This is a genomic window from Serratia sp. JKS000199 (assembly GCF_900215455.1).
Taxonomy (GTDB): Bacteria; Pseudomonadota; Gammaproteobacteria; order Enterobacterales; family Enterobacteriaceae; genus Serratia; species Serratia ureilytica.
The window spans coordinates 3,749,947-3,980,632 of record NZ_LT907843.1; the positions used below are offsets into that span (position 1 = coordinate 3,749,947).

194 protein-coding genes, 2 tRNA genes, 4 rRNA genes, 1 other RNA gene and 1 riboswitch are annotated in these 230,686 nt (G+C 60.6%); of the genes, 97 read left to right on the forward strand and 104 right to left on the reverse strand.

Annotated elements, in window-relative coordinates:
• Positions 1-13: 13 nt before the first annotated feature.
• Entirely contained in the window at positions 14-1,633 is a 1,620-nt protein-coding gene (locus CPH57_RS17830) for an ABC-F family ATP-binding cassette domain-containing protein (RefSeq protein WP_096242613.1), read from the reverse strand.
• 424 nt (positions 1,634-2,057) lie between these two features.
• Here CPH57_RS17830 and CPH57_RS17835 point away from each other — a divergent pair, with 424 nt between their 5' ends.
• Positions 2,058-4,079: an FAD-dependent oxidoreductase gene (locus CPH57_RS17835; RefSeq protein WP_096242614.1), complete on the forward strand. Its 2,022-nt coding sequence runs from the start codon at positions 2,058-2,060 to the stop codon at positions 4,077-4,079.
• A gap of 194 nt (positions 4,080-4,273) precedes the next feature.
• On the opposite strand, the gene rlmG is transcribed toward CPH57_RS17835, so the two are convergent.
• Entirely contained in the window at positions 4,274-5,413 is a 1,140-nt protein-coding gene (rlmG, locus tag CPH57_RS17840; RefSeq protein ID WP_033651272.1) for a 23S rRNA (guanine(1835)-N(2))-methyltransferase RlmG, read from the reverse strand.
• A gap of 231 nt (positions 5,414-5,644) precedes the next feature.
• Here rlmG and CPH57_RS17845 point away from each other — a divergent pair, with 231 nt between their 5' ends.
• The 7 genes from CPH57_RS17845 to sstT all read left to right on the forward strand — a co-directional run bounded on the left by CPH57_RS17845 (position 5,645) and on the right by sstT (position 11,262).
• On the forward strand, positions 5,645-5,935 hold the full coding sequence (locus CPH57_RS17845; protein ID WP_042785415.1) for a type II toxin-antitoxin system RelE/ParE family toxin: 291 nt from the start codon (positions 5,645-5,647) through the stop codon (positions 5,933-5,935).
• A 14-nt stretch (positions 5,936-5,949) separates the two neighbouring features.
• Entirely contained in the window at positions 5,950-6,273 is a 324-nt protein-coding gene (locus CPH57_RS17850; protein ID WP_015379150.1) for a HigA family addiction module antitoxin, read from the forward strand.
• On the forward strand, positions 6,266-6,778 hold the full coding sequence (locus CPH57_RS17855) for a M48 family metallopeptidase (RefSeq protein WP_042785417.1): 513 nt from the start codon (positions 6,266-6,268) through the stop codon (positions 6,776-6,778). Before CPH57_RS17850 ends, CPH57_RS17855 begins: the two co-directional genes overlap by 8 nt.
• 50 nt (positions 6,779-6,828) lie before the next feature.
• The gene (locus CPH57_RS17860) at positions 6,829-7,809 is read left to right on the forward strand and encodes a Gfo/Idh/MocA family protein (protein ID WP_046897262.1); all 981 of its coding nucleotides are present in this window, start codon (positions 6,829-6,831) and stop codon (positions 7,807-7,809) included.
• A gap of 1 nt (position 7,810) precedes the next feature.
• Positions 7,811-8,542: a glutamine amidotransferase gene (locus CPH57_RS17865; RefSeq protein ID WP_096242615.1), complete on the forward strand. Its 732-nt coding sequence runs from the start codon at positions 7,811-7,813 to the stop codon at positions 8,540-8,542.
• A 252-nt stretch (positions 8,543-8,794) separates the two neighbouring features.
• On the forward strand, positions 8,795-9,763 hold the full coding sequence (locus tag CPH57_RS17870) for a TerC family protein (RefSeq protein WP_025304345.1): 969 nt from the start codon (positions 8,795-8,797) through the stop codon (positions 9,761-9,763).
• Between the two features lie 263 nt (positions 9,764-10,026).
• A complete protein-coding gene (gene sstT / locus CPH57_RS17875; RefSeq protein WP_028128305.1) occupies positions 10,027-11,262 on the forward strand; it encodes a serine/threonine transporter SstT in 1,236 nt (411 codons plus the stop codon).
• A gap of 52 nt (positions 11,263-11,314) precedes the next feature.
• Here sstT and CPH57_RS17880 read toward each other — a convergent pair whose 3' ends face one another.
• Complete coding sequence (locus CPH57_RS17880; protein ID WP_096242616.1) at positions 11,315-12,802, reverse strand: UxaA family hydrolase; 1,488 nt, start codon at positions 12,800-12,802, stop codon at positions 11,315-11,317.
• Between the two features lie 20 nt (positions 12,803-12,822).
• Positions 12,823-14,235 carry a glucuronate isomerase gene (uxaC, locus tag CPH57_RS17885; protein WP_047026549.1) on the reverse strand — a complete coding sequence of 471 codons (1,413 nt, stop codon included), beginning with the start codon at positions 14,233-14,235 and terminating at the stop codon, positions 12,823-12,825.
• A gap of 284 nt (positions 14,236-14,519) precedes the next feature.
• On the opposite strand from uxaC, the gene CPH57_RS17890 reads away from it, so the two are divergent.
• The 11 genes from CPH57_RS17890 (at position 14,520) to CPH57_RS17940 (ending at position 22,053) form a co-directional block, all read left to right on the forward strand.
• Positions 14,520-15,818 (forward strand): MFS transporter, encoded by a 1,299-nt coding sequence (locus CPH57_RS17890; RefSeq protein WP_072626935.1) that lies wholly within the window; start codon positions 14,520-14,522, stop codon positions 15,816-15,818.
• Positions 15,819-15,936: 118 nt separating this feature from the next.
• On the forward strand, positions 15,937-16,713 hold the full coding sequence (gene exuR / locus CPH57_RS17895; RefSeq protein ID WP_033636102.1) for a transcriptional regulator ExuR: 777 nt from the start codon (positions 15,937-15,939) through the stop codon (positions 16,711-16,713).
• A 186-nt stretch (positions 16,714-16,899) separates the two neighbouring features.
• A complete protein-coding gene (locus CPH57_RS17900) occupies positions 16,900-17,346 on the forward strand; it encodes a hypothetical protein (RefSeq protein ID WP_096242617.1) in 447 nt (148 codons plus the stop codon).
• Between the two features lie 136 nt (positions 17,347-17,482).
• Positions 17,483-18,163 carry a DedA family protein gene (locus CPH57_RS17905; RefSeq protein ID WP_033644523.1) on the forward strand — a complete coding sequence of 227 codons (681 nt, stop codon included), beginning with the start codon at positions 17,483-17,485 and terminating at the stop codon, positions 18,161-18,163.
• A gap of 32 nt (positions 18,164-18,195) precedes the next feature.
• Positions 18,196-18,534 carry an EnvZ/OmpR regulon moderator MzrA gene (gene mzrA, locus CPH57_RS17910; RefSeq protein WP_033644522.1) on the forward strand — a complete coding sequence of 113 codons (339 nt, stop codon included), beginning with the start codon at positions 18,196-18,198 and terminating at the stop codon, positions 18,532-18,534.
• A 240-nt stretch (positions 18,535-18,774) separates the two neighbouring features.
• Positions 18,775-19,146: a DUF1090 domain-containing protein gene (locus tag CPH57_RS17915; protein WP_033644521.1), complete on the forward strand. Its 372-nt coding sequence runs from the start codon at positions 18,775-18,777 to the stop codon at positions 19,144-19,146.
• A gap of 164 nt (positions 19,147-19,310) precedes the next feature.
• Entirely contained in the window at positions 19,311-19,616 is a 306-nt protein-coding gene (locus tag CPH57_RS17920) for a YqjD family protein (RefSeq protein WP_004937125.1), read from the forward strand.
• A gap of 2 nt (positions 19,617-19,618) precedes the next feature.
• Positions 19,619-20,020: a phage holin family protein gene (locus CPH57_RS17925; protein ID WP_015379160.1), complete on the forward strand. Its 402-nt coding sequence runs from the start codon at positions 19,619-19,621 to the stop codon at positions 20,018-20,020.
• Positions 20,017-20,304, forward strand: a complete 288-nt coding sequence (locus CPH57_RS17930; protein ID WP_004937121.1) for a YqjK-like family protein — start codon at positions 20,017-20,019, stop codon at positions 20,302-20,304. Before CPH57_RS17925 ends, CPH57_RS17930 begins: the two co-directional genes overlap by 4 nt.
• Before the next feature lie 295 nt (positions 20,305-20,599).
• Positions 20,600-20,995, forward strand: coding sequence for a DoxX family protein (locus CPH57_RS17935; protein ID WP_033644519.1), 396 nt, complete (start codon positions 20,600-20,602; stop codon positions 20,993-20,995).
• 71 nt (positions 20,996-21,066) lie between these two features.
• Positions 21,067-22,053 (forward strand): glutathione S-transferase family protein, encoded by a 987-nt coding sequence (locus CPH57_RS17940; protein ID WP_033651262.1) that lies wholly within the window; start codon positions 21,067-21,069, stop codon positions 22,051-22,053.
• A 51-nt stretch (positions 22,054-22,104) separates the two neighbouring features.
• On the opposite strand, the gene CPH57_RS17945 is transcribed toward CPH57_RS17940, so the two are convergent.
• Positions 22,105-23,001: a LysR family transcriptional regulator gene (locus tag CPH57_RS17945; RefSeq protein WP_025304355.1), complete on the reverse strand. Its 897-nt coding sequence runs from the start codon at positions 22,999-23,001 to the stop codon at positions 22,105-22,107.
• 107 nt (positions 23,002-23,108) lie between these two features.
• Here CPH57_RS17945 and CPH57_RS17950 point away from each other — a divergent pair, with 107 nt between their 5' ends.
• A complete protein-coding gene (locus tag CPH57_RS17950; RefSeq protein ID WP_033651261.1) occupies positions 23,109-23,810 on the forward strand; it encodes a pirin family protein in 702 nt (233 codons plus the stop codon).
• 57 nt (positions 23,811-23,867) lie between these two features.
• Here the strand turns inward: CPH57_RS17950 and rnpB are convergent.
• Both rnpB and rsmI read right to left on the reverse strand, forming a co-directional pair.
• Positions 23,868-24,245: RNase P RNA component class A (gene rnpB, locus CPH57_RS17955), an RNA gene on the reverse strand.
• A gap of 41 nt (positions 24,246-24,286) precedes the next feature.
• Positions 24,287-25,150: a 16S rRNA (cytidine(1402)-2'-O)-methyltransferase gene (rsmI, locus tag CPH57_RS17960; RefSeq protein WP_074026945.1), complete on the reverse strand. Its 864-nt coding sequence runs from the start codon at positions 25,148-25,150 to the stop codon at positions 24,287-24,289.
• A gap of 62 nt (positions 25,151-25,212) precedes the next feature.
• On the opposite strand from rsmI, the gene CPH57_RS17965 reads away from it, so the two are divergent.
• The 5 genes from CPH57_RS17965 (at position 25,213) to CPH57_RS17985 (ending at position 30,508) form a co-directional block, all read left to right on the forward strand.
• Positions 25,213-27,252 (forward strand): penicillin-binding protein activator, encoded by a 2,040-nt coding sequence (locus CPH57_RS17965; RefSeq protein ID WP_096242618.1) that lies wholly within the window; start codon positions 25,213-25,215, stop codon positions 27,250-27,252.
• The gene (locus CPH57_RS17970) at positions 27,249-27,602 is read left to right on the forward strand and encodes a YraN family protein (RefSeq protein WP_089192279.1); all 354 of its coding nucleotides are present in this window, start codon (positions 27,249-27,251) and stop codon (positions 27,600-27,602) included. Before CPH57_RS17965 ends, CPH57_RS17970 begins: the two co-directional genes overlap by 4 nt.
• A gap of 51 nt (positions 27,603-27,653) precedes the next feature.
• The gene (gene diaA / locus CPH57_RS17975; RefSeq protein WP_004937103.1) at positions 27,654-28,244 is read left to right on the forward strand and encodes a DnaA initiator-associating protein DiaA; all 591 of its coding nucleotides are present in this window, start codon (positions 27,654-27,656) and stop codon (positions 28,242-28,244) included.
• A 9-nt stretch (positions 28,245-28,253) separates the two neighbouring features.
• Positions 28,254-28,829 (forward strand): division/outer membrane stress-associated lipid-binding lipoprotein, encoded by a 576-nt coding sequence (gene dolP / locus CPH57_RS17980; protein WP_021505102.1) that lies wholly within the window; start codon positions 28,254-28,256, stop codon positions 28,827-28,829.
• 116 nt (positions 28,830-28,945) lie between these two features.
• The gene (locus tag CPH57_RS17985; protein ID WP_033644513.1) at positions 28,946-30,508 is read left to right on the forward strand and encodes a S10 family peptidase; all 1,563 of its coding nucleotides are present in this window, start codon (positions 28,946-28,948) and stop codon (positions 30,506-30,508) included.
• A gap of 57 nt (positions 30,509-30,565) precedes the next feature.
• Here the strand turns inward: CPH57_RS17985 and mtgA are convergent, their stop codons facing one another.
• The 4 genes from mtgA to CPH57_RS18005 all read right to left on the reverse strand — a co-directional run bounded on the left by mtgA (position 30,566) and on the right by CPH57_RS18005 (position 35,555).
• Positions 30,566-31,297: a monofunctional biosynthetic peptidoglycan transglycosylase gene (gene mtgA, locus CPH57_RS17990; protein WP_033644511.1), complete on the reverse strand. Its 732-nt coding sequence runs from the start codon at positions 31,295-31,297 to the stop codon at positions 30,566-30,568.
• Entirely contained in the window at positions 31,294-31,947 is a 654-nt protein-coding gene (elbB, locus tag CPH57_RS17995) for an isoprenoid biosynthesis glyoxalase ElbB (protein ID WP_033644510.1), read from the reverse strand. Before elbB ends, mtgA begins: the two co-directional genes overlap by 4 nt.
• A 237-nt stretch (positions 31,948-32,184) precedes the next feature.
• Entirely contained in the window at positions 32,185-34,524 is a 2,340-nt protein-coding gene (arcB, locus tag CPH57_RS18000; RefSeq protein WP_033644509.1) for an aerobic respiration two-component sensor histidine kinase ArcB, read from the reverse strand.
• A gap of 92 nt (positions 34,525-34,616) precedes the next feature.
• Positions 34,617-35,555 carry a TIGR01212 family radical SAM protein gene (locus CPH57_RS18005; protein ID WP_096242619.1) on the reverse strand — a complete coding sequence of 313 codons (939 nt, stop codon included), beginning with the start codon at positions 35,553-35,555 and terminating at the stop codon, positions 34,617-34,619.
• 691 nt (positions 35,556-36,246) lie between these two features.
• On the opposite strand from CPH57_RS18005, the gene gltB reads away from it, so the two are divergent.
• The 3 genes from gltB to CPH57_RS18025 all read left to right on the forward strand — a co-directional run bounded on the left by gltB (position 36,247) and on the right by CPH57_RS18025 (position 42,784).
• Positions 36,247-40,707: a glutamate synthase large subunit gene (gltB, locus tag CPH57_RS18015; protein WP_096242620.1), complete on the forward strand. Its 4,461-nt coding sequence runs from the start codon at positions 36,247-36,249 to the stop codon at positions 40,705-40,707.
• Positions 40,708-40,721: 14 nt separating this feature from the next.
• Positions 40,722-42,140, forward strand: a complete 1,419-nt coding sequence (locus CPH57_RS18020) for a glutamate synthase small subunit (RefSeq protein ID WP_096242621.1) — start codon at positions 40,722-40,724, stop codon at positions 42,138-42,140.
• Positions 42,141-42,304: 164 nt separating this feature from the next.
• Positions 42,305-42,784, forward strand: coding sequence for a hypothetical protein (locus tag CPH57_RS18025; RefSeq protein WP_033644504.1), 480 nt, complete (start codon positions 42,305-42,307; stop codon positions 42,782-42,784).
• A gap of 62 nt (positions 42,785-42,846) precedes the next feature.
• On the opposite strand, the gene sspB is transcribed toward CPH57_RS18025, so the two are convergent.
• The 5 genes from sspB to zapE all read right to left on the reverse strand — a co-directional run bounded on the left by sspB (position 42,847) and on the right by zapE (position 46,559).
• Positions 42,847-43,347 carry a ClpXP protease specificity-enhancing factor gene (gene sspB, locus CPH57_RS18030; RefSeq protein WP_025304365.1) on the reverse strand — a complete coding sequence of 167 codons (501 nt, stop codon included), beginning with the start codon at positions 43,345-43,347 and terminating at the stop codon, positions 42,847-42,849.
• A 5-nt stretch (positions 43,348-43,352) separates the two neighbouring features.
• Positions 43,353-43,994, reverse strand: a complete 642-nt coding sequence (gene sspA / locus CPH57_RS18035; RefSeq protein ID WP_004937082.1) for a stringent starvation protein SspA — start codon at positions 43,992-43,994, stop codon at positions 43,353-43,355.
• A gap of 325 nt (positions 43,995-44,319) precedes the next feature.
• The gene (gene rpsI / locus CPH57_RS18040; RefSeq protein ID WP_004937080.1) at positions 44,320-44,712 is read right to left on the reverse strand and encodes a 30S ribosomal protein S9; all 393 of its coding nucleotides are present in this window, start codon (positions 44,710-44,712) and stop codon (positions 44,320-44,322) included.
• Between the two features lie 15 nt (positions 44,713-44,727).
• A complete protein-coding gene (gene rplM, locus CPH57_RS18045; protein ID WP_004937079.1) occupies positions 44,728-45,156 on the reverse strand; it encodes a 50S ribosomal protein L13 in 429 nt (142 codons plus the stop codon).
• A 275-nt stretch (positions 45,157-45,431) separates the two neighbouring features.
• Positions 45,432-46,559: a cell division protein ZapE gene (zapE, locus tag CPH57_RS18050; protein WP_033644501.1), complete on the reverse strand. Its 1,128-nt coding sequence runs from the start codon at positions 46,557-46,559 to the stop codon at positions 45,432-45,434.
• Positions 46,560-46,790: 231 nt separating this feature from the next.
• On the opposite strand from zapE, the gene zapG reads away from it, so the two are divergent.
• The 3 genes from zapG to degS all read left to right on the forward strand — a co-directional run bounded on the left by zapG (position 46,791) and on the right by degS (position 49,883).
• A complete protein-coding gene (gene zapG, locus CPH57_RS18055) occupies positions 46,791-47,192 on the forward strand; it encodes a Z-ring associated protein ZapG (RefSeq protein ID WP_004937074.1) in 402 nt (133 codons plus the stop codon).
• Positions 47,193-47,365: 173 nt separating this feature from the next.
• A complete protein-coding gene (gene degQ, locus CPH57_RS18060; RefSeq protein WP_025304368.1) occupies positions 47,366-48,736 on the forward strand; it encodes a serine endoprotease DegQ in 1,371 nt (456 codons plus the stop codon).
• Positions 48,737-48,824: 88 nt separating this feature from the next.
• On the forward strand, positions 48,825-49,883 hold the full coding sequence (gene degS / locus CPH57_RS18065) for an outer membrane-stress sensor serine endopeptidase DegS (RefSeq protein WP_033644500.1): 1,059 nt from the start codon (positions 48,825-48,827) through the stop codon (positions 49,881-49,883).
• A gap of 71 nt (positions 49,884-49,954) precedes the next feature.
• Here the strand turns inward: degS and murA are convergent, their stop codons facing one another.
• From murA to mlaF, 7 genes are all read right to left on the reverse strand, one after another.
• Positions 49,955-51,214 carry a UDP-N-acetylglucosamine 1-carboxyvinyltransferase gene (gene murA / locus CPH57_RS18070; protein WP_019453131.1) on the reverse strand — a complete coding sequence of 420 codons (1,260 nt, stop codon included), beginning with the start codon at positions 51,212-51,214 and terminating at the stop codon, positions 49,955-49,957.
• A 55-nt stretch (positions 51,215-51,269) separates the two neighbouring features.
• Positions 51,270-51,524 (reverse strand): BolA family iron metabolism protein IbaG, encoded by a 255-nt coding sequence (gene ibaG / locus CPH57_RS18075; protein ID WP_025304370.1) that lies wholly within the window; start codon positions 51,522-51,524, stop codon positions 51,270-51,272.
• Between the two features lie 140 nt (positions 51,525-51,664).
• Positions 51,665-51,967 (reverse strand): lipid asymmetry maintenance protein MlaB, encoded by a 303-nt coding sequence (gene mlaB / locus CPH57_RS18080; RefSeq protein ID WP_033644499.1) that lies wholly within the window; start codon positions 51,965-51,967, stop codon positions 51,665-51,667.
• The gene (mlaC, locus tag CPH57_RS18085) at positions 51,967-52,596 is read right to left on the reverse strand and encodes a phospholipid-binding protein MlaC (RefSeq protein ID WP_033644498.1); all 630 of its coding nucleotides are present in this window, start codon (positions 52,594-52,596) and stop codon (positions 51,967-51,969) included. The genes mlaB and mlaC overlap by 1 nt, the downstream gene beginning before the upstream one ends.
• A gap of 14 nt (positions 52,597-52,610) precedes the next feature.
• Complete coding sequence (mlaD, locus tag CPH57_RS18090) at positions 52,611-53,159, reverse strand: outer membrane lipid asymmetry maintenance protein MlaD (protein WP_033644497.1); 549 nt, start codon at positions 53,157-53,159, stop codon at positions 52,611-52,613.
• Between the two features lie 4 nt (positions 53,160-53,163).
• Positions 53,164-53,946, reverse strand: coding sequence for a lipid asymmetry maintenance ABC transporter permease subunit MlaE (gene mlaE, locus CPH57_RS18095; RefSeq protein ID WP_033644495.1), 783 nt, complete (start codon positions 53,944-53,946; stop codon positions 53,164-53,166).
• A gap of 4 nt (positions 53,947-53,950) precedes the next feature.
• A complete protein-coding gene (gene mlaF / locus CPH57_RS18100) occupies positions 53,951-54,766 on the reverse strand; it encodes a phospholipid ABC transporter ATP-binding protein MlaF (protein ID WP_033644494.1) in 816 nt (271 codons plus the stop codon).
• 302 nt (positions 54,767-55,068) lie between these two features.
• Between mlaF and CPH57_RS18105 the strand changes: the two genes are divergently transcribed.
• The 13 genes from CPH57_RS18105 to CPH57_RS18165 all read left to right on the forward strand — a co-directional run bounded on the left by CPH57_RS18105 (position 55,069) and on the right by CPH57_RS18165 (position 64,126).
• Positions 55,069-56,046, forward strand: coding sequence for a calcium/sodium antiporter (locus CPH57_RS18105; RefSeq protein ID WP_033644493.1), 978 nt, complete (start codon positions 55,069-55,071; stop codon positions 56,044-56,046).
• A 16-nt stretch (positions 56,047-56,062) separates the two neighbouring features.
• Positions 56,063-57,049 (forward strand): arabinose-5-phosphate isomerase KdsD, encoded by a 987-nt coding sequence (gene kdsD, locus CPH57_RS18110; RefSeq protein WP_033644492.1) that lies wholly within the window; start codon positions 56,063-56,065, stop codon positions 57,047-57,049.
• A gap of 17 nt (positions 57,050-57,066) precedes the next feature.
• Entirely contained in the window at positions 57,067-57,621 is a 555-nt protein-coding gene (gene kdsC / locus CPH57_RS18115) for a 3-deoxy-manno-octulosonate-8-phosphatase KdsC (protein ID WP_021505108.1), read from the forward strand.
• On the forward strand, positions 57,618-58,196 hold the full coding sequence (lptC, locus tag CPH57_RS18120; protein WP_033644491.1) for an LPS export ABC transporter periplasmic protein LptC: 579 nt from the start codon (positions 57,618-57,620) through the stop codon (positions 58,194-58,196). Before kdsC ends, lptC begins: the two co-directional genes overlap by 4 nt.
• Positions 58,165-58,704, forward strand: coding sequence for a lipopolysaccharide ABC transporter substrate-binding protein LptA (gene lptA / locus CPH57_RS18125; RefSeq protein WP_025160121.1), 540 nt, complete (start codon positions 58,165-58,167; stop codon positions 58,702-58,704). Before lptC ends, lptA begins: the two co-directional genes overlap by 32 nt.
• 6 nt (positions 58,705-58,710) lie before the next feature.
• Positions 58,711-59,436, forward strand: a complete 726-nt coding sequence (lptB, locus tag CPH57_RS18130) for an LPS export ABC transporter ATP-binding protein (RefSeq protein WP_004937040.1) — start codon at positions 58,711-58,713, stop codon at positions 59,434-59,436.
• Positions 59,437-59,488: 52 nt separating this feature from the next.
• Positions 59,489-60,922 (forward strand): RNA polymerase factor sigma-54, encoded by a 1,434-nt coding sequence (rpoN, locus tag CPH57_RS18135; protein ID WP_043141961.1) that lies wholly within the window; start codon positions 59,489-59,491, stop codon positions 60,920-60,922.
• Between the two features lie 23 nt (positions 60,923-60,945).
• On the forward strand, positions 60,946-61,233 hold the full coding sequence (hpf, locus tag CPH57_RS18140) for a ribosome hibernation promoting factor (protein ID WP_004937038.1): 288 nt from the start codon (positions 60,946-60,948) through the stop codon (positions 61,231-61,233).
• A 155-nt stretch (positions 61,234-61,388) separates the two neighbouring features.
• The gene (ptsN, locus tag CPH57_RS18145; protein WP_016930212.1) at positions 61,389-61,850 is read left to right on the forward strand and encodes a PTS IIA-like nitrogen regulatory protein PtsN; all 462 of its coding nucleotides are present in this window, start codon (positions 61,389-61,391) and stop codon (positions 61,848-61,850) included.
• 127 nt (positions 61,851-61,977) lie between these two features.
• Complete coding sequence (gene rapZ, locus CPH57_RS18150) at positions 61,978-62,832, forward strand: RNase adapter RapZ (RefSeq protein ID WP_015379177.1); 855 nt, start codon at positions 61,978-61,980, stop codon at positions 62,830-62,832.
• Entirely contained in the window at positions 62,829-63,101 is a 273-nt protein-coding gene (gene npr / locus CPH57_RS18155; RefSeq protein ID WP_004937034.1) for a PTS phosphocarrier protein NPr, read from the forward strand. Before rapZ ends, npr begins: the two co-directional genes overlap by 4 nt.
• A 294-nt stretch (positions 63,102-63,395) precedes the next feature.
• Positions 63,396-63,707 (forward strand): type II toxin-antitoxin system HigB family toxin, encoded by a 312-nt coding sequence (locus tag CPH57_RS18160; protein ID WP_004937033.1) that lies wholly within the window; start codon positions 63,396-63,398, stop codon positions 63,705-63,707.
• Positions 63,704-64,126 (forward strand): type II toxin-antitoxin system HigA family antitoxin, encoded by a 423-nt coding sequence (locus CPH57_RS18165; RefSeq protein WP_033644489.1) that lies wholly within the window; start codon positions 63,704-63,706, stop codon positions 64,124-64,126. The genes CPH57_RS18160 and CPH57_RS18165 overlap by 4 nt, the downstream gene beginning before the upstream one ends.
• Positions 64,127-64,132: 6 nt before the next feature.
• Here CPH57_RS18165 and CPH57_RS18170 read toward each other — a convergent pair whose 3' ends face one another.
• The 10 genes from CPH57_RS18170 to CPH57_RS18215 form a co-directional block, all read right to left on the reverse strand.
• A complete protein-coding gene (locus CPH57_RS18170) occupies positions 64,133-66,049 on the reverse strand; it encodes a transcription antiterminator (protein WP_033644486.1) in 1,917 nt (638 codons plus the stop codon).
• 51 nt (positions 66,050-66,100) lie between these two features.
• Complete coding sequence (locus tag CPH57_RS18175; RefSeq protein WP_046687876.1) at positions 66,101-67,315, reverse strand: lactonase family protein; 1,215 nt, start codon at positions 67,313-67,315, stop codon at positions 66,101-66,103.
• Between the two features lie 87 nt (positions 67,316-67,402).
• Positions 67,403-68,143: a KDGP aldolase family protein gene (locus CPH57_RS18180; RefSeq protein ID WP_046687877.1), complete on the reverse strand. Its 741-nt coding sequence runs from the start codon at positions 68,141-68,143 to the stop codon at positions 67,403-67,405.
• Positions 68,140-69,258 (reverse strand): DgaE family pyridoxal phosphate-dependent ammonia lyase, encoded by a 1,119-nt coding sequence (locus tag CPH57_RS18185; RefSeq protein WP_033644482.1) that lies wholly within the window; start codon positions 69,256-69,258, stop codon positions 68,140-68,142. The genes CPH57_RS18180 and CPH57_RS18185 overlap by 4 nt, the downstream gene beginning before the upstream one ends.
• Positions 69,242-70,381 (reverse strand): amidohydrolase/deacetylase family metallohydrolase, encoded by a 1,140-nt coding sequence (locus CPH57_RS18190; protein WP_096242622.1) that lies wholly within the window; start codon positions 70,379-70,381, stop codon positions 69,242-69,244. The genes CPH57_RS18185 and CPH57_RS18190 overlap by 17 nt, the downstream gene beginning before the upstream one ends.
• 63 nt (positions 70,382-70,444) lie before the next feature.
• Positions 70,445-71,095, reverse strand: a complete 651-nt coding sequence (locus tag CPH57_RS18195) for a DUF4310 family protein (protein WP_004937013.1) — start codon at positions 71,093-71,095, stop codon at positions 70,445-70,447.
• Between the two features lie 11 nt (positions 71,096-71,106).
• Positions 71,107-71,883: a DUF4311 domain-containing protein gene (locus tag CPH57_RS18200; protein ID WP_004937006.1), complete on the reverse strand. Its 777-nt coding sequence runs from the start codon at positions 71,881-71,883 to the stop codon at positions 71,107-71,109.
• Positions 71,884-71,913: 30 nt separating this feature from the next.
• The gene (locus CPH57_RS18205) at positions 71,914-72,210 is read right to left on the reverse strand and encodes a DUF4312 family protein (protein ID WP_004937003.1); all 297 of its coding nucleotides are present in this window, start codon (positions 72,208-72,210) and stop codon (positions 71,914-71,916) included.
• Positions 72,210-72,575 (reverse strand): glycine-rich SFCGS family protein, encoded by a 366-nt coding sequence (locus CPH57_RS18210; protein ID WP_004937000.1) that lies wholly within the window; start codon positions 72,573-72,575, stop codon positions 72,210-72,212. Before CPH57_RS18210 ends, CPH57_RS18205 begins: the two co-directional genes overlap by 1 nt.
• 36 nt (positions 72,576-72,611) lie before the next feature.
• A complete protein-coding gene (locus CPH57_RS18215) occupies positions 72,612-72,938 on the reverse strand; it encodes a glycine dehydrogenase (RefSeq protein WP_096242856.1) in 327 nt (108 codons plus the stop codon).
• A 444-nt stretch (positions 72,939-73,382) separates the two neighbouring features.
• Between CPH57_RS18215 and rnk the strand changes: the two genes are divergently transcribed.
• Positions 73,383-73,793 carry a nucleoside diphosphate kinase regulator gene (gene rnk, locus CPH57_RS18220; protein WP_004936993.1) on the forward strand — a complete coding sequence of 137 codons (411 nt, stop codon included), beginning with the start codon at positions 73,383-73,385 and terminating at the stop codon, positions 73,791-73,793.
• Between the two features lie 37 nt (positions 73,794-73,830).
• Here the strand turns inward: rnk and CPH57_RS18225 are convergent, their stop codons facing one another.
• Genes CPH57_RS18225 through CPH57_RS18235 form a run of 3 tightly spaced genes read right to left on the reverse strand, consistent with a single transcriptional unit; the run spans position 73,831 to position 76,944 of the window.
• The gene (locus CPH57_RS18225; protein ID WP_033644477.1) at positions 73,831-74,619 is read right to left on the reverse strand and encodes a sulfite exporter TauE/SafE family protein; all 789 of its coding nucleotides are present in this window, start codon (positions 74,617-74,619) and stop codon (positions 73,831-73,833) included.
• Positions 74,612-75,493, reverse strand: coding sequence for a formyltransferase family protein (locus CPH57_RS18230; RefSeq protein ID WP_096242623.1), 882 nt, complete (start codon positions 75,491-75,493; stop codon positions 74,612-74,614). The genes CPH57_RS18225 and CPH57_RS18230 overlap by 8 nt, the downstream gene beginning before the upstream one ends.
• A complete protein-coding gene (locus CPH57_RS18235; protein ID WP_072626909.1) occupies positions 75,490-76,944 on the reverse strand; it encodes an FAD/NAD(P)-binding protein in 1,455 nt (484 codons plus the stop codon). Before CPH57_RS18235 ends, CPH57_RS18230 begins: the two co-directional genes overlap by 4 nt.
• A 282-nt stretch (positions 76,945-77,226) precedes the next feature.
• Between CPH57_RS18235 and CPH57_RS18240 the strand changes: the two genes are divergently transcribed.
• A complete protein-coding gene (locus tag CPH57_RS18240) occupies positions 77,227-78,009 on the forward strand; it encodes a helix-turn-helix domain-containing protein (RefSeq protein WP_033644472.1) in 783 nt (260 codons plus the stop codon).
• A 4-nt stretch (positions 78,010-78,013) separates the two neighbouring features.
• On the opposite strand, the gene cybC is transcribed toward CPH57_RS18240, so the two are convergent.
• Together cybC and pmbA are read right to left on the reverse strand one after the other, a co-directional pair.
• Complete coding sequence (gene cybC, locus CPH57_RS18245; protein ID WP_033644470.1) at positions 78,014-78,400, reverse strand: cytochrome b562; 387 nt, start codon at positions 78,398-78,400, stop codon at positions 78,014-78,016.
• A gap of 138 nt (positions 78,401-78,538) precedes the next feature.
• A complete protein-coding gene (pmbA, locus tag CPH57_RS18250) occupies positions 78,539-79,879 on the reverse strand; it encodes a metalloprotease PmbA (RefSeq protein ID WP_042785444.1) in 1,341 nt (446 codons plus the stop codon).
• Positions 79,880-80,058: 179 nt separating this feature from the next.
• On the opposite strand from pmbA, the gene yjgA reads away from it, so the two are divergent.
• Positions 80,059-80,607 carry a ribosome biogenesis factor YjgA gene (gene yjgA, locus CPH57_RS18255; RefSeq protein ID WP_004936968.1) on the forward strand — a complete coding sequence of 183 codons (549 nt, stop codon included), beginning with the start codon at positions 80,059-80,061 and terminating at the stop codon, positions 80,605-80,607.
• Positions 80,608-80,637: 30 nt separating this feature from the next.
• Here the strand turns inward: yjgA and CPH57_RS18260 are convergent, their stop codons facing one another.
• The 5 genes from CPH57_RS18260 to aaeX form a co-directional block, all read right to left on the reverse strand.
• Positions 80,638-80,937 carry a barstar family protein gene (locus CPH57_RS18260; protein WP_033644909.1) on the reverse strand — a complete coding sequence of 100 codons (300 nt, stop codon included), beginning with the start codon at positions 80,935-80,937 and terminating at the stop codon, positions 80,638-80,640.
• A 5-nt stretch (positions 80,938-80,942) separates the two neighbouring features.
• Positions 80,943-81,410, reverse strand: a complete 468-nt coding sequence (locus tag CPH57_RS18265; protein WP_033644465.1) for a ribonuclease — start codon at positions 81,408-81,410, stop codon at positions 80,943-80,945.
• Positions 81,411-81,689: 279 nt separating this feature from the next.
• Positions 81,690-83,657, reverse strand: a complete 1,968-nt coding sequence (gene aaeB / locus CPH57_RS18270) for a p-hydroxybenzoic acid efflux pump subunit AaeB (protein WP_096242624.1) — start codon at positions 83,655-83,657, stop codon at positions 81,690-81,692.
• The gene (gene aaeA, locus CPH57_RS18275; protein ID WP_033644462.1) at positions 83,657-84,592 is read right to left on the reverse strand and encodes a p-hydroxybenzoic acid efflux pump subunit AaeA; all 936 of its coding nucleotides are present in this window, start codon (positions 84,590-84,592) and stop codon (positions 83,657-83,659) included. Before aaeA ends, aaeB begins: the two co-directional genes overlap by 1 nt.
• A 7-nt stretch (positions 84,593-84,599) precedes the next feature.
• Entirely contained in the window at positions 84,600-84,803 is a 204-nt protein-coding gene (aaeX, locus tag CPH57_RS18280) for a p-hydroxybenzoic acid efflux pump operon protein AaeX (protein WP_004936952.1), read from the reverse strand.
• A gap of 314 nt (positions 84,804-85,117) precedes the next feature.
• Between aaeX and aaeR the strand changes: the two genes are divergently transcribed.
• On the forward strand, positions 85,118-86,029 hold the full coding sequence (aaeR, locus tag CPH57_RS18285) for an HTH-type transcriptional activator AaeR (RefSeq protein ID WP_004936950.1): 912 nt from the start codon (positions 85,118-85,120) through the stop codon (positions 86,027-86,029).
• Here the strand turns inward: aaeR and CPH57_RS18290 are convergent.
• Together CPH57_RS18290 and CPH57_RS18295 are read right to left on the reverse strand one after the other, a co-directional pair.
• Positions 86,020-86,364 carry a hypothetical protein gene (locus tag CPH57_RS18290; protein WP_033644460.1) on the reverse strand — a complete coding sequence of 115 codons (345 nt, stop codon included), beginning with the start codon at positions 86,362-86,364 and terminating at the stop codon, positions 86,020-86,022. The genes aaeR and CPH57_RS18290 overlap by 10 nt on opposite strands.
• Positions 86,361-86,636, reverse strand: coding sequence for a zinc ribbon domain-containing protein (locus CPH57_RS18295; protein WP_033644459.1), 276 nt, complete (start codon positions 86,634-86,636; stop codon positions 86,361-86,363). Before CPH57_RS18295 ends, CPH57_RS18290 begins: the two co-directional genes overlap by 4 nt.
• A gap of 207 nt (positions 86,637-86,843) precedes the next feature.
• On the opposite strand from CPH57_RS18295, the gene CPH57_RS18300 reads away from it, so the two are divergent.
• Both CPH57_RS18300 and CPH57_RS18305 read left to right on the forward strand, forming a co-directional pair.
• The gene (locus CPH57_RS18300; protein WP_096242625.1) at positions 86,844-87,785 is read left to right on the forward strand and encodes a nucleoside hydrolase; all 942 of its coding nucleotides are present in this window, start codon (positions 86,844-86,846) and stop codon (positions 87,783-87,785) included.
• A 693-nt stretch (positions 87,786-88,478) separates the two neighbouring features.
• Positions 88,479-90,158 (forward strand): PglL family O-oligosaccharyltransferase, encoded by a 1,680-nt coding sequence (locus CPH57_RS18305; protein ID WP_096242626.1) that lies wholly within the window; start codon positions 88,479-88,481, stop codon positions 90,156-90,158.
• 60 nt (positions 90,159-90,218) lie between these two features.
• Here CPH57_RS18305 and CPH57_RS18310 read toward each other — a convergent pair whose 3' ends face one another.
• The 10 genes from CPH57_RS18310 to csrD form a co-directional block, all read right to left on the reverse strand.
• The gene (locus CPH57_RS18310) at positions 90,219-90,983 is read right to left on the reverse strand and encodes a CDP-diacylglycerol diphosphatase (protein WP_033644908.1); all 765 of its coding nucleotides are present in this window, start codon (positions 90,981-90,983) and stop codon (positions 90,219-90,221) included.
• Between the two features lie 151 nt (positions 90,984-91,134).
• Positions 91,135-92,580, reverse strand: a complete 1,446-nt coding sequence (gene tldD / locus CPH57_RS18315) for a metalloprotease TldD (protein ID WP_033644456.1) — start codon at positions 92,578-92,580, stop codon at positions 91,135-91,137.
• Between the two features lie 7 nt (positions 92,581-92,587).
• Positions 92,588-93,448 carry a deaminated glutathione amidase gene (gene nit1, locus CPH57_RS18320; RefSeq protein WP_033644455.1) on the reverse strand — a complete coding sequence of 287 codons (861 nt, stop codon included), beginning with the start codon at positions 93,446-93,448 and terminating at the stop codon, positions 92,588-92,590.
• On the reverse strand, positions 93,445-97,248 hold the full coding sequence (gene yhdP, locus CPH57_RS18325) for an AsmA2 domain-containing protein YhdP (protein ID WP_096242627.1): 3,804 nt from the start codon (positions 97,246-97,248) through the stop codon (positions 93,445-93,447). The genes nit1 and yhdP overlap by 4 nt, the downstream gene beginning before the upstream one ends.
• Before the next feature lie 88 nt (positions 97,249-97,336).
• Positions 97,337-98,806 (reverse strand): ribonuclease G, encoded by a 1,470-nt coding sequence (rng, locus tag CPH57_RS18330; RefSeq protein ID WP_019453170.1) that lies wholly within the window; start codon positions 98,804-98,806, stop codon positions 97,337-97,339.
• Positions 98,807-98,844: 38 nt separating this feature from the next.
• Positions 98,845-99,429 carry a nucleoside triphosphate pyrophosphatase gene (locus CPH57_RS18335; RefSeq protein WP_033644452.1) on the reverse strand — a complete coding sequence of 195 codons (585 nt, stop codon included), beginning with the start codon at positions 99,427-99,429 and terminating at the stop codon, positions 98,845-98,847.
• Between the two features lie 10 nt (positions 99,430-99,439).
• Positions 99,440-99,928, reverse strand: a complete 489-nt coding sequence (gene mreD / locus CPH57_RS18340; RefSeq protein ID WP_004936918.1) for a rod shape-determining protein MreD — start codon at positions 99,926-99,928, stop codon at positions 99,440-99,442.
• On the reverse strand, positions 99,925-100,950 hold the full coding sequence (mreC, locus tag CPH57_RS18345) for a rod shape-determining protein MreC (RefSeq protein ID WP_033644451.1): 1,026 nt from the start codon (positions 100,948-100,950) through the stop codon (positions 99,925-99,927). The genes mreD and mreC overlap by 4 nt, the downstream gene beginning before the upstream one ends.
• 94 nt (positions 100,951-101,044) lie before the next feature.
• Positions 101,045-102,088, reverse strand: coding sequence for a rod shape-determining protein MreB (gene mreB, locus CPH57_RS18350; protein WP_003855260.1), 1,044 nt, complete (start codon positions 102,086-102,088; stop codon positions 101,045-101,047).
• 412 nt (positions 102,089-102,500) lie between these two features.
• Complete coding sequence (csrD, locus tag CPH57_RS18355; RefSeq protein WP_096242628.1) at positions 102,501-104,435, reverse strand: RNase E specificity factor CsrD; 1,935 nt, start codon at positions 104,433-104,435, stop codon at positions 102,501-102,503.
• A 204-nt stretch (positions 104,436-104,639) separates the two neighbouring features.
• On the opposite strand from csrD, the gene CPH57_RS18360 reads away from it, so the two are divergent.
• The 11 genes from CPH57_RS18360 (at position 104,640) to fis (ending at position 114,376) form a co-directional block, all read left to right on the forward strand.
• On the forward strand, positions 104,640-105,617 hold the full coding sequence (locus CPH57_RS18360; protein WP_096242629.1) for an MDR family oxidoreductase: 978 nt from the start codon (positions 104,640-104,642) through the stop codon (positions 105,615-105,617).
• A 156-nt stretch (positions 105,618-105,773) separates the two neighbouring features.
• Complete coding sequence (gene msrP / locus CPH57_RS18365) at positions 105,774-106,775, forward strand: protein-methionine-sulfoxide reductase catalytic subunit MsrP (protein WP_069100230.1); 1,002 nt, start codon at positions 105,774-105,776, stop codon at positions 106,773-106,775.
• A complete protein-coding gene (gene msrQ / locus CPH57_RS18370) occupies positions 106,776-107,375 on the forward strand; it encodes a protein-methionine-sulfoxide reductase heme-binding subunit MsrQ (protein WP_016930241.1) in 600 nt (199 codons plus the stop codon). It abuts the gene before it with no gap.
• Between the two features lie 287 nt (positions 107,376-107,662).
• Positions 107,663-108,115: a type II 3-dehydroquinate dehydratase gene (aroQ, locus tag CPH57_RS18375; RefSeq protein ID WP_004936891.1), complete on the forward strand. Its 453-nt coding sequence runs from the start codon at positions 107,663-107,665 to the stop codon at positions 108,113-108,115.
• Between the two features lie 32 nt (positions 108,116-108,147).
• Positions 108,148-108,615 carry an acetyl-CoA carboxylase biotin carboxyl carrier protein gene (gene accB / locus CPH57_RS18380; RefSeq protein WP_033636178.1) on the forward strand — a complete coding sequence of 156 codons (468 nt, stop codon included), beginning with the start codon at positions 108,148-108,150 and terminating at the stop codon, positions 108,613-108,615.
• Positions 108,616-108,627: 12 nt separating this feature from the next.
• Positions 108,628-109,977, forward strand: coding sequence for an acetyl-CoA carboxylase biotin carboxylase subunit (gene accC, locus CPH57_RS18385; protein WP_033651233.1), 1,350 nt, complete (start codon positions 108,628-108,630; stop codon positions 109,975-109,977).
• A gap of 151 nt (positions 109,978-110,128) precedes the next feature.
• The gene (locus tag CPH57_RS18390) at positions 110,129-110,371 is read left to right on the forward strand and encodes a YhdT family protein (protein WP_033644445.1); all 243 of its coding nucleotides are present in this window, start codon (positions 110,129-110,131) and stop codon (positions 110,369-110,371) included.
• A complete protein-coding gene (gene panF, locus CPH57_RS18395) occupies positions 110,361-111,806 on the forward strand; it encodes a sodium/pantothenate symporter (RefSeq protein WP_004936863.1) in 1,446 nt (481 codons plus the stop codon). Before CPH57_RS18390 ends, panF begins: the two co-directional genes overlap by 11 nt.
• Positions 111,807-111,817: 11 nt before the next feature.
• The gene (prmA, locus tag CPH57_RS18400) at positions 111,818-112,699 is read left to right on the forward strand and encodes a 50S ribosomal protein L11 methyltransferase (RefSeq protein WP_096242630.1); all 882 of its coding nucleotides are present in this window, start codon (positions 111,818-111,820) and stop codon (positions 112,697-112,699) included.
• Positions 112,700-113,093: 394 nt separating this feature from the next.
• Entirely contained in the window at positions 113,094-114,098 is a 1,005-nt protein-coding gene (gene dusB, locus CPH57_RS18405; protein WP_033644443.1) for a tRNA dihydrouridine synthase DusB, read from the forward strand.
• A complete protein-coding gene (gene fis, locus CPH57_RS18410) occupies positions 114,080-114,376 on the forward strand; it encodes a DNA-binding transcriptional regulator Fis (protein ID WP_000462905.1) in 297 nt (98 codons plus the stop codon). Before dusB ends, fis begins: the two co-directional genes overlap by 19 nt.
• A 129-nt stretch (positions 114,377-114,505) precedes the next feature.
• On the opposite strand, the gene CPH57_RS18415 is transcribed toward fis, so the two are convergent.
• Entirely contained in the window at positions 114,506-114,847 is a 342-nt protein-coding gene (locus tag CPH57_RS18415; RefSeq protein ID WP_033644442.1) for a hypothetical protein, read from the reverse strand.
• 248 nt (positions 114,848-115,095) lie between these two features.
• Here CPH57_RS18415 and lpxO point away from each other — a divergent pair, with 248 nt between their 5' ends.
• The 3 genes from lpxO (at position 115,096) to CPH57_RS18430 (ending at position 118,036) form a co-directional block, all read left to right on the forward strand.
• On the forward strand, positions 115,096-116,001 hold the full coding sequence (gene lpxO / locus CPH57_RS18420; RefSeq protein ID WP_033651231.1) for a lipid A hydroxylase LpxO: 906 nt from the start codon (positions 115,096-115,098) through the stop codon (positions 115,999-116,001).
• Positions 116,002-116,301: 300 nt separating this feature from the next.
• Positions 116,302-117,222, forward strand: a complete 921-nt coding sequence (lpxP, locus tag CPH57_RS18425) for a kdo(2)-lipid IV(A) palmitoleoyltransferase (protein WP_096242631.1) — start codon at positions 116,302-116,304, stop codon at positions 117,220-117,222.
• Between the two features lie 118 nt (positions 117,223-117,340).
• Positions 117,341-118,036 (forward strand): CTP synthase, encoded by a 696-nt coding sequence (locus CPH57_RS18430; protein WP_096242857.1) that lies wholly within the window; start codon positions 117,341-117,343, stop codon positions 118,034-118,036.
• An 87-nt stretch (positions 118,037-118,123) separates the two neighbouring features.
• On the opposite strand, the gene CPH57_RS24800 is transcribed toward CPH57_RS18430, so the two are convergent.
• The 3 genes from CPH57_RS24800 to CPH57_RS18445 all read right to left on the reverse strand — a co-directional run bounded on the left by CPH57_RS24800 (position 118,124) and on the right by CPH57_RS18445 (position 137,685).
• On the reverse strand, positions 118,124-135,970 hold the full coding sequence (locus tag CPH57_RS24800; protein ID WP_096242632.1) for a non-ribosomal peptide synthetase: 17,847 nt from the start codon (positions 135,968-135,970) through the stop codon (positions 118,124-118,126).
• A 610-nt stretch (positions 135,971-136,580) separates the two neighbouring features.
• Positions 136,581-137,270: an LrgB family protein gene (locus CPH57_RS18440; protein ID WP_004936833.1), complete on the reverse strand. Its 690-nt coding sequence runs from the start codon at positions 137,268-137,270 to the stop codon at positions 136,581-136,583.
• Positions 137,263-137,685 (reverse strand): CidA/LrgA family protein, encoded by a 423-nt coding sequence (locus CPH57_RS18445; RefSeq protein WP_004936830.1) that lies wholly within the window; start codon positions 137,683-137,685, stop codon positions 137,263-137,265. The genes CPH57_RS18440 and CPH57_RS18445 overlap by 8 nt, the downstream gene beginning before the upstream one ends.
• A 139-nt stretch (positions 137,686-137,824) precedes the next feature.
• On the opposite strand from CPH57_RS18445, the gene CPH57_RS18450 reads away from it, so the two are divergent.
• Positions 137,825-138,712, forward strand: coding sequence for a LysR family transcriptional regulator (locus CPH57_RS18450; RefSeq protein WP_033651228.1), 888 nt, complete (start codon positions 137,825-137,827; stop codon positions 138,710-138,712).
• A gap of 76 nt (positions 138,713-138,788) precedes the next feature.
• Here CPH57_RS18450 and CPH57_RS18455 read toward each other — a convergent pair whose 3' ends face one another.
• From CPH57_RS18455 to CPH57_RS18475, 5 genes are all read right to left on the reverse strand, one after another.
• On the reverse strand, positions 138,789-140,438 hold the full coding sequence (locus CPH57_RS18455) for a Na+/H+ antiporter (RefSeq protein ID WP_004936822.1): 1,650 nt from the start codon (positions 140,436-140,438) through the stop codon (positions 138,789-138,791).
• A gap of 197 nt (positions 140,439-140,635) precedes the next feature.
• A complete protein-coding gene (locus tag CPH57_RS18460; protein WP_033644434.1) occupies positions 140,636-141,997 on the reverse strand; it encodes an NCS2 family permease in 1,362 nt (453 codons plus the stop codon).
• Between the two features lie 333 nt (positions 141,998-142,330).
• A complete protein-coding gene (locus tag CPH57_RS18465) occupies positions 142,331-142,738 on the reverse strand; it encodes a VOC family protein (protein WP_015379207.1) in 408 nt (135 codons plus the stop codon).
• A 47-nt stretch (positions 142,739-142,785) separates the two neighbouring features.
• Entirely contained in the window at positions 142,786-143,454 is a 669-nt protein-coding gene (locus tag CPH57_RS18470) for a glutathione S-transferase family protein (RefSeq protein ID WP_033644433.1), read from the reverse strand.
• Positions 143,451-143,894, reverse strand: a complete 444-nt coding sequence (locus CPH57_RS18475) for a lipocalin-like domain-containing protein (protein WP_033644432.1) — start codon at positions 143,892-143,894, stop codon at positions 143,451-143,453. The genes CPH57_RS18470 and CPH57_RS18475 overlap by 4 nt, the downstream gene beginning before the upstream one ends.
• A 195-nt stretch (positions 143,895-144,089) precedes the next feature.
• On the opposite strand from CPH57_RS18475, the gene CPH57_RS18480 reads away from it, so the two are divergent.
• The 4 genes from CPH57_RS18480 (at position 144,090) to CPH57_RS18495 (ending at position 146,909) form a co-directional block, all read left to right on the forward strand.
• A complete protein-coding gene (locus tag CPH57_RS18480; protein WP_042785456.1) occupies positions 144,090-144,350 on the forward strand; it encodes a YdgH/BhsA/McbA-like domain containing protein in 261 nt (86 codons plus the stop codon).
• 150 nt (positions 144,351-144,500) lie between these two features.
• Positions 144,501-145,250, forward strand: a complete 750-nt coding sequence (locus CPH57_RS18485) for a 3-oxoacyl-ACP reductase family protein (protein ID WP_096242633.1) — start codon at positions 144,501-144,503, stop codon at positions 145,248-145,250.
• A 263-nt stretch (positions 145,251-145,513) separates the two neighbouring features.
• The gene (locus tag CPH57_RS18490) at positions 145,514-145,726 is read left to right on the forward strand and encodes a DUF1471 domain-containing protein (protein ID WP_033644427.1); all 213 of its coding nucleotides are present in this window, start codon (positions 145,514-145,516) and stop codon (positions 145,724-145,726) included.
• 118 nt (positions 145,727-145,844) lie between these two features.
• Complete coding sequence (locus CPH57_RS18495; RefSeq protein ID WP_231922813.1) at positions 145,845-146,909, forward strand: cyclase family protein; 1,065 nt, start codon at positions 145,845-145,847, stop codon at positions 146,907-146,909.
• A gap of 85 nt (positions 146,910-146,994) precedes the next feature.
• Here CPH57_RS18495 and ssb1 read toward each other — a convergent pair whose 3' ends face one another.
• A complete protein-coding gene (gene ssb1, locus CPH57_RS18500) occupies positions 146,995-147,525 on the reverse strand; it encodes a single-stranded DNA-binding protein SSB1 (RefSeq protein WP_004936793.1) in 531 nt (176 codons plus the stop codon).
• A gap of 277 nt (positions 147,526-147,802) precedes the next feature.
• On the opposite strand from ssb1, the gene uvrA reads away from it, so the two are divergent.
• The 3 genes from uvrA to CPH57_RS18515 all read left to right on the forward strand — a co-directional run bounded on the left by uvrA (position 147,803) and on the right by CPH57_RS18515 (position 152,783).
• A complete protein-coding gene (gene uvrA / locus CPH57_RS18505) occupies positions 147,803-150,631 on the forward strand; it encodes an excinuclease ABC subunit UvrA (protein ID WP_096242634.1) in 2,829 nt (942 codons plus the stop codon).
• A gap of 328 nt (positions 150,632-150,959) precedes the next feature.
• Positions 150,960-151,766: a MipA/OmpV family protein gene (locus CPH57_RS18510; protein ID WP_033651345.1), complete on the forward strand. Its 807-nt coding sequence runs from the start codon at positions 150,960-150,962 to the stop codon at positions 151,764-151,766.
• Between the two features lie 219 nt (positions 151,767-151,985).
• A complete protein-coding gene (locus CPH57_RS18515) occupies positions 151,986-152,783 on the forward strand; it encodes a M48 family metallopeptidase (RefSeq protein ID WP_158524121.1) in 798 nt (265 codons plus the stop codon).
• Between the two features lie 13 nt (positions 152,784-152,796).
• Here CPH57_RS18515 and maa read toward each other — a convergent pair whose 3' ends face one another.
• The 5 genes from maa to CPH57_RS18540 form a co-directional block, all read right to left on the reverse strand.
• Entirely contained in the window at positions 152,797-153,354 is a 558-nt protein-coding gene (maa, locus tag CPH57_RS18520; protein WP_047026577.1) for a maltose O-acetyltransferase, read from the reverse strand.
• A 146-nt stretch (positions 153,355-153,500) separates the two neighbouring features.
• Positions 153,501-153,854 carry an MmcQ/YjbR family DNA-binding protein gene (locus CPH57_RS18525; RefSeq protein ID WP_046897199.1) on the reverse strand — a complete coding sequence of 118 codons (354 nt, stop codon included), beginning with the start codon at positions 153,852-153,854 and terminating at the stop codon, positions 153,501-153,503.
• Between the two features lie 4 nt (positions 153,855-153,858).
• A complete protein-coding gene (locus CPH57_RS18530) occupies positions 153,859-154,275 on the reverse strand; it encodes a secondary thiamine-phosphate synthase enzyme YjbQ (RefSeq protein ID WP_016930264.1) in 417 nt (138 codons plus the stop codon).
• Between the two features lie 125 nt (positions 154,276-154,400).
• On the reverse strand, positions 154,401-155,594 hold the full coding sequence (locus tag CPH57_RS18535) for an amino acid aminotransferase (RefSeq protein ID WP_060660197.1): 1,194 nt from the start codon (positions 155,592-155,594) through the stop codon (positions 154,401-154,403).
• 79 nt (positions 155,595-155,673) lie between these two features.
• Positions 155,674-156,147, reverse strand: coding sequence for an Lrp/AsnC family transcriptional regulator (locus CPH57_RS18540; protein ID WP_025304444.1), 474 nt, complete (start codon positions 156,145-156,147; stop codon positions 155,674-155,676).
• A 215-nt stretch (positions 156,148-156,362) separates the two neighbouring features.
• Here CPH57_RS18540 and CPH57_RS18545 point away from each other — a divergent pair, with 215 nt between their 5' ends.
• Complete coding sequence (locus CPH57_RS18545; RefSeq protein WP_033651220.1) at positions 156,363-157,130, forward strand: transporter substrate-binding domain-containing protein; 768 nt, start codon at positions 156,363-156,365, stop codon at positions 157,128-157,130.
• 44 nt (positions 157,131-157,174) lie between these two features.
• Here CPH57_RS18545 and alr read toward each other — a convergent pair whose 3' ends face one another.
• Both alr and dnaB read right to left on the reverse strand, forming a co-directional pair.
• Complete coding sequence (gene alr, locus CPH57_RS18550) at positions 157,175-158,254, reverse strand: alanine racemase (protein ID WP_046687893.1); 1,080 nt, start codon at positions 158,252-158,254, stop codon at positions 157,175-157,177.
• A gap of 17 nt (positions 158,255-158,271) precedes the next feature.
• The gene (dnaB, locus tag CPH57_RS18555; RefSeq protein WP_025160134.1) at positions 158,272-159,696 is read right to left on the reverse strand and encodes a replicative DNA helicase; all 1,425 of its coding nucleotides are present in this window, start codon (positions 159,694-159,696) and stop codon (positions 158,272-158,274) included.
• Between the two features lie 167 nt (positions 159,697-159,863).
• On the opposite strand from dnaB, the gene CPH57_RS18560 reads away from it, so the two are divergent.
• A complete protein-coding gene (locus CPH57_RS18560; protein ID WP_033644412.1) occupies positions 159,864-160,847 on the forward strand; it encodes a quinone oxidoreductase in 984 nt (327 codons plus the stop codon).
• A gap of 299 nt (positions 160,848-161,146) precedes the next feature.
• On the opposite strand, the gene pspG is transcribed toward CPH57_RS18560, so the two are convergent.
• On the reverse strand, positions 161,147-161,365 hold the full coding sequence (gene pspG / locus CPH57_RS18565) for an envelope stress response protein PspG (protein ID WP_016930270.1): 219 nt from the start codon (positions 161,363-161,365) through the stop codon (positions 161,147-161,149).
• 157 nt (positions 161,366-161,522) lie between these two features.
• Positions 161,523-162,533: a tRNA dihydrouridine(20/20a) synthase DusA gene (dusA, locus tag CPH57_RS18570; protein ID WP_060434708.1), complete on the reverse strand. Its 1,011-nt coding sequence runs from the start codon at positions 162,531-162,533 to the stop codon at positions 161,523-161,525.
• A gap of 202 nt (positions 162,534-162,735) precedes the next feature.
• Here dusA and CPH57_RS18575 point away from each other — a divergent pair, with 202 nt between their 5' ends.
• From CPH57_RS18575 to CPH57_RS18585, 3 genes are all read left to right on the forward strand, one after another.
• Complete coding sequence (locus tag CPH57_RS18575; protein WP_042785465.1) at positions 162,736-163,269, forward strand: tetratricopeptide repeat protein; 534 nt, start codon at positions 162,736-162,738, stop codon at positions 163,267-163,269.
• Positions 163,270-163,287: 18 nt separating this feature from the next.
• Complete coding sequence (locus tag CPH57_RS18580) at positions 163,288-163,833, forward strand: RNA polymerase sigma factor (protein ID WP_096242635.1); 546 nt, start codon at positions 163,288-163,290, stop codon at positions 163,831-163,833.
• A 511-nt stretch (positions 163,834-164,344) separates the two neighbouring features.
• On the forward strand, positions 164,345-165,355 hold the full coding sequence (locus CPH57_RS18585) for an acyltransferase (RefSeq protein ID WP_096242636.1): 1,011 nt from the start codon (positions 164,345-164,347) through the stop codon (positions 165,353-165,355).
• A 170-nt stretch (positions 165,356-165,525) separates the two neighbouring features.
• On the opposite strand, the gene CPH57_RS24745 is transcribed toward CPH57_RS18585, so the two are convergent.
• Positions 165,526-165,801 (reverse strand): hypothetical protein, encoded by a 276-nt coding sequence (locus tag CPH57_RS24745; protein WP_231922814.1) that lies wholly within the window; start codon positions 165,799-165,801, stop codon positions 165,526-165,528.
• A gap of 122 nt (positions 165,802-165,923) precedes the next feature.
• Between CPH57_RS24745 and zur the strand changes: the two genes are divergently transcribed.
• Entirely contained in the window at positions 165,924-166,436 is a 513-nt protein-coding gene (gene zur / locus CPH57_RS18590) for a zinc uptake transcriptional repressor Zur (RefSeq protein WP_015379223.1), read from the forward strand.
• A gap of 102 nt (positions 166,437-166,538) precedes the next feature.
• On the opposite strand, the gene CPH57_RS18595 is transcribed toward zur, so the two are convergent.
• The 4 genes from CPH57_RS18595 to CPH57_RS18610 form a co-directional block, all read right to left on the reverse strand.
• A complete protein-coding gene (locus tag CPH57_RS18595) occupies positions 166,539-166,748 on the reverse strand; it encodes a CsbD family protein (protein WP_004936743.1) in 210 nt (69 codons plus the stop codon).
• 315 nt (positions 166,749-167,063) lie between these two features.
• Positions 167,064-168,401, reverse strand: coding sequence for an MATE family efflux transporter DinF (gene dinF, locus CPH57_RS18600; protein WP_033644406.1), 1,338 nt, complete (start codon positions 168,399-168,401; stop codon positions 167,064-167,066).
• A gap of 103 nt (positions 168,402-168,504) precedes the next feature.
• Positions 168,505-169,113, reverse strand: coding sequence for a transcriptional repressor LexA (gene lexA, locus CPH57_RS18605; RefSeq protein ID WP_025160136.1), 609 nt, complete (start codon positions 169,111-169,113; stop codon positions 168,505-168,507).
• Between the two features lie 102 nt (positions 169,114-169,215).
• Positions 169,216-169,584: a diacylglycerol kinase gene (locus CPH57_RS18610; RefSeq protein WP_015379225.1), complete on the reverse strand. Its 369-nt coding sequence runs from the start codon at positions 169,582-169,584 to the stop codon at positions 169,216-169,218.
• A 148-nt stretch (positions 169,585-169,732) separates the two neighbouring features.
• Here CPH57_RS18610 and plsB point away from each other — a divergent pair, with 148 nt between their 5' ends.
• On the forward strand, positions 169,733-172,198 hold the full coding sequence (gene plsB, locus CPH57_RS18615; RefSeq protein WP_046687896.1) for a glycerol-3-phosphate 1-O-acyltransferase PlsB: 2,466 nt from the start codon (positions 169,733-169,735) through the stop codon (positions 172,196-172,198).
• Positions 172,199-172,264: 66 nt separating this feature from the next.
• Here the strand turns inward: plsB and ubiA are convergent, their stop codons facing one another.
• The gene (ubiA, locus tag CPH57_RS18620) at positions 172,265-173,137 is read right to left on the reverse strand and encodes a 4-hydroxybenzoate octaprenyltransferase (RefSeq protein ID WP_025304455.1); all 873 of its coding nucleotides are present in this window, start codon (positions 173,135-173,137) and stop codon (positions 172,265-172,267) included.
• 17 nt (positions 173,138-173,154) lie between these two features.
• A complete protein-coding gene (ubiC, locus tag CPH57_RS18625; protein WP_033651214.1) occupies positions 173,155-173,670 on the reverse strand; it encodes a chorismate lyase in 516 nt (171 codons plus the stop codon).
• 392 nt (positions 173,671-174,062) lie between these two features.
• Here ubiC and CPH57_RS18630 point away from each other — a divergent pair, with 392 nt between their 5' ends.
• The 3 genes from CPH57_RS18630 to CPH57_RS18640 are packed head-to-tail and all read left to right on the forward strand — an operon-like array spanning position 174,063 to position 177,476.
• Positions 174,063-175,445: an MFS transporter gene (locus CPH57_RS18630; protein WP_033651213.1), complete on the forward strand. Its 1,383-nt coding sequence runs from the start codon at positions 174,063-174,065 to the stop codon at positions 175,443-175,445.
• Between the two features lie 24 nt (positions 175,446-175,469).
• Positions 175,470-176,471, forward strand: coding sequence for a LacI family DNA-binding transcriptional regulator (locus CPH57_RS18635; protein WP_096242637.1), 1,002 nt, complete (start codon positions 175,470-175,472; stop codon positions 176,469-176,471).
• Between the two features lie 21 nt (positions 176,472-176,492).
• Entirely contained in the window at positions 176,493-177,476 is a 984-nt protein-coding gene (locus tag CPH57_RS18640) for a nucleoside hydrolase (protein WP_089195236.1), read from the forward strand.
• A 55-nt stretch (positions 177,477-177,531) separates the two neighbouring features.
• On the opposite strand, the gene malM is transcribed toward CPH57_RS18640, so the two are convergent.
• The 4 genes from malM to CPH57_RS24865 form a co-directional block, all read right to left on the reverse strand.
• Entirely contained in the window at positions 177,532-178,437 is a 906-nt protein-coding gene (gene malM / locus CPH57_RS18645) for a maltose operon protein MalM (RefSeq protein ID WP_047573509.1), read from the reverse strand.
• Between the two features lie 97 nt (positions 178,438-178,534).
• Entirely contained in the window at positions 178,535-179,824 is a 1,290-nt protein-coding gene (locus CPH57_RS18650) for a maltoporin (RefSeq protein WP_025304461.1), read from the reverse strand.
• Positions 179,825-179,856: 32 nt separating this feature from the next.
• The gene (gene malK / locus CPH57_RS18655; RefSeq protein WP_016930284.1) at positions 179,857-180,966 is read right to left on the reverse strand and encodes a maltose/maltodextrin ABC transporter ATP-binding protein MalK; all 1,110 of its coding nucleotides are present in this window, start codon (positions 180,964-180,966) and stop codon (positions 179,857-179,859) included.
• Complete coding sequence (locus tag CPH57_RS24865; protein WP_096242858.1) at positions 180,959-181,930, reverse strand: alpha-amylase family glycosyl hydrolase; 972 nt, start codon at positions 181,928-181,930, stop codon at positions 180,959-180,961. Before CPH57_RS24865 ends, malK begins: the two co-directional genes overlap by 8 nt.
• A 358-nt stretch (positions 181,931-182,288) precedes the next feature.
• On the opposite strand from CPH57_RS24865, the gene malE reads away from it, so the two are divergent.
• Genes malE through malG form a run of 3 tightly spaced genes read left to right on the forward strand, consistent with a single transcriptional unit; the run spans position 182,289 to position 186,019 of the window.
• Positions 182,289-183,482, forward strand: a complete 1,194-nt coding sequence (gene malE, locus CPH57_RS18665; RefSeq protein ID WP_033651209.1) for a maltose/maltodextrin ABC transporter substrate-binding protein MalE — start codon at positions 182,289-182,291, stop codon at positions 183,480-183,482.
• A 57-nt stretch (positions 183,483-183,539) separates the two neighbouring features.
• Entirely contained in the window at positions 183,540-185,117 is a 1,578-nt protein-coding gene (gene malF / locus CPH57_RS18670; protein ID WP_096242638.1) for a maltose ABC transporter permease MalF, read from the forward strand.
• Positions 185,118-185,128: 11 nt separating this feature from the next.
• Positions 185,129-186,019 (forward strand): maltose ABC transporter permease MalG, encoded by an 891-nt coding sequence (gene malG / locus CPH57_RS18675; RefSeq protein ID WP_033651207.1) that lies wholly within the window; start codon positions 185,129-185,131, stop codon positions 186,017-186,019.
• A 208-nt stretch (positions 186,020-186,227) separates the two neighbouring features.
• On the opposite strand, the gene psiE is transcribed toward malG, so the two are convergent.
• Positions 186,228-186,635 (reverse strand): phosphate-starvation-inducible protein PsiE, encoded by a 408-nt coding sequence (gene psiE, locus CPH57_RS18680; protein WP_015379238.1) that lies wholly within the window; start codon positions 186,633-186,635, stop codon positions 186,228-186,230.
• Positions 186,636-186,860: 225 nt separating this feature from the next.
• On the opposite strand from psiE, the gene CPH57_RS18685 reads away from it, so the two are divergent.
• Positions 186,861-188,297, forward strand: coding sequence for a capsule assembly Wzi family protein (locus tag CPH57_RS18685; RefSeq protein WP_033644394.1), 1,437 nt, complete (start codon positions 186,861-186,863; stop codon positions 188,295-188,297).
• Between the two features lie 61 nt (positions 188,298-188,358).
• On the opposite strand, the gene pgi is transcribed toward CPH57_RS18685, so the two are convergent.
• Positions 188,359-190,005 (reverse strand): glucose-6-phosphate isomerase, encoded by a 1,647-nt coding sequence (gene pgi / locus CPH57_RS18690; protein ID WP_047573499.1) that lies wholly within the window; start codon positions 190,003-190,005, stop codon positions 188,359-188,361.
• A gap of 229 nt (positions 190,006-190,234) precedes the next feature.
• Between pgi and CPH57_RS18695 the strand changes: the two genes are divergently transcribed.
• The 5 genes from CPH57_RS18695 to CPH57_RS18715 all read left to right on the forward strand — a co-directional run bounded on the left by CPH57_RS18695 (position 190,235) and on the right by CPH57_RS18715 (position 201,763).
• Entirely contained in the window at positions 190,235-192,043 is a 1,809-nt protein-coding gene (locus CPH57_RS18695) for a sodium:proton antiporter (RefSeq protein WP_004936687.1), read from the forward strand.
• Between the two features lie 52 nt (positions 192,044-192,095).
• Positions 192,096-192,290: riboswitch (Lysine riboswitch) on the forward strand.
• Between the two features lie 108 nt (positions 192,291-192,398).
• Positions 192,399-193,766: a lysine-sensitive aspartokinase 3 gene (gene lysC / locus CPH57_RS18700; RefSeq protein ID WP_033644389.1), complete on the forward strand. Its 1,368-nt coding sequence runs from the start codon at positions 192,399-192,401 to the stop codon at positions 193,764-193,766.
• A gap of 142 nt (positions 193,767-193,908) precedes the next feature.
• Complete coding sequence (gene panS / locus CPH57_RS18705) at positions 193,909-194,826, forward strand: ketopantoate/pantoate/pantothenate transporter PanS (protein WP_033644388.1); 918 nt, start codon at positions 193,909-193,911, stop codon at positions 194,824-194,826.
• 385 nt (positions 194,827-195,211) lie between these two features.
• On the forward strand, positions 195,212-196,891 hold the full coding sequence (locus CPH57_RS18710; protein ID WP_033651202.1) for a ShlB/FhaC/HecB family hemolysin secretion/activation protein: 1,680 nt from the start codon (positions 195,212-195,214) through the stop codon (positions 196,889-196,891).
• Positions 196,892-196,936: 45 nt separating this feature from the next.
• A complete protein-coding gene (locus CPH57_RS18715) occupies positions 196,937-201,763 on the forward strand; it encodes a hemagglutinin repeat-containing protein (RefSeq protein WP_096242639.1) in 4,827 nt (1,608 codons plus the stop codon).
• Between the two features lie 44 nt (positions 201,764-201,807).
• On the opposite strand, the gene CPH57_RS18720 is transcribed toward CPH57_RS18715, so the two are convergent.
• The 6 genes from CPH57_RS18720 to CPH57_RS18745 form a co-directional block, all read right to left on the reverse strand.
• On the reverse strand, positions 201,808-203,457 hold the full coding sequence (locus tag CPH57_RS18720) for a Na/Pi cotransporter family protein (protein ID WP_033644385.1): 1,650 nt from the start codon (positions 203,455-203,457) through the stop codon (positions 201,808-201,810).
• A gap of 207 nt (positions 203,458-203,664) precedes the next feature.
• Positions 203,665-204,657, reverse strand: a complete 993-nt coding sequence (locus CPH57_RS18725) for an ABC transporter ATP-binding protein (protein ID WP_033651200.1) — start codon at positions 204,655-204,657, stop codon at positions 203,665-203,667.
• Positions 204,658-204,661: 4 nt separating this feature from the next.
• Entirely contained in the window at positions 204,662-205,447 is a 786-nt protein-coding gene (locus CPH57_RS18730; protein ID WP_033644383.1) for an ABC transporter permease, read from the reverse strand.
• Between the two features lie 17 nt (positions 205,448-205,464).
• The gene (locus CPH57_RS18735; RefSeq protein ID WP_033651199.1) at positions 205,465-206,310 is read right to left on the reverse strand and encodes an ABC transporter permease subunit; all 846 of its coding nucleotides are present in this window, start codon (positions 206,308-206,310) and stop codon (positions 205,465-205,467) included.
• Positions 206,307-207,116, reverse strand: a complete 810-nt coding sequence (locus tag CPH57_RS18740; protein ID WP_096242640.1) for an alkaline phosphatase family protein — start codon at positions 207,114-207,116, stop codon at positions 206,307-206,309. Before CPH57_RS18740 ends, CPH57_RS18735 begins: the two co-directional genes overlap by 4 nt.
• A gap of 11 nt (positions 207,117-207,127) precedes the next feature.
• A complete protein-coding gene (locus CPH57_RS18745; RefSeq protein WP_033644381.1) occupies positions 207,128-208,189 on the reverse strand; it encodes an ABC transporter substrate-binding protein in 1,062 nt (353 codons plus the stop codon).
• Between the two features lie 193 nt (positions 208,190-208,382).
• Here CPH57_RS18745 and CPH57_RS18750 point away from each other — a divergent pair, with 193 nt between their 5' ends.
• Positions 208,383-209,093: a UTRA domain-containing protein gene (locus CPH57_RS18750; RefSeq protein ID WP_047026586.1), complete on the forward strand. Its 711-nt coding sequence runs from the start codon at positions 208,383-208,385 to the stop codon at positions 209,091-209,093.
• A gap of 38 nt (positions 209,094-209,131) precedes the next feature.
• Here the strand turns inward: CPH57_RS18750 and metH are convergent, their stop codons facing one another.
• On the reverse strand, positions 209,132-212,827 hold the full coding sequence (gene metH / locus CPH57_RS18755) for a methionine synthase (protein WP_089195244.1): 3,696 nt from the start codon (positions 212,825-212,827) through the stop codon (positions 209,132-209,134).
• Between the two features lie 196 nt (positions 212,828-213,023).
• On the opposite strand from metH, the gene iclR reads away from it, so the two are divergent.
• The 5 genes from iclR (at position 213,024) to CPH57_RS18780 (ending at position 218,589) form a co-directional block, all read left to right on the forward strand.
• Positions 213,024-213,854: a glyoxylate bypass operon transcriptional repressor IclR gene (iclR, locus tag CPH57_RS18760; protein ID WP_004936648.1), complete on the forward strand. Its 831-nt coding sequence runs from the start codon at positions 213,024-213,026 to the stop codon at positions 213,852-213,854.
• Between the two features lie 252 nt (positions 213,855-214,106).
• Positions 214,107-214,646 carry a gluconokinase gene (gntK, locus tag CPH57_RS18765; RefSeq protein ID WP_004936645.1) on the forward strand — a complete coding sequence of 180 codons (540 nt, stop codon included), beginning with the start codon at positions 214,107-214,109 and terminating at the stop codon, positions 214,644-214,646.
• Positions 214,643-215,980 (forward strand): gluconate transporter, encoded by a 1,338-nt coding sequence (gene gntU, locus CPH57_RS18770; RefSeq protein WP_060660865.1) that lies wholly within the window; start codon positions 214,643-214,645, stop codon positions 215,978-215,980. The genes gntK and gntU overlap by 4 nt, the downstream gene beginning before the upstream one ends.
• Before the next feature lie 98 nt (positions 215,981-216,078).
• Positions 216,079-217,893: a phosphogluconate dehydratase gene (gene edd, locus CPH57_RS18775; RefSeq protein ID WP_096242641.1), complete on the forward strand. Its 1,815-nt coding sequence runs from the start codon at positions 216,079-216,081 to the stop codon at positions 217,891-217,893.
• A 54-nt stretch (positions 217,894-217,947) separates the two neighbouring features.
• Entirely contained in the window at positions 217,948-218,589 is a 642-nt protein-coding gene (locus tag CPH57_RS18780; RefSeq protein ID WP_025304481.1) for a bifunctional 4-hydroxy-2-oxoglutarate aldolase/2-dehydro-3-deoxy-phosphogluconate aldolase, read from the forward strand.
• 1 nt (position 218,590) lies between these two features.
• Here the strand turns inward: CPH57_RS18780 and aceK are convergent, their stop codons facing one another.
• The 10 genes from aceK to CPH57_RS18830 all read right to left on the reverse strand — a co-directional run bounded on the left by aceK (position 218,591) and on the right by CPH57_RS18830 (position 230,367).
• The gene (gene aceK / locus CPH57_RS18785; protein WP_060660186.1) at positions 218,591-220,345 is read right to left on the reverse strand and encodes a bifunctional isocitrate dehydrogenase kinase/phosphatase; all 1,755 of its coding nucleotides are present in this window, start codon (positions 220,343-220,345) and stop codon (positions 218,591-218,593) included.
• Between the two features lie 69 nt (positions 220,346-220,414).
• Positions 220,415-221,722 carry an isocitrate lyase gene (gene aceA, locus CPH57_RS18790; RefSeq protein WP_096242642.1) on the reverse strand — a complete coding sequence of 436 codons (1,308 nt, stop codon included), beginning with the start codon at positions 221,720-221,722 and terminating at the stop codon, positions 220,415-220,417.
• A 41-nt stretch (positions 221,723-221,763) separates the two neighbouring features.
• Entirely contained in the window at positions 221,764-223,362 is a 1,599-nt protein-coding gene (aceB, locus tag CPH57_RS18795; RefSeq protein WP_042785479.1) for a malate synthase A, read from the reverse strand.
• Between the two features lie 374 nt (positions 223,363-223,736).
• Positions 223,737-224,666 carry a homoserine O-succinyltransferase gene (gene metA, locus CPH57_RS18800; RefSeq protein ID WP_033651194.1) on the reverse strand — a complete coding sequence of 310 codons (930 nt, stop codon included), beginning with the start codon at positions 224,664-224,666 and terminating at the stop codon, positions 223,737-223,739.
• Between the two features lie 382 nt (positions 224,667-225,048).
• Positions 225,049-225,164: ribosomal RNA gene (gene rrf / locus CPH57_RS18805) — 5S ribosomal RNA — on the reverse strand.
• 45 nt (positions 225,165-225,209) lie between these two features.
• A tRNA-Thr gene (locus CPH57_RS18810) sits at positions 225,210-225,285 on the reverse strand.
• A gap of 14 nt (positions 225,286-225,299) precedes the next feature.
• Positions 225,300-225,415, reverse strand: a 5S ribosomal RNA gene (gene rrf, locus CPH57_RS18815).
• 99 nt (positions 225,416-225,514) lie between these two features.
• Positions 225,515-228,422 (reverse strand): 23S ribosomal RNA (locus CPH57_RS18820).
• Between the two features lie 239 nt (positions 228,423-228,661).
• Positions 228,662-228,737 (reverse strand) — tRNA-Glu (locus tag CPH57_RS18825).
• 88 nt (positions 228,738-228,825) lie between these two features.
• Positions 228,826-230,367: ribosomal RNA gene (locus CPH57_RS18830) — 16S ribosomal RNA — on the reverse strand.
• The 16S, 23S and 5S rRNA genes sit together here with 2 tRNA genes alongside, the layout of an rRNA operon.
• Positions 230,368-230,686 lie beyond the last annotated feature (319 nt).

Consider the following 230,686-nt stretch of genomic DNA (forward strand, 5'->3'; position numbering starts at 1 on the left):
CCGCCCACCTGCCTCACCAGGCCTGAAGCCACCAGCCGTCTGCCTGTCGGTGCAGGCGGTGCGTCGGCCGCAGCGCCTGCAGGAAGTCTTCGTCGTGCGACACCACCATCATCGCGCCGGGGAAATCCGCCAGCGCGGTTTCGATCGCCAACGACGACGCCAGATCCAGGTGGTTGGTTGGCTCGTCGAGCAACAGCAGCTGCGCCGGTTGTCGCCGCCACAGCGCGCAGGCCAACGCCGCCTTGAGCCTTTCACCGCCGCTCAGCGAGCCCAGCGGCAACGCGATGCGATCCGCGCCAAGCTGCAACTGCGCCAGCCGGGTGCGCAACGCGCCTTCCGCCAACGGCGAATCCTGTAGCACCAGATGCTCCATCACCGACAGGCCCGGGTCGAGCTGCGACAGGGTTTGATCGAGGTAGGCGGTCGACAGCGGACAATGACAATGGCCGGAAAGCGCCGCCAGCCGGCCGAGAATAGTCTTCAGCAAAGTGGATTTGCCGCAGCCGTTGGGGCCGGTCAACGCCACGCGCATCGGGCCATCGATACGCAGATCCAGCGGCGGCGCGCTGACGAACGGCAGCTGCAGCCGCTCGAGCACCAGCACCTGCTTGTTCGCGTTCACTTCGCTGCCCGGCAGCGCCAGCAACACCGGCGGTTCCTCTTCCACCCGCTGGTAGGCTTCGCGCACCGCCGCATCGAGGCTGTCGCGCCGATCCTGATGCTGTTTGCGCAGCGTGCCGAGGCTCTCTTTCGCCGCCGACTTGTAGGCCACCCGCTCGAAAGAGGCGATATTCAGCGTATCGACGACGCGCAGCGTTTGCGCCGAGCGCCGCTGGCTCATGTCGTGCTCTTTCTGTTGGCGGGCGCGGGTGCGGCGGCGCTCCTCGCGCGCATGCTCCAGATCGGCGCGCGCCGCCTGCTGCTCCGTATCGCGCTGGCGACGGTAGTCATCATAGTTGCCGCCGTAGCTGCGCAGCGCGCCGGGCGTCAGTTCGACGATGCGCTCCATGCGCGCCAGCAACTGCCGGTCATGGCTGGCGATCAGCAACCCGCCCCGCCACTGATCCAGCTGCTGATACAGCCAGGCGCGCCCGACGCTGTCGAGGTGGTTGGTCGGTTCGTCCAGCAGCAGAAAATCCGCCTCGCCGAGCAAGGCGCCGCACAGCGCCGCGCGCATCCGCTCGCCGCCGCTCAGCGAACCGGCGGATCGCAACGGATCGAAGGCCGGCAGCCCGGCGGCGGCGAAGGCGTTTTGCAGGCGATCGTGGAGATCCCATCGCCCTTCCAGACGATCGATATCGTCCGCCAGCGGCCGTCCCTGCTCGAGACGCGCCAGCGCGGCGAACGCCTCGCCATAGCCCAACAGCTGGGCCAGCGTGGTGTCCGCGGCGATCTCCGGTTGCTGTGCAACGTAAGCTACTGCGGCATGAGATTCGACGTGCCCGTTGCCCGGTTGATCCAGCCCGGCGATCAGGCGAAGCAGCTGGGTTTTGCCGACGCCGTTGCGCCCTACCAGGCCGCAGCGCTGCCGGTCGAAAGCGAGATCCAGCGGGCCGAACAGCGTTTCGCCGTCAGCAAATTGGCAGGTCAGTTGATGTAAAACGAAATAAGGGGACTGCGCTGAATGAGCCATAAGCACTCCTGAATGAGATCAAAACATCCCCACAGGGCGCGAGAGCGCACAGCGTGGGACACGATATCAACAGGTGTGGGTGTTCATTTTCGGTAATGGCTCCGCAGAGAGAAGGAATTTACAACGCGTAAAGGCTAACCGATCTTTTGTTCGTTATGCAAACAGAGTCTGAGATTCATGACATCTATCACATTCGGCGCAACGCAAATTCCCAAGCGGCGCGACAACGGCTAGATTTATCTCATCCGACCACTTGTGTTCACATAATAATAACAGATGCTCATCCCCAATCGCTTTCAACCTGCAGCTAGGCGGCAAGTTCGGGCGTTCCCAGGAGCTTACTCAAGTAAGTGACTGGGGCGAGCGAACGCAGGCAACAACGCTGCAGGTTGAAAGAGGCGGGGGATGAACGATGGAGAGTGCAATGAGCAATTACCCTCACCTGCTGGCGCCGCTGGATCTCGGCTTCACCACCCTGAAAAACCGGGTGCTGATGGGATCGATGCATACCGGCCTGGAAGAGCTGCCCGACGGCCCGCAGCGCCTGGCCGCGTTCTATGCCGAGCGCGCCGCCGCCGGCGTGGCGCTGATCGTCACCGGCGGCATTGCCCCGAACGAACAGGGCGTGGTGTTTCGCGGCGGTTCGATCCTCAACAGCGAGGAGCAATTGCCTCACCACCGCCCGGTAACCGAGGCCGTCCACCGGGCGGGCGGCAAAATTGCGCTGCAGATCCTGCACACCGGCCGCTACAGCTATCAACCCAAGCTGGTGGCCCCTTCCGCGCTGCAGGCGCCGATCAACCCGTTTACGCCGAGCGCGCTCAGCGCAGCGGAGATCGAGCAGACTATCGCCGACTTCGCCCGCTGCGCGGCGCTGGCGCAGCAGGCCGGCTATGACGGCGTTGAGGTGATGGGATCCGAGGGTTATCTGATCAACCAATTCTTGACGACGCGCACCAATCAGCGCGACGACCAATGGGGCGGCAGCTTCACCAACCGCATGCGCTTCGCCGTCGAGACCGTCAGGGCGGTACGCCAGACCGTGGGCCCGGAATTCATTCTGATCTACCGGCTGTCGATGCTCGATCTGGTGGAAGACGGCTCCAGCTGGCAGGAGATCGAGCAGCTGGCGCTGGCGGTCGAACAGGCAGGCGCCACGATCATCAATACCGGCATCGGCTGGCACGAAGCGCGCATCCCGACCATCGCCACCATGGTACCGCGCGCCGGATTCAGCTGGGTGACCCGCAAGCTGATGGGCAAGGTCAGCATCCCGCTGATCACCACCAACCGCATCAACGATCCGGCGGTGGCCGAGCAGGTGCTGGCGGACGGCTGCGCCGACATGGTGTCGATGGCGCGTCCGTTTCTCGCCGACGCCGCCTTTGTGCAGAAAGCCGCCGAGGGGCGCGCCGACGAGATCAATACCTGCATCGGTTGCAACCAGGCCTGTCTCGACCAGATCTTTGAAGGCAAGCTGACTTCCTGTCTGGTCAACCCGCGCGCCTGCCGTGAAACCGAAATGCCGCTGACGATGGCGGAAAAGCCGAAAAAATTGGCGGTGGTCGGCGCCGGCCCCGCCGGGCTGGCGTTTGCCACCACCGCCGCCAGCCGTGGTCATCAGGTGACGCTGTTCGACGCCGCCGAGCAGATCGGCGGCCAGTTCAACATCGCCAAGCAGATCCCCGGCAAGGAAGAATTCCATGAAACCCTGCGTTACTTCCGCCGTCAGCTGGCGCTGCGTGAAGTGACGGTCAAACTGGGCGCCAAAGTCGAGGCGGCGGATTTAAACGAATTCGATGAGGTGATCCTCGCCTGCGGCATCGTGCCGCGCACCCCGGATATTCCCGGCATCGAGCACGCCAAGGTGCTGAGCTATCTGGATGTGCTGCGCGATAAAAAACCGGTCGGCCAGCGGGTGGCGATCATCGGCGCCGGCGGCATCGGCTTCGACACCGCCGAGTACCTTAGCCAGCACGGCGTCTCCAGCAGCCTGGATCAGGCGGAATTCAACCGCGAATGGGGCATCGACGGCCGCCTTGAACAACGCGGCGGGCTGGCGGCGCAAGGCCCGCAGGCACCGCGCGCCGCCCGGCAGATCTACCTGTTGCAGCGCAAAACCAGCAAGGTGGGCGAAGGCCTGGGGAAAACCACCGGTTGGATCCACCGCGCCAGCCTGGCGATGCGCGGCGTGAAGATGCTCAATAGCGTCAGCTATCGGCTGATCGACGATGAAGGGCTGCACATCACCCGCGCCGAGCAAGAGAGTTGCCTGCCGGTGGACACGGTGGTCATTTGCGCCGGGCAGGAACCGCGCCGCGAACTGCAGCAGCCGCTGCTGGCGATGGGGAAAACCGTGCATCTGATCGGCGGCGCCGACGTGGCCGCCGAGCTGGACGCCCGCCGCGCGATCGATCAGGGCACGCGGCTGGCGATGGCGCTGTAAAAAAGGGGCGCACCGCGCCCCTGATATTGATGACAAACCTCATCCCTATGCCGGGGTGGCAGAGAGCAGCGAATAGAAAACAAGGAAAATCAATTTATTGATTTTCGGCTGATAACCACAAAGGGGGAAAAACCACGCTTTTTCCCCCTTTGTCTACAGCCTGAGGGGCGCACCGCGCCCCTTGTTATTGATTCTCAGCGACGCGCGCCGGATTTCACCGCTCTCAAGATCACGAACTTCTTGTTCGAGGCCACCAGCGTGCAGTTGCCGAACAGACGTTTGAGCTTCTGATGGTAGTCGAGGTGACGGTTGCCGACGATGCGCAGTTCGCCGCCCACTTGCAGGCAGCGCTTGGCGTCGCAGAACATCTGCCAGGCGGTGTGATCGGTAATGGCGTGTTGCTGGTGGAACGGCGGGTTGCACAGCACCGCCTGCACGCTTTCGCGCTCGATGCCCGCCAGCGCGTTGTTCACCTCAAACTGGCAACGGTCCAGCTCTTGCGGCAGGTTGTGCTCCACGTTCAGCTCGCTGGAGGCCACCGCCATGTAGGATTCATCGACGAAAGTCACCTGCGCGTCCGGATTCTGCGCCAGCGCCGTCAGGCCAATCACGCCGTTGCCGCAGCCCAGATCGACGATATGGCCATTCAGGCCGCGCGGCAGATGCTCCAGGAACAGGCGCGCGCCGATATCCAGGCTGCCGCGCGAGAAGACGTTGGCGTGGTTGTGGATCAGCCAATCGGTGCCGTCCAGCGTCCAGTTGGTGGTTTCCGCCGCCGCCGGCGGGACAATGTCCGCCGCCTGGCAGAAGATCAGGCGCGCCTTCTTCCACGCCAGGCTGGTGCGCGTCGGGCCCAGCACCTTTTCAAACAGCTGCATCGTCGAAGTATGCACGTCGCGCGCTTTGGCGCCGGCGACGATCAGCGTGTCTTCGGTCACGACGTGGCGCAGCGCGCGCAGCTGCTGTTCCAGCAGCGCCAGCGCTTTCGGCACGCGAATCAGCACCACCGCCGGCGCCGCCGGCAGCTCGGCCAGGCTGTCCAACAGCGTGACCTGCTCAGGATCCAGACCGTTGAGCTTGAGGTTGTGACGCGTCGCCAGCTGGCTCATGTACGAGTCGCTGACGCTGTAAGGACGATGCGCGTGCAGCGCACAGGCCAGGGTGCCGAAGTTATCGTTGAAAATCAGCACCGGGCGGCCACCGATATCTACGTTTTCAAGCTGTTGCAGCAGATATTCGTCCGCCGCTTCCCACGCCTGCAGTTGGGTGGATTCTTCCTGTTGGGGATAACGCTCCAGCTCAAGTTGCTGTGTTCCCAGATCGAGTTGGCTCATTGCCCCTCCTGACTGATAAAATTTGGGCTGTTTATCCCCTAAAAACGCCCGTCAGTAAAATGTTTTTTCGGATAAATTGCGTATTGCGCCGCGTATCTGAAAACCTGCGCCCCTTTTCTCCTTCAACAACATTAACCTTTCCCTCCCGAGCACCCATGCCGATGTTTTTTTTAACCTGACGGGGTGTAACTTTAAATGTTACACTGCCAGTCCCTATGGAAGGGGGAAAGCATGATTAAATCTTTCCGCGATCGCTATCTGGAGCAGTTCTATCTGGAAGGCAGGCGCAGCCGTCTTATCCCCGGCGCGCTCGAGCGGCAGTTGGCCAGAAAGCTCGATATGTTAGCCGCCGCGCAGCAAGAGCGTGATTTGCATCACCCCAAGGGTAACTATTACAAGCGGCTATCCGGGCCATTTCAGGGATGGTCGAGTCTGCGCGTCAATATGCACTGGCGGCTGATGTTCCAGTGGCGGCATGATGCCGCCGAAAAAATTTACCTCGATCCTCACCAAGATACCTGAACGAGGGGGAACCTATGTTGGAAACCACGACTCGCGAACCCACCACGGTGGGAGAAGTGCTGCAGGAAGAATATTTAACGCCGTTAGGCATCGGCCAAGAAGAACTGGCAAAGGTATTGGGCGTCACCCGCGCCACCGTCAATCGCCTGTGCAACGGGCATCGACGCATGAGCGTTGCCGAGGCCAATCTGTTTGCCGATCTGTTCGAAACGACCGCCGACTTTTGGCTAAACCTGCAGGCGGCACACGATCGCTGGGAAGCCAGACAGGCCGATGCGCAGCGTGTGCGGCTGCGGCCAATTAAAGAAATACTGGGACGCAATATCACTCATGCATGACATCGAACTCGCCTACCTGCAAGGCTACCCGGCGCATCTGCAAAGTCAGGTGCAGCAATTGATCCACCAGAACCGGCTGGGAGACGTGCTGCTGCAGCGCTATCCGCAGGTGCACGACTGCACCACCGACAAATCGCTGTATCAGTTTACCGTCGATCTGAAAAACCAGTATCTGCGCAACGCCCAGCCGCTGAGCAAGGTGGCCTACGACAGCAAGATCCACGTCATGAAGCACGCGCTGGGCCTGCACACCGCCATCTCCCGCGTGCAGGGCGGCAAGCTGAAAGCCAAGGCGGAAATTCGCGTGGCGACGGTGTTCAAGGTCGCGCCCGAACCGTTCCTGCGCATGATCGTGGTGCATGAGCTGGCGCACCTGAAAGAGAAAGATCACAACAAGGCGTTCTACAGCCTGTGTTGCCATATGGAACCGGATTACCACCAGTTGGAGTTCGATACCCGGCTGTATCTGACGCACCTTTCGCTGTTCGGCGAGCTGTATGCATAGCGAATGAGGGCGTGATAATCTGCGGTTTTAAGCCTGGACCGGAGTTCGCCATGATTCGCTTTGCCGTCGTCGGCACCAACTGGATTACGGAACGTTTTATCGATGCCGCCCATGAAAGCGGCAAACTCAAGCTGAGCGCCGTGTATTCACGCTCCCTGGAACAGGCGCAGGCGTTTGGCGCCAACTATCAGGTCACGCAGTTTTTCGACTCGCTCGAGGCAATGGCCCAGTCCGATGCCATAGACGCGGTGTATATCGCCAGCCCCAACTCCCTGCACTGCCCGCAATCGCTGCTGTTCCTGCGCCATAAAAAGCACGTGATCTGCGAAAAACCGCTGGCCTCCAACCAGCGCGAAGCGGAACAGCTGGCGGCCTGCGCGCGGGAAAATCAGGTGGTGCTGTTCGAAGCGTTCAAAAGCGCCTATCTGCCGAATTTTCTGGCGCTGCAGCAGGCATTGCCGAAAGTCGGCCGGCTGCGCAAAGCCTTCATCAACTACTGCCAATACTCTTCGCGCTACCCGCGCTACCTGGCCGGCGAGAACCCCAACACGTTTAACCCGCAGTTCTCCAACGGCTCCATCATGGATATCGGCTACTACTGCCTGGCCAGCGCGGTGGCGCTGTTCGGCGCGCCGCAGTCGGTGCTCGCCAGCGCCACGCTGTTGGAGACCGGCGTGGACGCCCACGGCACCGTCTGCCTGAACTACGGCGATTTCGACGTCACGCTTTCCCATTCCAAGGTCAGCGACTCGGCGATCCCCAGCGAGATCCAGGGAGAGGAAGGCACGCTGATTATCGACAAGATTTCCGAGTGTCAGGGCGTGGCGCTGACGCCGCGCGGCGGCAACCGCCAGGATCTGAGCCAGCCGCAGCACATCAACACCATGCTGTATGAAGCGCTGGCCTTCGCCGAGCTGGTGGAAAATCACCGGGTGGAACATCCGGGGCTGGAGAATTCGCTGATCGTCGCCCGCCTGCTGACCGATATCCGCCGCCAGACCGGCGTCGTCTTCCCCGCCGACGGAGAATGAGATGAAACCGCTGCTCGTGATGCAAACCGGCGACGCGCCGCAGGCCATTCGTCAGGAATTGGCCAACTTTGATGGCATGTTCCTGCAACAGGGCAATATCGACGCCGAACGCGCGCACATCGTACACTTGCCCGCCGGCGAGCAGCCGTTGCCGCCGGCCGCCTATTGCGGCGTGGTCATCACCGGCTCGCCGGCGATGGTGACCGAACAGCTGCCGTGGAGCGAGGCTGCGGCCGAGTGGCTGCGCCAGGCTATGGCGATCAAACTGCCGCTGTTCGGCGTCTGCTACGGCCACCAGCTGTTGGCCTACGCGCTCGGCGGCGAAGTGGGCTACCACCCGCAGGGCATGGAGGTGGGCACGCTGGAGATCGAACTGCTGCCCGCCGCGGCCGAAGACCGGCGGCTCACCCTGCTGCCGCCGCGCTTCAAAGCCAACCTGATCCACTCGCAGAGCGTGCTGACGCCGCCCGCCGGCGCGCAGACGCTGGCGCGTTCGCAGCAGGACGCGCACCAGATCCTGCGCTATGGCGATCATGCCCTGACCACCCAGTTCCACCCGGAATTCAACGGCGCGGTGATGGGCCAGTATCTGCAGTGGCTCGGCGAGCTGCATCCCGAGCAGCAGGCCCGCTATCAGCAGCAACAACAACAGGTTAGCGACACGCCGTTCAGCCGCCTGCTGCTGCAGGGATTCGTCGTCAGCCTGGGCGCGCAAAAAGCGTTGGCCGGCTAACGCGATTCACGTTGACCGCCGACACATTTTGCATTACTTTCTGCTCTGCAAAGGGGAGTAACTTCATTGCCGGTCAATCGTCATTACGATGCGCAAGCATCCGGTTACCGGGCAACCTGATGTCAAAGGTGTAACCACCTTCATCAACGTTGTAAGTGAGACCTTGCCGGAAGGCGAGGTTTGCTTGCAGCGTTCACAGAGCGGCTGGCGTCTTCCGACGTTGGCCGTTTTTGTTTTTGAAGGATACCTCTGATGATGAATTCCGTTGGCACACCGTGGTTATGGGGCAGCTTCGCCGCCGTCATAGTCGTGATGCTCGCAATCGACCTCCTGTTGCAGGGCCGTAAAGGCGCGCACACCATGACCCTGAAGCAGGCCGCCAGTTGGTCGCTGGTGTGGGTCAGCCTCTCTCTGCTGTTCAATTTCGGTTTCTGGTACTACCTGAATGAAACCGCCGGGCGCGCCGTCGCCGATACCCAGGCGCTGGCCTTCCTGACCGGCTACCTGATCGAAAAAGCGCTGGCGGTGGATAACGTGTTCGTCTGGCTGATGCTGTTCAGCTACTTCGCCGTGCCGGCCAACCTGCAGCGGCGGGTGCTGATCTACGGCGTGTTGGGGGCGATCGTGCTGCGTACCATCATGATCTTCGCCGGCAGTTGGCTGGTCAGCCAGTTCCAGTGGCTGCTGTATCTGTTCGGCGCTTTCCTGCTGTTCACCGGTATCAAGATGGCGCTGGCGAAGGAAGACGACTCGGCAATCGGCGACAAGCCGCTGGTGAAATGGCTGCGCAGCCGCCTGCGCATGACCGACAGCCTGGAAGGCGAGCGTTTCTTCGTGCGCCGCAACGGCATCCTGTTCGCCACCCCGCTGGTGCTGGTGCTGATCCTGGTGGAACTGAGCGACGTGATTTTCGCGGTGGACAGCATCCCGGCGATTTTCGCCGTGACCACCGACCCGTTCATCGTGCTGACCTCTAACCTGTTCGCCATCATGGGCCTGCGCGCCATGTACTTCCTGCTGGCCAACGTGGCGGAACGTTTCTCGATGCTGAAATACGGCCTGTCGGTGATCCTGGTGTTTATCGGTATCAAGATGCTGATAATCGACTTCTTCCACATCCCGATCGGTATCTCGCTCGGCGTGGTGGCGGGCATCCTGACGCTCACCTTGCTGATCAACGCCTGGGTCAATCGCCGCAACGATCGCCTGGCGAAGAAATAACCATAATCTGTTATCCGGGGCGCTAGTCGCCCCGCGATTGTTTGGCAATTCCCCCAAAACGCCAAACGTTATTACGATCACACAAATGTAACCAGTATGTTATCAAGTGTTGATCCGCGCTCAGAATTTCACCCTCGCCTCTTTCCAACATCATTCGATTACTGAATACTGATTCGGCAAACACACTTAGTTACAGAATCATATAAAGCTGTCCGGCGTCGTTCCCGCCGCGGCGGCCAGATAACATCAGGAAGAGAAGCACTATGCAAAAACTACTACAAAGGATGACTCAGGGCAGCCTGGTTAAACAAATCATGGTCGGCCTGGTGGCCGGCATTCTGGTGGCGCTGGTTTCGCCGGCGGCCGCGGCGGCCGTCGGCCTGCTCGGCACCCTGTTCGTCGGCGCGCTGAAAGCGGTAGCGCCACTGCTGGTGCTGATACTGGTGATGGCCTCGATCGCCAACCATAAACAGGGGCAGAAAACCAACATTCGCCCCATCCTGTTCCTCTATCTGCTGGGCACCTTCGCTGCGGCGCTGGTGGCGGTCGTCGTCAGCTTTATCTTCCCTTCCACGCTGGCGCTGACCACCGGCGCAACCGACATCACCCCGCCAGGCGGCATCGTGGACGTGATGAAGGGCCTGTTGATGAGTGTGGTGGCCAACCCGTTCCATGCGCTGATTAACGCCAACTACATCGGCATTCTGGCGTGGGCCGTCGGGCTGGGGCTGGCGCTGCGCCACGCTTCCGAAACCACCAAGGGGCTGATCAACGACATGTCCCATGCGGTCACGCTGGTGGTGCGCGCGGTGATCCGCTGTGCGCCGCTCGGCATCTTCGGCCTGGTGGCCTCCACGCTGGCGGAAACCGGCTTCGGCGCGCTGTGGGGCTATGCGCAACTGCTGATGGTGTTAATCGGCTGCATGCTGCTGGTAGCGCTGGTGCTCAATCCGCTGATCGTGTACTGGAAGATCCGCCGCAACCCGTATCCGCTGGTGTTCGCCTGCCTGCGCGAGAGCGGCGTGACCGCCTTCTTCACCCGCAGCTCCGCCGCCAACATCCCGGTGAACATGGAGCTGTGCAAAAAGCTGAACCTGAATGAGGACACCTACTCGGTTTCCATCCCGCTGGGCGCCACCATCAACATGGCCGGCGCGGCGATCACCATCACCGTGCTGACGCTGGCGGCGGTAAACACGCTGGGCATCGCGGTGGACGTCCCGACCGCCCTGCTGCTGAGCGTGGTGGCCGCCCTGTGCGCCTGCGGCGCCTCCGGCGTGGCCGGCGGCTCGCTGCTGCTGATCCCGCTGGCGTGCAACATGTTCGGCATTCCGAATGACGTGGCGATGCAGGTGGTGGCGGTCGGCTTTATCATCGGCGTACTGCAGGATTCGGCGGAAACCGCCCTCAACTCCTCCACCGACGTGCTGTTCACCGCCGCCGCCTGCCAGGCGGAAGACCAGCGGCTGGCGAACGAAGACCCGCTGAAGGTGCGTTAATCGCGCGTTGCTTCATAAAAAGGCGCTCCCTCGAGCGCCTTTTTTGTCAGCTTTACAGCGTCACCCCGCTTTTAAAGATCGCCAGCTCGCGAAAGTCGTTGGTTTCATTACGCGCCGGACGCCCGTTGGCAATCTCGACAATCAGATCGATGAAGCGGCTGAGCAGCGTCTCCATCGCCACGCCGTGAACCAGGCTGCCGGCGTCAAAATCGATCCAGTGCGGTTTCTTCGCCGCCAGCTCGCTGTTGGTCGCCAGCTTCACCGTCGGCACAAAGCCGCCGTACGGCGTGCCGCGTCCGGTGCTGAACAGCACCATATGACAGCCGGCGCCGGCCAGCGCGCTGGTCGCCACCGCGTCGTTGCCCGGCGCGCTGAGCAGATTCAGCCCCGGCACGCGCAGCCGCTCGCCGTATTTCAGCACGTCCACCACCTGGCTTAGCCCCGCCTTTTGGGTGCAGCCAAGCGACTTCTCCTCCAGCGTGGTGATGCCGCCGGCCTTGTTGCCCGGCGACGGATTCTCATAAATCGGCTGCTGATGGGCGATGAAATAGCGTTTGAAATCGTTGATCATGTCGACGGTTTTGTCGAAGGTTTCTCCATCGCGGCAGCGGCTCATCAGAATGCGCTCGGCGCCGAACATCTCCGGCACTTCGGTCAGCACCGTGGTGCCGCCGTTGGCGATCGCATAGTCGGAAAACCGCCCCAGCAGTGGGTTGGCGGTAATGCCCGACAGCCCGTCCGAACCGCCGCATTCCAGGCCGAACTTCAGCTCGCTCAGGCGGCCCGGCTCGCGGCGATCGTGGCGCATCTCCCGATACAGCTCGTGCAACAGCGCCAGCCCGGCCTCCACTTCGTCGTCCTGCTGTTGGCACACCATAAAGCGCAGCCGCCGCTCGTCCCCTATCCCCAGCGTGGCGCGAAAGGCATCCACCTGATTGTTCTCGCACCCCAGCCCGATCACCAGCACCGCGCCGGCGTTGGGATGGCGCGCCATGTTCTGCAGCATGATGCGGGTGTTGGCATGATCCTGCCCCAGCTGCGAGCAGCCGAACGGGTGGCTGAACAGATGCACGCCGTCGATCCCGTCCGCCTGTGTTTGCTGCAAAAAGCGCTGCTGGATCTGGCGAGCGATACCGTTGACGCAGCCGACGGTCGGCACGATCCACAGCTCGTTGCGGATCCCCACTTCGCCGTTGGCCCGGCGGTACAGCTGCACCTCGCGATCCGCCGCCTGCGGCGGCAGCGCCGGGAACTGCGGCTGGTAACGGTAGCTGTCCAGATCGCTCAGGTTGGTTTTGACGTTTTGCGAATGAATATGCTCCCCAGGCGCAATGGCCGCGAGCGCATGGCCGATCGGCTGGCCATATTTGATGATGTCTTCACCCTCGGCGATCGGGCCGAGTGCAAACTTGTGCCCACGCGCCACCGGCTGCGCCAGTTTGACGACCGCGCCTTCCAGCTCAACGCGCTCTCCGGCAGCCAGATCGCGCAGCGCCACCGCCACGTTATCCTGCTCGTGAATCTTTATCGTACTTTGCATAAACCGGTCCCGGATAACGGCTACGCCAGTTCAATGGCGAAATAGTTTTTGGCGTTGTCGAAGCAGATGTTTTTCACCATCTCGCCCAGCAGCGCGATATCCGCCGGCGCTTCGCCGTCCGCCACCCAGCGGCCGATCATCTGGCAAAGGATGCGGCGGAAGTATTCATGGCGCGTATAAGACAAGAAGCTGCGGCTGTCGGTCAGCATGCCGACGAAGCGGCTCAGCAGCCCGAGCTGGGCCAGCTGCGTCATTTGGCGCTGCATGCCGTCCTTCTGATCGTTGAACCACCAACCGGAGCCGAACTGCATCTTGCCCGGCGTGCCTTCCCCCTGAAAATTGCCGATCATGGTGCCGATCACTTCGTTATCCCGCGGATTGAGGCAATAGAGAATGGTTTTCGGCAGACCGCCCTGCCGCGCCTGAGCATCCAGCAGCCGCGACAGCGGTTCCGCCAGCGGCCGGTCGTTGATCGAGTCGAAGCCGATATCCGGCCCGACGGCGGCCAACATGCGGCTGTTGTTATTGCGCAGCGCGCCGATGTGATACTGCTGCACCCAGCCGCGACGCCGGTATTCGCCGGCCAAAAACAGCAGCACCGCGCTTTTGAACTGGGCGCTCTGTTCCGGCGTCGGCAGCTCGCCGTTCAGGCGGCGCAGCAGGATCGCATCCAGCGCCGCTTCATCGGCCTCGCCGAACACCACCACGTCCAGCGCATGATCGGCCACCTTGCAGCCGTGGGCGGCAAAGTGATCCATGCGCTTGTACAGGGCGTCGCACAGCGCGCTAAAGCGGCCGATGGCGGTGTCCGCCGCCGCCTCCAGCTGCTGCAGATAGTCGTTGAAGCCGGGCGCATCGATGGTGAAAGCCTTGTCCGGCCGCCAGCTCGGCAGCACTTTGATAGCGAAACTGCGATCGTCGGCGATCGCCCGATGATGACGCAGATCGTCGATCGGATCGTCGGTGGTGCCGACCATTTTCACGTTCATTTGCTGCATGATGCCGCGCGCGCGAAACGCATCCTGCGCCAGCAGCGCATTGCCGCGCTGCCAGATTTCATCCGCCGTGGCCGGCGATAACAGCATATCCGTGATGCCGAACGGGCGGCGCAGCTCCAGATGCGTCCAGTGATAGAGCGGGTTGCCGATGGTGTGCGGCACCGTGGCGGCCCAGGCGTCGAATTTCTCGCGATCGCCCGCATCGCCGGTGCATAACCGCTCCGCCACGCCGTTGGTGCGCATCGCCCGCCATTTGTAGTGATCGCCCCGCAGCCAGATATCGTACAGGTTGCTGAAGCGGGTATTCTCCGCGATCTGCTGCGGCGGCAAATGGCAGTGGTAATCGAAAATCGGCTGCTGCGCCGCGTAGTCGTGATACAAGCGCCGGGCAAATTCGCTGTCCAGCAGGAAATCTTCGCTCAAAAACGTCGCCATCTCGGGCTCCTTACTTGCCGTGCGGCACGGGGTTCGAATCACAAAAGTTATCACACCAATTTTCACTAGCGTCCAGCAAATTTTTCCCGATGTCTGCCGTTCATCCTCTCTCTACGCCTTTTTTCGCTCAATTTACCGGCAAAAATGCCCTATTTCACCGGCCACAGTATTGCTCAGGCGAATAATTCCTTTTGTGATATCACTCAACTTTTAAACCTGTATGACAGGTTATTGTCTCGCCAGCCGCATCGACGGCCACACCTTCAAACGGGGAGACACTTCGGATGCGTAAAATTAAAGGGTTACGCTGGTACATGATCGGACTGGTGACCATCGGCACCGTGCTGGGTTACCTGACCCGCAACGCCATCGCCGTGGCGGCGCCGACGCTGGAAGATACGCTGCACATCACCACCCAACAGTATTCCTATATCGTCGCCGCCTACTCCGCGTGCTACACCGTGATGCAACCGGTGGCGGGCTACGTGCTGGACGTGCTGGGCACCAAGGTCGGCTACGCCATGTTCGCCATTCTGTGGGCGCTGTTCTGCATGGGCACCGCGTTGGCCAACAGTTGGGGCGGGCTGGCGTTGGCGCGCGGCGCGGTCGGCATGGCGGAAGCGGCGATGATCCCCGCCGGGCTGAAGGCCAGCAGCGAATGGTTTCCGGCCAAAGAGCGTTCGATCGCCGTCGGCTATTTCAACGTGGGCTCGTCGATCGGCGGCATGATCGCCCCGCCGCTGGTGGTATGGGCCATCGTCGCGCACAGCTGGGAGATGGCGTTCATCATCACCGGCGTGCTGAGCCTGATCTGGGCCATCTGCTGGCTGCTGTTCTACAAACACCCGAAAGATCAGAAGAAACTGAGCCAGGAAGAACGCCGTTACATCCTCGAAGGCCAGGAAGCGCAGCACCAGACCTCTAACGCCAAAAAGATGTCCGCCTGGCAGATCGTGCGCAACCGCCAGTTCTGGGGCATCGCGCTGCCGCGCTTTCTGGCGGAGCCGGCGTGGGGCACCTTCAACGCCTGGATCCCGCTGTTCATGTTCAAGGCCTACGGTTTTAACCTGAAAGAGATCGCCATGTTCGCCTGGATGCCGATGCTGTTCGCCGATCTCGGCTGCATCGTCGGCGGTTATCTGCCGCCGCTGTTCCAGAAGTATTTCAAGGTCAACCTGATCGTCTCGCGCAAGCTGGTGGTGACGATGGGCGCGGTGTTGATGATCGGCCCCGGCATGATCGGCCTGTTCACCAGCCCTTACGCGGCTATCGCGCTGCTGTGCGTCGGCGGCTTCGCCCATCAGGCGCTGTCCGGCGCGTTGATCACCCTCTCTTCCGACGTGTTCGGCCGCAATGAGGTGGCGACCGCCAACGGGCTGACCGGCATGGCGGCCTGGACCGCCAGCACGCTGTTCGCCCTGGTGGTCGGCGCCCTGGCAGACACCCTCGGCTTCAGCCCGCTGTTCGCCGCGCTGTCGGTCTTCGACATTCTCGGCGCCATCGTCATCTGGACGGTGCTGCAAAACCGCCCGGCCGCCGACCCGCAGCCGGCCGCGCTGCAGCCCACCCCGGCGCGCAGCTGATCCCCCGCCCGGCCGCTGCGCCGGGCCCCTTGCTCCTCTGGCAGCGGTGCCGAATAAGTGGTATAACAAATCCGATGGCCACGCGCCCCTTCCCACCGCACCGTATAGAGCATTCACTATGGAATTCACTGAAACCAGACGCCTGTATCAGCAACTGGCCGCCGAGCTGAAGCAACGCATCGAAAGCGGCCGTTACCCGGTAGGCGACAAGCTGCCGGCCGAGCGATACATCGCCGAAGAGATGAATGTCAGCCGCACCGTGGTGCGCGAGGCGATCATCATGCTGGAAGTGGAAGGCTATGTGGACGTGCGCAAGGGATCCGGGATCCACGTGGTGTCCAACCAGCAAAAGCACCTGGTGGTGCCGGGCGACAGCATCGAGTTCGCCACCGCCGGCCCGTTTGAGCTGCTGCAGGCGCGCCAGCTGATAGAAAGCAACATCGCCGAATTCGCCGCCACCCAGGTGACCAAGCAGGATATCGTGCAACTGATGGAGATCCAGGAGCACGCCCGCAAAGAAGACCGTTTCCGCGACTCGCAGTGGGATCTGAAGTTCCACGTGCAGGTGGCGCTGGCCACCCAGAACACCGCCATGGCCACCATCGTGGAAAAAATGTGGGTGCAGCGGGTCAACAACCCTTACTGGAAGAAACTGCACGAGCATATCGACGAACGCTCGATCGCCAGCTGGTGCGACGATCACGATCAGATCCTCAAGGCGCTGATGCGCAAAGATCCTTACGCCGCCAAACTGGCGATGTGGCAGCACCTGGAGAACACCAAGCAGATGCTGTTCAACGCCACCAGCGACGACTTCGAATACAACGCCGACCGCTATCTGTTCGCCGAGAACCCGGTGGTGCACCTGGACGGCGTGAGCCACGAGCCGAAATAGCCACGGCGGTCAAAAACCGTCGGCTTATGTCAGGTAATGTAAAATCCGCTGAATCGATGCCGGAACCGCCGTTTGCCGTGTACTATTTCACCGTCGGCAACGTAGATTTCCCTGTTGCCAATCGTGCTATTTTGGTAGAGTTAGCCCACTTTTTTACCCATTGCTGCGGGGGCGGGACGCGAATAAATGCGCTGGTTGTTTGCCATGCTGATTGCTCTTTTCTGCTGGACCGGTTCGGTCTCCGGCCAACAGCTATGCGTGGCGTCATCCAAGCCCACCCCCAGCGCGCTGAGCAGCCTGCCGCTGCTGGCGGAGCCGGCGCTTTCCCCCTATGATCATGTGTATCGGGCACCGGCCGAAGCGCGCCGCAAAGCGCCCGGCAAGTTGCCGCTGCTGCTGCCCAGAGCGTACTCTTTCCCCGGTTCGCTGCTCGCGTCCTCCCTGCCGGCGCCGGTCTATACCCTGGCCGCAGAGCCGGGCTACCGAATTCGTTTCCCCCGCCAGGACACCCCGGCCCCCAACCGGCTTGCCCAGGTCGACTGGATGCTGGACACCTCCAGGCAACAAAGTCGGCAGGCCGGCTGGAAAGAAAGCAACATGCAGTACCGTGGCACGCTGACTTACCACCTATGACCGGTGTCGCACCGCTTAGAAACCTTAAAGCAACGCCGTTTCATCGTTATCAGCATTCAGGATCGCCGCGCGCTTTCAGCCCACGCCCGCTCCGCCGCTGAGATAAAAATAAACAATGACGTTTTAGGAACACCGGATGGACATCATTAAAGAACTGATACATGCCTTATGGCAGCAGGATTTTGAGACGCTGGCGAACCCTTCGTTGGTGTGGACCCTCTACATCCTGCTGTTCATGATCCTGTTTTTGGAAAACGGCCTGCTGCCGGCCGCTTTTCTGCCGGGCGACAGCCTGCTGATCCTGGTCGGCGTGCTGATCGCCAAAGGCACCATGGGCTTCCCATTGACCATCGTTATCCTGACCGTCGCCGCCAGCCTGGGGTGCTGGGTCAGTTACATACAGGGCCGATGGCTCGGCAATACGCGAACGGTGCAAGGCTGGCTTTCGCATCTGCCGGCCCATTACCATCAGCGTGCGCATAACCTGTTCCACCGCCACGGCCTTTCCGCCCTGTTGGTCGGCCGCTTCCTGGCCTTCGTGCGCACCCTGCTGCCAACCATCGCCGGCCTGTCCGGCCTGAGCAACGCACGCTTCCAGTTCTTCAACTGGATGAGCGGCCTGCTGTGGGTCTTGATCCTGACGACGCTGGGCTTCGCCCTCGGAAAAACCCCGGTATTCCGCAAGTATGAAGACCAGCTGATGTTCTGCCTGATGATGTTGCCGCTGGTGTTGCTGGTGGTCGGCCTGGTCGGCTCGCTGATCGTGCTGTGGCGCAAGAAACGCGCCAGCGGCCAGAACCCGGGGAAAGGGGCGTGACAGCAAAGCGCCCGCGCTGGCAATACGTCCTGATGATCGCGCTCGCCCTGCTGGCGCTGGCGACGCTGTTGGTGCCCTGCATGGTGCGCACCGAGAGCGAGCTGCGCATTCGCGCCAGCCAGCAAGGGCTGTCGCTGCCCGACGGTTTTTATGTCTACCAGCGCCTGGATGAGCGCGGTATCCGCATCAAAAGCATCACGCCGGAAGGCGATGGCTTGGTTATTCGTCTGGATTCGCCGGAGCAGCAGTTGCTGGCGCGTGAAGCGCTGCAAACCATCCTGCCTCCCGGCTACCACATCGCGCTGAGCGAATCTCCCGTGCCAACGCACTGGGTGCGCGAATTTGCACGCTCCCCACTCAATCTGGGATAATCCCCTTCAAATGAAGGGGATTCCTTTCATTGCCGTTATCTTCATTTTCATTCGCATCATTTAGCTCAAAAAACAATCAGTCGCGCCGAATTTCGGCTGATTCTTTGGGGGCGCGCCGGTTTCATGGCTATGCTGAAGGATAACTTCAGCCGGCGATGAACGCCCTCCTCTCGCGCTGCCGCCTCAGGCAGTCAGGAAAGCGGATGCCTGTTCAGGCATCCCATGAAAAGGAACTGAGAAATGAAATTTCGCCACTCACTGTTACTGCTGCTGCCACTCTGCGCGCTGCCGACGCTGTCCTCGGCCGCTGAGGGCGGCTGCGCCGCCAAAGCGCAAAATATCCAGCAGCAAATCGACTACGCGACTCAGCACGGCAACACCCACCGCGTGGATGGGCTGAAAAAAGCGCTGAGCGAAGTGCAGACCCACTGCACCGAAGCCGGCCTGCAGGCCGAACGCCAGAAAAATATCGCAGAGAAACAGCGCAAGGTGGACGAGCGCCGGGAAGAGCTGAAAGAAGCGCAACAAACCGGCAAGCTGGACAAAGTCGCCAAGAAGCAGCAAAAGCTGGCCGAAGCGCAGGCTGAATTGAAACGCGCCCAGGCGGAATAATTTTTTTACACCAGCGGATTTATCGATGAGAGCCCCATCACACGGGATTTCTTAAGCATATGGAATTGATGTCTGGTGTTATCTGCTGGTCATCACCCCTTTGCTCCGGCGAAAAAATCCGCTATGTTAAAAGTCTGTCGAAATAAACGTTAAGGAATAATCACATGGCACATGATTCAAATGCAGAAAACTTACGCGCTGAACTGAAGTCCTTAGCCGATACGCTGGAGGAAGTGCTGAACTCCTCCACCGACAAGCCGAAAGCCGAGCTGGAGAAGCTGCGCTCGAAGGCGGAAGGCGCGCTGAAAGAGACTCGCGCTCGCCTGAGCGACGCCGGTGACAAGCTGGCTTCGCAAACCAAACAGATCGCCGGCCAGGCCGACGACTATGTGCGCGACAACCCGTGGACCGGCATCGGTATCGGCGCGGCGGTCGGCGTGGTGTTGGGCGTGCTGCTCGCGCGTCGTTAATCATGGCTGAACAACCGCAAGTGCGCGCGCAGGGCCCCGCTAAAGGGGTCCTGGATATCGGTCAGCGCATCATCACGATCCTGGTCGGCATGGTGGAAACCCGTGTCCGGCTGGCGGTAGTCGAGCTGGAAGAGGAGAAAGCCAACCTCATTCAGCTGCTGATCATGGCCGGCATGACGCTGCTGTTCACCGCCTTCGGTTTGATGAGCCTGCTGATCCTGATCTTCTGGGCCATCGATCCGGTCTATCGGCTGGTGGCGCTGGGTGCGACAACCGGCGTGCTGCTGTTCCTCGCCGTAGTCGGCACCATCTGGACGCTGGTCAAGGCCCGTCGCACCACGCTGCTGGGCGCCACGCGCAAGCAACTGGAGCTCGATCGCGCCGAACTGGAGCGAGAGCCATGAGCCGCCGCCGCTATCTGGAATGGAAAAAAGAGAGGCTGATTCGGCAGATCCAGCAACAGCGTCTGGATCTGGCCGAACATAAGTCTCTGTGGCTCGAAAAGACCGAACGCATCGACCGCGGCTGGCAAACGGTGTTTGGCCTGCGCCGCTATCTGGTGCTCGGTTCCAGCGTCATGGCGCTGTATGGCATCCGCCATCCCAGCAAGATGATCCGCTGGTCGCGTCGCGCTTTCGGCGCCTGGAGCGCTATCCGTCTGTTTAAAAAGACGTTTTCCGCCAAGTAAGCCGCTTGGTCTTTCCTTCAAACCTCCTGTTGCTCTGCCCGCATTTTCTCCCTTGATACAACGCGTCCAACCCCAGGGCCGGGCAACCTGCTGATCGGCGGCATTTTATTAGCACGCTAAAGATTCAGATTTTTTGAAAAATTACGACAGTTTTACTTGCTAACAACCTGAGCACTTCCCGCTTAACATTCACTCCATCAATACGATACGAGCCGGACAGGGCGAATGTCCTGATATACCGCTCGTTGACATGGCTTCCGCCGAACAGGCATACAAAAACACTTTGGAGTAGATGATGAAAAAATTAGAAGATACAGGTTTGTTGGTTGCTCGTATTCTGATGCCAATCCTGTTTATCGTGGCAGGCTACGGCAAAATGGGTGACGCCTACGCCGGTACCCAACAGTACATGCAATCGATGGGCGTGCCTGGCTTCTTGCTGCCGCTGACCATCCTGCTGGAATTTGGCGGCGGTCTGGCGATCCTGTTCGGTTTCCTGACCCGCACCGTGGCGCTGTTCACCGCCGGTTTCACCATCCTGACCGCGCTGCTGTTCCACACTGATTTTGCGAACGAAGTAAACCAGCTGATGTTCATGAAAAACCTGACCATCGCCGGCGGCTTCATCGTGTTGGCGGTCGCAGGCCCAGGCGGCTTCAGCATCGACCGTCTTCTGAACAAGAAATGGTAATCTAAACTGTCATTCAGGGCCCGGCATGCCGGGCCTTGTCGTTTTTTAACTCGGACACCAAGGAGATTCCCATGGGACAACTCGTCGATGGCGTTTGGCAAGACATCTGGTATGACACCAAATCTACCGGCGGCCGTTTCAAACGTTCAACCGCTCAGTTTCGCAATTGGGTGACCGCCGACGGTCAGCCGGGCGAACACGGCGTGGGCGGCTTCCAGGCCGAAGCGGGCCGTTATCACCTTTATGTTTCTCTCGCCTGCCCCTGGGCGCATCGCACGCTGCTGATGCGCAAACTGAAAGGGCTGGAGCAGATCATTCCGGTCTCGGTGGTGCACCCGCTGATGCTGGAAAACGGCTGGACCTTCGGCCAGGATTTTCCTGAAACCACCGGCGATCCGCTGTATCACGCCGACTTCCTGTACCAGATCTACCTGCGGGCCGATCCGCACTACAGCGGGCGCGTGACCGTACCGGTGCTGTGGGATAAACAGCGGCAAACCATCGTCAGCAACGAGTCCGCCGACATCATCCGCATGTTCAACAGCGCGTTTGACGGCGTCGGCGCTCGGGCAGGCGACTACTACCCGACCGCGCTGCGCGGCAAGATCGATGAGCTTAACGGTTGGATTTACGATCAAGTGAACAACGGCGTGTACAAGGCCGGTTTTGCCACCAGCCAGGAAGCCTATGACGAAGCGGTCAACGGGGTATTCAACGCGCTGGAACGCCTGGAGCAGATCCTGGGGCAGCATCGTTACCTGACCGGCGATCGGCTGACCGAAGCCGATCTGCGTCTGTGGACCACGCTGGTGCGTTTCGATCCGGTGTACGTCACCCACTTCAAGTGCGACAAACACCGCATCAGCGACTACCTCAATCTGTACGGCTTCCTGCGCGACATCTACCAGATGCCGGGCATCGCCGAGACGGTCAGCCTGCCGCACATTCGCAACCACTACTACCGCAGCCACGCCACCATCAACCCGCACGGCATCATTTCCATCGGGCCGGCGCAGGATCTGGACGAGCCGCACGGCCGCGACCAGCGCTTCGGTTAAGGTGAAAAAAATCCCCTTGCCGCCCGGCAAGGGGATCTCACCCAACCGACGTTAACGCTGCGCGAACAGGCGCGGAATCTCACGCAGGAACCAGGCTTTCGCCTCCCCCATGCTGTCGCGCCGCCAGGCCATGATGATGTCGGCTTCGCGGCTGTATTCCGGCCCGACCACGCGCAGCCGCCCGGCTTCGATATCTTTCTCCACCATCGGGTACGGCATGGTCGCCACCCCCAACCCGGCCAGCAGCGCCAGGCGTTTGTCTTCAATGGTGCTCACCGTCAGGCGCTGTTGCTTGTCCAGCAGCTGTACGGTCAATACCGGGCGCTCACGGGCGGTGTCGGCCACCGCAATGCCGCGGTACTTCACGCGGGTCACTTCGGACAGCGGCTCCGGCTCCAGGTGGATCGGGTGATCCGGCGCGGCGACATAAACGCTCATCACCTTATACAGTTTGCGGGTGTTGATCTCCGACGACGCGCGGAAATGCATGTCCGGCGCGATCACGATGTCGGCTCGCCCCTGCTCCAGCCGCTCCCAGGCGCCCGCCAGCACCTCGGTGAAAATGGACACCTGGGTGTTGGCTTTCAGCGCCAGCTTGTCGACCAGCGGAAACAGCAGGCTCGGTGGCGACAGCGCTTCACTGACGATAGTCAGGTGAGTTTCCCAACCGCGCGCCAACGCTTCGGCGTCGGTGGTCAGCTTATCGGCCGCCTCCAGCAGCACCCGACCGCGTTCCAGCAACATGCGCCCCACGTTGGTGAACTTGGTGCGGTGGCCCGAACGGTCGAACAGCACCACGTCCAATTCTTCTTCCAATTTTTGCATGGTGTAGCTGAGTGCCGACGGCACCCGGCCCAATTCGTCGGCGGCCGCGGCGAAGCTGCCGCGCCGGTCGATTGCATCCATCACCCTTAGTGCCTCAAGCGTGAGCGCCCGATCTCTGGCCATCGCATCCCTCTGTCAGGAAATTTGAATATGCCGACCAGATTAACTGGCTAACAATCCGACGTCCAGATGCTTACCATTTGGATAATGAATTTAGAGAGCCGATTGCCATGATTACATGCAGAACAGCACAACAATGCGGGCAAGCTGACTTTGGTTGGCTGCAGGCTCGCTACACCTTTTCCTTTGGTCACTACTTCGATCCCAAACTGATGGGCTACGCGTCGCTGCGGGTGCTGAATCAGGAGGTGCTGGCGCCGGGCGCGTCGTTCCAGCCGCGCACCTATCCCAACGTGGATATCCTGAACCTGATCCTGCAGGGCGAGGCGGAATACCGCGACAGCGACGGCAACACCACGCGCGTTAAAGCCGGCGAAGCGTTGCTGTTGGCCACCCACCCGGGCCTGAGCTACAGCGAGCAGAACGTCAGCAGCGATACGCCGCTCACCCGCCTGCAGCTGTGGCTGGACGCCTGCCCGGAACGCAGCAACGAACGGGTGCAGCGCCTGGCGCTGCCGGCGGCGGGCAGCCTGCTGTTGGCTTCGCCGGACGGCGCGCAGGGCAGCCTGCAGCTGCGTCAACAGGTCTGGATCCATCATCTCGATCTGCAGCCGGGCGAAGAACAAACGCTGACGATTAACGGGCCGCGCGCTTATCTGCAGTCGATACACGGCACCATCGCCGCCACCGGCGAGCGCCACGAGGAACAACGCCTGACCTGCGGCGACGGCGCCTTCGTGCGCGAGGAGAATCGCCTGACGATCCGCGCCGAGACGCCGCTGCGCGCGCTGCTGATTGATCTGCCGGTGTAAGCCGGCCGGAAAACGAAAAACCCCGCGCAACTGACGTTGCGCGGGGTTTTCTTTTGTCGAGGGAGTTGACCGGTAAGCCGGGTTCTGTCGTGGACAGTCATTCCTCTAGGCCAGCAATCGCTCACTGGCTCAAGCAGCCTACCCGGGTTCAGTACGGGCCGTACCATGTGAACCCCTATTTGGCCTTGCTCCGGGTGGAGTTTACCGTGCCACGAACTGTTGCCAGCCGCGCGGTGCGCTCTTACCGCACCCTTTCACCCTTACCTGATCCCGCTTGCGCGGGCCATCGGCGGTTTGCTCTCTGTTGCACTAGTCGTAGGCTTGCGCCTCCCAGGCGTTACCTGGCACCCTGCCCTATGGAGCCCGGACTTTCCTCCCCTCCATCTGTCTCCCCGAAGAGGACGGCAATGAAGCGGCGACTGTCTGGTCAACTCCGGCGCGGATAGTAGCGTCGCGGCGGCGGCAGGTCAACCGCTTTACGGCTGTTGTTGCTCCAGCGCGTGCTTATACAGCGCATTTTTCTTCACGCCGTGGATTTCCGCCGCCAGCGCCGCCGCCTTTTTCAACGGCAACTCTTTTTGCAGCAGCGCCAGCGTGCGCAGCGCCTCAAGCGGCAGCGCATCCTCCTGCACCTTGTGGCCTTCGACGATCAGCACCATTTCGCCGCGGCGGCGCACTTCATCTTCCTGCACCCACGCCAGCAGCTCGCCCACCGGCGCGCCGTGGATGGATTCCCAGGTTTTGGTCAGCTCGCGCGCCAGCACGACATAACGCTGCGGGCCCCAGACGGTGACCATGTCCTGCAGACTTTCCAACAGGCGGTGAGTGGATTCGTAGAAAATCAGCGTGCGCGGTTCCTCCGCCAGCGCCATCAGCGTATCCTTGCGCCCCTTGGTTTTCGCCGGCAGAAAACCTTCGTAGCAGAAACGGTCGGAAGCGACGCCCGCGGCGCACAGCGCGGTAGTGGCGGCGCAGGCGCCCGGCAGCGGCACCACGCGAATGCCGGCCTCGCGGCAGCGGCGCACCAGGTGATAGCCGGGATCGTTGATCAGCGGCGTGCCGGCGTCGGAAACCAGCGCGATGCTCTGGCCTTCCTGCAGTTTCGCCAGCAGCTGATCGGCCTTTTGCTGTTCGTTGTGATCGTGCAGCGCGAACAGACGCGCGTTGATCGCGAAGTGTTGCAGCAGCAATCCGGTATGGCGCGTGTCTTCCGCCGCGATCAGATCAACGCTTTTCAGTACCTCTAACGCGCGGTGGGTAATATCGCCCAGATTGCCGATTGGGGTGGGCACCACATACAGCGTTGATGCAGAAATGACTGATTGTTGGTGTTGATTCATTGTTTCATCCGGGTTGCCGATTTAATATTGAGCATCTTGAAAAAAACATCACTGGATACAGTATGCTTTCCTCAACATTCGTTCGTACCAAAGCAGGGCGTTCCAAGCCTGTCCGACTTACCGCAGTCATCGCGGCCGCCCTTTTCCTGGCAGGCTGTCCGAGTCGGGCCCCGCAAACGCCGCCCGCCAATATACAGGACGAAGCGAGCGCCAGCTCCGATTACTACCTGCAGCAGTTGCAGCAAAGCAGCGATGATAACAAGGCTGACTGGCAATTACTTGCTATTCGCGCCTTGCTGCGTGAAGGAAAACTGCCGCAGGCCGGCGACCAGTTGAATCAGCTGCCGAAAAACCTCAGCGGCGCACAGCAGACCGAACGCCAGTTGCTGACCGCCGAACTGCAGATCGCCAACAAGAGCTACGTCAGCGCCCGCAGCACGCTGGGCCACCTGGACAGCGGTGCGCTGTCGCCGAATCAAAAGGTGCGCTACTACCAGGCGCAGATCGCCGCCAACCAGGGCAAAGCATCGCTGCCGCTGATCCGCGCCTATATCGCTCAGGAGCCGTTGCTGACCGGCAAGGCGCACCAGGACAATCTGGATCAAACCTGGCAGGCCCTGCTGCAGCTGACGCCGCAGGAGATGAACAGCCTGGTGATCAACGCCGACGAGAACGTGCTGCAAGGCTGGCTGGATCTGCTGCGTGTCTATCAGGACAACAAGCAGGATCCCGATCTGCTGAAGGCCGGCATCAAAGACTGGCAGAACCGTTATCCGAAGAACCCGGCGGCCAAAACGCTGCCGGCTCGCCTGAATCAGGTGCTGAACTTCACCCAGGCCTCCACCTCGAAAATCGCCCTGCTGCTGCCGTTGAACGGCCAGGCGAAAGTGTTCGCCGACGCCATCCAGCAAGGGTTCGAAGCGGCGAAAAACGGCGGTTCCCTGCCGGCGCCGCAGCCTCAAGCCGCGCAACCGGCCGGCGCGCCGGCCCAAACGGCGCCGGCCGATCAGGCCGCTGCCGGTGACATCAACGCCAACGGCGCGGTCAGCCCTTCGGCGCAAGAGAGCCAGCCGGCCGTGACCGCCGCGCAACCCGCTACGCCGTCCAGCGCGCCGATAACGCCGCTGCAGGCCGCTAATGCGCAGGTCAAAGTGTACGACACCACCAGCCAGCCGCTGGCCGCCTTGCTGAGCCAGGCGCAGCAGGATGGCGCCACTCTGGTGGTCGGGCCGCTGCTGAAAGAGAACGTCGATCAGCTGTCCGCCAGCACCACCACGCTGAACGTGCTGGCGCTCAACCAGCCCGAAACGCCGAAGGACAATCTGAACATCTGTTACTTCGCCCTGTCGCCGGAAGATGAAGCGCGCGACGCCGCCCGCCACATCTGGGAACAACAGAAACGTCAACCGCTGCTGCTGGTGCCGCGCGGCGCCTTCGGCGATCGCGTCGCCAAGGCCTTTAACCAGGAATGGCAGAAGCAAGGCGGGCAAACCGTGCTGCGTCAGGACATCGGCTCCGCCGGTGAACTGCGCCAGATGGTGAACAGCGGCGGCATCCGCATGAGCGGCACGCCGATGTCGAGCGCCCCGGCGCCGCAGAGCGTGACCATCGCCGGGCTGACCATTCCGGCGCCGCCGAGCGACGTGCCCGCCGCTACCGGCGGCAGCGTCGACGCGGTGTATATCGTCGCTACCCAGTCCCAGCTGACGCTGATCAAACCGATGATCGACATGGCCACCAGCTCGCGCGGCAAACCGGCGATGTACGCCAGCTCGCGCAGCTACCAGGCCGGCGCCGGCCCGGACTTCCGTCTGGAAATGGAAGGTCTGCAGTTCAGCGACATCCCGCTGCTGGCCGGCTCAAACCCTCAGCTGTTGCAGCAGGCCAGCGCGCGTTTCCGCAACGATTACTCGCTGGTGCGCCTGTATGCGATGGGGATGGATGCCTGGACATTGGCCAACCACTTTGCTGAAATGCGCCAGCTGCCGGGCTTCCAGGTTTCCGGCACCACCGGCACGCTGAGCGCGTCGCCGAACTGCGTGATCAACCGCAAGCTGCCTTGGCTGCAATATCGTCAGGGTACGGTCGTGCCGGTCTCTTGAACCCACGCGCCGCCGGGGCGGGCTATGAGTTACTGGCCCGCCGTCATCTGGAACGCGCCGGGCTCACCTTCTGCGCCGCCAACGTTGCGGTGCGCGGCGGTGAGCTCGACCTCATCATGCGCGACGGCGCCACCTGGGTGTTCGTCGAAGTGCGCTACCGCCGCAACGACGCCTTCGGCGGCGCGGCCGCCAGCGTTACCTCTCGCAAACAACAGCGGTTGCTGCACGCCGCCGCCGTCTGGCTGGCGGGGCGCGGCGCCAGTTTTGACACATCATCTTGCCGTTTTGATGTTTTGGCCATTACCGGTAGCCAGTTAGAATGGATACCCAACGCCTTCAATGCGGATTAATTGGGGTTTTGCGGCGCAGACCGGCCCTTTGACTTAGTGGATTAATACAACGTGCTGGATAGAATTAAAGTCTGTTTTACCGAAAGCATCCAAACCCAGATCGCGGCGGCGGAAGCGTTGCCTGACGCCATTTCCCGCGCTGCGATGACGCTGGTTCAATCCTTACTCAACGGCAACAAAATCCTGTGCTGCGGCAACGGCACCTCGGCGGCCAACGCACAGCACTTCGCCGCCAGCATGATCAACCGTTTTGAAACCGAGCGCCCCAGCCTGCCGGCCATCGCCCTCAACGCCGACAACGTGGTGCTGACCGCGATCAGCAACGATCGCCTGCACGACGAAGTGTACGCCAAGCAGGTGCGCGCGCTCGGGCACACCGGCGACGTGCTGCTGGCGATTTCCACCCGCGGCAACAGCCGTGATATTGTGAAAGCGGTCGAAGCGGCCGTGACCCGCGATATGACCATCGTCGCGCTCACCGGCTACGACGGCGGCGAGCTGGCCGGGTTGCTCGGCCAACAGGATGTCGAGATCCGCATCCCGTCGCACCGCAGTTCGCGCATTCAGGAAATGCATATGCTGACCGTAAACTGCCTGTGCGACCTGATAGACAATACGTTATTCCCCCACCAGGACGATTAAGGAACTGAGATGAAGCTAAAAGCCACATTTGCAGTGCTGTCCAGCGCCCTGCTGTTGCAAGGCTGTATCGCCGGCGTCGTCGTCGGCAGTGCGGCCGTCGCCACCAAAACCGCCACCGACCCGCGCAGCGTAGGGACCCAGGTGGATGACGGCACGCTGGAAGCCAGGGTAGAAAGCGCCCTGAGCAAAGACCAGCAGTTGAAGAAAGAGGCCCGGGTGGTCGCCACCGCCTATCAGGGCAAGGTGCTGTTGACCGGCCAGTCGCCTAACGCCGATCTCACCGCGCGCGCCAAGCAGATCGCCATGGGCGTGGAAGGCACGACCGAAGTGTATAACGAAATTCGCCAGGGCACGCCTGTCAGCCTGAGCACCGCGTCCTCCGACACCTGGATCACCACCAAAGTGCGTTCGCAGCTGTTGACCAGCGATACGGTGAAATCGTCCAACGTGAAAGTCACCACCGAAAACGGCGAAGTGTTCTTGCTGGGCCTGGTCACTCAGCAGGAAGGACAGTCGGCGGCGCAGATCGCCAGCCAGGTCAGCGGCGTGAAGCACGTCACCACCGCCTTTACCTATGTGAAATGATCCTTCAGGCAAGGGGGCTTCCCCTTGCCGATTTTCTGTACGCTTCCCGCTGTTTTACCCTGGTTTAATGAGCCGCGTTTAAAGTAATCTCTCACTTCATTACGGATAAAATTCAAATGGACAGAATTTTAATCGGTTTTCTCACTGCCGTTTCTTTATTCACCGCCGGAGTTTCCGCCGCCAATCCCACTCAGGATACGCCCCGCGCCGAACATGCCCCGCCCCCGATGACCGGTCAAACCGTTGCTACTCAAGGCGCGATCACGGTCGACCAGGTAAAAATCAATTATCAGGCGCAAACCGGGGTGCTGGAATTGAGTAAAGAGGATCCGGAAGATCCCGTGACCGGCATGTTCTATGTTGCGTATTTCAAAAAGAATGAGAATAAGAACGAAAGCAGGCCGATTACCTTTATCTACAACGGCGGGCCGGGCTCCGCCTCGCTGTGGCTGCATATGGGGGCGCTGGGGCCTAAACGGGTTATCGCTACTCAGCCAGAGAAAACACAGCTGGCGCCTTACCAACTCACCGATAACCAATACAGTCTGCTCAACGTCAGCGATCTGGTGTTTATCGATGCCCCCGGAACGGGTTACAGCCGCTTTTCCAGCAGTGCCGCCAGCCAGCCGGAGAGAGCGCAGCAAAAAGCACAGAGTGCCAGCAACGTCTATGGCGTCAACGGTGATGCTCAGGCTTTTTCTCAATTTATCGTTCAGTTTTTAACGCATTACCAACGCTGGAACTCACCTAAATATTTATTGGGTGAAAGCTACGGCACTACCCGCTCGGTGGTATTGGCCGAGACGCTAAAAAATCAGAATATCGATCTTAACGGTATTATCCTGATGTCGCAGTTTCTGAACTACGACAATAACGTCGACGATCCCAATCAAAACCCCGGCGTCGATCAACCTTACTATCTGGCGCTCCCAACCTACGCAGCCAGCGCATGGTACCACCAGCGGCTGCCGGGCAAACACCAGAGCCTGAAAACCCTGTTAGACCAGGCCGAGCAGTTTGCGCTGGGGACTTATGCCCCAGCCTTACTGCAAGGTGCCAATCTGCCTGAAAAAGATCGCCAAACGCTCGCCGAGCAGCTTTACCAATTTACCGGCATTCCGGCCGATTATTGGCTCAATGCCAATTTGCGCCTGAGTGGACCGGTCTTCGCCAAGCAACTGTTGCGCAGCCAAGACGAGACCATTGGCAGAATCGATACCCGCTATCGTGGGCCGTCGCTGGATAATATCGCTGAAACGTCCAACTACGATCCCAACGTCAGTGCAATTACTTCCGCCTACGTCGCGCAATTCCACGATTATCTTGGCAAAACGCTGCATTTTAGCGCCGACCAAAACTATCGCGCATTTTCCAATGAGGTCTATGACTGGAACATGTCCAGCAACAGCCGGGACAGATCATTTAACGTGTTGCCGAACCTGTCGCGAGTGATGAAAATGACTCCGACAATGAGAGTGATGGTGATTGGCGGGGTTTACGACCTGGCCACCCCTTACTTCGTCGCCAAATATGAGATGAGCCATCTGCCCGTGTCGCCCAAATTACGCGACAATATCCGTTTCTATTGGTATGACACCGGGCATATGCCGTACGTGGATGAACTATCGCTTAAAAAGATGCACGCGGATTTAACTGCATTTATCAGCGAAAAGCCCTGATGCGGCATTAGCCACCGAAGAGAGGGATACCTTGCCCGAAAGCAGGGTATCGCTTGGTTAATCCAGCTTGTTCTCTTTCAGGAAACCTTCCCCACCCAACTGGCGCATCTGGCGCATAATCCACTGTTGACGCTGCACCACATAACCGGACGGCGCATCGGCCCTGAAGCGATGCGGATTCGGCAATACCGCCGCCAGCAGCGCCGCTTCGGCCGCGGTCAGGCGCTTGGCCGGCTTATGGAAAAAGCGCTGTGAAGCCTCTTCCACGCCGAACACCCCGTCGCCGAACTCCACGATGTTCAGATACACCGTCAGAATACGCCGCTTGGTCCACACCAGCTCGATGCCCGACGTCAGCCCGGCCTCCAATCCTTTGCGCAGCCAGCTGCGGCCATCCCACAAAAACAGGTTCTTGGCGGTCTGCTGCGACAGCGTGGACGCGCCGCGGATGCGCGTCGGGCGCTTCTCGTTGTGGCTGAGCGCCTTTTCAATGGCCGCCACATCGAAGCCCCAATGGTCTGGAAACTTCTGATCTTCGGCCGCCATCACCGCCAGTGCCATCTGCGGCGAAATGTCGTCCATCGACACCCAGTCCGAATGAGCGACGTAGCCGAAGTCGCCGCTCAGCCAGGCGCTGATCTGCCGCTCCACCATCACGGCGGAAAACGGCACCGGCAGGAAGGCGAAGGCCACAATGCCCAACACCCACAGGCCGATAATCGCGATGACGCCGCGTTTCAGCCAATACCACGGACGCAGCCGCCGCCATCCGCCGACCGATTTGCTCATTCAGCCAGTTCCAGCACCCGCGCCACCAGTTTATCGATGCCGACGGCCGCCTGCGCGATCGACGGCGCCAGCATATAGGCTGGCGTGGTCACGATCTTGTGCTCGCTGTCCACCACGATGTCGTCCACCGGGCAAATCACCGGCTCGCCGCCCATGGCGTCAATCACTTCTCCCAGGTCGGGATCGTTGCCAATGGTCAGCCGCGCTTGTTGATCGAGCAGCTTCGGCAACAGCGCCGGTGCGATGCACATCAGGCCAATTGGTTTGTTGGCCTTATGCATCTCGCGCGTCAGACGCGCCAACGCTTCATCGACCCAACATTCCGCGCCGGCCTCGGCGAAATTGCTGAGATTCTTGGCGGCGCCAAAGCCGCCGGGCACAATCAGCGCATCCAGCTGCGCGGCCTCCGCCAGCGCCAACGGCTGCACTGCGCCGCGGGCAATGCGCGCCGATTCAATCAGGACGTTGCGCGATTCCGCCATCTCCTCACCAGATAAGTGATTAATAACATGGCGTTGCGGTTTATCAGGCGCAAAACACACCGCCTGCGCGCCGGCACGGTCCAGCGCCAGCAGCGTCAGCACCGCTTCGTGGATCTCCGTACCGTCATAAACGCCGCTGCCGCTGAGGACTACACCCACCTTTTTCATCACTCTTCCTCCTGTCGCTGCTGTCAACTGGTTCGTGCTCGGAGTTGACAAACACTAATCTACATCACACATTTTAATGAATCTTCTAACAAGAGCGCTTACATTTGCTATGTTGTTGGCTGTATGATGTTTAGGAATTCGCTACAACCTGCTCGACCAGAACACTGAAACCAATACGCAGGTTCACAATTTCCCTGGTGTTGGCGCAATATTCGCGCACCCCGGCTCACGTCGGGGTCATTTTTTTTCAGCGTTCTCTACCCAAGCCCGCAGTACCTGCACGTCGTTACGCCACTCTTGCTTCAGCTCATCTACCCAGTCCTGCACGTTATCCCACCAGGCCGGCAGCGTCGGCGTTTGAATCTGTTGCGCCAACTGCTGCAGGTGACGCAGGCCGACCGAACCGGCGGCGCCCTTGATCTTGTGCCCTTCCTCGGTGATGCCTTTCTGATCGCGCGCCGTCATGTTGGAATCCAGCACCGCCAGATAACCCGGCATCATCTGTTCGAACATCTCCAGACTTTGATGGATCAACTGCGGACCAACCAGGTCCATGTACTGCTCCAGCATCGCGGTATCGAGTAACGACTCATTAATCTGCATCGCCTTGTGCTCCGTTTTCTTAGAAGTGTGAGAAGGTTGATGATCCCAATAGTGTTTGATGACCTTGGTCAGCGCCGGCACCGACAGCGGCTTGCTCAGCACATCGTCCATGCCCGCCTCGAGATACTCTTTTTTGTCTTTCAGCACGTTGGCGGTCAGGGCCACCAACGGCGGCAGCGCCTGCCCGGCGTAACGCTCGCGCAGCGCCCGGGCGATATCCAGCCCGGTCATGTCCGGCAGTTGGATGTCCAGTAGCACCAGATCGAACTCGTCCGGATCGAACATCGCCAGCGCGTCATGGCCGTTCATCGCCACCTCGACGCTGTTGCCCAGCTTCTCCAGCACCGAGCGCGCCACGATCACGTTCAGTTCGATATCTTCCACCAGCAGGATGTGCAGCGCCGGCAACGGCAGCTCCTCTTCCTCCGGCGCCGCGCTGACGGCTTCCTGCACCGCCGGCGCCTTGATGGTCAAAGTGAAGCAAGAACCGTGCCCTTGTTCGCTGCGCACGGTAATGTCGCCGCCCATGCTCTGCGCCAGCCGTTTGGAGACCGCCAGCCCGATGCCGGTGCCGGTGGCCGGACGGCCGCCGCGCTGATCTTTCACCTGATAATACATGGCGAAGATCTTGTCCTGCTCGTCCTGCGGGATGCCCATGCCCGAGTCTTCCACTTCGAACACCAGCTTCTCCTGCGCCTCGCGCCGCACGCGCACCACAATTTGCCCCTGTTGGGTAAATTTCACCGCGTTGCCGATCAGGTTCCACAAGATCTGCCGCAGGCGCGTGCCGTCGGTCACGATCTGCTGCGGCAGCGGCGTCTGCGGCTCCATGATGAACTGCAGCCCTTTCGGCTGCGCTAGCAGGCCCGAGAGATTCTCCAGATCCGCCAGGAAACCGGTGAAGTCCACCGGCTGGTTGTCGAGCTGCACCTTGCGCCGCTCGAGCTTGTCCATTTCGATAATGTCGTTGAAGATATTGCCGAGGGTGATGGCGCTGACGTGAATGGTCTTCAGGTATTTCAGCTGCTCGTCGTTCAGCTCGGTATCAAGCAAAATGCGGCTCAGGCCGACGATGCCGTTAAGCGGCGTACGCAGCTCGTGGCTGATCGTGGAGATAAAGGTGGTTTTCTCCCTGCTGGCGTTCTCCAGCGCGTCCTGGTAGCGCTTACGCTCGGTAATATCGCGGCCGAAGCCCATCAGCCCGTGGCGTTTGCCCACCCGGTCGTAAAACGGGACCTTGCGCAGCTCGAAACAGGCCTTGCGGCCGTCGGGATACACCAGCCACTGTTCGTAGGTCAGCGAAACGTTGTGGCGGAACACCTTCTCGTCGGTCTCAATGACCTTTTCGGCGATCTCCTGGCCGTAGACGTCGAACGGCGTCAGGCCGATCAGCTGTTTCTCGCTTTTGCCGGTCAGCAGTTCCATCGCGCGGTTACAGCCGGAAAACTCTTTATCTTCGTTGCGGTAGTAGACCAAATCCGGCGAGGCATCGAGGAAGGAACGCAGCAGCGCCGATTGCTGGCCCAGCTCAATCTGCGCCTGCTCGCGCTGCTCCATCTCTTCCGTCAGCTTTTCCATCACCTGCAGGCGCTCTTCTTCCGCTTTGATACGGTCGGCGATCTCCTGATTCAGCTGGCTGATATTGTCTTTGAGCTGCTGATTAAGCTCCAGATCGCGGTGGCGCATCTCTTCCAGCTTGTCCACCAGCCGCGCCAGCCGTTGGCGCGACTCTTCCAGCTGTTCCACCACCACCGAGAGAAAGTAGACCGCCCACGGGGTGATCAACAGACCGAAGAAGATTGAACGCACCACGTCGATGCTTTCCACTTCGCCGCGCAGCAGCATGGTCACCGCCATCTGCACCACCATCGCCAGCACCACCAGCGCCGAGGCCAGCAGCAGCGAGAAGCGCACCAACCCCAGTTTCACCATTAAATCAACGTAGTACTGGGCCAACACCCGGATTTGCTTCATAGCGGCTCCCATCAGACATAATCTTTTGAATCATACCGTAAAACCGCTATGAGATAAGGCGGCAAACGCCGAAGTGTGGCAAAAATTGCACTTCAGAGCGGCATTCCGGGGCGGTAGCGCCGCTTTTCATCCAGCGCGCTGCCCTGCCCGCCGTATTGCTGCAGATAAGCGCCGACCGCCTGCATGCCGCTCCAGCGGTTTTCGCACCACAGCGGCGCCAGCAGCGTCGGCCGACGGGCGCTGGCGGAAAGACGGTGGTACACCACCTCGCCCGGCGTATGGCGGACCATCTCCCCGGCGCTGGCGGCGTAGTCCTCCAGCGCCAGTTCGGGCAACCGCCCGGCAAACCACGCCCGCGCCAGGGTACTGCCGGTGACGACGTGCAGCGGATGCAGTTTGATGCCATCCACGCCGGTCTCCGTCACCCGCTGCAGCGTGAGCAGATGATCGCGCTGAGTTTCTCCCGGCAGCCCGACGATCAGATGGCAGCACACCTTCAGCCCGCGCTGCCGGGCCAGTCGCGCAGTCTGCTGATAACAGCGAAAATCATGGCCGCGGTTGATGCGCTTCAGCGTTTTATCGTGCGTCGTCTGCAACCCCAGCTCCAGCCACACTTCATAGCCTTGCTCGCGGTATCCCGTCAGCAGATCCAGCGCGGCGGGCGGCACGCAGTCCGGCCGGGTGCCGACGCACAGGCCGACCATGGCGCTCTGCGCCAACGCCTGCCGATACATCGTCTCCAGCCGTTCAACCTCCGCATAGGTGCTGGTATAGGCCTGGAAATAGGCCAGATAGCGCCGCGCCCGATCGGCCCGCGCGGCCTGCTGCGCCAGCTGTTCGGCGATGCTCTGCCGCTGCATCGCTTCATCGGCGAACGAGGCGACATTGCAGAACGTACAGCCGCCGCGCCCCAACGTGCCGTCGCGGTTAGGGCAGCTGAATCCGCCGTGCAGCGTGAGTTTATGGATCTTTTCGCCATAGCGGCGCTGGAGATCCGCGCCAAACATATTGACTAATTGCGGCAACTGCATAATCTTGGTGGTTCTCTGTGTTCAAAGCCGCGATGCTAATAAGAAACGGTTTTTCCCGCGATGACAGAGATCAACGCTTTCCCCGCAAGGCGCCATCAGGCATAACTATTCATCATAAACGCAAATCAATTCACTCTAATTCTGATGAATTATTCTAATCGTCACGCAACCGTTAACGGCAATATGACAACACGGTGAAAAATAGTCATAAACATCAGCTAAGCAATATCTTATAGAATAAAATTCTGGCATTAACCCCCGCACTAGCATGGTGCAGAGATTAAGAGGTTGCACTATAGTGAGACAGCTCACACTTCTGCGGGGATCGGTGTTGCCCCACGACAGTGCAAAAATGCATTAAAATACTTATTTTTCAAATAAATAAACATCATTAATTCGATAAGAATCTATCTTAAGCCCACATTTGACCTGCGAATTCTTTCTCGCTAAGTTGGAAGTCCGCTGGAAGCTTTCTGGACGGGCAAACGTCTCGTCATATTTATGCAGTAATTGAAGACTCCCTCTTAAAACAAGTCCTATACCACTTGTGAGACCGTCACGAGAGGCCATTGATGGAGGGCGGAAAAGCAGATTGGCGGGGTTAACTTGCTGATTGGACTTCTGCCTGAAATTGGGAAGCCCCCTCGCAGTAGGTTGTGAGAGTCACGCAGAGCCTGGGGAGGTTCACGATATGTTGTACGATAAATCCCAAGAGAGGGACAACTGTGGTTTCGGCCTGATCGCCCACATAGAAGGCGAACCTAGCCACAAGGTGGTGCGCACCGCCATTCACGCGCTGGCGCGCATGCAGCACCGCGGCGCGATCCTCGCCGACGGCAAGACCGGCGACGGCTGCGGCCTGTTGCTGCAAAAACCCGATCGCTTCTTCCGCATGGTGGCGGAAGAGCGCGGCTGGCGTTTGGCCAAGAACTACGCCGTCGGCATGATGTTCCTCAGCCAGAATGAAGAGGAAGCGCGCCTCAGCCGCCGCATCGTGGAAGAAGAGCTGCAAAACGAAACGCTGTCGATCGTCGGCTGGCGCGAAGTGCCGACCAACCCGGACGTGCTGGGTGAAATCGCCCTCTCCTCCCTGCCGCGCATCGAGCAAATCTTCGTTAACGCCCCGGCCGGCTGGCGCCCGCGTGATATGGAACGCCGCCTGTTCGTGGCGCGTCGCCGCATCGAGAAACGCGTGCAGGACGACAGTTTCTACGTCTGCAGCTTCTCTAACCTGGTGACGATCTATAAAGGCCTGTGCATGCCTGCGGATCTGCCGCGCTTCTATCTCGATCTGGCGGACCTGCGCCTGGAGTCGGCCATTTGCCTGTTCCACCAGCGCTTCTCCACCAACACCGTGCCGCGCTGGCCGCTGGCGCAGCCGTTCCGCTACCTGGCGCACAACGGCGAAATCAACACCATCACCGGCAACCGCCAGTGGGCACGCGCCCGTACCTATAAATTCCAAACGCCGCTGATCCCGGATCTCCAGGCCGCCGCGCCGTTCGTCAACGAAACCGGCTCCGACTCCAGTTCGCTGGACAACATGCTGGAGCTGCTGCTGGCGGGCGGGATGGATCTCATCCGCGCCATGCGCCTGCTGGTGCCGCCGGCCTGGCAGAACAACCCGGACATGGACGGCGATCTGCGCGCCTTCTTCGACTTCAACTCGATGCACATGGAGCCGTGGGACGGCCCGGCCGGCATCGTGATGTCCGACGGCCGCTACGCCGCCTGTAACCTCGATCGCAACGGCCTGCGCCCGGCGCGCTACGTGATCACCAAAGACAAGCTGATCACCTGCGCCTCCGAAGTCGGCATCTGGGATTACCAGCCGGATGAAGTGGTGGAAAAAGGCCGCGTCGGCCCCGGCGAGCTGATGGTGATCGACACCCGCAGCGGCCGCATCCTGCACTCGGCGGAAACCGACAACGATCTGAAAAGCCGCCACCCGTATAAAGAGTGGATGGAGAAAAACGTCAAACGCCTGGTGCCGTTCGAAGATCTGCCGGACGATCAGGTCGGCAGCCGCGAGCTCGACGACGCGCAGCTCGAAACCTATCAGAAACAGTTCGGCTACAGCAGTGAAGAGCTGGATCAGGTGATCCGCGTGCTGGGCGAAATTGGCCAGGAAGCCACCGGTTCGATGGGCGACGATACCCCGTTCGCCGTGCTCTCCAGCCGGCCGCGCATCGTTTACGACTATTTCCGCCAGCAGTTCGCGCAGGTCACCAATCCGCCGATCGATCCGCTGCGTGAAGCGCACGTCATGTCGCTGGCCACCAGCATAGGCCGCGAAATGAACGTGTTCTGCGAAGCCGAAGGCCAGGCGCACCGCCTGAGCTTCAAATCGCCGATCCTGCTGTACTCCGATTTCAAACAGCTCACCACGCTGGAAGGCGAATACTATCGCGCCGAGACCCTCGATCTGACCTTCGATCCGCAGCAGCAGGATCTGGAGCAGACCATTCGCGCCCTGTGCGACGAAGCGGAACGTAAGGTGCGCGAAGGCGCGGTGCTGTTGGTGCTGTCCGACCGCGCCATCGCGCCCGGCCGCCTGCCGGTGCCTGCTCCGATGGCAGTCGGCGCCGTGCAAACCCGCCTGGTGGAAAAAAGCCTGCGCTGCGACGCCAACCTGATCGTTGAAACCGCCAGCGCCCGCGATCCGCACCACTTCGCCGTACTGCTCGGCTTCGGCGCGACCGCCATCTACCCGTATCTGGCCTATGAAACCCTGGCCAAGCTGGTGGACAGCCAGGCGATCGACAAGAAATACCGCGACGTGATGCTGAACTACCGCAACGGCATCAACAAAGGCCTGTACAAGATCATGTCCAAGATGGGCATTTCGACCATCGCCTCTTACCGCTGCTCCAAGCTGTTCGAAGCGGTCGGCCTGCACCGCGATCTGGCGGATCTGTGCTTCCAGGGCGTGGTCAGCCGCATTGGCGGCGCCAGCTTCAGCGATTTCCAGCAGGATCTGCAGAACCTTTCCAAGCGCGCCTGGCTGAAACGCAAACCGCTGGAGCAAGGCGGCCTGCTGAAGTTCGTACACGGCGGCGAATACCACGCCTACAACCCGGACGTGGTGAACTCGCTGCAAAAAGCGGTGCACAGCGGGGAATACAGCGACTATCAGGCCTACGCCAAGCTGGTGAACGAGCGGCCGATTGCCATGCTGCGCGATCTGCTGGCCATCACGCCGAAAGGCGAACCGATCCCGGTCGATCAGGTCGAACCGGCGGAGTCGCTGTTCAAACGCTTCGACACTGCGGCGATGTCGATCGGCGCACTGAGCCCGGAGGCGCACGAGTCGCTGGCGATCGCCATGAACGGCCTCGGCGGCTTTTCCAACTCCGGCGAAGGCGGCGAAGATCCGGCGCGCTACCGCACCAACAAAGTATCGCGCATCAAACAGGTGGCCTCCGGCCGCTTCGGCGTGACGCCGGCCTACCTGGTGAACGCCGACGTGATCCAGATTAAGGTGGCGCAGGGCGCCAAGCCGGGCGAAGGCGGCCAGCTGCCGGGCGACAAAGTCACCCCGTACATCGCCAGATTGCGTTATTCAGTGCCGGGCGTGACGCTGATCTCCCCGCCGCCGCACCACGACATCTACTCGATCGAAGATCTGGCACAGCTGATCTTCGACCTGAAGCAGGTCAACCCGAAGGCGGTGATTTCGGTGAAATTGGTGTCCGAGCCGGGCGTCGGCACCATCGCCACCGGCGTGGCGAAAGCCTATGCCGATCTGATCACCATCGCCGGTTACGACGGCGGCACCGGCGCCAGTCCGCTGTCTTCGGTGAAATATGCCGGCTGTCCGTGGGAACTGGGCCTGGTGGAAACCCAGCAGGCGCTGGTGGCCAACGGTCTGCGCCACAAGATCCGCCTGCAGGTGGACGGCGGCCTGAAAACCGGCGTGGACATCGTCAAAGCGGCGATCCTGGGCGCGGAAAGCTTCGGCTTCGGCACCGGGCCGATGGTGGCGCTGGGCTGCAAATACCTGCGCATCTGCCACCTCAACAACTGCGCGACCGGCGTCGCGACTCAGGACGACAAGCTGCGCCGCGATCACTACCACGGCCTGCCGGAACGCGTGACGAATTACTTCCAGTTTATCGCGCGTGAAACCCGCGAGATCATGGCGCAACTGGGCGTGAGCCAGTTGGTGGATCTGATCGGCCGCACCGAGTTCCTGACCGAGCTGGACGGCATCTCCGCCAAGCAGAACAAGCTGGATCTGTCGCCGCTGCTGAAAACCGCCACGCCGCATCCGGGCAAAGCGGTGTACTGCACCGAAAGCAGCAACCCGGCGTTCGACAAGGGCCTGCTGAACAAAGAGCTGCTGGCGCAGGCGCAGCCGCATATCGAAGCGAAACAGGGTAAAACCTTCTACTTCGACATTCGCAACACCGACCGCTCCGTGGGCGCCATGCTGTCCGGCGCTATCGCCAACGTGCACGGCGATCAGGGCATGGCGGCCGATCCGATCAAGGCGCACTTCTCCGGCACCGCCGGGCAGAGCTTCGGCGTCTGGAACGCCGGCGGCGTCGAGCTGACCCTGACCGGCGACGCCAACGACTATGTCGGCAAAGGCATGACCGGCGGCAGCATCGCGGTGCGTCCGCCGATCGGCTCCGCCTTCCGCAGCCATGAAGCCAGCATCGTCGGCAACACCTGCCTGTACGGCGCCACCGGCGGCAAGCTGTTCGCCGCCGGCCGCGCGGGCGAGCGTTTCGCGGTGCGCAACTCCGGCGCCATCACCGTGGTGGAAGGCATCGGCGACAACGGCTGCGAATACATGACCGGCGGCATCGTCTGCGTGCTGGGTAAAACCGGCATCAACTTCGGCGCCGGCATGACCGGCGGCTTCGCCTACGTGCTGGACGAAGACGGCGAGTTCCGCAAGCGCGTGAACCCGGAGCTGGTGGAAGTGCTGGATGTCGATCAGTTGGCGATCCATGAGGAGCATCTGCGCGGCCTGATCACCGAACACGTGCAGGCGACCGGCTCTTCCCGCGCGGAAGAGATCCTGGCCAACTGGCCCGAGTGGGCGCCGAAGTTCGCCCTGGTCAAACCGAAGTCCAGCGATGTCAAAGCGCTGTTGGGTCACCGTAGCCGTTCCGCAGCCGAGCTGCGGGTGCAGGCGCAGTAAGAGGTAGGTCATTAATGAGCCAGAACGTTTATCAATTTATCGACCTGCAGCGTGTTGATCCGCCTAAGAAACCGCTGAAGATCCGCAAAATCGAGTTCGTCGAGATCTACGAACCGTTTTCGGAAACCCAGGCCAAAGCCCAGGCGGACCGCTGTCTGTCCTGCGGCAACCCGTATTGCGAGTGGAAGTGCCCGGTGCACAACTACATCCCGAACTGGCTGAAGCTGGCCAACGAAGGCCGCATCATGGAAGCGGCGGACCTGGCGCATCAGACCAACAGCCTGCCGGAGGTGTGCGGCCGCGTATGCCCGCAGGATCGCCTGTGCGAAGGGTCTTGCACCCTGAACGACGAGTTCGGCGCGGTCACCATCGGCAATATCGAGCGTTACATCAGCGATAAGGCCATCGAAATGGGCTGGAAGCCGGACATGTCGCACGTGCAGCCGACCGGCAAGCGCGTGGCGATCGTCGGTGCCGGCCCCGCCGGGTTGGCCTGCGCTGACGTGCTGACCCGCAACGGCGTCAAAGCGGTGGTGTATGATCGTCATCCTGAGATCGGCGGTCTGCTGACCTTCGGCATCCCGGCCTTCAAGCTGGAAAAGGAAGTGATGGTCAAACGCCGCGGCATCTTCAGCGAGATGGGCATCGAGTTCCAGCTGAATACCGAAGTGGGCAAAGACGTCAGCATGGAGACTTTGCTGAGCGAGTACGATGCGGTGTTCCTCGGCGTCGGCACCTATCAATCGATGCGTGGCGGGCTGGAGAATGAGGAAGCGCAGGGCGTGTACGACGCGCTGCCGTTCCTGATCGCCAACACCAAGCAGCTGATGGGGTATGAAACCGAGCAGCACGAGCCTTATGTCAGCATGGAAGGCAAACGGGTGGTGGTGCTGGGCGGCGGCGATACCGCCATGGACTGCGTGCGCACCTCGGTGCGTCAGGGCGCGACGCAGGTCACCTGCGCCTACCGCCGCGACGAGGCCAACATGCCGGGCTCCAAGCGCGAAGTGAAGAACGCCCGGGAAGAAGGGGTGGACTTCCAGTTCAACCTGCAGCCGCTGAGCATCGAACTGAACAGCGCCGGCCGCGTGGCCGGGGTGAAAATGGTGCGCACTCAGCTGGGTGCGCCGGATGCCAACGGCCGCCAGGCGGCGGAGCAGGTGCCGGGTTCCGAGCACGTGATCGACGCCGACGCGGTGGTGATGGCGTTCGGCTTCCGCCCACACCGCATGGACTGGCTGGCGGCGCACGACGTGCAGCTCGATAAACAGGGCCGCATCGTGGCGCCGGAAGGCAGCGACAACGCATTCCAGACCAGCAACCCGAAAATCTTCGCCGGTGGCGACGCGGTCCGTGGCTCCGACCTGGTGGTGACGGCGATCGCCGAAGGCCGCAAAGCGGCAGACGGCATCATGAACTACCTGGAAGTGTAAACCTTCCGTACCGCCAAAGGCCCGGCACATTGCCGGGCCTTTGTTTTAACCGGCCACGCTTTGTAACAACCTCCCCCCTCCTCACAGCCTCAACGCGCTATAGTATTGAGTTAGCACCATTGCAGGGCGCGGCTGCGCCTGACACCGAGATAAGGATAGCGAACATGAAATGCTCCATTTCCCTGTTGGCCGGCGCACTGCTGGCCGTCAGTTTCAGCGCCTCAGCCCTGGCGCTGGATTCGCAGGAGGTCGGTTACAATATCGAAGCGCGCGGCGCGCGGCCGGTCGTGGCGCAGTTGGGCAAGGCCGGGCAGTTCAGCGCCGTGGAAAACAGTATCCGGTTGGGGGACGACAACTGGATTGCTCTGGCGCCCAAGCTGGCCGGCGGCGGCAATGCCGGATTTACCGCCGGCATCAAATCTGCCCTCTCCGCCGCCCTGATCTACAACCCGGCGGCGGTATTGCAGGCGCTCAACAAAGGCAACGATCTGCCGCTCAATGACATCTGCACCGCGCCACCGGAAGTGCAAGGCGACACCGCCATCACCAGCTTCCGTGAGCGCGCGGCCCGCGCGCTGTCCACCGTGCGCGTAGGCGATCTCAGCGCGCCGCGCGATGCCTGCATTGCCGCCTTGAAAGGCTGATCCGCTTCCTCCGGGCAAAAAAAAGCACCCCACGGGGTGCTTTTTCGTTTGTTCACGCGGGCTTATTTCACCACGCGCAGCGCCGGGCGGCCACCGCGCGGCGGCTGCGGCGGTTCGTCGTCCGGGCCGTCATCTTCTGCGGTATCCGGGCGATCGCCGTCGATCACCGACATCAACGTTTCCGAAGGGATCGTCTCATTGTCCAAACCTTCGAACACGCCTTCGCTTTCGTCGTAGGCGGCTTCCGGTTCAAACATCGTGCCAGCGCCGTTCTCACGCGCATAAATCGCCAGCACGGCGGCCATCGGCACCGAAACCTGGCGCGGCACGCCGCCGAAGCGCGCGTTGAACTGCACGTCTTCGTTGCCCAACGCCAGGTTGCCTACCGCGCGCGGCGCGATATTCAACACGATCTGGCCATCGCGCGCGAACTCCATCGGCACCTGAACATCAGGGCGAGTCACGTCGACCACCAGGTGCGGCGTCAGCTGGTTATCCAGCAGCCAGTCATAGAACGCCCGCAGCAGATACGGGCGACGCGGCGTCATCTGAGACATGTCCATCGCGCTTAGCCCCGGGTTTGCAGGCGCATTTCACGCTCGGCTTCGGTCAGGGAAGCCAGGAAAGCGTCGCGTTCGAAGACGCGGGTCATGTAGCCTTTCAGCTCTTTGGAGCCAGCGCCGCTCAACTCGATGCCCAGCTGCGGCAGACGCCACAACAGCGGTGCCAGGTAGCAATCCACCAGGCTGAACTCTTCGCTCATGAAATACGGCGCCTGCCCGAAAATAGGCGCGATCGCCAGCAGCTCTTCACGCAGTTGGCGGCGGGCGGATTCTGCTTCCTGACCGCTGCTCTTCTCGATCTTGTCCATCAGCGAGTACCAGTTCTTCTCGATGCGCAGCATCATCAGACGGCTCTCACCACGGGCAACCGGGTAAACCGGCATCAGCGGCGGGTGCGGGAAGCGCTCATCCAGGTATTCCATGATGATGCGGGATTCATACAGGGTCAGTTCGCGATCGACCAGCGTAGGCACCGTCTGGTAAGGGTTGAGGTCAATCAGATCTTGCGGCAGGTTATCCATTTCGACCTGCTCGATCTCGACGCTGACACCTTTCTCCGCCAGTACGATGCGTACTTGATGGCTAAAAATGTCGGTCGGGCCAGAGAACAGCGTCATTACCGAACGTTTGTTGGCAGCGACAGCCATGAAAACCTCCAAGTTATCTAGAAAATACTGCGAATAGCCAACTGACAGGCTGCTATCCTGAATAATCTTGCCGCAGGCCGGCAGCACGCAGCGCGACCCGAACCCATAAAAAACCGGCCCAGGAGGTCAACTGCACGGCGAACAGGCGCAAAAGTGGGTGATAGTTTACCAGATTTTGCTTGTTTTGTGGGGGCGCTGCGGCGAATTCATGTTGAATTGTCTGATATGCCACAGATTTTAGTCGGGGACAGCGGATTTCAGGCATAAAAAAACCCGGTGAAGCACCGGGTTTTTTGCGTAAATCGCACTGCCGAAGCAGCGGAAATTAACGCTTGGAGAACTGCGGACGACGACGTGCTTTACGCAGACCGACTTTCTTACGTTCAACCTGACGAGCGTCACGGGTGACGAAGCCAGCTTTACGCAGTTCAGAACGCAGAGTCTCATCGTACTCCATCAGTGCACGGGTGATACCGTGACGGATGGCGCCAGCTTGACCGGAGATACCACCACCTTTAACGGTGATGTACAGATCCAGTTTGCCAACCATGTCGACCAGTTCCAGCGGCTGACGAACTACCATGCGGGCAGTTTCGCGACCGAAGTACTGTTCCAGGCTGCGCTGGTTGATAACGATGTTACCGTTGCCCGGCTTGATGAAGACGCGAGCGGCGGAGCTTTTGCGGCGACCAGTGCCGTAGTATTGATTTTCAGCCATTGCCATTAATCCCGATTAAATGTCCAGAACTTGCGGTTGCTGTGCCGCGTGATTGTGCTCGGTGCCCGCGTAAACTTTCAGTTTACGGAACATAGCACGACCCAGCGGGCCCTTTGGCAGCATGCCTTTAACCGCGATTTCAATCACGCGCTCAGGACGGCGGGCAATCATCTCTTCAAAGGTCGCTTGCTTGATACCACCGATGTGGCCGGTGTGGTGGTAGTACACTTTGTCTGTACGCTTGTTGCCGGTTACAGCAACTTTGTCAGCGTTCAGAACGATGATGTAATCACCGGTATCCACGTGCGGGGTGTATTCCGCTTTATGCTTGCCGCGCAGGCGACGAGCCAGTTCAGTAGCGAGACGGCCTAAAGTTTTACCATCTGCATCAACAACGTACCAGTCGCGTTTTACGGTTTCTGGTTTAGCTGTAAAAGTTTTCATTAGAAAGCTTACCCAATAATTAGTTACACGTTGGTGAACACCCAAACGCTCGAAAACAGTTGAGGCTCACACGACCATACAAGTCCAGCAAACCTACCCCTTCGAATAGCCATTGCCGGCACTATAAAGTTTTTGGGAAAAAAAACTTTGTTGTAACGTGGGGTCGCAAGATTATAGAGAAGTCGCTCACAAAGATCGAACGGTTTTTGAATGGAAAATAAATTTATCGCCGGCGGCGGACAACCGGCGATACGGCGGCGGCAAGCCCGGCAGACTCAGGGCAAATGCGGCAGCTTGAGGTACTCTTCGCTCTGCATTTCCTGCAGGCGCGACAGGCAGCGCTGGAATTCAAATTTCAGCTGCACCCCCTGATAGATCTCGAACATCGACGCTTCGGCGCCGATCACCAGCTTGATGTGCCGCTCGTAGAATTCGTCCACCAACGCCAGGAAACGGCGCGCGGTATTCTCTTTCAGCGGCCCCATCACCCGCACATTATACAGGATCACGCTGTGATACAGCCGCGACAGTGCGATGTAGTCCAGTTGGCTGCGCGCCTCTTCGCACAGCGTGTGGAAATCCACCGCCAGCACGCCGTCCACCGAACGGATAGCCTGCAGCGGCCGATGGTTGATCTGCAGCACCGGCGCGTCCTCCCCCGCCTTGCCCGCCAGCTTGACGAACATCCGATCCAGCGTCTCGCGCGTCTGGTCGCTCAGCGGCGTCAGGTAGAGGTGCGCCTGGGTCAGGGTACGCAGACGATAGTCGATGCCGGCGTCGACGTTCATCACGTCGCAGTACTCGTTGATCAGATCGATGGCCGGCAGGAAACGCGCCCGCTGCAGACCGTTGCGGTACAGATCGTCCGGCGGGATGTTCGACGTGGCCACCAGCGTAATGCCGCGCGCGAACAGCGCCTGCAGCAGCGTGGCCAGCAGCATGGCGTCGGTGATGTCGGACACGAAGAATTCGTCGAAACACAGCACGTCGGTCTCGGCCTTAAAGCCGTCGGCGACGATTTCCAGCGGGTTTTCCCGCCCCTGCAACTCGGTCAGTTCTTCATGCACCCGCAGCATGAAGCGGTGAAAGTGCAGACGCATTTTGCGATCGCCCGGCAAACTGTGGAAGAACATATCCATCAACCAGGTTTTGCCGCGCCCGACGCCGCCCCACATATACAGCCCCTGCACCGGGCGCTGCGGCGCCGTGTCGCCGCCCTTGCCCAGCAAGCGGCTGAGCTTACCGCGCAGCCCGCCGGCAGGCGCGCTCGCCGCCGGCTTTTGCAACAGAGCCTGATAAATGCGATCCAGTTGAGTGACGGCCCGGCGTTGAACCTCATCGGCCTGATATTCCCCCGCATCCAGCGCCTGCTGGTAGCGAGATAACGGTGATAGTGCCTGCATCTGTTCGATGTTCCCTAAGAACGCTTAGAAATTATTTAGCCAACGTTGGCGGCAAGTTGATGCCGATTCGCACCGTTATCGCCACAAATGCCCGCTGCGGGCGCCGCTGAAAACCCTGTAAAAATTAGGTGGAAGCGCATCAGGATTCCACTCGGACAAGGTTAACGGTTATAGTGGATATTATTAAGTGAAAAATCCCTGCGGAACAACGAAGTCAAAATAGGAGTCATCATGACCTGGGAGTATGCGCTGATTGGTTTGGTCGTCGGTATCGTGATTGGTGCGGTGGCGATGCGTTTTGGCAACCGTAAATTACGTCAACAACAAGTCCTGCAGAACGAGCTGGACAAGAGCAAAACCGAGCTGGAAGAGTACCGTCAGGAGCTGGTCGGCCACTTTGCCCGCAGCGCCGAGCTGCTGGACAACATGGCGCGCGATTATCGTCAGCTGTATCAGCACATGGCGAAAAGCTCGAACAACCTGCTGCCGGATCTGCCGATGCAGGAAAATCCGTTCCGCTATCGCCTGACCGAAGCGGAAGCAGACAACGATCAAGCGCCGGTGGAAATGCCGCGCGACTATTCGGAAGGCGCCTCCGGCCTGCTGCGCGGGCAAAGCGCGCGCCGCGACTGACCCCCTTCGCCCGCGGGGCCACCCGCGGGCTTCCTCCGTTTACCGTCTTGACCTTCCCTCGCATTACCTTTACTGAACTTTGCACGCAAATTCACGGTCTTACCCTTCACTATGACAAGGTGATTGCCTTATCATCAAATTTTCATCGGCAGGTATTGAGAGAGTTATAATCAATGAAGAAAAAGTCGTTAATTCTTAGTGCATTGGCAATGAGCCTCGGCCTGACGCTCAGCTCCGTACCGGTGGCCAACGCGGCCCTGCCCGTCGCCGTTCAGGGGCAGCCTCTGCCGAGCCTGGCGCCGATGCTGGAAAAAGTCTTGCCCGCCGTAGTGAGCGTGCATGTCGCCGGCACTCAGGTGCAGCGTCAACAACTGCCGGAAGAGTTCAGGCGCTTCTTCGGCCCTAACTTCCCCGGCCAGCAGCAAAGCTCCCGTCCGTTTGAAGGGCTGGGTTCCGGCGTTATCATCGACGCCGCCAAAGGCTATGTGCTGACCAACAACCACGTCATCAACAACGCCGATAAAATCCGCGTGCAGTTGAACGACGGTCGCGAGCTGGACGCCAAGCTGGTCGGCCGCGATGAGCAATCCGACATCGCCCTGCTGCAGCTCAGCGACACCAAAAACCTGACCGCCATCAAGATGGCCGACTCCGATCAGCTGCGCGTCGGCGACTTTGCCGTCGCGGTCGGCAACCCGTTTGGCCTGGGCCAAACCGCCACTTCCGGCATTATCTCGGCGCTGGGCCGCTCCGGCCTGAATCTGGAAGGGCTGGAAAACTTCATTCAGACCGACGCCTCCATCAACCGCGGCAACTCCGGCGGCGCGCTGGTTAACCTGAACGGCGAGCTGATCGGCATCAATACCGCCATTTTGGCGCCGAGCGGCGGCAACGTCGGCATCGGCTTCGCCATTCCGAGCAATATGGCGCAGAACCTGAGCCAACAGCTGATTGAATTCGGCGAAGTGAAACGCGGCCTGCTGGGCATCAAGGGCAGCGAAATGACCCCGGATATGGCCAAAGCCTTCAACACCGACGCGCAGCGCGGCGCCTTCGTCAGCGAAGTGTTGCCGAAATCCGCCGCCGCCAAGGCCGGCATCAAGGCCGGGGACATTCTGGTTTCCGTCGACGGTAAACCGGTAAGCAGCTTCGCCGAGCTACGCGCCAAGGTGGGCACCACCGCGCCGGGCAAAACCCTCAAAGTGGGCCTGCTGCGCGACGGCAAACCGCAGGAAGTCTCGGTCACGCTGGACAATAGCGAGAGCGCCTCGACCAACGCCGAAACGCTGTCGCCGGCGCTGCAGGGTGTTTCCCTCAGCAATGGCGCGTTGCCGAGCGGCGACAAGGGCGTGAAGGTGGAGAACGTGGATAAAGGGTCAACGGCGGCGCAGATCGGCCTGCAGAAAGGCGACGTGATCATCGGCGTCAACCGTCAGCGCGTGGACAACATCACCACGCTGCGTAAAGTGTTGGAGGCCAAGCCACCGGTGATGGCGCTCAATATCGTGCGCGGCAACGAAACCATTTATCTGCTGCTGCGTTAATTTGTGCAAAAACCGGGCTCGGTGACATACTGCGCCCGGTTAACTCATGCTATCCTCCGAACATCGTTCACCACACCACGAAAACTCCATGTTTGCTAAGCTCTTGCGTTCTGTCGTTATCGGTCTCATCGTTGCCGGCCTGCTGTTGGCCGCACTGCCCATGCTGCGTTCTTCCAACGGCCTGTTTGCAGACAAACCTGAGAGCACCAGCGACGAAACGCCAGTGAGCTACAACAAAGCGGTGCGCCGCGCCGCGCCCGCCGTGGTGAACATTTACAACCGCAACCTGAACGGCGCCGCCAACGTGCTGTCGCTCGGTTCCGGCGTGATCATGAATGAACGCGGCTATATCATCACCAACCGCCACGTGATCAAAGACGCTCAGCAGATCACCGTGGTGTTGCAGGATGGCCGCCGCTACGAAGCGCTGTTGGTCGGCTCGGACGGCCTGACCGATTTGGCGGTGCTGAAGATCGATCCCGGCAATTTGCCGGTGATCCCGACCAATAAAAATCGCGTTGCCCACGTCGGCGACGTGGTGCTGGCGATCGGCAACCCCTATAACCTGGGGCAGACCGTCACACAGGGCATCCTCAGCGCCACCGGCCGCATCAGTATGAGCACCACCGGCCGACAGACGTTCCTGCAGACCGACGCCTCCATCAACCGCGGCAACTCCGGCGGCGCGCTGGTCAACTCGCTGGGCGAGCTGATCGGCATCAACACCCTGACCTATGACAAAATTACCGACGGCGAAACGCCGGAGGGCCTCGGCTTCGCCATTCCGATCGAACTGGCCACCAAAATCATGGACAAGCTGATCCGCGACGGCCGTGTGATCCGTGGCTATTTCGGCATTCAGGGCAAAGAGATCATTCCGCTGCGCTCCTCGAATTCCGGCATCGATCGCCTGCAGGGCATCATCGTGACCGAAATTACCCCGAACGGCCCGGCGGGCAGCGCCGGTTTCCAGATCAACGACATCATCATCAACGTGGATAACAAACCGGCGGTATCCGTGCTGGAAACCATGGACCAGGTAGCGGAGATCAGGCCAGGCACCGAGATACCGGTTATCGTGCTGCGCGACGGCAAACGCATTACGTTGAAAATGACGGTGGGTGAATTCCCGGAAGACAGCAATTAAAAAAGGGCCGGCATTGATAGCCGGCCCTTTGATTTTCATCCTGCCGACGCAGCCGCGCCGGCGCTAATGCCTTACTCGCCTTTCACACGCTCGATGTTCGCACCCAGCGCGCGCAGCTTGTCTTCAATACGCTCATAGCCGCGATCAATATGGTAGATGCGATCGACGACGGTCACGCCGTCGGCGATGCAGCCGGCGATCACCAGGCTGGCGGAAGCGCGCAGATCGGTCGCCATCACCTGAGCGCCGGACAGCTGTTCAACGCCATGACAGATCACGGTGTTGCTCTCGATTTCCGCGTGCGCCCCCATGCGGATCAATTCCGGCACGTGCATGAAGCGGTTTTCGAAGATGGTCTCGGTGATAACGCCGGTGCCTTCCGCCACCAGGTTCAACAGGCTGAACTGGGCCTGCATGTCGGTCGGGAAGCCCGGGTGCGGCGCGGTGCGCACGGTGACCGCTTTCGGGCGCTTGCCGTGCATGTCCAGGCTGATCCAGTCTTCGCCCACTTCGATATCGGCACCGGCTTCACGCAGTTTGGCCAGCACCGCATCCAGCGTATCCGGACGGGTGTTGCGGCACATCACTTTGCCGCCGGAAACCGCGGCGGCGATCAGGAAGGTACCGGTCTCGATACGGTCAGGCAGCACGCGATACACGCCGCCGCCCAGACGCTCGACGCCCTCGATGGTGATCTTGTCGCTGCCTGCGCCGCTGATCTTCGCGCCCAGCGTATTGAGGAAGTTGGCGGTATCGACAATTTCCGGCTCACGCGCGGCGTTCTCGATAACGGTCGTGCCGGTCGCCAGGGTCGCGGCGCTCATGATGGTCACGGTCGCGCCCACGCTCACCTTGTCCATCACGATGTGCGCGCCTTTCAGACGGCCATCGACGGACGCCTTGACGTAACCTTCTTCCAGCTTGATCTCGGCCCCCAACTGCTCCAGGCCGGTGATGTGCAGATCGACCGGACGCGCGCCGATCGCGCAGCCGCCCGGCAGGGAAACCTGGCCGCGGCCGAAACGTGCCACCAGCGGCCCCAGCGCCCAGATGGAAGCGCGCATGGTTTTCACCAGATCGTAAGGCGCGCAAAACTCGTTCACGCCGCTGGCGTCCACGAAGACCGAACCGTTGCGCTCAATCTTGGTGCCCAACTGGCTGAGCAGTTTAATGGTGGTGTCGATGTCCTTCAGCTTGGGGACATTCTGCAGCTCGACCGGCTCTTCCGCCAACAGGGCGGCGAACAGGATCGGCAGGGCGGCGTTTTTGGCCCCGGAAATAGACACTTCACCGCTCAGGCGGGTCCGACCCTGCACACGAAATTTATCCATCTGACTACTCTCTGTTATCTAATCTGAAGCTGCCCGCCCGGCAGGGCAAACAGCCTTAAAATCCGTTGAGTTTGCGGTCTCGCTGCCACTCTTCAGGGGTGTACGCCTTGATAGACAAGGCATGAATGCGGTTGTCCGCAATGTATTCCATCAGCGGTGCGTAAACCGTCTGCTGTTTTTTGACGCGGCTCATGCCGGCGAACAGTTCGCCGACCACGATCGCTTGAAAATGGCTGCCGTCGCCCGTCACGTGCGCTTCATCCAGTGCCAATGCCTGCATCAGCACGTCTTTAATCTCGTTGGTTTCCATAGTATCCAGTTCTGCCGCTAAAGGATCATAAACAGCCTAGTATCTTAGTGGAATACGATGTTTTCTTAAACTAAAGAAAAAGCCCCTGCATAACAGGGGCTTTGTATCGTTTAACCACGCAAAGGCGGTGTAAAACGCCGCTAACCGGCGGTATCGACAGGCATTATCGCCTGCAGGTTATAGAGCGCGATCAGCGTTTTCAGACGCTCGGTGACGCCGAAAATTTTTAGCGCGACGCCACGTTGGCGCTGCTCTTCCTGCAGATGCAGCAACAGCGCCAGCCCGGAGGAGTCCACGCGCTGCAGTTGCGCCACGTCGATCGCGGTTTTATCCGCCATCAGCGCGTCGCGCTGCCGCCACAACGGCAGCAGCGTTTCACGGTCCAGTTCACCGCGCAGGATCAGCGTCTGCTGCTCTGATTCGAAGCTGAGCGCTGCCGACATCAGTTTTTCTTGTCCAGCGAGATGGGCTGCGCGGCAGCGGCCTGCAGCTGTTTGGTCAGGCCGTCGATGCCCTGAGTACGCAGCGTAGACGCCCACTCGTTTTGCTTGGTGGTGATCATGCTGACGCCTTCGGCGATCATGTCATACGCCTGCCAGTAGCCGGTTTTGCTGTTCTTGCGCCATTGGAAATCCAGGCGCACCGGCGGGCGGCCGCCGTTGTCGATGATGGTGACGCGAATGGCCACGATGTCGGCATTGCCCAGCGGCTGTTCAGGCGCGATCTGGTAAGTCTGGCCGTGGTACATCGCCAGCGCCTGGCCGTAAGCCTGCTCCAGGTAAGCCTGGAAAGCGGTGAAGTAAGCTTCGCGCTGCGCAGGCGTCGCATCTTTGTAGTAACGGCCCAGCACCAGCGCGCCGGCGTATTTCACCTGCACGAACGGCATCAGTTCCTGATGCACGATGGAACGCAGGTAGTTCGGGTCCTGCTTGATCTTCGGCTGTTCGTTCTTCAAACGGCTGAAGGTCTTCTGCGCCGCGTCTTGCATCATGCTGTAAGGATTGGTTTGGTCGGCTGCGCTCGCCAGCGGCGCAACCACCAGCAGAGCCACCATCAGTAAACGTTTAAACATGCAGGTATCCTCTCTTAATGATTTGGAACAGCGGGTTGCGGTGCAGCGCCGGCAGCGGGCTCAGCGGCCGCGTCTCCCGGTTTGGCGCTGTCCTGACCGCCGCTTTTATACAGGAACTGGCCGATCAGATCTTCCAGAACCATGGCTGATTTAGTGTCCTGAATGGTGCCGCCGTCTTTCAGAATGGTGGTGCCCATATCAGGATCTTCGAAGCCCACGTTAAGCGCCAGATATTGCTCGCCCAGCAGGCCGGAGGTGCGGATCGCCAGCGAACTGGTATCCGGGATTTCGTCGTACTTTTTCTGGATATCGAGCGCCACGCGCGGCGTGTAGGTTTTCGGATCGAGTTCGATGTCGGCCACGCGGCCGATCACCACGCCGCCGATCTTCACCGGCGAACGCGGTTTCAGGCCGCCGATATTGTCGAACGTCGCGTAAACGCGGTAGGTCGGCTCGCTGCCGATCGATTTAAGGTTCGCCACCTGCAGGCAGATAAACACGATGGCGCACAGCGCGATCAGCATGAATGCCCCAACCCAGATTTCACTCTTCTTCGTTTGCATCGAATCAATTCCCAAACATCAGTGCGGTCAGCACGAAATCCAATCCCAACACCGCCAGTGACGAATGCACCACGGTACGCGTCGTCGCCCGGCTAATCCCTTCAGAGGTAGGCACGGCGTCATACCCGTTGAAAATGGCAATCCAGGTTACGGTAATGGCGAACACCACGCTCTTGATCAGGCAGTTGAGCAGATCTTTTTTCCACTCTACGGCGCCTTGCATCGCCGACCAGAAGAAGCCGCTGTCGATGCCTTTCCAATCCACGCCGACCACCGAGCCGCCCCAAATGCCGATCGCCACGAAGATGATGGTCAGCAGCGGCATGCTGATCATCCCCGCCCAGAAACGCGGCGCCACGATGCGCCGCAGCGGATCGACCGCCATCATTTCCAGGCTGGAGATCTGTTCCGTCGCCTTCATCAGGCCGATTTCCGCCGTGAGCGCGGAACCGGCGCGGCCGGCGAACAGCAGCGCCGTCACCACCGGCCCCAGCTCGCGCAGCAGCGACAGCGCCACCATCATGCCGAGGCTGGCTTCAGCGCTGTAGGTGGTAAGCACGATATACCCCTGCAGGCCCAGCACCATGCCGATAAACAGCCCGGAAACCATGATGATCAGCAGCGACTGCACGCCGACGCTGTAAAGCTGTTTCAACAACAGCGGCCACTGCTTGCCGGGTTCCGGCCGGCCAATCAATGCGTTGAACAGCATCAACCCGGCGCGGCCGAAGCTGGCGCTGGTGTTGATGCCACTGCGCCCCAGAGACGCTAACGCTCTTAATAACATGAGCTTATTTACTCCCTAAGCCTAGCAGTTCAGTCTGATAATCCCCGGCCGGATAGCGGAACGGCACCGGTCCATCCGCTATACCATCCAGGAACTGGCGCACGCGCGCATCAGGATTGTTCTGCAATTGCTGCGTGGTGCCTTCGGCAATCACCCGGTGATCGGCCACGATATAGGCGTAGTCGGCGATGCTCAGCACCTCCGGCACGTCGTGCGACACCACGATGCAGGTAATGCCCAGCGCATGGTTCAACTCGTCGATCAGCTTGACCAGCACCCCCATGGTGATCGGATCCTGGCCAACGAAGGGTTCGTCGAACATGATCATTTCCGGGTCCAGCGCGATCGCGCGCGCCAACGCCGCCCGGCGCGCCATGCCGCCGGAGAGTTCATTGGGCATCAGCTGCGCCGCACCGCGCAGCCCGACCGCTTCCAGCTTCATCAGCACCGTGCTGCGCAGCAGGGGCTCAGGCAGGTTGCTGTGCTCACGCAACGGGTAGGCCACGTTTTCGAATACGGTCAAATCGGTGAACAGCGCGCCCGACTGGAACAGCATGCTCATCTTTTTGCGCGCGTCGTACAACTGACGGCGGGACAATGCGGGAATGTTGTCGCCGTCAAACCAAATCTCCCCGCGGTCCGGCGTCAGCTGACCGCCGATCAGACGCAGCAGCGTGGTTTTGCCGATGCCCGACGGCCCCATGATCGCCGTGATCTTACCGCGAGGCACCGTCAGGTTGATGTCTTCAAATATCCGCCGGTCGCCGCGCGAGAAGCTCATGTCGCGCACTTCGACCAAATTATCTGCCTTTTGGAGCATGTTAATGGACCCTTTACGACTCATCTTTTGCAGAATCTACCCGTGATGTTAAAGCAATGGGCGCAATCCGTCTCATCTTTACAAAAACTTACTGCCATTTCGCAACCAATGATGCCATTGGTTTTACTTTTCCGCGCCACCCGGTCAAAATTGGCGCCATAACGAAAAAAAACGAAAGTGTTCAACAATTAGCCGGGAAAAACCGTTGCTGCGCTCAAGCGCACGCACCGGAGGGCAAGCAATACCGCCGCATTGACGGCTTTAACCAACGAACCGGGATAATACCCGACAAAGGACCCTGCATGTTTCTCGCAATAGCATTATTAATCGTTGGTTTATTTCTACTGGTGTATGGTGCAGACCGCTTAGTTTATGGTGCTGCCGTGATTTCCCGTTCGCTTGGCGTGCCGCCGTTGATCATCGGCATGACCATCGTCGGCATCGGCACTTCACTGCCGGAGCTGATCGTGTCCACCACCGCCGCGCTGAACGGGCAGATAGATATGGCCGTTGGCAACGTATTAGGTTCCAACATCACCAACATTTTATTGATCCTGGGCGTCGCAGCGCTGATTCACCCGCTGGCTGCACGATCGGAAATACTGCGGCGCGAACTGCCGCTGATGTTAGCGGTCACAGTATTGTGCGGTTTCGTGTTGATGGACGGCACCCTGAGCAGGCTGGACGGCGTGCTGCTGCTGACCGCCGCCGCCGGTTTCATCCTGCTGATGCTGAAAATCGCCCGGCTGGCGCAGCGCGAGGGCAGCGACAGCCTGACCATGGAGCAGATCGCCGAACTGCCGCAGGACAGCAGCAATACCGTAGCGGTGCTGTGGCTGGTGCTGGCGTTTATCATTCTGCCGCTCTCTTCCAGAATGGTGGTCGATAACGCGACGGTGATCGCGCACTATTTCGGCCTGAGCGAACTGGTGGTCGGCTTGACCATTATCGCCATCGGCACCAGCCTGCCCGAGCTGGCCACGTCCATCGCCGGAGCATTAAAGGGCGAAGATGATATGGCGATTGGCAATATCATCGGCTCCAATATTTTCAACACGGTGATCGTGCTGGGCGTCCCCGCCCTGCTGTCGCCGGGCAGCGTGGACGCCGCCGCCTTCCAGCGCGATTACTGGGTGATGCTGGCGGCCAGCGTGCTGCTGAGCGTGCTGTGCATCGGCCGCAAACACCGCATCGGCCACCTAGCCGGCGCGCTGTTATTATGCGGCTTTATTGCGTATCTTGCGGTGCTGTTCTTTAACCCTTTCAGTACTTTCGGCTAAACCGACGGGAATGAGTATGTCGAACATTGAGTTGCAACCGGGCTTCGATTTTCAACAGGCCGGCAAAGAAGTGCTTCAGATAGAGCGTGACGGGCTGGCTCAGCTCGACAGCTACATCAACGCAGACTTCACCCGCGCCTGCGAAACGATCGCCGCCTGCGGCGGCAAAGTAGTGGTGATGGGCATGGGCAAATCCGGCCATATCGGCTGCAAGATCGCCGCGACCTTCGCCAGCACCGGCACCCCCTCATTCTTCGTTCACCCGGCGGAAGCCAGCCATGGCGATTTGGGCATGGTCACTCCGCAGGATATCGTGCTCGCCATCTCCAACTCCGGTGAGTCCAGCGAGATCCTGGCGCTGATCCCAGTGTTGAAACGGCAGCGGATCACCCTCATCTGCATGACCAACAATCCGGAAAGTTCGATGGGCAAGGCGGCGGACATCCACCTGTGCATCAAGGTGCCGCAGGAGGCCTGCCCGCTGGGGCTGGCGCCGACCACCAGCACCACCGCCACGCTGGTGATGGGCGATGCGTTGGCCGTCGCGCTGCTGAAGGCGCGCGGTTTCACGCCGGAAGATTTCGCGCTGTCGCATCCGGGCGGCGCACTCGGCCGCAAGCTGCTGCTGCGGGTTAGCGATATCATGCACAGCGGCGACGAAATGCCCCACGTCAGCGCCGACGCCTCATTGCGCGACGCGCTGCTGGAAATCACCCGCAAAAATCTGGGTCTGACGGTGATCTGCGACGATCTGATGAAAATCGCCGGCATCTTTACCGATGGCGACCTGCGCCGGGTGTTCGATATGGGCATCAACCTGCACGAAGCCAAGATCGCCGATGTCATGACGCCGGGCGGCGTGCGGGTGCGTCCCAACCTCCTGGCGGTCGATGCGCTGAATCTGATGCAGCAACGCCACATCACCGCGTTGCTGGTTGCCGATGGCGACCAGTTGCTGGGTGTGGTACATATGCATGACATGCTGCGTGCCGGCGTCGTTTAATTAAGGAATAGAACGGAATGGGTATGGTAGAAACCTGCTACGGGCCGGTAGAACAAGAGGTTATGGCGCGTGCCGGGAACATCCGCCTGTTGATTTGCGATGTTGACGGCGTACTGTCGGACGGCCTGATCTTCATGGGCAACAACGGTGAAGAATTGAAGGCGTTCAACGTGCGCGACGGTTACGGCATCCGCTGTCTGAAAACCTCCGACATCGAGGTGGCGATCATTACCGGTCGCTCCGCCAAGCTGCTGGAAGACCGCGCGCAAACGCTCGGCATCACCCATCTGTATCAGGGGCAATCCGATAAGCTTTTGGCCTTCCGCGAACTGTTGGATAAACTGTCGTTAACGGCGGATCAGGTCGCCTATATCGGCGATGACCTGATCGACTGGCCGGTGATGGCGCAGGTGGGCCTGGCGGTCGCGGTCGCAGACGCTCATCCGCTGCTGACGCCGCGAGCCCACTACGTCACCCGCATTGCCGGCGGCCGCGGCGCGGTGCGCGAACTGTGCGACATCATTCTTTTGGCTCAAAATAAGCTGGAGGACGCCAAAGGGCTGTCGATATGAGTAAAACCAAACTTTGGATCACCATCCTGTTGACGGTGATCGTTCTGGCGCTGATCGGCTGGAACATGACGGACTTCAGCGACGATACGGCTCCTGGCCCGGCTAACGATCAGGATCCGACCTACCAGAGCCAGCACACGGTCACCGTGGTGTACAATCCGGCCGGTAAACTGAATTATAAGCTGGTGGCGGAAGACGCGAAGTATTACACCGCCGGCGAGCTGAGCTGGTTCACCCAGCCGGTGATGACGCTGTTCGACGAGAATGCGGTGGCCACCTGGTCAGTTCGCGCCGATCGCGCCAAACTGACGAAGGACCGGATGCTGTATCTGTATGGCCACGTCGAGGTAAACAGCCTGACCACCACCTCGCAGCTGGAAAAAATTAAGACGGACAACGCTCAGGTAAACCTGGTCACCCAGGACGTCACCTCCGATGACGAAGTCACGCTTTACGGGACCAATTTTACCTCTAACGGCATGAAAATGCGTGGGAACCTGCGGACCAAAACCGCTGAGCTGATTGATAAGGTTAAGACCAACTATGAAATCCAGAACCAAAAACCAACTCCGTAATCTGTTGATCGGCAGCTTAGTTTTGGCCGCCAGCGCCCCTGCTCTGGCGCTGAAATCCGACTCCAGCCAGCCGGTCAGCATCGACTCGCTCAAGCAGTCGTTGGATATGCAAAGCAACGTCAGCACCTTTACTGACAACGTGGTGATCAAACAGGGCACCATCGATATCCGCGCTGACAAGGTGGTGGTCACCCGTCCGGGCGGAGATCAGAATAAGACCTATATTGAAGCGTTCGGCAACCCGGTAACCTTCTACCAGATGCAGGACAGCGGCAAGCCGGTCAAAGGCCACGCGCAGAAAGTGCGTTACGACGTGGCGACCCAGCTGGTGACCCTGACGGGCAACGCCTATCTGGAGCAGCTCGACAGCAACGTGAAAGGCGATCGCATCACCTATCTGGTGCAACAGCAGCAAATGCAGGCGTTTAGCGACAAAGGCAAACGCGTGACAACGGTTCTGGTACCGTCGCAGTTGCAAGACAAAAACGGGCAAAAAAAGAGTAACTAATCACTTATGGCAACACTCATCGCAGAAAATCTGGCGAAAGCCTACAAGGGCCGTAAAGTTGTCGAAGACGTCAGCCTGAAAGTGAAATCCGGCGAGATCGTCGGCCTGCTCGGCCCGAACGGCGCCGGTAAAACCACCACTTTCTACATGGTGGTCGGCATCGTGCCGCGCGACGCCGGGCGCATCGTGATCGACGAGGAAGACATCAGCCTGTTGCCGCTGCACGCCCGTGCGCGCCGCGGCATCGGTTACCTGCCGCAGGAAGCGTCGATCTTCCGCCGCCTGAGCGTGTACGACAACCTGATGGCGGTGTTGGAGATCCGTCCCGATCTCACCAGCGAACAGCGCGAAGACCGCGCCAAAGAGCTGATGGAAGAGTTCCATATCTCCCATCTGCGCGACAGCCTCGGCCAGGCGCTGTCCGGCGGTGAACGCCGCCGCGTCGAAATTGCCCGCGCGCTGGCGGCCAACCCGAAATTCATTCTGCTGGACGAACCCTTCGCCGGGGTGGATCCGATTTCCGTTATCGACATCAAAAAAATCATCGAGCACCTGCGTGACAGCGGCCTGGGCGTGCTGATCACCGACCACAACGTGCGCGAGACGCTGGACGTGTGTGAACGCGCCTACATCGTCAGCCAGGGCAAACTGATTGCCCACGGCACGCCGGATGCTATTCTGGCCGACGAGCAGGTTAAACGCGTTTATCTGGGCGAAGAGTTCCGCCTCTAAGCGCCGGCGCGTCCTGCGGGACGACACCGTTAACGGAAGTAGACAGAAAACTATGAAGCAAGGTTTGCAACTCAGGCTCAGCCAACAGCTGGCCATGACACCTCAGCTCCAGCAGGCGATCCGCCTGCTGCAGTTGTCCACGCTTGAGCTTCAGCAAGAGATCCAGCTGGCGCTGGAGAGCAATCCGCTGCTTGAACAGACCGATCTGCACGACGAAATCGACGCCAAAGAAACCCAGGAGACCGAGGGGCTCGATACCCGCGAGGCCTTGGAGCAGAAAGACATGCCGGAAGAGCTGCCGCTGGACGCCACCTGGGATGAAATCTATACCGCGGGCACGCCGTCCGGCACCGGCACCGACTACAGCGACGACGAGCTGCCGGTCTATCAGGGCGAGACCACCCAAACGCTGCAGGATTATCTGATGTGGCAGGTGGATCTGACGCCGTTTTCCGATACCGACGCCGCCATCGCCACTTCCATCGTCGACGCGGTGGATGACACCGGCTATCTCACCGTCCCGCTGGAAGACATTCTGGAAAGCCTGGGCGACGAGAACGTGACCCTCGAGGAAGTCGAGGCGGTGCTGAAGCGCGTGCAGCGTTTTGATCCGATCGGCGTCGCCGCGCGCGATCTGCGCGATTGCCTGCTGGTGCAGCTCTCCCAATACGCCAAAGATACGCCTTATCTGGCCGAAGCGCGGCTGATCATCAGCGAGCATCTGGATCTGTTGGCCAACCACGACTTTCGCAGCCTGATGCGATCAACCCGGCTAAAAGAAGATACACTGAAAGAAGCGATGCTGCTGATTCAGTCGCTCGATCCGCGCCCGGGGCAGTCGATCAATACCGGCGAATCGGAATACGTGATCCCGGACGTGCTGGTGCGCAAGACGCAGAACAAATGGACGGTCGAGCTCAACGGCGACAGCGTGCCGCGTTTGAAGATCAATCAGCAGTACGCCGCGCTGGGTAACAGCGCCCGCAGCGAAGCCGACGGCCAGTTCATCCGCAGCAACCTGCAGGAAGCCAAGTGGCTGATTAAAAGCCTGGAGAGCCGCAACGAGACGTTGCTGAAGGTCACCCGCTGCATCGTCAGCCAGCAGCAGGCGTTCTTCGAGCAAGGCGAAGAGTTTATGAAACCCATGGTGCTGGCGGATATCGCCCAGGCCGTGGAGATGCATGAATCGACGATCTCGCGCGTCACCACGCAGAAGTTTCTGCACAGCCCGCGCGGCATTTTCGAATTGAAATATTTCTTCTCCAGCCACGTGAATACCGACAGCGGCGGCGAAGCCTCCTCGACGGCGATCCGCGCGTTGGTGAAGAAATTGATTGCGGCGGAAAACCCCGCCAAACCACTCAGCGACAGCAAGCTGGCCACCCTGCTCGCCGATCAGGGGATCATCGTGGCCCGGCGCACCGTCGCCAAGTACCGAGAGTCTTTGTCCATCCCGCCGTCGAACCAGCGCAAACAGTTGGTTTGACCTCTATTGAGAAGGAAGACACTATGCAGCTCAACATTACCGGACACCACATCGAAATCACCGATCCGTTGCGCGAGTTCGTGAACAACAAGTTCGCCAAACTCGAACAGTATTTTGATCGCATCAATCAGGTGTATGTTGTATTAAGTGTGGAAAAAGTGCAGCAAATTGCGGAAGCAACGGTGCACGTGAATGGAGGCGAGTTGCACGCCACCTCGGAAGACGAGAATATGTATGCCGCAATTGATACGCTGATCGACAAATTGGCACGTCAATTGAACAAACATAAAGACAAATTGAAGCAACACTGACACCCTGACCCATTCCGTGAGGCGGCATCCGTCGCCGCCTCTCCCTTCGGCGCGTGACCCGCATGGGTGACGCGCCGAACGGTAATCAGGGTCAAAACCGACGAAAAACCGCCTTGCCGGGTTCGCCCGGCGGCGCGGTTTTAAGTGAAGATGAGATGAACAACGAATATATGCAATTAAGCTCGGTGTTAAACATCGAGTGCACCAAAAGCTCGGTACACTGCACCAGCAAGAAGCGGGCTTTGGAAATTATCAGCGAACTGGCCGCCAAACAGCTCAATCTGCCTTCGCAGGTGGTGTTTGACGCGGTTCTCACCCGGGAGCGCATGGGCAGCACCGGTATCGGCAACGGTATCGCCATTCCCCACGGCAAACTGGAAGAGGACACACTGCGGGCCGTTGGCGTGTTTATCCGTCTCGACCAACCCATCGCTTTCGACGCTATCGACAATCAGCCGGTCGATCTGCTGTTTGCGCTGCTGGTGCCTGCCGATCAGTGCAAAACCCATTTGCATACGCTGTCGCTGGTCGCCAAACGCCTGGCAGACAAAACCGTATGCCGCCGCCTGCGCGCCGCGCAGAGCGACGAAGAACTTTACCAAATCATCACCGAGTGATGCCCGGCCGGCGTGACTTCCAGCCCGGATAACGATACTGTTTTACGATGATGGATCCGGCTACGGCCGGAATAACAAAGTTTAACGGTGGCGATGAACGCCGCCGCGATGCCAGGGGAGTTGCCACATGGTGCTGATGATTGTCAGCGGCCGTTCCGGTTCCGGAAAATCCGTCGCCTTGCGGGCGCTGGAAGACATGGGTTTTTACTGCGTTGACAACCTGCCGGTGGTTCTGCTGCCGCAGCTCGCCAATACGCTGGCGGAACGCAATATCTCCGCGGCGGTCAGCATCGACGTGCGCAACATGCCGGAATCGCCGGAAGTGTTCGAATACGCGATGACTCAGCTGCCGGACAGCTTCTCGCCGCAGCTGCTGTTCCTCGACGCCGATCGCAACACGCTGATCCGCCGTTACAGCGACACCCGCCGCCTGCACCCGCTCTCCAGCAAAAACCTGTCGCTGGAAAGCGCGATCGACGAAGAGAGCGATCTGCTCGAACCGCTGCGCTCGCGGGCTGACCTGATTATCGACACCTCGGAAATGTCGGTGCACGAACTGGCCGAAATGCTGCGCACCCGCCTGCTCGGCAAACGCGAGCGCGAACTGACGATGGTGTTCGAATCCTTCGGCTTCAAGCACGGTATTCCTATCGACGCCGACTACGTGTTCGACGTGCGCTTCCTGCCTAACCCGCACTGGGATCCGAAGCTGCGGCCGATGACCGGTCTGGACAAGCCGGTAGCGTCGTTCCTCGATCGCCATACCGAAGTGCATAACTTTATTTACCAGACCCGCAGCTATCTGGAACAGTGGCTGCCGATGCTGGAAACCAACAACCGCAGCTACCTGACGGTCGCCATCGGCTGTACCGGCGGCAAACACCGTTCGGTGTACGTGGCGGAACAGCTGGCCGATTACTTCCGCTCGCGCGGCAAGAACGTGCAATCGCGCCACCGCACGCTGGAAAAGCGCAAACAATGACGGTCAAACAGACGGTTGAAATCAAAAACAAGCTGGGCATGCACGCGCGCCCGGCGATGAAACTGTTCGAACTGGTGCAAAGCTTCGACGCCGAAGTGATGCTGCGCAACGAAAGCGGCACCGAAGCCGAAGCCAGCAGCGTCATCGCGCTGCTGATGCTGGACTCCGCCCAGGGTCGGCACATCGAAGTCGAAGCGACCGGCCCCGATGAAGTCAACGCGCTGGCGGCGGTGGTCGAGCTGTTCAACTCCGGGTTTGATGAAGATTAGTCGCTGAGACTCTTCCCATGCGTCGCCTCGGCGCATGTGTTGCCTCCGCCCTTCCCATAGTGTAGCCCTCCCGTTTCTCATTTTGCGAATCCGCTTCCAGAAGCAGCCGTAACCGCCTGTAAATTCACGTTATGGATTTACCCCCACCACGGTAATCGCAATAGTGTGTAACGCAAAAACAGACAACAGGCGGATGTTTCCCCACGCTTTGCTTGCGGGACAACAGAAAGTTTACAATTTGTGAACTTCACCGGCAGTCGCTATAATGTTCACCGGGTAGGAATCGAAGGAACGATGCATATCATTTCCAGGGAACCGTTCAATAACGCAACGAAGCAATATCCCAATGAAGCCACTGCTCTCGAGGCCATTTATAAAGCGTTGCGACGGGGTGAGTTCCGCACGCCGGACGAGTTAAAAGCGCTTTTTCCTTCGCTCGATCGTATGAAGTACAAAGAGAAATGGTGGGTCATTGACGTCGGCGGCAACCACCTGCGGATCTTGTTCTTTGCCAGCTTCGAGACACAGAAAGTCTTCATAAAGCATATCGTTAGCCACGCCGAATACGACAAGCTGATGCAGCACTATCGAAGGAGTTCGTCATGATTACAGATGCCATTAAGGCGGCCGATGCGCTACTGCGCGCCGTACCCTTATTGCAGGGCAGCCACGCTCAGCAAGACTACCGAGAAGCGCTCGAATTGGTGGAATATCTGCTGGAAAACGATGAACGCCATCCGCTGATTGACATGTTGGCAAAAAAAATCGCCGAATATGAAGACAACAGCGCCGAATTTACCGCATTCAACCAGCGTATCGCCCAACTCCCGCAGGGGGTGGCCGCGCTTCGCGTATTGATGGAACAGCACCAACTCAGCCAAAGTGATTTTGAACATGAGATCGGCAAAAAGTCGTTGGTCAACCAAATCCTGAACGGCAAAAGATCGCTGACCATTCCGCACATTATGGCGCTGGCCAAACGCTTCAATCTGCCCCCAGCCCTGTTCCTGCCGGAAGCGGATTAATTCCCCTCAACTCCGGCTCAGGCAGTCCAGCGCCACCGCCTTAAAACTGTCGAAGCTGTCGCTGCCCAGCAGGCGGCTCATTGAGCGTTCACGCACGAAGGTGACGAACAGCTCATAGATCGCCATCGCCTCTTCATAGTCGCTCTTGCTGATCGCCAGCAGGAAAATCACGTGCGCGACCTCGCCCTCGCCCCAGGCGACGCCCTGCGGCGCCAGTAGCGTCACCACCACGGTCTTTTTCGCCAGCAGCCCCAGCGAGTGCGGCAGCGCGATGCCTTCGCCCAGCAGCGTGGAGACGATCGCCTCGCGTTCGACCACCGACGGATAAAAGTCCGCGCCGACGTACCCTTCCCGCTCCAGCTGGCCGCACACCCGGCTGAACAGTTCCGCCTGCGTCAGCGGCTCGTTGAGCACCATGAAATGCTCGGCGTCGAAGAACTTCTCCAGCATGTACGGTCGGGTGCGATCCACCAGCACCAGTTTGCCCAGTTGCTCCAGCTGATAATCGGTCGGGAACGGCGACATCACCACCACCGGCTTGTTCTTTTCGCCGATGCGGGCGTTGGAAATCACGAAGTCTTCGTCGATGTGCGCGAGCATCTCATAATCGCGCAGCGAGACGATGCGCGTCATCACCAGCTGCGGGTACTTGCGCGCAATCTGCGCCTGGATCATGCGCACCGTCGAGTTGCCGGTGTCGCACACCAGCATCACCTGCGGGTGGCGTTCATAACCGATGTTGTAATGTCGCTCCAGCCCCACGCCGATGTGCAACACCAGATAACCGATTTCGTTCTCGCTCAGCGTATAAGGCGTGTACTTGCCCCAGCTGGAGACCGCCGCCAGCGTCACGTCGTAAGCCATCGGATAGTGCTGCTTGATGTTGGCCAACAGCGGATTGGGGATGTTGATCTGGTATTTCACCCGCGTAATCATGGTCTTGATATGGGTAAGCAGATCGGCCCGCAGCTGCTCGTCGCCCTGCAGGTTGTAGTTATAGTGTGCGTTGATGTAGGAAAGAATGTAGTCCACCAGCGCTTCTTCATCGTCGGCGTTGATTTCGGTCGGCTGCACGTCCTGCACGCGGCGCGCGGCGATGTTGACCCGCAGATAGGCCTCTTCGGCCATCGAGATCTCTTTGCCGGAGGCCGCACGCAGCTCCGCCGCCAGGCGGGTCGACACCTGGCGCACCGCCTCGTCGCCGTCCTCCACCTCGAAGTCCGACAGCGGATAGCCATCGTTGATGCGCCGCAGCGCCACCGCACAGTAGAAAATCAGGTACTGCTCGCCCTCGTCGGTCAGACGAATGGCATATTGCGACAGCAGCGGGTGCAGCAATCCGGCGAACGCCGCCACCTGCGGCTGCAGCAGGATCTCGTTGTTGAGCAGCGGGTTCTCGGCGTCGGCCAACTGCAGCTGGAACAGCAGGTCGGTCAGGCAGGCGCGGATCGCCATCTCCGCACCGAACAGCTTCATGCCGTAGCGCGGCTTGGTTTCGATCGTCAATTGATAGTGCGCCAGACGCTCTCTCACCTCAGCCATGTCGTTTTGCAGCGTGCCGCGGCTGACGAACCACTCGTCAGCCAAATCTTCCAGTTTAAGGGAGAAGGCTGAGGTCAAAAAACGCACCAGCAGATAATGCACTCGCTCCTGCGCGCTGCGCGGGGTGGCGTGTTTGCGGCGCTCCTGATGCTGCAGGGCGCTGAACAGCGCGGCATTATCGACCTGCAAACGATAGCCGGCCCCGCGGCTATGCACGAAGCGCGCGCCATATTTGTCCAGGATCTCGTTCAGCGCGGTGATATCCGCCCGCACCGTGCGGGTGGACACGGCGAAACGCTTCGCCAGCTCATCCTGCGGCAAAGTCTCGGTTTGCAAAGCATCGAACAAGTAAGCCAAACGCGGGTAAGGAAATCGCACCATTCTGTGTCCGTCAATCAGGCGGCCCGCCCGGTGAACCGGGCGGGCCACAGGTTACTTCGGCGGCGGCAGGAACGCCATTTGCGAGGGGCTGCCGATCGGCAGATAGCCGCCCACAAAGCTGAGTTTGCCGTCCGTCGGGTTGACGCTGAAGCGGGTGACGTTATCGCTGCGCTGGTTCAACGCATACAGATAGCGGCCATCCGGGCTCAGCGCCAGCGAACGCGGATAATCGCCGCGGGTCCAGGTTTCCGCCACCGGTTTCAACTCACCGCCGGCGCCCACGCTGAACTGGGCAATGCTGTTATGCAGCCGGTTGGCGACGTACAGCGTGTCGCCGTTCTTGCTGAGCGCCAGCCCCGAAGCGAAGCTGGTGCCCTGATAGTCGGCGGGCAGCGCGGAAACCGCATGCAGTTGTTTCAGAGTACCTTTTTGGCGATCAAAACGGTAGCTGGTCAACGTCGAGGCCTCTTCGTTCACCAGCAGCACGGTTTCGCCGTCCGGATGGAACACAAAGTGACGCGGCCCCGCGCCGGCGGAAGAGGCGGCGATCCACGGCGGATCGTTCGGCGTCAGCCGGCCGCTCGCGGCGTCAAAGCGCCATTGGTAGATGCGATCCAACCCCAGATCGGTGGAGAACACGAACTTGCCGCTCGGATCGCTGGCGATCATATGGGCATGCGGGCCGTTGTGATCGCTGATGGCGAAGCTGCCGTTCACCGCTGCCGCCGGTTTGGCCGCGCCCGCCGGGCCCTGTTGCTGCTGCACCGAGCTGGCGGCGCCCAGGCTGCCGTCCGCTTCAATCGGGAAGACCGCCACGCTGCCGCTGACGTAGTTCGCTACCAGCAGATGCCTCCCGTCCGGCGTCGAGGTGAGATACACCGGCCCTGCCCCCTGCGAATCCACCTGGTTGAGCTGCGTCAGTGCGCCATCGGCCGGATTGACCCGGTAGGCGGTGATGCCGCCGTGCTTGCCGCCGTTGAAATCGGCCACTTCGCTGGCGACATACAGCGTCTTGCCGTCAGTGCTCAACGTCAGCTGCGCCGGATTCGGCACGTTGCTGACCAGCGTAACCTGGCTCAACGCGCCGCTGGCCGGATCGACCCGCACTCGGTAAACGCCTTCGCCGTTGGGATTGTAGGTGCCGATATAGGCAAAATGAGATGACGTGGAGTTCATTGCATCCTCAGCATGCAGCGCCGGGCCGGTCACGGCCAGCAGCGCCAGGAACAACGCGGCGCGTCGGGTTGGAGCCTGCCAGTTTCGCATAGTAGTCCTCAATATAGGTAACGGCGCGGCATGCCGCGCCACGGGAAAACCTTCGCCTCCCAGCGTTTACCTCATCCCATTACGCGTTCAACCCACCAGCTTTTTGGTCATCGCCAGCAGGGCTTTCACGTCCTGCGGACGCGTATCGCCGCTGGCGGCGTCGATGATCGAGCTGTAGATATGCGGGATCACGCGTTTCACGCCGGCCGCCAGCGCGATCTCGACGATCGGCTCAAAGTTCTCCAGATCGATACCGCCGGTCGGCTCCAGCATGAAGTCATGCTCGGCGCAGGCCTTGGCTACGTACTGGTACTCGTCCTTGCACTTCAGGCCGCCCATCGGGAAATACTTGATGGAGCTGCCGCCCATGTCTTTCAGCAGGGCGATGGCGGTTTCCACCGGCACGATGCCGTCCGGCGCCGCGGCGCTTAATGGGCCGGTAGAGATCTTCACCCAACCGACGCGGCCGGTCGGCGACACCAGGCCGTTGACCACGCTGTCGTTCTGGCCCAGCAGCGCGCGGCTGGCGCCGACGCCGGTGAACACCTGGTTAACGTGCTGCGGCTGCACCTGCTGAGCGATCAGGCTGACCATCGCCGACTGCTTCGGATCGCCGGCGCCCAGGCCGACCGAGAGCGCGTTTTCAATCAGGCGCGCATAGCGCAGCATGTCGGTCACCGCGCTGTCGACGTCCGGGTAGTTCTTGGAGAGCACGCCCACCAGCACATGGCCTTCCGCCGCAGCGTAGATGTCCTGCGCGTTGGCTTTGGAGCCGGCCAGCACGTTCAGGCAGACGCGGTCGCGATAGTAGTTAGGCTGCAGCTTCATGCTTGTTTCTCCGTAAACAGATTTTTGATACAGGTAAAGACGGTCATCAGTTGCCGCTCGTCGACGCTGCGCACGTCGACCTCAATCTTGCCTTCGTTGGCCTTGTAGCCGCGGAAGTAGATGGCGATATCGCCGGTTTTCAACGCCTGGACGATGTCATAGGTCGACCGCCCCAGCACCGCCTCATCAAAGGTGATCTCGGCGCGAGCGATATCGCGGCCGGCGCTGTCCCAGACGGTCTTGGCGCTGACGCCGGTCAGGGTGTTGAGGCTGTCGAGGAACGGCGTCATCCGCTCCACCATCTGTTGCCCGGTGGTTTTCTCAAGCGTCAGATAGCTTTCAATCGCCTGGGTCAGGCCGAGGATGCCCTCTTTGCCGACCTTCATCGCCCGGCCGATGCCGCCGGATTGCAATTTCACCCACTCGACGTACTGTTTCTTGCCGATCACGAGACCGCTGGTCGGCCCCTCGATGGCTTTGGCGCCGCTGTAGATCACCAGATCGGCCCCCATCTGGTAGTAACACATCAGATCTTCTTCCGCCGCGGCGTCGACGATCAGCGGCAGGTTATGCTTGCGCGCCACCACCGCCGCCTGTTCGACGGACAGAATGCTTTTCTGCACGCAGTGGTGCGATTTGACGTACAGGATCGCCGCAGTCTGCGGCGTGATGCAGGCTTCAATCTGCTCCGGCGAACATTCGTTGGCGTACCCCGCCTCCACCACCTTGCCGCCGCCCAGCGCCACCATGGTGTCCACCGGCGCGCCGAAGTTGACGTTGTGGCCGCGCGGCAGCACGATCTCGCGCGGCACGGCGATCGGCGCCGAATGCAGGTTCACCAGCAGATTGGCGTTATCTTTAACGATCACCGCCGCCACCGACTGGGCGATGCCCGCCGAGGCGCAGGAAACGATCACCGCATCCTCCACGTTGAGCAGATCGGCGATGTAGGCGCCGGTCTTGTTGACCAGATCCTTGATTTCGAAATAGTGGTTCAGGCCGTAATCAACGGCGTCGATCACGTCCTGGCGCGGCGTGGAAACGCCGAGAATGGTCATACGGCCGGAGGTGTTGATCACCTGCTTCAAACCGTATTTTTCATAAATCGAAGACATGGCTTGCCTCCCCTTGTTCGGTTAATAGGATTTCCCCGGCCACCACCGCGGCCAGCGGCACCAGCAGCCGTTCGCCCTCGGCGGTTTGCCCTTCGGCGTCGGCGAAGACCTGTGGTTCGCGGCGCAGCTCAAACAGCGTGAAATCGGCGTCATAGCCCGGCTCCAGCCGCCCTTTGCCGCTCAGCTGCAGCGCCGACGCGGCGTTCTCCGTCACGCAGGCGATCACCTGCGGCAGCGTCAGGCCGACGCTGAAGAATTTGGACATCACCGTCGCCAGGCTGTGCACCGGCCCGTTCATGCGGTTGCGGCAGTAAATATCGGAGCTGATGGTGTGCGGCAAAATGCCCAGTTTGATCGCCTGGCGCGCCACCTCGAAGCTGAAGCTGGCGGTGCCGTGCCCTACGTCGAGCAATACGCCGCGCCGCAGCGCGCGCTGGATAGACTCGCGCAGCGTGCCCGCCGGCGTCAGAATGCGGTTCGGTTTGCCGTTGTAGCAGTGGGTGATGATGTCGCCACGGGTCAACAAATCGGCAATCTCGTCCAGATCCGGCGGGTTGTTGCCGATATGCACCATCAGCGGCAGCCGACGGTTTTCCTGCTGGATCTCTTTGGCCAACACCAGCGGCCGGGTGCCGTTCTTGCCCACCACGCTGCTGCTCATGCGCGCCTTGATGCCGATGATAAAGCCGGGGTGGTTGGCGATGGCCTGGCCGGCCTCGCGCTTGTCGATGTCCGTCAACTCCGCCAGCTCGTTCTGCCGCAACAGGCCGATGCGCGAGATGTTGAGGAAGGCGAAAACGTTGGTTTTGGCGCTGCGCGTCAGTTGATAAAAAGCGTCGATATCGTCGGCGCCGGTGCTGCCGGCATCGACCACGCTGGTGACGCCGCTGGCGATGCCGACCCGATCCGGCTCGTCATGGTAGATCGGCGATTCGGGATAGCAGTGCACGTGCGCATCGATCCAACCGGCGCTCAGGCGGCAGTTGCCCGCCAGATCCAGCTGGCGAACGGCGCTGACGTCCGCCGCCAATCGCCCCACCGAGGCTATTTTGCCGTCTTTCACCGCCAGATCGATCAGCGTATCGTCCGCCAGTCTGGCGCCTCTGATTACTAAGTCATACATACCGCATTGCTCCTGTTAGCCCGGGCGCCGCCGCAGCCTCGGGCGGCGCCTGGCGCAGGCCTCTTAAGAAATGGCTACCGGGAAGATCGCCCCCAGGATCATCGCGCCGAGGATCGCTCCGCCGGTGATCGGTTTGCCCCAGATATAGAACAGCAGCGCGCCGAGCAGCGAACCGATGCCGATCGGGATCGAGGCGGTCATCGCCGACAGGATGATCAACGGCCCGAGGAAGCGGCCCGAGGAGTTGCCCGCGCCCATCATCACGTCAGCCCCGTAGGTGGAGTTGCTCTGATTGATGGTGAATTTGCGCGCCAGAATGATCACGTAACCGATCGCCAGGCCGATGATCAGGCCGGTGGCCAGCGAAGCGGCGAAGTTGGCGACCGGGAACACGATGCCGGCCCCCAAAAGCAGCGCCGGTACGCCCAGCCCGACGCCGGTCTGGATCGCGCCGCCGATGTCGAGGATGCCCACCAGTGAACCTTCGATGATGCGCGCGAACAGGAAGCTGGCGCCGAACGCCGCCACCGCGCCGTACACGCCGGTATCCATCCCCGCCCGCAGCATGGAGACGAAGGCCACTTCGTTAAAGGCGCCGATGCCGTACAGGTAGTACATGTGCGTCCCGGCGAACACGCCGGAGGACAGCAGGCCAACAAAAATCGGGAATGACCAGTCGGCGTACCAGAAGCCTTTTTGGGTTTGCTCTTCCATCATCCCGCTCCTTATTTACCGCTCAGGGTGTTGTGAATGGCGTCCAGCCAGCCCGGCACGCCGAGGCTGAAGGACTCGAGAACTTTCATGTCGAAGCCGCGGAAGAAGCCGCTCAGCACGAACAGCAGCACGATCACCGCCATCATGATCTTGGTGATTTTGTTCCAGCCGCTCTCTTCCACGCCTTTGCCGATCAGAATGCCCAGCACCAGGCCCGGTACGGCGTTGCCCATGATCAGCTGCGCCAGGCCGCCGAAAATGGTGCCCCAGAAGCCGGAACGGCGCCCGGCGTCGATCGCCGCCAGCCAGAAGATCACCGGCATCACGGTGTTCACCAGCAGGTTGGCCGCCGGCACCAGCACCTTGATCGCGGTGACCTGCAGCGCGGCAGGCACGGCGGAAGCGGTGGTATTGAGGAAAGCCACCACCAGCATGCCGATGATGCCGCAGGCGATGGCCATTTTTTTCGGATCGTGCAGCGTTTGCGCCAGATTGCGGTTCTTGACCATCAGGGCCGCCGCGCCCCAGTGCGGGATGATGCGGTGATCGACGTCCTGCGTGAAGGAGCCCGCCGCCACGGAAGACGCCCAGGCGTTGAAGAAGAAGCCCAGACCGAATGAGAAGTGGGAAGCCGGATCGCCCTCGCAGGAGTTCAGCTCGCCCAGGGTGCGAAACGCCCCCATGCCCTGTGTTGTCGGCGCGTGGAACATGCGTGCGGCGCCGGCCCCTACGCCAACCCCCACCAGCCCACCGATAATAATCGATTTAAATAAGATGATTAAAAACATCAGTATACCCTTTCATTTATGCTAACGTTTTTATTTCGTGACGAAGACAACCTTCTCGGTATTGATAATGGTTACGTTCACGGTTATTTCCAGAGAAACGGCATAGCTCTTTCTTTCACGCGGCAAAAAGAAGAAAAGAAATTTCTCTTTTGTTATTTTCTCTTCCGCTTTCACCACGCTGACGTCCTGCGGCTCGATGCGCAGCAGAATATTGTTGGTGGACTTTAATACCGCGCCCTGCACATTAGCCAAGGCGGAAGCAAAAGCTTTCGCTTTGCTGTCGCCTTTACCCTCCACCTTTACCGATGTGGTATATTGCTCTTTCATTATGGGTTGCCATGTTTTTTGACGTAGGCTTCCACCAGTTTCTGGCCCAGCTCTTCTTTATCCATAAAGCCGAACCCCAGCACGTTGCAGCCTTCGTTAATTGCCGTCACGCCCTCTTCCACCGAACGCATGCCGTATTTGGCTTTGTAGCCGTATTTGGTTTGCGCGGTAATCGCGCCGGCACCGCCGCTGCCGCAAAAAGAGATGCCCAGCTGCGCGTTTTCCGCTTTCATGACGTCGCCCAGCTTCATATCCGCCGCCACGCCGGGGATAACCACCGCTTTTCCGCCTGCGTTTTCAACGCCCTGGCCGACTTTCTGCCCTTTTCCCAAACGATCGCCGATCACTACGGTAATTTGACCCATGGTATATTCTCCTGATTGAAATCGATGCGTTAACCGCTATGCGTTATTATCTTTCGCCACTTCGAAGTGCACGGACAATAAATAGGCTTCTTCGATAGGCAATGTGTCAAACTGATCCACCACGCGCTCCGCCATTTGCATGGACTCGGCGGAAATTTCGTCGAACAGTGATTTATCCACCTCCGGCAACGGCTCACCGGTTATTGAGCGCAGCACCATGGCGCGAATATGCGATTCCAGCATCTGTTGCTGCACCGCATTGGTATAAATATTCTCAGCATTCAGCATCGCGGTAATATCCGCCAGCACCCGAGCGGTGATCTCACCGGCTTCGCTGATATCGGATTGTTCAATTTCTTTTATCGAAGCAGATCCATCATTCACTTTTCAGTACCCCTAGATCCCACATTAATCAGTAAGCCGTAAAGCGCATCACCTGAATAACCCGCTTTCTGTGATGTCTTTACCCTACCCCCGGTAAGATTTTCTGTGGAGACCGGTTTTTTCCAGTTCGAAGTGGAAATCGAATGACGCGCGGAGATCCATTTCGCAAAACGGCGTTAAGGCGAAAAAGTAAATGAGATAACAATTACATAACCCGGCTAACGGTTTTTTTTGCCTCGATTGACGATAAAAGCCTTCGTGATCGGGATCTCTTTCTTTTCTCGCCCCAACCGCCTACTATCAATGGGACAAATCGACATTACCCACACCCCCGCTCCTCTGGCGCGGGGGTGTTGCTTTGTGTTGTTTTTCCGAATTTATGGGTGCACAGACTGGCGCCCTTTGATTTGACTGGAGAGTGGAATGACCAAACCCATCATTACTATTAATGAGCTGGATGCGGAACGCCTGGATGCGCTATTGGAACAACCGGCCTTTGCCAACACCGACGTCGCCGCCGCGCTGAACGACGAGTTGGATCGCGCGGAAATCCTGCCGCCGGAGAAAATGCCGGCCAACGTGGTGACCATGAACAGCCGCGTGCGTTTTCGCGATCTGCACACCGATGAAGAGCACGTGCGCACGCTGGTTTACCCGGCCTCGCTGAAAGACAGCCACGATCAGCTGTCGGTGATGGCGCCGCTGGGCGCAGCGCTGCTCGGCATGCACGTCGGCAAGCAGATCTCCTGGCAATTGCCGAACGGTGAAGAAGCGCGGATTGAAGTGCTGGAATTGCTGTACCAGCCGGAAGCGGCGGGCGAATACCACCGTTAAGCGGTTCTCAGGGCGGCATCCGGCCGCCCTTTCTGTTTCAGAGGCAGATAGCGATCAGCACGGCGATCAGCAGCAGCACGTAGATTTTGGCATGCAGCGCATCGCTCACCTTCGGCAAACAGCGCCTGGCAAACACGATCCCCGCAATCCCCGCCACCACCAGCAGCCCCAGAATGTTCAGATTGACGTAGCCCAGATACTGCGGCCCGCTCATCTCGCGCCATCCCAACACGATATACATCAGCGCCCCGATCACCGCCACCGGGATCGACAGCGGGTTGGCGGCGCTGACGCAATACTTCATGTCATAGCCATGGCGGCGCAGCAGCGGCACGGTCATCACGCTGCCGCCCACCCCCAGCAGCGTGGCGATGCCGCCGATCAGCGGCCCGCCGCCCCACAGCGTGGCAGGGGAAAGTTCAGCGCGCGCCGGTTTGGTCAGGAACCCCCGGCGGAACAGACAGTCAGCGATGGTCACCGCCATATAGGCCACGAACAGCACGCGGATCACGCCGTCCGCCAGCAGCGAGGAGGCAAACGCGCCCAGCGCCGCGCCGATGCCGATGAAAAAGATCAGCGGCACGATGGTTTCCCGCAGCAGGTTGCCGCTGCGCCAGTTGGTCAGGGTGGCGTACCCCGCGTTGAGGATCATCACCGCCGTCGAGGTCGCCACCGCAATATGCATCGCCTGGCCGGGCTGCTCGCCTGAGGCGGAGATCAAATGGTAAACGAAAGGCACCACCACAAAGCCGCCGCCGAAGCCGAACAGAATGGTGGTGATGCCGGTCAGAAAACCGGCACCCAGAACGATTAACATTTCAATCATGGCCGTGCGCCCGCACGAAGTCGTCGAACCCGGCGCAAAACTGCCCCGCCAGCGGGTGGAAACGATCGCCGACGAACAGCCCCAGATACTGCTCGCGCACGGCGTCGTGATCCACCAGCTCAATGCCCGCCTGTTCCGCCTGCGCCAGCGTCTGCGCATCCGGGAAGCCCCAATAGCGCGAATCGCCCTGCTTTTCCGCCGCTATCGCTTCGCTCCGTTCCGCCCGCATCAGCTGGCGCGCCAGGAAGGTGCCGCTCTGCACGCCCAGCAACATCATGTTTTCCAGGAACGACAGGTCGTGGCGCAGCTCGGCGGGCAGGCGGGCGAGCACCGGGCCGGCATCCCAATGTTCGTCCATTTCATGCAGCGTCACCGCACAGTCCTTGTCACCGTTCATCATCGCGCGGAACAGCGTCATCACCCCGCGATAGCGCGGCAAGTCGCCCGGATGCAGGTTCCACAGCAGCTTGCCGCGCCGGCTGAAGGCCTGCACATAGTCGGCGGAAAATTTCTGATAACAGCGCAAAGAAATCACCCCGTCCATATGACCCAGGCTGCTGATAAACGCGGCGTCATTGATGTCGAGAACGCGATGCGCTTTGACTCCGGCGGCGGCCAGGAACAGAGCCGGCGGCTGATAGGCGCCCTCACAGGCGGCGGCGTTGCGGCCAACGAACGGGAACACGAAATCGTTCAGCACCTCGCGCTCATACAGCCCCAGGCGGCGAACCGCCGGCTCCTGGGCGCGGCCGCCGCTTTTCGCCAGGGGGAAATACACCGTAAAAGCACACTCGCCTTTCAGGGCGGCGATCAGATCCTGACACACCAGCCAGGAGAAAATGTCGTTGCCGACAAAGAGCGCTACGTTTTTCATGCTTCAGCCTTCTTTGCGTTGAAAATAGGGTTGTTAAACACGATTTTGCTGATATCTCGCGTGATGGATTCCATCGCCGAGGTGTAAAAAAGGTCGCCCTTGGCGGGCGCACCGAGCGAGTAGAGATGCTGCTCGCGGCCGCGGCGATCGGCGATTTTCAGCGTGTGCGGGTTGCACTTCACGCCGCCGAACAGGTTCTCCTGCACCACCCCGTCTTGCAGCAGTTGATGGCTCAGGCGGTTGGGCGGCAGTTGATAAGAAGGCGTGGTGCAGTTGAACAGATACTGCGCATGCACCCGCGTCTCATGGCAACGAAGGATAAATCCGTCCGCCCCCTTGCTGATATCCGCCAGGCCACCGCAGGCGCGCAGGCGTTGGCTCTCCAACGCCGCCACGATCTTGTAGGCGTTCTTGATCGGCATGGCGTGCCGATTGCGCATCCAGGAGGAGTTGTAAAAGCGCATGAAGATCTGCCGGTTGTTGGCATCCATTTTGACCCAGGCGGCGCACACCGTCGGATGGATCGCCGCCAGGTAGCTGCAGATGTGCTCCCGGGCAAAGCGCGCCCGGTCGAGGCTGTCCGCCAGATCGCGGTAGCAATCGCGCCTTTCCCCCAGCGCCGAGAGCACCGTCAACCGTTCCGGCCCCGGATAGTGACGCGCCAGCGCGGCGTTGATCGCATGCACCAGCTGATGCGCATCAATAAAATCGTTACCGGCGACAAAGCGCCGCAGCCCCTCAACAAACGCCTCCGGCGGCGGACGCATCAACGCCGGTTGCACGCTGGGGAACAGGCCCGAACGCGACAGGGCGCAGATATCGGTGGCCCCCAGGCGCTCCATCAGTTCAACGATGGCGTCGATCGCCGTCAGGCTGCAGCCGATCACGCCGATGGTTGAGTAAGGGTTGATCGGCGGCAGATCCCGGTGGGCCTGATAAGCGATCACCCCGTCCACCGGATAGAGACATTCCGGCGGGTTATGCCCCGAACACAACACCAGCGCGTTCATCTGTTCGGCGGCGCCGCAGGCGGTGGTCAGCCGATAGCCTGCCTCGTGCGGCGCAATAGCATTCACTTCGGCGGTCACGAAATTCAGCGCCACGTTGCTGTCCGCCGCCATATACATCGTCATGTCGCGAATAAAATCGAGATATTCCCGATACAACCAACGCGGCGGATAACGATCCTGGCAAAACTGCGGGAAATGCATGGCGATCCAATCGACGAAGTGCGCGTCGTCGAAAATATCCGCCGACATATTTTCTGGCGTCATATTTAATATATGGCTGTCAAAATCGCTGCTGTATGCCATACCGCCCTTGAAGCCCTGCTTGTCGAACACCGTCAGGGAAAGCGGCCTTTTGCAATGATTAACCGACTTATTTTTTATAAAGTTATACGCAAAAGAGATGCCGGCGGCTCCGCCGCCAATCACACCGAACTTATACATGAAATATCACCTTATAGTCATTGAACTGCGCTAAGAACTATTGCTTCAGGTGTTGGAATAAAATGACGATTTATTCCTTATTAACTTCTTGTATTGCGAGAACGAAAACCTTCTTCTCACCCCGGTGTGAAAACTTGCGCGGGCTTTATGGCCGATAAAATAACGGCGCCCCGGACAAGCGTTATTTTTCTGCCCCGATAGTAGGGCGACCGCCGCTGGCTTGCTTTATATGAAAGGCCAACTATCATTGCGTTTCGGCCAACCTGCCGCCAAAGGGGACACATGCGCAACGTCCGCATTGATGACATCGACCACGTAGCGCGCGCGGTAATCGCCATCGGCACCGATTATCCGCCGGGGCATTTGCTGCCGATGCACAGCCACCGGCGCGCGCAGTTGCTGTACGGCGCCACCGGCGTCATGCACGTTTTCACGCAGCAAGGCAATTGGATCGTCCCGCCGCAGCACGCGGTGTGGCTGCCGCCACAGATGCCGCACGCGGTGAGAATGGTCGGCGTCACTACCCGCAGTCTGTACCTCGAACCGGGCGCGTTGCCCGCCGAACAGCCTCAGGTTTGCCAGGTGGTTAGCGTCACCCCGCTGATGCGCCAACTGTTGATGGCGGCGGTGGACATGCCGCTGGAGTATGAGCGGGAGGGACGCGACGGGGCGCTGGCGACGCTGCTGCTGCACGAGCTGGCCCGGCTGCAACCCTTGCCGTTGCACATCCCGCTGCCCGCCGATCCTCGGCTGGGCGAGCTGTGCCGCGCCTTTTTGCAGCACCCCGACGCCCACGACTCCGCGCAGCAATGGGCCCCTCGTCTGTACATGAGCATTCGCACCTTCAGCCGCTTCTTTCGCGCGCAGACCGGCCTGCCTTTTTCGCAATGGCGTCAGCGCGCCTGCGTGGTGCTGGCGTTGGCGCTGCTGGCCGAAGGGCGCAGCGTGACGCAGGTGGCCATGGAGATGGGATATGACAGCAGCGCGGCGTTTTCAACCATGTTTCGCCGCGTGCTGGGGCAGGCGCCCTCCTCCTATCTGACGGAAGACGGGCGCGACGGTTGACGGGTTAGCGGAATTTCTTGTGGTTGGCGTCGCGGGTCTGCTTGAAGCCCTGCGCCAGCTGCTTGGCTTCGGCGACTTTGCCCTGATTGGCCAGCGCCAGCGCCTGATCGATCTGGCCGATCAGGGTATCCAACCCGCTGCGGAAATCTTTCATCTCCGGGCTGTCGGCGGCTTTGCTCTCCAGTTTCGGCGGAGTGCCCTGCTTGGCATCCTGCGCGGCGGCGCGCATGTTCTGCAGGCTCTGTTTGAGGGTGGCGGCGGAGTCGGTATTCAGCACCGTTTTGTAGTTTTCCGCCAGGGTGTCCATATCGTCGCCCAGATCGGCGGCGGCCGCCAGCGAACTGGCCGCCAGCAGCGTCAACGCCGCCAGCGCTTTCAGGGTATTCTGCATGTTTGCTCACCTTCCAGTTATTGTTTTAGTTAACCCACCGCTACCATAGGCAAGGCCGGGCAAAATCGAAACCGGAGATTTGTAAGCAAGGTTGAGGCGGGATAACGCGCGGCCGGCGGGCGCCGACCGCACAGAGGATCACTGGCCGGCGATCTTCATTTCCGGCAGCAGCACCGAACCGCACTGGATATTGCTGCGGGTTTCGATATCGCTGCCGACGCTGACGATGTTGCGCAGCATGTCTTTCAGGTTGCCGGCGATGGTGATCTCGCTGACCGGGTACTGGATCTCGCCATTTTCCACCCAAAAACCGGCGGCGCCGCGAGAATAATCGCCGGTGACGCCGCTGACGCCCTGGCCCATCAATTCGGTGACCACCAGGCCGGTGCCAAGCTGTTTCAGCATGCCGGCGAAGTCTGCGCCCTGCCCGGCAATGCGCCAGTTATGGATGCCGCCGGCATGGCCGGTGCTGTGCAGGCCCAGCTTGCGCGCCGAGTAGCTGGTCATCAGCCAGGTTTGCAGCACGCCATCCTTGACGATATCGCGCCGTTGGGTGCGCACGCCCTCGCTGTCGAACGGCGTTGACGCCAGCCCTTTCAGCAGATGCGGGTGTTCCTCGACGGTCAGCCACGACGGCAGGATCTGCTTGCCGAGCGCGTCCAGCAGGAAAGTGGATTTGCGGTAGACGCTGCTGCCGCTGATGGCCCCCACCAGATGGCCGAACAGCCCGGTGGCCACTTCGGAGGCGAACAGCACCGGCGCCTTCATGGTCGACAGTTTACGCGGCGCGAGACGCGCCAGCGTGCGGCGGGCGCACTCCTGCCCCACCCACTCGGGGCTGTGCAGATCGCCCATCGCACGGCCGATGGTGTAAGCGTAATCCCGCTCCATGTCGCCGTCCTGCTCCGCAATGACGCAGCTAGACAGCGAATGACGGCTGGAACAGTAGCTTTGCAGCATGCCGTGGCTGTTGCCGAACACCTTGATGCCGTAGTGGCTGTTGAAGCTGCCGCCTTCGGTGTTGGTAATGCGTTTGTCCGCCGCCAGCGAAGCCTGCTCGGCGCGCGCCGCCAGCTCGATGCCGCGCTCGGCGTCCAGCTCGGTCGGGTGGAACAGATCGAGATCCGGCGCCTCAAACGCCAACAAATCTTTCTCCGCCGGGCCGGCGCAGGGATCTTCAGAGGTGTAACGCGCGATGTCCAGCGCCGCCTGTACGGTGCGGGCGATGGCATCCGGGCTGAGATCGGTGGAAGAGGCGCTGCCTTTACGCTGACGGTGATACACGGTGATGCCCAGCGCGCCATCGCTATTGAACTCGACGTTTTCCACCTCGCCGAAGCGGGTGCTGACGCTGATACCGGTCGATTTGGTGACCGCGACTTCCGCCGCGTCGGAACCGGCGCGTGCCAGCTCCAGAGCCTGAGAAACGGCCTGTTCCAGCGCCTTGCGCTGTTCTGCAACTTGAGTGACTACTTTCATCAATCTGCCATAATTAATCAGAAAATCGTTGAGAAAAGTGCCGGAGCGGCGTAGTTGTGCACGCGGGGCGGCGCGCAAAAATCCTGAGATCTCTGCCGTTGAGTCTAACAGGAACCGCGTTGAATTTCGCATAAAGCCGGCAACCTGTTAGGATTAGCCTCTTTTTAACGGAGCCTACCATGAACAAACAGCCTGAAGACTGGCTCGACGATGTCCCGGAGAATGAAAACGAGGACGATGACGAGATTATCTGGGTCAGTAAAAGTGAAATTAAACGTGATGCCGAAGCGCTGAAAGACCTGGGGGCCGAAATGGTCGATCTGGGCAAAAACGCGCTGGATCGCATTCCGTTGGACGAAGATTTGCGCGCCGCCATCGAGCTGGCGCAGAAGATCAAGAAAGAAGGCCGTCGCCGTCAGCTGCAGCTGATCGGCAAGATGCTGCGCGCCCGCGATATCGAGCCGATCCAGACCGCGCTCGACAAGCTGAAAAACCGCCACAACCAACAGGTTTCGCTGTTCCATAAGCTGGAAGCGCTGCGCGACCGCCTGGTGGAAGAAGGCGATGACGTCATTCCGTCGATTCTGGATCTGTATCCGGCCGCCGATCGTCAACAGCTGCGTTCACTGGTGCGCAATGCGCAGAAAGAGAAGGCCGCCAACAAGCCGCCTAAGGCTTACCGCCAGATCTTCCAATACCTGCGCGAGCTGGCCGAAGCGGCTGACTAAGCGCCGCCGCCATCCCGGGATGAACCCGTTTCATCCCCGGTGATGCGCCGGTTCGCCGCTGCTTTCGCGGATATTGAAACGCAGGCTGCCTTCCAGCTCTTCTTCCGCTTCTTCAAACAGCAGAATGATCGCGCCAAAACGACGTTTACTGCGGGCATTGAGGTGGGTGAACTCGATTTCCACCGGCAGACCGATATCGCCGGTCACCACGTCCCACAGCGCGTCGAGGTTGGCGCCAAACCCCTCGTCCAGCGCAAACTTATGCGCGAAATCGCGGTAGAAGGCCGGCACATCCTGGATCTGCTCAAAATCAAACTCTACTTTTGCCATCAAACTCACTCCACACGAATGAAGTTTTTGTAATGGTCACGCGAGACGAAGATCAGACCGTCGCTCGAATACAGCAGGCGATCGGCGCCGCGCCGGCCACACTGGTAATTGATGTCCGCTTCACGCCAGACCCGGCCGCCGGCGCTCGGCAGTTGCCCTTCACGGTTAGAAAATCGATCGCCGCCAATCGCCTTGCCCGGCAATACCGAACAGAGGTTGCCTGAACGCGGGTCCCAGCCCTGCTCGCGCGCCTGCTTCTTGGTGATGTAATAATCCGGCAGCCGCTGATGCTGCTGCAGGTAACTCACCACCGTTTGCTGCTGCGTGAGCCGATCGATGCTCTGTTGCTGCCCCGCAGGCGCTTGCACCACCGCCGCATTGCCGCCGATCGCACGGTGCTCGTTGCCGCGCAACGCGCTGAAGACGGCGATGACCACGGCGATGACAATCGCCAACAGAATCCGCTTGTTCATGACATTCCCTGAAATTATGCCGCCGGAGGCGCCGCAGCTCCCCCAGGCTAGTTAGGTATATAGTCGACCTGGATGAAACTAAGATGACCGACACGTTGCGTTTTCGCGGCGGTGAGGGTTTCATCCATTCATGTCAATGATGCCACTTTCCAGCCGTTCTGGCACTCGGAGTCTCTCTGAAAACGAGCCGCCTGCTCTGAGACGGCCCGCCGAACAACGACTGCTTACAGTATAGTCAGGGAAGGCGCCGCACAGCGCGGCGCAACAGGAGGGAACGCATCAATCGATCAAGGCGTGGCGATAGCGGTGCAGCATGTCGGCCAGGCGTTTCACCGGCCCGGTGACGCTGAGCGGCGCCTGATTGTCGACCAGCTTCTGTTGGTACTCGTTCATTTCGCCCAGCAAGCGATCGTAGTAGTAGGCGCGCTTGACGTCGTTCTTGGCGGAGACCACCCGATCGGCGGTGCTGCGGATCTGGCGGTGGAAGGCCGACAGCTCTTCGCTGGCCGGAATTTCCGCTCGCTGCATGCGCTGGTGGGCGATGATCAGGTTCAGCGCCAGACGATACTTGGCGATGTCGTTCGGGAACATCATCAGCAGCTGATTAAGCTGCTGATACAGCGCGGGCAGGTGGTTTTGCCGACGGCGCGCCGCCTTGGTGGTCAGCGCCGACACCGCGCTGCTGACGAACTGGTTGAGCAACGTGCGGCCGGTGCGTTCGCGCGAATTATCGCGGATCAGCAGCAGCACCATCAGCCCGACGCAGCTGCCGAGGAACTGGCCCAGCGCCCCGTCGAGAAACTGGGTCACGTTGAACTCCATCGGGTTGCTCAGCACCAGAATGTTGATGGTCCCCGCCAACAGCCCCAGCGAACCGAGCCGCCGCTTCTGCACCTCGATGCCGATGAAAAACGCCAGCAGGCCGAGGCTGAGACACAGCAGCAAAATGCTCTGCTGGGTCGCCGGCAGGATCACCATGAAGAACAGAGAACCGACCGGGATTGCCGCCAGCATGCCCAGCACGAAATCCATCGCCACCATGCGCGGCGCCGGGGTGCGCATCGCCAGCGAGGTGATCACCGCAATGATCACCATAAAACCGCTGCCGGACGTCCAGCCGGTCCACAGCCACAGCAGGCAGCCGAAGGCCGTCGCCACAAAGGTGCGCAGGCCGTTGATCATCGCGTGATGCCCTTCCGCCGAGGTCGGCTTGACCACGGTTTCATTGCTCAATACGCCCTCTTCCACCGCGCTGATGCTGCAGTTGGTGTGCACGCCTTTCGACAGCAGCAGGTAGCGCGTCGCCGCGCCGACCCAGCCGGTGATGGTCGACAGCGTTTCCTCGGAGCGATGCGTGGTCAGCACCTGACGCAACAGCTTCATGCGTTTGTGGATCTCCTGCGGGGTCTCCGCCGGAACCATCAGCTGTTCCCGCAAACTTTCTTTCAGCGCCTGCGGGTGATTCAACAAGATCAGATAGGTTTCACAGGCCTGGGTGATCAGCGTCAGCGACAGGGTATGCAGCGCTTTCACCCGTCGGTTGACCTTCTGCCAGCGCGAGGATTCCATCATCAGGTTGTTGCGCATGCCGTCCAGCGCCGTGGTGCTCTTCACCAGATTGCTCCAGGCGCGGTCGATGTCCTCTTTATCGGCATGGCTGATGCACATCTGCATCAGGCGGTATTGATCCACCAGCAGCTTATCCACCGCCCGATCGATGTCCTGCTTGATCGAACGCGGCGAAAACAGCAGATCGGCCAACACGGCGCTGACGATCCCCAGCACGATCTCGCTGCAACGCTCGATGGCGAACTGCGGCGCTTCCAGCAGGTGGGCCTCGCTGGTGGCGACCGTCACGATGATGATCAGCGCGGTATAGCCGGCCAGCCCCCAGGCGTAGGAGTTCTCCACCTTGATAAGCGAAGAGAGCCAGGTGCAGAAACCGGCCCACATGCAGCACAGCATCAGCATCACTACCGGCGCGCGGGCGGTGGTGATGATGATGAGCAGGCCGACGAAGCAGCCGATAAAGGTGCCGATGATGCGCAGCCAGCCGCGATGGCGAATGGCGCCGGAGAAGGGTTCACCGCCGGCGGCAAAGGCCGGGCCGGCGGCGACGATGGCGGCGGTCATCGCCGACCAGCGCGGGGTTTCCAGATTGAGATGGAAGCCGACGAACAGCGCAAACACAATCGCGAAGCTGAGTTTGAAGGCAAATCTCAGCCGGATAAAGGTTGGGCTGCTCATTAGCCGAACTCACGCAGCCGGTGCATCAGGCGCACAAAAGGCGAGCCGCTGTCGGCATTGCGATCGTTCTTGCCGACGATCACCACGGTGGCGGTGGTGCCGGCCGGGTACGGATGCTGTTGGTCCTTGGCGTCCAGCAGGATCTTCACCGGCACGCGCTGCGCCAGGCGCACCCACTCCAGGTTGCTGTCGATCGAGGCCAACCCTTTGTTGTTCACCGTGCTGCTGCTGTTGTTCACCGCCGCCGCCACGCTATCGACGGTGCCGTGCATGATGCGGTTGCTGCCGAGCGGGGTAATCTCCGCGCGATCGCCCTTATTCAGGCCGTTCAGCTTGGTCTCTTCCAGGTACGCCAGGATGTAGAAGGAATCTTTCTTCACCAGCGCCACCGCGACCGACCCGCGGGTGATGTATTCACCGGCGTGTACGTTGAGGTTGGTGATCCAGCCATCGGCCGGGGCGCGCACCGTGGTGCGCTCCAGATCCAACTGCGCCAGCTCGCGAGCCGCAATGGCCTTCGCCAGCTGGTGCTGCACGGTCTGCAGCGAGTTGTTCGACTGGTCAATCTCTTCCTGCGACATCGCCTGCACGCCCAACTTCACGCGGCGGCCGGCCTCACGCCGTTTTTCCGCCGCCAGCGTCTGATAGTAGGCGACGTCGGCGCCGGCTTCCGCCAAGGCCTGCTCATAACGCGGCCGATCGACCACGAACAGCACCTGGCCTTTCTTGACCAGTTGGTTGTCCACCACCGGCACGTCGGTCAGCAGGCCGCTGACGTCCGGCGCGATCGCCACCACGTCGGCGGTAAACTTGGCGTCACGCGTCCACGGCGACTCGGTGTAGAACACCCAGGCCTTGAATACCGCGGCAATGCCCAGCAGCACAAGAATCAAAGTGATCGCGATTCGGGTTATTTTTATCGAAAAATTTTTCACAGCGACCTCAAACAAAAAGACACGAAATCAGATAAAACAAGCAGCAATACAGCGCGGTATTAAACAGCGCCGGATGCCAGACAAAATCGTAAATCCCCGTCGGCTGCAGCAGGCGGCGCAAGAGAAAAAACAGCGCCAGCGACACCAGCAGCTCGAAAAACACCGGCGGAAACGACAGTCCGAAGATGACCATAACCGGAAGCAAACTCATCACTTTTTCCTTATTGTTCACTGCGCCGGGGAAAGACAGGTCTCGCCATTCACATTCTCTTTACATTTTAGCGTGCGCGCGCCACAAATCTTGACCAGGCAGCTTGTCCAGGTCACGAACCCGAAAAAAGGTTAAACTTTGGGGCAGACATCCACGACAGGGATTGCGAGGGTGCCGGAGGAGCGGCAGGATGACGTCGCCGCTCGCTCTCGCACGTTGGTGAGGTCTATTCACCCGACCACGTTATATTAGCCTGCTTACTATCAAGGCATCAACAATCTGTGATCTAAATCACTTTTAAGCCAGAGTGAATAATGGAAAGATTAAAACGCATGTCGGTATTCGCCAAAGTGGTTGAGTTCGGGTCGTTTACCGCGGCCGCGCGCCAACTCGACATGAGCGTTTCATCGATCAGCCAAACCGTCTCGAAACTGGAAAATGAGCTGCAGGTCAAGCTGTTGAACCGCAGCACGCGCAGCATCGGCCTGACCGAGGCCGGCAAGATTTACTATCAGGGCTGCCGACGCATGCTGCAGGAAGTCAGCGAAGTGCATGAGCAGCTGTACGCGTTTAACAATACGCCCGCCGGCACGCTGCGCATCGGCAGCTCGTCCACCATGGCGCAAAACGTGCTGGCGAACATGACCGCCGAGATGATGAAAGAGTACCCGGGTCTGACGGTCAACCTGGTGACCGGTATACCGGCGCCGGATCTGATCACCGACGGTCTGGATCTGGTGATCCGCACCGGCGCGCTGCAAGACTCGAGTCTGTTCTCGCGCCGCCTGGGGCAGATGCCGATGGTGGTGTGCGCCGCCAAAAGCTACCTGAGCCAGCACGGCACGCCGCAGAAGCCGAGCGACATGGTCAACTTTTCCTGGCTGGAGTACAGCGTGCGGCCCGACAGCGAATTCGAACTGATGTCGCCGGAAGGCATCACCACGCGCATTTCCCCGCAGGGGCGCTTCGTCACCAACGACTCCTCCACCATGATCCGTTGGCTGAAAAACGGCGCCGGCATCGCCTACGCCCCGCTGATGTGGGTGATCGAAGAGATCAAACGCGGCGAGATCGAGATCCTGTTCAAAAGCTACCATTCGGATCCGCGGCCGATCTACGCGCTCTATACCGAGAAGGACAAACTGCCGCTGAAGGTACAGGTGTGCATCAACTATTTAACCGACTATTTCGAACGCGTAGCGGCGGTCTATCAGGGTTATCGCTGAGCAGCGCTTAAATAGCGGCGCGCCAGCGCGGCCAGCAGCATCAGCGCCAACATGCCGATGCCCCACAGCAGCCAGACGGCGTAGCCCGCCCAGGCCAGTAGCAGAGGAAAATAGCTCGCCAGCCCGCTGCCCAGCTGTTTCAGCCACGGCAGCCAAGTGTCCAACACCGTCTGCGGCACCAGGCTCAGCGCACCGTTCACCGGCAACGTTGCGTTTCCGGCCGCCTCCGCCAACGTCGGCAGCCAGGTCAGCAGGCCGGATACGCCCCAGGCCAGCAACGTCCACAGCGCCATGGCGCCGAGCAGCAGCGCGACCGTCCAGCCGCCCCGATTCACGGCACACCGCCGCCGCACTGCGGACAAAAGCGGCTGCCCGGCGGCAACGGCGCGGCGCACTGTCCGCAGGTGGCGCTCACCGCAGCAAACGGCTGGCCGCAGCGGTGACAATAACGCGCGCCCGGCTTATTCACGGCCCGGCATTCCGGGCACTGCGGCCCCTGTTCGCCATGCTGGCTATAGCGGTTGCCATGGTGGCCACCGCCGTGGCCCGCGCGCCGATGACCGCCGTTAATACCGCCTTGCCCCAACAACCTTTTCAGTAAGCTCATCCCGCCTCTCCTCTGTGCATTCACGCTGAAGCTCACTGTAAACCCTGGAGTAAACTCCAGGGTAAAGCCCGGCGATGAGGATTTACGTTTCATTACATCGTAATAATGGCAAGGCTTTGATGCCGTTAACAAAAGCATCATCGGCATTATCCCACGCCGCTGCGCTGCGTTATGCTGCGGGCACCTCTCCCTGCATTAGGAATAACCATGAAAAAAATCATACTGGACTGTGACCCGGGGCATGACGATGCCATCGCCCTGCTGCTGGCCTGGGGCAATCCGCAGATCGACCTGCTGGCGGTCACCACCGTGGTGGGTAACCAAACGCTGGACAAAGTGACGCGCAACGCCCTCGCGGTGGCACGCATCGCCAATATCACCGGCGTGCCCTTCGCCGCCGGCTGCCCGCGCCCGCTGGTGCGCAATATCGAAGTGGCACCCGACATTCACGGCGACTCCGGCCTCGATGGCCCGGTGCTGCCGGAGCCTCACCTGCAGCTGGACTCGCGCCACGCGGTGGATCTGATCATCGATACCGTGATGGCCCACCCGCCCGGCAGCGTGACGCTGGTGCCGACCGGCGGCCTGACCAATATCGCCATGGCGGTGCGTAAAGAGCCGCGCATTGCCGAGCGGGTCAAGGAAGTGGTGCTGATGGGCGGCGGCTATCATGTGGGCAACTGGAGCGCGGTGGCGGAGTTCAATATCAAAATCGATCCCGAGGCGGCGCACATCGTGTTCAATGAAAAATGGCCGCTGACCATGGTCGGGCTGGATCTCACCCACCAGGCGCTGGCCACGCCGGCAGTCTGCGAACGCATCGCCGCCCTCGGCACCCGGCCGGCCGCCTTCGTCGGCGAACTGCTGGCATTCTTTGGCCGTATGTACCAACAGGCGCAGGGCTTCAGCGCCCCGCCGGTGCACGATCCTTGCGCAGTGGCCTATGTGATCGATCCGAGCGTTATGTCGGTGCGCAAAGTGCCGGTGGATATCGAGCTGACCGGCACCCTGACGTTGGGCATGACGGTCGCGGACTTCCGCGCGCCGCCGCCGCCGGACTGCCACACCCAGGTCGCGGTCAAACTGGATCAGGATAAATTCTGGGATCTGGTGGTGGATGCGCTGGAGCGGATCGGCGACGTGGAGTAAGCGCACAAGAGACGAGATTAACGCGCTTGGGCAGGCGCGTTAGTCTGTATTCTGCCGCGGCAACGGGAGGCTCAAGCCATAACCGCTTTTATTTCCAATGCAACAGAACAATCCTAATAATAAATTATTTCATGAAAATTTAAAAAAACAGATAAAGAAAGGAAGAATCTTAATAAAATTAAAACCATGAAAATCACATTGAATTTAAAAACCAGCAATGGGAAACGATGAAGCAAATCTCCGCCCTCACGCCGCCACTGACGGCATCAATTAAACAAGCAGATACCTCTTTTATTCTTCACACTGCCTGCCAATATAGACCATTGCCGGGATGTCCCTCGATATCCACACACGCGATAACCACAGACAAAACATTGATTTTAATTAATAAAAATAATATTAAGATTAAAAATTGACTGAATCACAATAGATTTGAGAAAATAGCGCGTCTGTTTTTGCAAACAACAAAAATGCCTTTTGCGAGTGAAAAATACGGCTTAACCTTTCTTTGGGCAAACAGCCTCGCGCATTCTCAGGGCAAACATTATTTATCGCTTTACCATAAAGACGGTTTAAATTTCCCGTGAGACATTTTCGATTTCAACATTACACGCATTTCAACACCAGGATAAAGGATAGGGAATAATCAAAGCATGCATTTAATAAACGCTATCAGGCCTTGGCAGGTTAACCATGGCCGATAAATCTCCCGCTAACGCAGCGACCATCGCCGTGCTGCCCCTGCTGCTGATCTGGATGGCGGCGGTCCTGCCGATTTATTACCCCAACATGGGCGGCGACGGTCTGGCGCTGCCGCAAAACATTCTGGCCTGGGGCGTCATGGCGCTTACTACGCTGATCGTGACGTTTACCGTTTGCCTGGGTCGCATCCGCCTTTCGCTCACGCCCACCGCACGCCTGTTGCTGCTCGGCATCGCCTTGCTGGCGCTGCCGTTGCTGTATACCCGCCCCGAATGGCGCGAAGACGCCCTGTGGCGCTGCGCCGGCCTGCTCGGCGGTTGGTTGTTCTATGTCGCCTGCCTGCAGCTGCGCGTCACCGCCCGGCAGCGCGAGCTGCTGCTGTTCGGCCTGTTGTTTGCCGTCGGCATTCAGGCGTTGTTGGCGGCTTTACAGCTGTTCGCCCCCTCGCTGGCCTGGGTATCCCCTAACGGCGGCCGGGTCTACGGCGTCTTTCAGCAGCCGAACGTGCTGGGCAGCTTTATCGCCACCGGGCTGGCTTTGGCGCTCTGGCTGCTGCTGGCTCCCTACTCTGCGCCGACGCGGCGGCAAATCCCGCGGCTCGCGCTGCTGGCCGCTTTCTCCGCCCTGCTGGTGCTGATCCAGTCGCGCGCCGCCTGGTTGGGGGCCGCATTGGCGGCGGCGCTGCTGCTGTGGTGCTTTGCCCACCAACGCCCGGCCGCAAGCCGCTGGGCCGGCGGCGCGCTGCTGCTGGGCGCCGCGATCGGTCTGACGGTGCTGTTCACCGGTTTCGGTCTGGATGGCCGCGCTGGCCTGATCGGACGGGAGCTTTCCAACAGCGCGCGCCTGACCATGCTGCACGACGTCGGCGCCATGATCCTGGCCAAGCCGCTGCTGGGCTGGGGCTACGGCGGCTTTGAATACAGCTTCGCGCACTTTCGCCTGCAGGAAATGCCCTGGAGAGAAGTGCTGGAAGTCGCCGGGCATCCGCACAATGAAATCCTGCTGTGGTGGGTCGAGGGCGGCCTGACGGCGCTGGCAGGTATCGCTATCGTCCTTGCCGCCGGCGTACGGCTGCTGAAAAGCGCCTGGCAACGGGATCGAGAACAGCAGAACGGTGCGCGCGTCGGCCTGTTCCTGGTGCTGCTGCCGATGCTGATACACACTCAGCTGGAATACCCTTTCTATCTGTCTGCGCCGCACTGGCTGGCGTTTCTGCTGCTGCTGGCGCTGCTGGACGGCCAAACCGGCGAGCCCCGCCCGCTGCCGTTCGCCAAAGCCCTGAGCCTGCCGGTGGCGCTTGCGGCGCTCGGCGTGCTGGTGATGGCGGCCTTCGCCTGGCAAGGGCGCATGGCGCTCACTCAGTCGGAGCGCACTATGCTGGCCAACATCGACAGCATCGAGCAGATGCCGCCGCCGGCCGCCTGGATCTACCGGGAGCGCAAAACCTTCGACGAGCAATCTCACGCGCTGCTGGTCTATAACCAAACGCGCGATGATGCCCTGTTGACCGGCTATCGGCAGTGGGCCAATGCCTATCTGCAGCACCGCATCGACGCCAACGTCTACGCCACGCTGATCATGATCTTGCGCTATCAGGGGGATCAGGCACAAGCCGATGCTCGCCAGCGGGAAGCCGCTTTTCTGTTTGCGCGGGATGCGCGGTTCAGGTAGGGACAACGAGGTGAGAGCGATGCCTCGCCGCTCTCACCTGCGTCATTTTATGTAGCAAAATTAACGCGGCAAAATCGCGCACTCTTTATCCAGCAGCGACTCTACCGAAGCGCGATTGCCGACGTCCCAGCCGCGCTTCGAGGCCAGCAAAATAAACCCCCGTTGGCCGCCAAACGTAGTGGGCACTAACGCCACGCCATATTCCGCCATCTGCGGCGGCGACAGATGGAAATAATCCGCCAGATCCTTAATCGGGTAAACGCCCATCGCGGTTGGCTGCATCACGCGGCGCGCGTAGTAGGTGTGGCGCAACAGCTTATCCGGCAAGGGCCGCCATTGTTCCTGTATGTAGGGGCGTTCCGCCTGCAATTGACGCCGCACGTCCTCACGCAGACAGGTCAGGTGAATATGCAATTGGTTTTGGCTGCGGCCGTATGCGGAGTTGATCGCCATGCCCAACATATCATCCGGCACCGGCCCGCCATATTCGGCGGCCAGCCGATAACGCATCAGCCAGGCATAGCCAAAATAGTCCGTCCGTTCCCCGGCCAACAGCTGCGGGCTTTCGATGCCGGAGAGCGGCGCCGTCGGAACCAGAATAAAATGATAGGGGTAACGCGGATTTTGCAGCACGCTGAAGCCCTGGGCCTTCCCCTGCGGCATATAAATCTGCTCACAGGGCGCCGGATCGCGCTTTTGCTGATAATTGGCCATGCAAAGCTTATCGACTACGCCCCACAGCGCATCGGAGCGGGCGCAGCCCGTCAGGGACAGGACGCCCAGCGCCAGCAGCCAACGCCGGGCGGGTATAGCCAGACGCGTCATCATCGTATTGCTCTGTTTTTTCGCCACGTCAATTTTATTCCATTATATCGTGCAGGCTACGGCGTCCTGCCGCGCTTAGCGTTACGAATGCGAGAAAGGCCGCAAAATGGAGCATGATTGAGGGGCCAACGCGTGGCCCCTGGAGGAAAAATTACGCCGTGCCGCCGACGGTGAGCGTGTCCAGTTTCAGCGTCGGTTGGCCGACGCCCACCGGCACGCTCTGGCCTTCTTTGCCGCACACGCCCACGCCTTTATCGAGCGCCAGATCGTTGCCGACCATCGAGATCTGCTGCATAGCCTCGATGCCGGAGCCGATCAGCGTCGCCCCCTTCACCGGTTTAGTGATGCGGCCCTTCTCGATCAGATAGGCTTCGGTGGTGGAGAACACGAACTTGCCGGAGGTGATATCCACCTGGCCGCCGCCAAAGTTCGGCGCGTACAGGCCGTACTCAACACTGGCGATGATCTCTTCCGGCGTCGATTTACCCGCCAGCATGTAGGTATTGGTCATGCGCGGCATCGGCAGATGCGCGTAGGACTCGCGGCGGCCGTTGCCGGTCGGCGCGACGCCCATCAGGCGCGCGTTGAGCTTGTCCTGCATGTAGCCTTTCAGCACGCCGTTTTCGATCAGCACGTTGTACTGGCCCGGCACGCCTTCGTCGTCGATCGCCAGCGAACCGCGGCGCCCTTGCAGGGTGCCGTCGTCCACCACGGTACACAGCTCAGACGCCACCAGCTCGCCCATATGGCCGCTGAACACCGAGGTGCCGCGCCGGTTGAAGTCGCCTTCCAGGCCATGGCCCACCGCTTCGTGCAGCAGCACGCCCGGCCAGCCGGCACCCAACACCACCGGCATATTGCCGGCCGGCGCCGCTACCGCGCCGAGGTTGACCAGCGCCATGCGCACCGCTTCTTTAGCGTAAGCGTCGGCGCGCACGTCGCCGTCGACGGTTTCCAGGAAGTAGTCATAGCCGAAACGGCCGCCGCCGCCGCTGGAGCCGCGCTCACGCTTGCCGTCCTGCTCCACCAGCACGCTGACGGAAAGGCGCACCAGCGGGCGAACGTCCGCCGCCAGCGTGCCGTCGGTGGCGGCCACCAACACCTGCTCGTAAACGCCGGTGATGCTGGCGTTCACTTCCTGCACCCGCGCATCGGCGGCGCGCGCCACCTTGTCGACGCGGTGCAACAGGGCGATTTTCTCTTCGCGCGGCAGGCTTTGCAGCGGATCGAGCAGCGGGTACAGCGCTCGATAACCGATTTCGCCCAGGGTATGCGCCCGCCCGTCGCCCTGCTCGCGCACGATGCTGCGCGCCGCCTGGGCGCTCTGCTGCAGCGCATTCAGAGTGATCTGATCGGCATAGGCGAACCCGGTCTTCTCACCGCTGACGGCGCGCACGCCGACGCCCTGGTCGATATTGTAAGAGCCATCCTTGATGATGCCGTCCTCGATCACCCAGGCTTCGTGATAGCTGGACTGAAAATAGAGATCGGCGTAGTCGATACGGCGTTCTGCCAGTTGACCCAGTACCGAGTACAGGTCTTGATGACTCAGCTTGTTGGTAGCGAGTAACTGCTCACTGACAAACGTCAGACTCATAATGGTTTCACTCTTGATTGGAGGATAACTTGTCAGACGGCGCCGTCAGCGACGTCTGGAATCGGTTGTGCTGCAGCACCGGCATCTGCGCACGAATATTTTTCAGGCTTGCGGCGTCCACGCGCACCTTCAGTGCCGCCACGGCGTCCGGGTTCTCGGCCAGTACCTTGCCCCAGCCGTCGACGGCCAGCGTGTGGCCCCAGGTGCGACGGGTCGGCCCGTGGCGCCCCACCTGCGCCGGCGCCAGGATCATGCACTGGTTCTCGATCGCTCGGGCACGCAGCAGGATTTCCCAATGCGCCTCGCCGGTTACCCGCGTAAAGGCCGCCGGCACCGAAATCAGTTCGGCGCCCTGCGCCCGCAGCGCCTGGAACAGCGCGGGGAAGCGCAGATCGTAGCATATGGTCATGCCCAAACGCCCGACCGGCGTATCCACCACCGTCAGGTGCTGCCCATGCTGGTAGGTATCCGACTCGCGGTAATGGCCGTGCGCGTCGTTGATGTCCACATCGAACATGTGCAGCTTGTCGTAGCGGGCGCGGATCTCGCCCTGCTCGTCGAACAACAGGCTGCTGGTGGTGATAAGCTCCGGGTTCTCACGGCTGACGAGCGGCATCGAGCCCACCAGCAACCACACGCCATAGCGGCGCGCCAGTTCGCGCACCGCATTCTGCAGCGGGCCATCGCCCTGTTTTTCCGCCTGTTGGCGGTAGGCTGCGGAGTTGGCGAACAGCAGCGCGTTCTCCGGCGTCATGACCAGTTTTACCCCGGCATTGAGCTGCTTAATCTGCTGTTCAATCTGGGCCAGGTTATCGCGCACCTGATCGCCACTGCACAACTGCAACAACGCAACGTTAGCATTCCTCATGACGCCTTATCCTCCTTTGACTTACGCTGTACCTCATTGATCTTCGGCTGGTCGAGATCGCCGCCGATATGGTAGCGAATCAGCGAAATCTTGCTCCACAGCGGCCCCAGCACCTGCGAGGCGGCGAACACCGCCGCGCCGACGATCGGGTTAACGACAAACGCCGTGGCCACGCCGACGGTCGCTGAAATCGCCGGCGCCACCACCGCTTCCATATCGATGCGGCGGCGCGCCAAATCGATCTGGCCGCTCATAGCAATATCCGCCGCCAAGCCATCGATCAATAGATTATCAGTATGCATTATGCCATCTTTCAGCCAGGCGGTACTGCGGATGGAATCAAAGTAGAAGCCTTTGCCGAAGGTATCGCTGAAGTCGAACTGCAGCTTGCGCAGCAAAGCGTCGAAGCTGACCAGCCGCAGCAGCTGACCGGCGCGGCCGCCGCCCATGCTGTCGATCTCGCCCTTGCCCATTTTGACCTGCAACGCGCCGCTCAGCGTATCGACCCGCGGCTGCCACGGCGTGCCATGCCAGTACAGATCGAAATCCACGTCGTAAGGCGCTCCCTTGAGCGGAATGGTGATGCCGAAGAAGGCGGCGGTTTCATCAATCTTGCCGCCGAGCAGCTTGCCTTTCAGCGAGCTGCGCTCTTCCTGCGCGTTTTGTTTCCACAGGCCGGTGGCGGTCATGCGTCCTTGGCCGGTATCGACCAGGCCGTGATCCAGCGTCAGAGTATCGCCCCGATTAGTCAGATCCGCCTCGACCTTGCCGAGGTTCTGCCCCAGTACCCAGCACGACTTGCAGCGCAACATCAACGAAGGCCAGTCGCGGAAGGAAACTTTTTCGGTCGACGGCGGTGGCGTGCCCGCCGTGTTTTTCGTCTCTGCGAACTGCGGGTTGTAATACAGATAATTGATATCGGCGCGCCACGGCCCGCGATCGGCCACCCGCAGGCTGCCGTCCACTTCGTCGCTCTTGGCGCTCACGAGGGTAGCGCCAAGCTGTTTCTCGGCCGACAGCGTCAGCTTATGCCAGGCCTGGCCGCCCAACAGCAGCTGCGGCGTGGTCAGCGCCACGGTGGTGGGGAAGCTGAAACCGCCCACCTGGCCGCTGCCGCCGCCCTGTTTCAGCGCCGGCGCGAGCAGCGCCAGCCACTGCTCACCGTCCAGCGCCGGCAGATTCAGCGTCATCGACTTACCGGCCGGCAGCGGCGGCGTGCCGCCCCCGTTGGTTTGCCAGGCGGCGCGCGCCAGATTCACCTGTTTTTTATCGAAGTTCCATTCGCTGTTGAAACGGTTCTGTTTGCCCGCGCTGCCGGTCAACATGAAGCCGTTCAAACCGCCTTTGACCTTGACGTTCACCGGCAGCGCCTCTCCCGGCGCCTTGTTCAGCGGCGAAGGTAAGTGACTGCTCACTTTCTTCAAATCCGCGTCGAGACCGATATCGTAGCTGGCCGAACCTTGGTGCGGCAGCGTGATGGCCACCTGGCTCTGCCAGGGCGCGCTGCCGCTGAGCGCATCGGCGGCCTCTTTCGGCAGGCCGGGGAACTTGCCCGGCTGCCAGTCTCCTTTCAGACCAACGTTGACCTTGTAGTCACGCTCGCCTTCCTGCGTAGTGAAGTTGACCGCCACCGGTTGCCCGAACCAGTTGGCCGACAGGGTGTCGCTCTCCAGATTGCCGTTGTTGAAACGGAATTTGCCGCTGAGCTTCTGCAGCTCGCTTTCCAGCGGTTTTATCAGCAACGAATTATTGTTCAGCGCCACTTCACCGGTGGCTTTGACCTGCTCGCCGTCCAGCGGGATATCTAGATGTAAGCGCCCACTGACATCGCCGCCGATCTGCAGCTGCTCCAGCGCCGCCCCCAGCGAATCGTGCAACGGCGTCTGCATAAAGTAGTCATGCACATCGCTGCCCGCACCTGCGACTTCGGCGTCGATCAGCAATCGCTCTTTCAGGTAATCCGGGATCACCGCGCTGATATTTTTACCCGCCACCTTGCCCAACCGGGTTTGCGGCGCATGCATCCACAGCCCCTCGTTGGCGAAATCGAGATCGATCGCCAAATCGGTCAGCGCCGGCCAGCCCGGTTGGAACTGGAAGGTGGCATGGCGCAGCGGTACGAAGACTTCGAACTGTCCTTCGTTTTTGCGATACGGGAAGTGCTGCGGATCGCCGGAATAAATCAGCGTGGCGTTATCCACCTGGCCGCCCTGAATGGCGCCGCTCAGGTAGTCCACCAAATGCTTGCCCATCAACGGTTCCGGGAAATAGCGCCAGGCGTCGGCGCCGTCATACAGGCGGATGCCCGCCAGGATGTTCAGCCACGGATCGCCCTTGGCCGGCTGCTGATAACGGAAATCGCCGTTGACCCACAGCGACTTCGCCTTGACGTCCAGCCCCTGGCTCGCCAGTTCCCAGCCCTGATCGTTGTAACGCCAGGTCAGCGCGCCACGCGCGCTGCTGATTTCAAGCGGCGCGCGGAACATGTCGCCGTAAGGCAGAGTGCTGTCGGTGAGCCCCAGCGTCAGGCGGCCGTTCTCCACCCCGCCGCTCAACGCCCCGGAGAAGTGGTTAACGCCCGGCAGCAGTTCCCAACGCTGCCAGCTGACATCGCGCCACAGCGCCTGGAAACGGCTCTTTTCCGGCTGCTTGAGCGGAATGTCCAGCGCCAGCGCTTCCAATTGCCCCTGCGGCTGCAGATCGTTCCAGCGGTCGAGCACGTCCGGGCTGAGGAACGAGAAGGTCGGCAACAGCGCCGACAGACGCTCCAGCTGAATATCAGTCGCGCGCACACGCAGTTCTTCATTCTGCGCCGGCCCCATGAATTCGGTGTTTTCCGGCAGCCACAGCGCGGAAAGCCCGCCCTGCGGCCAGGCCTGGCCGTCGGTGCTCAAACGCAGTTGCGGCACGTCGAGCTGCCAACCGGTGCCCTGGCGGCGCAGCGACAGCGCCAGATTATCCACGTCCAGCCGGTGCTGCGCGGCGCCGGTGTCCCAGTTGGCCGCCCCCTGCTTGAGCAACGCATTGCCGCCGGCGATCTGGCCGTTCTGCACCTGCAGCCAGGCCGCCAGGCTGAAGTCGGCGCTTTCCAGCCCGGTGTTGGCGCGCAGCCAGCGGGTAAACCAGGGTTTCATGTCGATGTTATCGGCCTGCAGGTAGACCGTGCCGGTATCCAGCAGGCCCTGATTATCGCGCAGGTCCATGCGCAGCTGCACCACGCCGTGTTGGCCGTTCAGCGTAGACAGACTGATCTGCCCCTCGGCGCGGTGGCGATCGCGGCCGTTGAGCCAGGTCAGCTGGGGAATGTCAAATTCGGCGCGCGCGCCGGCGGGCGTCAGGAACGAGATACGGCTGTCGCGCAAATCGAAATGATCGAGCTGGCGCAGCATCAGATCGCTGATCTTGCCCGGCTCAAGGCCTTCGCCCTGCTGGTCGCCGCCCAGCGTGGCGTTCAAGTCGAGGCGGAATTGGTAGAAGGTCAGATCGCGGAACTGCCAGCGCCAGTGCAGCAGCGACTGCCACACGTCCAACGCCAGCGTCACGCGCTCGATATGCACATCGCTTTTGGGCAGCGTAGCGCTCAGGTTGCGCATTTCAAGCTGCGGGCCGAACGTTTCCCAGCTGCCCTGCACGAAATCCATCCGCACGGGCACGCCGGACAGTTTCTCCACCTGCGCCAGCAGTTGGGGGCGGTAGTCGTTCAGCTTCGGCAGCATCAGGCGCAGCCCGCTGATCAGCAGCGCCACAATCACAATTAGGGTGGCGCCTGTTGCTAACAGAATCCCAGGCAGTCGCCTCACGCAGTTCTCCTTGCTCCGCTGCCTGGCAACGGGAATATCTATGCACTGACGGGCCCGGCGTGCCGGGCCCCTACCGATGTCGGGCGGGCTACATCATGACGACGTCGAACTGCTCCTGGCTGTACAACGGTTCGATCTGCACCTTCACCTGTTTGCCGACGAAGATCTCCACTTCGGCCAGCGCGTGCGACTCTTCGCTCTTCAGCGCTTCGCCGACCGCCGCGGAGGCGTACACCAGGAAGCGATCGGAATCGTAGGCGTGATGCACGCGCACAATTTCGCGCAGGATCTCGTAGCACACGGTTTCCACCGTTTTCACGGTGCCGCGCCCATTGCAAGTAGGACAATCGTGACAGAGCACATGTTCAATGCTTTCACGCGTTCGTTTACGCGTCATTTCAACTAAGCCTAGCTGAGAGAAGCCGTTGATCGTGGTTTTTACCCGATCTTTACTCAACGCCTGCTCCAGCGAGTGCAGCACCCGGCGGCGATGCTCTTCGTTGTTCATATCGATGAAGTCGATAATGATGATGCCGCCCAGGTTGCGCAGCCGCAGCTGGCGGGCAATGGCTTGCGTCGCCTCGATGTTGGTATTGAAGATGGTTTCATCGAGGTTGCGGTGGCCGACGAAGGCGCCGGTGTTGATGTCGACGGTGGTCATCGCCTCGGTCTGATCGATGATCAGATAACCGCCGGACTTCAGCTCCACCTTGCGCTCCAGCGCGCGCTGGATCTCGTTTTCCACATCGTACAGATCGAAAATCGGTTGGCTGCCGGTATACAGCTCCAGCTTGCGGGTGATGTCCGGGATATACTCGCCGGTAAACTCCACCAGCAGATCGTGCGTCAACCGCGAATCGACGCGAATGCGATCCAGCGCCGCGCCGGCGAAGTCGCGCAGGATTCGCTGCGCCAGCGCCAGCTCGCCGTACAGCTTGTATTTGGTCTGGTTGCGCTTCTTGCGCTCCATCACCTTGGTCCACAGGCGTTTGAGGAACGCCGCGTCCTGCGCCAGCTCCTCCTCGCCGATGCCCTCCGCCGCGGTGCGGATGATAAAACCGCCCAGCTCGTCGCAGTGCGGCGCAACGATGGACTTCAGGCGTTCACGCTCGGCTTCGCTTTCAATACGCTGCGACACACCGACGTGCGCCGCGCCCGGCATGAAGACCAGATAGCGCGAAGGCAGCGTAATGTCGGTAGTCAGACGCGCGCCCTTGGTGCCGAGCGGATCTTTCACCACCTGCACCATCAGGTCTTGCCCCTGGCGCACCAGCTCGGCGATGTCGCGCACGTGGAAGTTTTTCCGCTCGTCGCCGGCGACGCATTCGGTATGCGGCATGATGTCGGAGGCGTGCAGGAAGGCGGCCTTGTCCAGGCCGATGTCGACGAACGCCGCCTGCATCCCCGGCAGGACGCGGCTGACGCGCCCTTTATAGATATTGCCGACGATGCCGCGTTTGGATTCGCGTTCGATATGAATCTCTTGCAGAATGCCGCCATCGATATAGGCGACCCGCGTTTCAGACGGTGTGATATTAACCAGTAGCTCAGCTGTCATGCCTTCTCCTCAGAGCCGGTCGATAATGGCAGCGCCCATCAACCGGTTCTTACATCACGTAATGCGACAAAATTACTGAGCAGCTCATGTGTTTCGACCAGTGGCAGACCGACCACCGCGTGATAACTCCCGGTTATCGTTCTGACGAAACAACCACCCTTTCCTTGAATGCCGTAGGCGCCCGCTTTATCCATCGGTTCGCCCGTAGCAATATAGTCGCGGATATCCTGTTGCGACAGGCTGCGGAACGTCACGTCGGTCACCACCAGCTGGCAACGCACGTCTTGGCGATCGGCGATCGCCACCGCCGTCATCACCTGATGCTGTTTGCCCGACAGGGCCGCCAGCATCTGTGCCGCATGGGCTTCGTCGCGCGGCTTCTCCAGCACCCGGCCGTTGAGCACCACGATGGTGTCGGCGCCCAGCACCGGCCGATCTTCCTGCGCCAGCGCCACGCCCGCTTTGGCCTTGTCCTGCGCCAGGCGGCGCACATAGGCTTCTGCGGCTTCGCCTTCCCGGCGCTGCTCTTCGGTATGCGTCAACAGGATGTCGAACGATACGCCCAGCAGGGTCAGCAGTTCACGTCGACGTGGGGAGCCGGAGGCCAGATAAAGCGAAGTCATTGAGATACCCTTACTGTACGGCGAACTGACGGCGGATTTTGCGCATCAACAGGAATAACCACGGCCACAAAATGCCGTTTACCACACTACTCCAGAACACCTCTGGGCGGAAAGAGACGTTGATCACTAAAAACTCAGCCCAGAACACCACCACGTCCATCGACAGCGACAGCAGCACGACGATCAGCGCCTGTTGCCACAGCGCCATATTGCGGAACAGTTGGAATTTGAACGCCACCAGGTAGGCGATGATGCCCAGCGCCAGCGCGCGCACGCCCAGCGTGGAGCCGAGGATCAGATCCATGATCAACCCCAGCACGAAACCGGTGCCGACGTTGACGCGGTGCGGCAAGGCCATCACCCAGTAAATGAGGATCAGCACCAGCCACGAAGGCCGGAACATGTAGATCTGTTCCGGCCACGGCATGATTTGCAGCACCAACGCCACCAGGAACGACAGCCAGATGATCCAGCGCCCGTGGCTGCGGTAACTGTTCATTGCACCACTCCCGCCGCGGCAGGCTGGGCTGGAGGCTGGGCAGACGCCGGAGCGACGGTTTGCGGCGCCACGCCGGTGGCCGGCGCCGGCAGCTGCGGCCCGACCGAACCGGCAGGCGGCAACACCTGCGGCATCATCTGCATCAGGCGCTCATTGGCCACGCGGTGAACTTCGTCCGGCGGCAACGGCATGTCGCCGTTGCGATCGGCGCCCCACAGCAGCAGCAGGTAGCGCAAGCGCTGCAGACCGGCGGTCGGCCGTGCCTGAATCACAGTGTAAGCGCGTTGATTGTCGACCTTGACCGAAGAGACTACCGCCACCGGATACCCTTCCGGGAAACGGCCGCCGAGGCCGGAGGTCACCAGCACGTCGCCAACGCGGATATCGGTATTGTTCGGCAGGTGTTCCAGCTGCAGATCGTCGGCGCAGCCGCTGCCTGCGGCGATCACCCGAATATCGTTGCGCAGCACCTGAATCGGCAACGCGTGCGAGGCATCGCAGATCAGCAGCACGCGGCTGGTCACCTTCGCCACCGCCACGACCTGGCCAACTACGCCCTTGTCACTGATCACCGGCTGGCCTTCATAGACGCCGTTGTCCGACCCTTTGTCGATAACGACCTGGTCGCTGTACGGATCGGAACCGGTGGAGATCACCTGGGTGACCATCTTGTGTTCGTCCTGGCGCAGCGGGGAACCCAGCAGCTCGCGCAAGCGGGCGTTTTCCTGCTTGAATTGGCCAAGAAGAAGAATATCGCTGTTTTTCAGCAGCAGTTCCTGCCGCAGAGCTCGGTTTTCCAGCTCCAGCTGTTGGCGGGTGGCCAGCGTTTCCGACACGCTGTCCAAAACTTTACGCGGCCCGTTGGCCAGAAAATAGAAAGGGCTGACTGCGGTGTCCATGTAGTTACGTATCTTCACGAACGTGCCGAGCCGGCTGTCGGCAACGATCAGGCCAATGGCCGCGATCACCGCCAAAAAAAGTCGCAGTTGCAGGGAAGGCCCCCTGCTAAAAATCGGCTTCATAAATTATGCGAGTTCCTCGACAACAGAAAGAGGAACCGTACCCGATTTTCGCTGTGCGCATTCATCCGATACGATTCCTCCTTCCAGGGGCTGACTATTCTTCGCTGAACAAATCGCCGCCGTGCATGTCGATCATTTCCAACGCCTTGCCGCCGCCGCGCGCCACGCAGGTCAGCGGATCTTCCGCCACCACGACCGGGATGCCGGTTTCTTCCATCAGCAGGCGATCGAGGTTGCGCAGCAACGCGCCGCCGCCGGTCAAGACCATGCCGCGTTCGGAAATGTCGGAGGCCAATTCTGGCGGGCACTGCTCCAGCGCAACCATCACCGCGCTGACGATGCCGGTCAGCGGCTCTTGCAGGGCTTCGAGGATTTCATTGGAGTTCAGGGTAAAGCCGCGCGGTACGCCTTCAGCCAGGTTACGGCCGCGCACTTCGATTTCGCGCACTTCGTCGCCCGGATAGGCAGAACCGATTTCGTGCTTGATGCGCTCTGCGGTGGCTTCGCCGATCAGCGAGCCATAGTTGCGGCGCACATAATTGATGATGGCTTCATCGAAACGGTCACCGCCGATGCGCACGGAAGAGGAGTACACCACGCCGTTCAGCGAGATCACCGCCACTTCAGTGGTACCGCCACCGATATCCACCACCATGGAGCCGGTCGCTTCGGAAACCGGCAAGCCTGCACCGATCGCCGCCGCCATCGGCTCTTCAATCAGGAACACTTCACGCGCGCCGGCCCCTTGGGCGGACTCGCGGATAGCGCGGCGTTCAACCTGGGTTGCGCCGACCGGCACACAGACCAGCACGCGCGGGCTTGGGCGCATAAAGCTGTTGCTGTGAACCTGTTTGATAAAGTGCTGCAGCATTTTTTCGGTCACGAAGAAGTCGGCGATCACGCCGTCTTTCATCGGGCGAATAGCCGCGATGTTGCCGGGGGTGCGGCCCAGCATCTGTTTGGCGTCATGACCGACGGCCGCTACGCTCTTTGGGGAGCCGGCACGATCCTGGCGAATGGCAACCACCGAAGGTTCATTCAGTACGATGCCTTGCCCTTTAACATAAATCAGGGTATTGGCGGTACCCAAGTCGATGGACAAGTCGTTGGAAAACATGCCACGAAATTTCTTAAACATAACGAAAGGATAATCCTGCAAGCTGGGGGCGGAAAATAAAATCCGCCTACTTTACCAACCACACGAAGCAGCGACAAGGCGCAAAAACGTTCTACTTCGGTGAAAAATAGTCTGTATTGTTTCTGCTCGAATGCACGGAAATTGGATGAGGCCTGAATTCCCTGAACAAAGGCTCAGTTTACCACCCTGTCAACGCACGAAACGGCGTAACACAGCTCATAAAATCTAACATATTCCCTGATTGCCGCCGGTGGTAAGCACCTACCAACGTCAACCAGATAAAGGCAGACAAGAGCCTATCTCAAATAGGCGTTGTTGTCGCAGGCAGTTTGGAAAAAACTCCAAAAAGACGGTAACGAGGCCCAGATGGATCCGGTCCTCATTCTACGTCAATTTTTGTCCGTCAATCAGCTTAAACACGATAACGACGTGAATATTTTTTACGCCCCATGTCGATCGGTTCCGGCGACGCGAAAAAGTCGCCCTGCCCGCCATGGATCCCACGCTCTTTCAGCGTCTGCCATTCGTTGCGCGTACGTACGCTGGCAGCGAACACCTGAGCGCGCGTGCCCGCGCAGGCGCCGGTCAGGCTCTGCACGAACAGCTGATTTTCGTCCCGCTTATCGATACTCCGCACCAACCCCGGGTGGAGCTTGACGATCTCCACCTGCAACGACTTGATATAGGACGTACTGACCACGGTTAACCCCGCTTTGGACACCGCCAGGCGGCAACCCAGCCCTGACAGCAACCTCAGCACCGGACGCAAACGGTCGATATGTTGACACACATCTGCCTCCGCAAGTTCAATCAGAATTCGTCGACGCTGACTTTTTTCGCACTGCAACAGCGTATCGCGCAGCCAGCGTTGGAAAGAGCGCTGCAAAATCGAGTCCACGCACAGCGGGAACGCCAGCGTTTCTTCAGGCCACTGCGCCAGCAACGGGATGATGCGGCTCACCTGTTGGCGATCGTAACTCTCCGCCAACCCCAATTGCTCCACCAGCGGCATATATTCCGCCGGCAGCAATTCCTGGGCGCCGTCATAAATTCGGCTCATGATCTCACGGTGGTGCACCTCGCCTTCCACGGTCACCGCCGGTTTCTGATACAGCCGCGGGCCGCCGCGCGCCAGCACCTGTTCCAGCAGCGTGCGCCACTTGACGCTGCCGCGCCCCTTTTCCGGCACCTGGCTGTCGTACACGTACCAACCGTTTTCGCCCTGCAGCGTGGCGTGCCGCGTCGCCTGCTCCGCGTAATCGATCACCTGCTCCGTGGTCTGGCCGCTGCGGTACGCCACGATGCCGATGTGCAGGAAGGCCTCACGGTCGATCATCGCCGTGGAAGGCAAGGCATCGATGGCGTTGACCAGCTGTGAGGCGATGCCGTCGGCCTCCTTCAGCGTGCGATGCGGCAGCAAGACGGTAAAATCGCTGTGAAAATAGCGCGCCAGCAGCGCCGACGGATAGCGCATCACGAAGGTAGACAGCAGATTGACCAGCGAATACATCAGCTCCTGCACCGCCACGCTGCCGTGCGTGTCGCGCAGGGTCTCGAAATCGGGCAGCCGCACCATCATCACGATGCCGTGCGAGCCTTCCTCTTCCAGCTGAGTGGTCAATTGGTTATCGAAGAACAGGCGATTGTTCAGCCCGGTTTTGGCGTCCTGCGCCGCGAAGGCGCGGATCAGCGTATCGACCCGGCTGCGCTCCTCCCGGGCTTCCGCCAGATCGGCCAGCAGGCGGTCGAGCGCCCCGCTGACGTTGGCCGGCCATTCGCGCACGTCGCCCTGCATGACGTTTTCGCGCTCGCCGTTCAGAATGCGCCGCGCGCGGCGCTCCAGACGATCCTCGCCGTCGGCCTGTTCACGCAGCCAGCGCAGGCTGAACAGCAAAATCACCACCATAACGACGATCGACAGCGTGACGGCGGCCGTGGATTGCAACGTGCGCACATCGCTGGCGAAGGGATCGAGGTAGGTGATTTGCAGCGTACTGCCCGGGTGCTGCAACAGCGGCCGCGAGACCTGACGATAGCCGTTCAGCGCATCCCAGGGCTCTTTTTTCGCCGTCGGCAATTTATAGTCGAGGAGCTTGCTGGCGCCGGCCTCTACGCGGATCGACACAATGCCGAGCGGGCGCATGACAATCGGCAACCATTTCTCCTGATCGCGCGGCGACTCGCGCAACATGGCTTGATCGAGAGACGTGACCAGCGAATCAAAGCGACGTTCCTGGCGATCCTGGGTAACGTAAAAGAAGCTGTATGAGCATCCCATCAGCATCAAAAACATCGCCAGCGCGACCAACAGAGTGATCAATGCAGAGAGTTTGGTGGTAAATCGCATCCCTGTGCCTTGTCCGCTATGGTTAAGTGAGTGTTCACCCTTTAGCTAAAAGGGGCCGTCCAACCCTAACAAGCCTTGCTGAGGAATTAAACCTGCAAGCGCCGTTTTTGTCCTTTATCAGGACTTGGGCCGCTTATTATGCATATAGTCAAATAAATGTGATTCAGCCATTGATAGAAAAGTGTAAACGAGAGGAAGAGTGACATGCGTGCACTGTTATTGGAACAACAAGACGACCAAACTCTGGCTCATATCAAAGATATCGGCAGCGATCGGTTGCCGGAAGGCGATGTTACCGTCGACATCAACTGGTCCAGCCTGAACTACAAGGATGCGCTGGCGATCACCGGGAAAGGCAAGATCGTGCGTCATTTCCCGATGGTGCCGGGCATCGACTTCGCCGGCACCGTGCGCCACAGCGGTGACGCTCGCTTTAAAGAGGGGCAAAGCGTGGTGCTCACCGGCTGGGGCGTGGGTGAACACCACTGGGGCGGCCTGGCCGAGCAGGCTCGCGTCTCCGGCGAGTGGCTGGTGCCGCTGCCGAACGGCCTGGATGAGCGCAAGGCGATGATCATCGGCACCGCCGGCTTTACCGCCATGCTGTGCGTGATGGCGCTGGAGGAAGGCGGGGTACACCCGGACGACGGCGATATCCTGGTTACCGGCGCCAGCGGCGGCGTGGGCAGCACCGCCATCGCCCTGCTGGCGGCGCTGGGGTACCGGGTGACCGCCATCAGCGGCCGCGACAGCAATACCGACTACCTGAAAGCGCTCGGCGCCAAAGAGGTGATGTCGCGCGATGGCTATATCGACACGCCGCGTCCGCTGGAGAAACAGCTGTGGGCCGGCGCGGTGGACACCGTCGGCGACAAACTGCTGGCCCGGGTGCTGGCGCAGATGAACTATAACGGCATCGTCGCCGCCTGCGGCCTGGCCGGCGGCTATCAGTTGCCGACCACCGTGATGCCGTTCATTCTGCGCAATGTGCGCCTGCAAGGGGTGGACTCGGTGCATACGCCGCTGCATCGCCGCCAAACCGCCTGGGAACGGCTGGCCGGCATTCTGCCGGACAGTTTCTATCAGCAGGCCACGCACGAAATCACCCTCGAACAGGCGCCGGCCACCGCCGCCGCGCTGCTGAACAACCAAATCACCGGCCGCACTCTGGTGAAAATCCGCTGACGGACTCCCCCCGGCGACGGGGGGCTCACCGGCGTCTGCGAAATTTCATATTTTCCCGCGTCCCCTCGCTTCCGGCCGGCTTTAGCGCCATGCTTATTTCATGGAGCCCCGTTAACCGCTCGCGGGCGGCGGGCATCAGTCGCGGAGAACATAAGCATGAACAAACACCCCAAATTGACCGAGGCCGACGTCACGCCGGAGAGCGTATTCCACCAGCGGCGCAAAGTGCTGCAGGCGCTCGGCATCACCGCCGCCACGCTGGCGCTGCCTACCGGCGCACAGGCGGACCTGCTGTCGTGGTTCAAAGGCAACGATCGTCCCAAGGCGCCGCCGGGCAAAGCGCTGGAATTCAGCAAACCGGCCGCCTGGCAGGCGCAACTGGCGATGACGCCGGAAGACAAGGTCACCGGCTACAACAACTTCTATGAGTTCGGCCTCGACAAGGCCGATCCGGCCGCCAACGCCGGCGGGCTGAAGACCGAAGGCTGGAAAGTGCGCATCGACGGCGAAGTGGCGAAGCCGATAACGCTGGATATCGACGATCTGATGAAGCGTTTCCCGCTGGAGCAGCGCATTTATCGCATGCGCTGCGTCGAGGCCTGGTCGATGGTGGTGCCGTGGATCGGTTTCGAGCTGGGCAAGCTTCTCAAGCTGGCCGAGCCGAACGGCAACGCGCGCTACGTGGCCTTCCAGACGCTGTACGATCCGGAACAGATGCCCGGCCAGAAAGATCGCTTTATCGGCGGCGGCCTGAAATATCCCTACGTCGAAGGGCTGCGGTTGGACGAGGCGATGCATCCGCTGGCGCTGCTGACCGTCGGCGTGTACGGCAAAACCCTGCCGCCGCAAAACGGCGCGCCGCTGCGGTTGATTACGCCGTGGAAATACGGCTTCAAAGGCATCAAGTCGATCGTGCATATCCGTTTGGTGCGCGATCAGCCGCCGACCACCTGGAACCAATCTGCGCCGAACGAGTACGGTTTTTACGCCAACGTGAATCCGCACGTCGATCATCCGCGCTGGTCGCAGGCCACCGAGCGTTTCATCGGCGCCGGCGGCATACTCGACGTCAAACGCCAACCGACCCTGCTGTTTAACGGCTATGCCGATCAGGTGGCGTCGCTGTATCGCGGCATGGACCTGCGGGAGAATTTCTAAGTGCGCCTGACGCCTGTTCATATCAAATGGCTGAAAGCCGCCCTGCATCTGGCGGCGTTTTTGCCCTTTCTCTGGTTGGTGTTGGCGGTGGATCAGGGCTGGTTCAGCGCCGATCCGTCCAAGGACATTCAGCATTTTACCGGCAGGATGACGCTGAAACTGCTGCTGGCCACGCTGGCTATCGCCCCGCTGGCGCGCTACGCCCGGCAACCGCTGCTGATCCGCTGCCGCCGCCTGGTCGGGCTGTGGTGCTTTGCCTGGGGCACGTTGCACCTGATAAGCTACTCTACGCTGGAACTGGGGCTGAGCAATCTAGGCCTGCTGGGCAGCGAGCTGGTGAACCGCCCGTATCTGACGCTCGGCATCCTCACCTGGTTGATCCTGCTGGCGCTGGCGGCCACCTCGACGCTGTGGGCGATGCGCAAACTGGGCGCCAAATGGCAAACGTTGCACAACTTCGTCTATCTGGCGGCGATCCTCGCGCCCATCCACTATCTGTGGTCGGTCAAAACGTTTTCCCCCCAGCCGTTCATTTACGCGCTGTTGGCGGTGGCGCTGTTGGGCCTGCGTTACAAGAAATTCCGCGCCTGGTGGCGCTGAATCGCGCGGCGGCGCGTGGGATTGCCGCTGAAAAACGCGCGCCGCCGGCGGGAACTTTTTTTGTGTTCCAGCGCTCATATTCCTGTCACGGCTCCCCGAGTTCGTCGATTTGGGGTTGAATATCTTCGCTGATAAGACCAGTATTTAGCTGCGAATTGCTACGATATCGTTATAATGCCCGACCTTGTTTCTGTTCTCAGGGTGAATTTGCCCCTTAACAGGTGACAAATCGGTAACATCGGGTTATTTTCTACGATGATGGTTTTATTGCCGGAGATACCAGCACAATGGCGGATAAGTTTCACATTTTGCTTCTGAACGGCCCCAATCTCAATCTGCTGGGGACGCGTGAGCCGGAGAAGTACGGCAGCACGACGCTGACAGAGATTGTTAACGGATTGGAAAACCAGGCATCCGCATTGGATATTACCCTGAGCCATCTGCAGTCCAACGCCGAGCATCAGCTGATCGATCGCATCCATCAGGCGCGCGGCAATACCGATTTCATTCTGATAAATCCGGCGGCGTTCACGCATACCAGCGTGGCGCTGCGCGATGCGTTGCTGGCGGTGCAGATCCCGTTCATCGAGATCCACCTGTCCAACGTGCACGCCCGCGAACCTTTCCGCCATCACTCTTATCTCTCAGACGTAGCGGTAGGCGTGATTTGCGGCCTCGGCGCGGATGGCTACGCTTTCGCTTTACAGGCAGCGGTTAACCGTCTGTCGAAAACCCACTAATTGCTCCACAAAAAGAGTACGGAATCACACTCATGGATATTCGTAAAATCAAGAAACTGATCGAACTGGTTGAAGAATCAGGCATTTCTGAACTGGAAATCTCTGAAGGCGAAGAATCGGTTCGCATCAGCCGTGCCGCACCGGCGCAGGCTTATCCCGTCATGCAGCAGGCCTACGCGATGCCGGCACAGCAGCAGCCAGCCCTGGCTAACGCCGTTGCCACCGCGCCTGCGGCAGAAACCCCTGCAGCACCGGCGGCCGTGAGTGGCCACGTCGTTCGTTCCCCAATGGTCGGTACCTTCTACCGCACCCCAAGCCCGGACGCGAAAGCCTTCGTGGAAGTGGGCCAGAAAGTGAACGCCGGCGATACCCTGTGCATCGTTGAAGCCATGAAAATGATGAACCAGATCGAAGCGGACAAGTCCGGCGTCGTGAAAGCCATCCTGGTGGAAAACGGCCAGCCGGTCGAATATGACGAGCCGCTGGTCGTCATCGAATAACGAGGCGCCCCCATGCTTGATAAAATTGTTATCGCCAACCGCGGCGAGATCGCGCTTCGCATCCTGCGTGCCTGTAAAGAACTGGGCATCAAGACCGTTGCGGTTCACTCCGCGGCCGACCGCGATCTGAAACACGTTCTGCTGGCCGACGAGACCGTCTGCATCGGTCCTGCGCCATCGGTAAAAAGCTATCTGAACATCCCGGCCATCATCTCGGCGGCGGAAATCACCGGCGCAGTGGCGATCCACCCGGGCTACGGCTTCCTGTCCGAGAACGCCGACTTCGCCGAGCAGGTTGAACGCTCCGGTTTCATCTTCATCGGCCCGAAAGCCGAAACCATCCGCCTGATGGGCGACAAGGTTTCCGCGATCAACGCCATGAAAAAAGCCGGCGTGCCCTGCGTGCCGGGCTCCGACGGCCCGCTGACCGATGACATGGATAAAAACCGTGCCTTCGCCAAGCGCATCGGTTATCCGGTCATCATCAAGGCCTCCGGCGGCGGCGGCGGCCGCGGCATGCGCGTCGTGCGCAGCGACAAAGACCTGGAGCAGTCCATCAACATGACGAAAGCGGAAGCCAAAGCGGCTTTCAACAACGACATGGTGTACATGGAAAAATACCTGGAGAATCCGCGTCACATCGAGATTCAGGTATTGGCCGACGGCCAGGGCAACGCCATCTATCTGGCCGAGCGCGACTGCTCCATGCAGCGTCGCCACCAGAAAGTGGTCGAAGAAGCGCCGGCGCCGGGCATCACCAGCGAAATGCGCCGCTATATCGGCGAGCGCTGCTCGAAAGCCTGTGTGGAAATCGGCTATCGCGGTGCGGGCACCTTCGAGTTCCTGTATGAAAACGGCGAGTTCTATTTCATCGAAATGAACACCCGTATTCAGGTAGAGCACCCGGTTACCGAAATGATCACCGGCGTGGATCTGATCAAAGAGCAGCTGCGCATCGCTGCCGGTCAGCCGCTGTCGATCAAACAGGAAGAAGTGAAGATCCACGGCCATGCGGTAGAATGCCGTATCAACGCCGAAGATCCGAACACCTTCCTGCCGAGCCCGGGCAAGATCACCCGCTTCCACGCGCCAGGCGGTTTCGGCGTGCGTTGGGAATCTCATATCTACGCCGGTTATACCGTACCGCCGTACTATGACTCCATGATCGGCAAACTGATCACCTACGGCGAAAACCGTGACGTGGCGATTGCCCGCATGAAAAACGCCCTGGCTGAACTGATCATCGACGGCATCAAAACCAACGTTGAGCTGCAGCAGAAGATCATGAACGACGAAAACTTCCAGCACGGTGGCACCAACATCCACTATCTGGAGAAGAAGCTGGGTCTGCAGGAAACCTAAGCAGGCACGCAGCATCGTCTGACGAAAGGCCGGTTAATCACCGGCCTTTTTCTTTGGCGCTGACGCCAGTAACGGCTTGGCAAAACGCCGTCATGCCGTAAAATTCCCTACCTTTGATGAATCCATCACCGTAAACCTATGGGAGACACGGATGGACAAACGCTTTATTCAGGCGCACCGCGAAGCGCGCTGGGCGCTGGGGCTGACGCTGCTCTACCTGCTGGCCTGGGGGCTGGCGGCCTACCTGCCGGACAGCGCCATCGGCGTCACCGGTCTGCCGCACTGGTTCGAAATGGCCTGCCTGCTGGTGCCGCTGCTGTTCATCGGCCTGTGCTGGCTGATGGTGCGCACGGTGTTCCGCGACATTTCGCTGGAGGACAGCGATGCAAACTGAAGTGATCCTGCCGCTGGTCGCCTACCTGTTGCTGGTGTTCGGCCTGTCGGTGTATGCCTATCGCCGCCGTCAGAACGGAAATTTCCTCAGCGAATACTTCCTCGGCAACCGCTCGATGGGCGGCTTTGTGCTGGCGATGACCTTGACCGCCACCTACATCAGCGCCAGTTCGTTTATCGGCGGGCCCGGCGCCGCCTACAAATACGGCCTGGGCTGGGTACTGCTGGCGATGATCCAACTGCCGGCGGTGTGGCTGTCGCTCGGCGTGCTGGGCAAGAAATTCGCTATCCTGGCGCGGCGCTACAACGCCATTACCCTCAATGACATGCTGTATGGCCGCTACCAAAGCCGCCTGTTGGTGTGGCTGGCCAGCCTCAGCCTGCTGGTGGCGTTCCTCGGCGCCATGACGGTGCAGTTCATCGGCGGCGCCCGCCTGTTGGAGACCGCCGCCGGCATTCCTTATGACACCGGCCTGCTGATCTTCGGCATCAGCATCGCGCTGTACACCGCCTTCGGCGGCTTCCGCGCCAGCGTGCTGAACGACGCCATGCAGGGGCTGGTGATGCTGCTTGGCACCGTGCTGCTGCTGGTGGCGGTGATCCATGCCGCCGGCGGACTGGACAGCGCAGTAAGCAAACTGCAGCAGATCGATCCGGCGCTGGTGTCGCCGCAGGGCGGCGATCAGATCCTCAGCCTGCCGTTTATGGCGTCATTCTGGATCCTGGTGTGCTTCGGGGTGATCGGCCTGCCCCACACCGCCGTGCGCTGCATCTCCTACAAGGACAGCAAGGCGGTGCATCGCGGCATTCTGCTCGGCACCGTAGTGGTGGCGGTGCTGATGTTCGGCATGCACCTGGCCGGCGCGCTCGGCCGCGCGGTATTGCCCGATCTCAAGATCCCCGATCAGGTGATCCCAACGCTGATGATCACCGTGCTGCCGCCGTACGCCGCCGGGATCTTTTTGGCGGCGCCGATGGCGGCGATCATGTCGACCATCAACGCCCAACTGCTGCAATCCTCCGCCACCATCATCAAGGATCTCTACCTGGGCGTGCGGCCGCAGCAGATCCACAACGAGCGATTGATCAAGCGCTTCTCCAGCCTGACCACGCTGATCCTCGGTCTGCTGGTGCTGCTGGCGGCCTGGCGGCCGCCTGAGATGATCATCTGGCTCAACCTGCTGGCTTTCGGCGGGCTGGAGGCGGTCTTCCTGTGGCCGCTGGTGCTGGGCCTGTATTGGGAACGCGCCAATGCACAGGGAGCGCTTAGCTCAATGGTGTCGGGTGCGGTATGCTATACGCTATTGGCCAGCTTCAACTTGCAACCGGCGGGGCTGCACCCTATCGTGCCTTCGCTGTTGCTCAGCCTGTTGGCGTTTTATCTCGGTAACGTCGTCGGCGAAAAGCGCCGGGCGGCGTCATCATTACCCTCTTGAAGAGAATTGCTATGCCTTGGATCCAACTCAAACTGAACACCACCGGCAGCCAGGCGGAAGACCTGAGCGACGCGCTGGTGGAAAGCGGCGCCGTGTCGGTGACCTTCCAGGACACCCACGACAATCCGGTGTTCGAACCCTTGCCGGGTGAAACCCTGCTGTGGGGCGATACCGATGTGATCGGCCTGTACGACGCCGAAACCGATATGGCCGAGGTGGTGGCGATGCTGGAACAGCACCCGCTGCTGGGCGCCGGTTTCCGCCACAAGATAGAACAGCTGGAAGACAAGGACTGGGAGCGCGAGTGGATGGACAACTTCCACCCGATGCGCTTCGGCGAGCGCTTGTGGATCTGCCCGAGCTGGCGTGACGTGCCCGATCCCGACGCGGTCAACGTGATGCTCGATCCGGGCCTGGCGTTCGGCACCGGCACCCACCCGACCACCGCGCTGTGCCTGCAGTGGCTGGACGGCCTCGATCTGGCCGGCAAAACCGTTATCGACTTCGGTTGCGGCTCCGGCATCCTGGCGATCGCCGCGCTGAAGCTGGGTGCGGCGCGCGCTATCGGCATCGACATCGATCCCCAGGCCATTCAGGCCAGCCGCGACAACGCGCAGCGTAACGGCGTTTCAGAGCGTCTGGAGCTGTATCTGCCGAAAGACCAGCCTGTCGACCTGCTGGCGGACGTGGTGGTCGCCAACATCCTCGCCGGCCCGCTGCGCGAGCTGGCGCCGCTGATCGGCTGTCTGCCGAAGGCCGGTGGCCATCTGGGGCTGTCCGGCGTGCTGGCCAGCCAGGCGAGCAGCGTAGCGGAAGCCTACGCAGAGAAGTTCACGCTCGACCCGGTCGCCGAGCGCGAAGAGTGGTGCCGCATTACCGGCCGCCGCAAGTAAGCGTCACGGTATAGTGCCCCTCTCGTCCACCGGCCCTGCGCCGGTGGATTTTTTTTGTCCGGCGATCGGCCCTCGGGCGGCACAAAATTTTATGCAATTTTTCGCCGCTCAACGACGGATCGCCCTGAGAATGCGCCTTCCAGGCAGGCTATCCCGGCAAAAATAGCGGGCGGATGCAGATAATATCCTGCGCAAAGGCGAATATTTTGCCGCACACAAAATAAGCACTTTTCGTCAACTTATTGTAAAATATATATAATATTTTTATGAATCGCCGCGTAGCGTATTTTTCGTCCTAATATCGGGCCAATTGGTTAAAGTTTGGCCTTTCATCTCGACGCAAAAATGCGTAATATACGCGCCCTTGCGGACACAGTATGGTCACTCTTTGTCTATGCGCATTGGACACCACCAGCTTACTAATTGCCTGATTGCGGCCCCGATGGCCGGTATTACAGATCGCCCGTTCAGAACCCTCTGTCATGCAATGGGTGCTGGGATGGCTGTATCCGAAATGCTCTCCTCCAACCCGGAGGTGTGGCGGACGGATAAGTCGCGTCTGCGTATGGTGCATAGCGATGAACCTGGGATCCGCTCCGTGCAAATTGCCGGATGCGATCCTGATGATATGGCCGCCGCCGCGCGTATCAACGTGGCCAGCGGCGCGCAGATCATCGACATCAACATGGGATGCCCGGCCAAAAAAGTGAACCGGAAGCTTGCCGGGTCCGCTTTGTTGCAGTACCCGGATCTGGTTAAACGGATCCTCCACGCGGTGGTCGACGCGGTGGATGTGCCGGTAACGCTGAAGATTCGCACCGGCTGGGCGCCAGAGCACCGTAACTGTGTAGAGATTGCCCAACTGGCCGAAGACTGTGGTATTCAGGCCCTGACGATTCACGGCCGAACCCGCGCCTGTCTGTTTAACGGCAACGCGGAATACGACAGCATTCGGGCAGTTAAGCAGAGTGTTTCCATTCCGATTATCGCGAATGGGGATATTACTGACCCGCATAAAGCCAGAGCAGTGCTCGACTACACCGGGGCCGATGCCCTGATGATAGGCCGCGCTGCTCAGGGGAGACCCTGGATCTTCCGGGAAATCCAGCATTATCTGGACACTGGGGAGTTGCTGCCGCCGATGCCGCTTGGCGAGGTGAAGCGCTTGTTGATTGGGCACATTCGGGAATTGCACGGCTTCTATGGCCAAGGCAAGGGATTCCGGATTGCTCGTAAGCACGTGTCCTGGTATCTCCAGGAACACGCTCCGAATGACCAGTTTCGGCGCACATTCAACGCCATAGAGGATGCCAGCGAACAGCTGGAGGCGTTGGAGGCATATTTCGAAAATCTTAGCGTAAAAAAAGAGCTGACAGAACTATGTTCGAACAACGCGTAAATTCTGACGTACTGACCGTTTCTACCGTTAACTCACAAGATCAGGTGACTCAAAAGCCTCTGCGTGACTCGGTTAAACAAGCACTGAAGAACTATTTTGCTCAACTGAACGGTCAAGACGTAAATGACCTGTATGAGCTGGTACTGGCTGAAGTTGAACAGCCACTGTTGGACATGGTGATGCAATACACCCGTGGCAACCAAACCCGCGCAGCCCTGATGATGGGCATCAACCGCGGCACGCTGCGCAAGAAGCTGAAAAAATACGGCATGAACTGATACTAGTCAGTTAACGTGTTGAAAAGGCGCTTTATCTCATTTGATAAGCGCCTTTTTCTTTGGGGCACGCCCGGTTTGCAGGCAATAAAAAAGGCCGCAACGCGGCCCTTGGGGTAAAAAGCGGAGACCTTACTCGGTCGCTTTGTTTTTGAGGCTTTCCGCCCCTTGCTTGGTCTTGTCCCAAGCCTTCTCCGTACCCTGTTTGGTGGAGTGCCAGGCTTTTTGCGAGCCTTCGCTCACTTTACTGCCAACGCTATCGCTCTTGCCTTCGGCGGCGTGCTTGGCTTTCAGCTTCAGCTCTTCACCCTTGTCCTGAGACTGGTGCAACTTTTCTTTGGCGGTATCCGCCCCTTTATGCGCCTCAGCGACAACCTCGTTGCTGGCGTGAGCGGCGGTGTTGGTCGCGGTTTCAGCAGCGAACACCGGGGAAGCGAGCAGCAGTGCAGACAAGGCAATGATTGATTTCTTCATAAGTCCCTCTTTTCTCAGATACGTGCCATTCGTCATGAAACAAGATGGCATGAAACGCCCCTTGAACGATTTAAGAATAGGACTAAAACCAAAAAAATCGATATAAAATTTTATTACAAACAGTTTTATTGATTTTTTATGCCACTAAGCAGCATGAGCGGGGAAAGCGCACGAAAAAGTTAAATTTTTCCTGTCACAAAACTATAATTTGTACGAATTTTTAACAAGCACTAACAGGGATGGATTCTATGGTTGCCGCGATCATTATCGGCATTTTTATCATCAGCTTCCTCTACGCACACTCCCGCGGCAAAGAGAAACAAAAGCTTACCCGTCAGCTGTTCGATCACTCCACGTTTATGGGGCCGATCAACATGTTTATGACCGGTTTCTCCCGTTTGCCCGCCAAACAGCCCTATTTCGACGAAAAAGGCTTCCCGGAGCTGCAGACGCTGACCGACAACTGGCAGACGATCCGCGAAGAAGCGGTGCGCCTGCAGGATCATATCAAAAAGGCGCAGTCGCATAACGATGCCGGCTTCAACACCTTCTTCAAACGCGGCTGGAAACGTTTCTATCTGAAATGGTACAGCGACAGTCACCCTTCGGCGCAGACGCTGTGTCCAAAAACCGTCGAGCTGCTCAACCGCATCCCGTCGGTCAAGGCGGCGATGTTCGCCGAGCTGCCGCCCGGCAGCCACCTGGGTAAACACCGCGATCCTTACGCCGGCTCGGTGCGCTATCACCTGGGGCTGATGACGCCCAACGACGATCGCTGCTTCATCGAAGTAGACGGCGAGCAGCACAGCTGGCGCGACGGCGAGGCGGTGATCTTCGATGAGACCTACGTGCACTGGGCGCAGAACGCCACCGATCAGACGCGCATCATTCTGTTTTGCGACGTCGAGCGGCCGATGAAATGGCGCTGGGCGCAGGCAGTCAACCACTGGGTCGGCGCTACGCTGATGTCGGCGGCCAGTTCGCCGAACGACGATCAGGACCGCACCGGCGGCATCAACCGCATCTTCAAATACGTCAACGCGGTGCGCGATGCCGGCCAACGCCTGAAAGCGCGCAACCGCCGCGGTTACTACCTGCTGAAATGGCTGGTGATCGCCGCGATCTTCGCCGCGATTATCATTCCCAGCCTGTAAAACGCGCCAATCCTCAACTCAGGGGCAACGCGAATGAGAATATTCGCATGCCCCTCTTCCGCCACACCCCGTACCCTGTGTTAGCATAAGCATTCCTAGAGCCGCCTCCGCTGGCCAACAGCTATCCCTCCGAAGCCTGATAGCAGCGCAAACCGCCCTTCGAATGTAAATGTTTAGTCAATTATGGAATTCCGACTAAACCCTGGCCGTACCCGGGTGTCTGAGTAGTCGTATCGCTATCGAGTGGAACCTTTATGCGTTACAGCTTGCTGCCCCTTTTAACGTATAAAACGAGTTTCTATGAAATCAGCCAAAGCATTTCAACTGGCCTTGCTGCACCCGCGCTACTGGCTAACCTGGTTCGGCCTCGCTCTGCTGTTCCTGCTGGTACAGCTCCCCTATCCGCTGCTCTACCGTCTGGGGGTGTGGATGGGACGCACCTCGATGCGTTTTCTCAAGCGCCGCGTCACCATCACCCGTCGCAACCTCGAGCTGTGCTTCCCCGAGATGGACGAAGCGCAGCGCGAGCGCAAAGTGGTGGGCAATTTCGAATCCCTCGGCATGGGCCTGCTGGAAACCGGCATGGCCTGGTTCTGGTCAGATAAACGCGTCAAGCGCTGGTTCAACGTCTCCGGCATCAACCACCTCAAAATGGCGCAGCGCGACGATCGCGGCGTGCTGGTGATCGGCGTGCATTTTATGTCGCTGGAGCTGGGCGGCCGGGCGATGGGCCTGTGTCAGCCGATGATGGCGATGTACCGTCCGCATAACAACAAGGCGATGGAATGGGCGCAGACCAAAGGCCGCATGCGTTCCAACAAGGCGATGATCGATCGCAAGGATTTGCGCGGCATGGTGCATGCGCTCAAGCGCGGCGAGGCGGTGTGGTTCGCGCCGGATCAGGACTACGGCCCGCGCGGCAGCGTATTCGCGCCGCTGTTCGCCGTCGATAAGGCCGCCACCACCAGCGGCACCTTCATGCTGACGCGCATGGCCAACCCGGCGCTGGTGCCGGTGGTACTGATCCGCCGCGAAGGCGGCCGCGGCTACGACCTGCTGATCCAACCGGCTCTGGAAGACTATCCGCTCAGCGATGAACAGGCAGCGGCGGCTTACATGAACAAAGTGATCGAGAAAGAGATCATGCGGGCGCCGGAGCAATACATGTGGCTGCACCGCCGTTTCAAAACCCGACCGGCTGGCGCGCCCTCGCTGTACTGACCCTCTTTTTTTCAGCCCGGCCAACGCTGGGCTTTTTTGTGCGCCGCGTTTAAAAATCTGCGGCTCGGGATCCCGCTTTCCTGTAATCTCCTTTTTTACCCGCACAGGAAAGGAAATGATGAAAGCTCAAGTCCGCATTGCTCTGGTCGGTGATTACAACCCGCAAGCCGTGGCCCACCAGGCTATCCCCGTGGCACTCCAGCTCACCGCCGCCCACCTCGACATCGACGTTCAGCCCCAGTGGCTCCCGACCGAAACCCTGACCTCCCCCGACGCGCTGCAAGATTTCGACGCCATCTGGGTGGTGCCGGGCAGCCCGTATCGTCACGACGACGGCGCCTTTATGGCGATCCGTCATGCGCGGGAAAACGACGTGCCGTTCCTCGGCTCCTGCGGCGGTTTTCAATACGCCATCGTCGAATACGCACGCAATGTGATGGGCTGGCACGACGCCGGTCATGCGGAAACCGACAGCGGTGGCCGGCTGGTGATCGCCCCATTGAGCTGCTCGCTGGTGGAAAAAACCGGCGACATCGTTTTTCAGCCTGACACCCGCGTCGCGCAGGCCTACGGCAGCCTGAACGCCCATGAAGGCTACCACTGCAACTTCGGCGTGAATCCGGACTTCGTCGCCGATCTGCAGCGTTTCCCGCTGATCATCAGCGGCCACGACACCGAAGGCGACGTACGCGCCATCGAACTGCCGGGCCGGCGTTTTTACGCCGCCACGCTTTTCCAGTCGGAACGCGCCGCGCTGCGCGGCGAGCTTTCACCGCTGGTGGTGGAACTCGTCAAAGCCGCCGCCAACGGGTAAACAAAGGTTCATCGGCGCCATCGGGGCGTTGTCACCGGATAAAAAAAGCCCTCTTGCGAGGGCTTTCTGATCGTCTATCCCGCCGACTTACGCCTGTCCGAGATCGCCCAACGCCAGATTGAAGTGCTGGCCCAGCTCACGCCGGTGAACCGGATGCTCCATCATCGACACATGGTCGCCGTTGACCTGGCTGACGCGGACGGTCGCCGGCGGCAACAGCCTATCCCATCCCAGCGCGGAAGCGTCTTCGCGGCAATATCCCGCCTGCTTGATCTTCTGCCAGTACGCCTGGAACTGCTCGTTCTGCGAATTGGCGGAAACCTGCTCCTGCTTCGCCTTGAACAGATGGATCTTGAGCGATGCAGGCTGCACCTGAGTCGCTTCCACCAGCTTGGCGTAATGGTGTCGCTGTTGCCAGAGGGCCGCCTCGTCGGCCACTTCCGCACGCTGAGTCTTGATCCCGGCGCGTTGCACGGCCGCTATCGCCTCCGGTAACGGCAGCTCGGCCAACTGCTGACAGAACTGCGGATCCGGCCTCTCCTGCGTGGATTCCACCCAGTTCAGCAACAGCTGGACCGGGCTGTGCATCGCCTCCACCGGCCGCAACGTGTCAATCAGCCCCAGGAAAGCGACCGCTTCCCCGCTCGATTGCAGTTGCTCGGCGATGGCATAGGCCAACACCCCGCCGGAAGAGTACCCCGCCAGATGGTAGGGTCCCTGCGGCTGCACTTCGCGAATCAACGCCACGGCGCTGGCGGCCATGTCGCTCATGGTCGCCGGCTTCTCCTCCACCGCCGGCCACGGCACAGCGTAGACCGGGAAGCTTTCATCGATCTCCTTGGCCAATTCAAATACATAAGAGTGATCGCCAAAGCCGGTCGGGACGAAGAACAGCGGCGGTCGGCTGCCGCTGCTGCGAGCCGGCACCGCTTTGCACAGCGGAGCCTCGGCGGTGCGACGATCGATCCGTTCGGCCAATTCGGCCAAGATCGGATGGTTGAAGATCGCCTGTACCGGCAAGGTGATGCCTTGCTGACGCAGTTGGCTGGAGAGACGCACCGCCAGCAGTGAATGGCCGCCGAGCTCGAAGAAATTGTCGTGGCGTCCTATCTGGCCAATCTCTAGCAGCTCGCACCATGCCCGCGCCAGCGTCGTTTCGGTCTCACCCTGAGGCGCCGCATACTCCCGAGCGCCGACTGCCGCACACTCCGGCTCCGGCAAGGCGCGCCGATCCAGCTTACCGTTGGCGGTCAACGGCAGCGCATCCAGCCAGACATAAGCCGACGGCACCATGTACTCCGGCAACCGTTCGCTCAAATAGGCCCGCAACTGCCCTTGCAGCGCGCTGCGTTCCCCCTCGGCCGCCGGTACGATCCAGGCGACCAGGCGCGGGTGGTGCTCCGTCGAACAAACCTGCACCACCGCTTCCCGCACCCACGGGCTCGCTGCCAGCTGCACCTCGATCTCGCCCGGTTCGATGCGGAACCCGCGCAACTTGACCTGCTGGTCGCACCGCCCTTGGTATTCAAGACAGCCGTCCGGCAGATAACGCGCCAGATCGCCGGTACGATACATGCGGCCGCCGCCGACCGGGTTGAACGGATCGCTCAGGAAACGCTGCGCCGTCAGTTCCGGCCGGTTCAGGTATCCCAACGCCACCCCCACGCCGCCGATGTGCAGTTCTCCTATCGCCCCCATCGGCACCGGGCGCCCACGGGCGTCCAACAAGTACGTGCGGGTATTGCCGATCGGTTTACCAATCGGCAAACGCGCCTCCCCTTCGGCCCGCTCGATACGCGCCGTGGTCGCAAAGGTCGTGGTTTCCGTCGGCCCATAGGCATGGATCAGTTGCACCGGCCCTTGTTCTTGCAGCAACCGCGCATAAGCGCCCGGATCCTCTTTCTCCCCCCCGCTGATCAGATATTTCAGCTGCGCCAGCGCGCCGCTGATGCTGTGCACATACTGATTGAACAACGCGGTGGTCAAGAACAGCGTGGTGATGCGATGACGCTGCAGTTCGGCCGCCAGACGTTCGGCTTCCATCATGACCTCCGGCGCTATCACCACCAGCGCACCGCCGTTCAGCAGGGCCGCCCACACCTCCATCGTGCTGGCGTCAAACGCCGGGTTGGCGGCAAAGGCAACGCGGTCTTCAGCGTCAAAGGCGGCGTAGCGATTGTTGCGCACCAAACGAGTAATGCCCTGGTGCGGCGTCATGACCCCTTTCGGCGTACCGGTCGAACCGGAGGTATACATGATGTAGGCCGTCGTGCCGCTCGACAATCGCAACGCCGGATTACCGTCATTGCCTTCGCAATCCTCGACCGGCAGCTGCGGAATGCCCTCATTGCCGGCGGTCTCTGCCAGCATCAGACACGCGCCGCTGTCATTGACGATCCACGCCTGACGCGCGGTCGGCAGTTGCGGATCGAGGGGCACATACGCCGCACCGGCCTTGACGATCGCCAGTTGGGCGCAAACCAGTTCGATGCTGCGCGTCAGCCGCACCGCGACCCGATCGCCCGGTTGTACGCCGCGCTCAATCAGCCGGTGCGCCAACCGGTTAGCGCGCGCATTCAACTGCGCGTAACTGAGCTGCCGCGCCCCCTGGATCACGGCGACGGCCTGTGGCGTCAACTGCGCCTGTTGTTCAAACAGTTCGTGCACGCAGGTATCCGCCGGGTAAGGTTCCGTCGTATGATTCCAACTGCACAGCTGCAGCGCATACTCCTCATCCGGCATCACGTCCAGTTCGCAGATCGGTGTCTGCGGCGCCTCTTCCAGCGCCTGCGCCAAGGCGCTCAACGCCTGCGCCATGTAACCGCACACGCGCAGCGCTTCAATCGGCTGTCTGACCTGCGCCGTCAGGCCCAACGAATCGCCGCCGTCCTCGACCGACAGCACGAACGGATAGTTGGTGCGTTCCTGGCTATCCAACAGCGTCACGCCGGCCGGCAAGGCAGTCTCCTCGCCGCTGTTATGCCGATAGTTCAGCAGGGCGCTGAACAGCGGCGTGCCCGCGGCGACGCCGCTGCAGCGCTGCGCCAAGGCCAGCGGCGCATGCTCATGGGCCAGCAGTCCGCTCAGCCGGATATGCGCCTGCAACGCCGCCGATTCTGCGCCAACCTCATTGACATCCAGCCGCAGCGGCAAGGTGTTGATAAACAGTCCGAGCGCCCGTTCCGCCCCGTCTCCGGCCTGCATGCGGCCCAGCAACACGGTGCCGAACACCACCTCATCGCGGCCGGTGGCGCGCGCCAGCACCTGCGCCCAGGCCAGATGGCACAGACTGGCCAGGCTGACGCCCATCCGTCGCGCCTGCCGCCGCAGCTGCTGATTGAGCGCATGCGGCAATGCCAGGTGCGCCGTCGAGATATCTCGCCCTTCGCCATGCACATCGCTCAGGCCGAACGGCAGCGACGGTTCATCGATATCCGCCAGCAGAGTGCGGAAGAACTGCTCGTGTTCAGCGTTGCTGACGCCGAGCCGCGCCTGCGCCACCGCGTTGCGGAACGGCGGCGCCTTGGCCAATTCGTCTCCGCGTCCGGCCAGGATCAGATTGATTTCCTCCTGCATCACCGCCAGGGTCGAGTGGTCGCCGATCAGGTGATGCCACTGCTGGAGCACACACCAACTGCCCTCCTCTTCCCGTGCAGCGACAAAGCTCAGTAACGGCGCGCGCGTCAGGTCTGGCCGTACGCGGCGCGGATCAAACAACGCCGTCAGCCGCGAACCGATATCGCCCTGCGCCGGATCGAGCCGCAGTTCTTGCAGCGACAACTCGGCCTTGCGCCACACCACCTGCACCGGCGAAGACACGCCCTGGGTGATGAACGCGGTGCGCAGAATGTCATGGCGGTCGATCACCTGCTGCATCGCCGCCAGCCAGGCATCCAGACGCGCACGGCTGTCGAAACGCAGCACCGCGGACAGCTGGTACGGATCGCCCTGCTCCGCCAGCAGATGGTGGAACAAAATCCCCTCCTGCAGCGGCGACAAAGCGTAGATGTCCTGTACGTTGGCCACACCGCCCGGCACCTGCGCCACCACCGCGTCGATCTCCGGCTGGCTCAGCGCCGCCAGCGGCAACATCTCCGGCGTAATGGAAGCGCAACCCGGTTGGATACCGTTGGCCGGCACGCTCACCTCTTGCTGCGTGACCAATGTCTGCGCCAACGTCGACAGCGTCGGCGCGGTGAACAGCGTTTGTACCCCGGCGCTCAACCCCACACGGCGCAGCTGCGCCATCAGTTTGACCGCCAGCAACGAATGGCCACCCAGTTCGAAGAAGTTATCGTGACGTCCTACACGCTCAATGCCCAGCAACTCGCGCCAGATCCCCGCCAGCAGCGTTTCCAGCTCGCCTTCCGGTTCGGCGTAAACCTCACGCACGTAGGCGTCCTCTTGCGGCTCAGGCAGCGCGCGCCGATCCAACTTGCCGTTCGGCGTCAGCGGTAGCGTATCCAGCGCAACCCAGGCCGTCGGCAGCATAAACTCCGGCAACATGCCCGCCAGATACTGCCGCAGCGTCACCGCCAACGTCTGGCGGTCCGCTTCAGCCTCCGGCACCACCCACGCCACCAGCCGTTTATTGTTCGCTTCGCCGAGGACATCCACCACCGCTTCGCGCACCGCCGGATGACCAGCCACTCGCGCCTCGATTTCACCGCATTCGATGCGGAAGCCGCGAATTTTCACCTGCCGATCGTTACGGCCTTGGTAGTCGATATTGCCGTCCGGCAGGTAGCGCGCCAGGTCGCCGGTACGATAGATCCGGTCTCCGGGATTGAAGGGATCCGCCAGGAACCGTTCTGCCGTCAGTTCGGCGCGATTGAGATAACCCAATGCCACGCCGGCACCGCCGATATAGAGCTCACCGGTGGCCCCGAGCGGCACCGGCTGCAAATGCTCATCCAGCAGATAGATGTGCGTATTGCCGATCGGCCGGCCGATCGGCAGGCGTTGCCATGGCCCCACTTGTTCAACTATCGCCGCAGTGGCGATAACGGTGCCTTCCGTCGGCCCATAGGCATTGACCAGACGCACCGGCCCCGCCTCTTTCAGCATACGAGCAAAGGCGTGCGGATCCGCGGCTTCACCGCCGCTGATCAGATATTTCAGCTGCGCCAACGTCGCGGCGATGCTATGGACATATTGGTTAAACAACGACGTGGTCAGGAACAAGACGTTAATCTCTTGCCGCACCAGCGCTGCCGCCAACGCATCGGCATCCGTCAACACCTCCGGCGCAATGATCGCCAGACTGGCGCCATTGAGCAACGCGCCCCACATTTCCAACGTGCTGGCGTCGAATGCCGGATTAGCGGCGAAAGCAAAGCGATCGCCGCGTTCGAACGCCGCAAACCGATTGTTAATCGCCAGTCGGAGGATGCCTTGATGCGTCACCATCACGCCTTTAGGCGTGCCGGTCGAGCCCGAGGTATACATGATGTAAGCCGGTGCGTCGCCGGCGCGAGCCACCGCCGGATCGTGGGTCGGATCCTGCCGCAGACGATCGATACGCAGACATTCGATCTCGCCGGCTATCTCGCGATCGAGATCGCGATCGCACAGGATCAACGTCGTTCCGCTGTCGCCGATGATCCACGCCTGCCGCGCAACAGGCAGGTGCGGATCGAGCGGCACATAAGCGGCGCCCGCCTTGAGGATCGCCAACTGGGCAATGACCAGAGAGAAACTGCGTTCGAGCGACGTGGCCACGCGGTCGCCGGGGCGTACACCCTGTCCGATAAGTTGGTGTGCCAGTTGGTTAGCGCGGGCGTTCAATTGCGCGTAGCTAAGGCTGTCCGCCTCGTTTACCAACGCGATGGCATCCGGCGTACGCCGCGCCCACTGTTCAAACTGGGCGTGAACAGGGTTCTGCGCCGGATAAGCTTCCGCGGTTCGGTTCCAGCCATACAACAGCAGTTCGCGCTCGGCAGCCGGCAGCAGATCGATATGCGAAGCAGACTGCGAAGCGTTTGTCGCCATCGCCCGCAGCACCTGCACCAGATAGGCGCCGTAACGCTCGGCGGTGGCGCGATCGAACAACGCCGTGGCGAAGTTCAGCGTGCCGCTGATGCCTTCGCCGGTATCGGCCAGATCGAGCGTCAAATCATACTTGGCGATCCGATAGCCCAACTCGGCGCTCTCGGCCTGCAGTCCAGGCAGCGGAATATTGCGCACCGAGCCGTCCTGCCAGGCCAGCATCACCTGGAACAGTGGGGTATAGCCCAGATGGCGCGGCGGGTTGACCAGCTCCACCACCTGCTCGAACGGCAGATCGCGGTTTTCCTGCGCCGCCAGCACCGTGTGGCGGATCCGTTCGAGCAGCGTCGGCAGAGCCGGATCGTCGCGAAGATCGATGCGCAGCGCCAGCGTGCTGACGAAGAAACCGACCAGCGATTCGGTTTCCAGCCGGCTGCGGTTGGCCTCCGGCGTGCCGATCACCAGCTCCTGCTGTCCGGCCATGCGCGCCAGCACCAGACTCCAGGCCGCCAGCACCGTCATAAACAGCGTGCCGCCATGCTGTCGGCTGAATTGACGCAGCGCCTGCGTCAACTCGGCGTCGATCGCGATCGGCACTTCTGCGCCGCTGAAAGACTGCACCGTCGGGCGCGGCCGGTCGGTCGGCAACGTCAGCAGCGCCGGCGCATCGCTCAGCGTTTCACGCCAGTATTGCGCCTGCGCCGCCAGCCGTTCCGGCGTCAGGTAGCGACGCTGCCAGGCGGCGTAATCCGGGTATTGCAAGGTCGGCGGCGGCAGCGGATCGGCCTCGCCGCGACGGAAAGCGCCGTACAGCACGCCCAATTCGCGCAGCAGTATGCCGGTCGACCAGCCGTCGGAGACGATGTGATGGCAGGTGAGCAGGAACAGATGCTCCTCATCCGCCAGGCGGAGCAGCGCGGCGCGCACCAGCGGACCGGAACTCAGCTCGAAAGGCGCCTCCGCCAGGTGCTGCGCCAGTTGCCGCGCTCGGCTTTGGGTATCCTGCTGCCCACGCAGATCGTGAACCGTCAACGGCAGCGCGTCTGCCGGCAGAATGTGCGTCTGCGGCTGCCCCTCGACGGTGATAAACCGGCTGCGCAACGCTTCGTGACGGGCATAGAGCGCATCCAGACTCTGCCGCCAGGCAGGCAGATCCAGCTCGCCGCGCAGGCTCAGCGCCAGCGGGATATGGTAAGTTTCACTCATTCCCTCCAACTGGGTCAGGAACCACAAGCGCTGCTGAGCAAACGACAGCGGCAATGCGGCGTCGCGCGGCAGAGCTTCGATCGGCGGCAGCGCTTCACTCGTCCTTTGCAGTTGCTGCGCCACTACGTGCAGCGTCGGATTGGCGAACAGGGTCTGCAACGGCAGCTGCCATTCCATCTGTTGCAGACGGTTGGTCAGACGTACCGCCAGCAGCGAGTGGCCGCCCAGTTCGAAGAAGTTATCGTGGCGGCCAACCCGCTCCACGTTCAGCAACTCGCGCCAGATCTCCGCCAGCAGCGTTTCGCGCTCACCCTGCGGCGCTTCGTACGCCGCCTGGCTCTGCATCCCCTGCGGCTCCGGCAGCGCCCGCCGGTCCAACTTGCCGTTCGGCGACAGCGGCAACGCCGCCACCACCACCCAGGCCGACGGCACCATGTAGTCCGGCAGCGCCGCGCTCACATGCTGCCGCAGCGCGCCCGCCAGCGTCTCTTCCGCCACGTCCGCCGCCGGCACCACCCACGCCACCAGCCGTTTGTCGTCGCCCACCGCGCGCGCATCCACCACCGCTTCCCGCACCGCCGGGTGCGTCGCCAGCGTCGCTTCTATCTCGCCGCATTCGATGCGGAAGCCGCGGATTTTCACCTGCTGGTCATTGCGCCCCAGGTACTCGATGTCGCCGTTCGCCAGATAGCGCGCTACGTCGCCGGTGCGGTACATGCGCCCGCCCGGCGCGAACGGATCGCTCAGGAAACGCTCCGCCGTCAAGTCGGGCCGATTCAGGTAGCCCCGCGCCACCTGCACCCCGCCGATATACAGCTCGCCCACCGCCCCGAGCGGCACCGGCTGCCCGTGCTCGTCCAGCAGATAGATGCGCGTGTTGGCGATCGGCCGACCGATCGGCACCGACACCCGGTCCGCCTCCCGCGAACAGTGCCAGGCGGTGACGTCCACCGCCGCCTCCGTCGGCCCATACAGGTTATGCAACTCCGCCTGCGGCAGCCGGCGGTAAAACTCCGCCACCAGCGCCGCCGGCAGCGCTTCCCCGCTGCACATCACCCGCACCACGTTGCCGCAGCGCGTCGCCGCCTGCTCATCTGCCAGGAAGCTTTGCAGCATCGACGGCACGAAGTGCAGCGTGGTGACGCCGTACTCTTCGATAGCGCGGCTCAGGTAGTCCGGATCCTTGTGCCCTTCCGGCTTCGCCATCACCAGGCGCGCGCCGACCATCAGCGGCCAGAAGAACTCCCACACCGAGACGTCGAAGCCGAACGGCGTTTTTTGCAACACCGTGTCCGCCGCCGTCAGGCCGTAGGCCTCCTGCATCCACACCAGCCGGTTGACCACCCCGCGGTGTTCGTTCATCGCGCCCTTCGGTTTACCCGTCGAACCCGAGGTGTAAATCACGTACGCCAGGTGCGACGCCTGCGCGCGCCGTTCCGGGTTCTCGGCGCTCAGCGTCTCCGGCAACGCCGCCTCCAGCGCCAGCTGCGGCGTCGCAGGCTCGCCCAGCGCCGCCCGGCCGGCGGCGTCCGCCAGCAGCAGCACCGGGTCGGCATCCTGCAGGATGTACTGCAGGCGCTCGCCCGGATAGGCCGGATCGAGCGGCACATAGGCGCCGCCGGCCTTGAGGATACCGAACAGCGCCGTCACCATGTTCAGGCCGCGTTCGGCGCACACCGCCACCCGGCTGTCCGGGCCGACGCCGCGCGCTATCAGCGCGTGCGCCAGCCGGTTGGCGCGGGCGTTCAGCTGGGCGTAGCTCAGGCTTTCTGTTCCACTCACCAGCGCGATGGCGTCCGGTGTGCGGCGCACCTGCTGCTCGAACAGCGCCGCCAGGGTCTGATCCAGCGGGTAGTCACGCTCGGTGCGGTTCCAGCCATGCAGCAGCAGTTCGCGTTCCGCCTCAGGCACCACCGCCAGTGAACATACCGGCGTTTCCGGTGCCTGCTCCAGCGCTTGCGCCAGCGAGCCCAGCGCCTGCGCCATATAGTCGCACACCCGCTGGGCATCGACCGTCTCTGTCACCTGCGCCGTAATGCCGAGCGAATCGCCGCCGTCCTCCACCGACAACACGAACGGATAGTTGGTGCGCTCTTCGGCGCTCAACAGGCTGACGCCTTCGGGCAGCGACACTGCCTCGCCGTTGTTATGGCGATAGTTGAGCAAGGCACTGAACAGCGGCGCCCCAGGGCTGACGCCGCTGCAGCGCTGCGCCAATGCCAGCGGCGCATGTTCATGCGCCAGCAGCCCGCTCAGCCGCACGTGTGCCTCTCTTGCCGCCGCCTCCGCGCCTCGCCGATCGATGTCCAGGCGCAGTGGCAATGTGTTGATAAACAACCCCAATGCCCGTTCCGCGCCTTCGCCGCCCTGCAGGCGACCCAGCAATACGGTGCCGAACACGACCGCGTCTCGCCCGCTGACGCGCGCCAGCACCTGCGCCCAGGCCAGATGGCACAGGCTGGCCAGGCTGACGCCCAGCCGCCGCGCCTGACGTCGCAATCGCAGATTCAGCGCCGAAGAGAGCGCCTGGTAGCGGCTGACGATTTGCCGTCCTTCACCATGCACATCGCTCAGGCCAAACGGCAGCACCGGCTCGCTGATATCCGCCAACATGTCGCGGAAGAAGCTTTCATGTTCTGCTTCGCTGAGCGTCAGGCGCGCCTGCGCCACCGCATTGCGGAACGGCTGGGCGGCGCCAAGCCGTGCGCCGCGACCGGCGAGGATTTCGCTGACCTCTTGCTCCATAAAGGCCAGCGTGGAGTGATCGCCAATCAGATGATGCCACTGCTGCAAGGCGCACCACCGGCCATCCTCCTCTTGCGCGACGGTAAAGTTGAGCAGCGGCGCACGGGTCAGATCCTGTCGCTGATGCAGCGGATCAAAACCGGCCGCCAACTGTTGCCAAACCGGGCCGTCGGCCAGATCGAAACGCCGCTCGCTCAGTGCCAGTTCGGCCTTGCGCCACACCACCTGCACCGGCGAAGACACGCCCTGCGTGATGAACGCGGTGCGCAGAATGTCATGGCGATCGATCACCTGCTGCATCGCCGCCAGCCAGGCATCCAGGCGCGCGCGGCTGTCGAAACGCAACACCGCGGACAGCTGGTACGGATCGCCCTGCTCCGCCAGCAGATGGTGGAACAAAATCCCCTCCTGCAGCGGCGACAAAGCGTAGATGTCCTGTACGTTAGCCACGCCGCCCGGCACCTGCGCCACCACCGCGTCGATCTCCGGCTGGCTCAGCGTCGCCAGCGGCAACATCTCCGGCGTAATGGCGGCGCAACCCGGCAAGATGCGGTTTTCCGGTATGTCGATTTCCCCTTGCGCGCTCACCGCCTGCGCCAGCGCCGCCAGCGTCGGCGTTGAGAACAGCGTCTGCACGTTCGCCGCCAAACCGGCACGCCGCAGTTGAGCCATCAACTTCACCGCCAGCAGCGAGTGGCCGCCCAGTTCGAAGAAGTTATCGTGGCGGCCAACCCGCTCCACGTTCAGCAACTCGCGCCAGATCTCCGCCAGCAGCGTTTCGCGCTCACCCTGCGGCGCTTCGTACGCCGCCTGGCTCTGTATCCCCTGCGGCTCCGGCAGCGCCCGCCGGTCCAACTTGCCGTTCGGCGACAGCGGCAACGCCGCCACCACCACCCAGGCCGACGGCACCATGTAGTCCGGCAGCGCCGCGCTCACATGCTGCCGCAGCGCGCCCGCCAGCGTCTCTTCCGCCACGTCCGCCGCCGGCACCACCCACGCCACCAGCCGTTTGTCGTCGCCCACCGCGCGCGCATCCACCACCGCTTCCCGCACCGCCGGGTGCGTCGCCAGCGTCGCTTCTATCTCGCCGCATTCGATGCGGAAGCCGCGGATTTTCACCTGCTGGTCATTGCGCCCCAGGTACTCGATGTCACCGTTCGCCAGATAGCGCGCTACGTCGCCGGTGCGGTACATGCGCCCGCCCGGCGCGAACGGATCGCTCAGGAAACGCTCCGCCGTCAAGTCGGGCCGATTCAGGTAGCCCCGCGCCACCTGCACCCCGCCGATATACAGCTCGCCCACCGCCCCCAGCGGCACCGGCTGCCCGTGCTCGTCCAGCAGATAGATGCGCGTGTTGGCGATCGGCCGACCGATCGGCACCGACACCCGGTCCGCCTCCCGCGAACAGTGCCAGGCGGTGACGTCCACCGCCGCCTCCGTCGGCCCATACAGGTTATACAACTCCGCCTGCGGCAGCCGGCGGTAAAACTCCGCCACCAGCGCCGCCGGCAGCGCTTCCCCGCTGCACATCACCCGCACCACGTTGCCGCAGCGCGTCGCCGCCTGCTCATCTGCCAGGAAGCTTTGCAGCATCGACGGCACGAAGTGCAGCGTGGTGACGCCGTACTGTTCGATAGCGCGGCTCAGGTAGTCCGGATCCTTGTGCCCTTCCGGCTTCGCCATCACCAGGCGCGCGCCGACCATCAGCGGCCAGAAGAACTCCCACACCGAGACGTCGAAGCCGAACGGCGTTTTTTGCAGCACCGTGTCCGCCGCCGTCAGGCCGTAGGCCTCCTGCATCCACACCAGCCGGTTGACCACCCCGCAGTGTTCGTTCATCGCGCCCTTCGGTTTACCGGTCGAGCCCGAGGTGTAAATCACGTACGCCAGGTGCGACGCCTGCGCGCGCGGCGCCGGGTTCTCGGCACTCAGCGTCTCCGGCAACGCGGCCTCCAGCGCCAGCTGCGGCGTCGCGGGTTCGCCCAGCGCCGCCCGGCCGGCGGCGTCCGCCAGCAGCAGCACCGGGTCGGCGTCCTGCAGGATGTACTGCAGGCGCTCGCCCGGATAGGCCGGATCCAACGGCACATAGGCGCCGCCGGCCTTGAGGATGCCGAACAGCGCCGTCACCATGTTCAGGCCGCGTTCGGCGCACACCGCCACCCGGCTGTCCGGGCCGACGCCGCGCGCAATCAGCGCGTGCGCCAGCCGGTTGGCGCGGGCGTTCAACCGGGCGTAGCTCAGGCTTTCCGCGCCGCTCACCAGCGCGATGGCATCCGGCGTGCGGCGCACCTGCCGCTCGAACAGCGCCGCCAGCGTCTGATCCAGCGGGTAATCACGCTCGGTGCGGTTCCAGCCATGCAGCAGATGCTCCCGTTCGGCGAGCGGCAGCAAATCGATATGGGATACCGATCGCGGGTTATTCAGCGTCATCGCCCGCAGCGCCTGTACCAGGTAAACGCCGTAACGCTCGGCGGTGGCGCGATCGAACAACGCCGTGGCGAAATTCAGCGTGCCGCTGATGCCTTCGCCGGTATCGGCCAGATCGAGCGTCAGATCGAACTTCGCCGCGCTGTATTCCAGCCCGGCCAATTCGGCCTGCAGCCCAGGCAGCGGAATATCGCGCACCGAGCCGTCCTGCCAGGCCAGCATCACCTGGAACAGCGGGGTATAGCCCAGATGGCGCGGCGGGTTGACCAGCTCCACCACCTGCTCGAACGGCAGATCGCGGTTTTCCTGCGCCGCCAGCACCGTGTGGCGGACCCGTTCGAGCAGCGTCGGCAGATCCGGATCGTCGCGAAGATCGATGCGCAGCGCCAGCGTGCTGACGAAGAAACCGACCAGCGATTCGGTTTCCAGCCGGCCGCGGTTGGCCTCCGGCGTGCCGATCACCAGCTCCTGCTGTCCGGCCATGCGCGCCAGCACCAGGCTCCAGGCCGCCAGCACCGTCATAAACAGCGTGCCGCCATGCTGTCGGCTGAATTGACGCAGCGCCTGCGTCAACTCGGCGTCGATCGCGATCGGCACTTCTGCGCCGCTGAAAGACTGTACCGTCGGACGCGGCCGGTCGGTCGGCAACGTCAGCAGCGCCGGCGCATCGCTCAGCGTTTCACGCCAGTATTGCGCCTGCGCCGCCAGCCGTTCCGGCGTCAGGTAGCGACGCTGCCAGGCTGCGTAATCCGGGTATTGCAAGGTCGGCGGCGGCAGCGGATCGGCCTCGCCTCGACGGAAAGCGCCGTACAGCGCGCCCAATTCGCGCAGCAGTATGCCGGTAGACCAGCCGTCGGAGACGATGTGATGGCAGGTGAGCAGGAACAGATGCTCCTCATCCGCCAGGCGGAGCAGCGCGGCGCGCACCAGCGGCCCCTGCGTCAAATCGAACGATTGAGTGGCCGCCTGACGACACAGCGTTTCAGCCTGCGCGGGGTGACGTCGCAGATCGTGGAACGCAAGTGGTAACCCGTTTGCCGGCAAAATCTGTACCTGTGGCCGATCTTCCCTGGTGATGAACCGGCTGCGCAGCGATTCGTGGCGCGCATAGAGCGCGTCCAGCCCCTGTTGCAACGCCTGCCGGTCCAACCGACCGCGCAGCCGCAACGCCAGCGGGATATGGTAGGTTTCGCTCATCCCCTCCAACTGGGTCAGGAACCACAGACGCTGCTGAGCAAACGACAGCGGCAATTCCCCATCGCGCGCCACCGGCAGCATCGGGATCGATTCCTGCGTCGGCGCAACCTGCAGCGCCTGGGCCAACACGTGCAACACCGGACTGGCGAACAGCGCCTGCAACGGCAGCTGCCATCCGGCCTGTTGCACGCGGTTCGCCAGGCGCACCGCCATCAGCGAATGCCCGCCCAGTTCGAAGAAGTGGTCGTAACGGCCAATCCGTTCTACGCCCAACAGCTCATGCCAGATAGCCGCCAACAGATTTTCTGCCTCGCCCTGCGGCGGCGCATAGGCCTCGCGCGCACAGGCGTCGACCTGCGGCACCGGCAGGGCGCGCTTGTCCAATTTGCCGTTGCCGGTCAGCGGCAACGCCTCCAGCCAAACGTAAGCCGCCGGCACCATATAGTCCGGCAACCGCGCCTGCAGATGCCGGCGCAATTCGGTCGCCAGCGTAGCGCGTTCCGTCTCCGGCGCCGGAACCACCCACGCCACCAGTCGCTTATTCCCGTCGCCATCGTCGATAGCGTCCACGGCTACGCTGCGCACGCGCGGATCGGCGCTCAGCTGCGCTTCCACCTCACCGCACTCGATGCGGAAGCCGCGGATTTTCACCTGCTGGTCGTTGCGCCCCAGGTATTCGATATCCCCCCCCGGCAGATAGCGCGCCAGATCGCCGGTGCGATACATGCGCGCACCCGGCGCCCGGTTGAAAGGGTCTTCGAGAAAACGTTCCGCCGTCAATTCGGGCCGGTTCAGGTACCCTCGCGCCACCCCTTCACCGCCGACGTACAGTTCGCCGATCGCCCCCATCGGCACCGGTTCGCCATCGCCGCCCAGCAGATACAGCCGCAAATCCGGAATACGGCAGCCGATCGGGCTGGCGACGATCGCCGTATCCTGCGCCGACAGCGGCCGGTACGTCACGTGCACCGTGGTTTCGGTGATGCCGTACATGTTGACCAATCGCGTCTGCCGGTTCTCTGGACGAGCAAACCACGGCGCGAGATCGGAAGGCTTCAGCATTTCACCACCGAACACGATCTCGCGCAGCTGATGGCGCGCTTCGCTGTGTGCCTGAGCCTGGATAAAGGCTTTGAAGGCGCTCGGCGTCTGATTCAGTACCGTGATGCCGCTGCGGCAGACGAAATGATAAAAGTCCGGCGCCGAACGGGCGATCTCCTGCGGTACGATGAACAGCTGGCCGCCATACAACCAGGCGCCCCAGATCTCCCAAACCGAAAAGTCGAAGGCGAATGAGTGGAACAGGCACCACTTGTCGGCGGCGCTGAAGTTAAACCAGGCGTTGGTGGCGCTGAACAAGCGCGCGACCTGGCGATGCTCCACCATGACCCCTTTCGGTTTGCCGGTCGAACCGGAGGTGTAAATCACATACGCCAGGTGTGATGGCCGCACCTCGACGTCCTGCAGATCGTCGCTTTTCCCCGTCAACGGCTGTTCCAGCGCCAATACCGGCACCTCGCAGCCGCCCAGCGCTTGCCTGCCAAGTTCATCCGCCAACAGCAGCACCGGCGCGGAGTCCGCCAGGATGTACTGTAGCCGCTCTCCGCTATAGGCGGGATCCAACGGCACATAGGCGCCGCCGGCTTTGAGGATCCCCAGCAACCCGGCCAGCATCGGCAGACCGCGTCCGGCGCACAGCGCCACCAGACTGTCCGGTTGTACGCCAAGCTCTACCAGCCGATGGGCCCATCGGTTCGCCCAGGTATTCAATTCAGCGTAAGTCAGGCTGTCGTCGCCGTATGTCATCGCCGTCGCATCTGGCGTGCGTTTGACCTGCGCTTCGAACAGCCGATGCAGACACGCCGCCGGCGAGTGCGAAGCAACGGTGTGATTGAGGCTCTGCAGCAACTGCGTGCGTTCTTCCTCGGAAACCAGATTGAGTTCGCCGATGGTGCGACGATGAGAGCCCGCTCTCACCGCGTCGTTGAGCAGCATCAGCAGATGTTGCGTCGCACGCAACATCTGTTCGTCAGCCACTGAGGCGGCGTCGTATACCCAACGGAAGGCGCCGTCAGCCTTGCAGATTTGCAATACCGCGCGCGAGCCGGAAGCCATGATGGCAGCCACGCCCTCGTCTTCAGGCTGCAACCCTGTCTCTGAACGCCGGCTGACGATCGATACCGCCGTCGGCCAAGCTTGGGGCGCCCGCAGATCCGCATCGCCCGTCAGCAACGCGGGATGATAATCAGCATGAGCGCGCAACCGGCCGTATTCTTGTTCCAGCGCGGCCAATGCCTGCTGGAAATTGTAGGAGTGATCAACTGAGACCTGCAGCGGCAGCACGCGCGCGCTCAGGTGAGCCCAACGTCCCCAATCCCGATCGTTCGACGTAATCCAACCCAGCTGAAAATCGGTTTCATTACACATGCGCGCCAGATAGAGGGTTGCTGCCGCCAGCACCTGCTCGCCGGCAATCTTTTCCAGGCGCTGCCAGGCCGTGGCCTGCCAGCGTGCGGGAAGGTCCGCCCGGCGGTCAGGCCCTGGCGGGAACGGCGCCGGATAAAAGCGTGTCAGACGCGGTTGCCAGAAAGCGGCGCTGTCAGCGCTGGCGCCATACGCCGCGCCTAACAGCGAAGCTTCGGCATCGCTAAGCGTCGGCAAGACCGAGCCGACAGACAGGCCGCAGGCCTGCGCCAGCGCATCACCCGGCTGAATCGAGCCGTCGGCGCGCAAGAACGGCCCGACGCGCACCACGCCGGGATGCGCGGCGATCTCCCAGCCGTCGGTCTCGATGCGCAGCAGGGTGCCGGGTTCGGCCTGGCGTTCATCGCTCACCGCCAGCAGCGTCGTCACGCCCAGCACGCGCTCCGCCAACAGTATCTTCGTCGCGCATCCCGCGCCATGGCTCAGCGAGCTCACCAGGCGCTGCAGCGCCTGAGCCGGGCGATCCCAACGGATGATGCCGCCGGCAGGCGGTTGCCGCCGGTTGGCGTAAAAGCTGCCGCCGGCCTCGGCATCCGCCAACGTCGCCACTTGCCGATCCAACGCTTCGATCGTTCCCGTCGTTGAAGCGTTCAGCGCGCGTAAAATGAACTGGAAACGACGCTGCAAAACATCCAGATCGTCTAATGAATTTGCATAGGCGGCGTCAGAAAAAGTGACGTCCAGTTCATTCGCCTGCTGGTCTTCATACAGCATAATCTGTAGATCGCCGGACGGAATATTGCCACCGTAATACCAACGGGTGCGGCATCCCCAGAAAGGATCGCCGTGGTCGAAAGAAACGATGTTAATTGAAGGGCCAAACCAGGCGGAATCCGTCGCGCCATTATCACGCCGAATATCCTCCCCGCGATATAATTGATGGCGAACCACTTTCGCTATTTCAGCCGCCACTTTCTGGATAAATTCAGCCAGACTTAGTTGAGGTTCAACCTTAATAATCAAAGGGACAACGTTAGAGGTCATACCAATACTGTTTCGTTCCCTTGTCCCGGTCACCGGCATGCTGAAATTAAGATATTCGCTGCCGGTTAAGCTGTAGAAACATAATGCTACGGCGGCGGCCAATATATGCGCACGGTGTACGCCGATATTGTCGGCCTGCCGCTGCAGCCGATCCAGGGCGTCTTTTTCCAGCAGCTGCGTGTTGTGGTGCATCGCAGCGTCCGGCGTCAATACGGCCCTGCGTGACAAGCTCTGCGGCGCGGCGGCGGTGTATTCCCGCCAAAACGCCTGATCGGAAGAAAAGCGCGAAGAGTCGCGGTACTTGATGTCGTTTTCATACAGCAGAGAGAAATTGCAGTTGGCGAATTCAGGGATGACGCCGCCGGACGCCAGCGCGTTATAGTAAGCCGCGATGCGCCGCATCACTTCCTCAGCGCTGCGGCCGTCGGTGATCATATGGTGGAAACGGCGATAGAGGATGTAGCGCTGTGGTGCGAGCGTAATGACATAAAAACTAAAAGGTTCTTCTCCCGTAGCGCGGCGCGGCAGCGCCGAATCCGCCACCATCCAACGTCTGGCCGCCTGCAGAGGATCGGGCTCCTTGCTGAGATCGAGCGTGAACAGCGGCTCATGTGTACGTGGCGCGCGGTATTGATAAAGCTCACCGTCTTTTTCCACAAAATGCGCTTGCAGAGCCGGCGTTTCTTCGACGATGGCGTCGATGGCTTGCCGCAGCAGTTTAACGTTGAGCGGCCCGTCGACCTGTCCGTAGCCCCAGATATTGAACGACAAATCTTTGGAGATGTTTTCCCCCAGCCAGAGTTCACGCTGGGCGGTTGTTATTTCATGCAGCTCAACTTTCTCCGTTGCGGCCTGAGACCCTGCACGGAATTCCCCACTCTTCACATCAGTTTGTTTGTTCATAATATTCTCTAGCACGTTTTCATTACGTTAATGAAATAGACCGTCAGGATTTAGGCAAAGACTGGCCGCCCGACAGTTCAAGTCAGAATAAAAAAACCGTAGAAAAGCTGGGTCTCCCCCAACTAAGAAAGGATAGAATGGCTAATCCAGAGGTCCCCCCTGTGCCTCAATTTGCTGAGCTGTGAAGTATAGGAGAGGATATTTTTTTTGGCGAAACGTGCGAAAGGGAATAAATGACCATTTTATTTCCCCGATATTACTCAGGGATGACGAGGGTATTGAACTTGTATTAACCTGAGATGATTAGAGAATAATTAATATTTTTTTGTATTATTCACCGAGGTTAATATGCAGCAATTCTTACGATAAGAGCCTCTCCATATCAATAAGTTATACTTTATTGTTTGAAAAACAATAATTAATAATTTAATTAATTCATTGTCATCGAAATTTATGCCCGGTTTTATCGGCAGCGGCTCTATCGCTTTTTGTTATAACAATGGGAAAAATTATGCTGAAAAAATTTTGCGTTTTTTCGTGCGCAAATCAACGGCACCGTTCCCAACCGCAGACAATGTCAATGGGGCGGCAGAGCCCGCCCCAAGAGGTCTTACCACATCAGCCGGCCGATCAATGGCGCGGCCACGACCGTGATGATGCCGGCCAGCATCATCACCAAACTCGACACCACGCCCTCCTGCGGCCCCAGCTCATAGGCGCGGGCAGTGCCGGCGCCGTGCGACGAGGCGCCAAATCCGGCGCCCTTCGCCAGACGGCTGCGCACCGCCAGCCGCAAAAACAAAATATCCCCCACCGCCATGCCGAACACCCCGGTGATCACCACGAACAGCGCCACCAGATCCGGCTGCCCGCCCATCTGTTTGGCGGCCTCCAGCGCGAACGGCGTGGTGATCGACCGCACCGCCAGGCTGCGCTGCACCTCTTCCGGCAGCGTCAACAGGCGCGCCAGCCACACCGAGCTGTACACCGCCACCAGCACCGCGGTCGTTACCCCGGCGGTCAGCGACAGCCAGTGGCGACGGATGATATGCAGATTCTCGTACACCGGCACCGCGAAGGCGATGGTCGCCGGCCCCAGCAGCCACAGCAGCCAGTGGGTTTCACCGATGTAGTCCTGATAGGAGATATGGGTGACCACCAGCAGCAACACCAGAATCATCGGCGTCAGCACCAGCGGCATCAGCAGCAACGTGCGGCGGCGGCGATAGAGTTTCTTGTTGGCGAAATACAGCGCCAGCGTCGCCAGAAAACAGGCCAGGCTAAGGATAAAATCATTCATGGCGCTGCTTCCGCCGCTGCAGCCAAATCTCCAGCCGATACACCCTGTCCACCACCAGCCCGGTGGCGCCCAGCGTCAGCATGGTGCTGACTGCGATCACCAGAAAGATCTTCCAGCCCTCGACCATCAGCAGCTGGGCATAGTTGACCACCGCCACCACCGCCGGCACGAAAAACAGCAGCATTTCCGCCAGCAGCCAGCGGGAGCCGGCCTTGACCCAGCTGAGCGGCAGAATGCGCAGCAGGATCAGCGCCAGCAGCATCAGCATGCCGACGATATTGGCGGGGAGCGGCAGGTGGAATTGTTGCACCAGGCGATCGGCGATCAGGAACAGCGCCGCATACAACGCCACCTGAATCGGCACCTGCAAGCGGGTCAGCAGGGAGGGGGCAACGCGGCGTAACGCCAGAGACATGAAAGATGACCTCAAACAATAATTGACGGCCTACAGTATACGCAGCCGGGAAACCACGCCTGAAATGAATTAAAATTATCGACATCATGCCGTCCGGGAATAGTTTCCCGCCGGTAGCGTCCCCAAGGAGAACCCTAACGTGGATGTCCGCACCCTGCGCTACTTCGTTGAAGTAGTGCGCCAGCAAAGCTTCACCCGCGCGGCGGAAAAACTGTTCGTCACCCAGCCCACCATCAGCAAAATGCTGCGGCATCTGGAGGAGGAGCTGGAATGCACGCTGCTGATCCGCGAAGGCCGCAAGCTGCGCCTGACCGACAGCGGCCAGGCGGTGTATCAGCGCGGCCTGACGATCCTCGACGAATTCCGCCAGTTGGAGGCGGAGCTGGAAGACATCAGCTCGGTGAAAAAGGGCGTGTTGCGGCTGGGCATTCCGCCGATGGTCGGCAGGCAGATCGCCGATCTGATCCGCCGCTTTCGCCAGACCTACCCCGGCATCGAATTGAAGATTTCCGAGCTGGGCGGGCTGTCGGTCGAACAGGCGGTGATGTCCGGCGAACTGGATCTGGCGATGACGGTGTTGCCCTTCGACTCGGAGCAGCCGCTGACCTTTCTGCCGCTGCTGGGCCACCCGATGTGCGTGGTGGCGCCGCGCACGCCGCAGTGGCTCAACCGCACCAGCATCAATATCGCCGAATTGGCCGACAGCCCGATCCTGATTTATAACGAAGACTTTGCGCTGTACAAGATGCTGATGAAGGCGTTTCGCCTGGCCGGTTTTGAACCGCAAATCGCGGTGCGCAGCGGCCAATGGGACTTCCTCGCCTCGATGGTGCAGGCCGGCGTGGGCATCGCCATGCTGCCGGAGCCGGTTTGCCGCTGGCTGGATAAGGAAAACCTGGTCTGGCTGCCGCTGGAACCGCGCATGGAATGGAAAATCGGCCTGATCTGGCGCCAGGGCAGCTATTTGTCGCACAGCGCGCAGGCCTGGATCGCCTGCTGCCGCGACTACTGGCCGCCGGTCAAGTAGCCAAAAAACAAGGGCCGCACAGGCGGCCCTTCAGGATGGGGATAACGAGGAAAAACGTTTATTCCTCCTTCTGCGTTTACCCCTCGCGCTCGATCAACAGCGCTTCGAGCAAATCGAGATCGTGCAGCAGTTTTTGCAGCGTCTCGTTGCTGATTTTCTGCGTGGCACGCAGGTGGTACAGCTCGCCGCGCTCGGCGCGCAGCGCCGTCAGGCGGAAACGCCGCTCGAGGTTTTCCATCGCCAGCGCATTCTCGATATCGTCTTTCGACGCGATACGCCGCCGCAGCATGCCCGTCACCCGCGAGCTGACCTCTTTCAACACCTGCGGATCGAGGTTCTCTTCGGTATCGGCGACCAGGCGCTCTTCCATTTTATTCACGCTCTCGATCGCCACCTCGGCCGCCATGGCGATCGCCATGCGCTCTTCCTGCTTGCTGGCGCTCTTGTCGGTCACCTGCACGCCGCGCAACAGCAGCGGCAACGCCAGCACGCCGACAATCAACGACAGCAGGATCACCCCGGCGGCGATAAACACCAGCTGATAGCGCGCCGGGAAGGCGGTGCCGTCGCTCAACAACAGCGGTATCGACAGCACGCCGGCCAGGGTAATCGCCCCGCGCACCCCGGCGAACGACGCCACCCACAGCTCACGTGTGCTGTAATCGCCGAACTGCAGCGGACGCTTTTTCATAAAGCGGTTGCTGGCCTTCTTCATCACCCACAGCCAGGTGAAACGCAGCACCAGCAGCGCGGCGTAGATGGTGGCCACGTCGGCGAACAGATACCAGGTCTGGATGGTCGGATCCAGCTCCGCCTGCAGGATGGAGGTTTCAAGAATGCCCGGCAGCTGCAGGCCCAGCATGATGAACACCATGCCGTTGAACACGAATTCCAGCATCGCCCACACGCTGTTGGCGCGCAGGCGCATCGCCAGCGGCGCGTTGCGGATCACGCCGGATTGGCTGATGGTCATCCCCGCCGCCACCGCCGCCAGGATGCCGGAAACGCCGATATGTTCGGCGATCAGGTAGGACGCGAACGGCAGCAGCAGCAGGAACACGATCTGGGTCGCCGGATCGTCGCCGCTCCAGCGGCTCATCACCCGCAGCGATTTACTGTAAGTCCAGGTGACCGCCACGCCGGCCAACAGGCCGCCGATCGCCACTTTGAGGAATTCAAGGGTCGCGCCGCCCACGGTGAACACCATCGTGCCCATCGCCACCGCGATGGCGAACTTGAGCGACACCAGGCCAGACGCGTCATTCATCAGCGCCTCGCCCTCGAGCACGCCCATGATCGGCTTGGGAATCCGCCCTTTGCCGACGATGCCGGACAGCGCCACGGCATCAGTCGGCGACAGCACCGCCGCCAGCGCGAAGGCCGCCACCAGCGGAATGCCCGGCACCATGGCGTAGATCAGATAACCGACGCCGACCACGGTGATCAGCACCAGCACCAGCGCCAGGCCGAGAATTTCACGCCCGTGATGCAGGAACTCGCGCGTCGGCGTTTTCCAGCCGTCGGCGAACAGCAACGGCGGGATGAACAGCACCAGGAACAGTTCGGGATCAAAATCGACGTGCAGCCCGAAATGCGGCCAGGCCAACAGGGCCCCGATGGCGATTTGCATCAGCGGCAGCGGCACCTGGAACGGCAACATGCGCGTCACCACCCCGGACAGGGAGACCACCAGGATCAAAATGAGGATTGTAAAAAAGATTTCCATGCTTTCCTTAGACTCTACGATTCAGACGACATCGGCTCAGGGCCTGCGTTGGTCCCGATAGTAGATCACTTTTTTTACAGCCGTTAAAGCTTGTTGTGCCTTTCAAAACGCGGTGCAGAGCAGAAGAAGACTTATCTTAAGAAGGGAATTGCCGTCACAGGCTCCCCCGCCCGATGGGCGAGGGAAACCCAAGAGGCTTAAATCGCCCAGCCGCCGGCGTAGAACGCCACCAGCGCCACGGCGATCAGCACGGTGCCGATGTTCAGCTTGCGCCATTCGCCGGAGAAGATGCGGCCGATGACCAGCGAGCTGAAGCCCAGCATGATGCCGGTGACGATGTTGCAGGTCAGCACGATGAACACGGCGCACAGCAGGCCGGCCATCGCGTCGACGAAGTCGTTGAAGTCCAGCTTGGTGACGTTGCTCAGCATCAACAGGCCGACGTACATCAGCGCCGGCGCGGTGGCGTAGACCGGCACCAGATAGGCCAGCGGCGACAGGAACAGGATCAGCAGGAACAGAACGCCGACCACGGTGGCGGTCAGGCCGGTCTTGCCGCCCGCGGCGGTGCCGGCGGCGGACTCGATGTAGACCGCGGCGGGCGCGGCGCCCACCAGCCCGGAGAAGATGCTGCTCAGGGAATCTGAGGTCAGCGCCTTGCCGCCGTTAATGATCTGGCCGTCTTTGTCCAGCAGGTTGGCCTGCCCGGCTACCGCGCGGATGGTGCCGGTGGCGTCGAACACCGCGGTCATCACCAGCGCCAGCACGCTCGGCAACACCACCGGCTGCAATGCGCCCATGATATCCAGGCTGAAGATCAACGATTTGCCGTCAGCGTCCGCCAGGCTCGGCATGGCGAACAGCCCCTGATATTTTACCGCCGGGTCGAAGATCAGGCCGATGATGGAAATGGCGATGATCACCAGCAGAATGCCGCCGGGCACGCGCAGTTTCTCCAGGCCGAAGATCACCGCCAGGCCGACCAGCGTCATGACGACCGGGAAAGAGGTGAACGCGCCGAGCGCCACCGGCAAGCCATCCAGCGGGTTCTTCACCACCAGGCCGACGCCGTTGGCGGCGATCAGCAGCAGGAACAGCCCGATGCCGATGCCGGTGCCGTGCGCCACGCCCATCGGCAGGTTGCGCAGGATCCAGGCGCGGATGCCGGTGACCGAGATGACGGTGAACAGCACGCCCATCAGGAACACCGCGCCCAGCGCCACCGGAATGCTGATATGTTGGCCGAGCACCAGGCTGAAAGCGGTAAAGGCGGTCAACGAGATCGCACAGCCGATGGCCATCGGCAGGTTAGCCCACAGCCCCATCAGCAGCGAGCCCAGACCGGCCACCAGACAGGTGGAAACGAACACCGCCGCCGGCGGGAAGCCCGCTTTGCCCAGCATGCTCGGCACCACGATCACCGAGTACACCATCGCCAGGAAGGTGGTCAGCCCCGCCACCACCTCCTGACGCACGCTGCTGCCGCGCGCGGAAATTTTAAAATAGCCATCAAGCCCGCCGGTTGGTTTTGCGGCGTGGTTCGCTTGAGAGTTCGACATAGGTTACTTCCCCTGTGTTTCATGAATCGGCCCGTCGCAGCAGGCCTGTAATCTCGCCCGCGCCTGATCGCCACGTAATCGTTTACGTCACGTTCCGCTTCCTTGCCCTTCCGTCGCACCGCCAACGGCGATGCGCACCAAGGCAAACGTTTAACTCGCAGCGCGCGGTACGGGTGATTTATGGTGGTTTATTCAAGGCAAACGATTATCCTGCCTTCCCTAGCGTCTAATCAACTAAAGATCGCGGCAATTTATGCAGAAAGCGGCGGGAAGGGCTTCTGCGCGAAAAGACGGGGCGATCCTGCGCCCCTGCCAGCCTGTTTCACGGCGATCTTATTGCGCCTGCACCGCTGCGGGATCCATATACATCAATTCCCAGATATGGCCGTCCAGGTCCTGAAATCCGTGGCCGTACATCACGCCATAGTCCCGCGGCGGATGATAGGTATTGCCGCCGCCGGCGATCGCCTTGCGCACCAGTTCGTCCACCGCCGCCCGGCTGGGTTGCGACAGGCACACCAACACTTCGGTGGCCTGTTTGGCGTCGCCGATCGGGTTCGGGGTAAACATCCTGAATTTGTCGTGGGTCAGCAGCATCACGTAAATCGTGTCGCTGACCACCATGCAGGCGGCGGTATCGTCGGTAAATTGCGGGTTGAAACTGAAGCCGAGCTGGGTGAAAAACGCCATTGAGGCGGGCAGATCGCGTACGGGCAGATTTACGAAGATTTGCGTAGCCATGGGCTACCTCCGATGAAGAATGACCCCATCGAGTATAGCCCATCCGCTTAACTCAGCAGGTCGTAAGGGCCGCCCTGTTCCAGCGCCCGCTGGTAGGCGGGCCGGGCGTGGATGCGCTGCAGGAAGCCGCGCAGTTTCGGGCAATTGTCCAACGCGCCGCGCGCCGCCATCGCCTCGAGCGGGAAGCTCATCTGTATGTCCGCCGCGCTGAAATCGTTGCCGACGAACCAGCTGCCCTTGTTCAGGTGCTGTTCGAGATACTCGCAGTGCGGCGCGATCTGTTTGTCGAGGTATTCGCGCTGTACGCCCTTGCCGATCGCGCCCGCCACCGGCCGCAGCAGCCAGGGGATCGGCGGCTGGCCGAGACGGCTGAACACCAGCTTCATCACCAACAGCGGCATCAGCGATCCCTCTGCGTAGTGCAACCAGTAGCGGTATTGCTGGCGCGCGTGGAAGTCCGTCGGCATAAACATGCCCTGTGCGTCGTAGGCCTCCTGCAAGTATTCGATAATGGCGCCGGATTCCGCCAGCGTCAGATCGCCATCGACGATCACCGGCGATTTGCCCAGCGGGTGGATCTTTTTCAGCGCCGGCGGCGCCAGCAGAGTGTGCGGATCGCGCTCGTAGCGTTGCACCTGATAGGGCACGCCCAGCTCTTCCAAAAACCACAGAATGCGCTGCGACCGCGAGTGATTGAGATGATGAACAATGATCATGATGACGCTCCCGTCCGCTGCCACACCAGTTCGCCGATCTGCACGCCGTTGCCGAGCTGCAGCGGCACCGTGCGCAACGTCAGCCGATCGGCGTTAAAGGCGTAAAAGCGCACCTGACGGCTGCCTATCCAATTGGGGAACGAGCAGCCTTCAACCTGATGCACCACCCGTTGCTCGCTTTCTTCCACCTGATAACGGCCGAAATAGCAAATCATATTGATGAAGGCGGCATGGATCTCCCGCTCGGATCCCTGCGCCAAATCGTCGGCGACGAAACGCGGCCGCACGGCGCTGTATAGCTGCGCCGCCATTGTGCCGTTGGCCTCATAGTGGATGCGCCCCAACACCTGCTCGCCCAGCGGGTAATTCAGCTCGCCGTTCTGGTTTTTGAACGCCGACGACACCAACGCCCAGCTGCCGATAAACGCGTTTACCGTCATGACGCTTCTCCGGTTAAGGATCGTCTGTAAAGGGTAGTGGCAATTTTTGCCGCACGCCAACGGCTGAAAAACCATCAATTTATTTGACAGAGATACTCAAAACTCTCCGATTTTTTATTCACACCCGGTGCACTAGTATTTAACACATCGAGAGACAACGCGCTCTCACCTAATAAATACTCTGAGGAACACATCATGAAAAACGTCAAAATTTTTGCTACCGCTGCACTGCTGGCTACCGCTTCTTTCGCGACCTTCGCCGCTGACCTGCCAACCAGCCAGCCAGCCGCAGACGCGCAGAAAATCGGCGTAGTCACCGTGAGCGGCGCCGCCAACCTGAGCGCGCTGGAAAGCGAACTGGCCAGCAAAGCCGCTGCGTCGGGCGCCAGTTCCTACCGCATCGTCGCCGCCGGCGGCCAAAACAAACTGTACGGCACCGCAGAAATCTTCAACTGATCGTCGGACAGCCAATCGACGGAAGAAAGAAGCCCCGCAAGGGGCTTTTCTCGTTTCAGGCGGCCAGAGCTCTTTGTGGACAGTGATCGCCATTCATTTCACCCATACTGAATGACAGCGCAATACCCTCACCCACTTTGGAGAAATAGCATGACGACAGCACAACCTCTGCAAGGCAAAGTCGCATTCGTTCAGGGCGGCTCCCGCGGCATCGGCGCCGCCATCGTGAAACGGTTGGCGAACGAAGGCGCCGCCGTCGCCTTTACCTACGCCGCCTCGGCCGATCGCGCCGAAGCGGTGGCGAGCGCCGTGACCGCCGCCGGCGGCAAAGCCCTCGCCATCAAGGCCGACAGCGCCGATGCGTTGGCGCTGCAGCAGGCGGTTCGCCAGGCGGTGAGCCACTTCGGCAACCTGGATATTCTGGTGAACAACGCCGGGGTGTTTACGCTGGGCGGCACCGAGGAACTGGCGCTGGACGACCTGGATCGCATGCTGGCGGTCAACGTGCGCAGCGTATTCGTCGCCAGCCAGGAGGCGGCGCGCCACATGAATGACGGCGGGCGCATCATCCACATCGGCAGCACCAACGCCGAACGCGTGCCGTTCGGCGGCGCGGCGGTGTATGCGATGAGCAAATCGGCGCTGGTCGGCCTGACCAAAGGCATGGCGCGCGATCTCGGCCCGCGCGGCATCACCGTCAACAACGTGCAGCCCGGCCCGGTGGACACCGAAATGAACCCGGACGCCGGCGAGTTCGCCGATCAGCTCAAGCAGCTGATGGCGATCGGCCGCTACGGTAAAGATGAAGAGATCGCCGGTTTTGTCGCCTACCTGGCGGGCCCGCAGGCGGGTTACATCACCGGCGCCAGCCTGAGCATCGACGGCGGCTTCTCGGCGTAACATCCAAGCCCCGCGAGGGGCTTTTTATTGGCTTGCCGCGGTATGCAAGCCTGACGACGTCTATGCAAGCTTGTTTCCCCTGCCCACGCTTTACGCCGCCAATCCCGCGTGAAAGACAACAATCGAATCAGTTTATGTACAAAAACGGAATAGTTTATTGACGATTCTGTTATTTATTCACCTCACTGCCCCCTTTATCCTTCGCTCCATCGTGTCGTACCGGACACCCTTATTTTTCGAATTTTCGAACACAGGATAAAGATATGAAAACCATGACCACCGTTATTTCACTCGCTCTGTTTTCCACGCTGTCGTTTAACGCTGCAGCAGAGAGCGTTACCGCAACCGGCAGCACGCTGGATTCCACCGAAGCCCTCATCGCTAAAAAAGCGCAAGAGGCCGGCGCAAGCGGCTACAAAATCACCAGCGCCTATATGGGTAATTTCGTCACCATGAGTGCTGAGCTGAAAAAATAATATCAATGACGCCGCTCGCCCGGCGTTATTTATTTCCGCATAAAGAAGTCATCGTCGGGTGGTTATTCACCACGCCTTGTTATAAGGCATTACGCTAATACACCCCGCGCACCCAAAAATGAGCTTCTTTCTCCACCGGTTATTATTCGGCGGCCTGATGTCGCCCATGTCCGGACGGCTCATTTTCATTCACCCTGCAATACGTTTTTATAAGGATGAGTCACTGATGAAATCATTGTATCGCCTCTCCCTCTTGCTGCCTTTGCTTGCCACAGTGCCTGCACACGCCGCAGAGTCCGCCGCTCAGCCGTCAGACTGGTATCCTTCCGTTTACGGTGCAAAAGACGAAATCGGCGCGGCCAACCTGCTCACGCCAGAAGGGGTATTACAGTCCGTGCAGTTGGTAAAACAAGGCAAGACATTGTCATTGGCGGTGCCCGTCGATAAAGATTTCCCGGCGTTCCGCCACCGCAGCTTCCGCTTATATAATATTCAGCCTGGTCAGCAGGACGGTAAAACGCTTGGCCCAAATAAATTCACCTTTAATGATGAATTGGTGAATGCCTGGACCGGCGTCGGCACTCAGTTGAATGGCATTGGCCATATCGGCATCGACAATGTTTATTATAACGGCAATAAGGCGGCGGATTTCGTCACCGTAGATGGCGTGAAAAAATTGGGCGTGGAAAAAGTGCCGCCCATGGTCACACGCGGCGTCGTACTCGATATGACGGCTTATTATAATAAAGCGATCGTTCCGGGCGGCACCGAATTTTCCGTTGCGGATATTCAAGCGGTGCTTAAAAAGCAGGGCATCAGTTTACGCAAAGGCGACGTTGTCTTGTTCAACACCGGCTGGCTGGAGCTGATTGGCAAAGACAATAAAAAGTTCCTGGAAGTTGAACCGGGTATCGGCATGGAAGCGGCGAAATGGTTGGCTGACCAAGGCATCGTGGCCTTCGGCGGTGATACCTGGGCTTCCGAAGTATACCCTAACCCGAAAAATGACGAAGAGTTCCCGGTCAACCAATACCTGCTGGCCAAACGCGGCGTCTATAACCTGGAACTGATCGACAGCCGCCCACTGGTGCGCACGAAAACCTGGGAATTCCTGTTCGTGCTGGGGCAACCGCTGTATGTCGGTTCAACCCAGGTTAACATCAACCCGGTAGCAATTTACTGATTGGCGACACCGCCGCAGAAAATCGGCAGTGAGCGCCCACAAAAAACCCCGCCTGAGCGGGGTTTTTTTAGCGCTGTCGCCAGGCTTAGAACGGAATATCGTCGTCGAAATCCATTGGCGGTTCGTTGCTGGTCGCCGGAGCGCTGTTCTGCGCCGGACGAGACTGCTGCTGGCCGCCGCTGAACTGGTTGCCGCCCTGTGGCTGTTGAGGCTGGCCCCAACCGCCCTGGCCGCCGGCAGATTGACCGGCCGGTGCGCCGCCGCCCTGACGGCCGCCCAGCATCTGCATGGTGCCGCCGACGTTAACCACGATCTCGGTGGTGTAGCGATCCTGGCCGCTCTGATCCTGCCATTTACGGGTCTGCAGGGAGCCTTCGATATAGACCTGAGAGCCTTTGCGCAGGTATTCGCCCGCCACTTCAGCCAGTTTGCCGAACAGCACGACGCGGTGCCACTCGGTCTTCTCTTTCTGTTCGCCGGTCGCTTTGTCACGCCAGCTTTCGGAGGTCGCCAGGGTAATGTTGGCCACTGCGCCGCCGTTCGGCATGTAACGGACTTCTGGATCCTGACCCAGATTCCCGACCAGAATTACTTTGTTTACGCCTCTGCTGGCCATGAGCACTTCTCCCGATGATTGATTTCTACACAGTATAAACGCGTCAGTTTACCACGCTGAGTACGAAACCACACCCGTGTTGATAAGTGCGAATTGCATTCCAGAATTGTCTTTCCAATCGACCTTATTGCATTCGCATACTGGATATCCATTCAGGTTTTTTTGTGTCATAATTATGCGTTTCGACCTGGCTGTGCCGGTTTTTTGCGAGATCCATCACAAAATCCCCCGCAAAAATCGCGACAGGCGCGGTGTATCATCAAGACGGGAAGTGTAAATGGACAATATCGAAGTTCGTGGTGCTCGAACCCATAATCTGAAAAACATCAACCTGATCATCCCGCGTGACAAACTGATCGTCGTCACCGGCCTGTCCGGTTCCGGCAAGTCTTCGCTGGCTTTCGATACGCTGTATGCCGAAGGGCAGCGGCGCTATGTCGAATCACTCTCCGCCTATGCGCGCCAGTTCCTGTCGCTGATGGAAAAACCGGACGTCGACCATATTGAAGGTCTGTCGCCGGCGATCTCCATCGAGCAAAAATCCACCTCGCACAACCCGCGATCCACGGTCGGCACCATCACCGAGATCCACGACTACCTGCGCCTGCTGTTCGCCCGCGTCGGCGAGCCGCGCTGCCCGGATCACCATGTGCCGCTGGCGGCACAAACCGTCAGCCAAATGGTCGATAACGTGCTGAGCCAGCCGGAAGGCAAGCGCCTGATGCTGCTGGCGCCGGTAGTGAAAGATCGCAAGGGCGAGCACACCAAAACGCTGGAAAACCTGGCCGCCCAAGGCTACATCCGCGCGCGCATCGACGGTGAAGTGTGCGATCTGTCCGATCCGCCGAAGCTGGAGCTGCAGAAAAAACACACCATCGAAGTAGTGGTCGACCGTTTCAAGGTGCGCGACGACATGGCGCAGCGCCTGGCCGAATCGTTCGAAACCGCGCTGGAGCTCTCGGGCGGCACCGCGGTGGTGGCGGACATGGACGACGAAAAAGCGGACGAGCTGCTGTTCTCCGCCAACTTCGCCTGCCCGATCTGCGGCTACAGCATGCGCGAACTGGAACCGCGCCTGTTTTCCTTCAACAACCCTGCCGGCGCCTGCCCGACCTGCGACGGCCTGGGCGTGCAACAGTTCTTCGATCCGGATCGCGTGGTGCAAAACCCCGAGCTGTCGCTGGCCGGCGGCGCGATCCGCGGCTGGGATCGCCGCAACTTCTATTACTTCCAGATGCTGCGCTCGCTGGCGGAGCACTATGAGTTCGACGTCGAAGCCCCGTTCAACACCCTGAGCGCCAACGTGCAGAAAGCGGTGCTGAGCGGCTCCGGCAAAGAGTCGATCGAATTCAAATACATCAACGATCACGGTGACACCACCGTGCGCCGCCACCCGTTCGAAGGCGTGCTGCACAACATGGAACGCCGCTATAAAGAGACCGAGTCCAGCGCGGTGCGCGAAGAGCTGGCGAAGTTCATCAGCAACCGCCCTTGCGCCTCGTGCCACGGCACCCGCCTGCGTGAAGAAGCGCGCAACGTGTTCGTCGAAGACACCACGCTGCCGGAGATCTCCGATCTGAGCATCGGCCATGCGATGACGTTCTTCCAGAACATGAAGCTCAGCGGCCAGCGCGCCAAGATCGCCGAGAAAGTGCTGAAAGAGATCGGCGATCGCCTGAAGTTCCTGGTGAACGTCGGCCTGAACTATCTGTCGCTGTCCCGTTCGGCGGAAACGCTCTCCGGCGGCGAAGCGCAGCGTATCCGCTTGGCCAGCCAGATCGGCGCCGGTTTGGTGGGCGTGATGTACGTGCTGGATGAGCCGTCGATCGGCCTGCACCAGCGCGACAACGAGCGCCTGCTGGAAACGCTGATCCACCTGCGCAACCTCGGCAACACGGTGATCGTGGTGGAGCATGACGAAGACGCCATCCGCGCCGCCGACCACGTGATCGACATCGGCCCCGGCGCCGGCGTGCACGGCGGCCAGGTGGTGGCGGAAGGCACCGTCGATGACATCATGGCGCAGCCGGAATCGCTGACCGGCCAGTTCCTCAGCGGCAAACGCGAGATCGCCATCCCGGCGCAGCGCGTGCAGGCCGATCCGACCAAGGTGCTGAAGCTGAGCGGCGCGCGCGGCAACAACCTGAAGGACGTGACGCTGACGCTGCCGGTCGGTCTGTTTACCTGCATCACCGGCGTGTCCGGCTCCGGCAAGTCGACGCTGATCAACGATACGCTGTTCCCGATCGCCCAGCGCCAGCTTAACGGCGCCACCATCGCCGAGCCTGCGCCGTTCCGCGAAGTGACCGGCCTGGAACATTTCGACAAGGTGATCGATATCGATCAGAGCCCGATCGGCCGCACGCCGCGCTCCAACCCGGCCACTTACACCGGCATCTTCACCCCGGTGCGCGAGCTGTTCGCCGGCGTGCCGGAGTCGCGCAGCCGCGGCTATACGCCGGGCCGCTTCAGCTTCAACGTCAAGGGCGGGCGCTGTGAAGCCTGCCAGGGCGACGGGGTGATCAAAGTCGAGATGCACTTCCTGCCGGACATCTACGTCCCGTGCGACCAGTGCAAAGGCAAACGCTATAACCGCGAAACGCTGGAAGTGAAGTACAAAGGCAAGAGCATCCACGAAGTGCTGGAGATGACCATCGAAGAAGCGCGCGATTTCTTCGACGCGGTGCCGGCGCTGGCGCGCAAGCTGCAAACCCTGATGGATGTCGGCCTGTCCTACATCCGCCTCGGCCAGTCGGCCACCACGCTCTCCGGCGGTGAGGCGCAGCGCGTCAAGCTGGCGCGCGAGCTGTCGAAACGCGGCACCGGCCAGACGCTGTATATTCTCGACGAGCCGACCACCGGTCTGCACTTCGCCGATATCCAACAGCTGTTGGCGGTGCTGCATCAGCTGCGCGATCAGGGCAATACCATCGTGGTCATCGAGCATAACCTGGACGTGATCAAAACCGCCGACTGGATCGTCGATCTGGGGCCGGAAGGCGGCAGCGGCGGCGGCGAGATCCTGGTCGCCGGCACGCCGGAAACGGTCGCCGAGTGTGAAAAATCGCACACCGCGCGCTTCCTGAAACCGCTGTTGGAAAAATAACGGCGGATGATACGCTCAACGAGGCGCCCTATTCCGCCTCGTTGAGCAATCAACCTATCCCTCTGCGAGAAACATTAAATACCCTTCTCTGCATCATTCCTTTAAAAACAGGCGCTTTGAACCCAGCCAATAATAAACTCGCCCCATCATGCCATTTGTTTGGCTTTTGTTTATTCCCCATGCGTTTCACTATTGCGGTGAAATAACGCCAATGGCGCGCCGTCGCCTGTCGATTAATCAATATAAACATGGCGTTTATCAATAAGCCGTCATTTAAACGTGGGCCTGCGGGCCGTTTATTCAATGGGATGATATGAAGGTGTTTAACGTGGATAATAAACTGGGTACCTCTGCCGCCGCCCTGCTCTTTCTTTTTCCCCTCGCCGGTCAGGCGCAGGACGGCGAAGCGTCTTTAACGCTCGCCGGCGGCCTCGCCGTCGCTCCCGCCTATGAAGGCTCGTCTTTTTACAGCATTGAACCGCTGTATCAGGTGAATGCCGGCTATCAAAACGCCAGTTGGGGAGAATTCAGCGCGGGCAGCGAAGGGGCGCGCTGGCAATTCCCCATCGCCGGGCCCGTCGGCATCGCGTTATTGCTCAACTATGACGCCGGCCGTGACGAGGAAATCAAAACCTTGCGCGGGCGCAACACTCGACTCAAAGGCATGGGCAAACTGGGCGGCGCGCTGGAAGCCGGCGCTGAGCTGAGCTACCAACTCGACCCCTTCCGCGCCTATGTCAAAGGGATGCAGGCGACGCGCAAACGCAGCTACGGCGGGGAAGAACTGGGCCACACCGCCTATGTGGAAAGCGGACTGACCGGGCAATATCCGCTCAGCGAACAGCTGACGCTTATCGGCAATCTCTCCACCACCTGGGCCAACAGCGGCTATCAGCGCGGCTATTTCGGCGTGACGTCGCAGCAGGCGCAGCACAGCGCCTTCAGCGCATATCGGCCGGGCAGCGGCTTCAAGGACGCGACGCTCACCGCCGCACTCAACTACCAATGGCGACCGAACGTGGCCTTCCAGGCCGGGGTCGGCGTAACGCGCCTGCTGGGCGACGCGGCCGACAGCCCCATCGTTGAGAAAACCACCTCGGGCATGGCCTTCACCAGCGCCAGCTACAGTTTTTGACGTTTTTGCCTAAGTCTGTGCAGGAAGGGATAAACGCCATGATTAAAAAACGAACTACAGTTTAGCTGAGTGTTAGGTAAACGGATGGATAATTAAACATTCATTATTTACCTGACAATGTCAGGCGTGGCTTTCCCTTATTAAGGATATTTTATGTGTCAACATCATGCGACGGAATGTCGTAATTTCACCGCATTTCGCCACCGCTGGGAAATGCCCATGATCTGGCTATCTGCGATAATTACCTTGTTCGGTTTTTTATTTGGCATCGCCGCCGTCGTGGTAAATACGGATGGAACTGCACTTGGGTTGGGAGACGACGCCAAGGAAACATTGGATACCCTCAGCCTGCTCGCGTTATTACCGCTGATCCCGATCGCTTTCTATATTTACCGTTTCTATCTCGCCGCACAGGCGAAATCCAACGCCTTGCGCATCGGGCCGGCGCAATTTCCGGAACTGTTCGCGCTGTATCAGGATATCGGCCGTCGGCTGGAACTCAAGACGCTGCCCAAGCTTTATCTGACCAACGGCAACGGCGTGGTCAACGCCTTCGCGCTGGAATGCAACCGCCGCCAGCGCTACGTGGTGATCCATGCTGAAATCGCCATGCTGATGCCCACCGCGCCGGAGATCGTGGAGTTCGTGCTGGCCCATGAATTGGCCCATCACAAGCTGCGGCACGTGTCGCTGTGGCGTCTGGCGATCGGCGTTGTGCCGCAGTCGCTGGTGCTGCCCGGCCTGGCGACCACTCGCGCGCAGGAGTATTCCGCCGATCGCGTGGCGCTCGCGGTGTGCCCGAACTACGCCAACACGGTGCGGCTGCTGGCCGTCGGCCCCTGGATGCAGCACGGCGTGAATCCGCAGGCCTGGCTGGAGCAGTGCGAAGAAGAGAACAAGGAGCTGTTTGTTCGCATCAGCAATCTGCTGTCAGACCATGCGGTGATGGTCAAACGCTTCAAGGCGCTCAAAGACATCGAGATGCACGGCTTCGAGCGCCATGGCAGCATGTTTTAATCCGCCCGAGGGCTTACAGCGTTTTCAGCACGCGCGCCGGGTTGCCGCCCACCACGCAGTTGGCCGGCACGTCTTTGGTCACCACCGCGCCGGAGGCCACGACCGCATTATCGCCGATGGTCACGCCCGGATTGATCACCGCGCGCCCGCCGATCCACACGTTGTTGCCAATCTTGACCGGCTTGCCGAACTCCGCGCCGCCGGCGCGGGTCTCGGCGTCCAGCGGATGAGTGGCGGTGTAGATATGCACGCCCGGCGCCAGCAGGCAGTTGTCGCCGATATGCACCTCGCACACGTCGAGGATCACGCAGTCGAAATTGGCGTAGAAGTTCTTGCCGAGATAGATGTTATAGCCGTAGTCGCAGCGGAACGTCGGCTCGATGGCGCCGCCTTGATAGCCGCCCAGTAGCTCGTCCAGCCACTGTTTGCGCAGCTCGCCCTCTTCCGGCGATGAGTGGTTGTAGCGATGCGTTATCTGGCGCGCGCGCCGACGCTCGCTGCGCAGCAGTTCATCGCCGGCGTCGTACAGTTCCCCGGCGATCATCTTGCGCTTTTCTTCGCTCATGGCCATGTCGGCCTCCTTCATCCGCGTTTCTTGAATGCCCAAGCGTAGCCGCTTTAGCCCGGCAATAAAAAGGGAACGTTCCCAACTTAAAGCCCTGATCACGGTTTAACGCGAGAAAGCAGGAGAAAACGGGCGGCGCCGCCGCCCGGCAATCAGGCGCGCAGTTCCTGGCGCACGTGTTCGGGCAGGCCTTCCACCACCAGTTGATAGGAGCTGTCGATCAACGTATAAAACTGCGAGTTCGGCAGGTTGCCGTCGAGAAATACCGTATTCCAATGCGCCTTGTTCAGGCCATTGCAGGCGACGATCTCAGGGTGGTGTTCGCGCAGGCTTTCCGCCAGCTCCGGGCTGGACTTGACCGCCAGCGCCGGCCGCCCTTCCACTTCGCACACCATGGCGAACATCACGTCGCCCACCTTTATCTGGCTGGCCTGCCACTGGTTCTGGTCGCTTTGCTCCGCGCCCGGCTTCGCCATGCAGTACTCCAGCAATGCGCTGTTATTCATTGGGTTATTCCCCCTGTAATGTGGCCACAATACGGCGTGCTCCGCCGTGGATGCGGTGCTCCCCCAGCCAGATGCCCTGCCATGTGCCCAACATCAGCCGCCCGTGCCTGACGGGCAGCGTCAAGGAAGCGCCCAGCAACGAGGATTTGATGTGCGCCGGCATGTCGTCCGGCCCTTCGTAGTCATGTTGATAGGGGGCGTTTTCCGGCACCTGACGCAGAAAATGCTGCTCCATATCGGCTCGCACCGTGGGATCGCAGTTCTCGTTGAGCGTCAGCGAGGCCGAGGTATGCTGCAGCAACAGATGCAGCAGGCCGGTTTGCAGGCGGTGTAAGTGGGTTAACTGGTTGGTGATCTCGTCGGTAACCAGATGAAAGCCACGCGCTTTTGCGCTGAGGATTAGCGTTTGCTGATGCCACATGAGTGAGCGCCCCTCAATCAGTATATTCTCTCTCCGGTTTGCGGCAACTTCGGCGGCGCGCCGGCAATAAAAAAGGAGCGATATCGCTATCGCTCCCGATGAACGTCCGTTCAGACTAACAGGCGTTACTGCACCGCAGCAAACGCCTCGGCTACCTGACGCACGTTGTCGTGGTTCAGGCCGGCCACGCACATGCGGCCGCTGTGGATCAGGTAGACGCCGAACTCTTCGCGCAGGCGATCGACCTGCGCCGCGCTGAAGCCGGTGTAGCTGAACATGCCGCGCTGCGCCAGCAGGTAATCGAAGTTGCGCTGCGGCAGCGCGCTCTTCAGGGTGTCCACCAACGCGTGGCGCATTTCGAGAATGCGGGTGCGCATGCTTTCCACTTCATTGAGCCACTGGGTTTTCAGCTCAGCGTCGTTCAGCACTTTAGCCACCAGCTGCGCGCCGAAGTTCGGCGGGCTCGAGTAGTTGCGGCGCACGGTCGCCTTCAGCTGGCCCAGCACGCGCCCGGCCGCTTCTTCGCTTTCACACACCACCGACAGGCCGCCGACGCGCTCGCCGTACAGCGAGAAGATCTTCGAGAACGAGTTGCTCACCAGGCACGGCAAGCCGGCCGCCGCAATGGCGCGAATGGCGTAGACGTCCTGCTCCATACCGCCGCCGAAGCCCTGATAGGCGATGTCGAGGAACGGAATGATCTCACGATCGGCGATCACCTTGATCACTTCGTCCCACTGGGCGGGGGTCAGGTCTGAGCCGGTCGGGTTGTGACAGCACGGATGCAGCAGCGCGATGCTGTGCTTCGGCAGCTGTTTTAGCGCAGCCAGCATGGCGTCGAACTTCACGCCCAGGCTTTCGCCGTCAAAATACGGATAGGCATTCACCTTGAAACCGGCGCCGCTGAAGATGGCGACGTGGTTTTCCCAGGTGGGATCGCTGACCCACACCTGCGAATTCGGGAAGTAGCTTTTCAGGAAGTCGGCGCCCACTTTCAGCGCGCCGGAACCGCCGACGGTCTGAATGGTGGCGATGCGCCCCTGCTGCAGCATCGGGTGCTGCTCGCCGAACAGCAAATGCTGGATGGCGGTGCGGTAGGATTGCAGCCCTTCCATCGGCAGGTATACCGAGGCGCCGTGCTCGACGCTGTTCAACTGCGCTTGCGCCGCGGCGACCGCGCGCATCTGCGGAATAACGCCCTGCGCATCGTAGTACAGGCCAATGCTCAGGTTCACCTTGTGCGCGCGCGGGTCTTGTTTGAATTTTTCCATCAGCGACAGAATGGGATCGCCGGCATAGGCGTCAACGTTCTGGAACACGTTTTTTTCTCCTGGTTTATTTATTGTGGTTTGGGCACAGCGTTACGTTCCTAATATAGACGGAAAAGCGTATTCGGTTTCAGCTTTCTCGCGTCACCGGCAACAAACCGTTTTCCTTGATGCGATTGAGCACCACCGCCGTTTTGATATGCGCCACGCTTTTGTGCGGCGACAGCGTCTGGCTGATGAACTCGCTCAGCGCCGGCAGGTCCGCCACCGCCACTTTCAGCAGGTAATCGGCGTCGCCGGTGGTCTTGTAAGCGTCCAGGATCGCGTCCACGTCCTCCAGCATCTGATGAAAGCTGTCGATCTGCTCCTGAGCGTGCGTGATCAGGCTGACTTCAATCAGCCCCACCAGCCCCAGGCCGACCGCCTCCGGCGCCAGCCGCGCGTGGTAGCCGCGGATCAGCTGCGCCTGCTCCAGGCTGATGCGCCGCCGTGAACACTGGGAAGCGGAAAGCCCCACCAGTTCGCTCAGCTCCTGATTGGTCAAACGGCCGTTGGCCTGTAACAGCGTCAGGATTTTCATATCAAAATCGTCAATGTTGTACATAGCCACCTGTAAACTGTGTTAATAAATGTTGACGTTACAGCCTACCAGTTTTTTTACCGTTGCCGACGTCACACCCTGGCGCTTAAATCGCGTACAGCAGCAACGCCCGGCGTTTTCGCCGGTAAGCGGCATAAAAAACGGCTAACTCATGCAGGCAAACGACAATTAACGGCGAAGTAACGCATAAAACCACGAATGTATAAAAAGGACGCCAGATGAAAAAGTTACTCCCTCTCGCGCTGCTGCTCGCCGCCGGCAGCGCCGGCGCGCAATCCCACCTGGACAAAGTGCTGCAGCAAAAGACCCTGGAGGTCTGCACCACCGGCGACTACAAGCCCTACACCTTCCTCAAGGAAGATGGCAGCTATGAAGGCATCGATATCGACATGGCGGAATCGCTGGCGAAGAGCCTCGGTGCCAAGGTGAAGTGGGTGAAAACCAGCTGGAAAACCCTGACGCCGGACTTCGCCTCCGGCAAGTGCGACATCGCCATGGGCGGCATCTCCGTCACGCTGGAGCGACAAAAACAGGTGTTCTTCGCCGACAAGCTGGATACCGACGGCAAAATTCCGCTGGTGCGCTGCACCGACGTGAAGAAATACCGCACGATAGAACAGATCAACAAACCGTCGGTGCGTCTGCTGGAACCGGCGGGCGGCACCAACGAAGCCTTCGTGCACGCCTATCTGCCAAAAGCCAAGCTGACGCTGACGCACGACAACATGAGCATTTTCCAGCAGTTGGTGGATCGCAAGGCGGACGTGATGATCACCGACGCCTCCGAGGCGCTGTACCAGCAGAAGCGCTATCCGAAGCTGTGCGCGGTGAATCCGACCAAACCGATGCAGTACGGCGAAAAGGCTTATATGCTGCCGCGCGACGATCTGAGCTGGAAACTGTATGTGGATCAGTGGCTGCACCTGGCCAAGGCGACCGGCGAGTATCAGAAGGTTATCGACAAGTGGTTGGCGGTAAAGAAGTAACCCGCTGAGAAACGGGGCCGACGCGCGTCGGCCCCTGCGGCGTATCAGTCGCCGATGTATTCCATCGCCACGCGCTGCGTGAGCTTGGTGATCAGTTCATAAGCGCTGATGCCGGTACAGGCGGCGATGCGCTCGACCGGCAACGCCGGCCCCCACAGCACCGCTTCATCCCCCACCTTATCGGCGGCGTCCAGCCCGAGATCGACCGAAATCATGTCCATCGACACCCGGCCGACGATCGGCACTTCGCGGCCGTTGATCAGGATCGGCGTGCCGGTCGGCGCGCTGCGCGGGTAGCCGTCGCCGTACCCCATCGCCACCACGCCAAGGCGAGTATCGCGCGGGCTGATCCAGGTGCCGCCATAGCCCACCGCTTCACCAGCCTTGTGCTCGCGCACCGCGATCAGGCTGGATTTCAGCGTCATCGCCGGCTGCAGACCATGCTCGGCGCCGCTGCCGTTATCCAGCGGCGACACGCCGTACAGAATGATGCCGGGGCGCACCCACTCGTTGTGGGCGTCCGGCCACAGCAGCGTGCCGCCGGAGGCGGCGACCGAGCGATGGCCCGGTTTGCCGCGCGCGAACTGCTCGAAGCAGGCGATCTGTTTCAGGGTGGCGTCGGACTCCGGCTCGTCGGCGCGGCTGAAGTGGCTCATGATATTGACCGGCTGCGCCACGTTGCGGCAGGCGCACAGACGCTGATAAAACGCCTCCGCCTGTTCGGGACGCACCCCCAGCCGATGCATGCCGGTATCGAGCTTCATCCACACCGGCACCGGGCGCGCCAGCTCGGCCTGTTCCAGCGCCTCGAGCTGTTCGATGCTGTGCACCGCGGTTTCGATGTTGTTCGCCACCAGCACCGGCAGGTCTTCGGCGCTGAAGAAGCCTTCCAGCAGCAGGATCGGCTTGACAATGCCGCCGGAGCGCAGCATCAGCGCCTCGCCGATGCGCGCTACGCCGTAGCAGTCGGCGTCTTGCAGGGTGTGTGCTGTTTCCAGCAGGCCATGTCCATAAGCGTTTGCTTTCACAACGGCAATCAGGCGGCTTTGCGGCGCCTGGCGGCGCACCTGTTGCAGATTATGTCGCAGAGCGCGGCGGTCGATTACAGCGGTTGCCGCTTTCATTTCAGTTCCTTAGCTGATTATTCGTCATCGTATTGTGGCCCCGCGTAGTTATCGAAACGCGACCACTGGCCGTTAAAGGTAAGGCGCACGGTGCCGATTGGGCCGTTACGCTGCTTACCGATAATAATTTCCGCGATCCCTTTCAGATCGCTGTTCTCGTGATACACCTCATCACGATAGATGAACATAATCAGGTCGGCGTCCTGCTCGATGGAGCCGGATTCACGCAGGTCGGAGTTGACCGGGCGTTTGTCGGCGCGCTGCTCCAGGCTTCGGTTCAGCTGCGACAGCGCCACCACCGGCACCTGCAGCTCTTTCGCCAGCGCCTTCAGCGAGCGCGAAATCTCGGCGATCTCCAGCGTACGGTTGTCGGACAAGGCCGGCACGCGCATCAGCTGCAGGTAGTCGATCATGATCAGGCTAAGCCCGTCGTGCTCACGGAAAATGCGCCGCGCGCGCGAGCGCACCTCGGTCGGCGTCAGGCCGGAGGAGTCGTCGATGTACATGTTGCGCTTCTCCAGCAGGATGCCCATGGTGCTGGAAATGCGCGCCCAGTCCTCGTCGTCGAGCTGGCCGGTACGGATGCGCGTCTGATCCACGCGCGACAGTGACGCCAGCATACGCATCATGATCTGCTCGCCGGGCATCTCCAGGCTGAAGATCAGCACCGGTTTCTCCTGGGTCATCGCGGCGTTTTCGCACAGGTTCATGGCGAAGGTGGTTTTCCCCATCGATGGACGGGCGGCGACGATGATCAGATCGGACTTTTGCATGCCCGCGGTTTTCTTGTTGAGGTCCTGATAGCCGGTATCGACCCCGGTCACGCCGTCATGCGGCTGCTGATACAGCTGTTCGATGCGCGAGACGGTGTCTTCCAGGATGCGTTCGATGCCCTTCGGGCCCTCGTCTTTGCTGGCGCGGTTCTCGGCGATTTGGAATACGCGGGATTCCGCCAGATCGAGCAGGTCTTCGCTGCTGCGCCCCTGCGGATCGTAGCCGGCGTCGGCGATTTCGTTAGCCACCGAGATCATTTCGCGCACCACCGCGCGCTCGCGTACGATGTCGGCGTAGGCGCCGATGTTGGCGGCGCTCGGGGTGTTTTTCGACAGCTCGGCCAGGTAGGCGAAGCCCCCCACCGAGTCCAGTTCGCCCTTCTGTTCGAGCGATTCGGACAGGGTGATGAGGTCGATAGGCTTGCTCATCTCCAGCAGACGCTGCATCTCGGTAAAGATCAGGCGATGCGGGCGGCTGAAGAAGTCGTTGGCGACCACGCGTTCCGCCACGTTGTCCCAACGCTCGTTATCCAGCATCAAACCGCCCAACACCGACTGCTCGGCCTCCAGCGAGTGCGGCGGCATCTTCAGCCCTTCCATCTGACGATCTCTGGAACGCTCTCTGGTTTCGTCCGCGTTTGTTTTGTTGGTTGGTTTTTTTCCTGCCATGAAACGTAGTCTTTATCCGGTTGCGAATGAAGGATCCTGACGCGAGAGTATACGTGATTTTTGCGTCATAACCGATGCAAAAAAGGTATTGACCCCCGCACGGGCGAACTGGATCTCCGATAATAAAAAGAATAGGGTGAAATCAGACACTCCAACGAGGTAACCCTATGGCCAAGCGCATTCAATTCTCCGCCGTCGGCGGACCGGAAGTCTTGCAATACGTTGATTTTACACCGCTCGATCCGGCTGCCGGTGAAGTGCAGATCGAGAACAAGGCGATCGGCATCAACTACATCGACACCTATGTGCGCAGCGGGCTGTACGCGCCGGCCAGCCTGCCGAGCGGCCTCGGCACCGAAGCGGCCGGCGTGGTGGTCAAGGTCGGCGCCGGGGTCAGCGCGATCAAACCGGGCGACCGGGTGGTGTATGCGCAGTCGTCGCTCGGCGCCTACAGCGAGATCCACAACGTGCCGGAAGAGAAAGTGGCGCTGCTGCCGCACAACCTGAGCTTTGAGCAAGGCGCCGCTTCTTTCCTGAAAGGGCTGACGGTGCACTATCTGCTGCGCCAGACCCACGAAGTGCAGCCGGGTGAAGTATTTTTGTTCCATGCAGCCGCCGGCGGCGTCGGGCTGATCGCCTGTCAGTGGGCCAAAGCGCTGGGCGCGCGCCTGATCGGCAGCGTCGGCTCCGACGAGAAGGCGGCGCTGGCGAAGCAGGCCGGCGCCTGGGCCACCATCAACTACCATAAAGAGGATATCGCCCAGCGGGTGGCCGAGCTGACGCACGGCGAGAAGGTCGGCGTGGTGTACGATTCGGTGGGGCAAAGCACCTGGCAGGCCTCGCTCAACAGCCTGAAGCGGCGCGGCCTGATGGTCAGCTTCGGCAACGCGTCCGGCCCGGTGACCGGCGTCGATCTGGCGCTGCTGAATCAGAAGGGCTCGCTGTACGTCACCCGCCCTTCCCTCAACGGCTACATCACCAACCGCGCCGAGCTGCAGTACGCCAGCAACGAGCTGTTCTCGCTGATCGGCAGCGGCGCCATTCGGGTGGAGGTGAGAGACGAGCAGAAATTCGCGCTGGCCGACGCCCAGCGTGCGCACCAGGTGCTGGAAAGCCGCAGCACCAGCGGTTCCAGCCTGCTGATCCCCTGATCGCGGCCAAAGAAAAGGGCTCCTTGCGGAGCCCTTTCTGTTACTGCGTTTTGTAGGGGTAGAGCAGAGTCCGCCAGAGACAGGGGTTGCTTTAGCAACACGAATTTTAGGTGTCTCTCACGGTGATGAAATCGGTCGCATCACTGCATCGACCCACATCCTAACAGCCCCGTCCGGCAAAAAACACGCTTTATGTGCCACATCGCCGGGGAAAACTGCCAAGCTGTGATCGCTGCCGCATTCGCGGTGCGGGAAATTGTGCAAGTTTCAGTGTGACTGTCTGATTATTCAGCAAAAAATCAGTAACGCCGGATCTGGGGTTTCTGCATTGAACGGTAAATCCATACCCCAACCACCGCCAAAATCAGCCACGGCAGCAGCTTAATGACCACTGCGAACAGCCCGCCCAACAGCATGAATGCCGCCGCCGCCAACAGCGCTGCGAAGATCCCCAGCAGCGAGATGCCGGTCACCATCAGCATCACCACAAAACCAATGAGAAAGAAGATTTCCAACATGATTGCTCCTTTGCAATACAACGTATCTGCAGAGTGGATTACAAGAAGCGTGCCAGAACGGCGGATGGGCTAACCTATTGAAAACCGAAGGCAGGCATCCGGTAACGCACCGAACGCCTGGTGAAAAACACTAACTATTGGTCAAATTTTTTGTGGATTACGCCATTTCGACGCGCGGCTGACGCACCAGCGCCAGCGCCTGCTCCACCACCCGCGCATCGGCGCCCGGCTTGTGGGCGTTCTCGCTCAGATGGCGACGCCACTGGCGCGCGCCCGGCACGCCCTGGAACAGACCGAGAATATGGCGAGTAATGTGGCCAAGATAGGTGCCGTTAGACAGCTCGCGCTCGATATACGGATACAGCGCTTCGACGATCGCCACGCTGTCCGGCACCGCGGTCTGCGCGCCGAACAGTTCGCTGTCGACCCGCGCCAGGATACCCGGATTCTGATACGCCTCGCGCCCCATCATCACGCCGTCCAAGTGCTGCAGGTGCTGCTGCGCCTCTTCCAGCGTTTTCACCCCGCCGTTAATGGCGATGGTCAACGCCGGGAAATCCCGCTTCAGCTGATAGACGCGCGGATAGTCCAGCGGCGGCACTTCGCGGTTTTCTTTCGGGCTGAGGCCGGAGAGCCAGGCCTTGCGCGCGTGGATGGTGAACATGTCGCACTCGCCGCGCCCGGCGACGGTCTCGATAAAGTCACACAGGAAGGCGTAGCTGTCCTGATCGTCGATGCCGATGCGGGTCTTCACCGTCACCGGGATCGACACCACGTCGCGCATCGCCTTGATGCAATCGGCGACCAGCGCCGCCTGGCCCATCAGACAGGCGCCGAACATGCCGTTTTGCACCCGATCGGACGGGCAGCCGACGTTGAGGTTAATCTCATCGTAACCGCGCTGCTCCGCCAGCTTGGCGCAATGCGCCAGCGCGGCCGGATCGCTGCCGCCCAGCTGCAGCGCCACCGGATGCTCTTCTTCGCTGTAGGCCAGATAGTCGCCCTTGCCGTGGATGATCGCGCCGGTGGTCACCATCTCGGTGTACAGCAGCGTTTCCTTGGTCAGCAGGCGGTGGAAGTAACGGCAATGACGATCGGTCCAGTCGAGCATCGGCGCGATGGAGAAACGATTGGCGGCGTAGGTTGGGGCGTGGTTGTCTTTCGTCATGCTGAGTTACTGGCTACCTGAGTCTGTCTGGGTTCAACGAACGGCGCGCGGCCGCAAACGGCTATTATAACGACAATCGGCGCCGTTGGGAAAACCCGCTTGCCGCCGGCAAAAATAAGCGGAGACAAGGCGAATAAACCCGCTCGTTCAGGTGTTATCTCATTACGGGCGCGCACGGCGCCTCTGCCTTGAGGACATAACCATGAACAGCTTCATTAAACGCCTGCTGGCATCGGCCATTGCCGGCTGCCTGCTGTTGTCCGGCGCGGCGCTGGCGATGGGCGGCGACGGCAGCGGCCAAACCCCGCCAACCTGTCCGAAAGGCCAGGTCTACGACAGCAAAACTCAGACCTGCATGGTAGATAAAAGCGGCAAGGTCGACGACGCCGACCGCACTAACTACGCCTATGCACTGGCGAAAAGCGGCCGTTATCAGGAAGCGCTCGATATGCTCAATACGTTGAAAAATCCCAACACCGCCGTTGCGCTGAACTATCGTGGCTACGCCACGCGCAAGCTTGGCCGCACCGATGAAGGGATCGGCTATTATTTAAAATCAGTAGCCCTCGATCCGAAATACCCCAAAGTGCGCGAGTACCTGGGGGAAGCCTATATGCTGAAAGGCCGGCCCGATCTGGCTCGCCAACAGCTGCAGGTGATCCAGTCGCTGTGCGGCACCGGGTGCGAGGAGTACCGCGATTTGGCGGCGGCCATCGACCGCCACCCGGAATCTTGATCCGACGCGCCTGCGGAGGTGACTATCAGCGGCGATGCGATACGCGATGAACTCGGCCACTATCTCTCCCGCCTGTGGCGCTATGCGCTGGTGCTCTCGCACCGGCGGGATGTCGCCGACGATCTGGTGCAGGCTACCTGCCTGCGTGCGCTGGAGCGCGCCGCGCAATTCACCCCCGGTTCACACCTGGATCGCTGGCTGTTTTCCATCTTGCACTCTATTTGGCTCAATGAAATTCGCGCCCAACATCTTCGCCAGGGGCAAGGCTGCATGGCGGCGGAAGAGCTGGGCGATGCGGACAACGGCGAACAGCCGGTCTGGCTCCATGAAGTGATGCGGCGCGTCAGCCGGCTGCCGACGGCCCAGCGCAACGCGCTGTTTCTGGTGTATGTCGAAGGGCTGTCTTACCGGGAAGCCGCAAAAGTGCTGGCGGTGCCGATCGGCACCGTCATGAGCCGTTTGGCGACCGCACGTCTGGCATTGGCCGATGACCGCCCGTTGGCAAACGCCGGCCCGCACCGCAAAGAGCGCCATCCCGCCCCCTTGCCTCCTGCTCGTCGATAACGCCCTATTCCAACGAGCGGATAACCCGGCATGGCTGCCCCAGAGGGGGTTATTGAGCTTTGCCCAAATAAACTAGAGGTAGCAACGCTTTAGAATCGATTACCTTTTACCATTGTAAATACTCTGATACTATGTTTTTATTAACGTCATAAGGAAATATAAGGATATTCCTAAAAAAAGGAAAATCGTGGAAACCGCATATTTATTCTCTTATGATATCTGCTATTTACCAACATAAAATATATGATTACTGAAAAAGTAAAAATAAGGAAATTACAATAATCATGTTTAAAATAAAGATATCAATACTACATTGGCCATTGAAATAATAATTATCGAGCATACCATAATTTACTAGCCCTCAGGTATAAATACCGCCAAACCAAGGAGACCTTAATAATGAAGCTTACTTCATAACGAAGTTTAACCAAGGTGTTCAGGGCAATATTTTTAGTTTTCTAAATTAAAAAGTGCAAATAACTAAATACCATAATCATTCAAAAAGGTAATTATGAAAAAATTAGAATCATTACAGTACGCTAGAGCGATAGCAGCTATGCTTGTCGTCATAGACCATACTGTAACGCAATTCTCGCTCTATCAGTCTACAGGCATTGACTTTATTGATACAATGCTTAAGAAAACAGTTAATATGGGTAACATTGGCGTATATGTTTTCTTTGCTATCAGTGGCTATATAATGTCCTATACGACAAAAAACAAAACCTTTGATGTTTCATATGCTAAAGTTTTCATACAAAAAAGAGTAAAGAGGATATATCCTTTATATTGGGTATATCTTTCAGTATTTCTTGCATTATGGGGTTTAGGCCTGGCAATGCGCTCCCATCACTATAGTGTCTCACAAATATTATTTTCATATCTTCTCATACCATATGGAATAACGGAAGATAAAATAACACCACCAGTTTTGACACAAGCATGGACATTAAGATATGAAATGCTATTTTATATAACATTTGCATTTTTCATAATGTTAGGAACAAGCAAGAAATTAATGCCGATTTTATTACTTGTATTTTTTTCAGCATTAGTAATGCTTTCACACCTTAATATATTCCCTGCGGCAGAATTGAATTTATTTTTCTCAAATTGGTTACTTTTACTTTTCGTACTGGGGATATTACTAGAGAAAAACCAACATGTTATAACAAAAGTTCTGGCAGGAGTGAATAATCATACCCTGTGGATAATTACAACCATATTGATACTAATAGCGACCTACATTGACAAACCTGTAATCCTAGACTACCTATTAAGCGTATTGATACTGATTTTTATCTTACCGATTAATCAAGATAGTAAAACCCTCTTAAAGATTGGTGATGCATCATATACTATATACTTGAGTCACTCATTCATAGTGTTAGCTTACGGAATGGTATCTAAAAGCACTTCCAATATATGGACATGCCTAATTTCCGGCTTTATCACAATACTTGCATCTGCCATTTTAGGTATATTGCTGTATGAAAAAATAGAAAAAAGAATACATCGTTAATTGGAACATAAATAATTAATGGCCACTTAATAAAAGTGGCTATCAAAATTATAAAAAAACGTCTCATCAAATAAAAAACCATGAAACTCAATAAAATATATAGCATCAAGGATAGCGCAAAGCAGTAAAATCTAATAAGATTACTATTAAATCACTCATCATTACACGATTTAAAATAATATTGTTACAGACAATATTATTTTTGCCATGTGCCCCCTTCCCCCCATAATCCCCCCTTTATAGACCTTACGATACATCCCGATCAGTTCTTCATCGCGGCTGTTGTACTCCAGGCCGCTTAACAGCTTCTCTCTTTCCGTCATCACACAGGGCTCCTGCTCATCACGCGGGTGAAAGGCGTTATACCGCTCTCGTCCCCCGCTCTCCAGCGCTAAAACCGGCAACGTTGATTTGCCGCCCGACGGCGGGGAAAAGTTGTGACGCATCTCTCTTTTAGCGCGATCGACGCGCCTTTCCCTGCGCTATCATCAGGGGAAAAGGGGGCAACTCTCGGCGATTCGCCGTAATCATGGTAAAATCGGCTTTTTTACGTACCGGGATATTTGCGATGAACTCAACCACCCAGGAAAAGCTGCTGGCGCAGGCTGAACGCCTCTGCCAGCAACGTAATGTGCGATTGACGCCGCAACGGCTGGAAGTGCTGCGTCTGATGACTCAGCAACCCGGTGCAATCAGCGCATATGACCTGCTCGATCTGCTGCGCGTCGCCGAACCGCAGGCCAAGCCGCCGACGGTATACCGCGCGCTGGATTTTCTGCTGGAGCAAGGGTTTATCCATAGAGTGGAATCGGCCAACAGCTACGTGCTGTGCCACCATTTCGAACAGCCGATGCATACGTCCGCGCTGTTTATCTGCGACCGCTGCGGCCAGGTGACCGAACGCACCACCGAAGGCGTGGAGGAAACGCTGCAGAAGCTGGCACAGGAAGCCGGATTTGCACTGCGGCACAGCGTGGTGGAAGCGCACGGTCTGTGCGCCGGTTGCGTTGAAGTTGAAGCTTGTGACAGCAAGCATGACTGCGCCGAACACGATCACAGCATCGCCATCAAGAAGAAGTAAGACGAAGTCAGGTACTTCCCTGTACCTGCGGCCGGGGCGCCAGAGGATGGAGCGACGCCGGCCTGCGCTGTTGCCGGCCGCCGTCAGTGGCGGCCCTGCGTGTTACCAGCGGTGTTTGGTGTGATCTTCCCAGGCCTTCACCTCTTTTTCGGCCGCCTCTTTCTGGTAACCGTAGCGCTCCTGAATTTTGCCGACCAGCTGTTCGCGTTTCCCTTCGATGACCGTCAGATCGTCATCGGTCAGCTTGCCCCATTTCTCTTTCACTTTGCCTTTCAGCTGCTTCCAGTTACCGTCGGCTTGATCTTTATTCATAGTCTCTCCGTTAACCTGTGGTGAATCAGTGATCCCTGTTGCCGGTCGGGGTTAACCAGAAATTTTTCTGGCCGATGCTTCCTTCACCTTAAGAAGCACCGCTCCCCTTCATTTACCAGCCACATGATTCATTCTAGTTAAACATGGAAATAAAAAAGCCAAAACACAGAATAAAAAACCATTAACAAACAAAATAAAAACAAAAAACGCTAACAAACAACGAACTAACGCGAACAGATCAAGGCTGAAAACATGTAAGCAAACATGACCAAAATCATAAGAAAAACTAACCATTAACCCAACAAAACGTCCGGTTTAATGTGCAGTAAACCAGCTGCCGCGCACCTGGTGACGGTGCCAAATCCAGCCCAATGCCACGCCACGCAACGTCAGAAACACCGCCAGCGCCAGCCAGAGCCCGTGATTGCCAAGCAGCGGCACACTGAACAGCGTCAGACCGTACCCTGCCGCGGCCACCGCCATGCTGTTACGCATCTCAGCGCCGCGCGTGGCGCCGATAAACATGCCATCCAGCAAATAGCACCACACCCCGACCAGCGGCAAAATGACCTGCCACGGTAAATAGTGGGCGGCCAACGCGCGCAGCTCCGGTAGGGAGGTCAACGCCGCCACGATCTGCTGGCCGGTAACGGCATACGCCAGGCCGAAGGCCAACGCGACCAGCCCCGCCTGCCTGCAGGCCGCGTGCCACACCTTACGCAGTTGGCTGCCGTCCCGGGCGCCGTAGGCGTGGCCGGAATGGGCCTCCACCGCATAAGCGAAGCCGTCGAGCGCATAGGCGGTAAACGTCAGCAGGTTCATCAACACCGCGTTAACCGCCACCACATCGCTCCCCAGGCGAGCGCCGAAAATGGTCAGCGACGCAAAGCACAGCTGCAGCAGCAATGAACGCAACATGATGTCGCGATTGAGCGCCAGCAGGCGACGCAGATCGCCACGCCAGGCCTGACGCAACATCGCCAGGGTAATACCACGCAGACGCATCACCCGCCACGCCAGCCACAGGCCGAGCAATAGCGTGGCATATTCGGCGATGGCGGTGGCCGCCGCCGCCCCTCGCACGTTCCAACCCAGGCCCATCACCAGCCAAATATCCAGCACGATGTTCAGCAGGTTGCCGACGATCAGCAGGATCACCGGCGCACGCACGTACTGCACGCCGAGCAGCCAGCCCAGCAGCACCAGGTTGGCCAGCGCCGCTGGCGCACTCAACCAGCGGATCTCAAGAAAACGCCGCGCCTGCTCCAGCACCTCGCCATCGCCGCCGACGATCCGCAGCGCCAGTTCAATAAGCGGGTAGCGCAACAGGACGATCGCCCCCCCGGCCAACAACGCCAGCAGCAGCGGTTGCATAAAGGCGCGCGCCAGCGCCTGCGGGTTCTTCGCTCCCAGCGCCTGCGCCGCGAGGCCGGTGGTGCTCATGCGCAGGAACAGCAGCAGCATGAACAGGAAGCTGGTCGCCACCGCGCCGATCGCCACGCCTCCCAAATAGATCGGGCTGTCGAGGTGGCCGATCACCGCGGTGTCCACCAGCCCGAGCAGCGGCACGGTGATATTGGAGAAAATCATCGGCAGGGCGAGGCGCCACAGGGCTTTATCGGTGTCGCTGGTGAAGGCGGAAATCAGGCGCATGATGGGATGTTCCTGTGACAGAGTGACGAAGGGCGAAGTCAGAAACAAAAACGCCCCAAAACAGGGGCGATTGATACAGGGAGCGGCGGTGATGGCGCGGCGATTAAATCCAGTCGCCGTTGCGGATCACGCCGACCGCCAGCCCTTCGATCGTGAAATTCTGCTGGCGCAGATCGACCACGATCGGTTGGAATTCGTTGTTCTCCGGCAGCAGTTCAACCACGTTGCCGTGCTTTTTCAAGCGTTTGACCGTCACTTCGTCTTCGATGCGCGCGACCACGACCTGGCCGTTGCGCACGTCTTGTGTTTTGTGCACCGCCAGCAGATCGCCGTCCAGAATGCCGATGTCGCGCATCGACATGCCGTTCACCCGCAACAGGAAATCGGCGCTCGGTTTGAACAGGGATGGATCCACCTGGTAGTGCCCTTCGATGTGCTGCTGCGCCAGCAGCGGCTCGCCGGCGGCGACGCGGCCGATCAGCGGCAGCCCTTCTTCTTCTTCCATCAGCAGGCGGATACCGCGCGACGCGCCGGAGACGATTTCGATCACGCCTTTGCGTGCCAGCGCCTTCAGGTGCTCTTCGGCGGCGTTAGGCGAACGGAACCCCAGACGCATCGCGATCTCGGCACGCGTCGGCGGCATGCCCGTTTGCGAAATATGATCGCGAATCAGATCGTAGACCTCTTGCTGTCTGGTAGTTAGTGCTTTCATTCCGCCCCCTGTTTGTTTATACAGTCTTGCTGTGAGTATATACAGGTAAGCGCGGATTGGGAACCGAAGAATAAATAAAAATCAGTCAGTAGGCACTTTGCGTCAGCCAAAATGCTGCCACAAGACCGTGCCCCAAACGAACAGCGCGAGTACGATCGCCAGCGACACCGCCGCCGATCCCATGTCCTTGGCCCGCCCGGACAGCTCATGGTGTTCGCTGCCGATGCGATCCACCACCGCCTCGATCGCGCTGTTCAGGATCTCGACGATCATCACCAGCGCCACCGATCCGATCAATAAAATGCGCGCTATCGCACCCACGTCCAGCCAGACAGCCAGTATGATAGCCAGGAGGGTCACCACCAGTTCCTGGCGGAACGCCGCCTCGTGTTGCCAGGCGGCGGAAAGCCCTTTATAAGAATAGCCGGCGGCCTTGATGATGCGGGTCAATCCGGTTGCTTGGTTTGCCATGTTTTCGTGCCTTTCTCAGAGGTCGGTCATAATAAAAAGAGTCTAGAACAGTCCGCGCTGACGGCTCTCGGTTTTCGAACACCACAGATCTGCTACCCGGTTTCTGGTATGCTTGCGGCGCATTGCTAACAAGAGGCTTCACGTTGTTATGTCAGGTTGGCGTAAAATTTATTATAAAATATTGAATTTACCACTTAAATTGTTGGTAAGAAGTAAGGTCATCCCTTCAGATCCGGTTACCGAGCTAGGGTTGGATCCCTCACGGCCGATTTTGTATGTTTTACCTTACAATTCCAAGGCGGATTTGCTGACGCTGCGCACCCAGTGCCTGGCGCAGGATCTGCCCGATCCGCTCAACGCGCTGGAGATCGACGGCACCGTGCTGCCGAGCTACGTGTTCATTCACGACGGCCCGCGCGTGTTCCGCTACTACACCCCGAAAGAAGAGTCGGTAAAGCTGTTCCACGACTACCTGGATCTGCATCGCAGCAATCCGGATCTCGACATTCAAATGCTGCCGGTTTCGGTCATGTTCGGCCGCTCGCCGGGCCGCGAAGGCCACGGCACGCCGCACCTGCGTCTGTTGAACGGCGTGCAAAAATTCTTCGCCGTGCTGTGGCTCGGCCGCGACAGCTTCGTGCGCTTCTCCAACACCGTTTCGCTGCGCCGCATGGCCACCGAACACGGCACGGATAAAACCATCGCGCAGAAACTGGCGCGCGTGGCGCGCATGCACTTCTCGCGTCAGCGCCTGGCCGCTGTAGGCCCAAGCCTGCCGGCCCGTCAGGATCTGTTCAACAAGCTGTTGGCGTCCAAAGCGATCGAAAAAGCGGTCGAGGACGAAGCGCGCAGCAAAAAGATCTCTCACGAGAAGGCCCAGCAGAACGCCATCGCGTTGATGGAAGAGATCGCCGCCGACTTCTCCTACGAAACCGTGCGTCTGTCCGATCGCGTGCTGAGCTGGACCTGGAACCGGCTGTATCAGGGCATCAACGTCACCAACGCCGAGCGCGTGCGCCAGCTGGCGCAGGACGGCCACGAGATCGTCTACGTGCCCTGCCACCGCAGCCACATGGACTATCTGCTGCTGTCCTACGTGCTGTATCACCAGGGCCTGGTGCCGCCGCACATCGCCGCGGGCATCAACCTCAACTTCTGGCCGGCCGGCCCGATCTTCCGTCGCCTGGGCGCGTTCTTCATCCGCCGCACCTTCAAGGGCAACAAGCTTTACTCGACGGTGTTCCGCGAATACCTCGGCGAGCTGTTCACCCGCGGTTACTCGGTGGAATACTTCGTGGAAGGCGGCCGCTCCCGCACCGGGCGTCTGCTGGAACCGAAAACCGGCACCCTGTCGATGACCATCCAGGCGATGCTGCGCGGCGGCGCCCGTCCGATCACGCTGGTGCCGATCTACATCGGCTACGAGCATGTGATGGAAGTGGGCACCTACGCCAAAGAGCTGCGCGGCGCCACCAAGGAAAAAGAGAGCCTGTTGCAGATGCTGCGCGGCCTGCGCAAACTGCGCAATCTGGGCCAGGGTTACGTCAACTTCGGCGAACCGCTGCCGTTGACCGCTTACCTCAACCAGCACGTGCCGCAGTGGCGCGAGTCGATCGATCCGATCGAAGCTCAGCGCCCAAGCTGGTTGACGCCGACGGTCAACGATCTCGCCGGCCAGATCATGGTGCGCATTAACAATGCCGCCGCGGCCAACGCCATGAACCTGTGTTCCACCGCGCTGCTGGCCTCGCGCCAGCGTTCGCTGACCCGCGAACAATTGCTCGAGCAGCTCGAGTGCTACCTGCAGCTGATGCGCAACGCGCCTTACGCGCATGACGTCACCGTACCGACGCAGACGCCGGACGAGCTGCTGGATCACGCGCTGAACATGAACAAGTTCGAGGTGGAAAAGGACAACATCGGCGACATCATCATTCTGCCGCGCGAGCAGGCGGTGCTGATGACCTATTACCGCAACAACATCCACCACCTGCTGGTGTTGCCGTCGCTGATCGCCAGCATCGTCATGCATCATCGCCGGGTATCGCGCGCCGAACTGCTGCGCCAGATTGGCATGATTTACCCGATGCTGAAAGCCGAGCTGTTCCTGCATAACGACAAGGAGCAGCTGCCGGACGTGCTGCGGCCGATGATCGACGAGCTGATCCGCCAACAGCTGATCTGCGACAAAGGCGACGAGCTGGTGCTGAACCCGGCGCGCATTCGCCCGCTGCAGCTGCTGGCCGCCGGGGTGCGCGAAACCCTGCAACGCTACGCCATCACTATGTCGATCCTCAGCGCCAACCCGAGCATCAACCGCGGCGCGCTGGAGAAAGAGAGCCGCATCATGGCACAGCGTCTGTCGGTGCTGCACGGCATCAACGCGCCGGAGTTCTTCGACAAGGCGGTATTCTCCACCCTGGTGGCGACGCTGCGCGAAGAAGGCTACATCAACGACAGCGGCGATGCGATCCGCGAGCACACCCTCGAGGTGTACAACATGCTGAGCGATCTGATCACGCCGGAAATCAAGCTGACCATCGAAAGCGTCAACATGCCGGAAGAGACCAACGCTCTGCCGCAAACCAATGCGCAAGAAGAGAAAGACGAGTGATTTCGCCCGGCGCGGAAACACAAAAGGCACCCCGAGGGGTGCCTTTTTTCTTGCTGCAGGAAACCGTTACGCCGGCAGATAGCTGAGCGCGATGCCGATAAACACCACCAGCCCGACATAATTGTTCTGCAGGAAGGCCTTGAAACAGGCCTCGCGCTCGCGCCCGGCGATCTGCTTCTGCTGGTGAATGAACAGCGCGCCCGCCAGCAACAGCGACCAGTAAAACGCCCCGCCGAGCTGCGCCAGATAACCGACCCACACCAGCAGCAGCAGCGTCGCGAACTGCAACAGCCCGACGATCAGCTTGTCATAACGCCCGAACAGGATAGCGGTGGACTTGATGCCTATTTTCAGATCATCGTCGCGATCGACCATCGCATACAGCGTGTCATAAGCCACCGTCCAGCAGATGTTCGCCAGCAGCAGCAGCCAGCAGCTGAGCGGCAGCGATTCGCTGACCGCCGCATAGCCCATCGGAATGCCCCAGCCGAACGCGGCGCCCAGCACGAACTGCGGCAGGTTGGTCACCCGCTTCATAAAAGGATATACCCAGGCCAGCGCCAGCGCCGCCAGCGACAGCCAGATGGTCATCGCATTCAGCGTCAACACCAGGCAGAACGAGATCAGCACCAGCACCACGAACAGCACCTTGGCCTCTTTCGCGCTCACCCGGCCGCTCGGCATCGGCCGCCCGGCGGTGCGCTTTACGTAGCCGTCCACCGCGCGATCTGCGTAATCATTCACCACGCAGCCGGCGGCGCGCATCAGGAACACGCCGAGCACGAACACCACCAGAATCGACAGCGGCGGCACGCCTTTCCCGGCCAGCCACAGCGCCCACAGCGTCGGCCACAGCAGCAACAGCGTGCCGATCGGTTTATCAATGCGCATCAAATGGCTGTAAGCCCGCCATTTACTTTGAGTCACGCTTCCCTCCAACGTCTTGCTCTCCTCTCTTATGCGGGAACCGCTGAATACAGCGGCGAAGCCGGTAAAAACAGTTCGGTCAGCAGCAGCGGCTTGCCCGCCAGCCGCAGCCGTGAACGACGCGCCCACAGCGCGTCCTGCCGGCCGATATGGATATAGTCGCGGGTCAGATCGCCGCTGCTGAACAGATAGCGCCCGAGCGGCAGCGTCCCCAGATCCACCAACGCCTGATCGGGGCCGGTCAGCGTATGTTCCGGGATCACCGTGCGCCCCAGCAGCCAGGGCTGGTCGTCGCCCAGCAGCACCACTTCGCGCAGCCAGTAGCGCGGGCTGTCGGGCAGGTGGTTCGCCTCGTCGCCCAGCGCCTCGCGCGTGACGAAGCATTCGCGCTGCGGTTCAACGCGCACCTGGGCGCAATGGCGTTCAAATCGGCGGGTCATGGAGCCTAACTCCATCAGCCAGTCGCTGACGGCGGCGGGCGCCGGAGGATCCTGTTCGGATAACCACTCCAGCGGCGGCAGGATGGAATCCCTGATGCCAGACATTGCTTTACTCCTCGCCTGAACCGCAGCCGGTACGGCGCGCCAGACGATACAAACTGTTAACAGGCCCCCATTGTAGCGCAGAAATGCGAAAGCGGCAGGCTGATTCGTGGCGAAAACGGCAGGCCTATCGGCCGGAAAAACCGGGGTTCTGTCATCTTTTTGCCATCCGCATTCTCTATCTTCATTTCCCGGCGCGCTGACGATTCTGTGATCGCCCGCAAAGTTTCAGCTTCCTCGCGTTGTGTTATCTACGCGCGTAGATACCCTGATACAGCAGCGTTGAATCGCCATGCGTCCGACATGATTTGTCGGCACACCTTTGTTGCCGGCACCAGGGAAACCATCTTTAACCGCGCCCCTCCAGGCGCAGAACAAAAGAGGATAGCACTGCCATGAGCGAAACAACGCTTGCCCCTTCACAGACCGCCGACGCCGCGCTGGCGGCCGATGAACGCCTGGCGACCAAAGAGGGGCGCAGCCAATTTTGGCGCGCCACCTTCTCCTGCTGGCTCGGCACCGCCATGGAATACGTCGACTTCGCGCTGTACGGCCTGGCGGCCGGCATGGTGTTCGGCGACGTGTTCTTCCCGGAAGCCACGCCGCTGGTGGCGCTGCTGGCCAGTTTCGCCACCTACTCCGTCGGCTTCGTCGCGCGGCCGATCGGCGCGCTGGTGTTCGGCTGGATCGGCGACCGCAAAGGCCGCCGCGTGGTGCTGATCACCACCGTGGCGCTGATGGGCCTCTCCACCACGCTGATCGGCCTGATCCCGTCCTATGCGCAAATCGGCGTCTGGGCGCCCGCCTGCCTGGTGATCCTGCGCTTCGCGCAGGGGTTCGGCGCCGGTGCGGAGCTGTCCGGCGGCGCGGTGATGCTGGCGGAATACGCGCCGGCCAAGCGGCGCGGGCTGGTGGCGTCGATCATCGCCATCGGCTCCAACAGCGGCACCCTGCTGGCGTCGCTGGTATGGCTGCTGGTGCTGCAGCTGGACAAGGAAGACCTGATGAGCTGGGGCTGGCGCATTCCGTTCCTCGCCAGCATTCTGATCGCCGGGGTGGCGCTGTACCTGCGCCGCCACGTGCGGGAAACGCCGGTGTTCGAACGCGAGCTGCAGCAAAACCACCAGCGCATGCTGGACGCCGCCCAGGCCGCGCCGGATACGCGCAGCTACCTGCAACGTACCAAAGCGTTCTGGGTGATGCTCGGCCTGCGCATCGGCGAAAACGGCCCTTCCTACCTGTGCCAGGGCTTTATCGTCGGCTATGTCGCCAAGGTGCTGATGGTCGATAAATCGGTGCCGGCGTTGGCGGTGTTGATCGCCTCGCTGTGCGGGTTCCTAGTGATCCCGCTGGCCGGCTGGCTGTCCGATCGCTTCGGCCGCCGCATCACCTACCGCTGGTTCTGCCTGCTGCTGGTGCTGTATGCCTTCCCGGCGTTCTGGCTGCTCGACAGCCGTGAACCGGCTATCGTCATCTCGGTGATCGTGGTCGGCATGTGCATCGCGTCGCTGGGGATCTTCGGCGTTCAGGCGGCCTACGGCGTCGAACTGTTCGGCGTGAAGAATCGCTACTCCAAGATGGCGTTCGCCAAAGAGCTCGGTTCGATCCTCTCGGGCGGCACCGCGCCGCTGATCGCCACCGCGCTGCTGTCCGGTTTCGGTCACTGGTGGCCTGTCGCCTGCTATTTTGTTGTAATGGCGGCCATCGGCTTAATCACCACCTTCTTTGCTCCCGAAACCCGCGGCCGCGATCTCAACCTGCCGCAGGATGCCGCGTAGCGAGAAGGCGAACAGGACCTCAATTTGGATAATCACTCCGCGCGACGCGTTACCCGCGCCGACGTGGCCCGCGTAGCGGGCACCTCCGTCGCCGTGGTCAGCTATGTGATCAACAACGGCCCGCGCCCGGTGGCGGAAGCCACCCGGCTGCGCGTGCTGGCGGCGATCGAGCAGACCGGCTACCGGCCGAACGACATCGCGCGGGCATTGGCCTCCGGCAGCACGCAAACCTACGGGCTGGTGGTGCCGGATATTTCCAACCCGTTCTTCGCCACGCTGGCGCGGGCGCTACAGCAGGAGGCCTTCAGCCGCGGCCGCGTGCTGCTGCTGGGCGACGCCGGCGATGACCGGCAGCGCGAGTATGAGCTGATCAATAACCTGCTGCGTCGCCAGGTCGACGGCCTGCTGTACACCAGCGTCGATCGCCATCCGTGGTTCGAGCTGATCCGCGCCTCCGGCACGCCCTGCGTGATGATAGACACTATCGACAGCCAGGCCAGCGTCTGCGCCATCCGCGTCGACGAGCGCGACGCCGCCTGCCAGGCGACCCGCCATCTGCTGCAGCACGGCTATCGCGACATCGGCATTTTTATCGGTCCGCTAACCATGCTCAACGCGCAGGATCGCCTGAACGGTTGGCGCGATGCGCTGCTGGAGGCGGGCATTGCGCCGCGCGACGAGTGGATTTTCGAGGCGCCTTACACCCGCCAGGGCGGCTACCAGGCCACCCAGCGCATGGTGCAAGGCCCGCGCCCGCGCGCCGTTTTCACCTCCAACGAGCAGCAGGCGCTCGGCTGCCTGTCGGCGCTGGCGGAGCATGGGTTGCGCGCGCCGGACGATCTGGCGCTGATCTGTTTTAACGGCACGCAGCAATCCGAATTCAGCGTGCCGCCGCTCAGCGCGGTCGAGCAGCCTATCGACGCCATGGCCAAGCGGGCCATCGCCATGCTGGCCGCCGGTGCCGCGCCCGCCGAGCTGCATGAATTCGCTTTTCAACTGCGCATCCGCCGCTCGTGCGGCTGTTAGCGGTTTTTCAGGACACCTTCTATGCGTTTGATCATTGATTGCGATCCCGGCAACGGCGTTCCCGGTGCCAACGTCGACGACGGCCTGGCGCTGGCCCTGGCGCTGGCGGCCAAACCGCAACTGCAGCTGGAACTGATCAGCATCGTGGCCGGCAACACCCCGCGCGAAGTGGGCTTCGCCGTCGCCAGCGAGCTGCTGGCGCAAAGCGGCTACCAGGTGCCGGTCGCCCTCGGCGCGGCGCGCGCCCTGAGCGAGCCGCCGGAGCCATGGCGCGCGCATCTGGACAGGCCGATCGCCGATCCCAAGCTGGCGGCGCTGTGGCGCGACTTGCCCGCGCCCTCACTCGCCAACGCGCCCGCACCGGACGCCGCCATCGCCATCGGCGAGCTGATCTGCCGCCATCCCGGCGAGATAACGCTGGCGGCGATCGGCCCGCTGACCAACGTTGCGCACGCCATGCAGCTGTACCCGCAGATGGCGCAGGCGGTGAAAGAGATCGTGATCATGGGCGGCGTGTTCAACGTCGAGGGATACATCAAGGACACCAATTTCGGCCTGGATCCGGAAGCCGCGCGGCTGGTGCTGAACAGCGGCGCCGCTATCACGCTGGCGCCGCTGGACGTCACCACCCAGACCATGCTGACCCAGGCGGATCTGGCCGCACTGACGCAGCCGGATACGCCGCTGTGCCGCTATTTGCGCGCCACCACGCAGCCGTGGATCGACTATTCGCGCCATACGCGGCGCCTGCCGGGCTGCTGGATCCATGATGCGCTGGTGATCGCCTGGCTGCTGGCACCGCAGCTGGTCACGACCGAGATGTTCCATGTGGATGTGGCGCTGGAAGGGGCGCTGACACGCGGCAGCTCACGCCGTTGGCGGCCGGACAGCCTGCGCCTGACGGTCGGCATGCCGCCGCCGCAGGGCAAGCCGGTGCGCATCATGCAGCAGGTCGATAACGCCCGTCTGCTGGCGTTGATCGGCGCAACGCTGGCCCGCGGATGAAAAAAGGTGCGCCAAAGCGCACCAATCATCGAGCCAGCATCGGCAGCGTCGGGTGTTACCCCTTGCCTTTTACGCTGCTGATAAACGTTTTACGCGCAGTGGTCGAGCCCAGTTTCTCGGCCTCATTCATCAGTTTCAGCGCCTTGTCGATATCGCCCGCCTTCACCGCCTGCTTGATGCCCTTATTGAAGTAGCTTTCGGTATCGTTGAGCATCGGCTCCGCCGGTTTCTCCGGCGTCGGTGCAGGCGCCGTCACGGCGGCCGGTGCGGTTGATCCCACCACCACCGGCGCCACGGTCGGCGCAGGCTGCAGCATGCCGATCATCACGTTGCCGGTGCCCTGTTCCGCGGTCACCTTGAGCTTCAGCGTGCCGGTCGTCGCGTGGCCGGCGATCGGATCCGGGATATCCGGCACTGCGTTGCCCACGCCCTGCGCGTAGGCCTTGGCCGGGTTAGTCAACTGCGTGGTTTTCGCCAAATCCTGACGGGTGGTGTACACCAGCAGGTAAATCTGTTTTTGACCGAGCGCCGGCGTCAGTTTCAACGTGCCTTCGAGGCGATCGGAGGACATCGCTCCCGGCGGCTGGTAAGGGAAATAGCTGCTCGGGTAATACGCCGCCGGGCGTAGATGCTCGTCCAGCACCAGCACGCTCGGCGCGTACAGCGAATTGTTCTTGGCGAGGCTGCTCAGCGTCACTTCCAGCGAACCGCGATCGGCCGGCAGCGTATAGGCGGCGATCGCCCCCTGAATGTCGCCCTGATTGAGCTGCGGGCTAACGGCGTCGAGCTTCACTTCTTGCGACACCGGCGGTTGCAGCGGCTGCCACGGCAGGCTTTGCAGCGTGGCGGCGCTGATGGCCGGGGCGACGGAAACGTTGGCCGGCGTATCGGCGTTGGCCGCCAAAGGCGCGCCGACGGTCAGCGCCAGCGACAGGCAGAGTGACAGCAGATTCTTTTTCATCGTTATATCCTCTTTCAGCACCGCGGCGGATCAGGCAAGAGATCGGGCCGCGGCGAATGCGGTTGGGGGAGAGCCGGCGGCCCTCCCCGTCCTGTCGTTACCACCAAATTTCCATCTGGGCGCCGAAGGTGACTTCGTCATCCTTGCCGCGGCTGAAGGTATGCATGCTGGTGTCGTTGTAAGCGGTGCCGGCGTTATACCCGGTGTCATCGCCGGTGGCGTAGCCCCACTTCTCGTCCCACTTGGCGTAGGTGGCGAACAGGCGGATGGCCGGACGCGACCAAATGCTGTTGCCCGCCTGCCATTGCTGCGCCAGGGTCACTTTATACTGGCCGTTGCGATCGCCGGTGCGCTGAGATTTGACGTTGTCGTAGCCGGCTTCCAGCAGGGTGCTCATGATCGGCGTCCATTTGTACATCGGGCGCACGCCCACGGTGTACCAGGTGGTGCCGTTGTTGTTGTCGCGGTCAATGTCCTGGAACATGGCGACGTACATCAGCGCCCACTGATCGTTGAAGTCGATGGCGCCGTGATCCAGCACGCGGATCATCTTGCCGTTGTTATCGATGGTGGCGCCTTCGTTGCGGCCGTTGTTCTGCGAGGTCATCGAGTCGGTGGCGTACTGCAGCACGAATTTGTTGTAACCGTTCAGGATGCTTTGCGTGTGTTCGGCGGTGAACATCCAGCCGTCTTTGCTGGCGCCGTCGGCCAGGCGGTAGTTATCCTGCGCATTGGCTCGGCCGTAGTCCACGCCCAGCTCCAGGGTGCCGCCCGGGTTCAGCTCCAGCCCGGCCAAGCGCACGTCGAAGGTATCGTTGACGGTCGGACGCTGTTTCCATTCGTTATCCAGGTAGCCGTAAGAGCCGCCGGATTCCGAGTTGCGGGTCACGGCGGCGGACAGCTTGCCGAAGCCCAGATCGATGTTTTCCAGACCGGCGCCCGGGCCGGAGATATCCCAGTAGTAGAAGTCGATCATGTGAACGTCATGACGCTGATAGAAGCGCTTACCGGCCCACAGCGTGGAGCCCGGCAGCCACTCGATCAGGTTTTTACCCTGCACGTTCACTTCGCGGAAGCCCGGGGTCACGTCTTCCCAGTCAGAACGCTGCGAGACCGAATAGGCCAGGTTAGTGTCGAAATAGAAGCTCTTGTCGCCTTCTTTCCACACTTCCTGCCCCAGTTTCAGTTCGGCGTAGGTTTCGCACTCGTTGCCGAGACGGTATTTGCTCGCGGCGCCGGTGGCCTTGAAGCACTGTTGCTCACCGCCGCTGCCGGTCCAGCCGATGCCGGAACGGGCGTAACCGTGGAAATCCACGGCCAGCGCCTGAGTAGAGAGAACACCGGCGGCGACAGCCAGTGCCAGAGGAAGTTTGCGCAGAGTAGTCATCATTATTCTCCTGTTATACCGACTTTGATGCTTTAAACGCCCGGCTCCTGGTGCAGCCGTTTACATGCCGTACCGTCTTCACGGAACAGGTGGCAGCGGTGAGGCGGCAGGCCGATGGCGAATGTGGCACCTTCTTCTACCAGCACCACGTCATTCTGGCGGTACACCAGGTTTTGACGGATGGCCGGGATTTGGATATGGATTTGCGTCTCGTTGCCGAGCTGCTCCACCACCTGCACGTCGCCGGTAAGCCGCACTTCAGAGGCTTCGCCGGGCAGCAGATGTTCAGGGCGAATGCCCAATGACAGGTTGGCGCCGGGTTGGACGCCCGCGCCTTCCACCGGCAGCCAGACCAGCTGGCGGTTGGGCAGTTCGACCTGCACCTGTCGCGGCTCCGCCGCGGTGACCTTGACCGGCAGGAAGTTCATCTTCGGTGAGCCGATAAACCCGGCGACGAAGCGGTTGGCCGGGTAGTGATACAGCTCCAACGGCTTGCCGACCTGCGCCACGCGACCGGCGTCGAGCACCACGATCTTGTCGGCCAGCGTCATCGCTTCGACCTGATCATGGGTGACGTAAATCATGGTGCGCTGCAGGCGCTTGTGCAGACGGGAGATCTCAATGCGCATCTGCACCCGCAGCGCGGCGTCGAGGTTGGACAGCGGCTCGTCGAGTAGGAACACGTCCGGCTCGGCCACCAGCGTGCGGCCGATCGCCACGCGCTGACGCTGCCCGCCGGACAGCGCCTTCGGCCGCCGATCGAGCAGGTGCGCCAACTGCAGCACCTCGGAAACCTGGTTCACCCGTTGATTGATTTCCGCTTTCTTGGCGCCGGCCAGCTTCAGGCCGAACGACATGTTGTCCGCCACCGACAGGTGCGGATACAGCGCGTAAGACTGGAACACCATGCCGATGCCGCGCTCGGAAGGCGGCACTTCATTCATGCGTTTCTCGCCGATCAGCAGGTCGCCGGAGGTGATGTCCTCCAGCCCGGCGATCATGCGCAGCAGCGTCGATTTGCCGCAGCCCGACGGCCCGACAAACACCACAAACTCGCCGTCTTCGATGGTCAGATTGACGTCTTTGGAAATCACGGCCTCACCGAAGGCCTTATAAACGCTGCGCAGTGTCACGCTAGCCATGCGTTACTCCCCTGCTTTCGCAGTTAACATGTCGTGTGAAAATGGCGGAGGCAAAGCCCGCCAAAACCCATTGATGACCCTCTTGCTGCGCGCCGTGCTGCCATGCCAACGGCAAGGTCGCCTCAGACGGCGCGGCCGCCTGAGTATAAGGCTGCAGGTTTATCAGCGCTTCAAGGCATTGATCCTGATGGGTAATAAGTAAGCGCACCACGCCATCGCGCTGGCTGACCGCGCTCAGCTCGCCGCGCTGGAAAAGCGGCGAACGGCGCAGGGCCAGCAGCGTCTGGCAGTAACGCAAGGTGGAGTGGCTGTCGTGCTGTTGGCGACTGATGGCCAACGCGCGGTGTTCGATCGCCACCTGCTGATACCAGCTGATCTCCCCGGCGGTGACCTGTTCGGGGGCTTCATGCCACGGCATCGGCGTTTGCGCGCCGCGCGGATCCTGCAGGCCGGCGGCGTGCGGCAGCCCCAGCTCCTCGCCCTGGTACAGGCAGATCGGCGCCGGCAACATCGCCAGCAGCGTCAAAAAGGCGGCGGCGGAACGCAGGTCGCCCTGCCCCCAGCGGCTGACCACCCGAGGCTGATCGGCGTCGCCGGTGCTCCACAGGCTGTCCGCCAACGTGGCGCGGCGGGCATGCAGCACCGCCACCAGCTTTTCCGCGCTGAACGGCATCACGTCGAGCGCCAGCGCGCCGTGGACGAACCGCTGCACGTCGGCGGCATGACGAACGCGATGGGCTTCGTCGGCGTACCACAGCGTCAGCCCTTCGCCCGTCACCGCCGTTTCGGCCTCCGGCGCCAGCGTCTGCGGCAGCAACAGACCGTCGATCGACAGCGCTTTCAGGTACGGCAGCGCCGCCAGCATGCCGTGCGCGTCGCCCACGCCGTCCCCGTTTCCGTCACGGAAACTGGCCGGATGGATCCGGTACAGGGTGGGCTGAGTGGCGATAGGCATTGACGACATAAATCCGGTATCCCTGCTGCGCGTGGCGTTAAAAATCAATGGGCCGATAGTGCGGGAGTCGCCGGAAAGGGTAATCATCCGTAACAGGATTTTTCATGGGGGAGGAGACGGGAGGATGAGAGAACGACCGCGGCGATGAGAAGTTCCGCGCTTAAGGCAAATCTGTGATCAAGCCGGCAAAAATCGCCCCCCTATTTTGTGCCTGACGCCACAGAATAGAGCGCAACGTTAACTGGATCACACTCCTCATCTCAGGGGCGTAGAGGGGGGGAGGATGAGAATATGTCGCGTTGTGACCCACTATGATCGCGAAACGTCTCTCCTTGATTTATGTGCCCACAAAAAGAAGGACTGGATTATGACTCGCAGCATTACCCTCGCCCGTACGCTGGCGCTCTCGGCACTGGCTACTCTGGTGCTCTCTTCTTCCGCCTTCGCCAAGATAGAGGAAGGCAAACTGGTTATCTGGATCAACGGCGACAAGGGCTATAACGGCCTGGCCGAAGTCGGCAAGAAATTCGAAAAAGACACCGGCATCAAAGTCACCGTCGAGCATCCCGACAAGCTGGAAGAGAAATATCCGCAGGTGGCCGCCACCGGCGACGGCCCAGACATCATCCTCTGGGCCCACGATCGCTTCGGCGGCTATGCGCAGTCCGGCCTGCTGGCCGAAGTCCACCCGTCCAAAGCCTTCCAGGACAAGCTGTTCCCGTTCACCTGGGACGCCGTGCGCTATGACGGCAAGCTGATCGGCTACCCGATCGCCGTCGAAGCGCTGTCGCTGATTTACAATAAAGACCTGGTCAAACAGCCGCCGAAGACCTGGGAAGAGATCCCGGCGCTGGACAAACAGCTGCGCGCCAGCGGCAAAAGCGCCATCATGTGGAACCTGCAGGAACCCTACTTCACCTGGCCTATCATCGCCGCCGACGGCGGTTATGCCTTCAAGTATGAGAACGGCAAATACAACATCAAGGATGTCGGCGTCGCCAACGCCGGTTCGCAGGCCGGCCTGCAGTTCATCGTCGATCTGGTGAAAAACAAACACATCAACGCCGATACCGATTACTCGATCGCCGAAGCCGCGTTCAACAAAGGCCAGACCGCGATGACCATCAACGGCCCGTGGGCCTGGAACAACATCGAGCAGAGCAAAATCAACTACGGCGTGACGCTGCTACCGACCTTCAAAGGCAAACCGTCCAAACCGTTCGTCGGCGTGCTGACCGCCGGTATCAACGCCGCCAGCCCGAATAAAGAACTGGCGACCGAGTTCCTCGAGAACTATCTGCTGACCAACGAAGGGCTGGCGGACGTCAACAAAGACAAACCGCTGGGCGCGGTGGCGCTGAAGTCCTACCAGGAAACGCTGGCCAAAGATCCGAAGATCGCCGCCACCATGCAGAACTCGCAAAACGGGGAGATCATGCCGAACATTCCGCAGATGAGCGCTTTCTGGTACGCCGAACGCAGCGCGGTGCTCAACGCCGTCAGCGGCCGCCAAACGGTGAAAGCCGCGTTGGACGATGTGCAGACCCGTATCACCAAGTAATGTCGTCGTGCGGGGCGCCGTGGCGCCCCGCCGTTGCTTCACAGAAAGGAACGCCCTATGCAATTCGCTCACGCCGGGACGCCCGCGCGTAAAAAATCGAAGTGGTGGCAAAGCGACGCGCTGAAATGGCTGGTGGTCGGCCTGTTCAGCCTGGTGACCTGCTACCTGATTGTGTTGATGTATGCACAGGGTGAATACCTGTTCGCCATCCTGACGCTGATCCTGGTCAGCGCCGGGCTTTACGTCTTCGCCAACCGCCGCGCCTACGCCTGGCGCTATGTGTATCCCGGCGTCGCCGGCATGGGATTGTTCGTCCTGTTCCCGCTCATCTGCACCATCGCCATCGCCTTTACCAACTACAGCAGCACCAACCAGCTGACGTTTGAGCGCGCGCAATCGGTATTGATGCAGCGTCAGTTCCAAAGCGGCAAAACGTTCACCTTCGGCCTCTACCCGGCGGAAAACCAGCGGTGGCGCCTGCAGCTGACCTCGCCGGACAGTGAACAGCCGCTGATTTCCGAGCCTTTCCGCCTCGACGCGACGCCGCCGCTCCCCCTGAAATTGACGGCCCAGAGCTCCGCGCCGCAGGGCGAACCCGCCACGCTGCGGGTGATCACCCAGAACCGGCAGGCGCTGAGCCAACTGGTGGCGCAGCTGCCGGACGGCGATGAATTGCGCATGAGCTCCCTGCGCCAGTTCTCCGGCACCCGCCCGCTGTATGCGCTGGATAAAGACGGCAGCACGCTGACCAATAACCAGACTCAGGTGCGCTACCGGCCGAACGGCGACATCGGCTTCTATCAGGCGATCAACGCCGACGGCGGCTGGGCGCAGGAAACCCTGAGCCCAGGCTATACCGTCACCACCGGCTGGAAAAACTTCCTGCGGGTGCTGCAGGACGAGGGCATCAAAAAACCGTTTGTGTCGATCTTCATCTGGACCCTCGTGTTCTCGGTGATGACGGTGATCCTCACCGTGGCGGTCGGCATGGTGCTGGCCTGCGTGGTGCAGTGGGAGGCGCTGAAAGGCAAGGCTATCTACCGCGTGCTGCTGATCCTGCCCTATGCGGTACCGTCGTTCATCTCGATCCTGATCTTCAAAGGCTTGTTCAACCAGAGCTTCGGCGAGATCAACATGATGCTCAGCCACCTGTTCGGCATCAAACCGGCCTGGTTCAGCGATCCGCTCACCGCCAAGAGCATGATCCTGATCGTCAACACCTGGCTCGGCTACCCGTACATGATGATCCTGTGCATGGGGCTGCTGAAGGCCATCCCGGACGATCTGTACGAGGCCTCGGCGATGGACGGCGCCAACCCGTGGCAAAACTTCTTCCGCATCACCTTCCCGCTGCTGATCAAGCCGCTGACGCCGCTGATGATCGCCAGCTTCGCCTTCAACTTTAACAACTTCGTGCTGATCCAGCTGCTGACCAACGGCGGCCCGGACATGATCGGCACCACCACGCCGGCCGGCTATACCGATCTGCTGGTCAGCTACACCTACCGCATCGCCTTCGAAGGCGGCGGCGGGCAAGACTTCGGGCTGGCGGCCGCCATCGCCACGCTGATCTTCCTGTTGGTGGGCGCGCTGGCGATCCTGAATTTGAAAGCCAGCAAGATGAACTTCGATTAGGGAGAATAACGATGGCCATGGTTCAACCCAAATCCCAGCGCCTGCGCCTGTGGATGACCCACATTTTGATGCTGTGCTTTATCGCCCTGATCATGTTCCCGCTGCTGATGGTGGTGGCCATCTCGCTGCGCGCCGGCAACTTCGCCACCGGCAGCCTGATACCGGAAACCCTCTCCTGGGATCACTGGCGGCTGGCGCTCGGCTTCAGCGTCACCCACGCCGACGGCAGCGTGACGCCGCCGCCGTTCCCGGTGCTGCTGTGGCTGTGGAACTCAGTCAAGATCGCGGCGATCACCGCCATCGGCATCGTGACGCTGTCCACCACCTGCGCCTACGCCTTCGCCCGCATGCGTTTTCGCGGCAAGAGCACGCTGCTGAAAAGCATGCTGATCTTCCAGATGTTTCCAGCGGTGCTGTCGCTGGTGGCGCTGTACGCCTTGTTCGATCGCCTGGGCCAGTACATTCCGTTTATCGGCCTCAACACCCACGGCGGCGTGATCTTCGCCTATATGGGCGGCATCGCGCTGCATGTCTGGACCATCAAGGGCTATTTCGAAACCATCGACAATTCGCTGGAAGAGGCGGCGGCGCTGGACGGCGCCACGCCGTGGCAGGCGTTCCGGCTGGTGCTCCTGCCGCTGTCGGTACCGATTCTGGCGGTGGTGTTCATTCTGTCGTTTATCGCCGCCATCACCGAGGTGCCGGTGGCGTCGCTGCTGCTGCGCGATGTAAACAGCTACACGCTGGCGGTGGGCATGCAGCAATATCTCAACCCGCAGAACTACCTGTGGGGCGATTTCGCCGCCGCCGCGGTGCTGTCGGCGATACCGATTACCGCCGTGTTCCTGCTGGCGCAGCGCTGGTTGGTGGGCGGCCTGACGGCCGGCGGCGTGAAGGGGTAATTTGTGCCACTGCAGTGCGTTTGATGTTTTTCCTTATCTTTTACCCTATGGATTTCAAGTTACAGCCAGGCGACCAGCTCGCTAAGCCCAGGCGCTTACTTCAGTAAATAACTGGGGTTAGCGAGTGCAGTCAACAACGCTGTCGCTTGAAAGACGACGGGTAATGATATCCTGTGTCTTTGGCGGTCTTTGGCCGCCATTTTTATCGCTACTCCCGTTTCAGGCGATCGGTGTTGGCCAGATAGAGCGTCACCACCAGCACCAATATCGCCGCCGCGTAGATCAGGGTGTCGATGGGATTTTTGTGATCCACGATAATCAAACGAATAATCGCGGTAATGCCGATATAAATAAAATAGCGCAGCGGGAAATGATAACCCGACTCAAAATACTTGACGATCAAGGCGATAAATTCAAAGTACAGAAAATAAATCACGATGCCTTCAATCAACAGGTAAGAAGACGACTCTTCGCTGTTGATAAATAACACCTTCGCCAGATGGATGGTTTCCTTGACCAGAAACACCACCAGAATTGCCGCCAACAGCAGAAGGCCCACGTTCAGCACTCGCTGCAGCCCTTTCGCTATCATTATCGAACGCGACGTTTTTGCCATAAAACCTCTCTCTGAATACCGCTTATATGATTCAAGCTTGCCAATATAGGCATTGTCCTAAAAATTACGCCCTTCGCGAAAGCACTTTAAACCCCATTTAATTCATAAAGTTATAATAAGATGTTTCTGACTTATAGATTTGTAGCAAATCGAAATGTCAACTATCATGGGTCACAGAGATCTTTACATAAAACCAATAACCTCGAATTAACAAGGGAATTCTTTATGCGCGCTAAACTTAACGGACTGGTCGCTGCGGGCCTGTTTACCTGTGCATTGTCCGGCCACGCCGCCGGCCTGGTAGCCCCTGACAACGATCTGCGTAACGATCTCGCCTGGTTGTCTGACCGCGGCGTCATCAACGTCAGCCTGTCCACCTGGCCGCTGAGTCAGGAAGAGATCAGTTCCGTTATCGCGCAGGCCAAACCGGTCACCAATACCGAGAAAAACGTCATCGACCGCGTGCAACGCCGCGTTGACGCCCTGAAAGCCAACATCCGCGTCAGCGGTTACGCCTCGACCGATAAACCCGGCACCCCGCAGGGCTTCGGCCAAAACGAGTACGCCGACGATCGCCTGACCATCGGCGCCGGCGCCAACGGCGAGTTCTGGGACGTGCGTCTGCAGGGCTCGGTGGAAGGCGACCAGCGCGTCAGCGACGGCTCCAAATTCAATATGAACGGCTCCTACGGCGCGGTGAAAATCTGGAACCAATGGCTCTCCTTCGGCGAGGTCTCCCAGTGGTGGGGCCCGGGTTACGACGGCAGCCTGATCCGCTCCGACGCCGCGCGCCCGGTCGCCGGCTTTATGCTGCAGCGCGCCGACCAATCGCCGTTTGAAACGCCGTGGCTGTCGTGGATCGGCCGCTGGCAATACCAGTTGTCCGCCGGCCAGCTGTCGCAGTACAGTTCTGTACCGCACACCAAACTGATCGGCGGCCGTTTCACCATGATGCCGACCGACTTCCTGGAATTAGGGGCATCGCGCATCATGATGTGGGGTGGTGAAGGCCGTCCGCAGTCATGGAGCTCGTTCTGGGATGGTTTTACCGGTAAAGATAACGATGATTCAGGTAAAGGCAACGATCCGGGCAACCAGCTGGCCGGTTTCGACTTCAAGCTGAAAATGCAGCCTTTGATCGGCCTGCCGGTCAGCCTGTACGGTCAGTTGGTGGGCGAAGATGAAGCGGGCTATCTGCCGTCGCAAAATACCTATCTGCTCGGTCTGGAAGGCCACCCGGAATGGGGCCCGACCACCATCAACTGGTATATCGAAGGGTCAGACACCCGTTCGGATATGAGCCGTAAAAACTATGTGTACACTCACTACACTTACAAAGGCGGCTACTACCAACAGGGTTACCCGTTGGGCCACGCGATGGGCGGCGACGGCCAGATGCTGTCCGGCCGCGTCGAGCTGGTGCTGGACGACAGCCAGCGTTGGAGCACCCGCGTGGTTTACGCCAAGGTGAACCCACTGAGCCAAAGCATCAACCAGGCGTTCCCGAAATCCGATACGCTGAAGGGCATTCAGCTCGGCTGGGGTTACACCTTCCCGTCACAGGTTAAGTTCGACACCAGCCTGTGGTACACCGACAACGATCACAGCACCGCCGATGACGTGGGCGCCGGCGTCAGCTTCGAAGTGCCGATCAACCTGTAACTTTTTGCAGACGTAAAAAAACCCGCCGCGGCGGGTTTTTTTATTGGCTCAGATCAGGCGATTAGCGCCATTCCTTGAAGCGGTTGATCAGCGCATTGGTCGAGCTGTCGTGGCTGCTGATTTTCTCGCTGCCCGCCAGTTCCGGCAGGATGCGGTTGGCCAGCTGTTTGCCCAACTCCACGCCCCACTGATCGAAGGTGAAGATGTTCAGGATTGCGCCCTGGGTGAAGATCTTGTGCTCATACAGCGCAATCAGGCTGCCCAGGCTGAACGGGGTGATTTCACGCAGCAGGATCGAGTTGGTCGGACGGTTGCCTTCAAACACTTTGAACGGCGCCACGTGTTTGACCTGCTCAGGGGTTTTACCCTGCGCCGCGAACTCGGCTTCCACCGTCTCCAGCGACTTGCCGAACGCCAGCGCTTCGGTCTGGGCGAAGAAGTTGGACAGCAGTTTGGCGTGGTGATCGCCCAGCGGGTTATGGCTGATGGCCGGCGCGATGAAATCGCACGGCACCAGCTTGGTGCCCTGGTGGATCAGCTGGTAGAACGCATGCTGGCCGTTGGTGCCCGGCTCGCCCCAGATGATCGGGCCGGTCTGGTAATCCACCGGATTGCCGTTGCGATCGACGTACTTGCCGTTGGATTCCATGTTGCCCTGCTGGAAGTAAGCGGCAAAACGGTGCATGTACTGATCGTACGGCAGAATGGCTTCGGTTTCGGCGCCGAAGAAGTTGTTGTACCAAATACCGATCAGCGCCAGCAGCACCGGCAGGTTTTTCTCCGCCGGCGTTTCGGCGAAGTGCTTATCCATGGCGTGCGCGCCGCTCAGCAGCTGCTCGAAGTTGTCGTAACCGATGGACAACGCGATCGACAGACCGATCGCCGACCACAGCGAGTAACGGCCGCCGACCCAGTCCCAGAATTCGAACATGTTGTCGGTATCGATGCCGAACTCGGCCACCGCTTTGCCGTTGGTGGACAACGCAGCGAAGTGCTTGGCCACGTGTTGTTGATCGACGGCGCTGCTCAGGAACCAGTCGCGCGCGCTGTGGGCGTTGGTCATGGTTTCCTGAGTGGTGAAGGTTTTGGACGCCACCAGGAACAGCGTGGTTTCCGGGTTCAGCGGCTGCAGCGTTTCGGCGATGTGGGTGCCGTCAACGTTGGAGACGAAGTGCATGTTCAGGTGGTTTTTATAAGGGCGCAGCGCTTCGGTCACCATGTAAGGGCCGAGATCCGAACCGCCGATGCCGATGTTCACCACGTCGGTGATCGGCTTGCCGGTGTAACCTTTCCACTCGCCGCCGATGACGCGCGCGCAGAACTGTTTGATCTTGGCCAGCACCGCGTTCACTTCCGGCATCACGTCTTTGCCGTCGACCAGGATCGGGCTGTTGCTGCGGTTGCGCAGGGCAATGTGCAGCACCGCGCGATCTTCGGTGCGGTTGATCTTCTCACCGGCGAACATCGATTTGATGGCGCCTTGCAGATCGGTTTCTTTCGCCAACGCCTGCAGCTTCTCCAGGGTTTCCTGCGTGATGCGGTTCTTGGAATAGTCCACCAACATTTGATCGTTGAAGGTCGCGGAGAACTTGGAGAAACGATCGCTGTCCTCGGCGAACAGGTCGGCGATCCGTACGTCTTTCATCTGTGCATAATGTTGCTGCAGGGCTTGCCAAGCAGCGGTTTGACTAGGATTGATATTTTTCATAGCAACACTCTTAGGCTTGAGAATAAAAATGACGCGTTTGTCCGATTGTAGCCTGTTCGACTGTGATTATGATCGCTTTTCTTGCGATAGGCGCTAACTGTCAACGCATTGCCGCCTCGTTTCAGCTTTCACTCTATACTTTTGGCTAACGGCCTGTTATCGGGGTTGCCGAATTGTCATCAGGCTGTGTCATCGTCGCTTATTTCGTCATTTGAAAGGGATCTCGCTTATGGAATTATCCGCCCCACTCATGTTGGTGCTTATCGGCCTGGCGTCGCTGCTGGCGCAGTGGCTGGCCTGGCTGCTGCGCCTGCCGGCCATCTTGCCGCTGCTGCTGTTCGGCATCGTGCTCGGCCCGACGGTGCATCTGGTGCAGCCGGATCTGCTGTTTGGCGATCTGCTGTTTCCGCTGGTGTCGCTGTCGGTGGCGATCATCCTGTTCGAAGGGGCGCTGACGCTGCGTTTCGAGGAAATTCGCGGCCTTGGCGGCGTGGTGCGCAATCTGGTCACCGTCGGCATGCTGGTCACCTTTCTGGTCATCAGCCTCGCCAGCTGGTGGCTGCTGGATTTCCCGCCGGAGCTGGCGGCGTTGATCGGCGCGGTGACGGTGGTGACCGGGCCGACGGTGATCGCCCCGCTGATGCGCGTCGTGCGGCCGAACGCCAATATCAACCAGGTGCTGCGCTGGGAAGGGATCGTCATCGATCCGGTCGGCGCCATCTTCACCCTGCTGGTGTTCGAGTTCATCGTGCTGAAGCAGAATGCGGAATCCTATACCCACCTGTTTTGGACGCTGGGCGTGACCGCCGCCGTCGGCCTGATCGCCGGCGCGCTGTTCGGCTACCTGCTCGGCCTGGCGCTGCGCCGCGTCTGGCTGCCGCGCTACCTGCAGAACCTGGCGGTGCTGGCGATCATGCTGACCGCCTTCGGCGTTTCCAACGCCATCGCCGACGAATCCGGTTTGCTGACCGTCACGGTCATGGGCATCTGGCTGGCCAACATGCGCGACGTGGATACCAGCGATATTCTGGCGTTCAAAGAGGAGCTGTCGGCGATCCTGATCTCGGCGCTGTTCATCATTCTGGCGGCGCGGCTCGACATCCAGGCGCTGTGGAACATGGGCTGGCCGCTGCTGCTGCTGCTGCTGGCGGTGCAGTTCATCGCCCGGCCGCTGTGCATCGCGGTGTCGACCTGGCGCTCTTCCCTGCACTGGCGCGATCGGCTGCTGCTGTGCTGGATCGCCCCGCGCGGCATCGTCGCCGCGGCGGTCAGCTCGCTGTTCGCGCTGACGCTGCAGCGCAGCGGCTATCAGGGCGCCGACCGGCTGGTGACCGTGGTGTTCGCCATCATCATCGGCACCGTGGTGTTGCAAAGCCTGACCAGCGGCATGATGGCACGCTGGCTGCGGGTGCAACAGCAGAAACCGCGCGGCGTGCTGATCGTCGGCGCCAACAGCGTAGCGCGCATGCTGGCGCAGGCGCTGATCAAGCTGAACGTGCCGGTGATCGTCACCGACAGCAGCTGGGAATACTACCGTCAGGCGCGCATGGACGGCATTCCGGCCTACTATGGCCACGCCTACTCCGAACACGCCGAGAACTATCTCGATCTGAGCAATATCGCCCAGGTGCTGGCGCTGTCGCCCAATCGTCACCAAAACGCGCTGGCCGTCTATCACTTCGGCCACCTCTTCGGCGAGGATCACGTGTTCGCCATTCGTTCGGGGGCGCCGTTGAAAGGGCGCGGCGCCAGCGCAGAAAGTTCGCGTTTCCGCCGGCACGAAATTTTATTTAATCAGGAAGCCACCTACGGCCGTCTGAGCAGCCTGCTCGCCAGGGGGGCCACCATCAAAGCGACCAAATTGAACGAAAATTTCGGTTGGTTGGAGTATTTGGAAAAACATCAGGGCGTTATCCCGTTATTCAGCCAAAAGGAAGACGGTTCTCTGCAACCGATTGGCGCCGGTTCCACGCCTGCGATGCCCTGTACGCTTATCGCGCTGGTGCAAGATGAAAATCCCTCACCGTCTGTACGTTGACAGAATGACGATAACCGGCTATTCCTAACAGCCTACTTGCGCACCCGGTGCGCAAGCCAGAAGAGGCGCGTCGCCCAGGTAGAGTGTCAGAGGAGCCGTTTCTCCGTTGACGGCACCCGAGGGGGAGCGACGCCGAGGTAGGGTAATGGCCGGCCATTATCGTATCGACTACAGGGGCTGAATCCCCTGGGTTGTCACCAGGGGATCGCCCGCAGGGCGATCGACAAGGTGGGGCGCTTCTGGGTGTATCGTAGCCTGACCTCTACGCCTGCCCCCTGTTTACCGCTCTCCCCTTGTGCCAAGGCTATGGAATTACAGTGCTCCCAAACGGGCATCCCTGACACGAGGTTTCTACATGAACCAAGCAGTACCCCAGAATTCCACCGTGGTAGCCAAGTTCGGCGGCACCAGCGTCGCCGACTTTGAAGCCATGAACCGCAGCGCCGACGTCGTGCTGGCCAACCCGCAGGTCCGCCTGGTGGTGTTGTCCGCCTCGGCGGGCGTCACCAACCTGTTGGTCGCCCTGGCCGAGGGTTGCGAGGCCGAGAAGCGCAACTACCAGCTTGATGAAATTCGTCGCATCCAGTACGCCATCCTCGATCGCCTCGCGGCACCTGCGGTGATCCGCGACGAGATAGACCGCCTGCTGGAAAACATCGCCATGCTGTCGGAGGCCGCATCGCTGGCCACCTCGACGGCGTTGACCGACGAGCTGGTCAGCCATGGGGAGCTGATGTCCACCCTGCTGTTCGTTGAAATCCTGCGCGCCCGCAACGTGCAGGCCGAATGGTTCGACGTGCGTAAAGTGATGCGCACCGACGATCACTTCGGCCGCGCCGTGCCGGACAGCGCCGCGCTCAGCGAACTGGCGCAGGCGCAGTTGCAGCCGCGTCTGCAAGAAGCGCTGGTGGTCACCCAGGGCTTTATCGGCAGCGAACCGAAAGGCCGCACCACCACGCTCGGCCGCGGCGGCAGCGACTATACCGCCGCGCTGCTCGGCGAGGCGCTCGGCGTCGGCCGGGTGGATATCTGGACCGACGTGCCGGGCATCTACACCACCGATCCGCGCGTGGTGCCGGCGGCCAAGCGCATCGATAAAATCGGTTTCGAAGAGGCGGCGGAAATGGCCACCTTCGGCGCCAAAGTGCTGCATCCGGCCACCCTGCTGCCGGCAGTGCGCAGCGACATTCCGGTGTTCGTCGGCTCCAGCAAGGATCCGGCGGCCGGCGGCACGCTGGTGTGCAACACCACCGAGAACCCGCCGCTGTTCCGCGCGCTGGCGCTGCGCCGCAAGCAAACGCTGCTGACGCTGCACAGCCTGAACATGTTGCACGCGCGCGGCTTCCTGGCCGAGGTGTTCAACATTCTGGCGCGCCACAATATCTCCGTCGATCTGATCACCACCTCGGAAGTCAGCATCGCGCTGACCATGGACACCACCGGCGCCACCTCCGTCGGCGGCAGCCTGCTGACTACCTCGCTGTTGACCGAGCTGTCGTCGCTGTGCCGGGTGGAAGTGGAAGAAAACCTGGCGCTGGTGGCGATCATCGGCAACCAGCTGTCGCGGGCCTGCGGCGTGGGCAAAGAGGTGTTCGGCGTGCTCGATCCGTTCAACATCCGCCTGATCTGCTACGGCGCCAGCAGCTATAACCTGTGCTTCCTGGTGCCGGGCGAAGAAGCCGAGCAGGTGGTGCGCACCCTGCACCACAACCTGTTCGAATAAGTCATTATCCCTGATTGCGGGCGCAGCATGCTGCGCCCCTGCGTCTAAAAAATCCGTTCAAAACCGGCAGGGGTTCAGCTTGTTGAACCCGCAAAAAACACAACCACTCCCACCGTTCTCAATCTGGCTAAGGAAAACCTGCATGCTGGCAATACTCACGCGCTTATTCCCCCTCTGGGCGATACTGCTGTCCGTCGCCGCCTATTACACGCCGAGCACCTTTACCGGCATCGGCCCCTACGTCAGCCCGCTGCTGATGCTGATCATGTTCGCCATGGGCGTTACGCTACGGCTCGACGACTTCAAACGCGTGCTGGCGCGCCCCGGCCCGGTGGCGGCAGGCATCTTCCTGCATTATCTGATCATGCCGCTGGCGGCCTGGATCCTGGCGATGCTGTTCCGCATGCCGCCGGATCTGTCCGCCGGCATGGTGCTGGTGGGCAGCGTGGCCAGCGGCACCGCGTCCAACGTGATGATCTACCTGGCCAAGGGAGACGTGGCGCTGTCGGTGACCATCTCGGCAGTTTCGACGCTGGTGGGGGTGTTCGCCACGCCGCTGTTGACCCGCCTGTACGTCGATGCCGAAATCAGCGTCGATATCATGGGCATGCTGCTCAGCATCCTGCAGATCGTGGTGATCCCGATCGGCCTGGGCCTGATCGTCCACCATACCCTGACCCAAACGGTGAAGCGCATTGAACCGCTGCTGCCGGCGCTGTCGATGGTGTGCATCCTGGCGATCATCAGCGCGGTGGTGGCGGGCAGCCAAAGCCACATCGCCTCGGTCGGCCTGGTGGTGATCGTCGCGGTGATCCTGCACAACGGCATCGGTCTGTTGAGCGGCTACTGGGGCGGCAAGCTGTTCGGCTTCGACGAATCCACCTGCCGCACGCTGGCGATTGAAGTCGGCATGCAGAACTCCGGGCTGGCGGCCACGCTGGGCAAAATCTACTTCTCGCCGCTGGCCGCGCTGCCGGGCGCGCTGTTCTCGGTTTGGCACAATCTCTCCGGCTCGCTGCTGGCGGGTTATTGGTCCGGACGCCCCATCAAGAAAAAATAAACCGCCTGCGGGGACGCAAACATTTGCGTCCCCGTTCTTCTCTGCGAAATTTCGTATTTCCCACTGGTCGGATTGTCATAATTCCCCCCATCCTCTATTATCCGTGAAAAATAAAAATTCAGATTCTTCCTATCCATGCCGATAATGTTGGCAAGGGGGAGAGATGCTCCACTTTTTTTAATTAATTAAGTCACCAGGGTTGTCCGCCAAAAAAGAAGCAGCCTAATTATTATTTAGATCTATACCCACCGTCTTATTTGCTGCGGCAAATCGAGATACCTCGCAATGTGCATGTCGCTCATTATTTCGGGCCGGCCGTCGGTCGCCCGTGGTTAACCTCATGGATTGGGCTGGCTGCCCCGGCAGCCTCTCATAATGGATTACAATGATAAAAAAAATCACCGCCTTGATGCTGCTGGTCAGCACGGCCCTTTCCGCTGAAACCCTGCCGGATTCCCACATGATGCGGGATATGTCGATGGGGGAATCACGCCGCGCGCTGCAAGACAGCACGCGTGAAGTCAACCAGCTGATTGAACAGCGCCGCTATCAGCAACTGAAGCAACAGCGCCTGCTGGCGGAACCGGAACCGGCCGCGCCCGCCCTGCCGCAATCCGCGCAGTGCCTGCCGATCGCCGGCGTTTACCTGCAAGGCATTACCCTGCTCTCGCCGGCCGATTTGTCGGCCCTGAGCGCGCTGCCGGAAAACTGCATCAGCAGCAACGATATCAATCGCCTGACCCGCGAATTAACGCGCCTTTATGTGCAAAAAGGCTATATCACCGCGCGCGTGCAAATTGTTCGCCCTAATTCGCAGGGGGAATTGGGGCTGAGCGTGACCGAAGGATTTATCGAGAAAATAGAAGGCGGCGATCGCTGGGTCAACAGCCGATTATTATTTCCTGGGCTGGAAGGCAAGCCGCTGAAATTAACCGAACTCGATCAAGGATTGGATCAGGCCAATCGTTTGCAATCGAATACCACCAAGCTGGATATATTACCCGGCCGCCAGGTTGGCGGCTCGGTCATTCGTTTGCGCAATCAGCACGCCAAGCCCTGGCTGATTACCGCCGGCACGGATAATTACGGCCAGAAAAGCACCGGCCAGTGGCTGGCACGCGCCACCGCCACGCTGGACAGCCCGTTCGGCCTGTCGGACTTCGTCAGCCTGAACGCCAACAGCACGTTGGAAAACCCGGCTCACCGCTACAATCGCGCCTACACCCTGCTCTATTCGCTGCCGTACGGCGCGTTCACCTTCAGCGGGTTCGCCAGCTTCTCGTCCTATGAGAACCACCAGCAGCTGCCGCACAACGTGGTCAAACTGCACGGTCAGACTCAACAGTACGGGCTGCGCAGCGACTACGTGTTTTATCGCGACCACGATCAGATAGACAGCCTGAGCGGCCAGTTGACCTACAAGCGCATCGACAACTACTTCGAAAGCGTGCGTCTTGAGGTCAGCAGCCCAACGCTGACCCTGGCCGAGCTGAGCGCCAGCCACCTGCAAATTCTGCCCCATGGGGTATTCAGCGCCAACCTCAGCGTCGAGCAGGGCCTGCCCTGGCTGGGCGCCGATCGCCACCCGAGTTCGGTGCACCTCGACAGTCAATTCACCAAGGGCAAGCTGTTCGCCAACCTGAGCCAGCGCCTCAAGCTGGGTGACGCCACCTATCAGCTCAACAACCTGTTCTACGGCCAATACAGCCGCGACCCACTGCCCGGCGTGGAGTGGCTTAGCCTTACCGATCGCAGCGCCGTGCGCGGCTTCAGCCGCAGCACCCAGTCCGGCGACAACGGCTGGTATCTGCAGAACACGCTGTCGCGCAGCTTCAATTTAGGTGCCGCCACGCTGACGCCGCGCCTTGGCGCCGACGTCGGCCGCATTCTGCCGCGTCAGGACAACTCGGGCTGGCGCAGCAGCGCCGGGGTGAGCAGCGGCGCCACGTTACGCTACCGACAGGCGCTGGTCGATCTGGAGGTCAGCCGCGGCTGGATTTTGTCGAACCACGCCACGCCTGAAGATCCCGTTCAGGTGCTGGCGCGCTTTTCTTACACCTTTTAATCAGCAGTTTTGCAGGACCCCACGGCAATATACGGAGATACATGGATGAAAAATAATAACTTCAGACTTTCGGCGGCAGGCAAACTGGCCGCCGCGCTGGCGATAATTCTCGCCGCTTCCGCCGGCGCCTACGCCGGTGAGATCGTCGCGGCCAACGGCGCCAACGGCCCCGGCGTTTCCACCGCCGCCACCGGCGCCCAGGTGGTCGACATCGTCGCGCCGAACGGCAACGGGCTGTCGCATAACCAATATCAGGACTTCAACGTCAACCAGCCCGGCGCGGTGCTGAACAACTCCCGCGAGGCGGGGCTGTCGCAGCTGGCCGGCCAACTGGGCGCCAACCCCAATCTGGGCGGGCGCGAAGCCAGCGTGATCCTCAATGAAGTGATCGGCCGCAACCCGTCGCTGCTGCACGGCCAGCAAGAGATCTTCGGCATGGCGGCCGACTACGTGCTGGCCAACCCGAACGGCATCAGCTGCCAGGGCTGCGGGTTCATCAACACCAGCCGCTCCTCGCTGGTGGTCGGCAACCCGCTGGTGGAAAACGGCCTGCTGCAGGGCTACAGCACCCTGGGCAACCGCAATACCCTGAGCCTCAACGGCACCCTGAACGCCGGCGGCGTGCTGGATCTGATCGCGCCGAAGATAGACAGCCGCGGCGACGTCATCGTACAAGACTTCACCCACCGCAACGGCAAAGTGACGCCGGCGGCGATCAACGCCATCAGCGGCCTTAACCGCGTGGCGCGCGACGGCAAGGTGCTGGCCAGCGAGCAACCGACGACCGCGCTGGACAGCTACTACCTCGGCAGCATGCAGGCCGGGCGCATCAACATCATCAACACCGCGCAGGGCAGCGGCGTTAAGCTGGCCGGCACGCTGGCCGCCGGCGACGAGCTCAAGGTGAAGGCCTACGATATTCGCAGCGAAAGCCGCGTTGAGGATGCCAGCAGCAACCGCAACGGCGGCGACAACTACCAGAACTACCGAGGCGGCATCTATGTCAACGATCGCAGCAGCAGCCAGAAGCTGACCCGCACCGAGCTGAAAGGCAAAAACATCAGTCTGGTGGCGGATAACCACGCACACCTTACCGCCACCGATATTCGCGGCGAAGACATCACCCTCCAGGGCGGCAAGCTGACGCTCGACGGTCAGCAGTTGAAGCAGACTCAGGGTCACACCGACGACCGCTGGTTCTATTCCTGGCAATACGACGTCACCCGCGAGCATGAGCAACAACAACAGGCGGGCAGCACCGTCGCCGCCAGCGGCAACGCCAAACTCATCAGCACCCAGGAAGATGTGAAACTGTTGGGCGCCAACGTCAGCGCCGACCGGGCGTTGAGCATCAAAGCGGCACGCGACGTGCACCTCGCCGGGCTGGTGGAGAAGGATAAGTCCACCGAACGCGGCTACCAGCGCAATCACACTTCCAGCCTGCGCACCGGTAGCTGGAGCAGCAGCGACGAAAGCGAAAGCCTGAAGGCCAGCGAACTGCGTAGCCAGGGCGAACTGACGTTGAAAGCCGGCCGCAATGTCGCAACCCAGGGCGCCAAGGTCCACGCCCAGCGCGATCTGACGATCGACGCAGATAACCAAATCCAGATCGGGGTGCAGAAAACCGCCAACGCCAAAGCGGTGCGCGATGACAAAACCTCCTGGGGCGGCATCGGCGGCGGCGACAACAAGAACAACAGCAACCGCCGCGAAGTCAGCCACGCTTCCGAACTGACCAGCGGCGGCACCCTGCGCCTGAACGGCCAGCAGGGCGTCACCATCACCGGCAGCAAGGCGCGCGGCCAGAAAGGTGGCGAAGTCACCGCCACCCACGGCGGCCTGCGCATCGACAACGCGCTGAGCACCACCGTGGACAAAATCGACGCGCGCACCGGCACCGTGTTCAACATCACCAGCAGCTCGCACAAGGCCGACAACAGCTACCAGAGCAGTACCGCCAGCGAACTGAAGTCCGACACCAACCTGAAGCTGGTCAGCCGTAAGGATACCGACGTGATCGGCAGCCAGGTCGCCAGCGGCGGCGAACTGAACGTCACCTCACAGACCGGCAACATCAACGTCAAGGCCGCCGAGCAGCAGCAGAACATCGATGAGCAGAAGACCGCGCTTACCGTCAACGGCTATGCCAAAGAGGCCGGCGACAAGCAATACCGCGCCGGTGTACGCATCGAACACACCCGCGACAGCGAGAAAACTACCCGCACCGAGAACCGTGGCGCCACCCTCAGCGGCGGCAGCGTGAAGCTCGAAGCGGATAAGGACGTGACCTTCAGCGGCTCCAAATTGGTCGCCGACAAAGGCGACGCCAGCGTCAGCGGCAATAAGGTTTCGTTCCTGGCGGCCGACGACAAAACCACCTCGAACACCGAGCAGACCAAGGTCGGCGGCGGTTTCTACTACACCGGCGGCATCGACAAGCTCGGCAGCGGCGTAGAGGCCGGTTACGAGAACAGCAAAACGCAGGCGCAGAGCAGCAAGGCCGTCACCTCCGGCAGCAACGTCAAAGGCAACCTGACTGTCAACGCCCGTGACAAGCTGACCCAGCAAGGCGCACAGCACAGCGTCGGCGGCGCCTATCAAGAAAACGCCGCGGACGTCGATCACCTGGCCGCTGCCGACACCGCCAGCACCACCACCACCAAAACCGACGTCGGCGTGAACATCGGCGCCAACGTCGATTACAGCGCAGTGACCCGTCCGGTCGAGCGCGCGGTCGGTAAGGCGGCCAAGCTGGACGCCACCGGCGTCATCAACGACATCGGCAGCATCGGCGCGCCTAACGTCGGCCTGGATATCGGCGCACAGGGCGGCAGCAGCGAAAAACGCAGCAGCAGCTCGCAGGCGGTCGTCAGCTCGGTGAAAGCCGGCAGCATCGACATCAACGCCAAAAGCGAAGTGCGCGATCAGGGCACGCAATATCAGGCGAGCAAAGGCGCGGTCACGCTGACGGCGGACAGCCACCGCAGCGAAGCTGCGACAAACCGACAGGAAGAGCAGAACCGCGATACCCGCGGCAGCGCCGGCGTACGCGTCTACACCTCCACCGGCAGCGATCTGACCGTGGACGCCAAGGGCGAAGGCGGCACCCAGCGCAGCAACAGCAGCGCCAGCCAGGCGGTGACCGGCTCGATCGACGCGGCCAACGGCATCAACGTCAACGTGAAAAAAGACGCGGTCTATCAGGGTACCGCGCTAAACGGCGGCAGCGGTAAAACCACCGTCGACGCCGGCGGCGATATCCGCTTTGATCAGGCCAGCGACAAACAGAGTGAGAACCACAGCGGCTTTAACGTCAAAGCCTCGGCGAAGGGCGGCTTCACCGCCGACAGTAAAAACTTCGGCGCCGGCTTCGGCGGCGGCACCAACAACGGCGAAAGCAGCAGCAGCACCGCGCAGGTCGGCAACGTCAGCGGCCAACAGGGCGTTGAGCTGAAGGCGGGCCGCGATCTGACGCTGCAGGGCACCGACGTCAAGAGCCAGGGCGACGTCACTCTGAGCGCGGGCAATAAGGTCGCGCTGCAGGCGGCGGAATCGACCCAAACGCGTAAGGAGAGCCAACTGTCCGGCAATATCGATCTGGGTGCCGGCAGCAGCGACAGCAAGGAAAAAACCGGCGGCAACCTCTCCGTCGGCGGCGCCTTCGACATCGCCAAGGTGAATGAGTCCGCGACCGAGCGCCAGGGCGCCACTATCGCCTCAGACGGCAAAGTCACCCTGTCCGCCGGCGGCAAAGGCGATGACGCGCTGCATCTGCAGGGCGCCAAGGTCAGCGGCGGCAGCGCCGCGCTCGAGGCGAAAAACGGCGGCATCCTGCTGGAGTCCGCCAAGAACGAGCAGCACAAGGACAACTGGAGCCTGGGCATCAAAGCCAACGCCAAAGGCGGCCAAACGTTCAACAAGGACGCCGGCGGCAAGGTCGATCCGAACACCGGCAAAGACACCCATACGCTGGGCGCCGGTCTGAAGGTCGGCGTGGAACAGCAGGATAAAACCACCCACGCCAACACTGGCATCACCGCGGGCGAGGTGGCGATCAACAGCGGCAAAGACACCCGTCTCGCCGGGGCGCGCGTCGATGCCGACAGCGTCCAGGGCAAGGTGGGCGGCGATCTGCGCATTGAAAGCCGCAAAGACGTTGAGAAAGGCGTGAAGGTGGATGTAGATGCCGGCCTGAGCCACAGCAACGATCCGGGCAGCAGCGTCACCTCCAAGTTGTCGAAGGTGGGCACGCCGCGCTACGCCGGTAAGGTGAAAGAGAAACTGGAGGCCGGGGTAAACAAAGTGGCCGACGCCACCACCGACAAGTACAACAGCGTGGCGCGTCGCCTCGATCCGCAGCAGGACACCACCGGCACGGTCAGCTTCAGCAAGGCCGACGGCAAAGTCACGCTGCCGGCAACGCCGGCCGGTGAAAAACCGCAAGGCCCGCTGTGGGATCGCGGCGCACGCACCGTCGGCGGCGCGGTGAAAGACAGCATCACCGGTCCGGCCGGTCGCCAGGGGCACCTCAAGGTCAATGCCGACGTGGTGAACAACAACGCGGTTGGCGAGCAGTCGGCGATTACCGGCAAGAACGGCGTGGCGCTGCAGGTCGGCGGCCAAACCCAACTGACCGGCGGCGAGATCCGCAGCCAGCAGGGCAAGGTGGAACTGGGCGGCGGCAAGGTCAGCCAGCAGGACGTCAGCGGCCAGCGCTATCAGGGCGGCGGCCGCGTCGATGCGGCCGCCACGATCGGCGGGCTGCTAGGCGGCGCGGCGAAGCAAAGCGTCGACGGCAACGTGCCGTTCGCCAGCGGCCATGCTTCAACTCAGCAAGCGGACGCCAAAGCCGGGGTGTTCAGCGGCAAATAACGTGCCCCAACGCAACGCCCCCGGTTAAAACCGGGGGCGTTTTTTTACAGCGTGCTCGGGGTGTCTTCCCAGTCGCGATCGTCGTCCTTGGCATCCTGATCCAACACGTTGTAAGCCACGGCGCAGAACAGCGAGTTCAGGCGCTTCATGTCCCCCAACAATCCCAAATGCAACGAACTGGTCTCGATGCTCTGCACGTTTTGCTGGTGCAAACGATCGACGTGCGCGTGCGCGTAGCGGCGATCCAGAATGCGGAAACGGTGCTTGGAACGGCGCAGGCGCTTGGCGCTGGTGACGTCGCCGGACAGGAACACCGACAGCCCCAGGCGCAGATTGCCGATCAGCCGTTCGTGCAGTCCGTCCAGCTCCGCCAACCCTTCCGCCGAGAAAGCGCGGCGCGCGGCGTGCGACTTGGCGCCCACATCGCCGGCCATGCGCTCGATGATGTCGCCCGCCTGTTCCAGGTTGAGCGCCATTTCGATGATCTCCGCCCAGCGGCGCGAGTCTTCCTCGCCCAGATCTTCCTTCTGGATCTGCGCCAGATACAGCTTGATGGCGGTGTACAGCACGTCGACGTCATCGTCGAGGCGCCGCACCTCTTTATCGACCCCCTGCTTACCGTGCAGCACCTCACGTTGCAGGATCATCATGTGTTCCACCACGTCGCCCATGCGCAGCGTTTCGCGCGCCGCGTTGGCCAACGCCAGCGTCGGCGTGTCCAGCGCGCTGGCGTCCAGATGGCGCGGCCGCATGCGCGGATCGTCGGCCGCTTCGTCGACGATCAGCCGTTCGCACAGCGTCGCCATCGGCCCGGCCAGCGGGATCATCACCAGGCAGCGGATCAGGTTGTAGAACACGTGGAAATAGATCACCAGCTCTTCGCTGCCGCCCGGCAGTTGAGCCATCAAATCCGCCAGATAGGAGACGAACGGCAGCACCAGTATGCAGCCCACCAGCTTGAACAGCAGGCTGCCGAGCGCCACGCGCCGCCCCGCGGCGTTCTGGCCGCTGGCGTTGATCATCGCCAGCAGGCCGCTGCCGAGGTTGGCGCCGATCACCAGACAGAGCGCCACCTTCAGCGAAATCACGCCGGATGCGGTCAGAGTGGCGGTCAGCAGTACCGCCGCCAGGCTGGAATAGCTGACGATAGCGAACAGCGCGCCGGTCAGGGCATCCAGCATCACGTCGCCGGTCAGCGACGAGAACAGCACTTTCACCCCGGCCGCCTGGGTGATCGGCGTGGCGGCGGCGACGATCAGCTCCAGCGCCAGCACGATCAGCCCAAGGCCGATCAGGACGCGTCCGATCTGGCCGATCCGCATTTGCTTGCGGCTGAGGAACAGGAAGACGCCGACCAGGATCAGCAGCGGCGACAGCCAGGAAAGATCGAAGGTCAGCACGCGCGCCATCAGCGCGGTGCCGACGTCGGCGCCCAGCATGATCACCAGCGCAGGCGCCAGCCCCACCAGCCCCTGCGCGACGAAAGAGGTCACCAGCAGCGCGGTGGCGTTGCTGCTTTGCACCAGCGCGGTCACGCCGATGCCGGAAACGAACGCCAGCGGTTTTTTCTCAACGCTGTCGCTCAACACGCGCCGCAGATTGGCGCCGTAAACCCGCATGATCCCGGTGCGCACGATGTGGGTGCCCCACACCAACAGCGCCACGGACGAAAGCAGGTGAAGAAGGGTCAGCACGGAAGATACGCTCCATTAACGCCCGGCCAAAGGAGGCTGATACCCGATGCTTGTCACGCGACGCAGAGAGGCGAGCCAAAGGATGACGGATACAGCGCGCGGTCCCGCCTGCCGGGCGTGGGTCTGGCAGGACAGCGGGCGGGCGGCAGACCGCAGAAGAGAAGGGTTAATGCGGCGGCGGGAAGGCCCCGGCGCCGCGCTGCGAAGTCATGCAACTTCCCGCAATACAACAGGTTCCAAGTGTAGCCCAATTTCCGCGCCGTCGGGCCGCAGGTCGGCCACCGAACGGTTGAGCACGTCAACCAGCAATTCTACCTCGCAAACCTGAATCCGATACCGTACCACATTCCCGAGCAAACTGTGACCCAGGATCACCCCGCCGATCCCCTGCCCGGCCGGCAACAGGCCGATCGACTCGGGGCGGATCGCCACCTTGCCGACATAGCTGCGCCCGGTCAAGCGGCCGGCCTGTTCGGCGCTCAGCAGGTTGTAGTTGCCGATAAACCCGGCGGCGAAGGCATCCGCCGGCTGGGTATACAGGGTTTCCGCATCGCCGCTCTGCACGATCTGCCCCTTGTTCATCAGCACGATGCGATCCGACAGGGTCAGCGCCTCTTCCTGATCGTGGGTGACGAAGATCGCCGTCAGGTTCAGCTCGCGCTGAATGCGCCGGATCTGCTCGCGCAGGTGTTTGCGAATACGCGCATCCAGCGCCGACAGCGGTTCGTCGAGCAGCAGCAGACGCGGGCGAGTGACCAGCGATCGCGCCAACGCTACGCGCTGACACTGGCCGCCCGACAGCTGATGCGGATAGCGCTTCGCCAAATCGCTCAGCTCCACCAGCGCCAGCGCCTCCTGCACCCGCTGTCCGATCTGTCCGGCCGCCAGCTTCTGCATTTTCAGGCCGAAGGCCACGTTGCCTTCCACCGTCATATTGGGAAACAGCGCATAACTTTGAAACACCATGCCGATGCCGCGCTTTTGCGGCGCCAGCGGCACCAGATCCTGGCCCTGCAGCAAAATTTGCCCGCTGTCGACCGGGGTCAGGCCGGCCAGACAGCGCAGCAGCGTCGATTTGCCGCAGCCGCTAGGCCCCAGCAGGGTGACGAACTCCCCCTCTTCGGCGGTGAAATCGATATCCTGAAACACCTGGGTCTGGCCATAGTGTTTGTTCAGGCGGGTGACGTTGAGATAAGCCATCGGGTTAGCCCTTGTTTTTATTCAGCAGGTTCGCCAGCCAGGTGACGAGCAGCACCACGGCGAAATAGGAGATGACCAGCGCGCTGGTAAAGTGCCCGCTACCGTTGCGCATATTGAACAGATAGACCTGCAGCGTTTCATACTGGCTGCCCACCAGCAGGTTGGCGAACACGAACTCGCCGATCAGGAACGAAAACGACAGCAGCACGGCGATCGTTCCGCCCTTGCGCAGGTTCGGCAGCACCACCCACAGCGCCGCCTGCCAGGTGCTGGCGCCGAGCAGGTGCGCGGCGTCCATCAGATCGCGCAGGTTGATCGCCTGCATGTTGTTGCTGATGGCGCGGTAGATAAACGGCAGCGCGATGGTGAAATAGCAGCCCACCAAAATCCAGGGGGTGCCGAGCAGCGGCAGCGGATCGGCGGCGAACAGCTGCATCAGCCCCACCGCCGACACCACCGGCGGCACGGCGAACGGCAGCAGGATCAGCACGTTCATCACCGCGTCCAGCTTGGGGAAGTAGTAAGCGATCACAAACATCGCCGGCAGGATCACCACCACTGACAGCAGCAACGTGCCAAAGCAGATCAGCAGCGAGTGCCACAGCGCTAGCAAAAAGCGCGAATCGCTCCACAGCGCCGTCAGCCACTTCAGGGTAAAACCGTCCGGCAAAATGGTGGCGCCCCACTGGGTGGCCAGCGCGTAAACCAGCGTCGCAGCCAGCGGCAGCAGCAGAATCAACAGCAGCAGGCCGGTCACCGTGCGGTGGTACAGGCGTTCAACACGCGACATGAGCATTCTCCATCCGATTATGAGCGCGCATTGAGGTAGCTCCTGCGCAGCATCCATTGGTGGATCACCGTGATAAACGCCATCATCGCCACCAGCAGCATCGCCAGCGCGCTGGCCAGGTTCGGATCGAGGGAGATGTCCCCCGCCACCAGCGCCGAGATGCGGATCGGGATCACGTTGAAGTTGCCGGTGGTCAGCGCGTACACCGTGGCGTAGGCGCCCAGCGCGTTGGCCAGCAGGATGACGAAGGTGCCCATCAGCGCCGGCGCCAACACCGGCAGGCCGATATGCCGCCAGTAGCGCCAGGGGCCGGCGCCGAGCAGCGCCGCCGACTCGCGCCAATCGGCGCGCAGCGCATCGAACGCCGGATACAGCAACAGCACGCCCAACGGGATCTGGAAGTAGGTATACAGCACGATCAGGCCGCTCTTCGAATAGAGGTTGAAGCTCTCCATCAAACCGTATTTGCGCAGCAGCAGCGTCAGGCAGCCGTTCAACCCCAACAGAATGACGAAGGCGAACGCCAGCGGCACCCCGGCGAAGTTGCTGGTCATGTTGGTGAACGACATCACGAAGTCATGAAAGCGGGTCTGGCCGAGCTGGCGAAGTGAGTAACTGCCCACTAATGCAATCAGCAAGCCGTAGACGCTCGACCACAGCGAGATCTCCAGCGAGAACTGAAAGGCCTGCAGGTAGAACGGCGACGTAAGGATATCGACATAGTTGCCCCATCCCCAGCCGCTGCTCTCGCTGAAAAAGCTGTGAACCGCGATCCACACCAGCGGGGCGATCTGAAACGCGCCGAACAGCACGATAAACGGCAGCAGGCACAGCGCGGCGATCCATTTGGTTTTGCTGTTCATCGCGCATCCTGCGCCAGCAGCGCCCGGCAGCGCGGTTTGTCGTGCGGCGCCTGCAGCAGATCGCAGATCGTGCCGCACAGCTCGGTTTGCTGCGGATCGGCGTCGTCCAGGCTGAAGCCCGCGCCGAACACGAACAGCGGCACCTGGCGCTCTTCCGGCAACACCCCGCCGTGGCTGCGATCGTCGTTCATGCCGTGGTCGGCGGTAACCAGCACCTGATAACCGGCCGCCAGCCACTCGGGCAAATAGCGCGACAGCGAGCCGTCGGCGCGGCGCGCCGCGTTGCGGTACTGCGGCGAAGAGAGGCCGAAGCGGTGCCCGGCGTCGTCGATGTTCATCGGGTGGATCAGCAGAAAATCCGGCTGATGACGCTGGCGCAGGCTTTCGGCGTCGTCGAACAGATGGCTGTCGGGATAGCCGTCGTCGTAATAGAAATGGCCATGCTGAATCGGCAGTTCGTGAGCGTCGGTGTGGCGGTCGCGCGCGGCGTCGAACGGTGTGCGGTTATACAATTCGCTGAACCAATGATACGCGGCGGCGGCGGTGCTCAGCCCGGCGGCGCGCGCGTAATGAAACACGCTTTGTTGATGAGAAAGGCGCGAGACGTGGTTGTGCACCACGCCGCTCTCCACTGGCGTGACGCCGGTGAGGATGCATTCATACAGCGGCCGGGAGAGCGAGGGCAACTCGCTCTCCAGCAGGTACAACCGCCCGCGTCCCGCCGCGCATTCGGCCTGCAGATACCCCATGGCGTCGTGCGCCACCCGGTAGTTGAGGCCGTCCAGCAGCACGAGGATCGTTTTCATGGTGCGTTAACTCACTGCTGCATAAACATAATGACGTTTTCCTGCCACAGACGCGGCAGCGCTTTGGCGCTTTGTTCCCAGGCCGCCGGATCGGCGATCGGGTGCGCATTCTTGTACTGCTCGGCTGGCAGCAGCTTGGCCTTGACGTCGTCCGGCAGCGTCAGATGTTCGGCGCGGATCGGGCGGGCATAGCCGCGCGCCAGGTTGATCTGGCCGGCGTCGGAGAAGATGTATTCGCGCGCCAGCTTGGCGGCGTTCGGGTGCTTGGCGTATTTATTGATGATGGTGGTGTAGCCGGAGGTGATCGAGCCGTCCGACGGGATCAGCACTTCAAAACGGGTTTTGTCGATCTGATCGCGGTAGTTCAGGCCGTTGAAGTCCCACACCACGCCAACCTGCACTTCCCCTTTCTCCAGCGATGCGATCACCGGGTTACTCAGGCTCAGGCGACCGGCCTTGGCCAGCTTGCCGAAGAATTCCAGGCCCGGCTTGAGGTTTTTCTCGTTGCCGCCCATGGCGTAGGTGGCCGCCAGCACGCCGCTGGCCGCCTGCGACGCGGTGCCGACGTCGCCGATGGTGACCTGATAGCTGCCCTTGAGCAGATCGGCCCAGCTGCGCGGGATGTCTTTCACCTGCTGCTTGTTGATGATGAAGGCGATGGTGCCGGTGTAAGCCAGCGCCCAGTGGCCGTCTTTGTCTTTCGCCCACTCCGGCACCTGATCCCAGGTAGAGGGTTTGTAGGGCTGCGTTACGCCCTTCTGCACCGCCACCGGGCCAAAGGCCGCGCCGACGTCACCGATGTCCGCCGTGGCGTTGTTCTTTTCCGCATCAAATTTGGCGATCTCCTGCGCGGAGCTCATGTCGGTATCGACATGTTTCAGTCCGTACTTGCTCAACAGATCTTGCCAGGTGCCTTTCCAGTTGGCCCAGCTGTCCGGCATGCCGACGCTGTTGACTTCGCCTTCTTTCTTCGCGGCCTGCTCCAGCGCCGCCAGATCGGTATCCGCGGCCCAGCTCATCTGGCTGGATAACACGATGGCACTGGTTAACACAGAAGCGCACAAACGTTTCATAACTGATGCTCCAGGTGGTAGTGTGGGGATGGCTGGACTAGTCCAGCAAGGACCAAACCAATCTAACGGACGAATGTGATAATTATATGTCAGCTTAAAAAAGCGACAGTTTTATCCCCCATTGCAACGGCGAAAACGCGACGCTGGTCTACCTTAAGGAAGGCCAAACGCACTGAAACGGGACACCCGCTGTATGAGTGAAGCACCGACGACCGTCGCCACCATCTGCCAAACGCTGAGCGCCCGCATCACCGCCGGCGAGTTCGCCGCGGGCGGCAAGCTGCCCTCCGAACGCGCCCTGAGCGAGCAATTCGCCACCACCCGCATTACCTTGCAGGAGGCGCTCGGCCAGTTGGAGGCGCAGGGCGTCATCTACCGCCAGGTGCGGCGCGGCTGGTTCATCTCGCCGCCACGTTTGATCTACAACCCGCTGCAGCGCAGCCATTTTCACGCCATGGCGCAGCAGCAGGGCCGCGCCGCGCATACCGAAGCGATCGATAGCGCGGTCGTCACGCTCGAAGCGCCGCTGGCTGGCCGCCTGGCGCTGCCTCCCGGCGCGCAGGCCTATCGCATTCGCCGGCTGCGCTACATCGACGGACGCGCGGTGCTGTACTGCGAGCACTACCTCAATCCGGCCTATTTCCCCGGCATTCTGGACGAAGATCTGACCCAGTCGCTGACCGCGCTGTACGCCGCGCGCTACGGCATTCACTACGGCCGGGTGCGTTTCGACATGCTGCCCACCCTGCTGCCGCAGCAGGCCGCCGCCATGCTGAAAGTGACCTACGGCAGCCCGGCGCTGTTCATTACGCGGGTGAATCGCGATCAGCACGACAGGGTGATCGATTGCGACCTGGAGTATTGGCGGTACGACGCGCTACACATCGATGTGGAAGCGCTGTAAATGACAAGGGCGCATCGCTGCGCCCTTAAAGAGGAAAGTCAGTCGGCGTCGTAGCCGAGGTTTGGCGCCAGCCAGCGCTCGACCTCGCTCACGCTCATCCCTTTACGCGCCGCGTAGTCTTCCACCTGATCGCGCTGGATCTGCGCCACCGCGAAGTACTTGCTCTCGGGGTGACTGAAGTACCAGCCGGATACCGCCGCCCCCGGCCACATGGCAAAGGACTCCGTCAGTTCCATACCGGTGTGGCGGTTGACGTCCAACAGCTGCCAGATGGTCGCTTTTTCGGTGTGCTCCGGGCAGGCCGGGTAGCCCGGCGCCGGCCGGATGCCCTGATAGTTTTCCCGGATCAGCTCCTCGTTGCTCAGGCTCTCGTCGGCGGCATAGCCCCAGTGCAGCTTGCGCACCTGTTCGTGCAGGTATTCGGCGAAGGCCTCCGCCAAACGATCCGCCAGCGCCTTGACCATGATTTTGTTGTAATCGTCGTGCTGCGCGTCGTACGCCGCCGCCAGCGCGTCTTCCTCCAGCCCGCCGGTCACCGCGAAGGCGCCGAAGTAGTCGGCTTTGCCGCTGCTTTTCGGCGCCACAAAGTCCGCCAGGCAGTAGTTCGGGAAGTCGGTTTTTTCCGTCTGTTGCCGCAGGTGGCGGCTCACCGCCAGCACCTCGTCACGCCGTTCGTCGCGGTATACCTCCACGTCGTCGCCGACGCGGTTGGCCGGGAACAGGCCGTAAACGCCGCGCGGGTTGAGGCTACGCTCGGCGGCCAACCGATCCAGCATCTGATTGGCGTCATGGAACAGGCGCTTGGCCTCTTCCCCCACCACCTCATCCTCGAGGATGCGCGGGTATTTGCCCGCCAGCGACCAGGTCATGAAGAACGGCGTCCAGTCGATATAGTGGCGCAGCGTCTCGATGCCGGCCGACACCGGAAACACGCCAAGCTGCCGCGGCGCCGGCGGCTGATAGTCGGCCCAGTTCAGCGCCATGGCGTTGGCGCGCGCCTTGTGCAAATCGACCGGCGGCGTGCGCGGCTTTTTGCGCGCGTGTTGAATGCGCACCGTTTCATACTCTTTGCGGGTGCGCGCCACAAACTCGTCGCGCTGGGTGGCGGACAGCAGCGCCGACACCACGCCCACGGTGCGCGAGGCGTTTTGCACGTAGGTGGTCGGGCCGCTGTAGTTCTGCTCGATTTTCACCGCGGTGTGCGCCTTGGAGGTGGTGGCGCCGCCGATCAGCAGCGGCAGCGTAAAGCCCTGGCGCTCCATCTCTTTGGCCACGTTGACCATCTCGTCCAGCGACGGCGTGATCAGCCCCGACAGGCCGATGATGTCGACATTCTCCTCGCGCGCGGTGCGCAGGATTTTCTCCGTCGGCACCATCACGCCAAGATCGACGATTTCATAGTTGTTGCACTGCAGCACCACGCCGACGATGTTCTTGCCGATGTCGTGCACGTCGCCTTTCACCGTCGCCAACAGGATTTTGCCCGCGGAGGTGCCTTGCTGCTTGCTGGCCTCGATGTACGGTTCCAGGTAGGCCACCGCCTGCTTCATCACGCGGGCGGATTTCACCACCTGCGGCAGGAACATCTTGCCCTCGCCGAACAGATCGCCGACCACGTTCATCCCGGCCATCAGCGGCCCTTCGATCACTTCGATCGGGCGTTCGGCCTGCTGCCGCGCTTCTTCGGTGTCCAGTTCGATAAACTCGGTGATGCCCTTCACCAGCGAGTATTCCAGCCGCTTCTCCACCGGCCAGCCGCGCCATTCCGCCTGCTGCACCGCCGCTTCGCCGTCTTTGCTGCCGCGGTACTTTTCCGCCAGTTCCAGCAGGCGTTCGGTGCCGTCCTCGCGACGGTTGAGGATCACGTCTTCTACCGCCTCGCGCAGCTCGCCAGGCAGATCGTCGTAAATCGCCAGCTGCCCGGCGTTGACGATGCCCATGTCCATGCCGTTGCGAATGGCGTGATACAGGAATACCGCGTGGATCGCTTCACGCACCGGATCGTTGCCGCGGAACGAGAACGACACGTTGGACACCCCGCCGGAGATCATCGCGTGCGGCAGGTGGGTTTTGATGTCGGCGCAGGCTTCGATAAAGTCGACGGCGTAGTTGTTGTGCTCGTCGATGCCGGTGGCGACGGCGAAGATGTTCGGATCGAAAATGATGTCTTCCGGCGGGAAACCGACGCGTTCGGTCAGAATTTTATAGGCGCGGCGACAGATCTCGAACTTGCGCTCGCGGGTGTCCGCCTGGCCCACTTCGTCGAACGCCATCACCACCACCGCGGCGCCATAGCGGCGCACCAGCCTGGCGTGGTGGATAAAGGCCTCTTCGCCCTCCTTCATTGAGATCGAGTTGACGATGCCCTTGCCCTGAATGCACTTCAGGCCTTTCTCGATAACGGACCACTTGGAGGAGTCGATCATGATCGGCACCCGGGCGATATCCGGCTCGCCGGCGATCAGGTTGAGGAAGCGCACCATCGCCGCTTCGGCGTCGAGCATCCCCTCGTCCATGTTGATGTCGATGATCTGCGCGCCGCTCTCGACCTGCTGACGCGCCACGTCGAGCGCCTCATTGTATTTCTCTTCTTTGATCAAGCGTTTGAAACGCGCCGAACCGGTGACGTTGGTGCGCTCGCCGACGTTGACGAACAGGGTGTTGGCGTCGATGGTCAGCGGTTCCAGACCGGCCAGGCGGCAGGCGACCGGGATATCCGGCAGCCGGCGCGGCGGCACGCCCTCGACCGCCTTGGCCATCGCGGCGATATGTTCCGGCGTGGTGCCGCAGCAGCCGCCGATAATATTGAGGAAGCCGGCCTGCGCCCACTCCCCGACCTGGCGCGCCATCTCGGCCGCATCCAGATCGTACTCGCCGAAGGCGTTCGGCAAACCGGCGTTCGGGTGTGCGGTGACGTAGGTCTCCGAGATGCGCGCCAGCTCGGCGACGTACTGACGCAGCTCATCCGGCCCCAGGGCGCAGTTCAGGCCGAAGGTCAGCGGCTTGACGTGGCGCAGCGAATTGTAAAACGCTTCGGTGGTCTGGCCGGACAGGGTGCGGCCGGAGGCGTCGGTGATGGTGCCGGAAATCATGATCGGCAGTTCCACCCCCAGCGCTTCGAATTCGGTTTCCACCGCAAAAGCGGCGGCCTTGGCGTTCAGGGTGTCGAAGATGGTTTCGATCATGATCAGATCGACGCCGCCTTCCACCAGCGCGCGGGTCGATTCACGGTAAGCCGCCACCAGTTCATCGAACGAGATGTTGCGGAACGCCGGATCGTTGACGTTCGGCGAGATGGACGCGGTGCGGTTGGTCGGCCCCAACACCCCGGCGACATAGCGCGGTTTTTCCGGCGTGCGCGCCGTCCATTCGTCGGCGCAGGCGCGCGCCAGGCAGGCGGCCTGATAGTTAATCTCGGCGGACAGCGACTCCATATGGTAGTCGGCCATGGCGATGGAGGTGGAGTTGAAGGTATTGGTCTCAAGGATATCGGCGCCCGCCTCGAGATAGGCGTAATGAATGGCGGTGATCACTTCCGGCTTGGTCAGCACCAGCAGATCGTTGTTGCCTTTCAGATCGCTGCGCCAGTCGGCGAAACGCTCACCGCGGAAATCGCGCTCATCCAGACGGTAGCTCTGGATCATGGTGCCCATGCCGCCGTCCAACACCAAAATGCGCTGCGCTAACTGGCGGCGCAGTTGTTCTACTCGATTCGTCACTGTAACCCCTTCCATTGCCATCCAGCCCATTGCTCAACTGCCGCAAAAACCAACGAGTCATCCTAGCACAGCTTGTAAGGACAAAGGGCCAGGCGACAATTGAGAGTTTTTCAGGTTGTGCGCCAACACCTCCGATGAGCTGACGGCGGCTTGCAATTCATCGACAAAAAACGAAAATGAATTCCATCATACGGAAAAAGGAATCTCACCCATGGCCACCCCTGCTCCCGCCAAGCGCGGCAAGAAGCCCCGCGCAGCAGCCCCCGCCGCCAGTGCGGCGACCGGTCAGGTACAATCGTTGACCCGTGGCCTGAAACTGTTGGAATACATTTCGGAAGCCCAGGGCAACGTGGCGCTGACCGATCTGGCCCAGCAGGCCGGCCTGCCGAACTCCACCACTCACCGCCTGCTCACCACCATGCAGCAGCAGGGATTCGTGCGCCAGGTCGGCGATCTCGGCCTGTGGACCATCGGCTCGCACGCCTTTGTGGTCGGCAGCAGCTTCCTGCAAAGCCGCAACCTGCTGGCGATGGTGCATCCGACGCTGCGCCGCCTGATGGAGGAATCCGGCGAAACCGTCAACCTGGCGGTGCTGGATACCAGCGAGTACCAGGCGATCATCATCGATCAGGTGCAGTGCACGGCGCTGATGCGCATGTCGGCGCCGATCGGCGGCAAACTGCCGATGCACGCCTCCGGCGCCGGCAAAGCGTTCCTCGCCACCCTGCCGGACGATCAGGTGACCAAACTGCTGCACAAGAAAGGCATGCACACCTACACGCCGCATACCCTGACGCCGCACAACCTGAAAGAGGGGCTGGCGCAGATCCGCAAACAGGGCTTCTCCTTTGACGACGAAGAGCACGCGCTCGGCCTGCGCTGCGTGGCGGCCTGCATCTTCGACGAGCACCGCGAAGCCTTCGCCGCCATTTCCATCTCCGGCCCGGTGTCGCGCATCACCGACGATCGTGTGATCGAGCTGGGCGCGCTGGTGATCCACGCGGCGAAAGAGATCAGCCTGGCCTACGGCGGCGTGCGCTAATCCTGTTCATCCGAGGGGCGCCCCAGTGCGCCCCTGCTCCCCTGCCATGCTCTGTTGTCAGCATGTAACAGGCTGTCGGCATCCTGTTTAGCGCACAGGAAAAAAGCTTGAAGCCGATCACAGTTAGCGATCCTCACGGCGAAAGCCCATTGCAACCGCTCAAACTTCCTTCGACAATGTTACCGATAACATGTTACCGGTAACAATCAAACTGAACGAAGGTAACGTCACCCGGTGTTTTGGAGCCAAGCCATGACCAACAATCAAAATCGCATTTACGTCGTTATGGGCGTTTCCGGCAGCGGCAAGTCCGCCGTCGCCGCCGCCGCGGCCCGCCAACTCTCCGCCGGCTTCCTCGACGGCGACTTCCTGCACCCGCGCAGCAACATCCTGAAGATGGCCGCCGGGGAAGCGTTGAACGACGACGATCGCGCGCCGTGGCTGGCCGCGCTCAACGACGCCGCCTTCGCCATGCAGCGCACCAACAACGTGTCGATCATCGTCTGTTCGGCGTTGAAAAAGCAGTATCGCGACCGCCTGCGCGCCGGCAACGGCAACCTGTCATTCATCTATCTGCACGGCGAGTTCCCGGTGATCGAATCCCGCCTGGCGGCGCGCAACGGCCACTTCTTCAAGCCGCAGATGCTGGTCACCCAGTTCGCCGCGCTGGAGCAACCGGGCGCCGACGAGAACGACGTGATGGCGATCGACATCAATCAGCCGCTGGACGCGGTGATCGCCGATACCGTGCGCCATATCCAGAGCTTCCTGCCGCAGGACGTGTGCGCGTGAGTACCGTAACGCTGGTCGGTACCGCAGTCGGCTCGGTTTTACTGCTGTTATTCCTGGTGATGAAGGCGCGCATGCACGCCTTCGTCGCGCTGATGCTGGTGTCCATCGCCGCCGGCATTTTCTCCGGCATGCCGCTGGAACACATCGCCGACACCATGCAGAAAGGCATGGGCGACACGCTGGGCTTCCTGGCGATCGTGGTGGCGCTCGGGGCGATGTTCGGCAAGATCCTGCATGAGGTCGGCGCGCTCGATCAAATTGCGGCGCAATTGCTGAAACGATTCGGACAAAGCAAGGCGCACTACGCGCTCGGCATCGCCGGGCTGATCTGCGCACTGCCGCTGTTCTTCGACGTGGCGGTGGTGCTGCTGATCGGCATCGTGTTCGCCGTGGCGCGCCGCACCGACGGCAATATCGTCAAGCTGGCGATCCCGCTGTTCGCCGGCGTGGCCGCCGCCGCCTCCTTCCTGCTGCCGGGGCCGGTGCCGATGCTGCTGGCGTCGCAGATGAAGGCCGATTTCGGCTGGATGATCGCCATCGGCCTGGTGGCGGCGGTGATCGGCATGCTGATCGCCGGCCCGCTGTACGGCAGCTTTATCAGCCGTTTCGTCAACTGGCCGATGCCGCCGGAAGAGAATGAGCCGACGCTGGCCAAGGGCAATCTGCCGTCGTTCGGCTTCAGCCTGGCGCTGGTGCTGTGCCCGCTGGTGCTGGTCGGCATGAAAACCATCGGCGCGCGGCTGGTCACCCCCGGCTCGCAGCTGCAGCAGTGGCTGGAGTTTATCGGCCACCCGTTCACCGCCATCCTGCTGGCCTGCCTGATCGTGATTTACGGTCTGGCGAAGCCGCGCGGCATGAGCAACGAACAGACCCTGGCCATCTGTTCCGCTGCGGTGCAGCCGGCCGGGATCATCCTGCTGATGACCGGCGCCGGCGGGGTGTTCAAGCAGATCCTGGTGGATTCCGGCGTAGGGCCGGCGTTGGGTGACGCCATGATCGGCGCCGGCCTGCCGATCGCCGTGGCCGCCTTCGCGCTGTCCGCCATGGTGCGGGTGATTCAGGGCTCGGCCACCGTCGCCTGCCTGACCACCGTCGGTCTGGTGCTGCCGGTCACCAGTCAGCTCGGTCTGAACGGCGGGCAACTGGCCGCGCTGGCCATCTGCATCGCCGGCGGCTCCATCGTGCTGAGCCACGTCAACGACGCCGGCTTCTGGCTGTTCGGCAAATTCACCGGCGCCAACGAACTGCAAACGCTGAAAACCTGGACGGTGATGGAAACCATTCTGGGCAGCGTCGGCGGCGCCATCGGCATGATTGCATTCACGATGTTTTAAATCCTAAATCGCCCCCGGCCTTGCACACCAGGGCTGCAAATCACCCCCGGGGGCACCGCCACAGGCGGCGACTATAACAACAGCAATGTGAGGAAGGCATGATTAATCCAACCTTGTCCCGTGTCACACAGCGCATCATCGACCGTTCCCAGGCCAGCCGCGCCGCCTATCTGGCGCGTATCGAGGCGGCCCGCTCCCAAACCGTCCACCGCGCGCAGCTCGCCTGCGGCAACCTGGCCCACGGCTTCGCCGCCTGTCAGCCCGATGACAAGGCGTCGCTGAAAAACATGGTGCGCAGCGATATCGCCATCATCACCGCTTACAATGACATGCTGTCGGCCCACCAGCCGTACGAACACTACCCGCAGCGGCTGAAGCAGGCGCTGAAGGCGGTCGGCGCCGTGGGCCAGGTGGCCGGCGGCGTGCCGGCGATGTGCGACGGGGTGACGCAGGGGCAGGACGGCATGGAGCTGTCGCTGATGAGCCGCGACGTGATCGCCATGTCGGCCGCCGTCGGCCTGTCGCACAATATGTTCGACGGCGCGCTGTTCCTCGGCATCTGCGACAAGATCGTGCCGGGGCTGGTGATGGCCGCCCTCTCCTTCGGCCATCTGCCCGCGCTGTTCGTGCCGGCCGGCCCGATGAGCAGCGGCCTGCCGAACAAGGAAAAAGTGCGCGTGCGCCAGCTGTACGCCGAGGGCAAGGCCGACCGTTTGGCGCTGCTGGAGGCCGAGGCGGCCTCTTATCACGGCATCGGCACCTGCACCTTCTACGGCACCGCCAACACCAACCAGATGGTGATGGAAGTGATGGGTCTGCATCTGCCGGGCGCCTCCTTCGTCCATCCGGACACGCCGCTGCGCGACGCGCTGAACGACGCCGCCGCGCGCCAGGTGACCCGACTGACCGATACCGCCGGCAACTACCTGCCGATCGGCCGCCTGGTGGACGAGAAAGTGGTGGTGAACGGCATCGTCTCGCTGCTGGCCACCGGCGGCTCCACCAACCTGACCATGCATCTGGTGGCGATGGCGCGGGCGGCGGGCATCATCATCACCTGGGACGATTTCTCGGAGCTGTCGGAGGCGGTGCCGCTGCTGTGCCGCATCTACCCGAACGGCCCGGCCGACATAAACCAATTCCAGGCCGCCGGCGGCGTGCCGCTGGTGGTGCGCGAACTGCTGCAACACGGCCTGCTGCACGAAGACGTGCACACCGTGGCCGGTTTCGGCCTGCGCCGCTACACCCAGGAACCGTGGCTGGACAACGGCCAATTGGTATGGCGCGAAGGCGTGGCCGGCTCGCTCGACGCCAGCGTGATCGCCAGCGTGGCCCAGCCGTTCGAACATCACGGCGGCACCAAAGTGATGGCCGGCAATCTGGGCCGCGCGGTGATGAAAACCTCGGCGGTGCCCGCCGATAACCAGATCATCGAAGCGCCGGCGGTGGTGTTCGACAGCCAGCACGATATTGTGCTGGCGTTCGAAGCCGGCAAGCTGGATCGCGATTGCGTGGTGGTGGTGCGCTTCCAGGGGCCGCAGGCCAACGGCATGCCGGAGCTGCACAAGCTGATGCCGCCGCTGGGCGTGTTGATGGATCGCGGCTTCAAAGTGGCGCTGGTGACCGACGGCCGCCTGTCCGGCGCCTCCGGCAAGGTGCCTTCCGCCATTCACGTCACCCCGGAAGCCTATACCGGCGGCCTGCTGGCGAAAGTGCGCGACGGCGATCCGATCCGCGTCAACGGCCGCAGCGGCGAGCTGCAGGTGCTGGTCGACGCCGACGAGTTGGCGCGGCGCACGCCTTGCCAACCCGATCTGAGCGCCGAACACATCGGCTGCGGCCGCGAGCTGTTCGGCGCGCTGCGCAGCCAGCTGTCAGGCGCCGAGCAGGGCGCCTGCTGCATCAAATTTTAATCGATAGCCTGGCCGCATCGCCGCCTGGCGGCGGCCACAGAGGAGAACGTCAGCATGAACAAGTGGACAACAAGCGCCGAGCAGATCCTGACGGCGGGGCCGGTAGTGCCGGTCATCGTGATCAACAAGCTGGAACATGCGGTGCCGCTGGCGAAAGCGCTGGTCGCCGGCGGCGTGCGGGTGCTGGAGGTGACGCTGCGCACCGCCTGCGCCATGGACGCCATTCGCGCCATCGCCCAAGAGGTGCCGGAAGCGATCATCGGCGCCGGTACGGTGATCAATCCGCAGCAGCTGCGGGAAGTGACCGAGGCCGGCGCGCAGTTCGCCATCAGCCCGGGGCTGACCGACGAGCTGCTCAAAGCCGCCACCGCCGGTTCCATTCCCCTTATACCGGGCATCAGCACCGTTTCCGAGCTGATGCAGGGCATGGATTACGGCCTGCGCGAATTTAAATTCTTCCCGGCGGAAGCCAACGGCGGCGTAAAAGCGCTGCAGGCGATCGGCGGCCCATTCCCGCAGGTGCGTTTCTGCCCGACCGGCGGCATCTCGCCGGACAATTACCGCAGCTATCTGGCGCTGAAAAGCGTGCTGTGCATCGGCGGCTCCTGGCTGGTGCCGGCGGACGCACTCGAAAGCGGCGACTACGCGCGCATTACCGAACTGGCGCGCGCCGCCGTCGCGGGCGCCCAGGCCTGATTTACATCGCAGCGGTGGCGGCCGGCAGCGCCGCCCCGCTGCGCTGGCTGAACCGCTGCTTCTTGCGATAAGCGAACACGTCTTCCACATGCCCCTCGCGGATGCGCTGCTGCAACCCGCGCCAATACTCCGCGGTAAACAGATCGCTGTGCAACTCTTCAAACACCTGCCGAATGCGCCGATCGCCGCACAGGAAGTGGCGGAACTCTTCCGGGAACACATCGTTGGGCGCGATGCTGTACCACGGCTCGCTGGCCAGCTCGTCCTCCGGATAACGCGGCGGTGGAATGTCGCGGAAGTTGACCTCGGTCATGTAGCAAATCTCGTCGTAGTCGTAGAACACCACACGCCCGTGGCGCGTCACGCCGAAGTTCTTGAACAGCATATCGCCGGGGAAAATATTGGCGGCGGCCAACTGCTTGATCGCGTTGCCGTACTCTTCAATCGCATCGCGCATTTGCTGGTCGTTGGCCTGCTCCAGATACAGGTTCAGCGGCGTCATGCGCCGTTCCATATACAGATGTTTGATCACGATGCGATCGCCGAGATCTTCCAGCTTGCCCGGCACTTCACGCCGCAGCTCCGCCAATAGCTCAGGGCTGAGACGCGCCTTGTCGACGACGAAATTTTCGTACTCCTGGGTATCCGCCATGCGCCCGACGCGATCGTGCTCTTTCACCAGCTGATAGCAAGCCATCACCTGCGCCTGCGTCACCTCTTTCTGCGGGGCGAACTCATCCTTGATCACTTTAAACACCCGATCGAAGGACGGCAGGGTGAACACCAGCATCACCATGCCTTTCACGCCCGGCGCGATGATGAACTGTTCCTGTGAGTGCGCCATAAAGGTCAGGTATTCGCGATAGCATTCGGTTTTGCCGTGTTTTTGGCAGCCGATCGCCATGTACAGCTCGGCGGTGGTCTTGCCCGGCAGGATCTCGCGCAGCCACTCCACCATCGCCGCCGGCAGCGGTGCGTAGACCATGAAATAAGAGCGGGCGAAACCGAAGACGATGCTGGCCTCGGCCTTGCCGGTCAGGCAGGCGTCGATAAACAGCGCGCCCGATTCGCTGTGGTGAATCGGCAACAGGAACGGGTAAACGCCGTCGGCCAGGCGCAACTTGCCGACCAGCCAGGCGGCCTTGTTGCGATAGAACAGCTCGTTGGCGATCTGGAAGGTCGCCCCCGTCAGTTGCTGTGGGCTGAAGGCGCGTTGCAGCGCCTGAATGATGTAGCGAATGTCGCGTGTCAGATCCTCCCACGGCAACCGCAGCGGCAGATCGCTCAAGATGCTGCGCAGCATCGCCGGCAGATCGCCATTGGGGGTAAAATCGCGCGCCAGCGGACGCGGAATGTCGCGAAAACGCCGTTCCGGCTGCGAACTGAAGACGAACAGCTTGTCCGGCGTCAGATCGCGATGCTTGAACAACCGGCAATAGACCGAGTTGAAGAAGCTTTCGGCGATCTCAAAACGCGGGTAGTCCGGCAGCAGGTCGATATAGACCGCTTTGACCCGGCTGGGGAAGTCGGCGTCGAAATATTTCTGCCCGGTGATGCATTTAAGCTGCTCCACCACCAGACCGACGTGATGGTCGTACAGATGGATGCGCTTTTTCATCGCCTGCTGCACCGCCGGCCAGTCCGCCTGCTCAAAGCGCTGCTGCGCGCCGGCGGTCACTTCCAGAAAGCGGCCGTACTGCGCATCGAAGCCCTGCAGGATCGTCTGTGCGATCAACAACTCCAGTTTTGCCGCCATCCTTACCCCCGCCAGAAAAAGAAGCCTGCGCATGCAGGCTCCGGGTGAAACGTCTTCAAGCTTGCCGCATCAGAACTGCTGTTCTTCCGTCGAACCGGTCAGCGCGGTGACCGAAGAGGCGCCGCCCTGAATGATGGTGGTGACCTTGTCGAAGTAACCGGTGCCCACCTCTTGCTGGTGCGACGCGAAGGTGTAACCGCGCTCCACCGCGGCGAACTCCGCCTGCTGCACCTTCTCGACGTAGTGTTTCATCCCTTCGCCCTGCGCATAGGCGTGCGCCAGGTCGAACATGTTGAACCACATGCTGTGGATGCCCGCCAGCGTGATGAACTGATACTTGTAGCCCATGTCCGACAGCGCCTGCTGGAAACGGGCGATGGTCTGGTCGTCGAGGTTCTTCTTCCAGTTGAACGACGGCGAGCAGTTGTAGGCCAGCAGCTTGCCTGGGTATTTGGCGTGGATGGCGTCGGCGAAGCGCTGGGCGGCATCCAGATCCGGCGTTGAGGTTTCGCACCACACCATATCGGCGTAAGGGGCATAAGCCAGACCGCGGCTGATCGCCTGCTCGACGCCGGCATGGGTGCGGAAGAAGCCTTCCGCCGTACGCTCGCCGGTGACGAAGGCGCTGTCATACGGATCGCAGTCAGAGGTCAGCAGGTCAGCCGCATCGGCGTCGGTACGGGCGATCACCAGCGTCGGCACGCCAAGCACGTCGGCCGCCAGGCGCGCGGCGACCAGTTTCTGGATCGCTTCTTGCGTCGGCACCAGCACTTTGCCGCCCATATGGCCGCATTTCTTCACCGCCGCCAGCTGATCTTCAAAGTGTACCCCGGCGGCCCCGGCGGTAATCATCGCTTTCATCAGCTCAAAGGCGTTCAACACGCCGCCGAAGCCGGCTTCCGCATCGGCGACGATCGGCAGGAAATAATCGGTGTACCCTTTGCTGCCCGGCTCAATCTGGTTCGCCCATTGGATCTGATCGGCGCGGCGGAAGGTATTGTTGATGCGCTCGACCACCTTCGGCACCGAGTCCACCGGATACAGCGACTGGTCAGGGTACATGGCCGCCGCGCTGTTGGCGTCGGCCGCCACCTGCCAACCGGACAAGTAGATGGCCTCGATGCCGGCTTTGGCCTGCTGCAGTGCCTGGCCGCCGGTCAGCGCGCCCAGGCAGTTCACGTAGCCTTTGCGCGCCTTGCCGTTCAGCAACGCCCACAGTTTGGCGGCGCCGTTTTGCGCCAGGGTGCATTCCGGGTTGACCGAACCGCGCAGATTGATCACGTCTTCGGCGCTGTAAGGGCGAGTGATGCCTTCCCAACGGGCCGATTTCCATTCCTGTTCCAGCTGCTGGATCTGTTGAGAGCGAGAGGTAGACATAATTTTTATCCTTTCAGTCATGTAGGGTTGATTGGGAAAGTTCAGGCCAGCAACTCATAGCCGGGCAACGTCAGGAAATCGATTAATTCATCTTGCGTGGTGATGCGCTCCATCAGGCGCGCCGCCTCTTCGAACCGGCCGGCGTTAAAGCGCGCTTCCCCTACTTCTTCACGCACCACCAACATCTCTTCTTGCAACATCTGGCGGAACAGCGCCTTGGTGACCGGGCGCCCGTCGTTCAGGCTCTTCTCGTGGTGGATCCACTGCCAGATAGACGTACGGGAGATCTCCGCCGTCGCCGCATCTTCCATCAAACCGTAAATCGGCACGCAGCCGTTGCCGGAGATCCAGGCTTCGATGTACTGCACCGCCACGCGGATATTGGCACGCATCCCCGCTTCGGTGCGTTCGCCGTCGCACGGCTCCAGCAGTTGCGCGGCGCTGATCGGCGCATCCTGCTCACGCAGCACGTCCAGCTGGTTCTGGCGATCGCCCAATGCGTTGCCGAACACCTCCATCACCGTGTCCGCCAAGCCCGGGTGCGCCACCCAGGTGCCGTCGTGGCCATTGTTGGCTTCCAGCTCTTTGTCCGCCCGTACCTTGTTCAGCACCCAGGCGTTTTTTTCGGCGTCTTTGCTCGGGATAAACGCCGCCATGCCGCCCATGGCGAAGGCGCCGCGCTTATGACAGGTTTTGATCAACAGGCGCGAATAGGCGCTGAGGAAAGGTTTTTCCATGGTCACCGACTGACGGTCCGGCAGCACGCGATCGCCGTGGTTCTTCAGCGTTTTGATGTAGCTGAAGATGTAATCCCAACGGCCGCAGTTCAGACCGACGATGTGATCGCGCAGGTGATACAGGATCTCGTCCATCTGGAACACCGCCGGCAGAGTTTCGATCAGCACGGTCGCCTTGATGGTGCCGCGCGGCAGATCGAAACGATCCTCGGTAAAGCTGAAGACATCGCTCCACCAAGCCGCTTCCTCCCAGGACTGGGTTTTCGGCAGGTAGAAATACGGGCCGCTGCCCTTGGCCAACAGCTGGCGATAGTTGTGGTAGAAGTACAGCGCGAAATCGAACAGGCCGCCGGGGATGGCTTCATCACGCCACAGTACGTGCTTCTCCGGCAGGTGCAAGCCGCGCACGCGAGCGATCAACACCGCCGGATTCGGTTTCAACTGGTAGATTTTGCCGGCTTCATTGGTGTAGGAGATGGTGCCGTTAACCGCATCGTGCAGGTTGATTTGACCGTCGATGACTTTGTCCCAGCTTGGCGCCAGCGAGTCTTCGAAGTCCGCCATAAACACTTTTACGTTGGCGTTCAACGCATTGATCACCATCTTGCGCTCGACCGGCCCGGTGATCTCTACCCGGCGATCGCGCAGGTCTTGCGGAATGCCGCGGATCTGCCAATTGCCTTCACGAATGGAATTGGTTTCCGAAATAAACCCAGGCAATTCGCCGCGATCGATATTTTGTTGCCAGCGGGCACGCGCCGCCAACAGCTCATTGCGACGTGGCGTGAATTTCCCCACCAGTTCCGCCAGAAATTCAACCGCTTCATCCGTTAACACCTGGCGCTCCGCAGCGGCGAAACCCTGCGTAAACCTTAACTCCGTGCCTGCTATCTGTTGCGTCATGACCTTGCTCCTTCCCATCGTTGCACCCGGGCGACCGGCGCATTTTCATCAGAAATCACTGTGGATCAGGGCGGATGAAACGATCCTAAACTGGTCAGATCTCATCCCGATAGCGTTAAGAATACCCAACAAAAAATAAAAATCAAAAACCATTTCCATTTTATTATTAAATATTTTATTAACACTTTATTATCAATTGGTTAGGATAAATAACACGATCAACAGGTAAGGAAATCGGTTCCAATAGAATTGCAAAGACGGACTAACGCGTTGTTAGGCAATGGTTTTTTGGGAGAATTGACGGGTAAAAAGAGGATCGTGCAGAGGATGAGCAGCGCGGCGGCCTCGATTCAGCCGCCGGCAGGCAGAAAAGATCAGTCGAGAGTCGGATTCATATGGCGCAGATCGTAAGGCGTGATCTGGTAGACGTAATAGTTGAGCCAATTGGAAAACAGCAGGTGGCCATGGCTGCGCCAGGTGGCTTTCGGTGTCAGTGCGGGGTTGTCATCGGGGAAGTAGTTGAGCGGTACGGCAGGATCGAGGCCAGCTTCGTTGTCGCGACAATACTCTCCCGCCAGCGTCATTGTATCGTATTCCGGATGGCCGGTGACGAACGCCAGGCGCTTATCCCTGCTGGCGAACAGGTAGGCGCCGGCCTGCTCGGATTCGGCCAGGATGTCCAGGTCGGTATATTGGCGAATCACCTCGGTCGGGAAATCGGCATAGCGTGAATGCGGCGCCAGGAAGCTTTCGTCGAAGCCGCGCGTCAGCAACGCATGCTGCTGCAGCGTTTGGTGCGGATAAACCCCGGAGAGTTTCACCTCGCGCGTCATCTTGGGAATGCCGTACAGGATGTTCAACGCCGCCTGTACCGCCCAGCACACGAACAGCGTGGAGGTAACGTGATGCTTGGCCCAGTCGATCACCCGTTCGATCTGCGGCCAGTAGGCAACATCGCAGAAATCGACCAGCCCCAGCGGCGCGCCGGTGACGATCAGGCCATCGAAGTTCTCGTTCTGAATATCCTCGAAGTCGCAGTAGAAGTTGTTCAGATGCTCCGCCGGCGTATTCTTCGACTCGCGGCTGTCGATGCGCAGCAACTGGATATCAATCTGCAGCGGCGAGTTGGAAAGCAGGCGCAAAAACTGGTTTTCCGTTTCGATCTTCTTTGGCATCAGGTTGAGGATCAGCACTTTCAGCGGCCTGATTTCCTGTGTTTTTGCCCGTGAGGATGTCATCACGAAGACATTCTCACCGCGCAAGAAATTGACCGCAGGTAACTCATCAGGAACACGAATCGGCATTGCTTAACCCTCACACATCCATTTATACGTTTAGACTTCTAGATGCCCGAAGATAGCGTTTTTTTCCGTCGATGTCGAGCGTTCAGCGGAAAGGTGAAAATGTTTCATTGCGCGAGCTGCGTCAGGATCTTGGCAGGGAGGATGAGAGGTACTGAAAGCAAAAAGGCCATCCTTTCGGATGGCCTCTTGGCTTATTTGATGCTTGGCAGTGTCCTACAGTATTCGTCTCATCCTGAGACTCTCCCCTGCGGGGGCCGCCGCAAGCGGCGTTAAGGCCCGTTCCCGACGGGCCTTTCGCATGCCCATGCTCGAGCAGAACGCCAGATAACAGACAAAACAAAAAGCCCCATGCTTTCGCATGAGGCTTGTTGTTTTATTTGATGCTTGGCAGTGTCCTACTCTCGCATGGGGAGACCCCACACTACCATCGGCGCTACGGCGTTTCACTTCTGAGTTCGGCATGGGGTCAGGTGGGACCACCGCGCTATTGCCGCCAAGCAAATTCTTTTTTCTGCCGAACTTCTAAACCCACTTTAAATAAAGTGGTGCTGATACCCAGAGTCGAACTGGGGACCTCACCCTTACCAAGGGTGCGCTCTACCAACTGAGCCATATCAGCACGCTTAATTTGATGCCTGGCAGTGTCCTACTCTCGCATGGGGAGACCCCACACTACCATCGGCGCTACGGCGTTTCACTTCTGAGTTCGGCATGGGGTCAGGTGGGACCACCGCGCTATTGCCGCCAGGCAAATTCTGTTTCATTCCAACCGCTTCACTTCCATGAAGCCATCAGAACCAATCTTGGAACGTCGCTGAAAATCTCTCTAAAAACACCTTCGGTGTTGTAAGGTTAAGCCTCACGGATCATTAGTACTGGTTAGCTCAATGCATCGCTGCACTTACACACCCAGCCTATCAACGTCTTAGTCTTAAACGTTCCTTCAGGGACCTTAAAGGCCCAGGGAAGACTCATCTTGAGGCAAGTTTCGCGCTTAGATGCTTTCAGCGCTTATCTTTTCCGCACTTAGCTACCGGGCAATGCCATTGGCATGACAACCCGAACACCAGTGGTGCGTTCACTCCGGTCCTCTCGTACTAGGAGCAACCCCTCTCAATCTTCCAACGCCCACGGCAGATAGGGACCGAACTGTCTCACGACGTTCTAAACCCAGCTCGCGTACCACTTTAAATGGCGAACAGCCATACCCTTGGGACCTACTTCAGCCCCAGGATGTGATGAGCCGACATCGAGGTGCCAAACACCGCCGTCGATATGAACTCTTGGGCGGTATCAGCCTGTTATCCCCGGAGTACCTTTTATCCGTTGAGCGATGGCCCTTCCATTCAGAACCACCGGATCACTAAGACCTACTTTCGTACCTGCTCGAGCCGTCACTCTCGCAGTCAAGCTAGCTTATGCCTTTGCACTAACCTCACGATGTCCGACCGTGATTAGCTAACCTTCGTGCTCCTCCGTTACTCTTTGGGAGGAGACCGCCCCAGTCAAACTACCCACCAGACACTGTCCTCACCCCAGATTATGGGGCCGAGTTAGAACATCAAACATTAAAGGGTGGTATTTCAAGGATGGCTCCACGCAGACTGGCGTCCACGCTTCAAAGCCTCCCACCTATCCTACACATCAAGGCTCAATGTTCAGTGTCAAGCTATAGTAAAGGTTCACGGGGTCTTTCCGTCTTGCCGCGGGTACACTGCATCTTCACAGCGAGTTCAATTTCACTGAGTCTCGGGTGGAGACAGCCTGGCCATCATTACGCCATTCGTGCAGGTCGGAACTTACCCGACAAGGAATTTCGCTACCTTAGGACCGTTATAGTTACGGCCGCCGTTTACTGGGGCTTCGATCAAGAGCTTCGCCTTGCGGCTGACCCCATCAATTAACCTTCCAGCACCGGGCAGGCGTCACACCGTATACGTCCACTTTCGTGTTTGCACAGTGCTGTGTTTTTATTAAACAGTTGCAGCCAGCTGGTATCTTCGACTGGCTTCAGCTCCATCCGCAAGGGACTTCACCTACATGCCAGCGTGCCTTCTCCCGAAGTTACGGCACCATTTTGCCTAGTTCCTTCACCCGAGTTCTCTCAAGCGCCTTGGTATTCTCTACCTGACCACCTGTGTCGGTTTGGGGTACGATTTAATGTTACCTGGAGCTTAGAGGATTTTCCTGGAAGCAGGGCATCAACTACTTCTGCACCGTAGTGCATCGTCATCACGCCTCAGGGTTAGCATGCAACCGGATTTACCAGGTCACACCCCCTACACGCTTAAACCGGGACAACCGTCGCCCGGCTAGCCTAGCCTTCTCCGTCCCCCCTTCGCAGTAACACCAAGTACAGGAATATTAACCTGTTTCCCATCGACTACGCTTTTCAGCCTCGCCTTAGGGGTCGACTCACCCTGCCCCGATTAACGTTGGACAGGAACCCTTGGTCTTCCGGCGAGCGGGCTTTTCACCCGCTTTATCGTTACTTATGTCAGCATTCGCACTTCTGATACCTCCAGCAACCCTCACAGGCCACCTTCAACGGCTTACAGAACGCTCCCCTACCCAACAACGCCTAAGCGTCGCTGCCGCAGCTTCGGTGCATGGTTTAGCCCCGTTACATCTTCCGCGCAGGCCGACTCGACCAGTGAGCTATTACGCTTTCTTTAAATGATGGCTGCTTCTAAGCCAACATCCTGGCTGTCTATGCCTTCCCACATCGTTTCCCACTTAACCATGACTTTGGGACCTTAGCTGGCGGTCTGGGTTGTTTCCCTCTTCACGACGGACGTTAGCACCCGCCGTGTGTCTCCCGTGATAACATTCTTCGGTATTCGGAGTTTGCATCGGTTTGGTAAGCCGGGATGGCCCCCTAGCCGAAACAGTGCTCTACCCCCGAAGATGAGTTCACGAGGCGCTACCTAAATAGCTTTCGGGGAGAACCAGCTATCTCCCGGTTTGATTGGCCTTTCACCCCCAGCCACAAGTCATCCGCTAATTTTTCAACATTAGTCGGTTCGGTCCTCCAGTTAGTGTTACCCAACCTTCAACCTGCCCATGGCTAGATCACCGGGTTTCGGGTCTATACCTTGCAACTAGTCGCCCAGTTAAGACTCGGTTTCCCTACGGCTCCCCTATACGGTTAACCTTGCTACAAAATATAAGTCGCTGACCCATTATACAAAAGGTACGCAGTCACACCACGAAGGTGCTCCCACTGCTTGTACGTACACGGTTTCAGGTTCTATTTCACTCCCCTCGCCGGGGTTCTTTTCGCCTTTCCCTCACGGTACTGGTTCACTATCGGTCAGTCAGGAGTATTTAGCCTTGGAGGATGGTCCCCCCATATTCAGACAGGATGTCACGTGTCCCGCCCTACTCATCGAACTCACGACCTGTGCATTTTAGTGTACGGGGCTATCACCCTTTGCTGCGCGACTTTCCAGACGCTTCCACTAACACACAAGCCGATTCAGGTTCTGGGCTCCTCCCCGTTCGCTCGCCGCTACTGGGGGAATCTCGGTTGATTTCTTTTCCTCGGGGTACTTAGATGTTTCAGTTCCCCCGGTTCGCCTCATGCCACTATGTATTTATGACATGATAGTGTGTCGAAACACACTGGGTTTCCCCATTCGGGTATCGCCGGTTATAACGGTTCATATCACCTTACCGACGCTTTTCGCAGATTAGCACGCCCTTCATCGCCTCTGACTGCCTAGGCATCCACCGTGTACGCTTAGTCACTTAACCTCACAACCCGAAGATGTTTCCATCGTTCGCGCTGCAAACATTTGAGAGACTCTATGACAGGTTACTCTTTATCCCAGTACATCTACGGAGGGATAAATTTCAGCCGTCATGTTTCAATTTTCAGCTTGTTCCAGATTGTTAAAGAGCAATATCTTAAACATGACTCGGAAGTCATCTTTAAGATATGGTGTATCGTCAGATACTTGAGACCGCCGCTTTCACCGGGTGGGTCGGAAGCTTGGCGTCCCCTAGGGGATTCGAACCCCTGTTACCGCCGTGAAAGGGCGGTGTCCTAGGCCTCTAGACGAAGGGGACACGACACCGTACTTTTATGACGCTTTTGCTCGTTACTTTTTCATCAGACAATCTGTGTGAGCACGCCACTCGAACTAATATCTTTAGGTAAGGAGGTGATCCAACCGCAGGTTCCCCTACGGTTACCTTGTTACGACTTCACCCCAGTCATGAATCACAAAGTGGTAAGCGCCCTCCCGAAGGTTAAGCTACCTACTTCTTTTGCAACCCACTCCCATGGTGTGACGGGCGGTGTGTACAAGGCCCGGGAACGTATTCACCGTAGCATTCTGATCTACGATTACTAGCGATTCCGACTTCATGGAGTCGAGTTGCAGACTCCAATCCGGACTACGACGTACTTTATGAGGTCCGCTTGCTCTCGCGAGGTCGCTTCTCTTTGTATACGCCATTGTAGCACGTGTGTAGCCCTACTCGTAAGGGCCATGATGACTTGACGTCATCCCCACCTTCCTCCAGTTTATCACTGGCAGTCTCCTTTGAGTTCCCGGCCGAACCGCTGGCAACAAAGGATAAGGGTTGCGCTCGTTGCGGGACTTAACCCAACATTTCACAACACGAGCTGACGACAGCCATGCAGCACCTGTCTCAGAGTTCCCGAAGGCACCAAAGCATCTCTGCTAAGTTCTCTGGATGTCAAGAGTAGGTAAGGTTCTTCGCGTTGCATCGAATTAAACCACATGCTCCACCGCTTGTGCGGGCCCCCGTCAATTCATTTGAGTTTTAACCTTGCGGCCGTACTCCCCAGGCGGTCGATTTAACGCGTTAGCTCCGGAAGCCACGCCTCAAGGGCACAACCTCCAAATCGACATCGTTTACAGCGTGGACTACCAGGGTATCTAATCCTGTTTGCTCCCCACGCTTTCGCACCTGAGCGTCAGTCTTCGTCCAGGGGGCCGCCTTCGCCACCGGTATTCCTCCAGATCTCTACGCATTTCACCGCTACACCTGGAATTCTACCCCCCTCTACGAGACTCTAGCTTGCCAGTTTCAAATGCAGTTCCCAGGTTGAGCCCGGGGATTTCACATCTGACTTAACAAACCGCCTGCGTGCGCTTTACGCCCAGTAATTCCGATTAACGCTTGCACCCTCCGTATTACCGCGGCTGCTGGCACGGAGTTAGCCGGTGCTTCTTCTGCGAGTAACGTCAATTGATGAACGTATTAAGTTCACCACCTTCCTCCTCGCTGAAAGTGCTTTACAACCCGAAGGCCTTCTTCACACACGCGGCATGGCTGCATCAGGCTTGCGCCCATTGTGCAATATTCCCCACTGCTGCCTCCCGTAGGAGTCTGGACCGTGTCTCAGTTCCAGTGTGGCTGGTCATCCTCTCAGACCAGCTAGGGATCGTCGCCTAGGTGAGCCATTACCCCACCTACTAGCTAATCCCATCTGGGCACATCTGATGGCAAGAGGCCCGAAGGTCCCCCTCTTTGGTCTTGCGACGTTATGCGGTATTAGCTACCGTTTCCAGTAGTTATCCCCCTCCATCAGGCAGTTTCCCAGACATTACTCACCCGTCCGCCGCTCGTCACCCGGGGAGCAAGCTCCCCTGTGCTACCGCTCGACTTGCATGTGTTAAGCCTGCCGCCAGCGTTCAATCTGAGCCATGATCAAACTCTTCAATTAAAAGCTTGATTTGCTTCCACTCGAGAAGCGATGCTCAAAGATTTACTGCATGAATTTTACTTCAGTTAGTCACTCTTCAAGACTTGATATTTTTTTGCATCCGAAGATGCTGGATATCGTCTTGTGGAGTGCCCACACAGATTGTCTGATAAATTGTTAAAGAGCAGTGAGTTAGGCGCTTTCGCTTGCTAACTCGAGGTGGCGTATATTACGCTTTCCTCTTTCAGAGTCAACCCTAATTTTCAGGATTTTTTCTCTTTCTTCCCGGCCGCTGTGTGAAGTGAATCACTTGCGCCGTGTCGATGGAGGCGCATTATAG

What these genes read in the sequence shown, in the direction of transcription:
- CPH57_RS17830 (WP_096242613.1), bottom strand. Translation starts at nt 1,633, where the DNA reads ATGGCTCATTCAGCGCAGTCCCCTTATTTCGTTTTACATCAACTGACC.
- CPH57_RS17835 (WP_096242614.1), top strand. Translation starts at nt 2,058, where the DNA reads ATGAGCAATTACCCTCACCTGCTGGCGCCGCTGGATCTCGGCTTCACC.
- rlmG (WP_033651272.1), bottom strand. Translation starts at nt 5,413, where the DNA reads ATGAGCCAACTCGATCTGGGAACACAGCAACTTGAGCTGGAGCGTTAT.
- CPH57_RS17845 (WP_042785415.1), top strand. Translation starts at nt 5,645, where the DNA reads ATGATTAAATCTTTCCGCGATCGCTATCTGGAGCAGTTCTATCTGGAA.
- CPH57_RS17850 (WP_015379150.1), top strand. Translation starts at nt 5,950, where the DNA reads ATGTTGGAAACCACGACTCGCGAACCCACCACGGTGGGAGAAGTGCTG.
- CPH57_RS17855 (WP_042785417.1), top strand. Translation starts at nt 6,266, where the DNA reads ATGCATGACATCGAACTCGCCTACCTGCAAGGCTACCCGGCGCATCTG.
- CPH57_RS17860 (WP_046897262.1), top strand. Translation starts at nt 6,829, where the DNA reads ATGATTCGCTTTGCCGTCGTCGGCACCAACTGGATTACGGAACGTTTT.
- CPH57_RS17865 (WP_096242615.1), top strand. Translation starts at nt 7,811, where the DNA reads ATGAAACCGCTGCTCGTGATGCAAACCGGCGACGCGCCGCAGGCCATT.
- CPH57_RS17870 (WP_025304345.1), top strand. Translation starts at nt 8,795, where the DNA reads ATGATGAATTCCGTTGGCACACCGTGGTTATGGGGCAGCTTCGCCGCC.
- sstT (WP_028128305.1), top strand. Translation starts at nt 10,027, where the DNA reads ATGCAAAAACTACTACAAAGGATGACTCAGGGCAGCCTGGTTAAACAA.
- CPH57_RS17880 (WP_096242616.1), bottom strand. Translation starts at nt 12,802, where the DNA reads ATGCAAAGTACGATAAAGATTCACGAGCAGGATAACGTGGCGGTGGCG.
- uxaC (WP_047026549.1), bottom strand. Translation starts at nt 14,235, where the DNA reads ATGGCGACGTTTTTGAGCGAAGATTTCCTGCTGGACAGCGAATTTGCC.
- CPH57_RS17890 (WP_072626935.1), top strand. Translation starts at nt 14,520, where the DNA reads ATGCGTAAAATTAAAGGGTTACGCTGGTACATGATCGGACTGGTGACC.
- exuR (WP_033636102.1), top strand. Translation starts at nt 15,937, where the DNA reads ATGGAATTCACTGAAACCAGACGCCTGTATCAGCAACTGGCCGCCGAG.
- CPH57_RS17900 (WP_096242617.1), top strand. Translation starts at nt 16,900, where the DNA reads ATGCGCTGGTTGTTTGCCATGCTGATTGCTCTTTTCTGCTGGACCGGT.
- CPH57_RS17905 (WP_033644523.1), top strand. Translation starts at nt 17,483, where the DNA reads ATGGACATCATTAAAGAACTGATACATGCCTTATGGCAGCAGGATTTT.
- mzrA (WP_033644522.1), top strand. Translation starts at nt 18,196, where the DNA reads ATGATCGCGCTCGCCCTGCTGGCGCTGGCGACGCTGTTGGTGCCCTGC.
- CPH57_RS17915 (WP_033644521.1), top strand. Translation starts at nt 18,775, where the DNA reads ATGAAATTTCGCCACTCACTGTTACTGCTGCTGCCACTCTGCGCGCTG.
- CPH57_RS17920 (WP_004937125.1), top strand. Translation starts at nt 19,311, where the DNA reads ATGGCACATGATTCAAATGCAGAAAACTTACGCGCTGAACTGAAGTCC.
- CPH57_RS17925 (WP_015379160.1), top strand. Translation starts at nt 19,619, where the DNA reads ATGGCTGAACAACCGCAAGTGCGCGCGCAGGGCCCCGCTAAAGGGGTC.
- CPH57_RS17930 (WP_004937121.1), top strand. Translation starts at nt 20,017, where the DNA reads ATGAGCCGCCGCCGCTATCTGGAATGGAAAAAAGAGAGGCTGATTCGG.
- CPH57_RS17935 (WP_033644519.1), top strand. Translation starts at nt 20,600, where the DNA reads ATGAAAAAATTAGAAGATACAGGTTTGTTGGTTGCTCGTATTCTGATG.
- CPH57_RS17940 (WP_033651262.1), top strand. Translation starts at nt 21,067, where the DNA reads ATGGGACAACTCGTCGATGGCGTTTGGCAAGACATCTGGTATGACACC.
- CPH57_RS17945 (WP_025304355.1), bottom strand. Translation starts at nt 23,001, where the DNA reads ATGGCCAGAGATCGGGCGCTCACGCTTGAGGCACTAAGGGTGATGGAT.
- CPH57_RS17950 (WP_033651261.1), top strand. Translation starts at nt 23,109, where the DNA reads ATGATTACATGCAGAACAGCACAACAATGCGGGCAAGCTGACTTTGGT.
- rsmI (WP_074026945.1), bottom strand. Translation starts at nt 25,150, where the DNA reads ATGAATCAACACCAACAATCAGTCATTTCTGCATCAACGCTGTATGTG.
- CPH57_RS17965 (WP_096242618.1), top strand. Translation starts at nt 25,213, where the DNA reads ATGCTTTCCTCAACATTCGTTCGTACCAAAGCAGGGCGTTCCAAGCCT.
- dolP (WP_021505102.1), top strand. Translation starts at nt 28,254, where the DNA reads ATGAAGCTAAAAGCCACATTTGCAGTGCTGTCCAGCGCCCTGCTGTTG.
- CPH57_RS17985 (WP_033644513.1), top strand. Translation starts at nt 28,946, where the DNA reads ATGGACAGAATTTTAATCGGTTTTCTCACTGCCGTTTCTTTATTCACC.
- mtgA (WP_033644511.1), bottom strand. Translation starts at nt 31,297, where the DNA reads ATGAGCAAATCGGTCGGCGGATGGCGGCGGCTGCGTCCGTGGTATTGG.
- elbB (WP_033644510.1), bottom strand. Translation starts at nt 31,947, where the DNA reads ATGAAAAAGGTGGGTGTAGTCCTCAGCGGCAGCGGCGTTTATGACGGT.
- arcB (WP_033644509.1), bottom strand. Translation starts at nt 34,524, where the DNA reads ATGAAGCAAATCCGGGTGTTGGCCCAGTACTACGTTGATTTAATGGTG.
- CPH57_RS18005 (WP_096242619.1), bottom strand. Translation starts at nt 35,555, where the DNA reads ATGCAGTTGCCGCAATTAGTCAATATGTTTGGCGCGGATCTCCAGCGC.
- gltB (WP_096242620.1), top strand. Translation starts at nt 36,247, where the DNA reads ATGTTGTACGATAAATCCCAAGAGAGGGACAACTGTGGTTTCGGCCTG.
- CPH57_RS18020 (WP_096242621.1), top strand. Translation starts at nt 40,722, where the DNA reads ATGAGCCAGAACGTTTATCAATTTATCGACCTGCAGCGTGTTGATCCG.
- CPH57_RS18025 (WP_033644504.1), top strand. Translation starts at nt 42,305, where the DNA reads ATGAAATGCTCCATTTCCCTGTTGGCCGGCGCACTGCTGGCCGTCAGT.
- sspB (WP_025304365.1), bottom strand. Translation starts at nt 43,347, where the DNA reads ATGGACATGTCTCAGATGACGCCGCGTCGCCCGTATCTGCTGCGGGCG.
- sspA (WP_004937082.1), bottom strand. Translation starts at nt 43,994, where the DNA reads ATGGCTGTCGCTGCCAACAAACGTTCGGTAATGACGCTGTTCTCTGGC.
- rpsI (WP_004937080.1), bottom strand. Translation starts at nt 44,712, where the DNA reads ATGGCTGAAAATCAATACTACGGCACTGGTCGCCGCAAAAGCTCCGCC.
- rplM (WP_004937079.1), bottom strand. Translation starts at nt 45,156, where the DNA reads ATGAAAACTTTTACAGCTAAACCAGAAACCGTAAAACGCGACTGGTAC.
- zapE (WP_033644501.1), bottom strand. Translation starts at nt 46,559, where the DNA reads ATGCAGGCACTATCACCGTTATCTCGCTACCAGCAGGCGCTGGATGCG.
- zapG (WP_004937074.1), top strand. Translation starts at nt 46,791, where the DNA reads ATGACCTGGGAGTATGCGCTGATTGGTTTGGTCGTCGGTATCGTGATT.
- degQ (WP_025304368.1), top strand. Translation starts at nt 47,366, where the DNA reads ATGAAGAAAAAGTCGTTAATTCTTAGTGCATTGGCAATGAGCCTCGGC.
- degS (WP_033644500.1), top strand. Translation starts at nt 48,825, where the DNA reads ATGTTTGCTAAGCTCTTGCGTTCTGTCGTTATCGGTCTCATCGTTGCC.
- murA (WP_019453131.1), bottom strand. Translation starts at nt 51,214, where the DNA reads ATGGATAAATTTCGTGTGCAGGGTCGGACCCGCCTGAGCGGTGAAGTG.
- ibaG (WP_025304370.1), bottom strand. Translation starts at nt 51,524, where the DNA reads ATGGAAACCAACGAGATTAAAGACGTGCTGATGCAGGCATTGGCACTG.
- mlaB (WP_033644499.1), bottom strand. Translation starts at nt 51,967, where the DNA reads ATGTCGGCAGCGCTCAGCTTCGAATCAGAGCAGCAGACGCTGATCCTG.
- mlaC (WP_033644498.1), bottom strand. Translation starts at nt 52,596, where the DNA reads ATGTTTAAACGTTTACTGATGGTGGCTCTGCTGGTGGTTGCGCCGCTG.
- mlaD (WP_033644497.1), bottom strand. Translation starts at nt 53,159, where the DNA reads ATGCAAACGAAGAAGAGTGAAATCTGGGTTGGGGCATTCATGCTGATC.
- mlaE (WP_033644495.1), bottom strand. Translation starts at nt 53,946, where the DNA reads ATGTTATTAAGAGCGTTAGCGTCTCTGGGGCGCAGTGGCATCAACACC.
- mlaF (WP_033644494.1), bottom strand. Translation starts at nt 54,766, where the DNA reads ATGCTCCAAAAGGCAGATAATTTGGTCGAAGTGCGCGACATGAGCTTC.
- CPH57_RS18105 (WP_033644493.1), top strand. Translation starts at nt 55,069, where the DNA reads ATGTTTCTCGCAATAGCATTATTAATCGTTGGTTTATTTCTACTGGTG.
- kdsD (WP_033644492.1), top strand. Translation starts at nt 56,063, where the DNA reads ATGTCGAACATTGAGTTGCAACCGGGCTTCGATTTTCAACAGGCCGGC.
- kdsC (WP_021505108.1), top strand. Translation starts at nt 57,067, where the DNA reads ATGGGTATGGTAGAAACCTGCTACGGGCCGGTAGAACAAGAGGTTATG.
- lptC (WP_033644491.1), top strand. Translation starts at nt 57,618, where the DNA reads ATGAGTAAAACCAAACTTTGGATCACCATCCTGTTGACGGTGATCGTT.
- lptA (WP_025160121.1), top strand. Translation starts at nt 58,165, where the DNA reads ATGAAATCCAGAACCAAAAACCAACTCCGTAATCTGTTGATCGGCAGC.
- lptB (WP_004937040.1), top strand. Translation starts at nt 58,711, where the DNA reads ATGGCAACACTCATCGCAGAAAATCTGGCGAAAGCCTACAAGGGCCGT.
- rpoN (WP_043141961.1), top strand. Translation starts at nt 59,489, where the DNA reads ATGAAGCAAGGTTTGCAACTCAGGCTCAGCCAACAGCTGGCCATGACA.
- hpf (WP_004937038.1), top strand. Translation starts at nt 60,946, where the DNA reads ATGCAGCTCAACATTACCGGACACCACATCGAAATCACCGATCCGTTG.
- ptsN (WP_016930212.1), top strand. Translation starts at nt 61,389, where the DNA reads ATGAACAACGAATATATGCAATTAAGCTCGGTGTTAAACATCGAGTGC.
- rapZ (WP_015379177.1), top strand. Translation starts at nt 61,978, where the DNA reads ATGGTGCTGATGATTGTCAGCGGCCGTTCCGGTTCCGGAAAATCCGTC.
- npr (WP_004937034.1), top strand. Translation starts at nt 62,829, where the DNA reads ATGACGGTCAAACAGACGGTTGAAATCAAAAACAAGCTGGGCATGCAC.
- CPH57_RS18160 (WP_004937033.1), top strand. Translation starts at nt 63,396, where the DNA reads ATGCATATCATTTCCAGGGAACCGTTCAATAACGCAACGAAGCAATAT.
- CPH57_RS18165 (WP_033644489.1), top strand. Translation starts at nt 63,704, where the DNA reads ATGATTACAGATGCCATTAAGGCGGCCGATGCGCTACTGCGCGCCGTA.
- CPH57_RS18170 (WP_033644486.1), bottom strand. Translation starts at nt 66,049, where the DNA reads ATGGTGCGATTTCCTTACCCGCGTTTGGCTTACTTGTTCGATGCTTTG.
- CPH57_RS18175 (WP_046687876.1), bottom strand. Translation starts at nt 67,315, where the DNA reads ATGCGAAACTGGCAGGCTCCAACCCGACGCGCCGCGTTGTTCCTGGCG.
- CPH57_RS18180 (WP_046687877.1), bottom strand. Translation starts at nt 68,143, where the DNA reads ATGAAGCTGCAGCCTAACTACTATCGCGACCGCGTCTGCCTGAACGTG.
- CPH57_RS18185 (WP_033644482.1), bottom strand. Translation starts at nt 69,258, where the DNA reads ATGTCTTCGATTTATGAAAAATACGGTTTGAAGCAGGTGATCAACACC.
- CPH57_RS18190 (WP_096242622.1), bottom strand. Translation starts at nt 70,381, where the DNA reads ATGTATGACTTAGTAATCAGAGGCGCCAGACTGGCGGACGATACGCTG.
- CPH57_RS18195 (WP_004937013.1), bottom strand. Translation starts at nt 71,095, where the DNA reads ATGGAAGAGCAAACCCAAAAAGGCTTCTGGTACGCCGACTGGTCATTC.
- CPH57_RS18200 (WP_004937006.1), bottom strand. Translation starts at nt 71,883, where the DNA reads ATGTTTTTAATCATCTTATTTAAATCGATTATTATCGGTGGGCTGGTG.
- CPH57_RS18205 (WP_004937003.1), bottom strand. Translation starts at nt 72,210, where the DNA reads ATGAAAGAGCAATATACCACATCGGTAAAGGTGGAGGGTAAAGGCGAC.
- CPH57_RS18210 (WP_004937000.1), bottom strand. Translation starts at nt 72,575, where the DNA reads ATGGGTCAAATTACCGTAGTGATCGGCGATCGTTTGGGAAAAGGGCAG.
- rnk (WP_004936993.1), top strand. Translation starts at nt 73,383, where the DNA reads ATGACCAAACCCATCATTACTATTAATGAGCTGGATGCGGAACGCCTG.
- CPH57_RS18225 (WP_033644477.1), bottom strand. Translation starts at nt 74,619, where the DNA reads ATGATTGAAATGTTAATCGTTCTGGGTGCCGGTTTTCTGACCGGCATC.
- CPH57_RS18230 (WP_096242623.1), bottom strand. Translation starts at nt 75,493, where the DNA reads ATGAAAAACGTAGCGCTCTTTGTCGGCAACGACATTTTCTCCTGGCTG.
- CPH57_RS18235 (WP_072626909.1), bottom strand. Translation starts at nt 76,944, where the DNA reads ATGTATAAGTTCGGTGTGATTGGCGGCGGAGCCGCCGGCATCTCTTTT.
- CPH57_RS18240 (WP_033644472.1), top strand. Translation starts at nt 77,227, where the DNA reads ATGCGCAACGTCCGCATTGATGACATCGACCACGTAGCGCGCGCGGTA.
- cybC (WP_033644470.1), bottom strand. Translation starts at nt 78,400, where the DNA reads ATGCAGAATACCCTGAAAGCGCTGGCGGCGTTGACGCTGCTGGCGGCC.
- pmbA (WP_042785444.1), bottom strand. Translation starts at nt 79,879, where the DNA reads ATGAAAGTAGTCACTCAAGTTGCAGAACAGCGCAAGGCGCTGGAACAG.
- yjgA (WP_004936968.1), top strand. Translation starts at nt 80,059, where the DNA reads ATGAACAAACAGCCTGAAGACTGGCTCGACGATGTCCCGGAGAATGAA.
- CPH57_RS18260 (WP_033644909.1), bottom strand. Translation starts at nt 80,937, where the DNA reads ATGGCAAAAGTAGAGTTTGATTTTGAGCAGATCCAGGATGTGCCGGCC.
- CPH57_RS18265 (WP_033644465.1), bottom strand. Translation starts at nt 81,410, where the DNA reads ATGAACAAGCGGATTCTGTTGGCGATTGTCATCGCCGTGGTCATCGCC.
- aaeB (WP_096242624.1), bottom strand. Translation starts at nt 83,657, where the DNA reads ATGAGCAGCCCAACCTTTATCCGGCTGAGATTTGCCTTCAAACTCAGC.
- aaeX (WP_004936952.1), bottom strand. Translation starts at nt 84,803, where the DNA reads ATGAGTTTGCTTCCGGTTATGGTCATCTTCGGACTGTCGTTTCCGCCG.
- aaeR (WP_004936950.1), top strand. Translation starts at nt 85,118, where the DNA reads ATGGAAAGATTAAAACGCATGTCGGTATTCGCCAAAGTGGTTGAGTTC.
- CPH57_RS18295 (WP_033644459.1), bottom strand. Translation starts at nt 86,636, where the DNA reads ATGAGCTTACTGAAAAGGTTGTTGGGGCAAGGCGGTATTAACGGCGGT.
- CPH57_RS18300 (WP_096242625.1), top strand. Translation starts at nt 86,844, where the DNA reads ATGAAAAAAATCATACTGGACTGTGACCCGGGGCATGACGATGCCATC.
- CPH57_RS18305 (WP_096242626.1), top strand. Translation starts at nt 88,479, where the DNA reads ATGGCCGATAAATCTCCCGCTAACGCAGCGACCATCGCCGTGCTGCCC.
- CPH57_RS18310 (WP_033644908.1), bottom strand. Translation starts at nt 90,983, where the DNA reads ATGACGCGTCTGGCTATACCCGCCCGGCGTTGGCTGCTGGCGCTGGGC.
- tldD (WP_033644456.1), bottom strand. Translation starts at nt 92,580, where the DNA reads ATGAGTCTGACGTTTGTCAGTGAGCAGTTACTCGCTACCAACAAGCTG.
- nit1 (WP_033644455.1), bottom strand. Translation starts at nt 93,448, where the DNA reads ATGAGGAATGCTAACGTTGCGTTGTTGCAGTTGTGCAGTGGCGATCAG.
- rng (WP_019453170.1), bottom strand. Translation starts at nt 98,806, where the DNA reads ATGACAGCTGAGCTACTGGTTAATATCACACCGTCTGAAACGCGGGTC.
- CPH57_RS18335 (WP_033644452.1), bottom strand. Translation starts at nt 99,429, where the DNA reads ATGACTTCGCTTTATCTGGCCTCCGGCTCCCCACGTCGACGTGAACTG.
- mreD (WP_004936918.1), bottom strand. Translation starts at nt 99,928, where the DNA reads ATGAACAGTTACCGCAGCCACGGGCGCTGGATCATCTGGCTGTCGTTC.
- mreC (WP_033644451.1), bottom strand. Translation starts at nt 100,950, where the DNA reads ATGAAGCCGATTTTTAGCAGGGGGCCTTCCCTGCAACTGCGACTTTTT.
- mreB (WP_003855260.1), bottom strand. Translation starts at nt 102,088, where the DNA reads ATGTTTAAGAAATTTCGTGGCATGTTTTCCAACGACTTGTCCATCGAC.
- csrD (WP_096242628.1), bottom strand. Translation starts at nt 104,435, where the DNA reads ATGCGATTTACCACCAAACTCTCTGCATTGATCACTCTGTTGGTCGCG.
- CPH57_RS18360 (WP_096242629.1), top strand. Translation starts at nt 104,640, where the DNA reads ATGCGTGCACTGTTATTGGAACAACAAGACGACCAAACTCTGGCTCAT.
- msrP (WP_069100230.1), top strand. Translation starts at nt 105,774, where the DNA reads ATGAACAAACACCCCAAATTGACCGAGGCCGACGTCACGCCGGAGAGC.
- aroQ (WP_004936891.1), top strand. Translation starts at nt 107,663, where the DNA reads ATGGCGGATAAGTTTCACATTTTGCTTCTGAACGGCCCCAATCTCAAT.
- accB (WP_033636178.1), top strand. Translation starts at nt 108,148, where the DNA reads ATGGATATTCGTAAAATCAAGAAACTGATCGAACTGGTTGAAGAATCA.
- accC (WP_033651233.1), top strand. Translation starts at nt 108,628, where the DNA reads ATGCTTGATAAAATTGTTATCGCCAACCGCGGCGAGATCGCGCTTCGC.
- CPH57_RS18390 (WP_033644445.1), top strand. Translation starts at nt 110,129, where the DNA reads ATGGACAAACGCTTTATTCAGGCGCACCGCGAAGCGCGCTGGGCGCTG.
- panF (WP_004936863.1), top strand. Translation starts at nt 110,361, where the DNA reads ATGCAAACTGAAGTGATCCTGCCGCTGGTCGCCTACCTGTTGCTGGTG.
- prmA (WP_096242630.1), top strand. Translation starts at nt 111,818, where the DNA reads ATGCCTTGGATCCAACTCAAACTGAACACCACCGGCAGCCAGGCGGAA.
- dusB (WP_033644443.1), top strand. Translation starts at nt 113,094, where the DNA reads ATGCGCATTGGACACCACCAGCTTACTAATTGCCTGATTGCGGCCCCG.
- fis (WP_000462905.1), top strand. Translation starts at nt 114,080, where the DNA reads ATGTTCGAACAACGCGTAAATTCTGACGTACTGACCGTTTCTACCGTT.
- CPH57_RS18415 (WP_033644442.1), bottom strand. Translation starts at nt 114,847, where the DNA reads ATGAAGAAATCAATCATTGCCTTGTCTGCACTGCTGCTCGCTTCCCCG.
- lpxO (WP_033651231.1), top strand. Translation starts at nt 115,096, where the DNA reads ATGGTTGCCGCGATCATTATCGGCATTTTTATCATCAGCTTCCTCTAC.
- lpxP (WP_096242631.1), top strand. Translation starts at nt 116,302, where the DNA reads ATGAAATCAGCCAAAGCATTTCAACTGGCCTTGCTGCACCCGCGCTAC.
- CPH57_RS18430 (WP_096242857.1), top strand. Translation starts at nt 117,341, where the DNA reads ATGAAAGCTCAAGTCCGCATTGCTCTGGTCGGTGATTACAACCCGCAA.
- CPH57_RS24800 (WP_096242632.1), bottom strand. Translation starts at nt 135,970, where the DNA reads ATGAACAAACAAACTGATGTGAAGAGTGGGGAATTCCGTGCAGGGTCT.
- CPH57_RS18440 (WP_004936833.1), bottom strand. Translation starts at nt 137,270, where the DNA reads ATGAATGATTTTATCCTTAGCCTGGCCTGTTTTCTGGCGACGCTGGCG.
- CPH57_RS18445 (WP_004936830.1), bottom strand. Translation starts at nt 137,685, where the DNA reads ATGTCTCTGGCGTTACGCCGCGTTGCCCCCTCCCTGCTGACCCGCTTG.
- CPH57_RS18455 (WP_004936822.1), bottom strand. Translation starts at nt 140,438, where the DNA reads ATGGAAATCTTTTTTACAATCCTCATTTTGATCCTGGTGGTCTCCCTG.
- CPH57_RS18460 (WP_033644434.1), bottom strand. Translation starts at nt 141,997, where the DNA reads ATGTCGAACTCTCAAGCGAACCACGCCGCAAAACCAACCGGCGGGCTT.
- CPH57_RS18465 (WP_015379207.1), bottom strand. Translation starts at nt 142,738, where the DNA reads ATGGCTACGCAAATCTTCGTAAATCTGCCCGTACGCGATCTGCCCGCC.
- CPH57_RS18470 (WP_033644433.1), bottom strand. Translation starts at nt 143,454, where the DNA reads ATGATCATTGTTCATCATCTCAATCACTCGCGGTCGCAGCGCATTCTG.
- CPH57_RS18475 (WP_033644432.1), bottom strand. Translation starts at nt 143,894, where the DNA reads ATGACGGTAAACGCGTTTATCGGCAGCTGGGCGTTGGTGTCGTCGGCG.
- CPH57_RS18480 (WP_042785456.1), top strand. Translation starts at nt 144,090, where the DNA reads ATGAAAAACGTCAAAATTTTTGCTACCGCTGCACTGCTGGCTACCGCT.
- CPH57_RS18485 (WP_096242633.1), top strand. Translation starts at nt 144,501, where the DNA reads ATGACGACAGCACAACCTCTGCAAGGCAAAGTCGCATTCGTTCAGGGC.
- CPH57_RS18490 (WP_033644427.1), top strand. Translation starts at nt 145,514, where the DNA reads ATGAAAACCATGACCACCGTTATTTCACTCGCTCTGTTTTCCACGCTG.
- CPH57_RS18495 (WP_231922813.1), top strand. Translation starts at nt 145,845, where the DNA reads ATGAGCTTCTTTCTCCACCGGTTATTATTCGGCGGCCTGATGTCGCCC.
- ssb1 (WP_004936793.1), bottom strand. Translation starts at nt 147,525, where the DNA reads ATGGCCAGCAGAGGCGTAAACAAAGTAATTCTGGTCGGGAATCTGGGT.
- uvrA (WP_096242634.1), top strand. Translation starts at nt 147,803, where the DNA reads ATGGACAATATCGAAGTTCGTGGTGCTCGAACCCATAATCTGAAAAAC.
- CPH57_RS18515 (WP_158524121.1), top strand. Translation starts at nt 151,986, where the DNA reads ATGATCTGGCTATCTGCGATAATTACCTTGTTCGGTTTTTTATTTGGC.
- maa (WP_047026577.1), bottom strand. Translation starts at nt 153,354, where the DNA reads ATGGCCATGAGCGAAGAAAAGCGCAAGATGATCGCCGGGGAACTGTAC.
- CPH57_RS18525 (WP_046897199.1), bottom strand. Translation starts at nt 153,854, where the DNA reads ATGAATAACAGCGCATTGCTGGAGTACTGCATGGCGAAGCCGGGCGCG.
- CPH57_RS18530 (WP_016930264.1), bottom strand. Translation starts at nt 154,275, where the DNA reads ATGTGGCATCAGCAAACGCTAATCCTCAGCGCAAAAGCGCGTGGCTTT.
- CPH57_RS18540 (WP_025304444.1), bottom strand. Translation starts at nt 156,147, where the DNA reads ATGTACAACATTGACGATTTTGATATGAAAATCCTGACGCTGTTACAG.
- CPH57_RS18545 (WP_033651220.1), top strand. Translation starts at nt 156,363, where the DNA reads ATGAAAAAGTTACTCCCTCTCGCGCTGCTGCTCGCCGCCGGCAGCGCC.
- alr (WP_046687893.1), bottom strand. Translation starts at nt 158,254, where the DNA reads ATGAAAGCGGCAACCGCTGTAATCGACCGCCGCGCTCTGCGACATAAT.
- dnaB (WP_025160134.1), bottom strand. Translation starts at nt 159,696, where the DNA reads ATGGCAGGAAAAAAACCAACCAACAAAACAAACGCGGACGAAACCAGA.
- CPH57_RS18560 (WP_033644412.1), top strand. Translation starts at nt 159,864, where the DNA reads ATGGCCAAGCGCATTCAATTCTCCGCCGTCGGCGGACCGGAAGTCTTG.
- pspG (WP_016930270.1), bottom strand. Translation starts at nt 161,365, where the DNA reads ATGTTGGAAATCTTCTTTCTCATTGGTTTTGTGGTGATGCTGATGGTG.
- dusA (WP_060434708.1), bottom strand. Translation starts at nt 162,533, where the DNA reads ATGACGAAAGACAACCACGCCCCAACCTACGCCGCCAATCGTTTCTCC.
- CPH57_RS18575 (WP_042785465.1), top strand. Translation starts at nt 162,736, where the DNA reads ATGAACAGCTTCATTAAACGCCTGCTGGCATCGGCCATTGCCGGCTGC.
- CPH57_RS18585 (WP_096242636.1), top strand. Translation starts at nt 164,345, where the DNA reads ATGAAAAAATTAGAATCATTACAGTACGCTAGAGCGATAGCAGCTATG.
- CPH57_RS24745 (WP_231922814.1), bottom strand. Translation starts at nt 165,801, where the DNA reads ATGCGTCACAACTTTTCCCCGCCGTCGGGCGGCAAATCAACGTTGCCG.
- zur (WP_015379223.1), top strand. Translation starts at nt 165,924, where the DNA reads ATGAACTCAACCACCCAGGAAAAGCTGCTGGCGCAGGCTGAACGCCTC.
- CPH57_RS18595 (WP_004936743.1), bottom strand. Translation starts at nt 166,748, where the DNA reads ATGAATAAAGATCAAGCCGACGGTAACTGGAAGCAGCTGAAAGGCAAA.
- dinF (WP_033644406.1), bottom strand. Translation starts at nt 168,401, where the DNA reads ATGCGCCTGATTTCCGCCTTCACCAGCGACACCGATAAAGCCCTGTGG.
- lexA (WP_025160136.1), bottom strand. Translation starts at nt 169,113, where the DNA reads ATGAAAGCACTAACTACCAGACAGCAAGAGGTCTACGATCTGATTCGC.
- CPH57_RS18610 (WP_015379225.1), bottom strand. Translation starts at nt 169,584, where the DNA reads ATGGCAAACCAAGCAACCGGATTGACCCGCATCATCAAGGCCGCCGGC.
- plsB (WP_046687896.1), top strand. Translation starts at nt 169,733, where the DNA reads ATGTCAGGTTGGCGTAAAATTTATTATAAAATATTGAATTTACCACTT.
- ubiC (WP_033651214.1), bottom strand. Translation starts at nt 173,670, where the DNA reads ATGTCTGGCATCAGGGATTCCATCCTGCCGCCGCTGGAGTGGTTATCC.
- CPH57_RS18630 (WP_033651213.1), top strand. Translation starts at nt 174,063, where the DNA reads ATGAGCGAAACAACGCTTGCCCCTTCACAGACCGCCGACGCCGCGCTG.
- CPH57_RS18640 (WP_089195236.1), top strand. Translation starts at nt 176,493, where the DNA reads ATGCGTTTGATCATTGATTGCGATCCCGGCAACGGCGTTCCCGGTGCC.
- malM (WP_047573509.1), bottom strand. Translation starts at nt 178,437, where the DNA reads ATGAAAAAGAATCTGCTGTCACTCTGCCTGTCGCTGGCGCTGACCGTC.
- CPH57_RS18650 (WP_025304461.1), bottom strand. Translation starts at nt 179,824, where the DNA reads ATGACTACTCTGCGCAAACTTCCTCTGGCACTGGCTGTCGCCGCCGGT.
- malK (WP_016930284.1), bottom strand. Translation starts at nt 180,966, where the DNA reads ATGGCTAGCGTGACACTGCGCAGCGTTTATAAGGCCTTCGGTGAGGCC.
- CPH57_RS24865 (WP_096242858.1), bottom strand. Translation starts at nt 181,930, where the DNA reads ATGTCGTCAATGCCTATCGCCACTCAGCCCACCCTGTACCGGATCCAT.
- malE (WP_033651209.1), top strand. Translation starts at nt 182,289, where the DNA reads ATGACTCGCAGCATTACCCTCGCCCGTACGCTGGCGCTCTCGGCACTG.
- malF (WP_096242638.1), top strand. Translation starts at nt 183,540, where the DNA reads ATGCAATTCGCTCACGCCGGGACGCCCGCGCGTAAAAAATCGAAGTGG.
- malG (WP_033651207.1), top strand. Translation starts at nt 185,129, where the DNA reads ATGGCCATGGTTCAACCCAAATCCCAGCGCCTGCGCCTGTGGATGACC.
- psiE (WP_015379238.1), bottom strand. Translation starts at nt 186,635, where the DNA reads ATGGCAAAAACGTCGCGTTCGATAATGATAGCGAAAGGGCTGCAGCGA.
- CPH57_RS18685 (WP_033644394.1), top strand. Translation starts at nt 186,861, where the DNA reads ATGCGCGCTAAACTTAACGGACTGGTCGCTGCGGGCCTGTTTACCTGT.
- pgi (WP_047573499.1), bottom strand. Translation starts at nt 190,005, where the DNA reads ATGAAAAATATCAATCCTAGTCAAACCGCTGCTTGGCAAGCCCTGCAG.
- CPH57_RS18695 (WP_004936687.1), top strand. Translation starts at nt 190,235, where the DNA reads ATGGAATTATCCGCCCCACTCATGTTGGTGCTTATCGGCCTGGCGTCG.
- lysC (WP_033644389.1), top strand. Translation starts at nt 192,399, where the DNA reads ATGAACCAAGCAGTACCCCAGAATTCCACCGTGGTAGCCAAGTTCGGC.
- panS (WP_033644388.1), top strand. Translation starts at nt 193,909, where the DNA reads ATGCTGGCAATACTCACGCGCTTATTCCCCCTCTGGGCGATACTGCTG.
- CPH57_RS18710 (WP_033651202.1), top strand. Translation starts at nt 195,212, where the DNA reads ATGATAAAAAAAATCACCGCCTTGATGCTGCTGGTCAGCACGGCCCTT.
- CPH57_RS18715 (WP_096242639.1), top strand. Translation starts at nt 196,937, where the DNA reads ATGAAAAATAATAACTTCAGACTTTCGGCGGCAGGCAAACTGGCCGCC.
- CPH57_RS18725 (WP_033651200.1), bottom strand. Translation starts at nt 204,657, where the DNA reads ATGGCTTATCTCAACGTCACCCGCCTGAACAAACACTATGGCCAGACC.
- CPH57_RS18730 (WP_033644383.1), bottom strand. Translation starts at nt 205,447, where the DNA reads ATGTCGCGTGTTGAACGCCTGTACCACCGCACGGTGACCGGCCTGCTG.
- CPH57_RS18735 (WP_033651199.1), bottom strand. Translation starts at nt 206,310, where the DNA reads ATGAACAGCAAAACCAAATGGATCGCCGCGCTGTGCCTGCTGCCGTTT.
- CPH57_RS18740 (WP_096242640.1), bottom strand. Translation starts at nt 207,116, where the DNA reads ATGAAAACGATCCTCGTGCTGCTGGACGGCCTCAACTACCGGGTGGCG.
- CPH57_RS18745 (WP_033644381.1), bottom strand. Translation starts at nt 208,189, where the DNA reads ATGAAACGTTTGTGCGCTTCTGTGTTAACCAGTGCCATCGTGTTATCC.
- CPH57_RS18750 (WP_047026586.1), top strand. Translation starts at nt 208,383, where the DNA reads ATGAGTGAAGCACCGACGACCGTCGCCACCATCTGCCAAACGCTGAGC.
- metH (WP_089195244.1), bottom strand. Translation starts at nt 212,827, where the DNA reads ATGGAAGGGGTTACAGTGACGAATCGAGTAGAACAACTGCGCCGCCAG.
- iclR (WP_004936648.1), top strand. Translation starts at nt 213,024, where the DNA reads ATGGCCACCCCTGCTCCCGCCAAGCGCGGCAAGAAGCCCCGCGCAGCA.
- gntK (WP_004936645.1), top strand. Translation starts at nt 214,107, where the DNA reads ATGACCAACAATCAAAATCGCATTTACGTCGTTATGGGCGTTTCCGGC.
- edd (WP_096242641.1), top strand. Translation starts at nt 216,079, where the DNA reads ATGATTAATCCAACCTTGTCCCGTGTCACACAGCGCATCATCGACCGT.
- CPH57_RS18780 (WP_025304481.1), top strand. Translation starts at nt 217,948, where the DNA reads ATGAACAAGTGGACAACAAGCGCCGAGCAGATCCTGACGGCGGGGCCG.
- aceK (WP_060660186.1), bottom strand. Translation starts at nt 220,345, where the DNA reads ATGGCGGCAAAACTGGAGTTGTTGATCGCACAGACGATCCTGCAGGGC.
- aceA (WP_096242642.1), bottom strand. Translation starts at nt 221,722, where the DNA reads ATGTCTACCTCTCGCTCTCAACAGATCCAGCAGCTGGAACAGGAATGG.
- aceB (WP_042785479.1), bottom strand. Translation starts at nt 223,362, where the DNA reads ATGACGCAACAGATAGCAGGCACGGAGTTAAGGTTTACGCAGGGTTTC.
- metA (WP_033651194.1), bottom strand. Translation starts at nt 224,666, where the DNA reads ATGCCGATTCGTGTTCCTGATGAGTTACCTGCGGTCAATTTCTTGCGC.